Source organism: Streptomyces sp. NPDC043861 (assembly GCF_056435905.1).
Genome location: NZ_JBWKDP010000001.1, coordinates 786,070 through 997,341 on the forward strand (window position 1 = coordinate 786,070; position 211,272 = coordinate 997,341).

General features: G+C 71.0%; 178 protein-coding genes, 2 tRNA genes, 5 pseudogenes and 1 riboswitch. Of the genes and pseudogenes, 108 read left to right on the forward strand and 77 right to left on the reverse strand.

Going from position 1 to position 211,272, the window contains the following annotated elements:
* Positions 1 to 428: 428 nt before the first annotated feature.
* Both AC068D_RS03255 and AC068D_RS03260 read right to left on the reverse strand, forming a co-directional pair.
* Positions 429 to 2,807 (reverse strand): Tex family protein, encoded by a 2,379-nt coding sequence (locus AC068D_RS03255; RefSeq protein WP_478821189.1) that lies wholly within the window; start codon positions 2,805 to 2,807, stop codon positions 429 to 431.
* Between the two features lie 121 nt (positions 2,808 to 2,928).
* Positions 2,929 to 3,792, reverse strand: coding sequence for an SCO6745 family protein (locus AC068D_RS03260; RefSeq protein WP_478821190.1), 864 nt, complete (start codon positions 3,790 to 3,792; stop codon positions 2,929 to 2,931).
* A 120-nt stretch (positions 3,793 to 3,912) separates the two neighbouring features.
* On the opposite strand from AC068D_RS03260, the gene AC068D_RS03265 reads away from it, so the two are divergent.
* Together AC068D_RS03265 and AC068D_RS03270 are read left to right on the forward strand one after the other, a co-directional pair.
* Positions 3,913 to 4,893, forward strand: coding sequence for a GlxA family transcriptional regulator (locus tag AC068D_RS03265; RefSeq protein WP_478821191.1), 981 nt, complete (start codon positions 3,913 to 3,915; stop codon positions 4,891 to 4,893).
* 121 nt (positions 4,894 to 5,014) lie between these two features.
* The gene (locus AC068D_RS03270; RefSeq protein WP_478821192.1) at positions 5,015 to 5,659 is read left to right on the forward strand and encodes a DJ-1/PfpI family protein; all 645 of its coding nucleotides are present in this window, start codon (positions 5,015 to 5,017) and stop codon (positions 5,657 to 5,659) included.
* A 24-nt stretch (positions 5,660 to 5,683) separates the two neighbouring features.
* On the opposite strand, the gene AC068D_RS03275 is transcribed toward AC068D_RS03270, so the two are convergent.
* Positions 5,684 to 6,457, reverse strand: coding sequence for an enoyl-CoA hydratase/isomerase family protein (locus AC068D_RS03275; RefSeq protein WP_478821193.1), 774 nt, complete (start codon positions 6,455 to 6,457; stop codon positions 5,684 to 5,686).
* Positions 6,458 to 6,547: 90 nt separating this feature from the next.
* Here AC068D_RS03275 and AC068D_RS03280 point away from each other — a divergent pair, with 90 nt between their 5' ends.
* Positions 6,548 to 7,276: an HdeD family acid-resistance protein gene (locus tag AC068D_RS03280; protein ID WP_478821194.1), complete on the forward strand. Its 729-nt coding sequence runs from the start codon at positions 6,548 to 6,550 to the stop codon at positions 7,274 to 7,276.
* 53 nt (positions 7,277 to 7,329) lie between these two features.
* Positions 7,330 to 7,803, forward strand: coding sequence for an ATP-binding protein (locus tag AC068D_RS03285; RefSeq protein WP_478821195.1), 474 nt, complete (start codon positions 7,330 to 7,332; stop codon positions 7,801 to 7,803).
* Between the two features lie 4 nt (positions 7,804 to 7,807).
* Here the strand turns inward: AC068D_RS03285 and idi are convergent, their stop codons facing one another.
* From idi to galE, 4 genes are all read right to left on the reverse strand, one after another.
* On the reverse strand, positions 7,808 to 8,401 hold the full coding sequence (gene idi / locus AC068D_RS03290; protein WP_478821196.1) for an isopentenyl-diphosphate Delta-isomerase: 594 nt from the start codon (positions 8,399 to 8,401) through the stop codon (positions 7,808 to 7,810).
* A 133-nt stretch (positions 8,402 to 8,534) separates the two neighbouring features.
* Positions 8,535 to 9,809, reverse strand: coding sequence for a GNAT family N-acetyltransferase (locus AC068D_RS03295; protein WP_478821197.1), 1,275 nt, complete (start codon positions 9,807 to 9,809; stop codon positions 8,535 to 8,537).
* Between the two features lie 214 nt (positions 9,810 to 10,023).
* Positions 10,024 to 10,965 carry a cation diffusion facilitator family transporter gene (locus AC068D_RS03300; protein ID WP_478821198.1) on the reverse strand — a complete coding sequence of 314 codons (942 nt, stop codon included), beginning with the start codon at positions 10,963 to 10,965 and terminating at the stop codon, positions 10,024 to 10,026.
* A gap of 142 nt (positions 10,966 to 11,107) precedes the next feature.
* Positions 11,108 to 12,091: a UDP-glucose 4-epimerase GalE gene (galE, locus tag AC068D_RS03305; RefSeq protein ID WP_478821199.1), complete on the reverse strand. Its 984-nt coding sequence runs from the start codon at positions 12,089 to 12,091 to the stop codon at positions 11,108 to 11,110.
* A 278-nt stretch (positions 12,092 to 12,369) separates the two neighbouring features.
* Here galE and AC068D_RS03310 point away from each other — a divergent pair, with 278 nt between their 5' ends.
* From AC068D_RS03310 to AC068D_RS03395, 18 genes are all read left to right on the forward strand, one after another.
* Entirely contained in the window at positions 12,370 to 14,349 is a 1,980-nt protein-coding gene (locus AC068D_RS03310) for a DUF5941 domain-containing protein (RefSeq protein WP_478821398.1), read from the forward strand.
* Positions 14,346 to 15,083, forward strand: coding sequence for a phosphocholine cytidylyltransferase family protein (locus AC068D_RS03315; RefSeq protein ID WP_478821200.1), 738 nt, complete (start codon positions 14,346 to 14,348; stop codon positions 15,081 to 15,083). The genes AC068D_RS03310 and AC068D_RS03315 overlap by 4 nt, the downstream gene beginning before the upstream one ends.
* The gene (locus tag AC068D_RS03320) at positions 15,071 to 16,135 is read left to right on the forward strand and encodes an iron-containing alcohol dehydrogenase family protein (RefSeq protein WP_478821201.1); all 1,065 of its coding nucleotides are present in this window, start codon (positions 15,071 to 15,073) and stop codon (positions 16,133 to 16,135) included. Before AC068D_RS03315 ends, AC068D_RS03320 begins: the two co-directional genes overlap by 13 nt.
* Positions 16,113 to 16,892, forward strand: a complete 780-nt coding sequence (locus AC068D_RS03325) for a CDP-alcohol phosphatidyltransferase family protein (protein ID WP_478821202.1) — start codon at positions 16,113 to 16,115, stop codon at positions 16,890 to 16,892. Before AC068D_RS03320 ends, AC068D_RS03325 begins: the two co-directional genes overlap by 23 nt.
* Positions 16,893 to 16,897: 5 nt before the next feature.
* A complete protein-coding gene (locus AC068D_RS03330) occupies positions 16,898 to 17,770 on the forward strand; it encodes a glycosyltransferase family 2 protein (RefSeq protein ID WP_478821203.1) in 873 nt (290 codons plus the stop codon).
* Between the two features lie 94 nt (positions 17,771 to 17,864).
* A complete protein-coding gene (locus AC068D_RS03335) occupies positions 17,865 to 18,794 on the forward strand; it encodes an ABC transporter permease (RefSeq protein WP_478821204.1) in 930 nt (309 codons plus the stop codon).
* A gap of 1 nt (position 18,795) precedes the next feature.
* Positions 18,796 to 19,581, forward strand: a complete 786-nt coding sequence (locus AC068D_RS03340) for an ABC transporter ATP-binding protein (RefSeq protein ID WP_478821399.1) — start codon at positions 18,796 to 18,798, stop codon at positions 19,579 to 19,581.
* A 446-nt stretch (positions 19,582 to 20,027) separates the two neighbouring features.
* Positions 20,028 to 20,951 carry a squalene synthase HpnC gene (hpnC, locus tag AC068D_RS03345; protein WP_478821205.1) on the forward strand — a complete coding sequence of 308 codons (924 nt, stop codon included), beginning with the start codon at positions 20,028 to 20,030 and terminating at the stop codon, positions 20,949 to 20,951.
* Positions 20,952 to 20,959: 8 nt separating this feature from the next.
* The gene (gene hpnD / locus AC068D_RS03350; protein WP_478821206.1) at positions 20,960 to 21,898 is read left to right on the forward strand and encodes a presqualene diphosphate synthase HpnD; all 939 of its coding nucleotides are present in this window, start codon (positions 20,960 to 20,962) and stop codon (positions 21,896 to 21,898) included.
* Between the two features lie 133 nt (positions 21,899 to 22,031).
* The gene (hpnE, locus tag AC068D_RS03355) at positions 22,032 to 23,423 is read left to right on the forward strand and encodes a hydroxysqualene dehydroxylase HpnE (RefSeq protein WP_478821207.1); all 1,392 of its coding nucleotides are present in this window, start codon (positions 22,032 to 22,034) and stop codon (positions 23,421 to 23,423) included.
* A complete protein-coding gene (locus AC068D_RS03360) occupies positions 23,420 to 24,520 on the forward strand; it encodes a polyprenyl synthetase family protein (RefSeq protein WP_478821208.1) in 1,101 nt (366 codons plus the stop codon). Before hpnE ends, AC068D_RS03360 begins: the two co-directional genes overlap by 4 nt.
* 146 nt (positions 24,521 to 24,666) lie before the next feature.
* Positions 24,667 to 26,667: a squalene--hopene cyclase gene (gene shc, locus AC068D_RS03365; protein ID WP_478821209.1), complete on the forward strand. Its 2,001-nt coding sequence runs from the start codon at positions 24,667 to 24,669 to the stop codon at positions 26,665 to 26,667.
* Positions 26,668 to 27,327, forward strand: a complete 660-nt coding sequence (locus AC068D_RS03370; RefSeq protein ID WP_478821210.1) for a 5'-methylthioadenosine/S-adenosylhomocysteine nucleosidase family protein — start codon at positions 26,668 to 26,670, stop codon at positions 27,325 to 27,327.
* A 5-nt stretch (positions 27,328 to 27,332) separates the two neighbouring features.
* Complete coding sequence (gene hpnH / locus AC068D_RS03375; RefSeq protein ID WP_478821211.1) at positions 27,333 to 28,346, forward strand: adenosyl-hopene transferase HpnH; 1,014 nt, start codon at positions 27,333 to 27,335, stop codon at positions 28,344 to 28,346.
* Between the two features lie 82 nt (positions 28,347 to 28,428).
* The gene (gene dxs, locus AC068D_RS03380; RefSeq protein WP_478821212.1) at positions 28,429 to 30,330 is read left to right on the forward strand and encodes a 1-deoxy-D-xylulose-5-phosphate synthase; all 1,902 of its coding nucleotides are present in this window, start codon (positions 28,429 to 28,431) and stop codon (positions 30,328 to 30,330) included.
* Complete coding sequence (locus tag AC068D_RS03385; protein ID WP_478821213.1) at positions 30,327 to 31,712, forward strand: aspartate aminotransferase family protein; 1,386 nt, start codon at positions 30,327 to 30,329, stop codon at positions 31,710 to 31,712. The genes dxs and AC068D_RS03385 overlap by 4 nt, the downstream gene beginning before the upstream one ends.
* 61 nt (positions 31,713 to 31,773) lie before the next feature.
* A complete protein-coding gene (locus tag AC068D_RS03390; protein ID WP_478821214.1) occupies positions 31,774 to 32,391 on the forward strand; it encodes a helix-turn-helix domain-containing protein in 618 nt (205 codons plus the stop codon).
* Between the two features lie 11 nt (positions 32,392 to 32,402).
* Positions 32,403 to 32,549: a DUF6126 family protein gene (locus AC068D_RS03395; protein WP_478821215.1), complete on the forward strand. Its 147-nt coding sequence runs from the start codon at positions 32,403 to 32,405 to the stop codon at positions 32,547 to 32,549.
* A 27-nt stretch (positions 32,550 to 32,576) separates the two neighbouring features.
* Here AC068D_RS03395 and AC068D_RS03400 read toward each other — a convergent pair whose 3' ends face one another.
* Positions 32,577 to 33,389 carry a tyrosine-protein phosphatase gene (locus AC068D_RS03400; protein WP_478821216.1) on the reverse strand — a complete coding sequence of 271 codons (813 nt, stop codon included), beginning with the start codon at positions 33,387 to 33,389 and terminating at the stop codon, positions 32,577 to 32,579.
* A 713-nt stretch (positions 33,390 to 34,102) separates the two neighbouring features.
* A riboswitch (cyclic di-AMP (ydaO/yuaA leader) is annotated at positions 34,103 to 34,266 on the forward strand.
* A 2-nt stretch (positions 34,267 to 34,268) separates the two neighbouring features.
* On the opposite strand from AC068D_RS03400, the gene AC068D_RS03405 reads away from it, so the two are divergent.
* The gene (locus AC068D_RS03405; RefSeq protein WP_478821217.1) at positions 34,269 to 35,258 is read left to right on the forward strand and encodes a M23 family metallopeptidase; all 990 of its coding nucleotides are present in this window, start codon (positions 34,269 to 34,271) and stop codon (positions 35,256 to 35,258) included.
* Positions 35,259 to 35,433: 175 nt separating this feature from the next.
* Positions 35,434 to 36,225 carry an SGNH/GDSL hydrolase family protein gene (locus AC068D_RS03410; RefSeq protein WP_478821218.1) on the forward strand — a complete coding sequence of 264 codons (792 nt, stop codon included), beginning with the start codon at positions 35,434 to 35,436 and terminating at the stop codon, positions 36,223 to 36,225.
* Between the two features lie 14 nt (positions 36,226 to 36,239).
* Here AC068D_RS03410 and AC068D_RS03415 read toward each other — a convergent pair whose 3' ends face one another.
* From AC068D_RS03415 to AC068D_RS03440, 6 genes are all read right to left on the reverse strand, one after another.
* Entirely contained in the window at positions 36,240 to 37,094 is an 855-nt protein-coding gene (locus AC068D_RS03415) for an STM4011 family radical SAM protein (RefSeq protein ID WP_478821219.1), read from the reverse strand.
* A 13-nt stretch (positions 37,095 to 37,107) separates the two neighbouring features.
* Positions 37,108 to 38,457 (reverse strand): STM4012 family radical SAM protein, encoded by a 1,350-nt coding sequence (locus AC068D_RS03420; RefSeq protein ID WP_478821220.1) that lies wholly within the window; start codon positions 38,455 to 38,457, stop codon positions 37,108 to 37,110.
* The gene (locus tag AC068D_RS03425; RefSeq protein WP_478821400.1) at positions 38,454 to 39,281 is read right to left on the reverse strand and encodes an STM4013/SEN3800 family hydrolase; all 828 of its coding nucleotides are present in this window, start codon (positions 39,279 to 39,281) and stop codon (positions 38,454 to 38,456) included. Before AC068D_RS03425 ends, AC068D_RS03420 begins: the two co-directional genes overlap by 4 nt.
* Positions 39,282 to 39,286: 5 nt before the next feature.
* Positions 39,287 to 40,444, reverse strand: a complete 1,158-nt coding sequence (locus tag AC068D_RS03430) for an STM4014 family protein (protein WP_478821221.1) — start codon at positions 40,442 to 40,444, stop codon at positions 39,287 to 39,289.
* Positions 40,441 to 41,388, reverse strand: coding sequence for an STM4015 family protein (locus AC068D_RS03435; protein ID WP_478821222.1), 948 nt, complete (start codon positions 41,386 to 41,388; stop codon positions 40,441 to 40,443). Before AC068D_RS03435 ends, AC068D_RS03430 begins: the two co-directional genes overlap by 4 nt.
* A 195-nt stretch (positions 41,389 to 41,583) precedes the next feature.
* Positions 41,584 to 42,570 (reverse strand): NAD-dependent epimerase/dehydratase family protein, encoded by a 987-nt coding sequence (locus AC068D_RS03440; protein ID WP_478821223.1) that lies wholly within the window; start codon positions 42,568 to 42,570, stop codon positions 41,584 to 41,586.
* A gap of 255 nt (positions 42,571 to 42,825) precedes the next feature.
* On the opposite strand from AC068D_RS03440, the gene AC068D_RS03445 reads away from it, so the two are divergent.
* Both AC068D_RS03445 and AC068D_RS03450 read left to right on the forward strand, forming a co-directional pair.
* On the forward strand, positions 42,826 to 43,155 hold the full coding sequence (locus AC068D_RS03445) for a hypothetical protein (protein WP_478821224.1): 330 nt from the start codon (positions 42,826 to 42,828) through the stop codon (positions 43,153 to 43,155).
* A gap of 56 nt (positions 43,156 to 43,211) precedes the next feature.
* Positions 43,212 to 44,249, forward strand: a complete 1,038-nt coding sequence (locus AC068D_RS03450) for a DUF6745 domain-containing protein (protein ID WP_478821225.1) — start codon at positions 43,212 to 43,214, stop codon at positions 44,247 to 44,249.
* On the opposite strand, the gene AC068D_RS03455 is transcribed toward AC068D_RS03450, so the two are convergent.
* The 5 genes from AC068D_RS03455 to AC068D_RS03475 all read right to left on the reverse strand — a co-directional run bounded on the left by AC068D_RS03455 (position 44,240) and on the right by AC068D_RS03475 (position 49,197).
* The gene (locus tag AC068D_RS03455; protein WP_478821226.1) at positions 44,240 to 45,157 is read right to left on the reverse strand and encodes a carbohydrate kinase family protein; all 918 of its coding nucleotides are present in this window, start codon (positions 45,155 to 45,157) and stop codon (positions 44,240 to 44,242) included. The two genes, AC068D_RS03450 and AC068D_RS03455, sit on opposite strands and share 10 nt — an antisense overlap.
* A gap of 29 nt (positions 45,158 to 45,186) precedes the next feature.
* Entirely contained in the window at positions 45,187 to 45,807 is a 621-nt protein-coding gene (locus tag AC068D_RS03460) for a TetR/AcrR family transcriptional regulator (RefSeq protein WP_478821227.1), read from the reverse strand.
* 4 nt (positions 45,808 to 45,811) lie between these two features.
* A complete protein-coding gene (locus AC068D_RS03465; protein ID WP_478821228.1) occupies positions 45,812 to 46,999 on the reverse strand; it encodes an amidase in 1,188 nt (395 codons plus the stop codon).
* Positions 47,000 to 47,267: 268 nt separating this feature from the next.
* Positions 47,268 to 48,491 (reverse strand): Glu/Leu/Phe/Val dehydrogenase dimerization domain-containing protein, encoded by a 1,224-nt coding sequence (locus tag AC068D_RS03470; protein ID WP_478821229.1) that lies wholly within the window; start codon positions 48,489 to 48,491, stop codon positions 47,268 to 47,270.
* A gap of 118 nt (positions 48,492 to 48,609) precedes the next feature.
* Positions 48,610 to 49,197, reverse strand: coding sequence for a carboxymuconolactone decarboxylase family protein (locus AC068D_RS03475; protein WP_478821230.1), 588 nt, complete (start codon positions 49,195 to 49,197; stop codon positions 48,610 to 48,612).
* 242 nt (positions 49,198 to 49,439) lie between these two features.
* Here AC068D_RS03475 and AC068D_RS03480 point away from each other — a divergent pair, with 242 nt between their 5' ends.
* The 7 genes from AC068D_RS03480 to AC068D_RS03510 all read left to right on the forward strand — a co-directional run bounded on the left by AC068D_RS03480 (position 49,440) and on the right by AC068D_RS03510 (position 55,973).
* Positions 49,440 to 50,738, forward strand: coding sequence for an MBL fold metallo-hydrolase (locus AC068D_RS03480; protein ID WP_478821231.1), 1,299 nt, complete (start codon positions 49,440 to 49,442; stop codon positions 50,736 to 50,738).
* 273 nt (positions 50,739 to 51,011) lie between these two features.
* Positions 51,012 to 51,557 (forward strand): MOSC domain-containing protein, encoded by a 546-nt coding sequence (locus AC068D_RS03485; RefSeq protein WP_478821232.1) that lies wholly within the window; start codon positions 51,012 to 51,014, stop codon positions 51,555 to 51,557.
* Between the two features lie 513 nt (positions 51,558 to 52,070).
* Positions 52,071 to 53,957 carry a sensor histidine kinase gene (locus tag AC068D_RS03490; RefSeq protein ID WP_478821233.1) on the forward strand — a complete coding sequence of 629 codons (1,887 nt, stop codon included), beginning with the start codon at positions 52,071 to 52,073 and terminating at the stop codon, positions 53,955 to 53,957.
* Between the two features lie 7 nt (positions 53,958 to 53,964).
* Positions 53,965 to 54,399: a roadblock/LC7 domain-containing protein gene (locus tag AC068D_RS03495; protein ID WP_478821234.1), complete on the forward strand. Its 435-nt coding sequence runs from the start codon at positions 53,965 to 53,967 to the stop codon at positions 54,397 to 54,399.
* A gap of 2 nt (positions 54,400 to 54,401) precedes the next feature.
* Positions 54,402 to 54,776: a DUF742 domain-containing protein gene (locus AC068D_RS03500; RefSeq protein ID WP_478821235.1), complete on the forward strand. Its 375-nt coding sequence runs from the start codon at positions 54,402 to 54,404 to the stop codon at positions 54,774 to 54,776.
* The gene (locus AC068D_RS03505) at positions 54,754 to 55,407 is read left to right on the forward strand and encodes a GTP-binding protein (RefSeq protein ID WP_478821236.1); all 654 of its coding nucleotides are present in this window, start codon (positions 54,754 to 54,756) and stop codon (positions 55,405 to 55,407) included. Before AC068D_RS03500 ends, AC068D_RS03505 begins: the two co-directional genes overlap by 23 nt.
* Positions 55,404 to 55,973 carry a GAF domain-containing protein gene (locus tag AC068D_RS03510; protein WP_478821237.1) on the forward strand — a complete coding sequence of 190 codons (570 nt, stop codon included), beginning with the start codon at positions 55,404 to 55,406 and terminating at the stop codon, positions 55,971 to 55,973. Before AC068D_RS03505 ends, AC068D_RS03510 begins: the two co-directional genes overlap by 4 nt.
* Positions 55,974 to 56,074: 101 nt before the next feature.
* On the opposite strand, the gene AC068D_RS03515 is transcribed toward AC068D_RS03510, so the two are convergent.
* Positions 56,075 to 57,271 carry an acyl-CoA dehydrogenase family protein gene (locus tag AC068D_RS03515; RefSeq protein WP_478821238.1) on the reverse strand — a complete coding sequence of 399 codons (1,197 nt, stop codon included), beginning with the start codon at positions 57,269 to 57,271 and terminating at the stop codon, positions 56,075 to 56,077.
* 527 nt (positions 57,272 to 57,798) lie between these two features.
* On the opposite strand from AC068D_RS03515, the gene AC068D_RS03520 reads away from it, so the two are divergent.
* The 5 genes from AC068D_RS03520 to AC068D_RS03540 all read left to right on the forward strand — a co-directional run bounded on the left by AC068D_RS03520 (position 57,799) and on the right by AC068D_RS03540 (position 61,287).
* Positions 57,799 to 58,167: an MmcQ/YjbR family DNA-binding protein gene (locus AC068D_RS03520; protein WP_478821239.1), complete on the forward strand. Its 369-nt coding sequence runs from the start codon at positions 57,799 to 57,801 to the stop codon at positions 58,165 to 58,167.
* A 173-nt stretch (positions 58,168 to 58,340) separates the two neighbouring features.
* On the forward strand, positions 58,341 to 58,532 hold the full coding sequence (tgmA, locus tag AC068D_RS03525; RefSeq protein ID WP_478821240.1) for a putative ATP-grasp-modified RiPP: 192 nt from the start codon (positions 58,341 to 58,343) through the stop codon (positions 58,530 to 58,532).
* A 19-nt stretch (positions 58,533 to 58,551) separates the two neighbouring features.
* A complete protein-coding gene (gene tgmB / locus AC068D_RS03530; protein WP_478821241.1) occupies positions 58,552 to 59,535 on the forward strand; it encodes an ATP-grasp ribosomal peptide maturase in 984 nt (327 codons plus the stop codon).
* A 22-nt stretch (positions 59,536 to 59,557) separates the two neighbouring features.
* Positions 59,558 to 59,800 carry a chaplin gene (locus tag AC068D_RS03535; RefSeq protein ID WP_478821242.1) on the forward strand — a complete coding sequence of 81 codons (243 nt, stop codon included), beginning with the start codon at positions 59,558 to 59,560 and terminating at the stop codon, positions 59,798 to 59,800.
* Between the two features lie 1,413 nt (positions 59,801 to 61,213).
* Positions 61,214 to 61,287, forward strand: a tRNA-Pro gene (locus AC068D_RS03540).
* A gap of 255 nt (positions 61,288 to 61,542) precedes the next feature.
* Here AC068D_RS03540 and AC068D_RS03545 read toward each other — a convergent pair.
* From AC068D_RS03545 to AC068D_RS03575, 7 genes are all read right to left on the reverse strand, one after another.
* Entirely contained in the window at positions 61,543 to 62,613 is a 1,071-nt protein-coding gene (locus AC068D_RS03545; protein WP_478821243.1) for a class I SAM-dependent methyltransferase, read from the reverse strand.
* Positions 62,610 to 63,818 carry a glycosyltransferase gene (locus AC068D_RS03550; RefSeq protein WP_478821244.1) on the reverse strand — a complete coding sequence of 403 codons (1,209 nt, stop codon included), beginning with the start codon at positions 63,816 to 63,818 and terminating at the stop codon, positions 62,610 to 62,612. The genes AC068D_RS03545 and AC068D_RS03550 overlap by 4 nt, the downstream gene beginning before the upstream one ends.
* On the reverse strand, positions 63,815 to 64,651 hold the full coding sequence (locus AC068D_RS03555) for an alpha/beta fold hydrolase (RefSeq protein WP_478821245.1): 837 nt from the start codon (positions 64,649 to 64,651) through the stop codon (positions 63,815 to 63,817). Before AC068D_RS03555 ends, AC068D_RS03550 begins: the two co-directional genes overlap by 4 nt.
* A gap of 3 nt (positions 64,652 to 64,654) precedes the next feature.
* A complete protein-coding gene (locus AC068D_RS03560) occupies positions 64,655 to 64,978 on the reverse strand; it encodes an acyl carrier protein (RefSeq protein ID WP_478821246.1) in 324 nt (107 codons plus the stop codon).
* Positions 64,975 to 69,966 (reverse strand): beta-ketoacyl synthase N-terminal-like domain-containing protein, encoded by a 4,992-nt coding sequence (locus tag AC068D_RS03565; RefSeq protein ID WP_478821247.1) that lies wholly within the window; start codon positions 69,964 to 69,966, stop codon positions 64,975 to 64,977. The genes AC068D_RS03560 and AC068D_RS03565 overlap by 4 nt, the downstream gene beginning before the upstream one ends.
* A gap of 1 nt (position 69,967) precedes the next feature.
* Entirely contained in the window at positions 69,968 to 77,188 is a 7,221-nt protein-coding gene (locus AC068D_RS03570; RefSeq protein ID WP_478821248.1) for an SDR family NAD(P)-dependent oxidoreductase, read from the reverse strand.
* A 715-nt stretch (positions 77,189 to 77,903) separates the two neighbouring features.
* On the reverse strand, positions 77,904 to 78,380 hold the full coding sequence (locus tag AC068D_RS03575; protein ID WP_478821249.1) for a MarR family winged helix-turn-helix transcriptional regulator: 477 nt from the start codon (positions 78,378 to 78,380) through the stop codon (positions 77,904 to 77,906).
* 97 nt (positions 78,381 to 78,477) lie between these two features.
* Here AC068D_RS03575 and AC068D_RS03580 point away from each other — a divergent pair, with 97 nt between their 5' ends.
* On the forward strand, positions 78,478 to 79,326 hold the full coding sequence (locus AC068D_RS03580) for an SDR family oxidoreductase (RefSeq protein ID WP_478821250.1): 849 nt from the start codon (positions 78,478 to 78,480) through the stop codon (positions 79,324 to 79,326).
* A gap of 29 nt (positions 79,327 to 79,355) precedes the next feature.
* On the opposite strand, the gene AC068D_RS03585 is transcribed toward AC068D_RS03580, so the two are convergent.
* Together AC068D_RS03585 and AC068D_RS03590 are read right to left on the reverse strand one after the other, a co-directional pair.
* The gene (locus AC068D_RS03585; protein ID WP_478821251.1) at positions 79,356 to 82,241 is read right to left on the reverse strand and encodes a helix-turn-helix transcriptional regulator; all 2,886 of its coding nucleotides are present in this window, start codon (positions 82,239 to 82,241) and stop codon (positions 79,356 to 79,358) included.
* 193 nt (positions 82,242 to 82,434) lie between these two features.
* Positions 82,435 to 84,234, reverse strand: a complete 1,800-nt coding sequence (locus AC068D_RS03590) for a S8 family serine peptidase (protein ID WP_478821252.1) — start codon at positions 84,232 to 84,234, stop codon at positions 82,435 to 82,437.
* 906 nt (positions 84,235 to 85,140) lie between these two features.
* On the opposite strand from AC068D_RS03590, the gene AC068D_RS03595 reads away from it, so the two are divergent.
* A complete protein-coding gene (locus tag AC068D_RS03595; RefSeq protein WP_478821253.1) occupies positions 85,141 to 85,596 on the forward strand; it encodes a DoxX family protein in 456 nt (151 codons plus the stop codon).
* Positions 85,597 to 85,601: 5 nt separating this feature from the next.
* Here the strand turns inward: AC068D_RS03595 and AC068D_RS03600 are convergent, their stop codons facing one another.
* A complete protein-coding gene (locus AC068D_RS03600; protein WP_478821254.1) occupies positions 85,602 to 86,573 on the reverse strand; it encodes a winged helix-turn-helix domain-containing protein in 972 nt (323 codons plus the stop codon).
* 60 nt (positions 86,574 to 86,633) lie between these two features.
* Here AC068D_RS03600 and AC068D_RS03605 point away from each other — a divergent pair, with 60 nt between their 5' ends.
* Positions 86,634 to 87,863, forward strand: coding sequence for an MFS transporter (locus tag AC068D_RS03605; RefSeq protein ID WP_478821255.1), 1,230 nt, complete (start codon positions 86,634 to 86,636; stop codon positions 87,861 to 87,863).
* 188 nt (positions 87,864 to 88,051) lie between these two features.
* Here AC068D_RS03605 and AC068D_RS03610 read toward each other — a convergent pair whose 3' ends face one another.
* On the reverse strand, positions 88,052 to 89,329 hold the full coding sequence (locus AC068D_RS03610) for an RNA polymerase sigma factor (RefSeq protein ID WP_478821401.1): 1,278 nt from the start codon (positions 89,327 to 89,329) through the stop codon (positions 88,052 to 88,054).
* Between the two features lie 3 nt (positions 89,330 to 89,332).
* On the reverse strand, positions 89,333 to 89,728 hold the full coding sequence (locus tag AC068D_RS03615; protein ID WP_478821402.1) for a YciI family protein: 396 nt from the start codon (positions 89,726 to 89,728) through the stop codon (positions 89,333 to 89,335).
* Between the two features lie 289 nt (positions 89,729 to 90,017).
* Between AC068D_RS03615 and AC068D_RS03620 the strand changes: the two genes are divergently transcribed.
* From AC068D_RS03620 to AC068D_RS03635, 4 genes and pseudogenes are all read left to right on the forward strand, one after another.
* On the forward strand, positions 90,018 to 90,461 hold the full coding sequence (locus AC068D_RS03620) for a hypothetical protein (protein ID WP_478821256.1): 444 nt from the start codon (positions 90,018 to 90,020) through the stop codon (positions 90,459 to 90,461).
* An 831-nt stretch (positions 90,462 to 91,292) separates the two neighbouring features.
* Positions 91,293 to 92,012 (forward strand): (Fe-S)-binding protein, encoded by a 720-nt coding sequence (locus AC068D_RS03625; RefSeq protein WP_478821257.1) that lies wholly within the window; start codon positions 91,293 to 91,295, stop codon positions 92,010 to 92,012.
* A pseudogene (locus AC068D_RS03630) lies at positions 92,009 to 93,433 on the forward strand (LutB/LldF family L-lactate oxidation iron-sulfur protein); the annotation flags it as partial. The gene AC068D_RS03625 and the pseudogene AC068D_RS03630, both read left to right, overlap by 4 nt.
* Positions 93,434 to 94,321: 888 nt before the next feature.
* A pseudogene (locus tag AC068D_RS03635) lies at positions 94,322 to 94,654 on the forward strand (LutC/YkgG family protein); the annotation flags it as partial.
* Here AC068D_RS03635 and AC068D_RS03640 read toward each other — a convergent pair.
* Positions 94,644 to 95,132 (reverse strand): DUF309 domain-containing protein, encoded by a 489-nt coding sequence (locus AC068D_RS03640; protein WP_478821258.1) that lies wholly within the window; start codon positions 95,130 to 95,132, stop codon positions 94,644 to 94,646. The pseudogene AC068D_RS03635 and the gene AC068D_RS03640 sit on opposite strands and share 11 nt — an antisense overlap.
* A 107-nt stretch (positions 95,133 to 95,239) precedes the next feature.
* Here AC068D_RS03640 and AC068D_RS03645 point away from each other — a divergent pair, with 107 nt between their 5' ends.
* Both AC068D_RS03645 and AC068D_RS03650 read left to right on the forward strand, forming a co-directional pair.
* Positions 95,240 to 97,894: an ATP-binding protein gene (locus tag AC068D_RS03645; RefSeq protein WP_478821259.1), complete on the forward strand. Its 2,655-nt coding sequence runs from the start codon at positions 95,240 to 95,242 to the stop codon at positions 97,892 to 97,894.
* Positions 97,895 to 97,947: 53 nt separating this feature from the next.
* Positions 97,948 to 98,021, forward strand: a tRNA-Pro gene (locus AC068D_RS03650).
* 295 nt (positions 98,022 to 98,316) lie between these two features.
* Here the strand turns inward: AC068D_RS03650 and AC068D_RS03655 are convergent.
* On the reverse strand, positions 98,317 to 98,703 hold the full coding sequence (locus tag AC068D_RS03655) for a VOC family protein (RefSeq protein ID WP_478821260.1): 387 nt from the start codon (positions 98,701 to 98,703) through the stop codon (positions 98,317 to 98,319).
* A gap of 919 nt (positions 98,704 to 99,622) precedes the next feature.
* On the opposite strand from AC068D_RS03655, the gene AC068D_RS03660 reads away from it, so the two are divergent.
* The 4 genes from AC068D_RS03660 (at position 99,623) to AC068D_RS03675 (ending at position 102,978) form a co-directional block, all read left to right on the forward strand.
* Positions 99,623 to 99,973 carry a hypothetical protein gene (locus AC068D_RS03660; protein WP_478821261.1) on the forward strand — a complete coding sequence of 117 codons (351 nt, stop codon included), beginning with the start codon at positions 99,623 to 99,625 and terminating at the stop codon, positions 99,971 to 99,973.
* 140 nt (positions 99,974 to 100,113) lie between these two features.
* Positions 100,114 to 100,764: a TetR/AcrR family transcriptional regulator gene (locus AC068D_RS03665; protein ID WP_478821262.1), complete on the forward strand. Its 651-nt coding sequence runs from the start codon at positions 100,114 to 100,116 to the stop codon at positions 100,762 to 100,764.
* A complete protein-coding gene (locus AC068D_RS03670) occupies positions 100,754 to 102,400 on the forward strand; it encodes an acyl-CoA dehydrogenase family protein (protein ID WP_478821263.1) in 1,647 nt (548 codons plus the stop codon). The genes AC068D_RS03665 and AC068D_RS03670 overlap by 11 nt, the downstream gene beginning before the upstream one ends.
* A 287-nt stretch (positions 102,401 to 102,687) precedes the next feature.
* Positions 102,688 to 102,978, forward strand: coding sequence for a DUF1876 domain-containing protein (locus AC068D_RS03675; RefSeq protein ID WP_478821264.1), 291 nt, complete (start codon positions 102,688 to 102,690; stop codon positions 102,976 to 102,978).
* A gap of 410 nt (positions 102,979 to 103,388) precedes the next feature.
* Here the strand turns inward: AC068D_RS03675 and AC068D_RS03680 are convergent, their stop codons facing one another.
* Both AC068D_RS03680 and AC068D_RS03685 read right to left on the reverse strand, forming a co-directional pair.
* Positions 103,389 to 103,850 carry a Crp/Fnr family transcriptional regulator gene (locus AC068D_RS03680; RefSeq protein WP_478821265.1) on the reverse strand — a complete coding sequence of 154 codons (462 nt, stop codon included), beginning with the start codon at positions 103,848 to 103,850 and terminating at the stop codon, positions 103,389 to 103,391.
* A gap of 306 nt (positions 103,851 to 104,156) precedes the next feature.
* The gene (locus tag AC068D_RS03685; RefSeq protein WP_478821266.1) at positions 104,157 to 105,047 is read right to left on the reverse strand and encodes a LysR family transcriptional regulator; all 891 of its coding nucleotides are present in this window, start codon (positions 105,045 to 105,047) and stop codon (positions 104,157 to 104,159) included.
* Positions 105,048 to 105,162: 115 nt separating this feature from the next.
* Here AC068D_RS03685 and AC068D_RS03690 point away from each other — a divergent pair, with 115 nt between their 5' ends.
* Positions 105,163 to 106,152: a DMT family transporter gene (locus AC068D_RS03690; protein WP_478821267.1), complete on the forward strand. Its 990-nt coding sequence runs from the start codon at positions 105,163 to 105,165 to the stop codon at positions 106,150 to 106,152.
* Here AC068D_RS03690 and AC068D_RS03695 read toward each other — a convergent pair.
* Positions 106,130 to 106,570 (reverse strand): rho GDP-dissociation inhibitor, encoded by a 441-nt coding sequence (locus AC068D_RS03695; protein WP_478821268.1) that lies wholly within the window; start codon positions 106,568 to 106,570, stop codon positions 106,130 to 106,132. The two genes, AC068D_RS03690 and AC068D_RS03695, sit on opposite strands and share 23 nt — an antisense overlap.
* 142 nt (positions 106,571 to 106,712) lie before the next feature.
* On the opposite strand from AC068D_RS03695, the gene AC068D_RS03700 reads away from it, so the two are divergent.
* The 3 genes from AC068D_RS03700 (at position 106,713) to AC068D_RS03710 (ending at position 110,761) form a co-directional block, all read left to right on the forward strand.
* Positions 106,713 to 107,111 carry an STAS domain-containing protein gene (locus AC068D_RS03700; protein WP_478821269.1) on the forward strand — a complete coding sequence of 133 codons (399 nt, stop codon included), beginning with the start codon at positions 106,713 to 106,715 and terminating at the stop codon, positions 107,109 to 107,111.
* Positions 107,112 to 107,113: 2 nt separating this feature from the next.
* A complete protein-coding gene (locus tag AC068D_RS03705; RefSeq protein WP_478821270.1) occupies positions 107,114 to 107,659 on the forward strand; it encodes an ATP-binding protein in 546 nt (181 codons plus the stop codon).
* Positions 107,660 to 107,743: 84 nt separating this feature from the next.
* Positions 107,744 to 110,761 carry a HAMP domain-containing protein gene (locus AC068D_RS03710; RefSeq protein WP_478821271.1) on the forward strand — a complete coding sequence of 1,006 codons (3,018 nt, stop codon included), beginning with the start codon at positions 107,744 to 107,746 and terminating at the stop codon, positions 110,759 to 110,761.
* Positions 110,762 to 110,813: 52 nt separating this feature from the next.
* Here the strand turns inward: AC068D_RS03710 and AC068D_RS03715 are convergent, their stop codons facing one another.
* The 3 genes from AC068D_RS03715 to AC068D_RS03725 form a co-directional block, all read right to left on the reverse strand.
* Complete coding sequence (locus AC068D_RS03715) at positions 110,814 to 113,087, reverse strand: SpoIIE family protein phosphatase (RefSeq protein ID WP_478821272.1); 2,274 nt, start codon at positions 113,085 to 113,087, stop codon at positions 110,814 to 110,816.
* Positions 113,088 to 113,131: 44 nt separating this feature from the next.
* Positions 113,132 to 113,377 (reverse strand): DUF6381 family protein, encoded by a 246-nt coding sequence (locus AC068D_RS03720; protein ID WP_478821273.1) that lies wholly within the window; start codon positions 113,375 to 113,377, stop codon positions 113,132 to 113,134.
* Positions 113,378 to 113,466: 89 nt separating this feature from the next.
* Positions 113,467 to 113,676 carry a DUF6381 family protein gene (locus tag AC068D_RS03725; RefSeq protein WP_478821274.1) on the reverse strand — a complete coding sequence of 70 codons (210 nt, stop codon included), beginning with the start codon at positions 113,674 to 113,676 and terminating at the stop codon, positions 113,467 to 113,469.
* 84 nt (positions 113,677 to 113,760) lie between these two features.
* Here AC068D_RS03725 and AC068D_RS03730 point away from each other — a divergent pair, with 84 nt between their 5' ends.
* The gene (locus AC068D_RS03730; RefSeq protein ID WP_478821275.1) at positions 113,761 to 114,186 is read left to right on the forward strand and encodes a CBS domain-containing protein; all 426 of its coding nucleotides are present in this window, start codon (positions 113,761 to 113,763) and stop codon (positions 114,184 to 114,186) included.
* A 270-nt stretch (positions 114,187 to 114,456) separates the two neighbouring features.
* Here AC068D_RS03730 and AC068D_RS03735 read toward each other — a convergent pair whose 3' ends face one another.
* Positions 114,457 to 114,801, reverse strand: a complete 345-nt coding sequence (locus AC068D_RS03735) for a PRC-barrel domain containing protein (RefSeq protein ID WP_478821276.1) — start codon at positions 114,799 to 114,801, stop codon at positions 114,457 to 114,459.
* A gap of 368 nt (positions 114,802 to 115,169) precedes the next feature.
* Between AC068D_RS03735 and AC068D_RS03740 the strand changes: the two genes are divergently transcribed.
* Together AC068D_RS03740 and AC068D_RS03745 are read left to right on the forward strand one after the other, a co-directional pair.
* Positions 115,170 to 115,667 (forward strand): MarR family winged helix-turn-helix transcriptional regulator, encoded by a 498-nt coding sequence (locus AC068D_RS03740; protein WP_478821277.1) that lies wholly within the window; start codon positions 115,170 to 115,172, stop codon positions 115,665 to 115,667.
* The gene (locus tag AC068D_RS03745; protein ID WP_478821278.1) at positions 115,664 to 116,110 is read left to right on the forward strand and encodes a MarR family winged helix-turn-helix transcriptional regulator; all 447 of its coding nucleotides are present in this window, start codon (positions 115,664 to 115,666) and stop codon (positions 116,108 to 116,110) included. The genes AC068D_RS03740 and AC068D_RS03745 overlap by 4 nt, the downstream gene beginning before the upstream one ends.
* A 219-nt stretch (positions 116,111 to 116,329) precedes the next feature.
* Here the strand turns inward: AC068D_RS03745 and AC068D_RS03750 are convergent, their stop codons facing one another.
* Positions 116,330 to 117,217: an NAD(P)-dependent oxidoreductase gene (locus tag AC068D_RS03750; protein WP_478821279.1), complete on the reverse strand. Its 888-nt coding sequence runs from the start codon at positions 117,215 to 117,217 to the stop codon at positions 116,330 to 116,332.
* A 49-nt stretch (positions 117,218 to 117,266) separates the two neighbouring features.
* On the opposite strand from AC068D_RS03750, the gene AC068D_RS03755 reads away from it, so the two are divergent.
* Positions 117,267 to 117,674 carry a MerR family transcriptional regulator gene (locus AC068D_RS03755; RefSeq protein ID WP_478821280.1) on the forward strand — a complete coding sequence of 136 codons (408 nt, stop codon included), beginning with the start codon at positions 117,267 to 117,269 and terminating at the stop codon, positions 117,672 to 117,674.
* 216 nt (positions 117,675 to 117,890) lie between these two features.
* On the opposite strand, the pseudogene AC068D_RS03760 reads toward AC068D_RS03755, so the two are convergent.
* The 3 genes and pseudogenes from AC068D_RS03760 to AC068D_RS03770 form a co-directional block, all read right to left on the reverse strand.
* Positions 117,891 to 118,748: pseudogene (locus AC068D_RS03760) on the reverse strand (SigB/SigF/SigG family RNA polymerase sigma factor); the annotation flags it as partial.
* Between the two features lie 179 nt (positions 118,749 to 118,927).
* On the reverse strand, positions 118,928 to 119,122 hold the full coding sequence (locus tag AC068D_RS03765; RefSeq protein ID WP_478821403.1) for a hypothetical protein: 195 nt from the start codon (positions 119,120 to 119,122) through the stop codon (positions 118,928 to 118,930).
* Positions 119,123 to 119,298: 176 nt separating this feature from the next.
* A complete protein-coding gene (locus AC068D_RS03770) occupies positions 119,299 to 119,721 on the reverse strand; it encodes a DUF350 domain-containing protein (RefSeq protein WP_478821281.1) in 423 nt (140 codons plus the stop codon).
* A 738-nt stretch (positions 119,722 to 120,459) separates the two neighbouring features.
* Here AC068D_RS03770 and panD point away from each other — a divergent pair.
* Positions 120,460 to 120,894, forward strand: a complete 435-nt coding sequence (gene panD, locus AC068D_RS03775) for an aspartate 1-decarboxylase (RefSeq protein WP_478821282.1) — start codon at positions 120,460 to 120,462, stop codon at positions 120,892 to 120,894.
* A 42-nt stretch (positions 120,895 to 120,936) separates the two neighbouring features.
* Complete coding sequence (locus AC068D_RS03780; protein ID WP_478821283.1) at positions 120,937 to 121,278, forward strand: GNAT family N-acetyltransferase; 342 nt, start codon at positions 120,937 to 120,939, stop codon at positions 121,276 to 121,278.
* A gap of 463 nt (positions 121,279 to 121,741) precedes the next feature.
* Here AC068D_RS03780 and gndA read toward each other — a convergent pair whose 3' ends face one another.
* Positions 121,742 to 123,184: an NADP-dependent phosphogluconate dehydrogenase gene (gene gndA / locus AC068D_RS03785; protein WP_478821284.1), complete on the reverse strand. Its 1,443-nt coding sequence runs from the start codon at positions 123,182 to 123,184 to the stop codon at positions 121,742 to 121,744.
* 260 nt (positions 123,185 to 123,444) lie between these two features.
* Here gndA and AC068D_RS03790 point away from each other — a divergent pair, with 260 nt between their 5' ends.
* Positions 123,445 to 124,677, forward strand: a complete 1,233-nt coding sequence (locus AC068D_RS03790; protein WP_478821285.1) for a transglycosylase family protein — start codon at positions 123,445 to 123,447, stop codon at positions 124,675 to 124,677.
* On the opposite strand, the gene AC068D_RS03795 is transcribed toward AC068D_RS03790, so the two are convergent.
* Positions 124,558 to 125,529 (reverse strand): DMT family transporter, encoded by a 972-nt coding sequence (locus tag AC068D_RS03795; RefSeq protein WP_478821286.1) that lies wholly within the window; start codon positions 125,527 to 125,529, stop codon positions 124,558 to 124,560. The genes AC068D_RS03790 and AC068D_RS03795 overlap by 120 nt on opposite strands.
* Before the next feature lie 180 nt (positions 125,530 to 125,709).
* Here AC068D_RS03795 and AC068D_RS03800 point away from each other — a divergent pair, with 180 nt between their 5' ends.
* From AC068D_RS03800 to AC068D_RS03820, 5 genes and pseudogenes are all read left to right on the forward strand, one after another.
* Complete coding sequence (locus tag AC068D_RS03800) at positions 125,710 to 126,390, forward strand: (2Fe-2S)-binding protein (protein ID WP_478821287.1); 681 nt, start codon at positions 125,710 to 125,712, stop codon at positions 126,388 to 126,390.
* A 60-nt stretch (positions 126,391 to 126,450) separates the two neighbouring features.
* Positions 126,451 to 127,637 (forward strand): annotated as a pseudogene (gene glgA, locus AC068D_RS03805) (glycogen synthase).
* Between the two features lie 30 nt (positions 127,638 to 127,667).
* Positions 127,668 to 128,885 carry a glucose-1-phosphate adenylyltransferase gene (gene glgC, locus AC068D_RS03810; protein ID WP_478821288.1) on the forward strand — a complete coding sequence of 406 codons (1,218 nt, stop codon included), beginning with the start codon at positions 127,668 to 127,670 and terminating at the stop codon, positions 128,883 to 128,885.
* Positions 128,886 to 129,234: 349 nt separating this feature from the next.
* Complete coding sequence (locus AC068D_RS03815) at positions 129,235 to 130,734, forward strand: SDR family NAD(P)-dependent oxidoreductase (protein ID WP_478821289.1); 1,500 nt, start codon at positions 129,235 to 129,237, stop codon at positions 130,732 to 130,734.
* A 295-nt stretch (positions 130,735 to 131,029) separates the two neighbouring features.
* Complete coding sequence (locus AC068D_RS03820; RefSeq protein WP_478821290.1) at positions 131,030 to 131,212, forward strand: hypothetical protein; 183 nt, start codon at positions 131,030 to 131,032, stop codon at positions 131,210 to 131,212.
* Between the two features lie 78 nt (positions 131,213 to 131,290).
* Here the strand turns inward: AC068D_RS03820 and AC068D_RS03825 are convergent, their stop codons facing one another.
* On the reverse strand, positions 131,291 to 132,733 hold the full coding sequence (locus AC068D_RS03825) for a lipase maturation factor family protein (protein ID WP_478821291.1): 1,443 nt from the start codon (positions 132,731 to 132,733) through the stop codon (positions 131,291 to 131,293).
* Between the two features lie 363 nt (positions 132,734 to 133,096).
* Between AC068D_RS03825 and AC068D_RS03830 the strand changes: the two genes are divergently transcribed.
* From AC068D_RS03830 to AC068D_RS03845, 4 genes are all read left to right on the forward strand, one after another.
* A complete protein-coding gene (locus AC068D_RS03830; RefSeq protein ID WP_478821292.1) occupies positions 133,097 to 134,494 on the forward strand; it encodes a DUF6777 domain-containing protein in 1,398 nt (465 codons plus the stop codon).
* Between the two features lie 64 nt (positions 134,495 to 134,558).
* Positions 134,559 to 136,643, forward strand: coding sequence for a SpoIIE family protein phosphatase (locus tag AC068D_RS03835; RefSeq protein ID WP_478821293.1), 2,085 nt, complete (start codon positions 134,559 to 134,561; stop codon positions 136,641 to 136,643).
* Between the two features lie 110 nt (positions 136,644 to 136,753).
* Complete coding sequence (locus tag AC068D_RS03840) at positions 136,754 to 138,118, forward strand: wax ester/triacylglycerol synthase family O-acyltransferase (protein ID WP_478821294.1); 1,365 nt, start codon at positions 136,754 to 136,756, stop codon at positions 138,116 to 138,118.
* 102 nt (positions 138,119 to 138,220) lie between these two features.
* Complete coding sequence (locus tag AC068D_RS03845; RefSeq protein ID WP_478821295.1) at positions 138,221 to 139,084, forward strand: Fpg/Nei family DNA glycosylase; 864 nt, start codon at positions 138,221 to 138,223, stop codon at positions 139,082 to 139,084.
* Between the two features lie 15 nt (positions 139,085 to 139,099).
* Here AC068D_RS03845 and AC068D_RS03850 read toward each other — a convergent pair whose 3' ends face one another.
* A complete protein-coding gene (locus tag AC068D_RS03850; protein WP_478821296.1) occupies positions 139,100 to 139,783 on the reverse strand; it encodes an anti-sigma factor family protein in 684 nt (227 codons plus the stop codon).
* Positions 139,784 to 139,948: 165 nt separating this feature from the next.
* Here AC068D_RS03850 and AC068D_RS03855 point away from each other — a divergent pair, with 165 nt between their 5' ends.
* The 6 genes from AC068D_RS03855 (at position 139,949) to AC068D_RS03880 (ending at position 145,867) form a co-directional block, all read left to right on the forward strand.
* The gene (locus AC068D_RS03855) at positions 139,949 to 140,761 is read left to right on the forward strand and encodes a LytR/AlgR family response regulator transcription factor (RefSeq protein WP_478821297.1); all 813 of its coding nucleotides are present in this window, start codon (positions 139,949 to 139,951) and stop codon (positions 140,759 to 140,761) included.
* Positions 140,762 to 140,929: 168 nt separating this feature from the next.
* A complete protein-coding gene (locus AC068D_RS03860) occupies positions 140,930 to 141,202 on the forward strand; it encodes a hypothetical protein (RefSeq protein ID WP_478821298.1) in 273 nt (90 codons plus the stop codon).
* Positions 141,203 to 141,966: 764 nt separating this feature from the next.
* Entirely contained in the window at positions 141,967 to 142,347 is a 381-nt protein-coding gene (locus tag AC068D_RS03865) for a DUF485 domain-containing protein (protein WP_478821299.1), read from the forward strand.
* 22 nt (positions 142,348 to 142,369) lie between these two features.
* Positions 142,370 to 144,103, forward strand: a complete 1,734-nt coding sequence (locus AC068D_RS03870; protein WP_478821300.1) for a sodium/solute symporter — start codon at positions 142,370 to 142,372, stop codon at positions 144,101 to 144,103.
* Positions 144,100 to 145,311 (forward strand): histidine kinase, encoded by a 1,212-nt coding sequence (locus tag AC068D_RS03875; protein WP_478821301.1) that lies wholly within the window; start codon positions 144,100 to 144,102, stop codon positions 145,309 to 145,311. The genes AC068D_RS03870 and AC068D_RS03875 overlap by 4 nt, the downstream gene beginning before the upstream one ends.
* An 88-nt stretch (positions 145,312 to 145,399) precedes the next feature.
* Positions 145,400 to 145,867, forward strand: a complete 468-nt coding sequence (locus AC068D_RS03880) for an HIT family protein (protein ID WP_478821302.1) — start codon at positions 145,400 to 145,402, stop codon at positions 145,865 to 145,867.
* Between the two features lie 58 nt (positions 145,868 to 145,925).
* Here the strand turns inward: AC068D_RS03880 and AC068D_RS03885 are convergent, their stop codons facing one another.
* Both AC068D_RS03885 and AC068D_RS03890 read right to left on the reverse strand, forming a co-directional pair.
* Positions 145,926 to 146,441 carry a hypothetical protein gene (locus AC068D_RS03885; RefSeq protein WP_478821303.1) on the reverse strand — a complete coding sequence of 172 codons (516 nt, stop codon included), beginning with the start codon at positions 146,439 to 146,441 and terminating at the stop codon, positions 145,926 to 145,928.
* 207 nt (positions 146,442 to 146,648) lie between these two features.
* Positions 146,649 to 147,194 carry a sigma-70 family RNA polymerase sigma factor gene (locus AC068D_RS03890; protein ID WP_478821304.1) on the reverse strand — a complete coding sequence of 182 codons (546 nt, stop codon included), beginning with the start codon at positions 147,192 to 147,194 and terminating at the stop codon, positions 146,649 to 146,651.
* 281 nt (positions 147,195 to 147,475) lie between these two features.
* Between AC068D_RS03890 and AC068D_RS03895 the strand changes: the two genes are divergently transcribed.
* Positions 147,476 to 148,681 carry a CapA family protein gene (locus AC068D_RS03895; protein ID WP_478821305.1) on the forward strand — a complete coding sequence of 402 codons (1,206 nt, stop codon included), beginning with the start codon at positions 147,476 to 147,478 and terminating at the stop codon, positions 148,679 to 148,681.
* A 195-nt stretch (positions 148,682 to 148,876) separates the two neighbouring features.
* Here AC068D_RS03895 and AC068D_RS03900 read toward each other — a convergent pair whose 3' ends face one another.
* A complete protein-coding gene (locus tag AC068D_RS03900; protein ID WP_478821306.1) occupies positions 148,877 to 150,313 on the reverse strand; it encodes an amino acid permease in 1,437 nt (478 codons plus the stop codon).
* A gap of 110 nt (positions 150,314 to 150,423) precedes the next feature.
* Entirely contained in the window at positions 150,424 to 150,879 is a 456-nt protein-coding gene (locus AC068D_RS03905) for a universal stress protein (protein WP_478821307.1), read from the reverse strand.
* A 65-nt stretch (positions 150,880 to 150,944) separates the two neighbouring features.
* Here AC068D_RS03905 and lysX point away from each other — a divergent pair, with 65 nt between their 5' ends.
* Positions 150,945 to 154,253, forward strand: a complete 3,309-nt coding sequence (lysX, locus tag AC068D_RS03910; RefSeq protein WP_478821308.1) for a bifunctional lysylphosphatidylglycerol synthetase/lysine--tRNA ligase LysX — start codon at positions 150,945 to 150,947, stop codon at positions 154,251 to 154,253.
* A 111-nt stretch (positions 154,254 to 154,364) separates the two neighbouring features.
* On the forward strand, positions 154,365 to 155,198 hold the full coding sequence (locus tag AC068D_RS03915) for a polysaccharide deacetylase family protein (RefSeq protein WP_478821309.1): 834 nt from the start codon (positions 154,365 to 154,367) through the stop codon (positions 155,196 to 155,198).
* Between the two features lie 79 nt (positions 155,199 to 155,277).
* Here AC068D_RS03915 and AC068D_RS03920 read toward each other — a convergent pair whose 3' ends face one another.
* Positions 155,278 to 155,937 carry a class F sortase gene (locus tag AC068D_RS03920; RefSeq protein WP_478821310.1) on the reverse strand — a complete coding sequence of 220 codons (660 nt, stop codon included), beginning with the start codon at positions 155,935 to 155,937 and terminating at the stop codon, positions 155,278 to 155,280.
* 998 nt (positions 155,938 to 156,935) lie between these two features.
* Between AC068D_RS03920 and AC068D_RS03925 the strand changes: the two are divergent.
* A pseudogene (locus AC068D_RS03925) lies at positions 156,936 to 157,429 on the forward strand (hypothetical protein).
* Positions 157,430 to 157,518: 89 nt separating this feature from the next.
* Here AC068D_RS03925 and AC068D_RS03930 read toward each other — a convergent pair.
* Entirely contained in the window at positions 157,519 to 158,073 is a 555-nt protein-coding gene (locus AC068D_RS03930; protein WP_478821311.1) for a hypothetical protein, read from the reverse strand.
* Between the two features lie 194 nt (positions 158,074 to 158,267).
* Complete coding sequence (locus AC068D_RS03935) at positions 158,268 to 159,032, reverse strand: bestrophin-like domain (RefSeq protein WP_478821312.1); 765 nt, start codon at positions 159,030 to 159,032, stop codon at positions 158,268 to 158,270.
* Positions 159,033 to 159,768: 736 nt separating this feature from the next.
* Here AC068D_RS03935 and AC068D_RS03940 point away from each other — a divergent pair.
* From AC068D_RS03940 to AC068D_RS03950, 3 genes are all read left to right on the forward strand, one after another.
* The gene (locus AC068D_RS03940) at positions 159,769 to 160,734 is read left to right on the forward strand and encodes an SCO0930 family lipoprotein (protein ID WP_478821313.1); all 966 of its coding nucleotides are present in this window, start codon (positions 159,769 to 159,771) and stop codon (positions 160,732 to 160,734) included.
* A 208-nt stretch (positions 160,735 to 160,942) separates the two neighbouring features.
* Positions 160,943 to 161,755 (forward strand): SAM-dependent methyltransferase, encoded by an 813-nt coding sequence (locus AC068D_RS03945; RefSeq protein WP_478821314.1) that lies wholly within the window; start codon positions 160,943 to 160,945, stop codon positions 161,753 to 161,755.
* Positions 161,752 to 163,923, forward strand: a complete 2,172-nt coding sequence (locus AC068D_RS03950; RefSeq protein WP_478821315.1) for a putative bifunctional diguanylate cyclase/phosphodiesterase — start codon at positions 161,752 to 161,754, stop codon at positions 163,921 to 163,923. The genes AC068D_RS03945 and AC068D_RS03950 overlap by 4 nt, the downstream gene beginning before the upstream one ends.
* Positions 163,924 to 164,050: 127 nt before the next feature.
* Here the strand turns inward: AC068D_RS03950 and AC068D_RS03955 are convergent, their stop codons facing one another.
* Positions 164,051 to 164,965: a LysR family transcriptional regulator gene (locus AC068D_RS03955; RefSeq protein WP_478821316.1), complete on the reverse strand. Its 915-nt coding sequence runs from the start codon at positions 164,963 to 164,965 to the stop codon at positions 164,051 to 164,053.
* A gap of 96 nt (positions 164,966 to 165,061) precedes the next feature.
* Between AC068D_RS03955 and AC068D_RS03960 the strand changes: the two genes are divergently transcribed.
* From AC068D_RS03960 to AC068D_RS03970, 3 genes are read left to right on the forward strand one after another with little or no spacing between them, the layout of a single operon-like run.
* Positions 165,062 to 165,766, forward strand: coding sequence for a succinate dehydrogenase (locus AC068D_RS03960; protein ID WP_478821317.1), 705 nt, complete (start codon positions 165,062 to 165,064; stop codon positions 165,764 to 165,766).
* Position 165,767: 1 nt separating this feature from the next.
* Complete coding sequence (locus AC068D_RS03965; RefSeq protein WP_478821318.1) at positions 165,768 to 167,714, forward strand: fumarate reductase/succinate dehydrogenase flavoprotein subunit; 1,947 nt, start codon at positions 165,768 to 165,770, stop codon at positions 167,712 to 167,714.
* Positions 167,711 to 168,457, forward strand: coding sequence for a succinate dehydrogenase/fumarate reductase iron-sulfur subunit (locus tag AC068D_RS03970; RefSeq protein WP_478821319.1), 747 nt, complete (start codon positions 167,711 to 167,713; stop codon positions 168,455 to 168,457). The genes AC068D_RS03965 and AC068D_RS03970 overlap by 4 nt, the downstream gene beginning before the upstream one ends.
* Positions 168,458 to 168,658: 201 nt before the next feature.
* On the opposite strand, the gene AC068D_RS03975 is transcribed toward AC068D_RS03970, so the two are convergent.
* The gene (locus AC068D_RS03975) at positions 168,659 to 169,384 is read right to left on the reverse strand and encodes a DUF4386 domain-containing protein (RefSeq protein ID WP_478821320.1); all 726 of its coding nucleotides are present in this window, start codon (positions 169,382 to 169,384) and stop codon (positions 168,659 to 168,661) included.
* A gap of 116 nt (positions 169,385 to 169,500) precedes the next feature.
* Between AC068D_RS03975 and AC068D_RS03980 the strand changes: the two genes are divergently transcribed.
* Positions 169,501 to 170,220, forward strand: coding sequence for a TetR/AcrR family transcriptional regulator C-terminal domain-containing protein (locus AC068D_RS03980; RefSeq protein ID WP_478821321.1), 720 nt, complete (start codon positions 169,501 to 169,503; stop codon positions 170,218 to 170,220).
* A gap of 161 nt (positions 170,221 to 170,381) precedes the next feature.
* On the opposite strand, the gene AC068D_RS03985 is transcribed toward AC068D_RS03980, so the two are convergent.
* From AC068D_RS03985 to AC068D_RS04025, 9 genes are all read right to left on the reverse strand, one after another.
* Positions 170,382 to 170,903 (reverse strand): hypothetical protein, encoded by a 522-nt coding sequence (locus tag AC068D_RS03985; protein WP_478821322.1) that lies wholly within the window; start codon positions 170,901 to 170,903, stop codon positions 170,382 to 170,384.
* 182 nt (positions 170,904 to 171,085) lie between these two features.
* Positions 171,086 to 171,691, reverse strand: coding sequence for a TetR/AcrR family transcriptional regulator (locus tag AC068D_RS03990; RefSeq protein WP_478821323.1), 606 nt, complete (start codon positions 171,689 to 171,691; stop codon positions 171,086 to 171,088).
* Positions 171,692 to 171,821: 130 nt separating this feature from the next.
* Positions 171,822 to 172,697 carry a 3-hydroxybutyryl-CoA dehydrogenase gene (locus AC068D_RS03995; RefSeq protein ID WP_478821324.1) on the reverse strand — a complete coding sequence of 292 codons (876 nt, stop codon included), beginning with the start codon at positions 172,695 to 172,697 and terminating at the stop codon, positions 171,822 to 171,824.
* A gap of 88 nt (positions 172,698 to 172,785) precedes the next feature.
* Positions 172,786 to 173,955, reverse strand: a complete 1,170-nt coding sequence (locus AC068D_RS04000; RefSeq protein WP_478821325.1) for an acyl-CoA dehydrogenase family protein — start codon at positions 173,953 to 173,955, stop codon at positions 172,786 to 172,788.
* A gap of 48 nt (positions 173,956 to 174,003) precedes the next feature.
* Positions 174,004 to 175,176: an acyl-CoA dehydrogenase family protein gene (locus tag AC068D_RS04005; RefSeq protein ID WP_478821326.1), complete on the reverse strand. Its 1,173-nt coding sequence runs from the start codon at positions 175,174 to 175,176 to the stop codon at positions 174,004 to 174,006.
* 94 nt (positions 175,177 to 175,270) lie between these two features.
* Complete coding sequence (locus AC068D_RS04010; RefSeq protein WP_478821327.1) at positions 175,271 to 177,331, reverse strand: acetate--CoA ligase family protein; 2,061 nt, start codon at positions 177,329 to 177,331, stop codon at positions 175,271 to 175,273.
* A gap of 1 nt (position 177,332) precedes the next feature.
* Complete coding sequence (locus AC068D_RS04015) at positions 177,333 to 177,524, reverse strand: ferredoxin (RefSeq protein ID WP_478821328.1); 192 nt, start codon at positions 177,522 to 177,524, stop codon at positions 177,333 to 177,335.
* Positions 177,521 to 178,822 (reverse strand): NADH-ubiquinone oxidoreductase-F iron-sulfur binding region domain-containing protein, encoded by a 1,302-nt coding sequence (locus AC068D_RS04020; RefSeq protein ID WP_478821329.1) that lies wholly within the window; start codon positions 178,820 to 178,822, stop codon positions 177,521 to 177,523. Before AC068D_RS04020 ends, AC068D_RS04015 begins: the two co-directional genes overlap by 4 nt.
* The gene (locus tag AC068D_RS04025) at positions 178,819 to 179,520 is read right to left on the reverse strand and encodes a hypothetical protein (RefSeq protein ID WP_478821330.1); all 702 of its coding nucleotides are present in this window, start codon (positions 179,518 to 179,520) and stop codon (positions 178,819 to 178,821) included. Before AC068D_RS04025 ends, AC068D_RS04020 begins: the two co-directional genes overlap by 4 nt.
* A gap of 384 nt (positions 179,521 to 179,904) precedes the next feature.
* Here AC068D_RS04025 and AC068D_RS04030 point away from each other — a divergent pair, with 384 nt between their 5' ends.
* From AC068D_RS04030 to melC2, 9 genes are all read left to right on the forward strand, one after another.
* The gene (locus AC068D_RS04030) at positions 179,905 to 181,182 is read left to right on the forward strand and encodes an aromatic ring-hydroxylating oxygenase subunit alpha (RefSeq protein ID WP_478821331.1); all 1,278 of its coding nucleotides are present in this window, start codon (positions 179,905 to 179,907) and stop codon (positions 181,180 to 181,182) included.
* 316 nt (positions 181,183 to 181,498) lie between these two features.
* Positions 181,499 to 182,641, forward strand: coding sequence for a polyamine ABC transporter substrate-binding protein (locus tag AC068D_RS04035; protein WP_478821332.1), 1,143 nt, complete (start codon positions 181,499 to 181,501; stop codon positions 182,639 to 182,641).
* Between the two features lies 1 nt (position 182,642).
* A complete protein-coding gene (locus AC068D_RS04040) occupies positions 182,643 to 183,551 on the forward strand; it encodes an ABC transporter permease (protein WP_478821333.1) in 909 nt (302 codons plus the stop codon).
* Positions 183,548 to 184,492, forward strand: coding sequence for an ABC transporter permease (locus AC068D_RS04045; protein ID WP_478821334.1), 945 nt, complete (start codon positions 183,548 to 183,550; stop codon positions 184,490 to 184,492). The genes AC068D_RS04040 and AC068D_RS04045 overlap by 4 nt, the downstream gene beginning before the upstream one ends.
* Positions 184,493 to 184,496: 4 nt before the next feature.
* Positions 184,497 to 185,627: an ABC transporter ATP-binding protein gene (locus tag AC068D_RS04050; protein ID WP_478821335.1), complete on the forward strand. Its 1,131-nt coding sequence runs from the start codon at positions 184,497 to 184,499 to the stop codon at positions 185,625 to 185,627.
* A gap of 34 nt (positions 185,628 to 185,661) precedes the next feature.
* Positions 185,662 to 186,984, forward strand: a complete 1,323-nt coding sequence (locus AC068D_RS04055) for a flavin monoamine oxidase family protein (protein WP_478821336.1) — start codon at positions 185,662 to 185,664, stop codon at positions 186,982 to 186,984.
* The gene (locus tag AC068D_RS04060; protein WP_478821337.1) at positions 186,977 to 188,380 is read left to right on the forward strand and encodes an aminobutyraldehyde dehydrogenase; all 1,404 of its coding nucleotides are present in this window, start codon (positions 186,977 to 186,979) and stop codon (positions 188,378 to 188,380) included. Before AC068D_RS04055 ends, AC068D_RS04060 begins: the two co-directional genes overlap by 8 nt.
* Before the next feature lie 314 nt (positions 188,381 to 188,694).
* A complete protein-coding gene (gene melC1, locus AC068D_RS04065) occupies positions 188,695 to 189,087 on the forward strand; it encodes an apotyrosinase chaperone MelC1 (RefSeq protein ID WP_478821338.1) in 393 nt (130 codons plus the stop codon).
* 17 nt (positions 189,088 to 189,104) lie between these two features.
* Positions 189,105 to 189,932, forward strand: a complete 828-nt coding sequence (melC2, locus tag AC068D_RS04070; protein WP_478821339.1) for a tyrosinase MelC2 — start codon at positions 189,105 to 189,107, stop codon at positions 189,930 to 189,932.
* A gap of 97 nt (positions 189,933 to 190,029) precedes the next feature.
* Here melC2 and AC068D_RS04075 read toward each other — a convergent pair whose 3' ends face one another.
* Both AC068D_RS04075 and AC068D_RS04080 read right to left on the reverse strand, forming a co-directional pair.
* Positions 190,030 to 192,387, reverse strand: a complete 2,358-nt coding sequence (locus AC068D_RS04075) for an ATP-binding cassette domain-containing protein (protein ID WP_478821340.1) — start codon at positions 192,385 to 192,387, stop codon at positions 190,030 to 190,032.
* 9 nt (positions 192,388 to 192,396) lie between these two features.
* Complete coding sequence (locus tag AC068D_RS04080) at positions 192,397 to 193,419, reverse strand: MsnO8 family LLM class oxidoreductase (RefSeq protein WP_478821341.1); 1,023 nt, start codon at positions 193,417 to 193,419, stop codon at positions 192,397 to 192,399.
* 163 nt (positions 193,420 to 193,582) lie between these two features.
* Between AC068D_RS04080 and AC068D_RS04085 the strand changes: the two genes are divergently transcribed.
* Complete coding sequence (locus tag AC068D_RS04085) at positions 193,583 to 194,077, forward strand: phosphatase domain-containing protein (protein WP_478821342.1); 495 nt, start codon at positions 193,583 to 193,585, stop codon at positions 194,075 to 194,077.
* An 83-nt stretch (positions 194,078 to 194,160) separates the two neighbouring features.
* Here AC068D_RS04085 and AC068D_RS04090 read toward each other — a convergent pair whose 3' ends face one another.
* Complete coding sequence (locus tag AC068D_RS04090; RefSeq protein ID WP_478821343.1) at positions 194,161 to 194,370, reverse strand: dodecin; 210 nt, start codon at positions 194,368 to 194,370, stop codon at positions 194,161 to 194,163.
* 500 nt (positions 194,371 to 194,870) lie between these two features.
* On the opposite strand from AC068D_RS04090, the gene AC068D_RS04095 reads away from it, so the two are divergent.
* Positions 194,871 to 195,647, forward strand: a complete 777-nt coding sequence (locus AC068D_RS04095) for a GNAT family N-acetyltransferase (protein WP_478821344.1) — start codon at positions 194,871 to 194,873, stop codon at positions 195,645 to 195,647.
* Positions 195,644 to 196,561: a lysophospholipid acyltransferase family protein gene (locus tag AC068D_RS04100; protein WP_478821345.1), complete on the forward strand. Its 918-nt coding sequence runs from the start codon at positions 195,644 to 195,646 to the stop codon at positions 196,559 to 196,561. The genes AC068D_RS04095 and AC068D_RS04100 overlap by 4 nt, the downstream gene beginning before the upstream one ends.
* Here AC068D_RS04100 and egtD read toward each other — a convergent pair.
* From egtD to egtA, 4 genes are read right to left on the reverse strand one after another with little or no spacing between them, the layout of a single operon-like run.
* Positions 196,456 to 197,418: an L-histidine N(alpha)-methyltransferase gene (gene egtD / locus AC068D_RS04105; protein ID WP_478821346.1), complete on the reverse strand. Its 963-nt coding sequence runs from the start codon at positions 197,416 to 197,418 to the stop codon at positions 196,456 to 196,458. The two genes, AC068D_RS04100 and egtD, sit on opposite strands and share 106 nt — an antisense overlap.
* Positions 197,415 to 198,170 carry an ergothioneine biosynthesis protein EgtC gene (egtC, locus tag AC068D_RS04110; RefSeq protein WP_478821347.1) on the reverse strand — a complete coding sequence of 252 codons (756 nt, stop codon included), beginning with the start codon at positions 198,168 to 198,170 and terminating at the stop codon, positions 197,415 to 197,417. Before egtC ends, egtD begins: the two co-directional genes overlap by 4 nt.
* The gene (egtB, locus tag AC068D_RS04115) at positions 198,170 to 199,483 is read right to left on the reverse strand and encodes an ergothioneine biosynthesis protein EgtB (protein ID WP_478821348.1); all 1,314 of its coding nucleotides are present in this window, start codon (positions 199,481 to 199,483) and stop codon (positions 198,170 to 198,172) included. The genes egtC and egtB overlap by 1 nt, the downstream gene beginning before the upstream one ends.
* On the reverse strand, positions 199,480 to 200,748 hold the full coding sequence (egtA, locus tag AC068D_RS04120; RefSeq protein WP_478821349.1) for an ergothioneine biosynthesis glutamate--cysteine ligase EgtA: 1,269 nt from the start codon (positions 200,746 to 200,748) through the stop codon (positions 199,480 to 199,482). The genes egtB and egtA overlap by 4 nt, the downstream gene beginning before the upstream one ends.
* Positions 200,749 to 200,883: 135 nt before the next feature.
* Between egtA and AC068D_RS04125 the strand changes: the two genes are divergently transcribed.
* From AC068D_RS04125 to AC068D_RS04150, 6 genes are all read left to right on the forward strand, one after another.
* Complete coding sequence (locus tag AC068D_RS04125) at positions 200,884 to 201,723, forward strand: TIGR02452 family protein (RefSeq protein WP_478821350.1); 840 nt, start codon at positions 200,884 to 200,886, stop codon at positions 201,721 to 201,723.
* Positions 201,724 to 201,794: 71 nt separating this feature from the next.
* Entirely contained in the window at positions 201,795 to 202,406 is a 612-nt protein-coding gene (locus AC068D_RS04130; protein WP_478821351.1) for an ArsR/SmtB family transcription factor, read from the forward strand.
* Positions 202,403 to 203,791 carry an MFS transporter gene (locus tag AC068D_RS04135; RefSeq protein ID WP_478821352.1) on the forward strand — a complete coding sequence of 463 codons (1,389 nt, stop codon included), beginning with the start codon at positions 202,403 to 202,405 and terminating at the stop codon, positions 203,789 to 203,791. The genes AC068D_RS04130 and AC068D_RS04135 overlap by 4 nt, the downstream gene beginning before the upstream one ends.
* A gap of 132 nt (positions 203,792 to 203,923) precedes the next feature.
* Entirely contained in the window at positions 203,924 to 204,946 is a 1,023-nt protein-coding gene (locus AC068D_RS04140) for a LacI family DNA-binding transcriptional regulator (protein ID WP_478821353.1), read from the forward strand.
* A 143-nt stretch (positions 204,947 to 205,089) separates the two neighbouring features.
* Positions 205,090 to 205,359, forward strand: coding sequence for a hypothetical protein (locus tag AC068D_RS04145; protein ID WP_478821354.1), 270 nt, complete (start codon positions 205,090 to 205,092; stop codon positions 205,357 to 205,359).
* A 184-nt stretch (positions 205,360 to 205,543) separates the two neighbouring features.
* Entirely contained in the window at positions 205,544 to 206,980 is a 1,437-nt protein-coding gene (locus AC068D_RS04150) for an aldehyde dehydrogenase family protein (protein ID WP_478821355.1), read from the forward strand.
* Between the two features lie 75 nt (positions 206,981 to 207,055).
* On the opposite strand, the gene trxA is transcribed toward AC068D_RS04150, so the two are convergent.
* On the reverse strand, positions 207,056 to 207,424 hold the full coding sequence (gene trxA / locus AC068D_RS04155) for a thioredoxin (protein WP_478821356.1): 369 nt from the start codon (positions 207,422 to 207,424) through the stop codon (positions 207,056 to 207,058).
* Between the two features lie 117 nt (positions 207,425 to 207,541).
* Between trxA and AC068D_RS04160 the strand changes: the two genes are divergently transcribed.
* Positions 207,542 to 208,972 (forward strand): dihydrolipoyl dehydrogenase family protein, encoded by a 1,431-nt coding sequence (locus AC068D_RS04160; RefSeq protein ID WP_478821357.1) that lies wholly within the window; start codon positions 207,542 to 207,544, stop codon positions 208,970 to 208,972.
* Here the strand turns inward: AC068D_RS04160 and AC068D_RS04165 are convergent.
* Positions 208,969 to 209,358 carry a hypothetical protein gene (locus AC068D_RS04165; RefSeq protein ID WP_478821358.1) on the reverse strand — a complete coding sequence of 130 codons (390 nt, stop codon included), beginning with the start codon at positions 209,356 to 209,358 and terminating at the stop codon, positions 208,969 to 208,971. The two genes, AC068D_RS04160 and AC068D_RS04165, sit on opposite strands and share 4 nt — an antisense overlap.
* Positions 209,359 to 209,376: 18 nt before the next feature.
* Here AC068D_RS04165 and AC068D_RS04170 point away from each other — a divergent pair, with 18 nt between their 5' ends.
* Positions 209,377 to 210,735 (forward strand): hypothetical protein, encoded by a 1,359-nt coding sequence (locus tag AC068D_RS04170; protein WP_478821359.1) that lies wholly within the window; start codon positions 209,377 to 209,379, stop codon positions 210,733 to 210,735.
* 36 nt (positions 210,736 to 210,771) lie between these two features.
* Here the strand turns inward: AC068D_RS04170 and AC068D_RS04175 are convergent.
* Positions 210,772 to 211,272 (reverse strand): electron transfer flavoprotein subunit alpha/FixB family protein (locus AC068D_RS04175; RefSeq protein WP_478821360.1); only part of this gene is annotated, 501 nt, incomplete at its 5' end.

Below are 211,272 nucleotides of genomic sequence, written 5' to 3' on the forward strand. Positions count from 1 at the left end.
GGGAGACCCCATGCGTTCGACACCGCGGGCCGATCCTCAAAGACCGCCCGGACGGGACCCAGGGGGCCGCACGTGCCGCGTGCGGCCCGTTCGACGATGGGCGGCAGCCACCCCGGGCGGTGCACCTGCGACACCGGTGATCTGCGGCGTGCTGCCGGAAGGTCCCTGGCATCTGCGCCGGCCGGGGCGCCGGAGGTGTGTGATTCCGGCGTCGGGATCACCCTGTGGTGCTGCGGATGACGACGTGGGCGTGATCTCGTGGTGCCGGTGACGACGACCGGGCGGGCGGCGACCCGCGTGCCCGGCCGTCGGCGCGCGGCTTGCGCCGACGGAGCCGACGGCCCTTCTCGGACCCCGGGAGGCCCGCGTCGTCCGCCGTCCGTGTGCCGGTGCGGGGCGGCACAGCTGCCGCCCCGCACCGGGGTGGGTCAGCCCCGCCTGCCGCCGCCCTGATTCGGGTCGAGGAGGCCCGCCTTGCGGAGGGCGTCGGCCATGGCGCTGTTCGCCGGCGCGGGGGCCGGGCGACCGCCGCCACGGCCCGCACCACCCTGGCGCTGCTGGGGCGGGCGGCCGCCCTGGCCGCGCTCGCGCCGCTGGCCGCCGCCCGCCGGACGGGTCGCCGGACGGTCCGCCGCCTCGTCGTCGAGACGCAGGGTCAGTGAGATCCGCTTGCGCGGGATGTCGACGTCGAGGACCTTCACCTTCACCACATCGCCCGGCTTCACCACGTCCCGCGGGTCCTTGACGAACGTGCGGGACATCGCGGAGACATGCACGAGGCCGTCCTGGTGGACGCCGACGTCGACGAACGCACCGAACGCCGCGACGTTCGTGACGACCCCCTCCAGCACCATCCCGGACGCCAGGTCGGAGATCTTCTCGACGCCTTCCTTGAAGGTCGCCGTCTTGAACGCGGGCCGTGGGTCGCGCCCCGGCTTCTCGAGCTCACGCAGGATGTCGGTCACGGTGGGAAGACCGAAGGTCTCGTCGACGAAGTCGTCCGGGCGCAGCGAACGCAGCACCGACGTGTTGCCGATCAGCCCGGCCACCTCGCTGCCCGCGGTCTTCACCATCCGCCGCACCACGGGGTACGCCTCGGGGTGCACGCTCGAGGCGTCCAACGGGTCGTCGCCGCCGCGGATCCGCAGGAAGCCCGCACACTGCTCGTAGGCCTTCGGACCCAGCCGGGCCACGCCCTTGAGGTCCTTGCGCGACCGGAACGGACCGTTCGCGTCGCGGTGCGCAACGATGTTCTCGGCGAGCCCCGCCCCGATGCCCGACACCCGCGAAAGCAGCGGTGCGGACGCCGTGTTGACGTCGACGCCGACGCCGTTCACACAGTCCTCGACCACCGCGTCCAGCGAGCGCGACAGCTTCACCTCGGACAGGTCGTGCTGGTACTGGCCGACGCCGATCGACTTGGGGTCGATCTTCACCAGCTCCGCGAGCGGGTCCTGGAGCCGCCGCGCGATCGAAACGGCGCCGCGCAGCGAGACGTCGAGCTCGGGCAGTTCCTGCGAGGCGAACGCGGACGCGGAGTACACGGAGGCGCCGGCCTCCGACACCATCACCTTGGTGAGCTTCAGTTCGGGGTGCTTGGCGATGAGGTCGGCTGCGAGCTTGTCCGTCTCCCGGGACGCCGTGCCGTTGCCGATCGCGACCAGGTCGACCGCGTGCTGCTTGGCGAGCCGCGCCAGCGTCGCCAGGGACTCGTCCCACTTGTTGGCGGGCACATGCGGATAGATGGTGTCCGTGGCGACGACCTTGCCGGTCGCGTCGACCACGGCGACCTTCACACCCGTACGGAATCCCGGGTCCAGGCCCAGCGTCGCCCGTGTGCCCGCCGGGGCGGCGAGCAGCAGGTCCCGCAGGTTCGCCGCGAAGACCCGTACCGCCTCGTCCTCCGCCGCCGTCCGCAGCCGCAGCCGCAGGTCGATTCCGAGATGGACGAGGATCCGCGTCCGCCATGCCCACCGCACCGTGTCCGCCAGCCACTTGTCGGCCGGCCGGCCCCGGTCGGCGACGCCGAAGCGACGGGCGACCATGCCCTCGTACGTGGAGGGGCCCGGCTCGTCCGAGGGCTCCTCGGGCTCCATCTCCAGCGAGAGGACGTCCTCCTTCTCACCGCGGAGCATGGCGAGCACCCGGTGCGAGGGTAGTTCGGTGAACGGCTCGGAGAAGTCGAAGTAGTCGGCGAACTTCGCACCCGCCTCCTCCTTGCCCTCCCGCACCTTCGCCGAGAACCGGCCACGCGTCCACATCCGCTCGCGCAGTTCGCCGATGAGGTCGGCGTCCTCCGAGAACCGCTCGGCCAGGATCGCCCGGGCGCCCTCCAGCGCGGCGCCCGGATCCGGAACGCCCTTGTCCGCGTCCACGAACGCCGACGCGGCCGCCAGCGGTTCGACCGACGGGTCACCGAGCAGCCCCTCGGCCAGCGGCTCCAGACCTGCCTCGCGGGCGATCTGCGCTTTCGTGCGCCGCTTCGGCTTGAACGGCAGATAGATGTCCTCCAGGCGCGCCTTGGTGTCGGCCGCCCGGATCTGCGCCTCCAGCTCGTCGGTGAGCTTGCCCTGCTCGCGCACGGACTCGAGGACCGAGGTCCGCCGCTCCTCCAGCTCCCGCAGATACCGCAGCCGCTCCTCGAGTGTGCGCAGCTGCGCGTCGTCGAGCATCTCGGTCGCTTCCTTGCGGTAGCGCGCGATGAACGGCACGGTCGATCCGCCGTCGAGCAGCTCGACGGCCGCCTTCACCTGCCGCTCGCGTACGCCGAGCTCCTCGGCGATCCTGCCTTCGATGGACGTCGTCACGGTTCCCCGACTCGCCTTCTGATGCTGGCTGTGCCTGGAGGCCCCGCACTCACGTCCGCGCGGCCTCTTCGCCTGCATTCTGCCGGGTGGCGGGGTGCCCTGTCGCGTGCCCCCTCCGGGGTCAGCGCGTGCCGTTGAGGTCGGCCGGGAACGCACCGGCCGCGACCGCGGTCGTCAGGAAGTCGCGTGCCAGCTCGGTGAGGCGTTCGACATTCGCCGAGCCGAGGTGCTCATAGGGGGCTGCGTCGAGGCGGTCGGTGTGTTCCTCCAATTCCGCCCGCAGCGCGGCACCCGCCTCCGTCAGCCCGCCCTCCGCGTCGAGCAGCCCGCGCTCGCGCAGCCGGTCCGACGCGGCCTCCCAGTCGGTGCGTCGCCAGCCACGGCTCGCGAGGATCCAGCGGATGGACATGCCCTTGCCGGTGGCGCTGTGGCTCACCAGCGCCTCCACCGGGTCGAGCCCGGCCGAGAGCAGCGCGGTCAGGTGTCCGTCGCCGCGGTGCTCGCGGAGCAGTGTCGCGGCGTGCCAGTAGGCGAGATGGGGCTGGTCGGGCACGGGCAGGTCGGCGTGCGCCGCATACAGCGGACGGGCATGCCGGGTGCAGGCCTCGGCGGCGCGCAGGGCCAGCCGGGCGGCCTCGGCCATCTCCTCGGAGGCCACCAGCTCATCGCCGAGCAGCCGTCGGAGCGTGGTGTCGACGGCCCTGATCCGGGCATCGAGCACGGCCGCCGGTGCGGCGGTCTCCCAGACCGCCGGGAGGTGCCGGGCTATCAGCTCGTGGTTGAAGTTGTAGAACGTCGCTGCCACGGTGCCCGGTCCGACGGCGCCCATGGCGGCGGCCCGGCCCGCGAAGTACGCGGCGCTCGTGTCCTCGATGCCGAGTCCGGCGAGCTCCTTCGCATGGTCCGGCGAGAAGTACACGGTGGAGTGCATCGGGTTGAGGGCGTTGTGACAGCGGCGTCCCGCGTGCGAGGGCAGAGAGGTCATGGATGACACGTTACCGACTGGTCGGTATGACGGGAAGGGTGGGTGCATCTTCGAACCGGTGGCAGAAAAGGTGGGGGAATCGTCATTGCGGCCATCGGTGCAGGCCCCGACGATGGACGTATGCCAGAGCGAATCGTGCTCATCACATTGTTCGACGGTGTACAGAGTCTCGACGTCACCGGCCCGCTGGAGGTGTTCGCGGGCGCCAACAAGCATCCGGGTGCGCCGTTCACGTACCGCATCCGTACCGCCTCCCTGGACGGCGGGCCCGTGCGCACGTCCAGCGGGCTCGCCCTGCTCCCGGACGGGGCACTCGGCGACGAGGCGCTGCCGCACACACTCGTCGTCCCGGGCGGAGAGGGCACCCGCCACCCCGATCCCGCGCTGATCGACTGGCTGCGCTCACAGGCCCCGCGCGCCGAACGCCTCGTATCCGTCTGCACCGGCGCACTGCTGCTGGCCGAGGCGGGGCTCCTCGACGGACACCGCGCGACCACGCACTGGTCCGTCTGCGACCACCTTGCGCGCACCTACCCCACGGTCGACGTCCGACCCGAGCCGATCTTCGTGCGGGACGGGAGGATCGCCACCTCCGCGGGGGTCACCGCAGGTATCGACCTCGCCCTTGCCCTGGTCGAGGAGGACCTCGGACGCGAGACGGCGCTGAACATCGCCCGCCACCTCGTGGTGTTTCTGCGCCGCCCTGGCAATCAGTCGCAGTTCAGTGCCCAGCTGGCCGCCCAGACCGCGCAGCGCGACCCGGTGCGCGAGGTGCAGCGGTTGATCAGCGAGCACCCGGACGGTGATCTGTCGGTGGAGTCGCTGGCGGCCCGCGCCCGGCTCTCACCGCGTCAGTTCGCCCGTGTCTTCCGCGCGGAGACCGGCGTCACGCCCGGCAAGTACGTCGACCGGGTCCGTCTGGAGCATGCGCGAAGGCTCCTCGAGGACACCGGCGACGGTATCGAGGAGATCTCGCGCGCCTGCGGATACGGCACCCCGGAGGCGATGCGCCGCGCGTTCGTCAAGTCGCTCGGCGCCGCACCGGCCGAGTACCGCCGCCGTTTCCACGCACCCGTCCACGAGGCCGTCCCGCGCCAGTGAAGCGGACCGGCACCTGAGAACAACCGCCAGTGAGAACAACCGGCTGCGAGAAAGCCGCAGCCGGAAAGCCGCAGTCGGAAACCGGCGCCTGGACCGGCGCCCCGAACCGGGAGGGAATCCCATGCAGATCGCGATCCTGCTCTACGACCGTTTCACCAGCCTCGACGCGGTCGGCCCGTTCGAACTGCTCAGCCGGCTCCCGGGAGCCGAGACCGTTTTCGTGGCCGAGCAGGCGGGGCCGGTGCGCAACGACCAGGACAACCTCTCCCTGGTCGCCGAGCGTGGCCTCGCCGATGTGACCGCGCCGGACGTGATCGTCGTACCTGGTGGCCCCGGTTCGCGGCAGGCGATGACGAACCGGACGATCCTCGACTGGCTCCGTGCGGCCGACGCCACCAGCAGCTGGACGACGTCCGTCTGCACCGGTTCGCTCGTGCTCGCCGGGGCGGGGCTGCTCAAGGGCCGCCGGGCGACGAGCCATTGGCTGGCCCTGGACGATCTCCCCGCACTGGGTGCGGAGCCGACGGGCGAGCGTGTCGTGTTCGACGGCAAGTACGTCACCGCGGCCGGCGTCTCGTCCGGTATCGACATGGCTCTGCATCTGCTGGGCAGGCTCGCAGGCGACCAGGTCGCCCAGACCGTGCAACTGCTCACCGAGTACGACCCGCAGCCGCCGTACGACGCGGGTTCCCCGGACAAGGCACCGGCCGAGATCGTGGCGTTCTGGCGTGGGGAGGCCGACCGGGTCCTGGTCGCGGAACAGTGATCGTCCCCCGGGCCGCGGCGGCCGTCACACGGTCCAGGTGAAGCGTGGCGGCCTGCGCTCCAGGAAGGCGGCGACCCCCTCCGCGGAGTCGCCGCTGCCGCGCGCCTGCCCGGTCCAGTAGGCGTCACGGTCGGTCCGCCCCGCGGCGAACTCCTTCGCGGCTGCCTGCGTCAGCTGGGACCGGCCGGTGAGCACGCGCGTGAACTCGGCCACGCGCTTGCCGAGTTCCCCCTCCGGCAGTACCTCGTCCACCAGACCGGTGCGCAGCGCCCGTGAGGAGTCGATCAACTCGCCCGAGAACAGCAGGTACTTCGCCGTCGCCGGTCCGACGAGAGACACCAGCCGCCTCGTCGAGGACGCCGGGTAGACGATCCCGAGCTTCGCGGGGGTGATGCCGAAGGATGCGCCCTCCTCCGCGAACCGCAGGTCACAGGCCGCGGCCAACTGGCAGCCGCCGCCGACGCAGTAGCCGCGCACGGCCGCCAGGGTCGGTTTGGGAAAGTCCGCGAGTGCCTCCTCCGCCCGCACCGCCAGACTCTGCGGGTCCTCCTCGGCGCCCGGCGCATGCGCGCGCAGGGACGAGATGTCCGCACCGGCGCAGAAGGTGCTGCCCGCACCGGTCAGGACCAGGGCCCGTACCTGTGGGTCGTGCGCAAGCCCCTCGAGCACCAGCGGCAGCGCACGCCACATGGCGGCGGTCATCGCGTTGTGCTTGCCGGGATTGTCGATGACGACGGTGGCGACTCCGGCCACCACCTCGGCCGAGACCCGACCCTGCTCCGACTCCGTACGGTCCATGTGCCGGATGCTATCGGCGCTCCGTACGCCGGATGCCGGCGGCCCGCCCCGAACCTGTGATCAGGCAGGGGGTGCGACGAGGAGGCACGGATGGCCGGTCCCACCCGGGAGACCAGGAAGCTCCGCCGGAGTCTCGGCCGGCTGGCGGCGCTCGGTGTGGTTCTCGTCGTCGGCGGAGTGGCCGGTCTGATCTACGTCGGTGTGGCGACGCTGACCTCGATGCTGCTCTTCGGCTGGCTGCTGCTGATCGGTGGCCTGGTCGGTCTGCTGCACGCGATCGAGTCGCGCGGCAGCAACTTCTTCTGGCTCGCGGTGGTGGTCGCCGCGCTCAACATCGCGGCCGGTGTGGTCGTCATCCGGCATCCGGAGGGCAGCGCCGAGGCGCTGACGATGTTCGCCGCCCTGCTGTTCCTGACCGGAGGGCTGTTCCGGCTCGTCGGGAGCGTGGTGGTGCGGGGGCCGCAGTTCGGCTGGACACTGCTCCAGGGCGCGTTCGGCCTGCTGCTGGGTGTGCTGGTACTCCTCGACTGGCCCGAGAGCAGCCGTTATGTGCTGGGCGCCTTCTTCTCGCTGGCGCTGCTCTTCGACGGCCTCGGGCTGATCGCCGTCGGCGTGGGAGGCCGTCGGATCGTGGGCATGGTGGCGGAACCGGCGGGGGCGGGCGGGGGGAACACAGGCTCGTCAGGGAAGCCGACAGAAGAAGATCAGGACTGGTCGCGCACACGACGCAGCCACATGAATCCCGATCGGATTCCGTCGATAGTCGCTGACTTGTGTTCAGCGCGCCGGTATGGACCAGCCCGTTCCCACACTCATTAGTCACGTAGTCAACGGGTTTCCTGACCACAATTCACGAGGGTGGGTGCGGGACTATGGAGAGCCCCGGGAGCGTCCCGGCGCGGCTGGCGTACGAGGGCGTCTGGCGGTTCACCGCACCCGCGCTCGAAGCCTCCGTGCCCCAGGCCAGACACGCGGTCCGCGATCTGATCCGGCGCCAGGGTGCACCGCTCCACGACGAGCTGCTGCACGGGCTGCTGTTGATCGTCTCCGAGCTCGTGACCAATGCCGTACGGCATGCGGCCCTGCTCTCGCCCGAGCTGGCCGTCGAGGTCGCGATCGGCCCCGAGTGGATCCGGGTGGCTGTCGAGGACAACCACCCGTACCGGCCCAAGGCGCTGGAGACCGACTATGCACAGACCGGTGGCCGCGGGCTGCTGCTGGTCAAGGAGATCACCCGGGAGGCCGGCGGGTCCTGCGACGTCGAGCACACCGCGACCGGTGGAAAGATCATCTGGGCCGCGCTGCCGCTCGCCTTTGCCGGTGCCCGTGGCCAGGTGCCGCTGTAGGCGGCTACCAGCCCCTGCCGGGCCCGGTGAGTTCCTTGATCGCCGGGCGCGCCGCCTCGAGCACGGTCATGAACCACGCGGAGAAGGTGTCCCGGGCGTGCCGTTCGGTGAGCTCGGCCGCCGTCACGAACGCCGTTTCGCCGATCTCCTCCTCGTCCGGTCGCAGCGGGGCCTGCACGAGGCCCACGAAGAGGTGGTTGAACTCCTGCTCCACCAGGCCCGATGCCGGGTCCGGGTGGTTGTACCGAACCGTGCCGGCCTCCGCCATCAGCGACGGTGAGACGCCGAGCTCCTCATGGGTCCGACGGGCGGCGGCGGCGAACGGGGCCTCCCCCGGGTAGGGGTGCCCGCAGCAGGTGTTCGACCAGACGCCGGGCGAGTGGTACTTCGCGAGTGCGCGGCGCTGGATCAGCAGCCGTCCGTGTTCGTCGAAGAGGAACACGGAGAACGCCCGGTGCAGCTGACCGGGGGCCTGATGGGCGGAGAGCTTCTCCGCGGTGCCGATGGTGCGGCCGCTCTCGTCGACCAGTTCGAGCAAGATCGGCTGCATGGTGCCGTTCGGCGAGCTGTTCGCCGCGGTTGCGGGTGTGGTCGGCATGGCCATCCTTTGCTTCGGTCCTCGGCCCTGGGGCCAACCCAGTCTGCCGTACAAAAGCGGCTTGTCCGCACTTCACCGCCCTTGGGCATGTCCGCGCCCGCCACGTCCACGCGTGGCGGGCGCGGACGACGGGTCAGACTCCGAAGGCTCCCGGGTAGGTGATCGTGCCCTGCGGCAAACCCGTGGAACCGTCCAGGACGAGCGCCATCATCGCCTCGTCGGGCACATCGAAACCTGCCGTGATCCCCAGCCGGGAAGCCGGTTCGAAACCGAAGCGCGGGTAGTACTCCGGATGGCCCAGAACCAGGACCAGCCGTTCGCCGCGCGCCCGGGCCGCGTCGAGTACGGCCCGGATCACCGCCGTGCCCGCGCCCTGCCGCTGATGGACGGGGGCGGTGGCGCAGGGGGCCAGTGCCAGGGCAGGCGTCCCCCCGACCCGGCACCGCGTGAGCAGTGCGTACGCCGCCACCGAACCGTCCGGAGCCTCCGCGACGTACGAGAGGCCGGGCAGCCAGGCCGACTCGTCGGCACGGAGCGCGTCGACGAGGTCGGCCTCGTCCTGCGTCGGGAACGCCGCCGTGTTGACCGCACGCACGGCCGGGATGTCGGCCGCCGTCTCCGGACGGGTCGGCCAGCGGGAATCGGCGGGTCGCAGCACGTAGCCGGTGCAGCCGTAATCCGAGCCGTGCTCGCGGCGCATGGCGATCTCGGCCAGGGTGCCGGCCAGGGCCTCGCTCATTCCGGGGGCGGCGGGGTCGGCGGCGGCGGCCCGTTCGCCGAGCGGACCGTAGTACTCGGCCCAGTCGCTGTCGGGCTGTCGGTGGACACCGAGAACGGTGTAGCCCTCCGCGGTGGCGGTCGCGGTGTTCTGGGCGGTCGTGCGCAGCGCACAGTGCTCGTCCCAGAAGGCGCGGGCCTCGGCGCTGGGCTCGTCCGAAGTCCACTCGCATGCGGTGACGACGAGCGTGCCGCCGGGTGCGAGCAGCCGCCGCCAGCGGTGGAGAGCGGTGCCGAAGCCGATCGCGTACGCCGAGCTCTCCGCCCACACCAGGTCGAAGGACCCGTCAGGGAAGGGCGGTTCGGCCATGTCGGCATGGACGGTGTGGATGCGCTCGCCGAGACCGCGGTCGTTCGCGGCCTGCCGCAGCTCCTCGAGGAACGGCTCGTGCAGATCCACGGCCGTGACCTCGGCCCCGGCCTCGTCGGCCAGCAGCAGCGCGGCGCGGCCGGGGCCGCAGCCCAGATCGAGCACGCGCGGCCGGGGCGGCAGCGGCCCCGCCGTCCCGAGCAGCCGGCGGGTGGTGTCGTCGGAACCCGGCCCCTGCCGGGGCAGGCCGTGGTGCAGGGTGAAGAACGCTTCGTGCACGGATTCGGTTGCGCCGCTGTTGCGGCGGGCGTTGTCGGACAACGTGGGAAACCCTTTGAGTGAGCGGGCCCCGGCCGACGCACGGACTCAGGTCGGCGTACGGATTCAGCAGAGCCGGGAACCCGGAGGACGATGACGGACCGGGCGCTGTGCGCAGCTGGTCCCCTCATGCCGCAGGGCGCAGGGGGACTCCGTCGCGGCGGTCATCAACCTCAGCTCCTCTCAAGATCACGGGTGCGCGCCAATGTAGCAGCCGTCAGTGACAGAGCCCGGCCTCGTGCGCGGCATGACCACTGGGCTCCAGCTGGAATGTGCAGTGCTCGACATCGAAGTGGGAACCGAGACAGCCCTGCAGTTCGTGGAGCATCTTCTCGTGGCCGATCCCGTTGAGCACGTCCTGCGCCACCACGACGTGGGCGGAGAGCACCGGCATGCCGGAGGTGATGGTCCAGGCGTGCAGGTCGTGGACGTCCTCCACCCCCGGCAGCGCCCTGATGTGTTCGCGCACCTCGTCCATGTCGACGCCCTTGGGCGCAGCCTCCAGCAGGACGTTCAGCGTTTCCCGCAGCAGCTTGAGCGTGCGCGGCACGATCATCAGGCCGATCACCAGCGAGGCGATCGGGTCCGCCGCCTGCCAGCCGGTGGTCAGGATGATCACCGCCGAGATCAGCACCGTCATGGAGCCGAGGGCGTCCGCGAGGACCTCCAGATAGGCCCCGCGCACATTCAGGCTCTCCTTCTGGCCCCGCATCAGCAGGGACAGGGAGACCATGTTGGCGATCAGGCCGACGAGAGCGAAGGCGATGGCCACGCCGCCCTTGGTCTCGGCCGGGGTGATGAAACGCTCCACCGCCTCGTACAGGAGGAAGGCGCCGACTCCGAGCAGCAGCACACAGTTCGCGAGCGCCGCGAGGATCTCGGCGCGGGCGAAGCCGAAGGTGCGGCGGGCATCGGCGGGGCGGTTGGCGAAATGGATCGCGAGCAGCGCCATGCCGAGGCCGAGGCCGTCCGTGGCCATGTGCGCGGCGTCGGCGATCAGGGCCAGTGAGTCCGCGAGGATCCCGCCCACGATCTCCAGAGCCATCACGCCCAGCGTGATCCCCAGGGCGATCCGCAGGCGCCCCTTGTAGGCGGCGGCCGCGGTGCCCGTCGGCGGCAACCCGCCGTGCGCGTGTCCGTGGTCGTGCCCAGCCCCCATGGCGATGCCTCCCGGATCATTCCGATGATCTGTCCGAATGGCCAGTGAACTACGGGTGGGGGGTATCGGGCAACACGAAGCTGAACACCGTTGTCATGTGCTCTGACCTGCAATGATGTTGCAGGTCAGAGTGGGGTGGCGATCAGTGCGCAGCTGCCTCGGGGTGGCGGAGCAGCCAGCCCTCCCAGGCCGACTCGACCATCTCGCGCACCCCGAGCGAGGACGTCCATCCCAGTTCCTTGGCGATCCGCTCGACCGAGGCGACAGCCCTCGCCGCATCACCGGGACGGCGCGCCTCGACCACGGCGGGGGTGCCGTGCCCCGTCACCTCGGCGACGAGGCGTGCGAGGGCACGGACGGACACGCCCTCGCCGCGGCCGATGTTCACGGTGAGGTCCCCGGCGCCGTGCTGGGCGGCCAGACGGCGGGCCACACTGAGATGGGCGTCGGCGAGATCGGCGACATGGATGTAGTCGCGGACGCACGTGCCGTCCGGGGTCGGGTAGTCGTCGCCGAAGATCCGCAGGGCCTGGCCCCTGGTGATCCGGTCGAAGAACATCGGGATGATGTTGAACACGCCGGTGTCGGCGAGTTCGGGCCGCGCCGCGCCGGCCACGTTGAAGTAGCGCAGACAGGCCGTCGCGATGCCATGGGCCTGCCCCGCCGCCCGTACCAGCCACTCACCGGCGAGCTTGGTCTCGCCGTAGGGGTTGATCGGCACCGCGGGGGTGTCCTCCGTGATGAGTTCCACATCGGGGACCCCGTACACGGCGGCCGAGGACGAGAAGAGGAAACGCTTCACGCCGGCGTCGACCACGGCCTCCATCAGGACTGTGAGGCCATGCACGTTCTCGCGGTAGTAGCGAAGCGGCTGCTCGACGGACTCGCCGACCTGCTTCTTCGCGGCGAGATGCACCACACCCGTGACGGAGTGGTCGGCCAGTGCACGGTCCAGCAGCCCCCGGTCGAGCACCGAACCGTGCACCAGGGGCACGCCCGCGGGCAGTCGTCCCGCGACGCCCGTGGAGATGTCGTCGAGGACGACGACCCGCTCCCCGGCCTCGGTCATGGAATGCGCCACATGGGCCCCGATGTACCCCGCGCCACCTGTGATCAGCCAAGTCATAGCCGCCACCCTAGGCGGTCGCGGGACGCGGTTTGTGGGGCACGGTACCGATCGACGATGATGATCTAGGCCGGGCCGTGGCGGGCCGGCCCGTGGCTGCGGCGGTGCCCCGGACGGAGCAGGAGGCCGGCGGGCGCAGCGGGAGTGTCCCCACCGGGAAACCTCGGTGAACTCGGGCTTCCGTACATCCGATAGCCTCAGCCGACGTGCCGCCGCCCGGGTCCCGGGCCGAGCCGCCGTGCACACACCCATCCGTCAGTGCCAAGGAGTGAGTCCGTCTGTCGACCGCCATCCTCACCGGTCCGCCGGTACCCGGATCGCCGCTCGAGGGCGATCTCCGGTCGCTGGGCTTCGACGTCCGCGTCGCCTCCGGTGCCGACGAGACCGCGGCGCTGCTCGCCTCGGTCCCCCCGGCCGAACGCGTCGCCGTGGTGGACCCCCGCTTCGTCGGTCATGTCCACGCCCTCCGCCTGGGCCTCACCGACCCCCGCTTCCCGGCAGCCGCCGTCCCCGGCGCGTTGACGGCGCAGCCGCAGGCGCGGCCGGCTCTGCTGAACGCGCTGCGCGCGGCCGGCGGCTCCGGTTCCACGGGACCGGTCTCCCCGGCCCGCGGTGCTGCCGCCCCCGGGACGGCGGACGACGGGAGCGGCCCTGCGGCCGGGACGGACGAAACCCCGCGGGTCGACGAGGCCCCCGGCGGAGATGTCACCGAGGGCACCGTGACCACCGGCGCCGTCGCGGCCGACGGGGCGGGGACCGTGGCGCGCAGCGCCGTACTCGCCGATCGGGTGGCCGAAGGCCTCGGCGCCGAGGGCGTCACACCGCACCGGCCCGAGCTGGGTTCGCTCGTGGCGACCGTGCCGGAGGACCCCCAGGCCCGCAACGAGGCCCGGCAGGCCGTGTCCGCCGTCGACGACGAGGCCATACGTCTGCGTTCCGCCGTGAAGGCCCGCGACGGGTTCTTCACCACCTTCTGCATCAGCCCGTACTCGCGCTACCTCGCCCGCTGGTGCGCGCGCCGCGGACTGACTCCCAACCAGGTGACCACCGCGTCGCTGATCACCGCGCTGATCGCGGCCGGTGCCGCCGCGACCGGCACCCGCGGGGGCTACGTCGCCGCAGGCGTCCTGCTCCTGTTCTCTTTCGTCCTGGACTGCACCGACGGGCAGCTCGCCCGTTACTCCTTGCAGTACTCGACGATGGGCGCCTGGCTCGACGCCACCTTCGACCGGGCCAAGGAGTACGCGTACTACGCCGGCCTCGCCCTCGGTGCCGCCCGGGGCGGGGACGACGTATGGGCGCTGGCTCTCGGCGCGATGGTGCTGCAGACCTGCCGGCATGTGGTGGACTTCTCGTTCAACGAGGCGAACCACGACGCGACCGCAAACACGAGCCCCACCGCCGCGCTGTCGGACAGGCTCGACAGCGTCGGCTGGACCGTCTGGCTGCGTCGCATGATCGTCCTGCCGATCGGCGAGCGCTGGGCCATGATCGCCGTGCTCACGGCCGTCACCACGCCCCGCATCGTCTTCTACGCCCTGCTCGTCGGGTGCGCGTTCGCCGCGACGTACACCACCGCGGGCCGCGTGCTGCGCTCGCTGACCCGCAAGGCGAAGCGCACCGACCGTGCGGCCGAGGCACTCGCCGATCTCGCCGACTCGGGAGCCCTCGCCGAGGGCTTCGCGGCGATCTTCTCCGGAGCCGCCCGCCGGCTGCCCGGCATCCTGCCCCTCGCGGTGGCCGTTGCCGGCGGCGCCGCCGTGGTGTGCGCTGCGGGTCTTGCGGAGTACGGCAGCTGGTGGCCGGTCGCTGCGGCCGCGCTGTACGTCGTGACCTCGGGCTTCGCCGTCGCCCGCCCCCTCAAGGGCGCCCTCGACTGGCTGGTGCCCCCGCTCTTCCGGGCCACGGAGTACGGCGTGGTCCTGATTCTCGCCGCCCGCTCGGAGGTGAACGGGGCCCTTCCGGCGGCTTTCGGCCTGGTGGCCGCGGTCGCCTACCATCACTACGACACGGTGTACCGCATCCGCGGCGGCACCGGCGCACCGCCTGCCTGGCTGGTGCGGACGATCGGCGGGCATGAAGGCCGCACGCTGACGGTCGCGGTCCTCGCCGCCGTCCTGGCGTCGCAAGGCACCGGCTTCACCGTCGCGCTCACCGTGCTCGCGGTGGCCGTGGCCCTGGTGGTGGTCGTGGAGTCCGTCCGCTTCTGGGTCTCCGCCGGAGCACCCGCCGTACACGACGAAGGAGAACCCGCATGATCGGCCTCGTACTGGCAGCCGGTGCCGGACGGCGACTGCGTCCGTACACCGACACGCTCCCGAAGGCCCTCGTGCCCGTGGACGGGAATCTGTCGGTCCTCGACCTCACGCTGAAGAACTTCAGCGAGATAGGACTCACCGAGGTCGCCGTCGTCGTCGGCTACCGCAAGGAGGCCGTGTACGCGCGCAAGGACGAGTTCGAGGCCACCTACGGTGTGAAGCTCACCCTGATCGACAACGACAGGGCCGAGGAGTGGAACAACGCCTACTCCCTGTGGTGCGCCCGTGACGTCCTGAAGCAGGGTGTGATCCTCGCCAACGGCGACACGGTGCACCCGGTCTCCGTCGAGCGCACCCTCCTCGACGCCCGCGGCAACGGCCAGAAGATCATCCTTGCCCTCGACACGGTGAAGCAGCTCGCCGACGAGGAGATGAAGGTGATCACCGCCGACGGCGAGGGCGTGCAGAGGATCACCAAGCTGATGGACCCGGCCTCGGCCACCGGCGAGTACATCGGTGTCACCCTGATCGAGCCCGAGGCCGCCGAGGACCTGGCCGACGCGCTGAGGACGACCTTCGAGCGCGACCCCGACCTCTACTACGAGGACGGCTACCAGGAGCTCGTGAACCGGGGCTTCCGGATCGACGTGGCACCGATCGGCGACGTCAAGTGGGTCGAGATCGACAACCACGACGATCTCGCCAAGGGCCGGGAGATCGCGTGCCAGTACTGACCCGGCTCATCCCTTCGCCGGTCGTCGTCGACATCAGCCGCGGGGCGATGGACGATCTGGCCGGCCTGCTGGCCGACCAGCGCATCTCCGCGTCCGGCAAGCTCGCGTTCGCGATCAGCAGCGGCTCGGGCCAGGCACTGCGCGAGCGGCTGGCCCCGGTGCTGCCGGGCGCCGACTGGTACGAGGTCGCCGACGGCACCATCGACTCGGCGGTCAAGCTCGCCGACGACGTCAGGGGCAAGCGCCGCTACGACGCGGTCGTGGGCCTGGGCGGTGGGAAGATCATCGACGTGGCGAAGTACGCCGCGGCGCGGGTCGGACTGCCGATGGTCGCCGTTGCCACCAACCTGGCGCACGACGGCCTGTGCTCGCCGATCTCGATCCTGGACAACGACAACGGGCGCGGCTCCTACGGTGTCCCCTCGCCGATCGCGATGGTCATCGACCTGGACGTGGTGCGCCAAGCGCCTGTCCGGTTCGTCTGCTCCGGTATCGGCGATGCGATCTCCAACATCTCCGCGATCGCCGACTGGGAGCTTTCCCACAAGATCACCGGCGAGTCCGTCGACGGTCTTGCCGCCGCCATGGCCAGGACCGCGGGGGAGTCCGTCCTCCGCCATCCCGGTGGCGTCGGCGACGACGAGTTCCTGACCGTGCTCGCCGAGGCGCTGGTGCTCTCCGGCATCGCCATGTCGATCAGCGGCGACTCCCGGCCGTCCTCCGGGGCCTGCCACGAGATCAGCCACGCCTTCGACCTGCTTTACCCGAAACGGGCCGCCAGCCATGGCGAGCAGGTCGGACTGGGCGCCGCCTTCGCGATGCACCTGCGCGGCGCCCGCGAGGAGTCCGGGCTTTTCGCGGAGGTGCTCCGCAGACACGGTCTGCCGGTGCTCCCCGAGGACATCGGCTTCTCCGCGGACGAATTCGTCCGGGCCGTGGACTACGCACCGCAGACCCGCCCCGGACGCTTCACCATCCTCGAGCACCTCGACCTGTCCACCGATCAGATCAGGGACGCGTACGCCGACTATGCCAAGACCATCCGTAGCTGAGCTCCGTCCCGTCGTTCACCCGGCGGGAGTCAAGGACCGGCGCAGTGGCGAGCACTGGGGCGGCCGCCTGTACATGCGCGAGATCTCCCTGCGCATCACCCGTGTCCTGGTCACGACCAGGGTCACGCCCAACCAGCTGACCTATCTGATGACCCTGGCCGGTGTCCTGGCCCTGCCGGCCCTGCTGGTGCCGGGCATCTGGGGCGCCGTCCTCGGCGTGGTGATGGTCCAGCTCTACCTGCTGCTGGACTGCGTGGACGGCGAGGTCGCCCGCTGGAAGAAGCAGTTCTCACTGTCCGGGGTGTACCTGGACCGGGTCGGCGCCTACCTGTGCGACGCGGCGGTCCTGGTCGGCTTCGGCCTGCGCGCCGCGGATCCGTGGGGCAACGGGCCGGTCGACTGGCTGTGGGCCTTCCTCGGCACCCTCGCCGCGCTCGGCGCGATCCTGATCAAGGCCGAGACCGACCTGGTCGGCGTCGCCCGGCACCAGGGAGGGCTGCCGCCGGTCAAGGACGCGGCGGCCGAGCCGCGGTCGTCCGGTATGGCACTCGCCCGCCGGGCCGCCGCCGCGCTGAAGTTCCACCGGCTGGTGCTCGGCATCGAGGCGTCCCTGCTCATCCTGCTGCTGGCCGTTCTCGACGCGGTCAGGGGCGACCTGTTCTTCTCCCGCCTGGGCGTCGCGGTGCTGGCCGGTATCGCGCTGCTCCAGACGGTGCTGCACCTGGTGTCCATCCTCGTCTCCAGCAGGCTGAGGTGAGCGCGATGAAACTGGGCGCCGTCATCATCACCATGGGCAACCGCCCGGACGATCTGCGTGCTCTTCTCGACTCGGTCGCCAAGCAGGAGGGCGACCCGATCGAGGTGGTCGTCGTCGGCAACGGTGCCCCGGTCACCGGCGTGCCCGACGGTGTCCGCACCGTCGACCTGCCGGAGAACCTGGGCATCCCCGGAGGCCGCAACGCCGGTATCGCGGCCTTCGGCCCCTCCGGTACGGACGTCGACGTCCTGCTCTTCCTGGACGACGACGGTCTGCTGCCCAACAACGACACCGCCGAGCTGGTCCGCCGGGCCTTCGACGAGGACCCGAGCCTCGGGATCGTGAGTTTCCGGATCGCGGATCCGGAGACCGGTGCCACCCAGCGCCGGCACGTTCCGCGACTGCGTGCCTCCGACCCGATGCGCTCCTCTCGTGTGACGACCTTCCTGGGCGGCGCCAACGCCGTACGGACGAAGGTCATCGCCGAGGTCGGCGGACTGCCGGACGAGTTCTTCTACGCCCATGAGGAGACCGATCTCGCCTGGCGGGCGCTGGACGCCGGCTGGATGATCGACTACCGCTCCGACATGGTGCTGTTCCACCCGACGACGCCACCGTCGCGGCACGCGGTGTACCACCGCATGGTGGCGCGCAACCGGGTGTGGCTGGCCCGTCGCAATCTGCCTGCTCCGCTGGTGCCGGTGTACCTGGGAGTATGGATAGCGCTGACGCTTCTGAGGCGGCCGTCCGTGCCGGCGCTCAAGGCATGGTTCGGCGGCTTCAAGGAGGGCTGGACGACTCCGTGCGGGCCGCGCCGTCCCATGAAGTGGCGTACCGTGTGGCGCCTGACTCGGCTGGGCCGACCACCTGTCGTCTGACGGGCCGAGATCTGAGAGCATCGGGCGTACTCAGGGACCCGGCCGCCACCTGGCACCCATCTGCCGCGCATCTTGAACACGAAAGTTTCAACTTGTGAGTGACACAACCCATGACGGTGCGATCGCGACAAGCGTTCCACCGTCTCCCGACGACGGTCTGACGCCGGCGGAGCTCGCCGCCAAGTACGGCCTCTCGGTGAGCGGTGCCCGACCGGGACTCTTCGAGTACGTCAGGCAGCTCTGGGGCCGTCGGCACTTCATCCTGGCCTTCTCCCAGGCGAAGCTCACGGCCCAGTACAGCCAGGCCAAGCTCGGCCAGCTGTGGCAGGTGGCCACACCCCTGCTGAACGCTCTCGTGTACTACCTGATCTTCGGCCTCATCCTCGGCGCCGGACGGGGGATGTCGAAGGACGTCTACATCCCGTTCCTGGTGACCGGCGTGTTCGTCTTCACGTTCACGCAGACGTCGGTGATGGCAGGCGTCCGCTCGATCTCCGGCAACCTGGGCCTGGTCCGGGCGCTGCACTTCCCGCGTGCCTCGCTGCCCGTCTCGTTCGCGCTGCAACAGCTGCAGCAGCTGATGTTCTCCATGATCGTGCTCGTGCTGATCGTGATCGCGTTCGGCAGCTACCCGTCGCTGAGCTGGCTCCTGGTGGTGCCCGCGCTGGTGCTGCAGTTCGTGTTCAACGTGGGCCTGGCATTGATCATGGCCCGGATGGGCAGCAAGACCCCCGACCTCGCCCAGCTGATGCCGTTCATCATGCGTACCTGGCTGTACGGCTCGGGTGTCATGTTCTCCATCAAGGTGATGCTCGAGGGCAAGCCGGCCTGGATCGCCGACGTCCTGATGTACAACCCCGCTGCGATCTACATGGACCTGATCCGCTTCGCCCTGATCGACGGGTACGACTCCTCGAACCTGCCCTCGCACGTCTGGCTGGCGGGCCTGCTCTGGGCGGTGCTCGTGGGCATCGCCGGGTTTGTGTACTTCTGGAAGGCGGAGGAGCGGTACGGCCGTGGCTGACCTGGAGAAAGAACCGAAGGATGCCCGCATCCCCACCGTCATCGCGGACGACGTCCACATCGTCTACCGCGTCAACGGAGGCGGCGGCGGCCGCGGCACGGCGACCGCAGCCCTGAGCCGGATCCTGCGGCGCGACCGAGGTGAGTCGCGCGGAATCCGCAAGGTGCACGCCGTGCGCGGCGTCTCCTTCACCGCGTACCGAGGCGAGGCCATCGGCCTCATCGGCACCAACGGCTCCGGCAAGTCGACCCTGCTGCGGGCCATCGCGGGCCTGCTGCCCACCGAGAGCGGGCGGGTCTACACCGACGGCCAGCCGTCCCTGCTCGGCGTCAATGCCGCGCTGATGGGAGACCTGACCGGAGAACGGAACGTCATACTCGGCGGCCTGGCCATGGGCATGTCGCGCGAGGAGATCCGGGAGCGCTACCAGGGCATCGTCGACTTCTCCGGGATCAACGAGAAGGGCGACTTCATCACCCTGCCGATGCGCACCTACTCCTCGGGCATGGGTGCCCGGCTCCGGTTCGCGATCGCGGCGGCCAAGGACCACGATGTCCTGATGATCGACGAGGCCCTGGCCACCGGTGACCGCAAGTTCCAGATCCGCTCCGAGGCGCGCATCCGCGAGCTGCGCAAGGAGGCCGGCACGGTCTTCCTGGTCAGCCACAGCAACTCGTCGATCAGGGACACCTGCGACCGTGTCCTGTGGCTGGAGAAGGGCGAGCTGCTGATGGACGGCCCGACCGACGAGGTCATCAAGGCGTACGAGAAGGAGACCGGCAAGTAGTCGCCGGTCCGCCGCACGGAAGGGCCCTCGCCGGACTGCTCCGGCGGGGGCCCGTTCGGTCCGTGCGGGGAACCGGCCCGCCGTGGCGCGCGCGCCGGACCCCTGGCCGAGACCGCACTCCGGTCCCGCTGTGTCATTCGTTTGTCAAGTCCTGTGACTCCTGGGGAGGTTGGTCGTGGACCGCATTGTTCTTGTAATGCGCGCAACGCCCCGGCACGGTCCCGGGCGTTGTACAACGTAAGCTGTACCGGTGCTGATTCATGGCAAGTGGGGCGATACCCCCTAGGTTTTCCTCCCGCCGGGGTGGGCCCCCACTCGGAAAGCCCGGCGGCGTGTCCGAAATAGGATGTATTGGGTCGGCAGTGTAGAACGGGAGATGTGACGGCAATGACGGAAACTCTCCAGCTCCGCGCGCGGAGTGCCGTCCCCGCGCCGGGCAGACCGCAGTGACGGGAACCCGGCAGGTGCGCCCCGACGCCTCCATGCGCACCACGCTCGGCAAAGCCGCGGACGAGAACTTTCCCGTGGCCCCCTTCTTCCTGCCGCGTGCCGCGCGCGACGACCTGATGGCCGTGTACGGCTACGCCCGCCTCGTCGACGACATCGGCGACGGCGACCTCGCGCCCGGTGGCGCCGACGCCCGCCACCTCGGGCTCGAGCCGGCACAGGCCGACGACCGGCTCGTGATGCTGGACGCCTTCGAGGCCGATCTGCGGCGTGTCTTCTCCCACGGCGACGGCGACACGCCGAGTCACCCGCTGCTGCGCGCCCTGGTACCCGTCGTGCGCCGCTGCTCACTCACCCCCGAGCCGTTCCTCGGCCTGATCGAGGCCAATCGGCAGGACCAGCACGTCAGCCGCTACGAGACCTACGACGACCTCGTCGCGTACTGCGAACTCTCCGCCAACCCCGTCGGCCGCCTCGTCCTCGGCATCACCGGAACCGCCAGCCCCGAGCGGGTCCGCCTCTCCGACGCGATCTGCACCGCACTCCAGATCGTCGAGCACCTCCAGGACGTCCCGGAGGACCTCGCCCGTGGCCGGATCTATCTCCCGGCCGAGGACATGAAGCGGTTCCAGGTCACCGAGGCCGACCTGGCCGCGCCGACAGGGGGCGCGTCGGTGCGCGCGCTGGTCGCGTTCGAGGCCGAACGCGCCCGCCTGCTGCTGGATGAAGGAACGCCACTCGTGGGTAGCGTCCACGGCAGGCTCAGACTGCTGCTCGCAGGATTCGTGGCAGGGGGGCACGCCGCGCTCGACGCCATCGCGGCCGCCGGCCACGACGTGCTCCCCGGGCCGCCCAGACCCACCAAGCCGAGACTGATGCGCGAAGTGGGAGCTGTCTTGCGCAGAGCCCGTAGAGAGGGGTGAGCCGGAGCATGGAGGGACAGACACAGATGTCCGCGCCGGTGCAGGCCGCGTACAGCTACTGCGAGACCGTCACCGGCCAGCAGGCACGCAACTTCGCCTACGGAATCAGGCTGCTGCCCACGGACAAGCGACAGGCCATGTCGGCGCTGTACGCCTTCTCGCGCCGCGTCGACGACATCGGCGACGGCGCACTCGCCGAGGCCGCAAAACGGGATCGGCTGGAGGCGACACGCGAGCTCCTCGGCAGGATCCGTGAGGACAACGTCGACGAGGACGACACCGACCCGGTCGCCGTGGCACTCGCCGACGCGGCGCGCCGCTTCCCGATCCCGCTCGGCGGGCTCGACGAACTCATCGACGGTGTCCTCATGGACGTCGCCGGCGAGACCTATGAGACCTGGGACGACCTCAAGGTCTACTGCCGGTGCGTCGCGGGCGCCATCGGCCGTCTTTCGCTCGGCGTGTTCGGCACGCTGCACGGCGCGCCCGGCGCCGACCGCGCCCCCGAGTACGCGGACACCCTGGGCCTCGCCCTCCAGCTCACCAACATCCTCCGGGACGTCCGCGAGGACGCCGCCAACGGCAGGACCTATCTGCCCGCCGACGACCTCGCCAAGTTCGGCTGTTCCACGGGCTTCCACCGCGCCGGCCCGCCGGCGGAGGCCGACTTCACGGGTCTGGTTCACTACGAAGTGCGGCGCGCCCGAGGGCTGTTCGCGGAGGGCTACCGGCTGCTGCCCATGCTCGACCGGCGCAGTGGTGCCTGTGTGGCCGCCATGGCCGGGATCTACCGGCGCCTCCTCGACCGTATCGAGCGCGACCCCGGGGCCGTTCTCCGCGGCCGGGTCTCGCTCCCCGGCCGCGAGAAGGCGTACGTCGCCGTCCGTGGCCTGTCAGGGCTCGACACCCGCCATGTCACGCGGCAGACCGTCAGGAGGCGTGCCTGATGCGTCATTCCTCCTTCGTGCGCAGCGCCGGCAACCGGTGCGCAACCCTCCGCGACGTCGCTGCGTCCCTGACTACTGCGATGCGCACGAGCGCGCGGTCGTGCGCACTGCGCGCCGACGTCCGGGAGGGCTCATGACGGCACAGGACGGCCTGACGTCGCCCCCGCACGCGGTAGTGGTCGGAGGCGGGCTGGCCGGTGTCACCACCGCCCTCCGGCTCGCCGATTCGGGCGTCCGCGTCACCCTTTTCGAGAACCGTCCGCGGCTCGGCGGCCTTGCCTTCTCCTTCCGGCGCGGCGAACTGAGCGTCGACAACGGCCAGCATGTGTACCTGCGGTGCTGCACCTCCTACCGCTGGTTCCTCGACCGGGTCGACGGCGCCCGTCTGGCCCCGCTCCAGGACCGGCTCGACGTGCCGGTCCTCGACGTCGCCGACCCCCGGCGGCCACGGCTCGGACGGCTGCGACGCACCGCCCTGCCCGTACCGCTGCACCTCGCCGGCAGCCTGGCCACCTATGCGCATCTTTCCCTCCCCGAGCGCGCGGCCGTCGGACGGGCCGCGCTGGCGCTCAAGCGGCTCGACCCCGACGACCCGGCCCTCGACGGCATCGACTTCGCCACCTGGCTGGGCCGCCACGGCCAGTCGCAGCGCGCCGTCGAAGCCCTCTGGGACCTCGTCGGTGTGGCCACCCTCAACGCCACCGCGGCCAACGCCTCCATGGGCCTAGCCGCGATGGTCTTCAAGACCGGACTGCTCTCCGAGCCCGGCGCGGCGGACATCGGCTGGTCCCGGGTCCCGCTCGGCGACCTCCATGACACGCTGGCCCGCAAGGCCCTCGACTCTGCCGGAGTCCGCACCGAACTGCGCACCCGGGTGAGTGCCGTCACCCGCACCGCCGAAGGCCGCTGGAACGTCACAGCAGGTGCCGAACGGCTGGACGCGGATGCCGTCGTCCTCGCCGTACCGCAGCGCGAGACCCACGCCCTGCTGCCCGAGGACGCGCTCGAGAACCCGGACCGGCTGCTGGACATCGGGACCGCGCCGATCCTCAACCTTCATGTGATCTACGACCGGAAGGTGCTGCGCAAGCCGTTCTTCGTCGCGCTCGGCACCCCCGTACAGTGGGTCTTCGACCGCACGGAGGCCTCCGGGCTGGCCGCAGGCCAGTACCTGGCCGTGTCCCAGTCGGCCGCCGAGGACGAGATCGACGCACCCGTCGCCGAGCTGCGCGAGCGCTACCTCCCCGAACTGGAGCGCCTGCTGCCGGCCGCATACGGTGCGGAGGTACGGGATTTCTTCGTGACCCGGGAGCGTACCGCCACGTTCGCTCCCAGCCCCGGCGTCGGCAGGCTCCGGCCCGCCGCGCGGACCCGTGCACCCGGCCTGTACCTGGCCGGATCGTGGACCGCCACAGGCTGGCCCGCGACCATGGAGGGCGCAGTGCGCAGCGGATTCAGCGCCGCCGGCGCCGCGCTCACCGACCTCGGCCGCCCCCATGCACATCCGCTCGAGGAGGCGGCATGAGACCGAGCACTGGAACCAGAGGAGAGAAAGTGCCGACTGCGCCCTCGGCGAATCCGGCTGTCGACACCGCGGACGTCACCGCGCTGCTCGAGCGCGGACGGACCATGTCCATCCCGGTGCTGCGCGCAGCAGTGGAGCGGCTCGCGCCGCCCATGGACACCGTCGCCGCCTACCACTTCGGCTGGATCGACGCCCACGGCCGGCCCGCGGAGGGCGACGGCGGCAAGGCCGTACGCCCGGCGCTGGCGCTGCTGTCCGCGGAGGCGGCCGGAGCCGCGCCCGAGATCGGTGTCCCCGGAGCCGTCGCGGTCGAGCTGGTGCACAACTTCTCGCTGCTCCACGACGATCTGATGGACGGCGACGAGCAGCGGCGCCACCGCGACACCGTGTGGAAGGTCCACGGCCCGGCCCAGGCCATCCTCGTCGGCGACGCGCTCTTCGCGCTGGCCAACGAGATCCTGCTGGAGCTCGGCACGGTCGATGCCGGGCGGGCGACGCGACGGCTCACCACCGCGACCCGCAAGCTCATCGACGGCCAGGCCCAGGACATCTCCTTCGAGCACCGCGAGAGCGTCGCCGTCGAGGAGTGCCTGGAGATGGAGGGCAACAAGACGGGTGCGCTGCTCGCCTGTGCGGTGTCCATCGGTGCGGTGCTCGGCGGCGCCGACGACCGCACCGCGGACACCCTGGAGGCCTACGGCTACCACCTGGGGCTCGCCTTCCAGGCCGTGGACGATCTGCTCGGCATCTGGGGCGACCCCGAGTCGACCGGCAAGCAGACCTGGAGCGACCTGCGCCAGCGCAAGAAGTCCCTCCCGGTCGTCGCCGCGCTCGCCGCGGGCGGCCCGGCCTCCGAGCGGCTCGCCGGACTCCTCGCCGCCGATGCCAAGAGCAATGACTTCGACAGCTTCTCCGAGGAGGAGTTCGCCGCCAGGGCCGCCCTGATCGAGGAGGCGGGCGGCCGCGAGTGGACCGCTCAGGAGGCCCGCAGGCAGCATGCGATCGCCGTCGGGGCGCTGGACCGCGTCGACATGCCCGACAGGGTCCGGGCGCAGCTCGTGGCGCTCGCCGACTTCGTCGTCGTGCGCAAGAGATGAACGCTGCCGCCCCCATGGGTGATCACGCGGGAGTGATGATCCCGATCAACCGCATATGAGCTCGCAGTCGCCGGCCGGCGCCATTTCCGGCGCCGGCCGACGGCAGACCCGTAGCAGCAGAGATCCGACTGCACGAAGGGGAAGCCATGACAGCGACGACCGACGGAAGCTCAGGGGCCCCGGGACCCCGCGCAGCCGCGGCCAGCGAACCGACCGACGCACCTCCTGCCGCTCCCTCGACGGGTGCTGACATCTATGCGGCCGCCGACCGGGCGGCGTTGAGGTCCGTCGAGCACCTGCTCGCCCTCCAGGACAACGAGGGCTGGTGGAAGGGTGACCTCGAGACCAATGTCACGATGGACGCCGAAGACCTGCTGCTCCGTCAGTTCCTCGGTGTCCAGGACGAGAAGACCACCCACGCCGCCGCTCTCTTCATCCGTGGCGAGCAGCGTGAGGACGGTACCTGGGCGACGTTCCACGGCGGCCCCGGCGAGCTGTCCACCACCGTCGAGGCCTATGTCGCCCTGAGACTGGCGGGCGACCGGCCGGACGACCCGCACATGGCCCTCGCCGCCGCGTGGATCCGCAACCAGGGCGGCATCGCCGCGTGCCGCGTCTTCACCCGCATCTGGCTCGCGCTCTTCGGCTGGTGGCGGTGGGACGACCTGCCCGAGCTGCCGCCCGAACTGATCTACCTGCCCTCCTGGTTCCCGCTCAACATCTATGACTTCGGTTGCTGGGCACGCCAGACCGTCGTGCCCCTCACCATCGTCTCCGCGAAGAGGCCCGTCCGTCCCGCGCCCTTCGCGCTCGATGAGCTGCACACCGACCGGCATCACCCGAATCCGTCGAAGCCCCTGGCCCCCGCCATGAGTTGGGACGGTCTGTTCCAGCGTCTCGACCGGGCGCTGCACGGGTACCACAAGGTCGCGCTGCGTCCGTTGCGCCGTGCGGCGATGAACTCGGCGGCACGCTGGATCGTCGAACGACAGGAGAACGACGGCTGCTGGGGCGGGATCCAGCCGCCCGCCGTCTACTCCCTCATCGCCCTGCACCTGCTCGGCTACGACCTCCGGCACCCGGTGATGAGGGCCGGCCTGGAGTCGCTGGACCGCTTCACCGTATGGCGCGACGACGGTGCCAGGATGATCGAAGCATGCCAGTCACCGGTCTGGGACACCTGTCTCGCCACCATCGCACTCGCGGACGCCGGGCTGCCGACCGACCATCCGGCGTTGGTGAAGGCCGCCGACTGGATGCTGGCCGAAGAGATCGTCAAGCCCGGCGACTGGACCGTGCGCAAACCCCGACTCGCTCCCGGCGGCTGGGCGTTCGAGTTCCACAACGACAACTACCCCGACGTCGACGACACCGCCGAGGTCGTTCTCGCGCTGCGCCGGGTGAAGCACCCCGACCCTGCGCGCATCGACGGCGCGATCGCGAGGGCCGGGAACTGGACCCTGGGGATGCAGTCGAAGAACGGGGCCTGGGCGGCCTTCGACGCCGACAACACCAGCCGCTTCCCCAACCGGCTGCCGTTCTGTGACTTCGGTGAGGTCATCGACCCCCCGTCCGCCGACGTCACCGCGCACGCCGTGGAGATGCTTGCCCACGAGGGCAGGGCACATCATCCCCGTACCCGCGCGGGCGTCGAGTGGCTGCTTGCCGAACAGGAGTCGAGCGGGGCCTGGTTCGGGCGCTGGGGCGTCAACTACATCTATGGTACGGGCTCGGTGGTGCCAGCTCTGACCGCCGCGGGACTGCCCCCCGGGCATCCCGCGATCCGGCGCGCCGTCGGCTGGCTCGAATCCGTCCAGAACGAGGACGGCGGCTGGGGCGAGGATCTGCGCTCGTACCGTGACGCGGACGCGATCGGCCGGGGAGTCTCCACCGCGTCCCAGACCGCATGGGCACTGCTGGCCCTGCTCGCGGCCGGTGAGCGGGAGGGCAAGGCGGTCGAACGGGGCATCGCCTTCCTCATCGGAACCCAGCGCGAGGACGGCTCCTGGGACGAGCCGTACTTCACGGGTACCGGCTTCCCCTGGGACTTCTCCATCAACTACCACCTCTACCGGCAGGTCTTCCCGCTCACGGCGCTCGGCCGCTATGTGCGCGACGAGCCGCTCGGCCGCCGGAACGGGGGGTGAATGGACGCGTCCACGGAGCCGTCCGGCTCGCCGCCGCCGCTGCTGATCGCCTGCGCGCTCGGTATCGAGCGCATGGCCCTTCGCGGCGCAGGGCACGGCCGCGGCGGTGCGCAGGGACCCGTGACCGTACTCCGAACGGGCATGGGGCCCAAGAACGCACAAGGGGCCGTGGCGCGTGTGCTCCGTGACGAGCGGTGGCGCGGTGCCGCGGTCGTCGCATCGGGCTTCTGCGCCGGCCTGGCGCCCGGGATGCACCCCGGGGATCTGGTGGTGGCGGACGAGACCCGCGGCCCCTGGGGCGCCACGCCCTGCACGGGCACCGCGTTGCTCGTGCAGGAGCTCGCCCGTGCCGTGCCCGGACATACCGTGCACACCGGTCCGCTGACCGCCTCCGACCATGTCGTGCGCGGTCAGGAGCGGGCCGAGCTGGCTGCCACCGGAGCGATCGCGGTGGACATGGAGTCGGCCGCCACGCTCCACAGTGCTCTGAGCACGGGAATGCGCCCGGTTGCCGCCGTCCGGGTGGTCGTGGACGCTCCTGAGCACGAACTGGTCCGTATCGGCACGATGCGCGGTGGAATATCTGCTTTCCGTGTCCTGCGTGCCGTCCTTCCGGCTTTCTATGAATGGCACCGTTCTTTTCTGCTCCCCAGGAGGTGAGCTAGATGGCCATGCCGCTCCGTCAGACCATCAGGGTCGGGACCTACCTCATTGAACAGAAGCTCCGCAGGCGTGAGAAGTTTCCGCTGATCGTGGAGCTGGAGCCGCTGTTCGCGTGCAATCTGAAGTGCGAGGGCTGCGGGAAGATCCAGCACCCGGCCGGAATCCTCAAGCAGCGTATGCCGGTCGCGCAGGCGGTCGGCGCTGTTCTCGAGTCCGGGGCCCCGATGGTCTCCATTGCGGGCGGCGAGCCGCTGATGCACCCTCAGATCGACGAGATCGTGCGCCAATTGGTCGGCAGGAAGAAGTACGTCTTCCTCTGCACGAACGCCATGCTGTTGCGGAAGAAGATGGACAGCTTCACACCGTCGCCGTTCTTCGCCTTCGCCGTCCACATCGACGGGCTGCGCGAGCGTCATGACGAGTCGGTGGCGAAGGAGGGCGTGTTCGACGAGGCGGTGGAAGCGATCAAGGAGGCTCAGCGGCGGGGTTTCCGGGTCACCACCAATTCCACCTTCTTCAACACCGACACCCCCGGGACCGTCATCGAGGTGCTGAACTACCTCAACGACGACCTCAAGGTCGACGAGATGATGATCTCGCCCGCGTACGCCTACGAGAAGGCGCCCGACCAGGAGCACTTCCTCGGTGTCGAGCAGACCCGCGAGCTGTTCAGAAAGGCGTTCGCGGACGGCAACCGTCGGCGCTGGAGGCTGAATCACTCGCCGCTCTTCCTGGACTTCCTGGAAGGCAAGGTCGACTTCCCGTGCACGGCGTGGGCGATCCCGAACTACTCGCTCTTCGGCTGGCAGCGGCCCTGCTATCTGATGAGTGACGGGTACGTGCCCACGTACAGGGAGCTCGTGGAGGAGACCGACTGGAGCAAGTACGGCCGGGGCAAGGACCCGCGCTGCGCCAACTGCATGGCGCACTGCGGTTACGAGCCGACCGCGGTGCTGGCCACCATGGGCTCCCTCAAGGAGTCACTGCGCGCTGCCCGGGACACGGTTTCCGGCTGACCGCCGAGGAGGAGAGGCCGGCGGGCGGCCGAGCGCCGCCCGCTGTCGCCGTAGGTGGGACCGATCAGAGAGGGGGCCGAGCGTGTCACTTCTGGAGAACATCCGGGGACCACGCGATCTGAAGGCGCTGACAAGGGCGGAACTCGATCAACTGGCTGCGGAGATCAGGGAGTTCCTGATCCATGCAGTCGCAAGGACGGGCGGCCATCTGGGGCCCAACCTCGGTGTGGTGGAGCTCTCCGTCGCGCTCCATCGTGTCTTCGACTCGCCCGTCGACCGGATCCTCTGGGACACCGGACACCAGAGCTATGTGCACAAGCTCCTCACCGGCAGGCAGGACTTCTCCAAGCTGCGTGGCAAGGGCGGCCTCTCGGGCTACCCCTCGCGCGAGGAGTCTGAGCACGACGTCATCGAGAACTCCCATGCCTCCACCGCGCTCGGCTGGGCCGACGGACTCGCCAAGGCGCGCCAGGTCCTCGGGCGGAGCGGGCATGTCGTCGCCGTCGTCGGGGACGGTGCGCTCACCGGCGGGATGGCCTGGGAGGCCCTCAACAACATCGCCGCCGCCAGGGACCGACCGCTGATCATCGTCGTCAACGACAACGAGCGCTCGTACGCGCCGACGATAGGCGGACTCGCCGGCCACCTCGCCACGCTCCGCACGACGGACGGGTACGAGCGCCTTCTCGCCTGGGGCAAGGGCGTCCTGCAGCACACACCCGTGGTCGGACGACCGCTGTACGAATCACTGCACGGCGCGAAGAAGGGGTTCAAGGACGCATTCATCCCCCAGGGGATGTTCGAGGACCTGGGGCTGAAATACGTCGGCCCCGTCGACGGTCACGACGTCGCCGCGGTGGAGTCGGCTCTGCGCCGCGCGAAACGCTTCCACGGCCCGGTGCTGGTCCACTGCCTGACGGAGAAGGGCCGTGGCTACCAGCCCGCACTGGAGAACGAGGCCGACCGCTTCCACACCGTCGGGGCGATGGACCCGCTGACCTGTGAGCCGCTGGCGCCGTCCGGCGGCCCGTCCTGGACCTCGGTGTTCGGCGACGCGATCGCCGAGATCGGCGCCGAGCGGCCGGACGTGGTGGCGATCACGGCAGCCATGCTCGATCCGGTCGGCCTGACGAAGTTCGCCGAGCGCTTCCCGGACCGGATCTGGGACGTGGGTATTGCCGAACAGCACGCGGCCGCTTCGGCCGCCGGACTTGCCACCGGAGGGCTCCATCCCGTCGTCGCCGTCTACGCCACCTTCCTCAACCGCGCCTTCGACCAGCTCCTGATGGATGTCGCCCTTCATCGGTGCGGCGTCACCTTCGTCCTGGACCGGGCAGGTGTCACCGGAGTCGACGGGCCCTCGCACAACGGCATGTGGGACATGTCCGTCCTCCAGGTCGTCCCGGGGCTCAGGATCGCCGCACCGCGTGACGCCGACCAGCTCCGGGCCCAGCTGCGCGAGGCCGTCGACGTGACCGACGCGCCCACCGTGCTGCGGTTCCCGAAGGAGTCGGTGGGCGAGCCGCTTCCTGCCCTGGACCGGGTCGGGGGTATGGACGTACTGCGCCGGGCCGAGGACGCCGGGGTGCTGCTGGTCTCGGTCGGGGCTCTCGCGTCCGTGTGTCTGCAGGCCGCCGATCTGCTGGAGGCGCGCGGTGTCCGCTGCACCGTCGTCGATCCGCGCTGGGTCAAGCCCGTGGACGAGCAGCTCGCCCCGCTCGCCGGACGGCACCGCCTCGTCGCCGTGGTCGAGGACAACAGCCGCACGGGTGGTGTCGGCGCGGCCGTGGGACAGGCGCTGCGGGACGCCGGGGTGGATGTACCGCTGCGGACGTTCGGCATCCCCGAGCAGTTCCTGGCCCATGCAAAGCGCGGAGAGGTGCTGGCCGACATCGGGCTGACGCCCGTGGAGATCGCGGGCCGGATCGGCGCCGCCCTGGCGCGCCGCGAGCAGACCGAGGGAATCGAGGAGAGCGTGCGATGAGCAAGGAGTTCGACCTCGGGCGGCTGCTCGCGGAGCGCGGCGGTGAACGCTACGAGCTGCACGCCAGGCATCTCAATCACCAGCTGCCGCGCATGCTCCGCACCATCGGCTTCGACAAGGTGTACGAGCGGGGCGAGGGCGCGTACTTCTGGGACGCGGACGGGAACGACTACCTCGACATGCTCGCCGGCTTCGGGGTCATGGGCCTCGGCCGGCACCACCCCGTCGTCCGAAAGGCCCTGCACGACGTCCTGGACGCGTCACTGGCCGACCTCACCCGCTTCGACTGCGCTCCGCTGCCCGGACTGCTCGCCGAGAAGCTGCTGGCCCACAGTCCCCACCTGGACCGGGTGTTCTTCGGCAACAGCGGTACGGAGGCGATCGAGACGGCGCTGAAGTTCGCCCGCTGCGCGACCGGGAGGCCGCGGATCGTCTTCTGCACGCATGCCTTCCACGGGCTGACCACGGGTTCTCTCTCGGTCAACGGCGAGGCGGGCTTCCGTGACGGGTTCGGCCCGCTGCTCCCGGACACCGCGATCGAGCTCGGGGACCTCGCCGCGCTCGAGCGCGAGCTGAAGCGGGGCGATGTGGCGGGCTTCGTCGTGGAGCCGATCCAGGGCAAGGGGGTGCACGAGACACCGCCCGGTTTCCTGTACGCGGCCCAGGAACTGCTGCACCGGCACAAGGCACTGCTCATCGTCGACGAAGTGCAGACCGGCTTCGGCAGGACCGGTGACTTCTACGCCTATCAGCACGAGGAACACGTCGAGCCCGACCTGGTGTGCGTGGCGAAGACACTCTCGGGCGGCTATGTGCCGGTCGGCGCGACCCTCGGCAAGGACTGGATCTTCAAGAAGGTCTACTCGTCGATGGACCGGGTGCTGGTGCACTCCGCCAGTTTCGGGTCGAACGCCCAGGCCATGGCAGCGGGCCTGGCCGTGCTCTCCGTGATCGAGGACGACGGGATCGTCGCGAATGCACGGGTCACCGGGGAGCTGCTGCGGACACGGCTCGCCGCACTCGTGGACCGCTACGAGCTGCTGAAGGAGGTCCGTGGACGGGGACTGATGATCGGCATCGAGTTCGGCAGGCCGTCGTCCCTGAGACTGCGCAGCCACTGGACCATGCTGCAGGCCGCCCGCAAGGGTCTCTTCGCGCAGATGGTGGTCGTGCCGCTGCTGCAGAAGCACCGCATCCTCACCCAGGTCTCCGGGGACCGGCTGGAAGTGATCAAACTGATTCCGCCCCTGGTCATCGGAGAGGGCGAGGTCGACCGGTTCGTCCAGGCCTTCACCGCCGTGATGGACGATGCGCACGCCGGCAGCGGGCTGATGTGGGACTTCGGAAAAACGCTCGTACGGCAGGCAGTGGGCGACCACTGAGTCTCTTTGCCTCTCGGGCAAAAAATTTGCCCGAGAGGAAAGATCCTGGCCCAATGGGGGCATGAGTCCTTCTGCCGGACAGTCTGCCGGGCGAACCGATGCACCGACGGCGGACGAGCTGCCCGATGTCGCACCCCGGCTCCGCGAGCTGCGCCGCCGCCGGGGTCTCACCCTTGAGGCCGCCGCCCAGCGCGCCGGTCTCTCGCCCGCCCATCTGTCCCGGCTGGAGACCGGCAACAGGCAGCCTTCGCTGCCCATGCTGCTCGCCCTGGCCCGGGCCTACGGTACGACGGTCGCCGAACTGCTCGGTGAGCTGCCGCCGGAGCGTGACGCGGTCGTCCGGGGCGGGCGGATGGGGCCCGCCGCGGCCGACGGCTGGGCCTACCGAAAGGCGGGCGGGAGGGGCCGCGCCATGCAGGCCCTGCGGGTGCATGTGCCGTACGCCACCCAGGGAGACCTGGTACGGGTGCATCCGGGCGAGGAGTGGCTGCACGTGCTGGAAGGCAGGCTGCGGCTCGGCCTCGGCGACAGCGTGCACGAGCTCGAACCGGGGGACAGCGCCCACTTCGACTCGCTCACGCCGCACCGGATCACCTCGGCCACCCGGCAGGGGGTCGAGCTGTTGTTCGTCCACACCCTGTTGCAGAGCCCCGACCCGCACGCGCATCCGCACAGCTGAGGAGATCCGTCATGCCGGAGAAGCCGTCATCCAGCCGGGACGCGCACCAGGAGCAGAAGTTCCCGATCGGGCTGATCGTGCGACTGTTCGCGTACCTGGTCGCGGGCCATCTGTTCGCGGCCTTCCTCTACCTGCTGTTCACCGTCGGCGGCAAGTGACCATGCTGCGCGACGGCCGGAAGGGGTTCAGACGGAGCCGTCCAGCAGCCGTTCGCGCAGCTGCTCACGTGTCCCGGGCGAGATCTTGAGCCCGTCGGAGAGATAGCGCTCGGTGGTGCCCCAGGTCTCCTCGATGGTCTCGAACGCCGCCGTCAGATACTCGGCGCGGGCGTCGAAGAGCGGGCTGAGCAGCTCCATGACCTCCGGCGACATCCCGGCCGGGGAAGTGTCGCTGCGGCGCACCTTGTAGCGTCGGTGCGGGTCGTTCGACTTCAGATAGTCGGCCTCGACGGCATCGCGCTCGACCCCCACCGCGAGCAGCGAGACCGCGATCGACAGTCCCGCGCGGTCCTTGCCCGCCGCGCAGTGCATCAGCGCCGGAACACTGTCCTCCGCCAGTGCATGCAGCACCCGGCTGTGCTCGGCCGTCCGCGTCTTGATCATCATGCGGTAGGAAGCCGTCATCCGGCCGGCCGCCTTGCCGTCGGCGAGGATCGACCTCAGCTGGTCGATGTTGCCGTCGCGCACCATCCTCCAGAACTCGGCGCCGTCGGCCGGATCGCTGAGCGGAATGTTCAGGTTCCGCACCCCGGGCAGCTCGACGTCCGGGCCCTCCAGCTTGTGGTCGGCGGCATTGCGGAAGTCGAAGATCGTGTGGAGCCCGAGAGAGGCGAGGAAGGCGGCATCGCTCGCGGTCGCGTGCGCGAGGTGACCGCTGCGGAAGAGCCGTCCGTACCGCACCTGCCGCCCGTCCACGGTCGGAAGCCCGCCCACGTCCCGGAAGTTGCGCACGCCGGAGAGCTCGGGTTCGGTCGACGGGACCTGTGGCAGCTGCGTCACGGGGGCTCCTCCGTGTCTGCGGTCGGCACTGCTCGCCGACGATGGCGCGCTCCGACCATACGACATTGATTCCTCAGGCAATCATCTCGGCTATGCCTGTATGAGCGCTCCCTCGAGTACGGAATCTGCTCGATAATGTTCCACTTTGTGTGGATGTGATGGGCTGGTCCGGTCAGGTGATCGTGGAGGCCGAACGCGGTCGCGTGCTCGACGCGCCGCGGACGTCCGGCCGCCGGCTCCCCCTCCTGTCGTGCGGGCGGGGGAGCCTCGCCGGGTGCCGGGCTTTCGGGGCTGGCGCTCCACGGGTGGGGTGCCGTCCGTCGTGATCCAGTCGCGCCGTGGCGCCCGGGCTCGAGGGCGTGCGGGGGGAGGGGGGATCTGGCGAAGTTGTCCATTGAGTGGAGCAACGGCGCAATCTGACACTAATGAGGCATCTGTCCGTATTGGGTGATTTCGCATAACGCGCCCCGGTTGCAAGGGAGATGGGCGCCGTACCGTGAGCGGGATCATATTCGTGACGGTCTGTCGTCGTGCGCCGGAATCAAGTCCCCTTGTCCATAAGGAAATCGAAGATCCGTAATCCACGGAGTGTCACCGGAAAATCCGTGTTGGTATCGCGCGGGTGAATGTCGGGCGATTGAGGTGGCTTGTACCCCCGCCAAGGCTCGCTTACGGTCGCCGCAATCCGGTCGGATCGCCCAATCCTGCCGCCGTCCGGAATATCGCACCCATCCACGTGTGGCAGGAGCGGGGGACCCAGGTAAGTCCGCCGGCCGGGAGTTCCGGACGGCTAGGGGTGAAGTCGCGATGCATACGCGGCCGGGCATCTCCAGCCCGAACCCGACAGCTCACCTCGCAGGCGCCGGAGAGGAATTCGCCATGCCCGCAAAGGGTAAGCACCGCCGTCCGAGGACCAACCCGTTCACGCGCGGATTCGCTGCCGCCGGCACCGGTGGCGCCGTCATCGCACTCCCGCTCATCGGCGCCACCGGTGCGCACGCCGCGGAGAAGTCGGCTCCCGCCGTGAGCCCCGAGCATGTCGCCTCCGTCACCTCCGTCGCCCAGAAGGCTGCCCCTCAGGCGCCCAAGGCGGGGAAGGTCCCCACGACCTACACGGTCGTGGCGGGTGACTATCTGTCGAAGATCGCCGTGGCGCAGGACGTCAACGGCGGCTGGAAGAAGCTGTACGCCGACAACCGTGAGGCCGTCGGTGAGAACCCGTCGCTGATCCACCCGGGTCTCAAGCTCACGATCGGGGCCAAGGCCGCCCCGGCCGAGAAGAAGGCTCCCGTCGAGCGCAAGGCGCCGGCCGAGAAGAAGGCTCCCGTCGAGCACAAGGCGGCGGCTCCGGCGAAGCAGGAGCGCCAGGCCGCCCCGGCCGAGCGCGCCGCACGCAGCGCCGAGCGCCCCGCTGCCGCTCCCGCTGCGGCTCCTGCCGCCGCCCCCGCCGCACAGGCCAAGGTCACGGGCTACACCGCTCCGGTCACCGGTGGCATCAGCACCTCCTACCGGACGCCCGGTGCCATGTGGTCCAGCGGCTACCACACGGGTCTCGACTTCATCGCCTCCATCGGCACCTCGGTCAAGTCCGTCGGCCCCGGCACCGTCGTCTCGGCCGGCTGGGCCGGCGCCTACGGCAACCAGGTCGTCATCCAGCACAGCGACGGCACCTACTCGCAGTACGCGCACCTCTCCTCCCTTTCGGTCTCGGCCGGCCAGAGCGTGCGTGGCGGTGAGCAGATCGGTCTGTCCGGTTCCACCGGCAACTCCACCGGCCCGCACCTGCACTTCGAGATCCGCACGACGCCGAGCTACGGCTCGGACATCGACCCGCTCGCCTACCTGCGAGGGCACGGCGTGTCGATCTGAATCTGACGTAACGTCAGTGAAGTCCGCCGCCCCTTTCCTGACGGAGGGGCGGCGGACTTCTGTGTGCCGCCCTATTCCCACTTTGCGAGAAACTGACCTGGTGGTCTATGTCACGCCACGTCAACCCCTCCCTACGGTGGCGTAGGTCACTTGATGCCGTGAATGATGTCGTGACGTGGCAGACGATTCGAGATCAACGATGAATGGCGTATTCGGGTCGTACGCGGCGGTCGGTGACAGTTTCACCGAGGGCGTCGGAGACCCCGGACCCGAGGGGCAGTTCGTAGGCTGGGCGGACCGCCTCGCGGTGCTCCTCGATGACCGCGTACCGGAGCACACATTCCGCTATGCCAATCTCGCCGTGCGCGGCAGGCTCCTCGACCAGATCGTGGAGGAACAGGTCCCCCGTGCGAAGGAACTGGCCCCCGACCTGGTGACGTTCTGCGCCGGCGGAAACGACATCATCCGGCCCGGCACCGACCCCGACGACGTCGCCGAGCGCTTCGAACGCGCCGTCGCCGACCTCACCGGCGTCGTCGGTACCGTTCTGGTGACCACCGGCTTCGACACCCGGGGCGTCCCCGTGCTCCGTCATCTGCGCGGCAAGATCGCCACCTACACCGCGCATGTGCGTGCCATCGCGGACCGGCACGGTTGCCCGGTCCTCGACCTGTGGTCGCTCAAGTCCGTCCAGGACAGGCGCGCCTGGGACGGCGACCGGCTCCACCTCTCGCCCGAAGGCCACACCCGGGTGGCGCTCCGCGCCGCTCAGGTGCTCGGCATGGAGGTACCCGCCGACCCCGACCAGCCGTGGCCCCCGCTGCCGCCGCGTGGCACGCTCGAGGTCCGGCGCGACGACATCCACTGGGCGCGCGAATACCTCGCACCGTGGATCGGCCGTCGGCTGCGCGGCGAATCGTCAGGCGATCATGTGGAGCCGAAGCGCCCGGATCTGCTTCCGCTCTGAGCTCTCCGCCCGCCCTACGGGTGGTGCGAAGGAGCGGGGATCCGCTCCAGGACCCCGCCCGCGAACACGTCGTACAGCGGCAGCGACTCCAGATGGACGTAGCCGATGTGGCAGTCGCACACGGTGAGGGGGCAGGGACGTGGCCGCAGCGCCGCCCGGTACGAGCCGTCGTAGAGATTGCCCAGCTCGGTCCGGACGAAGTGGCAGCGCCGGACCGTTCCGTCGCCGTCCACCGAGATCACCGACTCGCCGGTCCTGCACGGCAGCCCGGCCGAGCGGTGCGGACGGCGGCTGTACGGGAAGAGGGGATCGAGGGCCGTCCAGCGGGCGGCCTCCTCGTCCGTGTAGGCGTGCCCCTCCGCCGCGTTGACCCAGAGATAGATGTGCCGGGGGAGATCGGCCCGTAGCCGGCGGGCCTGCTCCAGATGCTCCTCGAAGCCGACCACACCCACGCTGAACCGGACTCCCCGGTCGACGAGCTCGCGGCACTTGCCCAGGAAGCGGTCGTACGGTGTCTGGCCCGGATGGTACGTGCACCACAGCGCCAGCGTGTCCGTGTCGGCATCGGCGAGCCAGTCGGTGCGGCAACTGAGATTCGTCTGGATGGCGACCCGGCGGACATGCGGCAACCGGGACAGCTCGGCCAGGGTGCGCCGGTACCAGGAGCGCACCAGTCCCTCGCCCCACGGGGTGAACAGCAACGACAGCCGGTCGTCCTGCCGGTCCTCCGCCCAGCCCGCGAAACGGTCGAGCGCCGCCCGGTCCGCCCTCAGCTGCTCGCGGCTGTCGCGGCGCTTGGCGAACGGGCAGTACGGGCAGTCGTAGTCGCAGGAGGCGAGCGGGCCCCGGTACAGAACGGTCAGATCCATCTGCGGGTGATCCTCACTTCAGCTCGTACCGGGCCATCGCGGCTCGTACCGCGGGGGAGAAGAGCTCGGGACCCAGTGCGTCCGAGTACGCGAGGCCTTCCGCCGTCAGCCGGAGCAGACCGCCCGTCTGCTCCGGCCCCTGTGCCCCCTCCAACCAGCCGCGCTCGGCGAACGCCGCGAGCTCGGTGGGGAAGTCGTCGGCCGGCAGGGTGCCGAACCGCGTGCCGTACTCCGCGAGGCTCATTCCCCGCGTCTGCAGCAGCGACTGGAGCAGATGGCGGCGGCGTGCCTCGTCCTGGTCGACGCGCCGACCCACCTCCGCACGGGTGAAGTCCTCCGCCTGCGTGTAGTCGTCGATGATCGTGCGTATCCGGCGCATGTCGACGGCGTAGTCGAACGAGTAGTGCAGCCCCGACGTGTACGAGCGGGCGCCGCAGCCGAGGCCGATCATCCCGTCGGTCTGGCAGGCGTAGTCGTCCCCCTGGCTGTCCGTGCTCTGCCGCGGGGCATCGGTGCGGCGGAACATCCGCATCGACAACTGCTCGTAGCCATGGGCGAGGAGATGGTCCCGGCCCTGGCGGTACAGCGCCAGCCGTCCCCGGTCCCAGGCAGCGTCACTGTCGGCGCCGGTACGGCCGAGGCCCGTCAGCGGCCGCACGTACAAGGGGTAGAGATAGAGCTCCTCCGGCCGCCAGGCGAGTGCGGCGTCGAGCGAGTGGCGCCAGGTCGCCTCGGTCTGGCCGTCGATGCCGTAGATCAGGTCGATGTTGAGGACGGGTATCCCGGCGTCGCGTATCCGGCCGAGTGCCGCCTCGACGTCGGAGCGGCGCTGGGGACGGACCGCCGCCTTCGCCTCGTCGTCGACGAAGCTCTGCACACCGATGCTCAGCCGGGTCGCGCCGCGTTCGGCGAGCACGTCCAGCCGGTCGGCGGTGGCCGTCGCCGGGGAGGTCTCCACGGAGAGCGGCACGGCGCGAAGATCGGCACCCATCCGCTTCTCCGCGATGTCGCACAGCCGCTCCAGCTCCCCGGCGGTGAGGAACGTGGGTGTGCCGCCGCCGAAGGCCGCCGTGGCGAACCGCACCGGTTCCGCGTCCCCGAGTGCGTCCCGCACCGCCACCGCCTGCCGCTCCAGTGCGTCGAGATAGCGCGTGGTCAGCTCGTCCGGCGCTCCGATGCGGGTGAAGAGATTGCAGAAACCGCAGCGGACCTCGCAGAACGGTATGTGCAGATAGAGCGAGAGCGCGTCCTTGCGCTCGCCGGCCCACAGCTCACGAAGCGCGGGGCGCTCGGCGAGCGGGCGGTACGCGGTCTTGTGCGGATAGGCGTACACATAGCTCTGGTAGGGGCGGATCGTGTTCATCGGGCGTCCTCCGCCGTGCCACCGGGGCCCGGGAGGAAGAACTGCGTGTACGGAACCGTCCAGACCACCTCGTGGCCGAGCCGGTGGCCGGTGTAGCCGCCGTCGCCGTACGCCGTGCCGTGGTCGGAACAGACGATCGTGAAGCACCGGCGTCTGCTGCTCGCCGCGGCGAAGAGCCGGCCGATGTGCCGGTCCACGTACTCCAGCGCGGCAGCATGGGTTTCACGCGAGTCGCCCGCTTCGCGTGTGGCGCCGGGCAGATGGAACCAGTTGGGCTGGTGGAGGGCAGCCACATTGACGAACAGGAACAGCCGCCGGTCGTGGGGGAGCGAGGAGACGACCTCTTCGGCGCGGTCCACCTGCGCCTCGAAAGAGATGGGGGACGCCACGCCGAACTCCGGCTCCCAGTGGCTCTCCTGGAACAGGCCGGGCAGCACCGAACCGAGCGGTGCCTGCCGGTTGAAGAAGCCGACCCCGCCGATGCACACCGTGCGGTATCCGGCCTTCGCCAGCCCGCCGACCAGATCCGGGGCGTCATAGACGAACGTGCCGTCCGCGGTGGTCTCACTGCCGGCGAATCGTGCGGCGAACAGCCGGGGATGAGGGCCGGGCTCCACGGGTGTCGGCAGGAAGCCCGCGAAGATCGCCTGGTGGGAGGCGTAGGTGAAACTGCCGGGTGCGTGCCGCTTCTCCCAGAGTCCGTCGGGCAGATGGCGGGCCAGATTCGGTATCCGGCCCGACGCAGCCAGCTCCGCCGCGACATCGAAGCGGAGTGTGTCGAGTGTGACGAGCAGCAGATCGTCCGTGCCGACGACCGCCGGCATGTCGATCATGTCCCCGGTACCGGGAGGGGTCGTGCGCATGGTGCTTCCTCGTGGTGCGTACGGATGACGGCGGCGACCTGCGCCGCATAGGTGTCCAGGCCCTCGGCGCCGCTGCCCGGCAGGCCGGTGAGCCCCGGCAGCAGGTCGCCGAACGCGTTGACCTCGCCGACGGCGAAGCGCCGCCAGGCGGTGGAGGGGAGGAGATCGACGCCGACACACTGGGTCGAGGGGAACCGGGCAGCCGCCTGCTCGCACAGGCCGAGCACATCGTCGCTCCAACTGCGGCCCGCGCCTCGTACGGACGCGATCGTCGCGGCCAGGTCGCCCCGTTCGCCGCCGAGATGCAGATTGGTGAGCGGAGACCGGCTGGTCCGTACGACGGCGTGGCTGGCCCTGCCCGCCACGACCACCACGCGCAGGTCGACGGCCCTGCCGTGCCTGACTGCCTTGGGGAGCCAGCGCTCGATGTGCAGTCCGTCCGGCGCGAGCGTGTCCACGATCGCCGCGACCTCGGGCTCCGAGGTGTAGCGGCGCAGTCTGAGCGAGTTGAACAGCCGTCCGTCCGGCGACCTCTCCACCGAGGTGACCGCGCGGACCCGGCCGCCTCCGGCGGTCTCCACGGCGAGGACGCCGGAGGCCGACGAGCCATGTGCGAGCTTCACGAACGCGCGGCGGAATCCGGGCTCGGCGAGCACGGTGCGGACGTCGTCCCAGCCCCGGACGACCGCAGCTTCGGCCCCCGACGTCGGCGACGGCGGCACCGCCACGCCCGCGGCCGCCAGCCGCTCGTGGCAGAGCCGCTTGTCGAAGAGCACCGCGAGGTCCTCCGGCCGGCCGAGGAGCGTGCCGCCCGCCTGCCTCACGGCATGGGCCACGTCCCGTACGGACTCGGTGAACCGTGTGTACCAGCGACCGCTGCCCTCCACCCGGGACGGGTCCCTGACACCTCGCAGCAGGAAGTCGACCTCCGCGTTCTCCCCGGGCGAGTCGATCCGCACCCACTCTCCGGGCAGGAAGCGGGCACGGCCCTGCAGCACGTCCAGCCAGGGCACGATGCGCGGTTCGGGCAGCCCCGCCGCACGTACGGCGCGGCGGAAGAAGCCGACGCGCCGGTTCTCGGGGTTGCCGACGACGGCGAAACGCGGTGGTGGTGCCGGGGTCACTCCGCCACCGCGGTGAAACGGCCGTCCTCGTTGTCCCACGGTTCCTGGACATCGTCGACGTCGACCGTCACGCCGGCCGGCTCCAGGTTCCGGCGTATGCGCTCGCGCAGCCGCTCGCTGATGAAGTGGTGGTGCAGATCGAGCTTCTTGAGATGGGTGAGCGGCTGCCCTTCGAGGAGCGCCGCCGCACCCTCGTCACCGAGTGTGCCCATCGAGAGGTCGAGTGTCTCCAGCCGTGCGACGACCGGTGCACCGGCGAGGGCGGAGGCGATCTCGTCCTGGATCTCGCTGTTGCGCAGTGCCAGATGCCTCAGCCGGGGCAGCCGGGTGCCGGCGAGGAACGGCTCCAGATCCGAGAGCTCGGCATCGCCGCCGTACTCGGAGACGCCCAGCCAGATGTCGAGGTGCTCCAGCGCGGGCAGTTCACTCGCGGCGATGCCCCGCACGACCTCGGCGGGCAGGCCGCCGGCCTCGACGCGGAGCGTGCGCAGCCCCCCGTGCTCCACCGCACGGAGACCGAGCCCCGAACCGCCCCGGACCCCGAATTCCACCAGGTCCGGGAAGGCCTCGAGAAGCGGTGTGACATCCCCCTGGTTGATCCAGGAGATCTCGCACTCCTCGAAGGTGATGTCACCGACGAAAAGGGCGCGCAGCCCGGTCAACCGGTTCCGTGCGGCCTGCAGCGCGGAGAGGACCTCGTCGGGACCGGAGTCGTACACATCGCTCCACGCGCCGACGATCAGCGCCCGCACCCCGGAGGTTTCCACGGTGGCGAGGAAGCGGGCGAACGCCTCCTCCCACTGCTCCTCGCTCTCGTACGCCTCGACCGCGATCCGCCATGCGACGGATGCCGGGTCGGGCAGACGGTCGACCTTTGCATCGGCGCCGGGGAAGTCGAACGCAGGAAGGCCGTACAGCTCCTGCAGATGGCCCGAGATGGTCATGACGAATGCTCCAGACACCGGAGACGGCGTTGATCGGCTGATGTGCGAGCAGTTCTACCAAGCGGCACTGACAGGGCGTGCCTCGGGGCCACGTACCGCCCCGGGCAATACACGGAGCATTCGTGGACGGTGTCGAGCCGCCGTGTCCGTGCGCTGCCGGACGCGGGCCCGGGTGCAGGGCGAGGCGCAACGCCGTCAGCCGAGAGCGTCGAGCAACTCGCGCTCGCGCCGGGCGCAGAGGCCGGCACGTCTGGCCCGGTCCAGACCCTGCTCGCGTTCCCAGAGCAGCGTGTCGGTCAGCAGCTCCGCAGGGGGCCGATGACGGAGTCCCGCGGCGCGCGCCGCGGAACCGTTCCGGGCCGACCACCCCTGCCAGCCGGGCTCGACCAGCCACATCGGCAGCGAATCGGCCCCCATGTACTCCGACACGCCGTTCGCGAGCAGCCACGCCGAGTCGGCCGTGACCACCGGGCCGACGTGCCCGCCGATCGCGCGGGACAGCTCGATCCACTCCGCGAACGGAACGACCGGCCCGACAGCGTCGTACGTGCCGACGCTCCCCGTCTCCGCGGCATCGAGCAGCCATGCGGCGAGGTCCCGTACGTCGACTGCCTGCGTCGGGATGTCCGGTGCGTCGGGAACGAGCATCGGTCCTTGCGGATCGCGTGCGGAACGGGCCACCCAGTAGCCGGAACGTCCGCTGGGATCGCCCGGGCCGCCGATGAGACCGGCGCGTGCGACGAGAAGGCGGTCGCCCACGACGGTCGCCGACGCCCGCTCGCAGGCGACCTTCGCCGCGCCGTACACATCGCGGCCGACCTCGCTTCGGTCGGTCGGCGCAAGGAGAGCCGCGGACTCGTCGGCGTCCGGCGTGGCGTGGGAGGCGTAGGCGCTGACGGAGGAGACGTAGGTCCAGTGCCCGGCCCTGCTGCCCAGTGCATCGAGCGCTCCGCGGACGAAGCCCGGCTGCCATGACACCTCGACGACCGCATCCCAGGCGCGGTCGAGCAGTGGTCCGTACGCCGAAGGATCGCGACGGTCGCCGGCCACCAGGGTCGCCCCGTCCGCGACTTCCCCGCTTTCGCCGCGCGCGAGGCACGTCACCCGATGGCCGCGCTCGATCGCCTGCTTCGACAGCTCCCGGCCCAACCACGCCGTGCCGCCCAGAACCAAGATCTCCATCCCGGCACCCAAGCACGGCGAACACCGGGTCCCGGGACAGTTCGCTGACAGCGCACCCCGGTGCCGCCGGCCGGTCGCCGCCGTCTGCGCGCAGGGCAGGTGCGGCGGATGACGGGCCGGTTGCCGTGGCAGGGTGCCGGCCCGCCTCCCGGGCCACGGCCACCGGATCGCGGCCACGAGCGTCGATGTCAGACCCTGCCCCTAACTTCGGTGTCGGGTCCGGCGCATGCGGTGCCGGCTGTGGAGGGGAGAGCCATGTACCGGCAGGGAGATGTGCTGATCGTGCCCGTCGCGGAGGACGCCGTCCCTGCGCACGCGATGCGGGCGCAGGGGGAGCCCAGGGACGTCCGGGGCCGGCTGGTGCTGGCACTCGGCGAGGTCACCGGCCATGCGCACGCGCTGGCCGCGCCGGGGCGGCTCGTTCGCGAATCCGCGGCCTCCGGCGGGCCGATGCTGCTCCAGCTCCCCGAGGGCGGCCGGCTGGTGCACGAGGAGCACGCGCCGATAGCCCTGCCCAAGGGCTGGTACCGCGTCGTGCGCCAGCGGGAGTACATACCGGGTGCGGTTCGGATCGTCGCGGACTGACGACGCCGGAGGGCCGCGGACACATCGGAACGGAATTCAGGGGACGGGGAAGCAGCATGCAGTACGTGGACAAGTGGAGGGCAGTGGCGGCGGCAACGGGCCCTGCGGAGCGGGCGGCCGCCGAGGAGGGGGTCCGGCTCGCCTACCGCGCGGTGGGTCTCGAGGCCCCCGAGCGGTTCGTCTGGGCGGACTCGCCCCGTGCCGCCGTGGCCGCCGTGCGTGCACTGGAGGAGGCGGGGAGCCCGGTGCGGGACGAGGTGCGGACCATCCCCTGGGCCGACGAGCGTCGCCGGGTTCACGACGAACTCGGCCCGGCGGGCTGGACCGAGCACTGGGGGAGGACCGGTGCCCTGCTCTGGGACAACACCCGCGCCCTCGCCGAGCGGATACGAACCGGTGTCGCCGAAGTGCTCGCCGAGGAGGCGGCGGCGCTCGCCGACGGCGATCCGGATGAGGCGGCAGCCGAGCGCACCGCCGTGCGGCTGGTGCTGATGGACGCGGTGCTGGGCCAGCACGACGCCGCCTGGCTGGCCGCCTTCGACGGGCGCAGCGAGCGACTGGCGGGCCTCGCCACCGTGGCGGAACACGCGGGCTGGTGGTGGCCGTTCGAGAAGGCCGTGGTGATCTGCGAGCGTCCGGTCGAACTGCACCGGGACGAGGCGGGCCGGCTCGATCGCGGCGACGGCCCTGCGCTGGCGTTCGCCGACGGATTTGCGCTGCACGCCTGGCGGGGGATGCCCGTGCCCGCGGAGTTCCTGGAGGGACTCTCGTCGCTGACCCCGGAGCGCATACGCGCCGAGGAGAATGCCGAACTGCGGCGCGTCATGCTCGAGTTCTACGGCTACGACCGCTATCTCGCCGAGTCGGGCGCCCGCCCCGTGCATCGCGACGAGACCGGCGTGCTGTGGCGTATCGCGCTTGCGGACGACGAGGACGTCGTGATGGTCGAGGTCGTCAACTCCACGCCGGAGCCGGACGGTACGCACAGGACGTACTGGCTGCGTGTGCCGCCCGCCACGCGCACCGCGAAGGAGGGGGTCGCCTGGACGTTCGGGCTCGACGCCTCGGCGTACGAACCGCTGCGTCAGACCTGAGCCGCCGCCAGTTCCTCCGGTCCGATCAGCGCCGAACTGCCCCTGCCCGTACAGGCATGAGCCCCCGCCACCGCGCCCAGCCGGGCGCAGTCCTCGACCGTGCGGCCCGCCAGCCGTCCGTAGAGGAACCCGCACACATACGCGTCCCCCGCGCCGTTGGAGTCCACCACCGGCGTGGGTGGCACCGCCGCAGCAACCGGACGCGGTGTGCGGCCGCCGTCGCGGGTCATCAGATACGAGCCGCCGGCACCGGCCGTGGCGATCATGGTCTCGGCCCGCCCTTCGCGCAGGATCTCCCGCATCACCGACGCGATCCGCTCCCCGGCACCCGCCGCGCTGAGGAACACCAGGTCGGACCGGAGTGCGAACTCCCTGTGGTGGTCGTCCAACCCGTCCCAGTCATGGAGGTCCGTCGAGACGGGGACACCGAGCTCGGCGATGTCGTCGTAGAGGAAGCGGGCGAAGTTCATGATCGACAGATGGACGTGCCGGGCACGCCTCAGGTGAGGGAGGTAGAACTCGCGCGGCATGCGCAGATCGCCGGGGTCCCTGGCGTCGTAGAAGGACGTCCTGCGGCCGCTCGGGTCGACCAGGTTCACCGCCCGTCGTGTGCCCGAAGGCGATATCAGATGCTCGAATTCCACGCCACCGTCGGCGAGCCTCTCACGGATCTGCAGGCCGGCGTGGTCGTCGCCGATGAAGTCCAGGAAGGTGACGCCGAGCCCAAGGGCTTGGCAGCCGAGGGCCACATTGCCGCCCGTGTGCCCGGGCCACTCCATGATCGGGGGGACTCCCACCGAGTCGGCCGACGGGACCGGGAGGGAGTCGACGCGGACGACCGTGTCCACTCCGCTGCCACCAATCACCAGTACGTCGAGGTCCGTCCGGTCCGTACGTTGCGCCGACACCACTTCGTCTCCCGTGAGTCTTCGGTACGTCAGGCGCTCTGCCGGGTCAGCGCCCCGCTGTCGAGCCCGAGTTCCCGGGCGAGTGCCTCGTCCGTCCATGCCAGCATCGCAGCCCGGGTGAGCGACCCCGCATACGACGTCATCTGCACCGCCAGGCCGTCCAGCAGGGCCGTCAGCCGCCAGGCCGTGGACGCCGGGTCGTCGCACCGGAACTCCCCGGCGGCGGCGCCCTCCGCGATGACCGCCGTCAGCTCCGCCTTCCACTGCTGGTCCAGGGCGCGGGCCACCTGGCGCAGCGCGGGTTCGCGCAGTGAGGCCGCCCAGCCCTCGATCCACAGGCGCCAGCCCTTGGCCTGCCCCGTCGGCGCGTACCAGCGGACCGCAGCACGCAGCCGGCGCACCGCGGTCGTCCGCCGGCCGAGGAGTTTGCGCAGATGCGCCAGGTCCCCCTCCGCGGCGTAGGCGAAAGCGGCGGCGACCAGCTTCTCCTTGGTCGAGAAGTGGTAGAGCACCAGGGCGTTGCTCACCCCCAGGGCGGAGGCCACATCGGCGATCCGCACGGCGGTCGCCCCCCGGGCCTCGATCTGCTCCACTGCAGCCCGCAGGATCTCCTCCTGCCGCTGCGCCACGCTCAAACGGACTCTCGCCACCGGGTCACCCTACACACGCATGTGCGAGTTCCAGCAGCCGTCGGTCCCTTCCGTGGCCTCCGACCACAGCCAGGCCGACGGGCAGTCCGTCCACCGACAGCCGGGGCAGTACCAGGCACGGAAGCCCGGCCGCGCTCGCCAGGCAGGTGAGGCGGAAGGTCGCGTCCCGGAGAGCGGCCTTGCGCCCGGGAGGTTCGTCGACGAGCGGTGCCGGGCCGCAGGCGGCGGGCAGCAGCAGAACCGTGTCCTCCGGGAGGGTCGCGCGCAGGGCACGTCCTGCGCGCTGGACCACGCGCTCCGCGATGACCCGGCTCTCCGCGGTGACCTGCGATGCGCGGGCGAAGCGGGCGCCCACCCCCGGCCCGAGAGCGCCGGGGTGCGCCCTGATCCAGTCACCGTCGCACTCCCACGCCTCGGCGCCCTGGGCCCGGGCAAAGGCCGCGGCGACCGCGACCGGGTCGACATGCGGAAGGGCCACCTGCTCGAGTCGCATCCCGGCCTGCCGGGCCAGTTCCGCGGCCGCCGCCGGGAACACCTCGCGCACTCCCGCGTCGGCGAGTGCGACGAGGGAGCCCGCCACCAGCGCCCTGCGGAACGGCGGTCCGGCGCCGGTGCCATCGGCGGAAGGAAGCAGCACGTCGCCGATCCGCGCCAACGTCCCCCCGTCCCGCGCGAGCCAGGCGACGGTGTCGAAGGAAGGGGCGAGCGGCAGCATGCCGCGGGTGGGGACCGCTCCGTGGGTGGGCCGCAGACCGTACAGCCCGCAGTACGAGGAGGGCACCCGCACGGAGCCGGCCGTGTCGCTGCCGAGACCGGCGTCGGCCTCGCCGAGCGCCACGGCGGCGGCCGGACCACTGGTGGAACCACCCGGGACGTGACCGGGCGCCGCCGGGTTGGGTGGGGTCCCGTAGTGCGCGTTCGTCCCGTTGAGGCTGTACGCGAACTCGTCGGTCTGAGCGATCCCCGTCAGCTCGGCTCCCGCACCGAGCAGGGCGCCCACGGCCCATGAGTGGGCCTTCTGCGGTTCTGTCCCGGCGAGCCAGACGGGGTTGCCCGCGCCGAGCCGGTGCCCCGCGACGGCGTGCACGTCCTTGACGGCCAGCCGCAGCCCGGTCAGGGGCCCGCTGCCGGATCCGGCGACCAGCGGTTCACCACGCTCCCGCCACACGGCCGTGTCTGCCGAAGAACCCATCGGCGCCTCCCTGACTCCCGGTGACGGCCCTCATCGAAGCACCCCTGGGGCCTTGCGTCCGCCTGCCCCGCCGGGCATGGCCGGCCGGCGGTCTTGCGGCTCGGCGGCCGGAGATCTCACGGGCTCACTGTGCCCATGGGACTCAGGGGAGGACGGGGCGCACGGTGGTTCTCGGGGCCGGCAGAGCTCATGGCGGCCATGGGGGCTGACGGAGAGGACGGAGTGCACGGGGCTCACAAGGCCGGTGTGGACCCGCCGCCGCAGGCGCTCACGCGTACCAGCCGAAGCGTTCCGCGATCACCGGCAGCCGATCGGCGACGATGGCGTGTGCTGCCGCGCGTGGAGTCGTACCGTCCGCCTCCGCGCGATCGAGCATCTGCCCGATCAGCGCCCGCATCGACCGGCGCGTGTGGGCGAACGCCTCGTCCGCGTCGGCGCCGATGTCGCCGAAGAGGGTCCACCACCACCACGCGTTCGTGCAGGAGTTCACGACGACGTCCGGCAGGACGGTGACTCCACGAGCCGCGAGCAGTTCCTCCGCCTCCGGCAGGACCGGCATATTGGCGGCCTCGACGATCCATCGTGCCGTGACGGACGCCTGGTTGGTGGTGTCGACGGCGTACGAGACCGCCGCCGGAACCAGCACCTCCGCGCCGACGGACAGCCATGCGTCGCCGGACAGCTCCAGGTCGCCGTGCCGCAGCGCCGCACGGTCCACCGTTCCGAATGCATCACGCGCGGCGAGCAGCGTCTCCACGTCGAGGCCGTCCGGATTGGCGATCGTCCCCTTGATGTCGGCCACGGCGACGATCCTCAGGCCCGCACGGGACAGAAAGCGGGCAGAGGCCCCGCCCATGGTGCCGAGCCCCTGGACGGACACCCTGGTGCCGGCGCGTGGTGTGCCCGTCCGGTCGAGGGCGGCGAGCACCGACTCCGCGACGCCGCAGCCGCCGACCAGCTCGTCGAGGCCGATGCCGTCGACCTCGACGGCGAATGCGTCGGCCAACCGCCGGCGTGCCGCCGCCTGGTCCTCGAGCAGCGGGTACACGGCCTGCACCGACGACACGAGACCGGCCTCGGCCGCCGCTCTGTCGACGAGGTCCTGGGTGAGTCCGAGATCCTCGCCGGTGGTCCAGACACTCTCGATGTACGGGCGCATCGCGCGCAGATAGCGGACCAGGATTCCGTACGCGTCCGGATGCCGCGGATCGCAGTCGATGCCGCCCTTCGCGCCGCCGAGCGGGATGTACCGGACCGTGGGGTCGTCCGCGTCGAAGTGCAGGGCCTCTTTCATGGTCATGCCCCGGGCAAGCCCGGCGACCTCGTCCAGCGTGCACCCCTCACGCATCCGCAGCCCCCCGCTGGCCACCCCGCGCACGAGGCGGTCGACGACGAGATGGCCACGGCGGCCGGTCATGTGGTCCGTCCAGGTCAGCGAGATCAGGGGGCGGGCCGTCGCAGGGTCGGTCATGGGGGTGTCCAACGCGGACATGGCGCCTCCAGGCACGGCACGAACTGAACCGTCGGTCAGTATCTGGATGCGGCGGCACGCATGTCAACGCGGTTTCCGCCGCACGCGCCGCGGCAGGAGGCGCCGGTCCTGATCGGCATCAGCTCACCGATGCCGATCCCCCCGGTGCCCCGGCAGGCCGCTGCGGCACCTCGCAGTGGTCCTTGAAGCCCTGGCTGGTCAACCCGAGCGCGGAATTGATCCGAGAGCGCAGATTCTCCACCGCCACCATCGCTGTCAGCTCGACGAACGCGGCCTCGCCGAGCGCCCCGAGCAGCCGCTCGGCCAGCTCGTCGCCGACCTCCGGGGGGTTCGCGGTCATGGCCTCGGCGTACTCCATGACATCGCGCTCGAGCGGTGTGTACGCGTCGCTGTCACGCCATGCCGGCACCTCGTGCAGTTTGCGGGCGTCCATGCCCTCCCGCGTACTGGCCCAGTAGCCGAAGTCCATGCACCAGCTGCAGCCGATCGAGGCGGCCGTCGCCATCACGGCCAGTGCCTTGAGCTCCGGGTCCAGCGCATTCCACTTGGCGACGGCCTGCTCGAAGCGGAGGTCCGCGCGCAGGACGGGGGTGTTGTGGCCCAGCGCCTTCACGGGGTCGAGAACCTCCTGGTACGCGCGCTTCGAGTACCACTCCGTCACGCGGTAGAAGAGTGTGCGGGGCGGGTCGAGTGAGATGCGGGCCATGACGGGCTCCTTCGATGAGCGGAAGGTCCTTGCCCACGTACGACGGATCCGGCGGCGCCGGTGTGACATTCGCCGCCGCGGTCTTCCTCCGCCGGGCTCCGGCTCCTTCTCCGCGTGCCTGGTCAGCCCCGTTCCACCGGCCCTTCCCCGGGGTGTCGCGGGAACCACCCGGGCCGCGCCTCCGTTCCCGCACTGTCGTGCCCCACGCCCATAATGAGAAGACCCGAACATCAGGAGGTTCCGTGACCGGCGACGCATCCCCGCATTCGCTGCGCTCCAGGCTGCGGTCGCTGCGGCCCGCCGCGTTCGGGGCCGACCCCGCCGGGGAGCGCCTGGAGCGGATTCGCCGCTCGCCCAACTTCGCCGACGGGGTCTTCCAGAACCCGCTCGGGGCCAGGACCAGGCCGTCCGGTTCCACGCTCGAGTTCGCGAAGATCTACTTCCAGAAGGAGGCGCGCAGGCTCCGGTCGCCCGCCGCCCCCGTGCCGCTGCACCCCACGACCCTCGCCGATCTGGCCAAGCCGCCCGCTTCCGGGCTGCGGCTCACCTGGATGGGCCACTCGAGCGTCCTCGCGGAGATCGACGGCCGCCGGGTGCTCTTCGATCCGGTGTGGGGGGCACGCTGCTCGCCCTTCGCCTTCGTCGGGCCCAAGAGGCTGCACCCGGTTCCGCTGCCGCTGGCCTCTCTCGGCCCGGTCGATGTCGTCGTGATCTCGCACGACCACTACGACCACCTCGATCTGCCCACGGTGCGGGAGCTGGCATCCACGGACACCCTCTTCGTGGTCCCGCTCGGCGTCGGTGCCCATCTGGAACGCTGGGGCGTCGCCGAGGGGCGCCTGCGCGAGCTGGACTGGAACGAGGCGACCGAGGTGGCGGGGCTGAGGCTGACCGCCACCCCGGCCCGTCACTTCTGCGGTCGGGGTCTGCGCAATCAGCAGCACACGCTCTGGGCCTCGTGGGTGGTCGAAGGGCCCTCCGGCCACCGCGTCTACCACAGCGGGGACACGGGCTACTTTCCCGGTTTCGAGGAGATCGGAGCCGAGCACGGGCCCTTCGACGCGACCATGATCCAGATCGGTGCCTACAGCGAGTACTGGCCGGACATCCACATGACCCCGGCCGAAGGCATCCGCGCCCATGTCGATCTGCAGGGCGACCGGCCGTCCGGCGTGATGCTGCCCATCCACTGGGCCACCTTCAATCTGGCGCCCCACCCGTGGGTGGAGCCCGGAGAGGGCACGATCACGGCGGCGGCCGAAGCCGGCGCACGTGTCGCCCTGCCATTGCCGGGAGAGCCCTTCGAGCCCACGGCCGAGGACGTTCCGGCCACGCCGTGGTGGCGGGCTGTCGCGCCCGTCGCCGTTGCCGCCTCGGCATCGGCCCCCGCGTCCGTCGCCGTGTCCGACCGGGTCGGCAGGGCGGTACGGTCCGACGCGGAGACCGGCGCACCAAGCACTCACGGGGGCGCGGAGCAGGACGGCACCGTGAGGGGAGCCGCTGCCGGAAACGACGCTCCCGAGGCGGCTCCGACCGCCTGATCGGCGTGACCGGTCGGTGGAGTCCGCCGGGGACCTGGGCGCGCCGCTGACCCGGGGCCGACCCATTGGGTGAAGGTCGCCCTCGACCTTCCGGACGGTGTCAGGACCTGCGCGGACGGTCGCGGGATCCGATCCCCGCTTCGTCGTCCGGTGGCGCGAACATCTGCGGAGAGAGCGGTCCGCTGCTCGCCCGGTACCTCTCCTGTCCCACCGGCGACGGCGCCGGTTAGGCTCGCCGGGTACGAGGACGCGGAGGCGGGGAGAGCGAGCACCATGAGCGCGCGGGTCACGGCTGTCAGCAGCAAGGGTACGTACTCCTTCAGCAAGCAGAACCGTACGAGCATCACGCTGCTCACCGGTCTCGGTGTCAAGGGCGACGTCCACGCGGGCCGGACCGTCAGGCATCGCTTCCGTATGAAGCACGAGCCGGACGCCCCCAACCTGCGCCAGGTGCACCTCATGCACGAGGAACTCTTCGACGAGCTCGCGACAAAGGGCTTCAGCGTCGCCGCGGGCGAGCTCGGCGAGAACATCTCCACGCGCGGCATCGACCTGCTGGGCCTGCCCACCGGCGCACTGCTGCACATCGGGGCCACGGCGATCGTGGAGGTCACGGGGCTGCGCAACCCGTGCTCGCAGATCGACTCGTTTCACAAGGGGCTGTTGAAGGAGGTCTTCGAACTCGATGCGGAGACCGGTGAATTCACCTTCAAGTCCGGGATCATGAGTGTGGTACGACGAGGCGGCGACGTCCGCCCCGGTGATGCGATCGGCATCGAGCTCCCCGCCGGCCCGCATCGTCCGCTGGAACGCGTCTGAGGCGGAGACCTGCCCGGATCCGAGCCGGCTCCCGGAACGGACCAGCAGGGCCCGTCGGCGCGGGTGGCCCTCACGAGGGCCGTCCCGTGGCCGGACGCAGGCACTGTCCGCTTCGCCGCGGTCGACGCGCGGCCGACGGGAATCCGGCCGTGCCCGGGCGTGACGTCACCCACCGGTCGGGCGCCCGCGACCTCCCCGGACAAGGCCGGCCGGACGGCTGCGACCTCCCGTGGAGGGCCGATGTCCGACGGCGAACACCGCGCCCCTTGGTCAACGTTGCGTTATCGCGCGGCCGTGCGAGCCGTCATACCAGAGCGGGACGCTCTGCGGGCAAGTTTGTCAACTGCCCACCGGACATGAACGGTTGACGACTACCGTGTGTGGCCGGTGATCAACGGTGGGCGCACGCGGCCTTGGCGTGCCCAGCCGCTGAGCCGGAGCTCAACACCCGTAGTACGCCGATGAGTACACCGATCGGCACTCCGATTCCTGGGCCACGTACCAAGGACGCTGATGTCTCAACTTCGCGCACCCGCCGCGCGGCCGGACCGCCGCGAGGGCGGACGGCACGGCCGGTCAGGCTCCCGATCCTCCGCCGCGGCAAGGCAGCAGCCCCCGCCGCCGGAATCCCGTATACGTCCGCAGCTGCTGCGCACCGCGATCATTCCCTCCGTCGTCGCCTCGCTCAGTGGTGCCGCCGCGGTGCTCTTCACGATCCGTTCCACCGACACCTCCCCCTCGCCCGCCCTCTGGCTCGCGCTCGCCGGTTCCACGGTCCTCGCCGCCGCGGCCGTGGGGGCGGCGGCACTGGGCGCCGACCGCGCCGCGAAGTCCGTGCTGGACCGTTGCCACGCCCTGCGCCGCACGACCGCACGCGGCCAGGCCGATCTGCGGGGCGTGGTGGAGGGGCTGCGACGCGGTGAGCGCCCGCAGGCCCGCCGCGACGCCCCGCTCCCCGCAGTCTCCGGGGACGAGTTCGACCTGCTCGCCCATGAGCTGACGCGGTCGTACGACGCCGCGGTGGCAGCCGTCGTTCAGGCGTCCCGGCTGTCCAGCAGCGTCGGCAACGAGCAGAAGGTGGAAGTCTTCGTCAATCTGGCCCGTCGGCTGCAGTCGCTCGTGCACCGGGAGATCCAACTGCTGGACGAGCTGGAGAACGAGGTCGAGGACCCGGAGCTGCTGAAGGGCCTCTTCCACGTCGACCACCTCGCCACCCGCATCCGCCGGCATGCCGAGAACCTGGCGGTGCTCGGCGGAGCCATCTCCCGGCGGCAGTGGTCGAACCCGGTCACCATGACCGAGGTCCTGCGCTCGTCGATCGCCGAGGTCGAGCAGTACCCCCGGGTCAAGCTCGTGCCGCCGATCGACGGCACTCTGCGCGGGCACGCCGTGGCCGACGTCATCCACCTGCTCGCCGAACTGGTGGAGAACGCCACCCTCTTCTCCGCCCCGCACACACAGGTGCTGCTGCGCGCCTCACGTGTCACGGCGGGTCTCGCCATCGAGGTCGAGGACCGGGGACTGGGCATGCCGGTCACCGAACAGAACAGAATGAACGCCCTGCTCTCCGACCCCGACCAGGTCAACGTGGCCCATCTGGTGCAGGACGGTCGCATCGGCCTGTTCGTGGTGTCGGCACTCGCCCGCAGGCACGGCATCGCCGTCCGCCTCCAGTCCAACATCTACGGAGGCGTCCAGGCCGTTCTCGTACTGCCCCAAGGGCTTCTCGGGGCGGAGATCGACGGACACCCGGGCGCCGAGGAGCAGGCCGGACTCGCTGCCGGACACGTCGCAGGGGCGCCGGGGCGCGCCGACGCACCTACGGTGCGACACGTCCAGGCGCCGGCCGTGCCGCCGTCGCCCGCCTACGTCACCGCACCCGCACCCGCGGCCGAGCCGCAGCAGGCAGTGGCGCCTCCGCGGGTGCCGGTGCCCTACCCCTCGGGCGAGGTGACACACACCGGCCCGCAGCGGTCGCTCACCTACGTCACGACCGGACCCGGCATCCCGCATCAGCCCCCGGTGCCGGACAGGACCGGTCACGGTCCGCTTCCGGTGAGGGGCGAGCACGCCGATCGTCCCGGCCCGGCCCCCGTCCCCGGCGAGGGAAACGGTGTCCCGAGGGCAGGCAACGAAGTCCCCCGGCCGGGGAGCGGCTCCGGGACGCAGGCCGGGGTCCGCGGCACGATGGGCCGCCCGACGCTCCCCAAGCGCCGCGCCCAGGAGCACCTGGTGCCCCAGCTGCGCAACGAACCGGTTCAACGACGGGCCGAGGAGCCCACCCTGCACGACCCGGGCCTGATGGCGGCCTTCCAAAGAGGCATCGGGCTCGCCGAGTCCCAGGAGCCGGCCGTCATCCCCCACGAACCGCACCAACAGGACGACACTCACAAGGAGTAGATGCACCATGACGAGCGATGCGCCGACCGGCCATTCCTCGGATCTCGACTGGCTGCTCACCGGCCTGGTCCAGCGGGTGCCGTACACCCGCAACGCGGTTCTGCTCTCGTCCGACGGACTGGTGAAGTCCGTGCACGGCCTCGACACCGACAGCGCCGACCACATGGCCGCGCTGGCCTCGGGGCTGTACTCCCTGGGTCGCAGCGCCGGCTCCCGGTTCGGCGACGGAGGTGAGGTCCGTCAGGTGGTCGTCGAGCTCGACTCCACGCTGCTCTTCGTCTCCACGGCCGGCTCCGGTACCTGTCTCGCCGTCCTCGCCGGCCGCGAGGCGGACGCGGCGGTCCTCGGGTACGAGATGGCCATGCTGGTCAAGAGCGTACGGCCGTACCTGATCACCCCGGCGAGACAGCCGGCCGGAGCGCCGAGCCCCACGGGGCACTGACCGTGCCGGCCCCGCAGGACGGGCCTTGGCTCGACGACGCGGCCGGCCGCCTCATCCGCCCCTATACGGTGAGCGGCGGTCGTACCCGTCCGACGGCCGCACTGGATCTCCTCTCACTGGTGATGGCGACCGGCGCCGTCCCACCGCAGTCCTATCTGGGACCCGAGCACGCCCTGGCGCTCGGTCTGTGCGACGGGCCCACCTCGGTGGCCGAGATCGCGGCCCACTTACGGCTCCCCGCGGTCGTGACGAAGGTGCTCTTGTCCGATCTCGTGGACTGCGGGGCGGTCACCGCACGGGCGCCCCGCTTCCAGGAGACCCCCACCGATCGTTCCCTGCTGGAGGCAGTGCTCGATGGTCTACGACGACGGCTCTGAACCCCGCGACACCCTCGCACCCCGCAATGAACCCGGCCTTGCCGCCGACCCGTTCCCCACTGCCCTGAAGATCCTCGTCGCGGGCGGCTTCGGGGTGGGCAAGACGACTTTCGTGGGCGCGGTCAGCGAGATCGAGCCGCTGAACACCGAAGAGCTGCTGACGGCGGTCAGCGCGGCGACCGACAGCCTCGAGGGGGTCGAGTCCAAGACCACCACCACCGTCGCCATGGACTTCGGCCGCATCACCCTCGACGAGCGCAATGTGCTGTACCTGTTCGGCACGCCGGGGCAGGAGCGCTTCTGGTTCATGTGGGACGAGCTCTCCGAAGGCGCGCTCGGCGCCGTCGTCCTGGCCGACACCCGACGACTGGAGAACTCCTTCTCCGCCGTGGACTTCTTCGAGCGGCGGGGCATCGGGTTCGTCGTCGCCGTGAACGAGTTCGACGGCGCCTACCGCTACGAGCCGGAGGAGGTGCGGGCTGCGATCGATCTCAAACCGGAGGTGCCGGTCGTGCTGTGCGACGCCCGTATCGCGAGCTCCGGGATACGGACCCTGGTCACCCTGGTCCAGCATCTGCTGGCCACCACCCCGGCACCGGCAGCGGCGCCGAGCTACGGAGCACACTCATGACGTACGACCCGACCGGTCACCTGCTGCTCACCCCCGTCGACCGCGAGGCGCCCACACGGGTGCGGCGGCTGCGCCAGCTGGGTCTGGGCGAGCGGCCCGACCCGGCCTTCGACGAGTTCGCCCACAGGCTCGCCGAGGTCACCCGGGCGCCCTACTCGATGGTCAACTTCATCGACGAGAAGCAGCAGTTCTTCGCCGGCCTGCACACTCCTTCGGGTACGCACTCGGGCAGCGGCCTCGACGCCGCCGCGTCGGGCGGGGACGTGAGCCGCTTCATGGCCCGCGATCACGGCTACTGCCCGCATGTCGTGGTGCGGCGCAAGGCGCTCGTCCTGGAGGACGTCTGCGACTATCCGCGGTTCGCCGGGAATCCCGTGGTCGACGAGATCGGCATCCGCTCGTATCTCGGCGCACCGCTGATCGACCGCACCGGCATCGCGCTGGGCACCATCTGTGTCGTCGACACGGAGCCGCGGCCCTGGGGCCGGGCAGGTCTGGAGACCATCAAGTCGCTCGCGGCGGAGCTGGTCGAGCAGATCCACCACCGCGAGGACGGGGGCCTGTGACGAAGGGATTCACGGCCGGGTGACGCCCCGGGGCAGTCGGACCTCCAGGGGCGTCACCCGCGTCTGCTGTCGGACCGGCGCTCGGCACCGGCGTAGGTCCGTCAGAGTGCGGGTTCCAGCCTCGTCACCTCGGAGAGCCGGTCCGACCACTGGTCCTTGGCGGTACCCAGCGCCACCTCGGCGAGCCTCAGCAACTGGACGTCCGAGGTGCCGGCCGGCGCGAAGATGTGGTGCGCGTCCCGCAGATACCGCTCCACGGGGCGGTCCGTGGACAGGCCCGCCGCCGCATGGATCTCCATGGCGTTCCGGGCCGAGTCGAGCGTGGACTCGACGTTGACCAGCTTCGCGTTCATCAGCTCGGCATCGCAGGCCAGTCCCTGATCCAGCAGGTGCACCGCGTGATACGCCGCGAGGCGGGCAGTCATCAGTCGAGACTGGAGCTGCCCCAGCTTCAGCTTCACGGACGGGAGTTCGTGCAGTGGCCGGCCGTATCGGTGGCGTTCGGCGCAGAACCCGGTGGTCTCCTCGAGGATCGCCCGGTGAAGACCGAGCGAGACGGCGGTGAGATTGGCCCTTCCGTAGAGGACACTCGACGAGTACGCGACCGCGAGGCCGTCGCCCTCCTCGCCCAGCCGGTTCTCGACCGGCACCCGGCAGTTGTCGAAGTGCAGTTCGCCGAAGCCGAACCCGTGCAGGCCCATCGTGGGTTTCTGATCCCCTGTCCGGAATCCGGGCCGGTCGGATTCGACGAGGAACGCGGTGAGGCCGCCGGAACCCTCGCCGGTGCGGACCACGACCCCATGAAGATCGCCGACATGGCTGTTTCCGACGTACACCTTCCGGCCATTGATGACGTAGTCGTCGCCGTCGCGCACGGCTGTGGCGCTCATGCCCAGTACATGTCCGCCCGACTCGGCTTCGGTGACCGCGATCGTGGGGAGGCACTCGCCGGCGGCGATGGCCGGTAACCAGGTCTTCTTCTGCTCCTCGCTCCCGAAGTGGACGATCTTGGCGGCGCCCAGCTGGGAGGCCTGGACCATGGCCCCCATGGCGCCGCTGACGCGGGACAGCTCCTCGATGATGATGGTCTTGCCGAGATGACCGACCCCCATTCCGCCGTAGGACTTGCTGATCGTTGCGCCCAGCCAGCCCTGCCTGGCTATGTGCCGGGACAGCTCGTGGTGGACCGTGCGGGCCGCCTCCATGGCGGGGACCCGCGGACGTACCTCGCTCTCCGCGAAGTGCCTTACCTGGTCACGGAGTTGATGGTGCACTCGGCTGCTGAAGTACCCGTCCATCGCGAGCCTCCTCTGCGAAACGCCTGCTCGTGTATGCGTTCGGACAGGTGGTGCATCGGTGTGGTCCCGTCCCGTAGGGGCCGGCCGTCTCTCTGCTCTCGATCGGTTGCGGGCGGTTAAGGATTGTTTGTCAACTTTGGCTAAATTTTGCCCCGTTGACGTTTGATTGAAGGTGATTTCTGCGTGGTAGTGGCCGTCCCGTCCTGTCCGTAGGGCATTCCCCTCGCACATCTTGCTGCCACATGCCATTGGCGAAGATTTCGTGGGCATATGGCACTGAGGGTCAGCCATCGCGGCCGGGGCGCACGGAGGCGCTGATGAGGGGTGTCTGGCGCCCGTTGTGCCTCCCCGAGGCCGCTTGGGATCAGGCCTTCCGGGTACCGGCGCACGGTTGCGTCCCCGAGCGCCCGCCTGTGCGCGGGCGCCATGGCCCAGTGGGGCGGCAAAGTGCCGACGCGCCCGACGGTCCGACGCCCGGCCGGTGTCACGCCGGGGCGATTGTCGGTGCTGCGTCGTACGGTCGTCGCATGGCCAACGCCGACGACGTACGCAGAATCGCGCTTTCGCTGCCCGGGGCTTTCGAAAAGCTCGCCTGGGGCATGCCCACGTTCCGGGCCGGTCAGGGCGGGAAGATCTTCGCCTCGCTCGACGACGACGATCAGGTGATGGGTGTGAAGTGTCCCAAGGAGGACCGTGAGGAGTTGATCGCCTCCGAGCCGGACAAGTTCTTCATCCGCGTGGGACACGACGACAACTACGCCTGGCTCCGGGTACGGCTCGGCGCACTGGACGACGAGGACGAGTTGCACGCCATCCTGCTCGACTCCTGGAGACAGGCGGCTCCGCGCAAACTGCTCGACGCCTACCCGGAGTTGGGAGACACGCGCACGCAGTGAGATCTGCAGGAGTCGGTGATTGAGGAAGACGATTGCCACGGGTCGAAAGGTTTAGTGGATCCGTTGTGACGACATTCACCACCATCCCGGCCTGCGGTAACTCATTGTAATGAGTTGCCTACGACTTCGGCACGTACAGTTACGTGTGTGCAGACAGTCGACGAAGGAGACTCATGCGACCGTTCGTACTGAACTACGTACTTCCGGCCGAGAGTCCAGCGGTCACGGTGACGTATACCTACGACCCGACCCTGCAGCTCAACGTGCTGCCGGACGGGCGACCCGCCGTCGGCGATCGTGCGGTGCTCCTTGCCACCGGCACGACGACGTCCACGGCCGGGTCGAAGACCCACTTCGACGACTGAACAGACCGGCGCAAGAAAAATGACTGTGCTCATCCTGACCTGCAGACAGGACGTCACGGCGGACATGGTGGTCGCCAAGCTGCATGCGCGAGGGGTGCCCCTCGTGCGCCTGGATCCCGCTGACGTACCCGGTGAGGCATCGCTCTCGGCCGAGTACGTCAGCGGTGACTTCTACGGCCATCTTTCCACCGAAGGACGGCTGTTGAGCATGAGCGCCTTGCGCTCCATATGGGTCCGCAGGCCCGGCCGGCCCGCTGCGCATGCCCCGGGGGCCTCTGAATGGCTGACAGCGGAGACCGAGCAGGCGCTGTACGGGATGCTCTACTCCGCCACGGCCCGATGGATGAACCATCCCTCGGTCGCGGCCCAAGCGCGTTGCAAGCCATGGCAGTTGAGCCTGGCCCATCGCAGCGGGTTCGCCGTGCCGCCGACGGTCATCACCACCTTCCCCCGGGTGGCCAGGCAGTTCGCCGCCCAATACCGGGACATCGTGGTGAAGTCCGCGTCCGGTCCGCCGGTCGGTGACCCCCCGGTGGCCCTGCCCACCACCCGCATAGACCAGGACGCGGACTTCACCGGGGTCGCGGCTGGGCCCACGCTGCTGCAGCAGTACATTCCGAAACGTGCCGACATCCGGCTCACCGCGGTCGGCGGCCGGTTGTTCGCCGCCCGCAAAGTGGCCGCTGCCGACCAGGTGGACGGACGCTACGGCGCCACCGGCCACGGCTGGGAGCCGGTGGAGGTTCCCCATCGCATCGCCCGCGCCGTGCGCGAGTACACCGGGGAGGCGGCTCTGGCCTACGCCGCCTTCGACTTCGCCGAGGACGAGGACGGCGTGTGGTGGTTTCTGGAGTGCAATCAGGGCGGGCAGTTCGGCTTCATCGAACTGGAGACCGGGCAGCCCATCGCCGATGCGGTCGCGGCCTGGCTGGCCGGTGCTCCGAACGGAGCAGGTCGCGTTGCGGCGACTCCGGCGGGAGGGGACGGTCAAGGAGTTCTGTGACCACCTCTTCCGAGGAGAAACCATGCGTATGCGCACCCTGGTGGCAACGGCCGGGCTCACGGCTGCCGCTCTGATCGGCGGCGCGGGGGCGGCCGTGGCCGACGACGGCCCCTCCGTCATCGGCATCGCGACGGGCTCGCCCGGTGTGCTGTCGGGCAATGTGTTCCAGCTGCCCGTAGCTGTGCCGATCAACGCCTGTGGCAACACGGTCACCGTGATCGGACTGTTCAACCCGGCGGCCGGCATCGCCTGTGTCAACGGCTAGGACGACGTGACGAGTGCCGGTCCCGGGGCGGCGACGGTCCCGGGACCGGCTGCTGCCCGGGCTCCCCGATGTGCTGCTGCAGCGGCTCGGCCGGGCGATCCGGCGGGCGCCGGTCTCGGTGCTCACCGCCCGTCCCGCAGCAGCCTCGTCACCGCCGTCGCTCCGGGAACAGGCTCAAGGAACCGGCCGGACCGACCCCACACGCCCGCCGGGTCCGGGCCCTGGGAGGCCGGATGCCCATCGGTCTGCCCATGGCGCCGCAACTCCCGCCGGATGACACACGGTCCGGGCACTCGGGACACGGCTAATGCGTCGTCCGCTGCGGCCGTGGATGCGCCGGGAAGGTACGGCCCGACGACCACCCTGTCCGCCGGCCGGCCCCGGCCGCACGACGGAGTGCCGCCGCATCGAAGAGCCGTACGGCCGGGGGTGCGGGAGGGCCGCATCCATGGTCCCGGTCGCTGCGATTGCCACCTCGCGCAGGGGCCGCGGGCGATCACGACCCTCGTTCCCGCAAGGGCCGGCCCGCCGCCGATCGCCGGCTGCTCACGGGATGCCGATGCCGACGTCGATCACCCGGCCGGGGTGCGCCTCGGTCCGCTGAGAGCCGCGGCCGATCTCACCAGGACGTGCGCAGGCCTCGGGCCGTCGTCCAGCAGCCTCGCCGTGGCCGGGATCTCAGGGGTGACCATCGCACCCATGGGCGGTTCCCCTCCGGGCTCATCAGGTGCTCCTGGGCTCGACCCGGGCCGCGACGGCCCGTGGGCAGCCAGGATGCGGCGCTGTGAAGGCGCATCAAGGGCGTCGTGCGCGCGGCCGTCCACGGTCCCGGCCCGATCACCCGACCGCCTCGAAGCGCCCCGCGATGCCGCGGGCCGGTCGTGTGCGGCGAGCGACATGGTCGATCACCGGGGTGGGCAGCTGGTCCCGGCCGGCGGGCCCGGCGCAGGCCGTCACCCTCGACTGCTGACTCGGTCGAAGCCGGGCGTCACCGATGAGCACCCGCATCCGAGGTCCGCGAGCCCCGGCGCACCAGGCCGGGGACGGTCCCGGCAGCCCTTGGGCAGCCCGCGTGCGAGCGATCCGCTCCCTACCTCGACCCCCGTGACAAGGAGCCGCCGGGGTGCTTGCCCGGCGAGGGTGTCACCCTCAGTGCCCGTCGTGGAGGACCCGGAGCGCATCGGGGCCGGAGGCCGGGCGGGGCCGCGCTTCCCGGCACCCGTCACGATGCCGGTGGACCGCTCCGGTCCCGGTGGCCCCGTATCGCGGCGAATCCCGTCCTCGTCATCGTCCCCGCCGCACGACGTCAACCGCACTTGAGGTCGCCCGGCAATCGGTTCGTGACCACCCGGGGAAGTGCGGTATGGTTCTCGTGCGCGTTCGGCCGGGGGAAACCCCAGGTCAGGCGGGCAACGGGACGTGGCGCAGCTTGGTAGCGCACTTGACTGGGGGTCAAGGGGTCGCAGGTTCAAATCCTGTCGTCCCGACTTGTGAAAACGCAGGTCGGAGGCCGTGTCGGAGTGATCCGCACGGCCTCCTTCCCATTTCCGGAGACCAGGGCGGGGACCTGGGAACGACCGTGCCCGCACAGACGCCTCACGCGGCCGAGGGATTCCCGACCGGGCACCCTGTCCGTCGGGCGGTCCGTCGTCACTGAAACGGACGTCCCCGGCCGGGCGGCCGCGGTCGCCCGCCCGCCCCGCATGGGGACACGGCCCGAGGGCGGTTCCCCGACCCTGCACTCACTCGCGGCGTGCCACCAGACGGTATGCGTTGCACAAGCCGAACCGGTGCGCGAACGGTGCGATACCCCGGTCCATAAGTGTCGCCATCAGCAGCGCGGGAACCCCCGCGAGCAGCACCGCGGTCCGCAGAGCACGCCGGACCGCGCCGGGCCGGTCCGGCAGCCAGGGAAAGTCGTCCCGGGGTGCCGCCTCGTCCAGCGCCAGCCATGTCGCCGCCAGCAGATCCACGGGTTCGTGTGCCTGGGCGTGCTGCTCCGCCACCACCGTGAACCCCAGTCCGGACAGTGCCCGGCGCAGGTTCGCCACGGGGACGAGATGCAGATGCTGCGGCTGGAGCCAGGGCAGCCACAAGCGGCCGAGCAGCCGGGCGTAGTGACTGTCCGGGTCCGGTACCTCGACCACCAGATGGCCGCCGGGCCGCAATGCCGCCCGTGCCGCCTCCAGCTCCCGGAGCGGATCCGTGCTGTGCTCCAGGTAGTGGAACATGCTCACCACGTCGTACTCCGAAGTGAGTCCCGGTGCCAGCTCGGTGAAGCTGCCGTGGTGCCCACGCTCGACCCGCCCGGCCCGCTCCGCCAGCACGGCACCGTCCGACTGGTCGATCCCGTCGAAGGCCACGTCCGGCAGGACCGAGCGCGCAACCTCGCAGAAGTGCCCGTGGCCGGTGCCGACGTCGAGCCATCTCTTGGCATCGCCCAGGTACGGCAACAGGGCGTCCGCGCGGCGTCGGTAGGACCTGGTGCGGCTGCCGAACAGGCCCCCGAGCTGCTGCTCGCCCAGCCCGTCGTAGAAGTCGCGGTAGTAGAAGGCGAGCCCCCTGGAGTTGAGACGGGGGTTCTGGAAGAGGTGCCGGCAGGCGTTGCAGCGGTCGACGCGGAAGGTACCGGGCTTGTGCTGCAGCAGATCCGGGGTCTGCAGCCGCCCGCTCAGCCGGGCGGAGCCACACCACGGGCAGGTGTGGCGCATCGGTTCGAAGAACACCTGCGGGCCTTCGGCCAGCTCGGCCTCGTACAGGGGGCGCAGAGCGGCCACCGCCTCACGACGAGTCTGCTGCGGACCGGGGTTCATACGTCGTCCTCCTCACGGGCGAGTTCCTCAAGATGGGCCGCGGCCGCCTTCGCGCCGCCCGCCGCGCGGAACGCCGCGCCGATCGCACGGGCAGCGGCCCGGTGCCCCGGGGCATGCAGAACCGTGTCCACGGCCGTGCCGATCCTGGGCGCGGTCGCCCGGCCGAAACGGACCCGGACGCCCGCGCCCGCGTCGGCGACCTGTGCGGCGACGACCGGCTGGTCGTCCCGGATCGGCGCCACGACCAGGGGGACGCCGTGCCACAGTGCCTCGCACACCGTGTTGTGCCCGGCGTGACAGACGACGGCGTCCGCGTGCTCGAGGAGCGCGAGCTGCGGCACGGCCGGGACGGCGAGAACGTCCTTGTCGACGTCGGTCGCCGGGAGGCCGCGCGCGCCCGGAGCGCCGAGGACGCTCCCGGGGTCGACGACCACGGTCTGCAGCCGGTCCGCCCGTGAGCGCAGCGCCGCGGCGCACTCGGTGAGAAAGCGCGCACCGACATCGATGTTCGCCGTCCCCAGCGTGACCAGGACCATCGCCCGCCCGGGATCGAGCCAGTCCCAGGGGAACCCTTCCGGGGACGGCCGGGCGGAGAGGGACGGACCGACCCAGCGAATCCGCTCGCCGCCCCGGGCCGGCCGCCCGGCCAGCTCCTGAGTGGTGAACGCGATCACCAGACGGGGCGAGAACCGCGGGTCGGCCGATCCGCCCGGGTCGCCGATCCGCTGCCGCAGACCGTTCAGCAGGCCGTCGTTCCAGGCGGCGACCTTCGGCATGGCCGCCAGCACATCGGCGAATTCGGCCGAGGTGGTGGCCGATGTCGCCCATCGGACGCCGAGCCGCTCCGCGACCAGCCCCCCGGCCAGTGCCTGCTGGTCGGCCACCACCACATCGGGGACGAAAACGTCCATCGCCGCGTTCACGCCTTCGGCCATGGCATCCGCGAGCGGCACCAGAAACCGCTCCCAGAGAAAACGCAGCGCCTCGGGCCCCCGGATCTCGGGCGGTCTCGTGGGTACCTCGTCCTCGGCCCAGGACACGGCGCACGGGAAGACGTCCGCCTCCGGCCCGGCGAGACGGTGAACGATCGCCGGCACACCCGCCCAGGCGACCCGATGGCCCCGGGAGACCAGTTCGGCAGCCACGCCCACGAGCGGATTGATGTGCCCGACGAGCGGAGGGACGACGAGCAGAAATCGGCTCATGGGGCGTGCACCTGCATGGACGCGGCCGGCAGCGGATCGTCGTGACGATGGCGCCGGATCCAGTCGAGTACGAGATCACGCACCTGGCCCGGTGCCTCCACCAGTACGGAGTGTTCATGGCCGGGCAGCAGCACGGTCCGGCACCGGGGGAGCAGGGCCCGCAGTCGCGGCGCCTGTTCGGCGAGGTCGGAGTCGCCGCCGTAGACCGCCAGTACGGGGCAGTGCAGCGAACGGATCGCCTCCTCGGTGAGGACCTCGCAGGAGGTGAGGTCACGGGCGATCGTGGTCTCCCGCACCAGCCGGCCCGCGGCCTTCGCCAGCCGGGCGGTGTGACCACCGCGGTGGGTGGCGATCCAGTCCAGGGCGTCCGTCTCGTTCGCCGTCATCTCGTGCCTGACCCGGTCCAGCAGCCCGGCGAGCTTGTGCGCCCAGAAAGGGGTCGCGGGCTCGGACTCGACGACCGAGATGCTCGCCACCCGGCCGGGTCTGCGGACGGCATAGCCGAAGGACACCGTGCCGCCGAAGGAGTTGCCGACCAGATGGACGGGCCCGGGGACCTCCAGGCGATCGAGCAGTGTGCCGAGATCACCGACGAAGGCGTCGAGGCTGTAACCGGTGGCCGGCCGCTCGCTGCGGCCGTGCCCCCGCTGGTCGTACATCACGACATCCAGTCCGGCCGCGGCGAATGCGGGGGCGACGGTGAAGTAGTAGCTGGCCAGACTGTCGGTCAGCAGACCGTGCAGCAGAACGGCGGTGCCCGCGACGGGCCGCCCGCCCCGGGGGCCGAGGCGCTGGACATGCAGCCGGACATCGCCGGCGTCGACGATCGCCATCGGTCAGGCCGGCCCTGCGGTCTTGAGGCAGTGCGCGACGTGTTCGACGAGCCGGCCGACTGTGAGCCCGATGATCTCCTCCAGCTCCATGGTGGCCACGAACTCCGCGAAATTGACCGTGCCTCCGTAGCATTCCTCGAGATGACCGGCCAGGGTCACCAGGTCGATGCTCTCGAACTCCAGGTCCCGGCTGAAGCCGGTGTCCATCCCGATCTCGGTCCCGTCGAGTCCGTAGTCCTCGAGGACCAGCCCGATCATGGCCGTGATGTCGGCGAGGATCGCATCCTCGTCCGCGTGTAACGAGCCCGCCGACTGACTGGTGGTCACTTCCCGTCCTCCTCGTCACTGTCCTGTCCCGGACCCGGGGTCCATGCCACGACATAGGCGCGTGACGGAAGCCCCGGGGGATTGGTGACCTGCTCGCAGCGGACGCGATGGGTACGCACCGGCAGGCCGGTGTGGGCGCGGACCTCGACCGTCAGCCGGTCCTCCTGCACCGCCACAACGGCGAAGTCCTTCGGCCGGCCGTCGAATCCGGTTCCTTCCGCCTTGGCGGCCGCTTCCTTGGCGGTCCAGAACCGTGTGAACCAGAGCGCCTCCGATTCGCCGCTGGCTGCGCGGCACGCGGCCAGCAGATCGCGTTCACCGGCACCGAACGCCGCAGCCGCGGTGGCTTCGGCCGGCTCGGCGATCTCCTCGATGTCGATGCCGGGGCCGGGGGCGGGTGAGGCGCCCGTGCCGAGTGCCTGGTCCGTCGGGCGGGCCCGCACGATCGCCACGGCCGCTTCGGCACGGTGGGCGAGTGAAACGGCCAGCGGCGGCAGGGTCCGGCCGTGCAGTCCCGTGACGTACGGACGGCCGCGCCCGTCGTTGCGTACCGCCAACTCCGCCGGGAACACCGGTCCTTCGCCCCGGTCCCACATCCACCGGCGCACCGCGTCCTTCGCGGCGATCCGGCCCAGCAGCCACTGTCTGCGGCCACGCGGCGGTTGCTGCTCGTACGCGGCGCGCTCGGCGCCGCCGAGCATATTGCGCATGATGAGGTCACGGGAGGCGAGGTCCGGCCAGCGCTCGTGGACCAGCGACCAGCCATCGGGCCGGGCGAGGGACAGTGTGTTGCGCTCGGGGAACCGCTCGACCGGCCGTGTCTGCGGGTCGTTGTCGAAACGGCGGTCCTGCCAGCCGCGGATCTCCGCCCACACCGTGCCGCCGCACGTCAGCACGGCATCGGCCTCGAGCAGGGTGCTGGTGAGGGAGGTGACACGGACCAGGCACTCCACCGGTGTGCCCGGCGCGGGTGGCGGGCCGAAGAACCGCAAGTCCCGTATGCCGACAGGGAACACCACGGTCCGCTCGGCGGCCGTCGCCATGATCCAGTACCCGAGGACCTGGCCGACGTTGTCCAACAGCGCGCCTGGCGCGGTCGGGGTCGTGAGGACCGCGCGGACATGGGACCCGCCGATGGCGGTGAGTTCGGTGACACCCTGATAGGCCGGTCCGTGGAACATCCAGCGCTCGTCGTACAACTGGGCAGCCCTGTGGTCGGGGGTCCGTTCCTCCCAGGGCCCCCGCAGGACCTGAGCGGACGGCGGCGCCGGGTACTGCCCGGCGAGCCCGACCTCGGCCCGGGCGTGCGGTCCGAAGGTGACGGCGAGGCGGCCCGGCGCGACGGGCGTGATGCCGGACGTCACATCCACCGGCTCGGCAGCGGTCAGCCACCGGTCGAAGCGTGCGTCGTGCACGGCGACCGCCCGCATGCCCGGGGAGTACCGCTCGGCCGACTCCATCAGGTGGTGGACGATCGTGGTCGCGGGGACGACCGGCCAGCGGTCGGCGACGTCGGGCCAGCCGGGCCTCTGCCGGAAGAAGCAGTGGTCGAGGAGGTACGGCATGGAGCCCGGTCCGACCCGGACCGTGTACGACGCCGGGCGGGGTACGGGACCCGCCGTGGACGGCGCAGCCGGATCGGCGGCCGGTGCGGACCGCCGGGGCCCGAGCACCGGGCGGCGGACCGCCGTGCCGGGGCGGCCGGGGCCGACGGGCCGCGAGGCCGCGGCGATGAGTTCGGCGGCGGTCGTGGCGGTGTCCTGCATCAGTGCGGTGAGTTCGGCGAGGGCGGGGAAACGTTGCGCCGCGGCCGCGTCCTCTGCCGCGTCCCCTGCCACAGGAGCGGCATCGGGCCATGCGGGCGCAGCTGCGGATGGCCGTGGGGTCGTGGCTCCGGGGGCGGCCGTCCTGCCCGCCCGGGCCGCGAGTGCCGGGCGCAGCTCGGCGAGAACGTCCGGGCCGAGCGAGATCAGCGCACCGCCCAGATCCAGCCGAACCGGCGCTGGGCGCAGGGGCGTCCTGGCCCCCGCGGTGTCCCGCAACGGCGGGGCGGCGCCGGTCGCTCGGGCCGGGCGGACCGGCAGGCCGGGCCCCGTGGTCCCGCTCCCCGATGTGACGGGCAGGCGGAGGACGTCCGGGGAGAGCGCCGCGCCCTCCGTCCAGAACGCCACCGCCACGCGTCGCAGCTGCGCCAGACCGGAGCGGTGCGGCGAATTGGCCGCAACCACCAGATGGTCCCGGCCGGCCAGGGTGTCGCCGATCAGCGAGCCGAGCTGACCCGTTCCGACCTGCACGAATGCCCTGAATCCCGCTCGGTGCAGAGCCTCCGTCAGCTGCCGGAAGCGGACGGGTTCCAGCAGATGGCGGATGAACAGCCCCCGAATCGCAGCCTCGTCGGCCGGATACGGCGACGCCGTCGTCCCCGACCAGACCGGCACCTTCGGCGGGTGCAGTGAGAACCGCTCGGCCGCAGCCCTGAACGGTCCGAGGCACGGCTCCAGCATCGGCGTGTGGAAACCGGACCGGAACGGCAGCACCCGGCAGAGCACGCCCTGCGCCCGGAACGAGCGGACGAACTCCTCGACGGCGTCCGGCGGCCCGCACACCATCGACTGGCTGGGAGCGTTGTCGTGGGACAGGGTCACCGGCGCACCGGCTGCCGCCAGCGCGGCCCGCACCCGGTCGGCGGAGGCACCGACGGCCGCGAAGGCGAGGTCCGGCACGGTCACCGTGTCCGGGTCCAGCGAGGCCATGAACTCGTCGACGGCCCGCTCCTCGTACAGTCCCGCCGCGGCCATCGCCGTCCACTCGCCCACGCTGTGCCCCGCCACCGCATCCGGTACGACGCCCATGCGCCGCAGTGCCGCATCCAGGAGCCGGCCCACGGCGACGACACCGAGCCCATGACGTCCGACGTCGCCGACCTCCGCCGTACCGTTCCCGCCGGACGTCGGCGGCGCGGCGAGCCCGAAGTGCCCGGCGACGTCGTCCACGCGGGGCGTGAACTCGCCTTCCAGGCCGGGGAAGACGAACGCGACACGGCCGGAGGATGCGCCCCCCAGCAGCGGGTCGGGTGTGAACCAGACGTCGTTGCGTCCCCTCCAGGCCCGCCCTCTGGCGACAGCCCGCCTCGCGAGCGCGAGCCGCTTGGGCGTCGGGTCCACGATGCCGAGACGGCTGCGTCCGCGGGCCGGTGCCGGATGCGGGTCCGGGGCGGTGGAGAGCAGGGCCGAATCGTCGGTGTCCAGCAGGTTCCCGAGGCCCTCCGGGGTGTCGGCGGCGAGCAGCAGCACCCGCTCCTGCTCGGCCACCGACGCGAGCGGGACCGCACCGGCCAAGAGCGCACCGGCCAAGAGGCCGGGACTCCTCGGGGTATCAGGAGAGCCCGGACCTTCCGCGCTCCCCGACGGGCCCGCCGCCCGGGTGCCCGTGGCTCCGGGCGGCACCGGGGGGTCCAGGGTGTGCGGGGTCCGCCCGGGTCGGGCCGCAGGTGCCACACCTGCGAACCATGGGGCGCCCGGGGCCTGTTCGAGGACCACATGGGCGTTGATCCCGCCGAAGCCGAAGGCGTTGACCGCGGCCCGGCGTGGACCCGCGCCCGCCTCCCAGGGCTCCGCCGTCGCAAGCGGGCGGAACCGGGTCTGTGCAAGCGCGGGGTGCGGCTCGTCGCAGTGCAGGGTCGGCAGCAGCATCCGGTGATGCACGGCGAGCGCGGCCTTGATCAGTCCTGCCACTCCGGCGGCGGGCATCGCATGACCGATCATCGACTTCACCGAGCCGATCACGGGCCGCCGACCGGCTTCGCCCCGGTGCGTCCCGTCCGCTCCGAACACCTCCCTGAGCGTGGTGAGTTCGGCGGCGTCCCCGGCAGGAGTCGCGGTGCCGTGGGCTTCGAGCAGACCGACCGAACCCGGCTGGGCCGGATCCATGCCCGCAGCGCGCCACGCCTGTTGCACGGCGCGGATCTGGCCACCCGGATCGGGGCTGACCAGGCCGGCCGCACGGCCGTCGCTGCTCACCGCCGTTCCCCGGACCACCGCGTAGACACGGTCGCCGTCCCGTTCCGCATCGGACAGCCGCTTGAGGACGACCACCCCGGTGCCCTCGCCGATGAGGATGCCGTCCGCGCTCCTGTGGAACGGACGGATGCGCTGGCTCGGTGACAGCGCGCGGAGCTGCGAGAAGACGCTCCACAGCGTGATGTCGTGGCAGTGGTGCACACCGCCGGCGAGCATCAGGTCGCAGCGTCCGGAGGCGAGTTCGGCGACCGCCTGGTCCACGGCGACGAGCGAGGACGCGCAGGCGGCGTCCACGGTGTAGGCCGGGCCGCGCAGATCGAGCCGGTTGGCCACTCTCGAGGCGGCCAGATTGGGCACCAGACCGATGGCGTTCTCGGGCCGGTCCGGTCCGAGCCGCTCGGTGAACGCTTCATGGACCCGTGCGAGTTGGGCCGGGTGCAGCTCGGGCAGCAGCTCTCCGAGGGTGCGGACGAGCTGACCCGCCGTGCGCACCCGCTGGTCCAGCCTGACCAGCCCGGGAGTCAGATAACCGCCCCGCCCCAGGACCACCCCGATCCGCTCCCGTCCGGGCAGCCGGTCGTCGCCGCCCGCGTCGGCCAGGGCGGACGCCGCCACCTGCAGGGCGATCAGCTGGTCCGGCTCGGTGCCGGACACCGCGCTGGGCATGATCCCGAACCGTGTCACATCGACGTCCGCCAGCGCGTCCACGAACCCCCCGCGCCGGCAGTAGACACGGTCCGCAGCGGACGGCCCCGCGAAGGCACCGGGGCTGTAGTAGGCGGTGTCCCAGCGGCCTTGGGGCACTTCGCCGATCGCGTCCACGCCGTTCACCAGGTTGCGCCAGTACGCGGCCAGGTCGGGTGCCCCGGGCAGCAGCACCGCCATCCCGGTGATCGCGACGGGCACGGTCCGGTACCCCGGGCCCTCGATGTCCCTCAGCCGGTCGTCGCTCGTCGCGCCCCGGTCCATCTCACCACTCCGATGCGGTGTGGACGACGGCCGCGGTGGTCTCGTCGCCCCAGGCCAGCTCCCGCAGCAGCGCGATCGGTCCCTCCTCCGGGTCGATCAGTGTGATGCCGCGCCTCGCGTACTCGCGGGCCAGCTCCGGGCCCACCATTCCGGTGTGCACCCCGGTGGGCGCCCAGGGCCCCCAGTGCACGGTCAGCGCCCGGCGCCCGGTGCGGGTGGCCCAGTGTTCGCCCAGGGTCTCCAGTGCGTCGTTGGCAGCGGCGTAGTCCGCCTGGCCCCGGTTGCCGAACACGGCCGAGACGCTGCCGAACAGGACTACGAACGAGGGGCCGTCGGGCAGTTCCTCGAGCGCCGCGAGCAGCGAAGAGGCGCCCGAGACCTTGGTGCCGTACACCCGCTGGAACGATTCGGCCGACTTCTCCTCGATCAGCCTGTCCTCGATGACACCCGCTGCGTGCACCACACCGTCCAGCCTGCCGTGCTCGGCATGGATCTCCTTGACCGTCTGGAGCACGACGGCCGGTTCCCGGCAGTCCACGCTCCGATAGCGGACCGTGCTGCCGGCGGCTTCGAGCGCGGCCACCGTGGCCGTGATCTCCCTCTGGGCGAGGACCAGTTCGGCCGCGCGGTCGATCTCGGCGGGGGAACCGTGCTCTCCGCGGGAAGCGAGGACCGCGCGCAGGGCGGCCCGGTCACCGGCCGCCGCGGTCGCCGGATCCTCGGGCCCGGCGGGGGCGGGTGTTCTGCCCAGCAGCTCGATGCGGCACCGGGAGGCGGTGGCCAGTGCGAGGGCGAACGTGGCCGTGATTCCGCGCGCGCCGCCCGTGAGCAGGACGACGGAGTCCCGGTCGAGACCGAGCGCTGCGGCTTCGGCCGCACCGTCGCCGGCAGGTCCTGCCCCGCTCGTGGCGAGCGGACCGAGCGGTACTTCGGCCGGTTCCAGCCCGAACCTGACGTCGGGGCCGCGCAGCACGACCGCCGAGCCGGCGGGGGCGGTCAGCTCCGAAACCAGTGCGTCGGCCACCGCGTCGGGAGTGCGGAGAAGGGGTTTCGTGCCCGGCTCGTCCCGTGCGCCGTCCAGGTCGATCACGGCGGCGCCGACGTCCGGGAATTCGCGGGCGACGGTGCGGAAGAGACCGCGCAGTCCGGCCGCTCGTACGGCCGCGCGGCCGTTCTCGGCGTACCGAACCGCGATCATTCTGCCCGGGCGGCACCGCAACGCGGCCTGGACGGCGGGGAAGGCGGCGGGCAGCACCGGCGGCCCCGACTCCGCCAGTGGGCCGAGCAGGAGGACACCGTCCAGCGGCCCGTCCTGCTCGCCGAGCAGATGTCCGGATCCGAACCGGACGGACGTGGCACCGTGTTCGCCGAGCCGGTCGGCGAGCGCGGTGGCCGTCCCGGCCAGTTCGCCGTCGCCGTCGCCCAGCAGCGCGAACCGTCGTCCGGCGAGTGCGGATGCTGCTTCCTGCCCCGGGACGTCGGCCAGGGGCACCGCGCGCTGCAGATACCTCTTCGGTGCCGCCACGGGAGCCTGTGGCGTGCCGGGCGTGCCGGGCGTGCCGGACGCGGCGAGGGGTGCCGGGGACGGTCGTTCGCCGGCGCCGGGCGTCGCGGAGCCTCTGTTCCCCGCGGCCCGTCCGGACAACGGTCCGGGGCCGGCGGGCGATGCCTTGGACGGCACTCCGCCGGCACCGGTGACAGCGGCGTTCTCCGCAGCAGCCGGTCCTGGCGGAGACCCGGGCGACTCCTGAGCCGTGCCGGAGGACATGAGGGCGGCGAGCCGGGCCGCGACCGCCGCAGCCGTCCTCGCCTTCGCCAACTCCTCCATCCCGGCGTCGTCCAGAGCCGCCGCACTTGCGGCCACGGCGCCTGTTCCGACCAGCCGTCGCGCCAGCTCACCGATGATCTCGGTGCGTTTGATCGAGTCGATGCTCAGATCCGCCTCGAGATCGAGACCGGGCTCGACCATGTCCGCCGGGTAGCCCGTGCGTTCGCTGACGATCTCGACGACCATGCGCAGCAGATCCTGCTCGGACGGCATCGCCGGTGACGCCGACACCTCGTCCCGGGGCCCCGGTGATGGCGCTTCCGTGGCCGGAGCGGCGGGTGCCACCGGCGACGGCTGCGCCCAGGGCTGCACCGCGGCGGGTACGGCAGGCCCCGCGGCCGTGGCTTCGCCCGGCGCCGCGACGGCCTGTCCGCCGAAGTACGTCAGCAGGACATCGCGCTGCGCCGCGACCATCTCCCGGCTGGTCCGCAGGAATTCGGCGATCAGGGCGTCCTGGCGGGCTGCTGCCCCGTCGGCCGCCCCCTCGGTGTGGTTCGTCGTCACAGTCGTCTCCACGACACGTCGGGCCGGTGCCAGCGCACCGGGAAGAAGACCGCCGGATGCGGTCCGGACCAGGTGGCCGTCGACCGTCCAGCCGGGCTGCCGCTCGATCGCGGCTCGGCTCGCGTCCACCGCGTCACGTCCGCGGAACATCCAGTCGGTACGGACCGGAAGCCCGGCCACCGCGAGCCTGGCGAGGGCGTCCAGCAGTCCGGGCAGACCGCTGCCGGGCCGGGGCTCGCAGGCGACGGTGCGGTGCGGGCGGTCGCCGAGGATGCCGGCGACCAGGCGGGTGAGGACCTGCCCGGGCCCGGCTTCGACGAAGACCCGGGCCCCCGCCGCGTACATCGCCTCGATCTGCTCCATGAAACGGACCGGTGCGCCGATCTGCGCCGCCAGCTCCGCGCGGATCGCGTCGGGTTCGTGTCCGTACGGTCGGGCTGTTCGGTTCGCCCACACCGGGAACTCGGGGGCCCGCACGGTGTGTTCTGCAAGGACCCGTGCGAAGGGCTCGGCCGCCCCGGCGACCAGGGGACTGTGGAAGGCGCAGGCCACGGGCAGCCGTTTCGCTCCGAGTCCCGCCTCGCGCAGCAGCCGTACCGCGGCGTCGACGGCCGAGGTGGGGCCGGAGACGACCGACTGGCGTGGCGCGTTGTGGTTGGCGACGACCAGTCCGCTGCCGGGTTCCCCGGGGCCGGCCGTGCTCAGCGCCCGTTCGACGTCCTGCGCGGAGGCCGACACCGCGGCCATGGCTCCGGGCTCGTCGCCGGCCGCCGCGAGGATCGCGGATGCGCGCTCCGCGCTCAGTTCCAGCAGGGTCTCCGGGTCGATGGCGCCGGCCGTGCACAGCGCGACCAGCTCTCCGTAGCTGTGGCCCGCCGCCAGGTCCGGGTGGACACCGGACCGGGCGAGCAGCGCATGCGCGGCGAGATCGACGATTCCGAGAGCCGGCTGGGCGGCCCGGGTGTCCGTGAGAGCGGTCCGCAGACGGTCGTTGCCGTTGTCGTCGAAGGCCGCGGGTGGATACAGCGCCGCCGCGGTGCCCTTGCCGAGGGTGAGCAGATGCTGCAGCTCGGGAAAGGCCGCGAAGACGTCGGCGAACATGCCCGGCCGCTGACTGCCCTGGCCCGGGAAGAGAAAGGCGACCCTGCCGTCCGACCCCGGGTCCGCGTCGGCGGTGTGGATGCCTGCCGTCGGATCGTGCTCACCGGCCAGGACCCGCCGCAGCTGCGTGCACAGCCCTGCCGGGTCGGTGGCGACGACGGCGACCCGTACGGGACCGTGCCCCGAGGCGCTGCGGCGGGAGGCTGCCGCGGCCAGATCGCGCAACCGCCATCGCCCCGGGCCGTCCGCATCGGCCGACGCGAGCTCCAGCAGCGCCTCGACGGCCCGGTGGGCCGCCGGGACGTCGGCGCCGCGGAAGGTGAACAGCTCGGCGGGCCAGGCGTCCCTGCCGTGGACCGGTGGCACGGCGCCGCCGTGTGCGCTCAGCACGACGTGGAAGTTGGTGCCCCCGAAGCCGAACGCGCTCAGTCCGGCGATCCTCTGCTCGGGTGCGGTTGCCCACGGCAGCGCCTCCCGGTGGAACGCGAACGGGCTGCGGCCGTCCTCCCATGCGGGGTTGGGCTGCTCCAGATGCAGGGTCGGCGGTCTGACAGCGGTGTGCAGTGCCATCGAGGTCTTGATGAGTCCGGCCAGTCCTGCCGCGCATTTCGTGTGCCCGATCTGCGATTTGACCGACCCGAGGACACAACTGCCCGGACTCGCCCCCGCCGCCTCGAACACCTCCGTGAGGACGTTCAGTTCGGTGCGGTCGCCGACCACGGTGCCGGTCCCGTGCGCCTCCAGCAGCCCCACCTCGGAGGGGGAGGCGCCCGCATTGCGGTACGCGCGCTCCAGGGCTGCGCGCTGCCCCTCCGGGCGGGGCGCGGTCAGTCCGAGGGACCGGCCGTCGCTCGAGCTGCCGACACCCTTGATCACCGCATATATCCGGTCGCCGTCGCGCTCGGCGTCCGCCAGCCGTTTGAGCACGACGCACGCCACGCCTTCGCCGAGTGCGATGCCGTCGGCGGAGCGGTCGAAAGCCCGCGAGCGGCCGGTCGGGGAGAGCGCGTGCACGGACGAGAACAGGACGAAGTCGTTGACGCCGTTGTGCAGATCGGCGCCCCCGCACAGCACCAGGTCACTGGTGCCGGCGACCAGTTCCTTGCACGCCACGTCCACCGCCGCGAGCGAGGATGCACAGGCCGCGTCCACGGTGAAGTTCGGCCCGCCGAGGTCGAGCCGGTTCGCGATCCGGCCGGAGATCACATTGGCGAGCATGCCGGGGAACGAGTCCTCGGTCAGCCCGGGCAGCTGCTCCTCGAGTCCTTGCGGCACCTTGCCGTAGTACGAAGGCAGAACGGCGCGCAGCGTGGCGGCGTTGGACAGGTCACTGCCGGGTTCGGCGCCGAAGACCACACCCGTGCGCATACGGTCGAAGTCCCGGCCCCCCACGCCGTACCCCGCGTCCTCCAGCGCCCGTCGGGCGGACTCCAGGGCCAGCAGTTGCACGGGCTCGATGCTGCCGAGCGAGGCCGGTGGTATCCCGTAGCGCAGCGGGTCGAAGGGCACGGGCGGCAGGAACCCGCCCCACCTGGAGGCGACCTGTCCACCCGCCTCGGTGCAGTGCACGGACGGATCCCAGCGCTCGGGAGGGACTTCGCCGACCGCGTCGACGTTGTCGAGCACATTGGCCCAGAATGCGGCGAGGTCCGGGGCCCCCGGGAACATGCAGGCCATCCCGACGACGGCCACGTCCAGCGGCGGGGGCGGCGCCGGGTCACCGGACGGCCGCGCGCCGGGACCGCCGATACCGAGGCGGGGCCGCAGTTGCTCCGCGGCCTCGGTCAGGAACCGGGCGGCACCTGTGACCACCGATGCGTGCAGCTGTGCCACGGTGGTGGTCGCAGAGCGCAGCACGGCGACCTCACCGGCCATGAACATACCCTCGGTCAGCTGGCGTTCCTCGTCGACGGGGGCCAGCACTCCGTCTCCGGTCCGCTCCGTTCCCTTGGCCGCGATCCGCAGTCTTCCGACATTGAGGCGCTCCAGTCGCTCCCAGATCTCCCGGTCGCCGAGCCCCTCGCTCCGCATCCCCGCTTCCAACGCCCGGAAGCCGTCACTGAAGGGACTCGGCACACAGCGGGTCGCATGGCCCGGCGCGGTCTCCAGCAGGGTGGTGGTCCCGGCCTGCAGGACCTGCCGCTGGAACAGCGGGCGTACGGCGCCGTGCTCCACTGCCTCCTCGGTGAACAGATAGGCCGTGCCCATCAGTACGCCGACGGCGCAGCCCCGTTCGCCGAGTGGCCCGGTGAGCGCGGCGGTCATAGCCGAGGAGCGCTCGTCGTGGATGCCGCCGGCGAGGAACACTTCGATCTGCTCGGCGGTGCTGCGTGCCGTGGCTTCGTCCGCACCCTGCCGTATCCCGTCGATGAAGTCCTCGAGCACGGCGAGCTGCGCCTCCCAGAGCGGGAAGCTGTTGCGGGGGCCGACATGGCCGCCGCACTCGGCGCCCTCGAAGACGAACCGCCGGGCGCCCGCGTCGAGGAACTGCCGCAACAGGCCGGGTGACGGCACATGCAGAAACGCCTTGATCCCGGCCTGTTCCAGTGCTTGCGCCTGCGAGGGCCGGCCGCCGGCGACGATGGCGTGGCTGGGGCGGCACGCCCGCACCGCCTCCAGCTGGGCGGCACGTGTCTCCTCCGGCGCGAAGCCCAGGATGCCGACACCCCACGGCCGGCCGTCCAGGATGTGCCGGGCCTTCTCCAGCATCGACCGTGACTGTTCACCGCCGGCGAGTGCCAGGGCGATGAAGGGCAGGGCCCCGTCGTCCGCGACGGCGGCGGCGAAGTCCGCATGATCACTGACCCGTGTCATCGGCCCCTGGGCGACCGGGAGCCGGGTGCCGAGTGCCAGAGCCATCGGCGAGCCGGGCCGCAGTGACTGCAGGGCGGTGTCCTTGCGGACGGCGTCCCGTACGGCAGTGGTGACGGCGCGGACGGCCCGGCCGGTGTCGCCGTACCGCTCGGCGAAACGCGCGGCCAGGAAGCCGTCCTGGCCCACGGGGAGACCGGTCTCCGGGCTCTTGTGGCCGCCGCCTTCGAGCAGGCCGTTGTGCGCGTTGTCGTTGCCGGCTGTGTCGTTGCCGCCGACGGGGTCCGGAGCCCGCCTGCCACGTCGGCGCAGCGTCCGCCGGCCGTCGGCCACGGTCGTCTCCGAGCCGTCCATCGTCCGCAGCAGTGCCGCCACATGCTCGGGCACACCGGACTCGTCAAGCAGCGCGAGCTGGGTGTCCAGAACCACTCCGGCGGCTCCGCCGACGACTGCGGCGGCTGCGGTTCCCGGTGCGATGCCTCCGCAGGCCCACACCGGGATTCCAGGTAACTCCTCGGCAGCGAGCAGCTGTTGGAGCAGGACGAAGGTGCTCAGTTCCCCGATGGGCCCTCCGCACTCGCTGCCGCGGGCGATCAGGCCCCCGGCCCCGGCGCTGGCGGCGCGGGCGGCCTCGGCCAGACCGGTGACCTCGACGAGCACGCGGCATCCCGCGGGTACGGCATCGATCCGCCAGGCCGATCCGGGGGCGAGGACGACGGTCCCGGGCCGATGGTCGCCCGTGGCCCGGCCGAGCTCGTGGGGGCCGAGCCGGCAGTGCGGTCCGATCCTCACCCCGTAGGGGCCCCGAGCCCAACGGCTCAGTGACGCAAGGGCGTCCCTGGCTCTGCGGTCCCCGGTTCCCAGGTCGAGCACCCCCAGGCCGCCGGCGCGGCACACCGCGGCGGCGAGACGGGCATCCGGCTCACCGAAGGGGGTTGTTCCGATGACCAGGTCCACGACGTGCTCTGCCGACGTCATAATTCTCCGAATAAGCATTGGCGTTGCCCGGAGGTTAAATTTCGGTCAATCAGAAGCGCAGGATGTGCGGAGTCTCGCAATACCACGAGAAAAAATTCGGGCCATCGGCCGAACGGCTTGAAGATAGCGTCGAGTTACTGATCGGTCAACCATCGGTCAAAGGCGCCGCGGTTCCGTTGTTCCGATGAGTCGATGCAGTGCAGGAATGCGGACACGGCGAAATCGGGCGGCGAGGATGAAGTCTCGCGGCCCGGGTCCGCCGTGGAATTCCGCAGGGAAATGTCGGGGGGTGGGTGTGGGGGTGGGTATGTGGGGGAGAGAAGGGGGGACCGGCGGCGCGGCCCGCCATCCTTTCGTGTCCGTGGTGGACTGTCAATATCGAATTCAAGATCTTCTGATGACTCGTCAGACGCCTTGCGGTGGTGGCGGTCCACCGGGTGCGGGTGGCGTCGTGGGGGCCGGGCGCTTTCCTTGGCCCCGGCCTGTGGGGAGTGGCGGAAAAGAGTCTGGCGTATCCGTGGAGGCAGATTTCCGGCCGCCTCGGTGCTGCCGGGATGTTGGATTCCGCTTCCGGCTGCCCATGCATTTCCGGACGTGTGCGTCGGGTTGTGCCGGCACGGTGGGAGGACGGTCGGGCGGGGCGGCGGGTGAAGGTGCACGGCGCCGCCCGCGCGAACCGCGAGGGGACGGGTCCCTCGGATCGGCCCCCCGGCGTTCAGGCCGGTTTCTCCGTCTGCTCCTTGTTGGCCTTCAGCTTCATCCACACCGCGCTGAGGGCTTCGAGGTCCTTCTGGTCGAGGATGTCGGTGAAGACGGGAGCCAGGGTGTCCCGTCGGGTGGCGTCGGCCTCGGCGAAGACATGGTGGCCCTCCGGGGTGAGGGCCACCTCGATGGAGCGTGCGTCCTTTGCGGACGGGGTGCGGGTGACGAGGCCGCGGGCCTGAAGGGCGTCGACGACGCGGGAGACCTGGCTGCGGCTGAGCATGGTGCTGTTCCCGAGTACGGAAGCCGGTACCGGATCCGGGCTGGAGGCCAGCCAGAGCATGACCTCGAACCATGAGACGGGGAGGTCGTGGGCCTTGGTGAGGGCGCGGTCGACGCGTTCGGTCAGGACCGTACCGGCCCAGACCAGCCCGTAGAAGGCGTGGTCGGCGACGGGCATCTCGGCCTGCGTGAGCTTCCTTTTCGGCATAGCCTGAGTCTACGGGTTGCGTGTGCGTACACACAATGACTATGGTGTGTGTACACGCACTGAATCGCTTCCGATTTTGCGAACGAAAGGGCCCACCATGTCTTCCCAGACCCCCAAGGTTGTTCTGATCACCGGCACCTCCTCCGGCATCGGCCTCGCCGCCGCCGTCGCCGCGGCTCAGGCCGGCTGGCGCACCGTGGCGACCCTGCGCGACCCCAGCCGCGCCGACGCACTGCGCAAGGCGGCCGCAGAAGCAGGGGTCGAGCTCGACATCCGCCGGCTCGACGTCACCGACGAGGCTTCCGTGGCCGCGGCGGTCGACGGTGTGATCGCCGACCACGGCCGCCTCGACGCCGTGATCAACAACGCGGGCGCCGGACACGTCGGCACGCTGGAGAACGAGACCGTCGACGACGTCCGCGAGGTCATGGAGGTCAACTTCTTCGGCGTACTCCATGTCTCCAAGGCCGCACTGCCTCATCTGCGTGCCTCCGGCGGCCGTCTGGTCACCGTCACCAGTGTCGGCGGCGTCATCGGCCAGCCCTTCAACGAGGCGTACTGCGCCGCGAAGTTCGCCGTCGAGGGCTACATGGAGAGCCTGGCTCCCGTCGCGGCCACACTCGGTGTGCGTGTGTCCGTGGTCGAGCCGGGCGCCGTGGCGACCGAGTTCGTCAACAACATCGGGCTCGACTTGGAGGCCGAGATCGCCGCAGCCGGCCCGTACGGCCCGGCGCTGAGCAACTACGCCAACCGCACCGTCGCCCAGTTCATGAACAGCGCGCAGACCCCGGCCGAGGCAGCCGTGTCCGTGCTGGAGGCGCTCACCGCCGACAGCCCGGCGTTCCGGCTCCAGACCTCCGACTGGGCCCGTGGCTTCACCGGCACCAAGCTCACCGACCTGGACGGCTCGGCCGTGCTCGGCCTCACCGGCAGCTGGGTCGTCTGACCGGCCACGGATGGCCGGCCGGCCGCCCGCTACAGGGGCGTCTGGCCGGCATCCGGCGCGCCCGGCGCGGTCCGCCCGCCGGGCCACGAGCCCAGCGCGGTCGCCAGCTGGGCCCGGGACCGGACGTCCAGCTTCTGGTAGATCCGGGTCAGCCGGGCCTCGACCGTCTTCACGCTCAGATACAGCCTGGCCGCCGCCTCCTGGTTGCTGGCCCCCTGGCCCACCATCTGCGCGAGCCGCAGCTCCGCCTCCGTGAGGGAGGAGAGCGCGCCGCGCGCCGGCGACGGCTCGGGGCCGCCGGCGGGAGTCTCCGTGGCAAGTCCCAGCCAGGGAACCGCGCCCGCCCGCTCGAAGACCGCGGCGGCCGTCTGCAGCGCGTGCTGCGCGGCCGACCGCCTGCGGCGGCGGCGTTCCACCCGGGCGAGAGCCACCAGGGCCCGTCCCCGTTCCAATGGCAGCCCCGCCGCCACGAACCGCTCGGCGACCGTGGTCAGCAGCGCGGCCGCCTCGTCCGGCTTCCCGCTTGCCGCCAGATACAGCGCGTACGCCCTGTCGCAGCCGAGCAGCACCGTCGTATGGCCCAGGCGCTGCGCGACCGGGCGGACATCGGTGAGCAGTGCCGCGGCCTCCTCGAGGGCATCGTTGGCCACCAGTGCCTCGGCCAGCTCCTCGTGCCAGCGCAGCATGGACGGATCGACGGTGGCCTGGGCGCGTTCCCCGGCCTGGACCCGACGCAGCGTCTCCAGGGCGTTCGCCACATCACCGGTGACGAGCTGGACCCGGCCGAGTGCGTACAGACTGCGGGAGAGGAAGACATGGTCGCCCTCCTCCTCGGATGCCTGGGCGCTGCGACGCGCATAGCTCATGGCGCGCGCGAAGCTCCCGCCCGCGGTCTCCGCGAGGGCCAGCGCGTACCAGGCGGGCCCGGGGGAGAGCCCCGCCTCCAGCGTCAGCGCCAGCGACCGCCCGGCGTGCGAGAGTGCCGGCGCGCACTGTCCCTGCCGGGCCTCGACCTCCGCGAGCGTACGGAACAGCTCGATCGCGTCCTCGACCGATCCGCGGCGCTCGACCAACGGCAGCAGGGCGTTCAGCTGGTCACGGGCATCGGAGAGCCGGTCGTCGAACAGGGCATGGCGGATCGTGAGTATCTGCGCGGCATTGCGGATGCCGAGCGGACGCTCGGCCATCTCGAGCGCCCGGGCCTCCTCCAGCACCCGCTCCGCGTCCGGCGAGCCGAGGACGCGTTCCATCCGGGCCTGCACGGTCAGCGCCGTGGCCGCCGTCATCCGGTCGCCCACCGACGCGGCGAGCGCCGCCGAGTCGATGGCGGCGGCCCGGGACCGCACCGGATCGCCGTCGGCCAGGACGTACTTCACCGCCAGCCGCAGCTGTACGGCCGCCCGCAGCGCCGTGTCCTCCTCCGAGTCCTCCATCGCGTGCACATAGATCTCGTCGAGGCCGGTCAGCCCCTGGCCGGCCGTGTCCAGCACGGCGAGCCGCGCCCGCACCCGGTCGGCGGGGGAGGCGTCACGGGCGAGGAGATCGGTGGCGGCGCGCATCGCCAGATCGGCACGGGCCGCTCTGGCCGCTTCCTCTGCGGCGTCCACGAGCCGGGCGATCCGCTGGGCACCGTGCCGGCCGGGCGTGGACTCGGCTGCGAGCAGGGCGAGTTCGGCGGCCAGAGCGTTGTTTCCGCGCTGCCGTGCGATGTCTGCCGCCGCCGCGACCTCGGCGGCCAGCTGCTCGTCGGGGATGTCCGTGGCCAGTGCCCGGTGGCGGACCACCTCGACGGGGTCGTCCACGACCCGCGCGAGCGCCGCGTGACCCTCGCTCCGCTCGGTCCAGCAGGCGTCGTGGACCAGCGTCGACGGCAGCAGGCCGGCCGTGAAGGCCAGCGTTCCGTCCTCGGTCAGCGAGATCAGCCCGGCCCGCTCGGCGGCCGCGAGATCGGCCTCGGCGGTGGGGCGTCCCGCACGCCGGATCAGTGAGGCGGTGGGGCGCAGAGCCAGCGCTGCCAGCAGGAGGGTGTCGCGCACGGCGGGGGAGACGAGACCGAGCAGCTGCCGCGCCAGATCACGGGCGCGGCCCGACAGGGACAGCGACTCGGTGTGGTGCACGGGGGTACGGGCGTCCGCGAGAGAGCGGCCGACGGCGAGCGCGAGCCGTGGGTTTCCGCCGCTGGTCTTGTGGATGCGTCCGGCCAGCCGGGACGGAAGGCGGTGGTGGATGAGGAGCTCGGCGATGTCGTCGGCATGCAACGGAGGCACGAACAGCACATCGGCCTCGGACGGGACCCACAGCGGCTCCGGATCCGCCACCCCGGTGTCGGGGCTGTGGGCCTCCGGGGTCTCGATGGTGATGACCCTCAGCGGGGACGGGGCCAGATGGAGGGCGAACCGCAGCAGGCCCGCGCTGTCCGCGTCCATGCGTTGCGCACCGTCGACGATGAGCAGGACCGGCCCGCGTTCGGCGAGGGTGCGCAGGATCCGGGCGAGGGCCATCCGCAGGGCGATGGGATCCCAGCCGTCGTCGGGTATGGGCGCCTCACGGCACAGCATGGCGACGGCATCGCGCTGCGGGCCCGGCAGCCCGTCGAGGATGTCCTGCGCGCGTGGTGTCCCGTCCTGCCCGGCGGGGTCCGGCTCCGCGGGCCCGTCGGCGAAGGCGCGCACGGTCGCCACCAGTGCGGCCGCCGTCGCGCCGGGGATGTCACGGTCGGTGGGAAGCGTGGCGAGCCACAGGACGGTCTCTCCACGGGACTCGGCGCGGGCCGCGATGGCCATCGCGACCTCGGTCTTTCCCACCCCGGCCGAACCCGTGAGCAGCGCGCGCCCGCGCGCGTTCAGGACCCGCTCGAGTCGTTCGATGACCTCCGCCCGGCCGACAGGCGCAGAGCGGTACACCGCGGACGTCACGTGCCCACCACCACCTTCCGGCGTGCGCGGGCCCCCTGCCCGTTCGAGCAGAGAATACGAACCAGATCGCCGCAGTCCAGGCCCTGTGTCCGACATGCGGACAGGTCTGGACCGCGACAGCAGCGGGACGCGCCCGCGGCATATGCCCGCGAACGCGCCCCTGACCTGCGGTGATGCTCAATCGGTCACTGTCTCAGAACGTGAGACCCCAGCTGTCGATGTAGCCGGTGTCACCCGAGGCCACATCACGGACCTGCAGCTTCCAGGTGCCGTTGGCGACCTCGCTGGAAGCGTCGACGGTGTACGTCGCCAGGACGTTGTCGGCGCTGTCCGAACCGGAGGAGGCCTTGAGGTTGCGCACGGTGCCGTCCGGGGCGATCAGGTCGACGACCAGGTCGCCGCGCCAGGTGTGCTTGATGTCCACGTCGACCTTGAGGGCGGCGGGGGCGTTGCCGGTGCGGCCGGTGACGGCGATCGAGGACGACACGGTGGAGTTGTCGCTGATCGTCACATTGGTCCCGTTGGTGAACGTCGCACCGCCGGGGGTGGTGCCGGTGACGGCGTTCACGGTCTTCGCCGCGTCGGCGATGCCGGTGCCGCAGCCGCCGGTGCAGGTGCCGGGCAGCGGACGGGCGTTGGCCTTGATCGCGGACTCGATGTCGGCCGGGTTCAGCGCGGGCTTGGCGGACTCCAGCAGCGCGGCGAGGCCGGCGATGTGCGGGGCGGCCATCGAAGTGCCCTGGTAGGGCTTGTAGTTCTCGGTCGACTGGGTGGTGGCCCCGGAGTTCAGCGTGGAGAGGATGCCGTTCTGGGGAGTGGTGACGGTACCGGGCGTGTCCGTCGCGCGGCGGGTCTCGCCACCGGGCGCGGCGACATCCACGATGCTGCCGTAGTTCGAGTAGAAGGAACGGTTGCCCTCACGGCTGGTGGAGGCAACGTTGATGATGTTGGCGCAGTTCGCGGGTGTGAAGCCGGAGGCGTTGGCGTTGCTGTTGCCCGCCGCGACCACGACGGTCGTACCGCGCGACACGGCGCCGTTGATGGCGTTCTGGTAGACGCTCGGGCAGGTGGAGCTGGCGCCGCCGAGGCTCAGGTTGATGACCTTCGCCGGGGTCGCGTTCGCCGGGACGCCCGGAACGCTGCCGCCGGACGCCCAGGTGATCGCGTCTGCGATGTCGGCGGACGAGCCGCCGCACTTGCCCAGGACGCGCACGGGCTGGATCTTCGCGTTGTACGCAATGCCCGCGACACCCTTGCTGTTCAGGGTCGTGGCCGCGATGGTGCCTGCGACGTGCGTACCGTGCCAGGAGGAGTCGCCCGCGGTGGAACCGAGGCCGCACTCGCCGTCGGTGGCGTTCCAGTCGCCCTCGTCCTTGGCGTTGTTGTCACGGCCGTTGCCGTCACGGGCGTCCGCGGAGTCGGAGATGAAGTCGTAACCGGAGACCACATTGCCGGCCAGGTCCGAGTGGGTGGCGTAGCCGGTGTCGATCACCGCGACGGTGACACCGCTGCCGGTCGACTTGTCCCAGGCGCCGGGTACGTTCATGCCGCCGGTGGCCTCGAAGAGGTCCCACTGCTTGGCGTACTCGGTGTCGTTCGGGTTGACGGCCATGGCGTAGGCGCGGATGTCGGGCTCCACGGACGCGACCGAGGGGTCGGCGCGGAAGGCGTCCATGACCTCGGTGAGGTCGTTCTTGGAGGCCTGGCCGCCCAGGTCGACGAGGGCGGCGCCGCCGGCCAGCCGGCGCTCGAACGCGAGCTTCTCGCCGGTCTCGGTGCCCTTGGCCGCAGCGTCGCTCTTCGCCGCGGTGTTGGAACTGGCCTCGGCAGCCTGTGACTTGTAGGTCACGATGACCTTGTCCACCGGTGCGGCAGGCAGCTTGGCCATCGACTGCGAAGCCGGAGCCGGCTTCGGCGAGGGGTCCGCCGGGGCGGCGGCGAACGCCACGGCGGAAGTGGCGGCGACACCCACGATCGTGGCGGTCGCTGCCACGACGGATATGAGTCTCCGTCCGGAACCGTTCAAGGTGTTCCCTTTCAAGACGCTTCGGAGCGCGGGCGGGCGGCGCGGAACCGCGGTTCGCTGTGGGGGTGCGATCCGTGGTTCCTCGGGCCGGGTCGCCCGCGCGCCGCCGCCGACGCGACGGCCCCTGGTCAAGAGCCGCCACCGGACGAAACACCGTGTTTACATGCACCTGACATACACGAGTCAGGGGCCGGGAATCGCCGGTGCGGCAGACAGTAGGGAACGACGAGATGAACCCGATACGGGGAAAACCCTTGTCGCCCTCGAGGGGGCTCCCGGGGGACGCTGCACGCCGGGGCGGACCGGCTCCCACGAGTGCGCGCCGAGCGGCCTCCCGCCCCGTCCGCCCTGTTCGGCGCGCCGCCTCCGGCTGCCGGGAGGAGCTGGGGGGAGTACACGCCGGGCCCGCCGGGACAGCCATCGCCGCCCCGGCGTCCTCGGCACAATCCGGGCGAAGCCACGGTCCGGCGGCGGGTGTTCGGACGGCCGGATTCCGCTCCGGCACCGCGGCTGAGCGACGGCGAGCCGGCGCGCGGTGGGTCGCCGGGCCGGCTCGCGGCGAGGCCGCGGTGCCGGACCGTGTTCGCCGCACACCTTATGGCCTGCCTGGGGCAGGCAGGCGCGGGGGCGGAGACGTGGCCCCGAACCGGCCTGGTGCACACGCGGTGGTCACGGGGCGTACGTGGGAGACACCCCGAAGGCGGCGCACCGCTGCCCGACGGGGCCATGAGCGGGTTCGGCGCCGGTGGCGTTCCCTGGGGCGAGGTGCTCGGGGTGGTGAGCCGATCCGCCGTGGCCGGCGGCCGCTCATGGCACGGTCCATGGCCGGTCCCGCACCATGCCATCCGGCCGCGGAGCCCGAGGAGTGGGAAAATGCACGGGGACGGCTTGCGGATCCGGGAGGTCACGATGGATGTCCTCGTGCTGGTCGGGCGCGTTCTCTTCGCGCTGGTGTTCCTGTTCTCCGCGGTGGGGCATCTCACGCAGAGCAAGGCGATGGCCGGCTACGCCGCTTCCAAGGGCATCCCCGCCCCTGTTGCGGCCACGGTCCTGAGCGGGCTGATGCTCCTGGCCGGGGGCCTCAGCGTCGCCCTGGGCATCTGGGCCGATCTGGGAGCCCTGCTGCTGGCCGCCTTCGTCTTCCCCACCGCCGTCCTCATGCACGGCTTCTGGAAGGAGAGCGACCCCGGGACCCGTCAGACGGAGCAGATCATGTTCCTGAAGGACGTGGCGCTGGGCGGCGCCGCCCTCGCGCTGCTCGCGTTCTTCTCGTACGTCGGTGACGCCCTGGGCCTGACGGTCACCGGCCCGCTCCTCGGCATCTCCTGACGCTCTCAAGGCTCCATTCGGGCCCGTACGAGAACCTCTCCGGCCGCCGTCCGGTAGTACAGCACCGACCGCCCGGCCCGCCGCCGCCGGATCAGACCGGCTTCGTACAGCACCTTGAGGTGACGCCCGACGGACCCGAGGCCCTGCCCGGTGAGGGCGACCAGCTGTGTCGTGCTCTTCGGCGTGTCGAGGAGCACCAGGACGCCCGCCCGAGCGTGCCCGATCAGCCGGCCGAGGGACTCCGGCACCGGCGTGCGTTCCGGCTCGGCGAGCTCCCCCGAGCAGGGGTAGACCACCGCGTAGCGGTGCGGCTCGTCCCAGGCGACCCAGCCGTGCCGCGGTGTGACCGGGACGAACAGCAGACGTCCCCCGGAGATCTCTCGCGGCGGATGGTCGTACGCGTTGATCTGCAGCCGCCCCTCACCCAGCCAGCGCATGCCGGGGCGCAGGGTGTCCAGCGCGGCAGCCCAGCCGCCCTGGCTCAACTGCCCCGTCCGCGCAACGACATCGGCCTCGACGATCCGCCGTCGACGTGCCCAATACGGCAGCACCGCCTCCGTCCACACCCACTCCATCAGATCCGCGGCGAGCAGGGCGAGATCGGGGCGGTGCAGCAGGCGGGGGAGCGGACCGCCCTGTGCCACCTCCAGATCCGTCCGGACGGTCGAGGCCGGCGTATCGCGTACCCGGGCCAGTTCCTCCGCGAGCGCCGGCCCGGCCTCACCCATGGGTGCCGGGGTGAGGAAGTCGGCGATCCAGCGGCGCCCGAGAGCCGCGCGTGCGAGCAGGGCGGTGACCGGATCGGCTGCCAACCGGTCCCGGTACGCGGGCAGATGGGCGTCGAGCCAGGTGCGTTCGCCCGTGTGCGTGGCCGTACCCCGCTCCAGTGCGATCAGACTTGCCGTGGCCTCCGCCAGGGGGGAGACGGCGAAGCGGCTGCCCGCGAGCGTGTCCGCGCTGATCTGCCACCACCCCATCGTTTCGCCTCCCCGCGAAACAGTAACGCCCCTTGGACAGAGGCCCCGAGACTGCTCGTCATGCGTACCTACCGAGATCTCTTCGGGACGCGGGAGTTCACTCCGTTGTTCCTCAACACCACTGCACAGATCGCAGGTTCGACGGTCAGCGGCCTGGCGATGGGCACGCTGATGTACTCGTCGACCGGCTCGCCCCTGCTCTCCGCCCTGGCGATGTTCGGTCCTTCGCTCGCCCAGCTGATCGGTGCGACGATGCTGCTGTCGGCTGCCGACCGGCTGCCGCCGCGAGCCGCGCTGGCCGGGATGGCATTGCTGTTCGCGCTCGGCACCGCGGTGACGGCCGTCCCCGGACTGCCGGTGTGGGCCGTCTTCGCGGTTCTCCTCGTACTCGGGACGGTCGCGGCCGTGGGCGGCGGGGTGCGCGGCGGACTGCTCAACGAGATCCTTACGGCGGACGGATATCTGCTGGGCCGTTCCGTCCTCAACATGTCCGTGGGCATGATGCAGATCCTCGGGTACGGAGTGGGCGGGATGCTGGTCGGCGTGCTTTCGCCGCGCGGCACGCTGCTCACCGGCGCGGCCCTCTACGCCGTCGCGGCGGTCGTCGCCCGGTTGGGCCTCGAGCGCCGGCCGGCACGTGCCGCCGGGCGGCCGTCCGTCGCCGAGACCTGGCGGAACAACGCGGAGCTGTGGTCGTCCGCACCCCGTCGCTATGTGTTTCTCGCGCTCTGGCTGCCCAACGGACTGATCGTCGGCTGCGAGGCCCTCTTCGTCGCGCACGACCCCGGACATGCGGGACTGCTGTTCGCCTCGGCCGCGTTGGGCATGCTGATCGGGGACACGGTGATCGGACGTCTCGTCCCCCGGCACCGGCGGGAGCGCCTCGGCGCCCCTCTGCGCCTGCTGCTCGCCGCACCGTACCTCCTCTTCGCGCTGGGCCCGTCGCTGCCGCTCGAGATGGCGATCGTCACGCTCGCCTCGGTCGGGTACGCGGCGAGCCTGCTGCTCCAGGAACGTCTGATGGCCCTGACCCCGCAGGAGCTGAGCGGTCACGCCCTCGGACTGCACACCTCCGGCATGCTCGCCATGCAGGGCGTCGCCGCGGCGATCGCGGGCGTCGTCGCCCAGTACACCTCGACCGCGACGGCCATGGCGGCACTGGGCGCAGTGTCGGTCGTGATCACGCTGGCCCTGGCGCCCGGACTGGTGTCGCGGCCGGCCCCGGCCGGACGGCAGCCGTCCGCCAGGCGGGTGCGTGCCGGACGGAACAACACCGGTGGGACGCATTAGCCCGGATCGTCCGGTCGTGGGTCGGGTGTGCCTCCGACCGATGCGCAGTGGGCGCGGATCGAGCCGCTCGCCCGGTGGTCGGGCCCGCCGGTGCGCGTCCGCTGCGTCCCGTACGCGCGAAGCCGCCGCGCCCTCCGCCCTGCGACCGGACGCGCCGGAGCGACAGGCCCGGCCCCGGGCCGACGACGCTACGGTGCGGACACGTCCCAGCCTTCCGGACGGGCGCCGAGCCGTGCCGCGCGTATCGTCAGATAGTGCCGTTCGGGCAGGCTCGTCGTACGACCGGCGGCAGCACGGTAGTTCTCCACAGCACCTTCCCTGTCACCCGCCATCTCCAGGAGGTGCGCCCGCACCACGTACAGCCGGTGATGGCCCGTCAGGCGGGGATCGGACTCCAGGGTGTCCAGCAGGTCCAGACCCGCCTCGGGGCCCTGGACCATCGCCAGCGCGACCGCGCGGTTGAGCGAGTGGACCGGATTCCCGGAGAGCTGTTCCAGCACCCCGTACAGCGCCAGGATCTGCGGCCAGTCGGTCTCCTCGACCGTCGTGGCCTCGTCGTGCAGCGCGGCCACCGCCGCCTGCACCTGGTACGGACCGAGCCGGCCCCGGGGCAGGGCATCGGTGACCAGCGCGACGCCCTCTCCAATGGCCTCGGCGTCCCAGCGGCTGCGGTCCTGCTCGGCGAGCGGGACGAGCTCGCCGCCCGGGCCGGTGCGCGCCGCGCTCCTGGCGTGGGTGAGCAGCATCAGCGCCAGCAGTCCGGTGACTTCGCTGTCCTCGGGGATCATCCGGTGCAGTGCCCTGGCCAGACGGATCGCCTCGACGGACAGCTCCAGTCGCTGCAGCTCCTCGCCCGAGCCGGTCGCGTAACCCTCGCTGAAGATGAGGTAGAGGACATGCAGCACGGAGCCGAGACGGGGCTGCCAGTCGTCGGCGTCCGGCATCCGGAAGGGGACCCCGGACGATCTGATGCGCTGCTTCGCCCTGCTGATCCGCTGCGCCATCGTGGCTTCGGGGACCATGAACGCACGGGCGATCTCACGTGTCGTGAGTCCACCCACCGATCGCAGGGTCAGGGCGATCGCCGCCGACGATGTCAGTGCCGGATGGCAGCACATCAACAGCAGCGTGAGCGTGTCGTCGTGATCGAGACCGTCGTCGCTGTCCGCCGAGGGAGCCGTCCGCAGGTCCGCGGGCTCGCGCCGCGCGGCGAGGTCCTCCCGGCGCCGTCTGGCCTGCTCACTTCGGACCTGCTCGGTCATCCGCCGGCTCGCAACCTGGATCAGCCAGCCCCGCGGGTTGTGCGGCAACCCCTCCTGCGGCCACTGAGCCGCCGCGGCCAGCAACGCCTCCTGCACGGCGTCCTCGGCGGCGTCGAAGTCGCCGAAACGCCGTGTGAGCACGCCGACGACCTGCGGCGCCAGCTCGCGCAGCAGGTCCTCGGCGGTCCGGTCGGCTCCGCTCAGCGCTCACACATCCTCGGTCGGTGCGGACATCACCTGGCGTACCTCGATCGGCATGTTCAGCGGAGCGCCGCCGGGCCCGGGTGCCGCCGAGAGGAACGCGGCCAGTTCCACCGCCCGTTCGGGTGTCTCGCAGTCGACGATCCAGAATCCGGCCAGGAACTCCTTCGTCTCCGCGAACGGCCCCTCGGTCACGACGGGCGCGCCGCCCTCGCCCCCGGCCCTGACGATCCTGGCCGCCTCCGGCATCGCGAGGCCCTCGCCGCCGACCAGCTCCCCGCCTTCGGCGAACTTCTTGTTGGCGTCCTGCATGAACGCGATATGTGCCTGGATCTCCTCGGGGGTCCAGGTGTCGATCCGCGGGAAGTCGACGGTCGCCTCGCTGAACTGCATCAGCAGCATGTACTTCACGGTCCGCTCCTCGGTCCTTGGGGCGCCCGGGTGGCGCTCTCTCACGGTCAGGTCGAAGCACGCCACGCGTTTTCGACATCTCCGCCGGAACTCCCGGCAAGATTTTTGACGGCCGCGGGATTCGGTCCGCAGCGATCGGATCCGGTCATGCGTGGAAGGGACCGGGCCCGTCAGCCGCCCACCGGGAGGTCGAGCGGCAGTCCGGTCCCGACCAGGGTCTTCATACCGGGGAGAGGCATCGGCCGACCCGGGCTTGACGATCTTGAGAAACTCGCCTTCGGTGTCCCGCCTGGGGTGTCCCGCCCTCGGTGTCGAGCGCGCCGCGCACCGCAGCGGGATGCGTGACCTCATGCATCTTCTCGAGCTCGAACGGGACGAGGGACTGTCTGCCGCCGTTCAGGTCCGACGGCCCGGTCCGCTTCCGGTCATGGACAGGACGCCGACGGGGCACGGGCTGCTGCACACGGCCTTCGCCGTCCGGCGAGTGCGTGAGCGGTGGGGAGCCTGCCGGCCGGTCGGCCTCGAAGGCCATCCCGGAGTGTCGGCGCGGGACCATGGCCGGATCGGCCAGGGCGGACCGGACCTCCTGCGGCGTGGCGCGGACGTGCACATCACGGTCACGGCTCGTCATCGAGACTCCAGTGGCGGCCCGGGTTCGTCGGCGCCCCAGCGTGCCACGGGCACCTCTTCCCCGCCCGCCCCCGCGCTGAGCGTTCCGGAGTGATCACGCGACCAGCGGGCGCGCCCGGCCCCTGCGGGACATGGCCGGGCGGCGGCCCCGCACCGCTGTCGTCCGCGGGCGCGGACTTCCCCGCCGCGCCGCTCCGGGCACCATGGCCGGACCTGCCGTCCCCCTCGACGGACCCCTCGCGAACCTGAAGAACTTCCTCCTCGCCGGCCGGCTGCCGACGGCCGCGCTCACCGGCCCACCCTCCTCAGCTGCTTCGCCACCCGGACCAGGACGAGCCGGTCTGCCGCAGGGCGGACCGTTCACCGGCGCGGTGGAGCAAGCCGTGTGCCACGACGGCGCGGTGCAGGGGTGCCGCCGCACCATGACCCGGCCCGTCACCGGCTGCCTGGGGCCTTTCGTTGGATCTGGCCGGGCTCGTGTGCCCCGGCGCGCACGCCCGCCGCGTTGTCGTCGGTCGCCCACGCTATACGTGGGCTCCTTCCTCCGCCCTGCGATCGCACGCACCGGACCCCGCTCACCGATCCAGCCTGATCCACACGAAAGACCCTGGCCGGCGCCACCGTCCTCGTCGCCCACGGCTCGGTTCAACCGTGACGATCAGCGCCGTGGACACGCCGTCGAATGCCACACCACCCGTACCGCCGCGACGGCACGTCGCCTTCACCACGGCATCCCGGCATCCCCGGCTGCCCCGGGCCGCCGCACGCGAAGCAGCTGCGGCTGACCCCGGAACCGTTCACCAAGCGGGCTCCCGAAGCTGCCTCCGGCGGACGAAGTGCAGGTCAGGATGTACCCGTGCTGATTCACCACGCATCGGAGGCGCTTCGCCTGGTGCGGTGATCCGCTGCGGCATATCCTCCGCCCATGCGCGTCGCCCTCTTCGTCACCTGCGTGAACGACGCGGTGTATCCGTCCACGGGCGTGGCCACCGTCCGCCTCCTGGAACGGCTGGGCGTCGACGTCGACTTCCCGGCCGGACAGACCTGCTGCGGACAGCCCCAGTTCAACACCGGATACCGGAGCGAGACGCAACCCCTGGTGCGGCGCACGGTACGTGTCTTCGAGGGGTACGAGTACGTCGTCACTCCCTCAGGCTCATGCGCAGCGATGCTCCGCCACCACTATCCGCGCCTCGGCGGTGCCCCGGCCGCCTCGCTCGCCTCCCGTACCTATGAACTCACCGAGTTCCTCGTCGACGTCCTCGGCGTCACCGACGTCGGGGCCCGCTTCCCGCACAGGGTCACCTACCACCCGTCCTGCCACGGGCTGAGGCTGCTCGGGCTGGGCGAGCGACCACGCCGGCTCCTGGAAGCGGTCGAGGGGCTCGAGCTCGTGGAACTTCCGGGCGCCGACGAGTGCTGTGGCTTCGGCGGCACCTTCGCCGTCAAGAACGCCGACGTCTCCGCGGCGATGGGCCGGGACAAGGTGCACAACGCCGTGTCGACCGGAGCCGCGGTCCTGTGCGGCGGCGACAACTCCTGCCTGATGCACCTCGGCGGCATCCTCCGCCGCGAGGACGCACCACTGCGCGCACTCCACATCGCCGAGATCCTGGCCGCCACGGAAGAGGAGGCGCGGGCATGAGCGGGACCTTCATCGGTATGCCGTCCTTCCCCGCAGCGGCGCGCGAGGCCGTGCACGACGAGACGCTGCGTGCGAATCTGCGGCACGCCACCCGCACCATCCGGGACAAGCGTGCCGGCGCGGTCGCCGAACTCGCCGACTGGGCCCAGTTGCGTGAGGCCGGAAGGCGGATCAAGGACCTGACGCTGCGTCATCTGGACGACCACCTGCTGCGATTGGAGGAGCGGATCACCGCGGCCGGCGGCACTGTGCACTGGGCCTCCGACGCGGGCGAGGCCAACCGCATCGTCGCAGACCTGGTGAAGGCCACCGGCGAGCGGGAGGTCGTCAAGGTCAAGTCGATGGCCACGCAGGAGATCGGCCTCAACGAGGCGCTGGCGGCCGAGGGCATCACGGCGTACGAAACCGACCTCGCCGAGCTCATCGTGCAACTCGGCGACGACCGGCCGTCCCACATCCTGGTCCCCGCGATCCACCGCAACCGCGGGGAGATCCGGGACATCTTCCGCGAGCGGATGGCCCACTGGGGCCGCCCCGCGCCGGAAGGCCTCACCGACGATCCCGTCGACCTCGCCGAGGCGGCCCGGCTCCACCTCCGGGAGAAGTTCCTGCGTGCCAGGGTCGCCGTCTCCGGCGCGAACTTCATGGTCGCGGAGACCGGCACGCTCGTCGTGTTCGAGTCGGAGGGCAATGGGCGGATGTGCCTGACGCTCCCCGAGACACTGATCTCCGTCGTCGGGATCGAGAAGGTCGTGCCCTCCTGGCGTGACCTGGAGGTCTTTCTGCAGACCCTGCCGCGCTCCTCGACGGCCGAGCGGATGAATCCGTACACGAGCATGTGGACCGGCGTTTCGGACGCCGCGAAGGCCGACGGCCCGCGCGCCTTCCACCTGGTCCTCCTCGACAACGGCCGCACCCGGATCCTCGCCGACGAGGTGGGGCGCCAGGCGCTGCGCTGCATCCGCTGCTCGGCCTGTCTCAATGTGTGCCCGGTGTACGAACGGGCCGGCGGCCATGCCTACGGCTCGGTCTACCCCGGCCCGATCGGGGCGATCCTGAGTCCCCAGCTGCGTGGCACGGGCAGCGACATCGATGCCTCACTGCCTTACGCCTCGTCGTTGTGCGGCGCCTGCTACGACGTCTGCCCCGTCGCCATCGACATCCCCGAGGTGCTGGTCCATCTGCGCGAGCGCGTCGCCCGGCAGGGCGGAAGGGGGCATCGCCTCGAGAAGGCCGCGATCAAGGCGGCGGGATGGCTGCTCGACCACCCCTCCGCCTTCGCCGCGAGCGAGCGCCTGGCCACCAGGACCCGCCGGGCCCATCCCGCGAGGCCTCCGGGCGCCCGCGCCTGGACGGACACGCGTGACCTGCCCGAACTTCCCGAGGAACCCTTCCGGGACTGGTGGAGGAGACATCGCGGCCCCGGAAAGGCGGAGGCACCCGGGCCGGCGGCGCCCGGTGCACCGGACGGTGGGCCCGGGCCTTGGGGGCGCGGTCCGGACACCGGTCCGGCGGGCCGCGAGACGGGCGACGGGGGCGGGGCGGCAACCGAGCCGGCCGGCTCCGGCCCGGAGGGCGCACCTCCGGGAGCCGGCCCCGCAGAGAGCGCCGAACCCGCCCGACAGGCACGGCGGGAGGACGGGGCGGACGACGGGCGGCCGGGCGCTGCTGCCCCGCCCACCGGTACCGGCGAAACGGATGCCGCCACCCGGGCGCCCTCCGACCGCGACGACCGGGCCCTCCGCGGCGCCGGCCGCGCCGGGGGCGGGGACAGCCGTGCGGCGGCACACGGCCCGGTCGGCGGGGGCGGCGACGGTGACGACGGCCCGGCCGAACCGGGCGCAGCACCGGGCGGCCGCTCACCGCATCCGGCGTCGGCAGGGAGCCCCGGGCCCGCACCACGGGCGGGATCCGCGCCCCCTCCGACGACGGACCGTGCGGGAACGGGACCGGCCGCAGCGGGCCCCGCCGGCAGGGGCCCCTCCTCCGCAGGCCCGGGTCCCCGCCCCGCCCGGGCCACCCGGGAACTGACCCTGGCCCGTATCCGGGACGCTTTCTCAGGGGCGCCCGAAGCCGCCGCGGTACACCGCGACTACCTCGACTCCCACAGCCCCGACGACCCGTCGGCGCTGCTCGACCTGCTGCACCACAACCTCGCCGACTACCGCGCGATCGTCCATCGCACCGAACCGCAGGCCCTGCCGGGTCTGCTGGCGCGGCTGCTGGCCGCACGCGGGGCGCGCAGCGTCCTCGTACCGCCGGGGCTGCCGTCGCACTGGCTGGAGGCGTCGGACGCCATCCGGGTCGCCGACCGCGCCGAGTCCGCACCGCGGGAACTCGACGCAGTCGACAGTGTCGTCACCGGCTGCGCGATCGCCATCGCCGAGACCGGGACGATCGTGCTGGACGGCGGCCCCGATCAGGGCCGCCGCCGGATCACGCTGATCCCCGACCACCACATCTGCGTGGTCCGGGTCCCTGGTCAGCTCGTCGCCTCCGTTCCGCAAGCACTGCCGCGGCTGGACCCCGCGCATGCCCTGACCTGGATCTCCGGCCCCTCGGCCACCAGTGACATCGAGCTCGACCGGGTCGAGGGCGTGCACGGGCCCCGGGCCCTGGAAGTGGTGCTCCTCAGCGGCTGACGCGCAGCCGCGGTGCCCGCTGCGCCGCCGGGATCGACGTCCCGTCCCGCCGCAGCTCACCGGCCAGCTCTGCCGCCCACCGCGTGAGGCCGCCCACGTCGATGCCGTACGGTGCCGACGCCGCGTACGCGGCGACCGATTCCGCGCCGCGGGTCAGCAGCGCCACGCCGCCCGTCGGGTTGCCGCGGGCGGCATGCGTCAGCCCCACCGCCAGCTGGGCGAGCCCCCGCCACAACTCCCGCTCGTCGTCGGGCCCGGATTTCCAGGCGTCCTCCAGTACTTCATGGGCATGGAACGGCATGCCAGCGTCCAGCAGCCGCTGGGCCTCCACGAGGGTCTCCTCCGGCGCACGCACCACCCCTTCCGGCTGCCGGGCGACTCCTTCCGCCCCGTGCGGAAGGGGGCGCCCGAGCCCGTCGCGGGGGCGTGTGCTGCGTGCTCTGCCCTCGCTGTCCCGGTCCCTCGGCGTCCTGTTCACCTCCCGATTGTCACCCGTGCGGCGGGGACTGTCAGAACGGTGTCCGCCATCCCCACCGCAGGGCTACTCTCAGCTGCCTGACACCTCGTGGGGAGGGGAGGGCGTCGATGCAGTCCCGGGCCGAACATCAGGGACATGCCACGCTGTTGGAGCGGGGGCCGGAGCTCGCCGCAGCTGCGCGTGCCGTCGAGGCGCTGTGCTCGGAGCGCGCCACCGGAGGGCTGCTGATCTACAGCGGGGAGGCCGGGCTCGGCAAGACCGCACTGCTCACCGAGGTGCGGGGCGTCGCGACCGCCCGCGGCTGCACGGTCCGCACGGCACGCGGCAGCGAGACGGCCACCGCGGTGCCCTTCCACGTCGTACGGCAGGCACTGCAGCCCGCGCTCGAAGGGATCGCCCCCGAGGAGGCGCGGGAGCTCCTCGGGGACTGGTACGACATCACCGCGCCCGCTCTCGGCCTGGCGCCGCCGACCGGCCCGCAGGCCGACCCGCAGGGAGTGCGAGACGGCCTGGACCGGGTCGTCTCCGCCCTCGCGGGCCGACTGCGCGACCGGCCCCTCGTGCTCCTCGTCGACGACGCCCACTGGTGCGACGGCGAATCGCTCGCCTGGCTCGAGTCCTTCACCGCGCGGCTCAGTACGCTCCCGCTGCTCGTCGTCCTCGCGCACCGCCCCGAGGAAGCGACCGAGGCCTCGGCCGCGCTCCTCGACGCCGCGGGTGCTGCTGCGCGCCTGCGCATCGTGCTGCACGAGCTGACCCCGGAGGCCGTGGCCGCCCTCGTCCGTGCCACGGTCGGCGACGGCGCCGACGATGCGTTCTGCCGCGAAGTCTGGGCCGTGACCAACGGCAACCCCTACGAAGCGGTCGAGCTCATCGCGAAGGTGCAGGACCACGCCCTCGAACCCGTCGACGCCTCCTCGCGCGCCCTGCGGGCCCTGGGGGCCACCGCCCGTGGCAGCGGACTCGTGTCACGCCTGGAGGGACTGGGCCCCGACACCACCAGGTTCGCCTGGGCCGCAGCCGTCCTCGGCACGGACATCTCACGGGAACTGGCCGCCTCGCTGGCCGGGTTGACGCCTGCCCGCGCCGCCGAGTGCGTGGAGCGGCTGCGTGACGCCCGCATCGTCACCGGACACGATCCGCTCGAATTCGTTCACCCGCTCATCGCCACCGCCGTGTACCGGGCCATCCCGACGGCCATGCGTACTGCCATGCACGGACGTGCAGCCTGGGCCGTCACCCGCGCAGGACTCGGCCCGGCCGCCGCCTCCCGCCACCTCCTCGAGGTTCATGCCGACGACGACCAGGAAGTCGTCCAGCAACTGCGGGAGGCCGCCCGCGAACACCTCGCCGTCGGTGCGCCCGAAGCCGCCCGTCGGTGTCTGGAACGGGCCCTGCTGGAACCACCGCGCTCCGGGATACGGGCCCATGTGCTCTACGAGCTGGGCTGCGCCACCCTGCTCACCTCACCGCCCACCACCATCCGCCATCTGCGCCGGGCCCTGGAGCTGCCCGGACTCGAGAGCGGACTCCGTGTCGATGCCACCTACCGTCTCGCCCAGGCCCTGGCGCACAACAACCAGCTGAGCGAAGCGGCACAGATGCTCGGCCACGAGGCTGCCCACACCCCGGCCGGCCCGGCCCGGATGCGGCTGCAGGCCGGTCAGTTCCTGTGGGAGGGCATGCAGGCGGTCGAGAACGACGGGCCGCTGCGCTCGCGGCGGCTCGCCGAACTCGCCGACGGCCTCATGGGCAGGGACAACGCCGAGCGTGCCCTGCTCACCATCCGGGCGTTCGACGCGATGGTCCGGGGCGAGGACGCGGAGCTCGTCGTCGATCTCTGCGACCGGGCCCTGATCGATGGGCACCCTGCCCCCGGGCTCGGCTGGACCGACACCGAATGGGGCTTCGAGCCTCCCGCCCTCGCCGGTATCAGCTATGTGTTCACCGACCGGCTCGACCGCGCCGAAGCCCTGTTCGCCGAGGGGGTGCGCGCCTATGAGATCTCGGGCTGGAGCGGAGCCCATCTCGCCTTCGCACACACCCTGCTGGGCCTTGTCCACCGGCGCCGCGGCGATCTCTCCCTGGCCGAGTCGTTCCTCCGTGAGGGGCTCCGCCTCGCCGACCGCATGGGCCGCGGCCTCCCGGTGCACTGGATCTCGGCATGTCTGCTGATCGACACTCTGCTCGCCCGCGGCGACACCGATGGCGCCATGGCAACCGCGGAACGCCATACGTTCCGTCCGCCGTACGCCAGTGCCATCGTGATGCCCGACGGTCCGTGCGTACGCGGCCGACTGCTGCTGGCGACCGGGAGAACGAAGGAGGCCGTGGCCGAACTCGAGGCCACGGGGCGAGCCTTGGAGAGCCGTGGCCGCCACAACGGGATCTGGGCGCCCTGGGCCTGTGACCTCGCCCGCGCCGTGGCGGCCGAATCCCCGGCCCGCGCCGCGCAGCTGACCCTCCGCGCCCGTGCCCACGCGGAGCGCTTCGGCACCGGAACGGCCATCGGCGAAGCCCTGCGCTGCGCCGCCTCACTCGCACCCGAACGGGAGGCGATACCGCTTCTCGCCCGAGCAGTGCGTCACCTGGAAGCATCCCCGTCCGCATACGAACACGCCCTGGCCCGCTGTGAATACGGCCTGGCCCTCCGCTCCCCCCAGGAGCTCGCCCATGCCGCCGCCCTCGCCACCACCTGCGGAGCCCCCACCCTGGCGGCGCGCGCCCGGCAGTCCCGCGCATCCATCCTGGCCGCGAAGTGAGGTATTGTTCTCCTGCGCGTACGGAAGGGGCCCAACCCCGACAATGCGCACATCGGGACGTGGCGCAGCTTGGTAGCGCACTTGACTGGGGGTCAAGGGGTCGCAGGTTCAAATCCTGTCGTCCCGACGGTGCAAGAGGGCTTCAGGCCCAGGTCAGGGCCTTGTTTCACTTCAGTGAGGCAAGGCCCTTGATCGTTTTCAGGGGCGCCGTCGCCCCATCACTTGCCAACAGCGCTGTTGATCAAGGTCGGCCGAGCGGTTCGGCCGGCCTTTCGAACCCGCCTTCCGTCATGTGTCAAGAAGTTGGCAGGGTTTGATCTTGCTTGGGCCGGGATTCTCCCTCTTTGGGGGGCTCCTCATGGTGTGCGCCCGAGCATGGGCAGGCGACCGGAAGCAGTTCTGGCGCGGTGTGCGGCCTCCGATCAGGGGTGGCGGTCCGCAAGGACGCAGAACTCGTTCCCCTCCGGGTCGACAAGGACGACCCAGCTCTCGTCGCCTTGGCCGACGTCGGCGTGTCGGGCACCCAGGTCGAGCAGGCGACGGACCTCTTCGTCCTGCTCCCTGTCGGTTGGGTTGACGTCGAGGTGGAGCCTGTTCTTGACGGTCTTGCCCTCGGGTACGTGCGCGAATGTCAACGTCGGTGGCACTGGGCCGAGGTGGTTCTTGCCTTCGGGCACCGCAGGGGAGCCAATGGTGACGATTCCGTCGTCCTCGTGTTGCACCTCGTAGTCAAGCACCGCGCACCAGAACCGGGCGAGACCGTGGGGATCGGCACAGTCGATCGCAAGCTCGGTGAACTTACTGGCCATGTCAGGACCTCCCGGTCGCGTAGCGGGTCAGCCGAAGCCACACGCTCATCGCCGTGTCCGACGGCGAGGCAAGTCGTGGGTGGTGTGCGTCCGTCGAGGGCCTGGCGGGTCGCAGAGCATTGTAGGTGTGGCGGAACGGGCTGACGTCTACGGCGAGGGCGTCGGCGAAGGTCAGGCGCTGCGAATCTCGCGACCGACTCGTCATCACGTCGCGTCGGCCTCGCTCCGATTCGTGATGGCCTCCGCCTCAGTCGATCGCGTAGGCGGTTTCGCTTCAACGGTGGCGGGACTTTCCCCCGGGGTGTGCGGCCATTGGGCCCAGTCACCGTCCGTCAGGCTCGACTACGACCCCACGCTTCCGGAGCGCCCGACCGTGATCACCGGCTGAAGAAGGCGGTTCTGATCCCCGTCTCGTTCTGACGCTCCGGTGTGTGCGTGGGCTCCCGACTTCGGGTCGGGAGCCCACGCGGATGGTCCCGGCCCGCCGGAGAACCTCATGGCGGGTGCAGCGGGGTACGGCCTACTGGCGCATGATCGTGACGATGAGTCGGCCCGTCCAGCGATTCGGGGTGCCCCGAACCCCGTAGGCGGTCCGCCGAGGGCCGTGCTCATCGGGCACGGACTTGTTGCCCACTCGCGATCACGCCGCGTTCGAGCGGCTGTGAAGCCGCCAGTACCCCACCAGTCACGGGTGGTGCCCGGCGCCGACAGCCGACTGTTCCGGCGCTTCACACGGCGTGGCATGCCCCGGAATTCGTTTGGTTCCAAAACCACGTCCTGTTTCTGACTGGGACACAGTCGCGTTGGCCGTACCGGCAATTGGCATCTCTTCCCTTTCATTGACATCGGGCCAATGAAAGGGGAGGGTGGAAATGTCCGGAAAGTTCAATTTTCGATGAATGCTCGGAGGTGCATGAAAATGCGCCGCAGGATCGTTGCCGCAGTCTCGGCGGGAGCCGCAGGGCTCGCCCTCGGCGTGATGCCTGCCAGTGGGGCCTTCGCCAATGATGCAAGGGACGACTACAGCTGCTCCGACTTCAGGGACTGGGACGGCAGTCGCCACTGCGACGACGGCTACTACTACTACGACGACGCCCGCTATTACTACGACGGCGGCTTCTTCGACAACAACCGCTTCTTCGACAGCAACCGCTTCTTCGACAGCAACGGCTTCTTCGACAACAACGGCCGTGGTGACAACGGCTTCGACCGCGGCCGCGACTTCGTGGACAACGGTCGCGGAGACAATTTCGACAATATCCGCCGTTGAGTCGTATTCCGGTTGAACGGTGCGATACGGGCCGGGTGTCGACCCGGCCCGCGCTCGTTGGTGCGGTGATGGGACGTCAGCGCATGAGTCCCGGTGGTGATGCTCTGGTGTGAAGCATTGAACGGTGCTTCACTTCTTCCATGGCCTACCGAAAGACCCCGGCAGTCGAGGATCGACTGACCGCAGCCCGTGAGCGGCTCGTGGACGAAGCGATCGCCGTCGTCGCCGAAGTGGGCTGGTCGCAGGCATCCGTGACCGCAGTCGCCGCGGCCGCCGGGATGTCGGTGGGCTCGGTGTACCAGCACTTTCCGTCGAAGGCGGCACTCGCCGTGGAGGTGTTCCGGCGCGCCGCCGGGCGTGAGGCCGATGTCCTCGGCTCGGTGCTGCGGAACAGCGACGGGGATCCGCTCGAGCGGCTCACCCATGCCGTGACCGTCTTCGCCCGACGGGCACTGGAGCGCCGGGGTGTGGCGTACGCGCTGCTCGCCGCGCCGTCCGAACCCGCCGTCGAGGCCGAGCGGCTGGAATTCCGCCGGCGCTATCGGAGCATGTTCGCCGCGGTGGTCCGGGAGGGCATCGCGGCCGGTCTGCTGCCCGAGCAGGACCCGGATGTCACCGCCGCGGCACTCACCGGGGCGGTCGGTGAGGTGCTCGTGGACCCGCTGTCCGGGCCGGCCGGAGGAGCGGACGGGGACCGGCTGGTCGCCGAGCTCGCCGCCATGTCCCTGCGCTGTGCGGGCGCTCTGCCCGCCATCGCGCCCCGTGAGTTGGAGGACTCCGATGCGCAGTAATCCCGTACGCACCCACGAGGTGACCAACCAGGTCCCGGTGCTCGCTGGACATGACGTGGCCGACGACCCCGTGCTCCTGGAAGGCGTACGGAACCAGGGCGCGGGATGGTACGAGGAGGACCTGCACCGCCTCGGACGGCTCGCCGGCTCGGAGGAAGCGCTGCGCTGGGGCGACGAGGCCAATCGCTACGAGCCCGTGCTGCGCACCCACGACCGGTACGGCAACCGCATCGACGAGGTCGACTTCCACCCCTCGTACCACGCACTCATGGACGTGGCCATCCGCGAGGGGCTGGGCGGCACGGCCTGGGCGGAGGACAAGCCCGGCGCCCATGTGGCGCGCGCGGCGGGACTGATGGTGTGGGGTTTCGCCGACCAGAGCCATCTGTGCCCCGTCTCCATGACGTACGCCGTCGTCCCGGCGCTCAGGCACGCCCCCGAACAGGCGGCCGTGTTCGAGCCACTGCTCACCGGCCGGGTGTACGACCCGGGGCTGCGCGCACCCGAGGGCAAGCGCGGTCTGCTGGCCGGCATGGGAATGACCGAGAAGCAGGGCGGTTCGGACGTACGCGCCAACACCACGGCCGCGACCCCGCAGCCGGACGGGAGCTGGCGGCTGCGCGGCCACAAGTGGTTCACCAGTGCACCGATGAACGACCTCTTCCTCGTGCTGGCCCAGGCACCCGGCGGTCTGTCCTGCTTCCTCGTACCCCGGGTGCTCCCGGACGGAAGCCGCAACACCTTCCGGATCCAGCGGCTCAAGGACAAGCTGGGCAACCGTGGGAACGCCAGCAGCGAGCCGGAGTTCGATGACACCGTGGCCTGGCTCGTCGGCCCCGAGGGGCGCGGCGTCAGGACGATCATCGAGATGGTCACCATGACCCGTCTCGACTGCATCCTCAGCTCCGCCTCCGGGATGCGCAGCGCACTCACGCTCGCCGCCCATCATGTGCGTCACCGCTCGGCATTCGGGGCCAGGCTCATCGACCAGCCGCTGATGCGCAACGTCATCGCCGATCTGGGCATCGAGTCCGAGGCCGCCACCACGGTCGCCCTGCGTGTCGCCGGCGCGGTCGACCGTGCACAGCAGGGCGACCGCCAGGAGCAGAGCTTCCTCCGTCTGGCCACGGCCGTCGCCAAGTACTGGGTCTGCAAACGCCAGCCGGTGATGGTCGCGGAGGCGCTGGAGTGCCTCGGCGGCAATGGCTTCGTCGAGGACTCGGGCATGCCCCGGCTCTACCGGGACGCCCCGCTCAACGGCATCTGGGAGGGATCCGGCAATGTCAGCGCCCTCGACGTCCTGCGCGCGCTGACCCGCGAGCCGGACTCCCTGGAGGCGTTCGGCGCCGAGATCGCGGCCGCCGCCGGCGCGGACACCCGGCTCGACGAAGCCTGGCGGCAGCTCCGCGACGAGATGAGGAACGCCGAGGACGCCCAGCTGCGTGCCCGGTGGCTCGTGGAGCGTATGGCGCTGGTCCTCCAGGGCTCGCTCCTCGTCCGGTACGCCCCTGCTGCCGTCGCCGACGCCTTCTGTGCCTCCCGGCTGGGCGGCGGCCACGGGCTGGCCTTCGGGACACTGCCGACGGGCGTGGACCGGGCGGGGATCATCGCCCGTCTTCCCGTCGCCGGGGGCTGAGCGGGGCTCGGGACGCGGACGGCGCCGCGGGGGGGGGGGGGGGGGGGGGGGGGGGGGCGGGGGGGGGGGGGGGGGGGGGGGGGGTGGGGGGGGGGGGGGGGGGGGGGGGGGGGGGGGGGGGGGGGGGGAGGGGGGGGGCCTGTCCTTTTTTTTTTGGTGGGGGGGGGGGGGGGGGGGGGGGGGGGGGGGGGGGGGGGGGGGGGGGGGATGGGGGGGGGGGCCCCCCCCCCCGCGGCGGCCGCCCTTCTCGTGCACCGCCCCGAGGGGAGCGGCTGAGGAGGTACGCCATGACGCGGACGCTGGAGTGGCAGATCGGCGTGGTCCTGGTCGAGGAGGACGGCACGACGAGGGCCCGCGCCGTTCTGGACACCGGCACCACGACGTACACCGGCCAGGGGGTCGCCCGGTGCAACCCCCAGGACGTGGACGTCCCGGAGATCGGGGACGAACTCGCCGCGAGCCGTGCCATGAAGGACCTCGCCACCCAGCTGATGCGGGTGGCGAACCGCGATCTGGAGAGCGTGGGTGCCGGACCGGGGTCCGGAGCCCCCTACGGGTGGCCCGAAGCCGCCACCTAGCGCTGTGACCGGATGGGTTCACCGGCTCGCGACGCCCTGCACGGCACTCCCCCTGGCTCCGCCGGGGTGCCCCCACCGGCCGGAGGCCGGGGGAGATCGCCCTCGTCCGGGCGTACTCGGGCGACTCCGACAACGCAGTGTGGGGGTACTCCCCCTGGCTCCGCCGGGGGTGCCCCCACCCGGCGGCAGCCGGGTGGAGTGCCGTAGCTGTCGGCGCGGGCCCGAGAGGATCGCCCGGACAGGACCTGAGGGCTGCCTGCGATCCTGGCGGATCAGCGCGGCGTCGGATGCGTGGGGGTCTACCCAGGCACCGGACACCACGGGCTTCCCGCCGAACCGTTCCGGTCAGCACTGGCAGGCCGCTCGGTGCCGGGCCGGTCCGTTGGCCGGCCAGGCCAGGAGCCCCGTCGTCAGAGCGTGAAACCGCTGCCGTACGGAGCGTAGAGATCCAGCAGGCGGATGCGCGCCGCATGGAGCCGGTGCGCGAGCACTCTGCCGACCCACTGTCCGATCGCGGAGCCGAACGTCGGGTCGGCATCCATCATCATGCGCACGGTCAGGCCGTCGAACTGCTGGGCCCGCACCGGGGTCATGGCTTCCGCGCCCAGCTGCCACACAAACGGGGGGAACAGCCATGACCAGCCCACGAGTTCACCGAAGCCCAGGTTCTCGATGACCGCCGGCCGGCGGCCGGGGACCGCCATGTGCAGGGTGATCGTGCCGGACTTGATGATCCAGAAGCGGTCGGCGAGGCGGCCCTCCTCGAAGACGCGGGTGCCCTCGGGGAACTTCACGTCCTCGGCGATCTCCAGCAGCCGGGCGCGGTGCTCGGCCGACAGGGCGGCTGTCATACGGATGGAAGAGCTGCTCATCGCTGGGCCTCCGTTTCGAGCGCCGGCTCACCTCAAGAGTCGCACGACCGGGCGCATTCTGCGGCGCCCGGAAGGGAGCCGACTCGCGGACCGTCCCGAAGCCACCGGGGTGTCCGCCTCCCCGGGTCGGACGGTGCCGAGGATCTCCGCTCCGCCGTGTCCCGCACCCGTTCAACTCCGCCCGCCCGGGGACCTCTGCGCCGCCCGGGCGTGCTCCCACCGTCGGCCGGAGCGAGGAAACCGCCGACGCCGACGGTGATGACGACGGCGACCGCAGGTACGTACCGCGGGCCTCCCGCCGGGTCCCTAGGACGCGGCCGCGTCCTTGAGTGCTTCGAGCAGGGCACGGAGCGCGGGTTGCGCCGGGGCCCCCTCCCGCACCGCGGCATGCACGGCACGTACGGGCTCGGGCCGGCGTACCTTGCGCACGACGACGCCGGGGTGTCGACTGCGCAGCCCGGTCAGCGGGATCAGGCTGATGCCGAGACCGGCTGCGACGAAACCCTGCGTCGTGGCGTAGTCCTCGCTGTCGACCACGAAATCGGGGCTGAAGCCGGCTGCGGCGCATGCGTCGAGCACGGCGTCGAGACACGGCCCCGGCCGCTCGCCACCGATCCATCGCTCGTCGGCGAGGGCGGCCAGATCCACGGTCCGCTTCGATGCGAGCGGGTGGCCGTTGGGCAGCACGAGGCGATAGGGGTCGTCCAGCAGATGCTCCAGACGGACACCGTCGGCGGACTCCCCGTGCGGGCGGACGACGAGGGCCACATCGGCCCGGCCCTGCCGTACCTCCGGCAGCGGATCCTCGGGGCCGATCAGCTTCAGGTCGACCTGCACTCCCGGATGGTCGCGGCGCAGCCGTGCGAGCGCCGGGACCACCAGTGTCGTGCCGGACGTGGCGAAATAGCGGACCGACAGCCGTCCGGTACGGCCCTCCCGCAGATCGGCCAGTTGCGTCTCGGCCTCGGTCATCCGGTGGCTGATGGCGGCGGCGTGCTCGGTGAGCAGCAGCCCGGCCGCCGTGGGCCGCACGCCCCGGCCGGCGCGTTCGAGCAGTGCCATGCCGGCCTCCTTCTCCAGAGCCGCCACCTGCTGGCTGACGGCGGAGGGGGTGTACCCGAGACGGGCGGCAGCCGCCGTCACCGAGCCGCTGTTCACCACCGCGCGCAGGATCTGCATGCGCCTCATATCTAGCATGTAGTACAGGTTAATGATTCATGCAGAACTTTTCACTTGTCCTGTCCGATCGAGCGAGTGATCGTTGGCCTACGAGCACGGCGACAGCGAGCAGGGCGAGCAGAGGAGCGACGGTATGGCGAGCGACCGCACGGCGGGCGGCGGGCTGGGCACAGCGGTGCGGATGGGCGTCCTCGCCCTGCTCTGGGGCTCCGGCTTTCTCTGGATCAAGCTCGCCCTGAACCACGGCCTGACGCCCTTGCAGATCACCGTCGTCCGCTGTGTGCTCGGTGCGGGGGTCCTGCTGGCGCTCGCGCGGTCCGGCGGGCAGAGGCTGCCGCGCGGCCGGGTGATCTGGGGCAGGCTCGTCGTGGCCGCGTTCTTCTGCAACGCCCTGCCCTTCTTCCTCTTCAGCATCGGCGAACAGAGCGTCGATTCCGGTGTCGCGGGGGTGCTCAACGCGACAACACCCCTGTGGTCGCTGCTGATCGGCATCGGCCTCGGCACGGAGCGCGGAAGTGCACTTCGCCCGGCCCGGCTGGGCGGACTTCTGCTCGGCTTCGCCGGCACCGTGCTGATCTTCGCCCCCTGGCAGCAGACCGGACTGTTCGGCCCGGGCGCCCTCGCGCTCCTGGCCGCCGCGGTCTGCTACGCCGTGGCCTTCGCCTATATGGCCCGGCACCTGACCGGCACCGGAACCCCGCCCCTCGCCCTGTCCGCCGCGCAACTGATGACCGCGAGCGCCCTCAGCGTGCTCGCCCTGCCCGTAGGGGGCGGACTCGGGCAGATACGTCCCGACCTGACGGCGCTGGTCGCCGTCACCGTCCTCGGGATCCTCGGCACCGGCGTGACCTTCCACCTCAACTACCGGCTCATCGCCGATGAAGGTGCCACGAGTGCCGCCACCGTCGGCTATCTCCTGCCGGTCGTCTCGGTCTCGCTCGGGGCCCTCGTCCTCGACGAGCGCATCGGTGCGCGAGTCGTCGTGGGAATGGTGGTCGTCCTCGTGGGCGTCGCCGTGACCCGGGGGCACGGACCGCGGCGTGGCAGGGGCCGGCGAGCGCCGGTCCACGGCGGCGGTGACGCACGGCGGGCCGACGGGGTCACTGTGTCCAGTCCTTCGTGATCTCGAGGTCGTAGCTCTCCCGGCCGAGCTCCCGCCCGTCCGCGTCCACGAAGACGCCGGTGCACCGGTAGGTGTCCCGGGCCAGATGCCCGGTCGGCAGATGCACTGGCGGGAGCACGACCTCGTACGGCCCTCCGAACCGGTAGTCGCCCAGATGGGTCTCCGTGTGCACCACGGTCACGCCCTGCCGTGTGTGTTCGTCGATGAACTTGAGTCCCGCGACATCGCTCTTCGACGGCACGCGGAACTCCAGACGCAACCGGAACTCCGCTCCCTCCTTGAGACTCACCGACGTGAGCGGTTCCCGGTCTCCGTCCCGTCCCTCACCGCCGCCGGGCGGCAGCGGCACGGCGATGTCCGGTCGTCCCTCCACCTGGATCGTCACAGCGAGCAGCTCGAAATCGCGGGATGCATTCATCGGGTACGCCAGCTTTCGCCGCTCATGGGAAGGAAGGGCCGGTAATTCAGCCTAGTCACCGGTTCGTGCCGGAAGCGGTGAGCCGGAGGGGGTGTCATAGTCGGGTGTGTCACCGGGGGCCGGACGGACCAGGAGAACCGGGATGGGGTCAGCAGGGGACGGATGGCCGGGAAGCACCGGCGAAGGAGACCGGTTCGGCGTCGAGGTGCGGCCGGGCCCCGAGCCGGACGTCGTGGTGATCGCCGTCACGGGCGAGCTGGACCACGACACGGCGGAGCCGTTTCGCGCTGCCCTGGACGAGGGCATCGCGAGCGGTGCACGACGGGTCCTGGTCGACTGCTCCGACCTGCTCTTCTGTGACTCCACGGGGCTGAACGTGCTGCTGCGCGCCCGTCTCGCGGCCCAGGAGGCCGACGCCCGGGTCGAGCTGGCGGCGCTGCGGCCCCAGGTCTCCCGGATGTTCGCCATCACGGGTGCCGGGGCGGTGTTCCCCAGGTACGCGAGCCTCGGCGAGGCTCTCGCGGAGCCACGGCAGGAGTAGTGGTGAACGCGGCCTTTCCCGCACAGGGACAGACTCGCCGGCTGGTGCTCTCCGCGTCCCGGGGAGCGGTGGGGCGCTGCCGTGACTTCAGCCGCACGGCGCTCGCCGACTGGGGGTGGCTGCCGGACAGCGGTGCGGAGGACGATCCGTACGCCCGGGCCGCATTCCCGGCCGAGGACACGGACGACCTCGAGCAGCTCGCCGGTCTCGACGAGGACGCCTACGACGACCGGGCCGACGAGCGGCTGGTCGTCTCAGAGGACGTCCTCATGGTGGTCTCCGAGCTGGTCACCAACGCCTGTCTGCACGCCGACGGGCCGCAGGAACTGGTGCTGCACTGCACGTCGGACCGGCTCCGTATCGAAGTCAGCGACGCGAGCCCGGTCCCGCCCAGCCCACGCCCGCATGCCGATCCGGCGAAACCGGGCGGTCATGGACTCGTCGTGCTGGGACGGCTCGCCCGGGCCTGGGGGTCGGAGCCGCGAGGCACCGGCAAGACCGTCTGGGCCGAGATCGCGGCGCCGCGAGGCCACCCGGAGGACGCCTGACGCCATCCGGGGTGTCGCCCGGGGGAGCGCGTGCGAGAGTCGAGAGTGAACAGAAGACGCCGAACGAGTGACACGAGGTCGGCGATGGACTCATCCGGTCAGTCACGGGACCACCCACAGGTTCACCCCCCGTCCCAGCCCCAGGGCCGTGCCGCGGGGGACACCCGGCCGTCGGCCGCACTGAGCGAAGAAGGTCTCAGAAAACTGCTGGCGGGACTCACCGCCGTGCGCGACGGGGATTTCTCCGACCGGCTCCCGGACGACGCCGGCGGCATCATGGGCGAGATCGCCGGGGTCTACAACGGCATGGTCGACCAGCTCTCCCTCGTCGCCTCCGAGGTCACCCGGGTCGCCCGCGAGGTCGGAGGCGAGGGGAGGCTCGGTGGCCACGCGCGGGTGAAGGGCGTCGGCGGCGTCTGGCAGGAGCTCACCACCGGCGTGAACACCATGGCCGACAACCTCACCTCGCAGGTGCGCTCCATCGCCCAGGTCGCGTCCGCCGTGGCCCGCGGCGACCTCACGCAGAAGATCCGCGTCGATGCACGTGGTGAGATCCTCGAGCTCAAGGAAACCATCAACACGATGGTCGAACGGCTCTCCTCCTTCGCCGAGGAGGTCACCCGGGTCGCCCGCGAGGTCGGCACCGAGGGCGACCTGGGCGGACAGGCGACCGTGCGGGGTGTGTCGGGCACCTGGAAGGACCTGACCGACAACGTCAACTCCATGGCGAACAATCTGACCAACCAGGTCCGCAACATCGCCCAGGTCACCACTGCCGTCGCCCAGGGCGACCTCACCCGCAAGATCGACGTCGACGCACGCGGTGAGATCCTCGAGCTCAAGACGACCATCAACACGATGGTCGACCAGCTGTCGTCGTTCGCCGCCGAGGTCACCCGCGTCGCCAGGGAGGTCGGAAGCGAGGGCCGCCTCGGCGGCCAGGCAGAGGTCGAAGGCGTATCAGGCACCTGGAAACGGCTCACCGAGAACGTCAATGAGCTCGCCGGCAACCTCACCCGTCAGGTCCGGGCCATCGCCGAGGTGACCAGTGCCGTCGCCGAGGGGGATCTGACCCGGTCCATCGCCGTCGAGGCCCCGGGCGAGGTGGGCGACCTGAAGGACAACATCAACTCGATGGTCGAATCGCTGCGCGCCACCACCCGCGCGAACGAGGAACAGGACTGGCTCAAGACCAATCTCGCCCGGATCTCCGGACTCATGCAGTCCAGCAACGACCTTTCACAGGTGGCCGCGGTGATCATGAACGAGGTGCCACCCCTCGTCTCGGCCCAGTACGGCGCCTTCTTCCTGGCCGAGGACGCGGCCGAAGGCGAGGGGCTCGAGCTCGTCATGACCGCCTCGTACGGTGTCCCGGCCGCACCTCCGGCACGTGGGCCCGTTCGCTTCCGTCTCGGCGAGTCACTGGTGGGCCAGGCCGCGCTCAGCCGCCGCACCATAGCCGTCGACGATCTGCCTCCCGGCTTCGTCACCATCTCCTCGGGGCTCGGATCCAGCACACCCGAGGCCCTGATCGTGCTGCCCGTCGTGGTGGAGGACCAGGTGCTCGGCGCGGTGGAACTCGCCGCGCTGCGCCCCTTCACCCGTACCCACCGTGATTTCCTCGACCAGTTCATCGAGACGGTCGGTGTCAATGTCAGCTCGCTGAACGCCCACGCCCGCACCGACGAACTGCTCGACCAGTCCCAGCGGCTGACCGCTGAACTCCGGGCCCGTTCACAGGAGTTGCAGGCCCGGCAGGAGGAGCTCCAGCGCTCCAACGCCGAACTTGCGGAGAAGGCGGCCCTGCTCGCCGACCGCAACCAGGACATCGAGCGCAAGAACCTGGAGATCGAACAGGCCAGGCAGGAACTGGAGGAGCGGGCCAAACAGCTCTCCCGCACCTCCATGTACAAGTCCGAGTTCCTCGCCAACATGAGCCATGAGCTGCGCACCCCGCTGAACAGCCTGCTCATCCTGGCCCAGCTGCTCGCCCAGAACCCCGAAGGAAATCTGACGGAGAAGCAGGTCGACTACGCCGAGGTCATCCACTCCGCCGGCTCGGACCTGCTCCAGCTGATCAACGACATCCTCGACCTGTCCAAGGTCGAGGCGGGCAAGATGGACGTCCACCGTGAGCCGTTCCCGCTCGACCGGCTTCTGGAGTACGTCGAAATGACCTTCCGGCCGCTGGCGAGCGAGCAGAACCTGGAGTTCAGGGTCGTCACTGCGGACGATGTGCCCGCCGACATCACGACCGACGAGACGCGACTCCGTCAGGTGCTGCGCAATCTGCTCTCCAACGCGGTGAAGTTCACCGAGCAGGGCAGTGTCGAGCTCAGGGTGGAAAACGCCACCGACGACGAACTCCCCACCCCGCTGCGCGGTCTGCCGGTGGTCGCCTTCCGGATTCGGGACACCGGTGTCGGCATCGCGCCGGAGTACCTGGAGTCCATCTTCGGAGCGTTCCAGCAGGGCGCTGTCACCACCGGCCGCCGCTACGGTGGCACCGGCCTCGGGCTGTCCATCAGCCGCGAACTCGCCCAGCTCCTCAGCGGTGTGATCGTCGCCGAGAGCCGGCCGGGCGAGGGCAGCGTCTTCACCTTCTACGTACCCGTCGGCGGTCAGCTCCCCGATCAGCCGCCGCCCGGACTCACCACGCGCGGATCCGCCGGCGGACGGACCCGCGAGGAGCAGCGGTCCACCCGCGAGGGGACCCTCGCCGGGCGAACCGTGCTGATCATCGACGACGACGTCCGGAACGTGTACGCGCTCACCGAGATCCTGGAGGCCGAGGGGGTGAGCGTGCTCACGGCCGACGACGGGCGCTCCGGAATCGATCTGCTCGTCGCGCACCCGGACGTGGACCTGATCGTGATGGACGTGATGATGTCCGGGATGGACGGCTACAGCGCCACCGCGGCCATCAGGAAGCTGCCGCGCTTCGCCACCGTGCCCGTCATCGTCGTCACCGCCAAGGCCATGCCGGGCGACCGGGCCAAGAGCCTCGCGGCCGGGGCCAACGACTACATCACCAAACCGGTCGACGCGTACGACTTGGTCGCGCGGGTGCGCAAATGGCTCACCGCGGCGGGCGGGCGCTGAGCCCGGCACGGCACGGGCCGTGTGTCTGTGATCCCTGCGGAACGCCCGTGACTCAGTCGACCTGGACGACCACCAGGCTGGTGTCGTCGTCGGTGTCGCCCGTTGCTGTTCCCAGCAGCCGGTCCGTCCGTTCGTCCAGACCGCCCGCACCGAGGCGTTCCGCCGCCTGCCGCAGTCCGGCCAGGCTCTCGTCGAGTCCGGTGTGGCGGCGCTCCACCAGGCCGTCGGTGTAGAGCATCAGAGCGTCACCGGGCGCCAGCTGTGTCATCGTCTCCGTGTACTCGGCGGACGGCATCGCGCCCAGCAGGATGTTCCGCGGAGGATCGAGGAATCCCGCCCTGCCGTCGCGGAGCAGCAGCGGCGGAAGATGTCCCGCACTGGCCCAGCAGAGCGTCCGGTCCGACGGGTCGTACAGGGCGCACACGGCGGTGGCGGTCGGATGCCCGTGCGTATGCATGGTGACCTCGTTGAGCCAGGCCATCAGCCGTGCGGGCGAATGACCGGTGTAGGCGAGCCCGCGCAGCGCGTTCCGCAGCGCGACCATGCCGGTCACCGAGTCGATACCGTGCCCCGCGATGTCGCCGACGGCCACCAGCACCCGCCCGGTCGGCAGCGGCAGCACGTCGTACCAGTCGCCGCCCACCCGGTACTCCTCCGCTGCGGGCCGGTAGCGTGCCGTGACCTGCAGTCCCGGCAGCCGCTGCAGTACCGGCACTTCGGGGACGATCGCCTGCTGCAGCTGGAGCACCAGCTGATGGCGCAGCGCCGCCTGGGCCTGCGCGGCGGTCAGCCGGTCGAAGGTGGCGGTGAGTGCGACCTCGGTGTGGTGCTGCGCCGAGACGTCCTGGTACACCCCGGTGATCCCGGTGAGCACACCACCTGTCTGCAACGGCTCGGCGGCGATCCGGACATGGCGCAGCCCGCCGTCCTCCCTGAGCACACGGACGACCGTGTGCGCGCCCTGATGGCGCTGGGTCAGTTCGGTCAGCAGGTCGGCCAGATTCGCGGCCTCGTCCGGGTGCAGCTGCGGCGCGAGACGGCGCAGCGGCACCGGGGGAGTACCCGGCTCGAGGCCGAAGATGCGGTACGCCTGCTCGCTCCACCGGGATGTCCCGGCGATGAGGTCGTCCTCGAACTCGGCCAGGTTCTCCAGCCTGCCCAGCACCCGGCTCACCGACATGCCCGGGTCGGTGGCGTCGTGCCAGAACACGACGGTCCTGCCGGTCCCGACGGGCAGCACCCGGACGTCATGGAGCGGGTCGGGGCCACTGGTCCGGTGGGCGACGGGCAGCCGGGCCGCACGCTGCGGCGCGGCCGACTCGTGGGCCACCCGGGCCAGCCGTACGAGATCGCGTTCGATCGCCGGGAACACCTGGGCCAGCGGCCGGCCCGCCGTCCCGTGCACACGGCCCGCCGAATCCAGTGCGGGCCGGTTGAGATGTTCGATGTGCAGGGCCCCGGACGCGGGTTCGGTGCGCAGGACCATCGCCGGATGTGTGAGCAGATCGAGGAGGGGGGCGAGCACGGCAGGCTCTGCCGGGCCCTCCGCGGCCGCGTCGAGGATCCGCGCCGCCGGGACCGCCAGGCCGATGAGCGCCCGCTGCACCGACTCGTCCAGCTCGCGGGGGCCGGGCCAGTCGGCGACGGCCAGTCCCGTGACGATGGCTCGCCGACGCAACGGAAGCACGGCACGGGCGGCGTCCGGCGTGGATCCTGGCAGGCGTTCGCCCCGGCGTGGACCGTCCGGGAACCACTCCGGAGCGGCCTCCGTCAGTGCCCGGTGCAGAGGGCTGCCGGCAGCGGGTGGCACCCACTGCCAGTGCGCGGCCTCGAGCGGGCTCACCCCGGCCCGCCCTGCCAGCTCCAGACAGTCCGTTTCCGTGCGCCTGAACAGCCAGAGCCCACGCACCCCGAGCGGGCGCAGCCCGCCGTCCAGCACGGTCTCGGCGACCTCGTCGGCGCTCCCGCCGGTCATGGCGGCCGCTTCGGCCGCGGCCTCCGTGTATCGGGCCCGGCGCGTCTGCGCCCTGCCGTTGTCCATGTCCTCGTCGTGGCCGGCAGAGAAACCGGTCGTCCCGGACGCACCGTTGAGGACGTCAGCGGCGAGATCCTCCGGGGTGACACCTGCGGACTCGGCCAGCTGGGAGAGATGGTCCAGGGCGTCGGCGGGTGTGAGGGAGAGCTGTGCGACCAGGGCCCCCGTCGCGAGATCGAGCAGATGACGGTGTGCGAGATCGCGGCGCAGGGCTGCCAGTTCGGCGGTCAGCTCGGTGACCGCGGTGGCAAGCTGGTCGGGCTCCGGTTCGTTCCGCCCTCGATCGGGCATGGTCATAGGGTCTCCAGCGTGACGAACCGGATTTTACTCGCAGGTCAGACGCCACGCTTCCGTTCCGGCCGCCGCTCAGCGCCGTTTCGTGAGCCGCGGCTGCGCTGGTCGTGCGCCGTGGGGCTCTGGGGCCGGGTGCCGTCGCCGCAGCGGTCACGCAGTTCTTCCGCCTTGCGGCGCAGCCGTGCCCGGTGCTCCGGATCGTTGCAGCGGTCGGCTCCACGGGACAGCTCCTCGGCCATCATCCGAAGCTCCTCCGGCGTTCTGACCGGTTCACCTGATGTGGTCATGGCTCCTCCTTCCAGGGCCATGAGCCAGGCAAACACGACCGGATCACACGCGCATCCCCGTTCGTCACCCGCCGTGACGAACAGCTCTCCTACCTGGGATATTCCTCCTGAAAGTCGCCCTGGGCGCCATCGGGGCCGGCCTGGAGCTCATGCTCGCCGCGCTCCCGCAACTCCTGCGCGCGAAGGCGGAGCCGTTCGCGCTCGCCGGGGTCGGAGGTGCGCTCCGCCCTGCGTGCCAGCCCGTCGGCCTTTTCCTGCAGGGCCTCCGCACGGATCCGTGGATCTCGTTGGCTGTTCATGAGGGGGGACTTCCCGGTCTTTTCCGGGATAACCAGTGGTATCGCGGGCAGGCGCGCGATAGGGCAGCGAAGGGAGTGAAGGGGATGTCACAGCTCGTCAAGGACGTGATGACGGCAGGCGTGCTGACACTGTCTCCCGAGGCGTCGCTCGTGGAGGCCGCCCGGCTCATGCGGGACAGGGACATCGGGAATGTGATGGTCGCCGAGGGGGAGCGGCTGCTCGGCGTACTGACGGACCGCGACATCGCCGTCCGGTCGGTCGCCATGGGTCACAACCCGCTCGTCATGCCCGTCCGCTCGGTGTGCACTCCGGACGTCCTCACGGTGCGTCCGGACGCCGAGGCGTCGGAAGCGGTGGACCTGATGCGGGCCCACTTGGTGCGGCGGCTCGCCGTGGTCGAGGACGGCAGGCCGATGGGCGTGATCACGTTGGGTGATCTCGCGAGGGCTTGTGATCCGCGGTCCGCGCTTGCCGGGATCAGCTCCGGTCCGCCGAACAGCGGCGCCTGAGGCCGAACAGCGGCGCCTGAGTTGCCGAACAGTGGCGCCTGAGGCCGAACAGTGGCGCCTGAGGCCGAACAGTGGCGCCTGAGTTCCAGACAAGGCGGCGCGGCTGGGGCCCCGCAGGCATGCACATGCCCGCGCTGGCCCACTACCGGGCCAAGGTGGCCTGACGGCGGGCCTCGAAGACGGAGGCCACCGCCGGGAGGGCGCGCCGCATGACGTGTGCCCCGCATGCCTGCCGGGTCCTCGTGCGTGTCATCACCTGGCCCACGTACGTCACATATGGCCCTTCGAGTAGTAGTACCGCTCGATGCCCGTCATGTCGTGGTCGCCCCGCCCGCTCTCGAAGTCCGGGGACTCCTTGATGTCGCCCTTCGTGGCGTTCAGGTACAGGGTCCTGCTCTCGTGGTCGATCCGCTTCACGAGCCCGGCCGGCACCAGCACCCGGTGACCGAAGATCCACGGCCCGGTCTCCACCACGAGATACGACCGGACGACGTCCTCTGAGTGCTTGTCGACCTTTCCGATGGAACCGTCGGTCGCCTCGACCTTGTACCCGATGAGCTGCGCCCCCGGTGCGTATCCCGCAGACTCGGAAAATCCCCAGATATCTGCACCCATGGCGTTGTCCTTTCCTCTGCATGTGCCCGTACCCGCCGTCGGCCGGCTCAACCGGCGACCGCCGGCGGGTCGGGTGTGCGCCGAGGCCTGGAAAGGGGCGGGCCCGCAGCGGCGAATCCAGGACCGCCGGGCGGACGCCGGCCGAGGTCGTCTCGTCGGGCCGCCGCGGCGAACTGCGTTCCCGCAAGGGCGCAGGGGCCGACTTGCACCAGCTCCATGAGGAGGCCGAGTCCGGCACCATCGACGGCCGCTCGAAAGAGGAACAAGACGGAGCTGCGCCCCCGAGTTGGGTTACGACGGAGTGCTCGGAGTTTCACGGCCCGCTTCGGATGCCCGCCGAGAAAATAGTAGCCATGTACATAGTAGTCATGTACTGTATAGGTGTGAGTTCAGCAGCTGAGAGCGCCACGGCGGGGTTTCTGGTCTGGCGCCTGTCGATGAAGTGGCGGGTGGCCGTCGACCGGGCGGTCGCGCCGCTGGGTCTGACCCATGCCCAGTACGCGTTGATGGCCTCGCTGTACGGCATGCGGCGCTCCGGGCTGCGGCCCAGTCAGCGCCGGCTCGCCGACCACACAGGGCTCGAACCTTTGTACGTTTCCAAGCTCGCCCGCGCCCTGGAGGCCGCCGGACTCGTCGCCCGCACCCGGGACCCGAGCGACCCGCGCGCCATGCAGCTGTCGCTCACCGAGCAAGGGTGCGACGTCACACGTCGCGCGATCAACGTGGTCCAGGGCCTGCTGGACCAGTTGCTGGAGCCGCTCGGGGGACAGGACAGCCCGCGTACACGGCAGTTCACCCGCGAGCTGGCGACCCTGCTCGATGCACCTCTTCATCCGCACACCGAGAACGACAAGGAGCAGTCATGACCACCACCGCACCCACGGCCAATGGCCGGGTCATCGCTTTGGCGCACTATGCCGGGCGTGCCCTCCTGGAGGGCGTGCTGGCCCGCCACGGCGCCACGTTCCAGCAGAGTGTGACGCTCCGGGCCCTCGTGGTCGCGGGCGAGTCCATCGGCCGCGACGAACTCGTCGGCGACGTCAGCGGCTCGCTGAAGACCGACGAGTCGGTCGTGCGCGGTGTGGTCGACGAGCTGACGGCGGCGAAGCTGCTGGAGGAGGACCCGGCGGAGGCGTCCCGGATACGGCTCACGGACGCCGGACGGGAGCTCTACGAGAGCACCGGCGCAGAGACCGCCGAGATCTCCGCCCGGCTGTACGCCGGTATTCCGGCCGAGGACCTTGCGGTCGCCGGCCGCGTGTTGGGGCTGGTCACGCAGCGCGCGAACGCTGAGCTGGCCCGCGCCTGAGGTTCTGTCCCGCTCCTCACGGTCGGAGCCGGTTGCCCGCTGTCCCGGCGTGATGACCGGCGACGGCGGGGCCCTCTCTCCGTTGCGACGGGGCCTTCGACGGTGGCAGGAGCAAGGATCTCGGCAATCCTCACTCCTGCTGGTCCGAGGCACTTCCACGTTCGTGAGCTGGACGGCCGGCCACGCGAAAGCCGGGACCGGAGCCCGGTGCCGGGCGGGTCAGTCGTTGCGTCGCGGTTTGCCGAACTCTTCGATCAGCACGGGATACTGCTCCCCACCGTGCCCGGCGGCGATCGAGCGCTCGGCCATTTCCTTGATCAACTTCGGTAGTTCGGCGTTGACGCCCACCGCCTCGCTCTCCTCTATCAAGTGCGCCATCGACCGCACCTCGGTCTCCAGGGCCGACACCTCGGCCGGGAAGGAGCCGCTGTCGATCTGCTCGGCGTACCCAGGCAGCCATTCGGCCACACCGGCAGCAATCTGCTGCGCAAACGGCGCATACGTGGCCGCGTCGACACCGGCCGTCCTGAGCAGGGCAGTGCCCTGGAGCCAGGCGTTCAGGACGCTCCACATCATGGCCAGTCCGGCCACGTCGTACAGGGACGCCAGCCCATGGTCCGCGCCAAGGTAGGTGACGGTGCCGAGCGCGTCGAGTGTCGACTTGTGCGCCTCGAAGTGCGACTGCGGCCCGCTGTGCAGAATCACCGCCTCGGCGGACCCGATCGCCGACGGGATGGCCATGATGGCGCCGTCCAGGTAATGGGCTCCGCGCTGCTCGGCCCACCGGGCGGCGTCCCGGGCCTGGGCTGAGTCGCCCGAGGTCACGTTGATCAACATTGTGCCGTCCAGCGCGATGTCGCGCGCGCCGAGCAGCTCGTGCACGGCCTGGTAGTCGGTGACGCACATGATCGTCAGGGAACCTGCCTTGAGCGCGTCGCCAAGCGTTGGCGCCAGCCGTGCGCCCTCGGCCACCAGTTGGGCGGCCTTGGAGGTCGTCCGGTTCCACACGGTTGTGGGATGTCCGGCCTTCAGGAACGCGCCGGCGAGTGCCTGGCCCATCCGTCCAAGTCCGATGACTGTCACGGGTGTATCGGTTCTGTTGTTCATGGCAGCATCGTCAACGTTGATACCGGTGTGAAGGTCAAGCGAGGTTTCGATGCGGATCGGGGAACTGGGTCGTCGGACGGGCGTCAACGCCCATCAGTTGCGCTATTACGAGGCCCAGGGCCTGCTGGAGGCAGACCGCGGCGCGAATGGATACCGCGAGTACGACGAGAACGCCGTGCTGCGGGTGAAGCAGATCCGGCACCTGCTGGGCGCCGGTTTGTCCTCCGAGGACATCGCGTACCTGCTGCCCTGTGCGGTCGGAGAGGCCCCGGAGCTGCCCGGCTGTGCCGAGTTGTTGGCCGCGATGCGGTCACGGCTGCGGCGACTGGACGATCAGATGGAGAGGCTCGCTCAGTCCCGCGACGCTCTTGCCGACTACATCGATGCAGCCGAACGCATGGGCAGCGCGAACTACCCGCCCTTCGACGACGCCGACTTGGAGCCCGTCCCCGCCTGAGCAGCCGGCGTGTCCCGGACTGCGGAACCGTCGGTCCCGCCCAGCACGGGCGGGCGCCGGGCACCATCACGGCGAAGGAGCACCACGCGGCGTCCGCGCACCACAAGGCCGCCCCGCCCTGGTGCGGCACCAGGGTCCGCGAGTCCGCGGCAGGGGAACGAGGTCGCTGCGTAATAAGGGGCTCGCGGCTAACGGCCGCGACTCCTCCTGAACGCCGTCGTCGGCCAACAGCCCCTCCCGCAGCGTCGACAGGACGCGCGTCAGTAGTCGGGACACATGCATCTGGGAGATCCCGAGCCGCTCGCCGATTTCCGACTGGGTCAGCTCCTCGCCGAAGCGCAGCGACAGGATCGTCCGTTCCCGCTCGGGCAGACCGGCGATCAGCGGCTTCAGGCACTCCAGGCACTCGACGATGTCGAGCGCCGGCTCCTCGGCGCCCAGTCGTCGGGCCAGAGGGCTCACTGCGTCGTCGTCCTCGAGGGGCTCCATGGACCGGGCGACGTATCCGTTGGCGGCACGCTGGCCCTCCACCACTTCGGCCTCGGTCACGCCGAGTCGGTCGGCGAGTTCGGCCGTGGTGGGGGCGTGTCCCAGTTCCTGTTCCAGGCCGTCGTACGCCTTGGCGAGGTCCAGGCGCAGTTCCTGGAGCCGCCGGGGTACGCGGACTGCCCAACTGGTGTCGCGGAAGAAGCGCTTGATCTCGCCGACGATGGTGGGCAGCGCGAAAGAGGTGAACTCGACCTCGCGTTCGACATCGAAGCGGTTGATCGCCTTGATCAGGCCGACCGTGCCGACCTGCACGATGTCCTCCATGGGCTCGCTGCGGTCGCGGAAGCGGCCTGCCGCGAACTTCACCAGGCTCAGGTTCAGTTCCACCAGAGAGTTACGGACGTACGAGTACTCCGCCGTTCCCTCTTCCAGTGTGTGCAGTCGCCGGAAGAGGGCCACCGACAGGGCCCTCGCGTCCATCGTGCTGATGGTCCGGGGATCCGGAATCTCCGGGAGGCCGTCCGGTGCTGCCGACCGCCCCGGCCGGGCGGCACGGACGTCAGCGTCTCGGGTGAAGCGGGACATGAGGCTCCTTCGAGGAGGTGGGGCCTGCGTCACCGACTGCGGCGGGACGGTCGGTCGACCTCCACTCTCCTGATGCCCATTTGTTCTGATTTGATGCCTTTTACCCCCGTCGTCATGCCCCCTGCGGGTGCGTAGCGTGAGGGGTGTAGAACCGTGTGTGCTCGCCCCAGCCCTTTCTGTCAGGGCAGGTAGCGCTCCAGTGCCGCGGCGCCTTTCTCCTCGATCTCTTTGCGGGCGCGTTCGACGTTCGCGGGCGTGCATTCACGGCCGGACGCCATCACCAGATCCTCGGGGTCGAAGGGGCGTTCCGATCCGGTCCAGATCCGCATCGGCGCCCTTGTGCGCTCCGGCTCTTCGCTCTTGTCCTGCGTCATGTTCTGCCTCCGGGCGAATCCCGTGTCATGTGGCTGAGTACCAGCATCACGCCGGATCGCCCTGAGCGCAGCCCGGATGCGCGTACGAATTCGGTGCGTGTGCAGACGATGACGGGCCGGGGTGTCGCACCGGCCGCGACACCCCGGCCCGTCATCGCCGCGGGAGGTCCCTCGGCTCAGGCGATCGACGCCGAGACGATCGCCGCCACCGCGAGATTGCACGACGCCGTCACCCAGACCGCCGGGTGCGGCTCCGCCTCGACCAGGGTTGCGCCCAGCTTGCCCGGCGTGACCAGGTCGACGATCAGGAACGCAACCGCCATCAGCACGAGTCCGAGGACGCCGAACGCCGCCGTCGACACAAGGCCCTTGCCGAAGTCGTCGTACGTGGTCCAGATCGAGGTGAAGACAATTCCTCCGATACCGAGCAGGGCCGAGCTCAGCAGCACCGCCGCATTGCGGTTGCGCTCCTCCCAGATCTGCCGGCCGAGCTTGCCGGGCGTCAGCAGGTCCACCAGGACGATGCCGAGGATCAGCAGAACCACACCGAGGGCACCGTAGGCGGTGGCCCGGCCAAGTCCATTGACTATGTCGGTCATTGGGAAGCCAGTCTCCGTGTCTGAAATTGATCGTGGTCAAGGCGCGGCAAAATCTATCGCACGGGCACCGTCTGCCCCACGGGCCTCGGCATTCCTGCCTCGGGAGCCCCGGCAGTGCGGGGCCCCGGCCTGTCGGTCGGCTTACGGTGCCGGGAAAGCCGGGTTCGTGTGCAGGGCGCGGCGGAAGACCGTTCGTCGCGGCCGCGGCGAACGGAGACGACCGGCGTGTACGGGGCACCCTGCACACCGGCGTGTGCGCCGTACCGACCCCAGGGCCTGAGCGGTCGATGCGGTTCCCGGTACAGGGGGAGTGACGAGCACCTGGTGTGTGGAGACTCTTCGAGGGCGAGGGCGAGGGCGAGGGCGAGGGCGAGGGCGAGGGCGAGGGCGAATCAAGGCGGTCAGAGCCGCGTCCCGGAAGACATGTGTTTCCGCGCGGCCGGCCCCCTGATCGAGGAGACCCGTCGCGTGCCTGGATGTGATCACGGACGTACAGACGTGACGGGGCTCTCGATGCGGCGCAGTGCGCCGTTCCGTACCCTGGTTCCGCCTGTCGGCCGTGACGGTGGAGTGCAAGGTCCGGGAGCGTCTCGGCATGCGCTCCGCGCGGTGTCGGGAAACTCGGCAACCGGACAGCACGAACACCGGAAAAGCAGCCGGGAAGCTGGCCGTTGTAGAGTGAAAAGACCGCCCTTGACCTGCAAAGGCAGGCAGGGAGCCGCACTCCGGGAGCGCTCAATGCTGCGTACTCTGTTCAAGTCCAAGATCCACCGGGCCACCGTCACCCATGCCGACCTCCACTACGTCGGCTCCGTGACGGTCGACGCCGACCTGATGGAGGCAGCCGATCTGCTCCCGGGCGAGCTCGTCCACATCGTCGACATCGACAACGGCGCCCGGCTCGAGACCTATGTCATCGAGGGTGAGCGGGGCTCCGGCGTCATCGGCATCAACGGTGCCGCGGCCCACCTCGTGCACCCCGGCGACCTGGTGATCCTCATCAGTTACGCCCAGGTCGACGATGCCGAGGCCCGGACCCTGGTGCCCCGGGTCGTCCATGTCGACGCCGAGAACCGCATCGTCGAGCTCGGCACCGACCCCTCCAGGCCGGTGCCCGGCACAGACACGGAGAGCAGCCCGCACTCCGTTCCTGCGGCCGCCGCGCGGATCTGACCAACCACTGCCGGACCGGAATCGTGCGCTCGGGGGTTTGCCATGGCTGAGCGCGAGCTCCGTGACGACAGGGAGGGCGGACGACTCGAGGCGTACGAGGACGGCGAGTTCGCCGGGCACATCGCCTACTTCACGATGGATGGCGAGCCCCCTGCGCTCGTCGCGGTGCACACCGTCGTGGAGACCGGGCACGAGGGCAAGGGCATGGCAGGCTCGCTGGTACGCGAGTTCTACGCGATGGCCGCCCGAGAGGGTGTCCCGGTCGTACCGCTGTGCCCGTACGCCGCGAAGTGGGCCGAGCGCCACCCCGGCGAGGCGCCGGTGCCCCCGGCCGGGGTGGTGGACGCCGCCGTGCGTCAGCTCAAGGACCACCCCGGTCTGTGACACCCCGGTCCGCGGCTGCCGCTGCCGGTACCGACGGGTGCAGCCGACGAGTGGAGCCGACGAGTGGAGCCGACGAGCGTGGGCACGCGCAAAGGGAGAACCTGGAGCCGTACGGCCCACTGACCCCGGGAGACCCAGCGATGACTCACCCGAACCCCGACCCCGTACCGCCCGCGCCCACTCCGCCGCCGGGACCGGGACCAGGTCCTGGGCCCGACCCCGTACCGCCCGCGCCCACTCCGCCGCCCGGACCGGGGCCGGGCCCCGCGCCGGGCCCCGTGCCCCCGCCCCAGCCACCTCCCGGTCCCGCGCCGGACCCGATCCCCAGGCCACCGGGACCCGACCCGGTGCCCGAACCGGAACCACAGCCGGGGCCCATGCAATGACCGGTGCCTGACCGGCGGAGCGACGGGTGCACCGACCCGCCCGGGTCGGTGCACCCGTCGCTCCGCGGGCCCGTGGCTCAGTCGGTGGTGACCTCCGACCGGTCACCGCCCCACAGCGTGTGGAACGACCCGTCGCGGTCGGTGCGCCGGTAGGTGTGCGCACCGAAGAAGTCCCGCTGTCCCTGGGTGAGCGCCGCGGGCAGCCGTCGCGCGCGCAGCGCGTCGTAGTACGCCAGCGCGGCCGAGAACCCCGGCGTCGGAACGCCCTGCCGCGCCGCGGCAGCCACCACCGCACGCCAGTCGTCCTGCGCCGCGCCGATCTCCTCGGCGAACTGCTTGTCGGACAGAAGGCTCGGCAGCTCGGGACGGGCGTCGTAGGCGGCGCGGATCCGGTCCAGGAACGCGGCCCTGATGATGCACCCCGCCCGCCAGATCGCCGCCACCGCGCCCGGGTCGATGCCCCAGTCGTAGGCGTCGCTGCCGGCCTGGATCTGGTGGAAACCCTGTGTGTACGACACGATCTTCGACGCGTACAGCGCCTGCTCGACCTGGGCGGCGAAGTGCTCCGCGTCCTCCCCGGAGAGAGGCTGCGCCACCGGTCCCGGGAGGTCGCGCGAGGCCTCGCGCAGATCGGCATGGCCCGAGAGCGAGCGGGCGAAGACCGCCTCGGCGATGCCCGAGACGGGCACCCCCAGATCCAGCGCGATCTGGACCGTCCAGCGGCCGGTCCCCTTCTGCTCGGCCCGGTCCGCGACGATGTCGACGAACGGCTTTCCTGTCCCTGCGTCCGTGTGCGCCAGCACCTCGGCCGTGATCTCGATCAGATACGAGTCGAGGCGGCCGGTGTTCCAGCCCCGGAACGTCTCGGCGATCTTCGCGGGGGAGTATCCGGCCACAGCTCGCAACAGGTGGTACGCCTCGGCGATCAGCTGCATGTCCGCGTACTCGATGCCGTTGTGCACCATCTTCACGAAGTGGCCCGCGCCGTCGGGGCCGATGTGGGCCGTGCAGGGCGTGCCGTCGGCCGCCTTGGCGGCGATCTTCTCCAGCAGCGGGCCGAGCGAGGTGTACGACTCCGCCGAGCCGCCCGGCATGATGCTCGGCCCGTGCAGGGCCCCCTCCTCGCCGCCCGAAATGCCCACGCCCACGAAGTGGATGCCGCGCTCCCGCAGCTCGCGTTCGCGGCGCCGGGTGTCGGCGAAGTGCGCGTTGCCGCCGTCGATGATGACGTCACCGGGCTCGAGCAGAGGAGCGAACTCCTCGATCACGGCATCCGTCGGATCGCCCGCCTTGACCATGATGACCAGGCGCCGGGGCCTCTCCAGAGCGGCGACGAATTCCTCGGCGCTCTCGGCCGGGACGAAGGAGCCCTCGTCGCCGAATGCCTCGACCAGCTCGCGTGTCCTGGCCGCTGTCCGGTTGTGCACGGCGACCGTGAAGCCGTTGCGTGCGAAGTTCCGGGCGAGATTGCGGCCCATCACCGCAAGCCCGGTGACGCCGATCTGGGCGGTACCGCTCATACATGTGCTCCTGGAGTGCGTCGAGTCCGTCGGAAGTGCCCCTCCCGTGGCCAGTATGAATACGGGGCACGGGAGCCGGGTGTTCATGGGAGCACGAGTCGCCCGCGCGGCGCAGAGCCGCCACGCCGCGCCGACGGCCGTGCAACGCACACGATCCGGCGCCCCGCTCGTACCCCGCTCGTACCCCGTTCGCGCCCCTTGTCAGGGCCAGTTGGGAACGTTTAGCTTGGGCGGCTGTTGATGGCTTCCAGGGGGGATTCATGGCCGTTCGCGGAAAGCACCGCCGCTACCAGCCGAGCCGTATCAACCGGGCATCGCTCACGGTCACCGCGGGCAGCGCCGGAATGGCGCTGCCGCTGATCGGCGCGGCCCCCGCTGATGCCGCACCCGTGGACGTCTGGGACAAGGTCGCGACCTGCGAGTCCACGAACAACTGGCACATCAACACCGGGAACGGCTACTACGGCGGGCTGCAGTTCAGCCAGTCGACCTGGGAGGAGTACGGCGGCAGGGCCTACGCCCCGCGCGCCGACCTGGCCACCAAGGGCCAGCAGATCGCCATCGCCGAGAAAGTGCTCGAGGGGCAGGGGCCGGGAGCGTGGCCGGCCTGCTCCTTACGCGCCGGACTCACCCGCGGCGCCGACGCGCCCGCCGTCAGCACGGAGCGGCAGCGTGCGGCGAAGGCCGCGCCCGCCCGGACCGCGCGGTCGAAGGCCACCCCCACCACCGTCCCCACCCAGCGCGAGATGTACACGGTGGCGCGCGGCGACTCGCTGTCCGGGATCGCGGGGACCCAGCGGGTCAAGGGCGGCTGGCAGGCCCTCTACGAGGCCAACCGTGCCGTCGTCGGTGATGATCCGGACCTCATCATCCCGGGCCAGCGACTGCGCATCCAGGTCACGGCCAACCGTCCCGCGAGCCCCGCGCAGCCGAAGAGCCGGGACAAGGGTGAGCCGGCGAAGTCCCGTCCCGCCGCGTCGCAGCAGGCCGCAGCGAAGCCCGCCCCGCAGAAGCGGCAGGAACAGCAGAAGCAGCACAAGCAGCAGTCGAGGCAGCGCAGCGACAGGGCCGAGCGCACGACCACCCACACCGGGTTCAGCGCGCCCGTCACCGCGAGCCCCGGCACTCCGTACCGCAAGGCCGGTGCAGCCTGGTCGAGCGGCTACCACACGGGTGTGGACTTCCCGGTGCCCACCGGCACCTCGGTGAAGGCCGTCGCCCCCGGCCGGGTCGTCTCGGCCGGCTGGGCGGGTGCCTACGGATACGAGATCGTCATCCGCCACGCCGACGGCAGGTACAGCCAGTACGCGCATCTCTCGGCGCTCAACGTACGTGCAGGACAGCAGGTCAACGGCGGGCAGCGGATCGCCCGTTCAGGATCCACCGGCAACAGCTCGGGTCCGCACCTCCATTTCGAGGTGCGAACGGGGCCGGGGTACGGCTCCGACGTCGATCCGCTCGCCTACCTCAGGGCACGCGGCGTCACGGTCTGAGAGGGCGTCGGCCGGTGTTCCCGCCCGCCGCCGCGCGGTGAGCAGGACCAGCCCCGTGGCGGCCACGGCCGCGCACACCAGGGCGAGGACGGTGCCGGTCATGCCGTACCGGAACCGCTCGCCGAAGAGCGTGATCCCCACCGCTGCCGCGACGACCGGATTCACCACGGTCACCGTCGCCAGCGGGGCGGCCAGGCCCGCGCCGCGGTACGACGCCTGCGACAGCAGCAGCCCCGTCGTGGCCAGGCCGGCTATCACCAGCAGGCTCGGCAGCAACTCGGCCGTCAGGCCGGCCGACGACTTCCCGAGGTCCTCCGCCACGATCTTCGTGAACACCGAGGCCACTCCGAACGCCACGCCCGCGCCGCCCGCGAGCACCACGCCGCGCAACACCGGCCGGCGCATCCGGAGGGCGGCGACGAACAGGGCGGCGGCGGTTCCGAACGCCGCCGCGGCCAACACCAGGCGCCCCTCGGTGCCCGGCGCACGGGAATCCGCCGACCCGGTCAGGGCCAGCAGCCCGGCGAGCCCCACGGTGGCCAGGAGCGCTCCCCGCCGGGCCCGCGCCCCTGCGCCACTGCTCCCGGACAGTGCGGCCATGGGCAGGGCGAAGACGATGGTCAGCGCGCCGAGCGGCTGGACCACGCTCAGCGGCCCGTACGCCAGCGCCATGACATGCAGCAGCCCGCCCGCCCCGGTCAGTCCCGCCGCGACCCACCAGCGGGTGCTGCGCACCAGGGCGTACGGCCCGCCGGGCACCCCGGCGGCCACCCGCTCCTGCACGATCGCCGCGGCCGCATAGGCGACCGCGGAGACCAGGGAAAGCAGCACGGAGAGTGCGAGGGAGCTCATGATCTACACGATCTCCCCCGGGGACCGGCCCCGTCGTCGTCCTTGAGCAGGCAATGCCTCCTACTACCGACGGAGTACGGGAGTACGTGCGTACGGCTCCGGAGGTGGTCCCCAGGGCGGACCGGCCGGGCCGGCCTGTGCTTCGATGGGGGCGGGAGTACGAGCGGATCGGGGCGGCGGGTGGATCTGGAGCGGCTGGATTCCGTAGGGGGATTCTTCGCGGTGCGGACCGGTGACCCCGGGGTCGGACACCGTCCGCTCGCCCGCCTGTACGCGGGGGAGCTCGCACCGCTCACCGCCCGGGTGGACCTGGTCGCGGCCCGCCTGGGCACGCCCGAGCGGAGGGCCGCCGCGTCGATCGCGCATCTGGGGCTCGTCGCGCGGCTCTGGTCCACGGCGCTGGGGCCCGCCGCACTCTACGGCGAGTTCCCCGATCCGACGGCCGAAGCCCTCCACTGGGCGCCGGACCTCACCGCACCCGACGATCTGCGCTGGGGGAGGGCACAGCCTCTGCCGGGGACCGTCGATGCCCTTCGCGAGGCCGTCCACTTCGGTCATCTCGTGCCGCTCGCCCAGGCGTTCCGCCACGAAGTGCGGATCTCGCCCCGGCTGCTGTGGGGCAACGCAGGCTCCGCACTCGCCGGAGCGCTGCGCGAACTGAACCGCTGGGCACGGGCGAACGGCCGCCCCGAGGTCGCCGGGCGTGCCGCTGACCTCACCGCCGGGCTGCTGGAACATCCCGATCTCATGGGCACCGTCCGCGGCCCTGCGCTGCGCAGGACCACCTGCTGTCTCTACTACCGCATTCCCGGTGGCGGGCTGTGCGGCGACTGCGTCTTCGACCGGGCCCCCGGACGATAGGGGCGCGTCCCGCGCCGCGACGGTCTTCCGCCGCGCGCACATCTGAGTGACCATCAAGGGATGAGGGTGGCACTGCTCACACGCGAGTACCCGCCGGATGTCTACGGCGGCGCCGGAGTCCATGTGGAGTTCCTCGCCCGGGAGTTGCGCACGTTGACCGACGTCGACGTGCATGCCTGGGGCACATCTGCGGGTGCCGGCGCGGCTTTCGCCGAGCCGGGCGGAGCCGTGCGGCACACGGCCCTCGCCGGGCTCGACGGCGCCAACGAGGCCCTGCGCGCCTTCTCCGTCGATCTGTCGATGGCCGCGGCGGTCCAGGGCCGGGACGTCGTGCACTCCCACACCTGGTACACCAACCTCGCCGGCCATGTCGCCAAGCTGCTGTACGGCGTGCCGCACATCGTGACTCGCACTCGCTGGAGCCGTTGCGGCCGTGGAAGGCCGAGCGGCTCGGCGGCGGCTACGCCCTGTCCGGCTGGGCGGAGCGGACCGCGATCGAGGCCGCGGACGCGGTCATCGCCGTTTCGCACGGCATGCGTGCCGACATCCTCGACTGCTATCCCGCCGTGGACCCGGCCAGGGTCCGGGTCGTCCACAACGGCATCGACACCCGGCTCTACCGGCCCGATACCGGCACCGACACACTGCGGCGCATCGGCATCGACCCCCTCCGGCCGTACGTCCTCTTCATCGGCCGAATCACCCGGCAGAAGGGCGTCCCCCATCTGCTGCGCGCAGCCAGGGCCCTCGACCCCGGCGCCCAGCTGGTGCTGTGTGCCGGAGCGCCCGACACGCCGGAAACCGGCGCCGAGTTCAGGGTGCTCGTCGAGGAGCTGGAACGGGTGCGCGACGGCGTGCACTGGATTCCCGAAATGCTGCCACGCCCCGAGGTGGTGCAACTCCTGAGCCACGCGGCCGTGTTCGTCTGCCCTTCGGTGTACGAGCCGCTGGGCATCGTGAACCTCGAGGCGATGGCCTGCGGCACGGCGGTCGTGGCGTCGGCCGTCGGCGGCATTCCCGAGGTCGTCGATGACGGACTGACCGGGTTGCTCGTGCCGTACGACGCCCGGCATCCGGGCAACTTCGAGGCGGGGCTGACCGAAGCCCTGAACCGGGTGCTCGACGACCCGGCCGGCGCACGTCGTATGGGCGCTGCGGGCCGGGAGCGCGCGGTCACCGAGTTCGGCTGGGACCGGGTGGCCCGGCGTACGTACGACGTGTACGAGGAGATGCTCAAGCCGAGCTGACGGCCTGGGCCGACGGTGTGAGGGGGCACGATGCGCGGTGGACCTTCGGTGCTCGGGATCGTCCTGGCAGGCGGGGAGGGCAAACGGCTGATGCCGCTCACCGCCGACCGTGCGAAACCGGCGGTCACCTTCGGCGGAACGTACCGGCTCGTCGACTTCGTGCTGTCCAACCTGGTCAACGGGGACATCCTGCGGATCTGTGTGCTGACGCAGTACAAGTCCCACTCCCTCGACCGTCACATCACCACCACGTGGCGGATGTCCGGCCTCCTGGGCAACTATGTGACACCTGTGCCCGCACAGCAGCGGCTCGGCCCACGCTGGTATCTGGGCAGCGCCGACGCCATCCTCCAGTCCCTCAACCTGGTCCATGACGAACAGCCGGACTACGTCGCGGTGTTCGGTGCCGACCATGTCTACCGGATGGATCCGCGGCACATGCTGAAGCAGCACATCGAGAGCGGTGCGGGCGTCACCGTCGCCGGGATCAGGGTGCCGCGCGTCGACGCCTCGTCGTTCGGGGTCATCGGTCCCGCCCGGGACGGCTCCAGGGTGGAGCGCTTCCTGGAGAAACCCACTGACCCTCCGGGACTCCCGGGCGACCCGGGTCATGTCTTCGCGTCCATGGGCAACTACGTCTTCACCACCAAGGTGCTGGTCGACGCACTCCACCGGGACGCCGAGGACGCGCACTCGGTGCATGACATGGGGGGCTCGATCCTGCCGATGCTCACGGAGCGCGGTATGGCGCAGCTCTATGACTTCCATGGAAACCATGTGCCGGGGGAGAGCCCTGCCGAGCACGGCTACTGGCGGGATGTGGGCACTCTCGACTCGTACTACGAATCCCATATGGATCTGATCGCGGACCAGCCCGTCTTCAGCCTCGAGAACCGGCACTGGCCCTTCTACACCCACCCCGGGCAGCTGCCGCCCGCGAGATTCTGCGCGGGCGGGATCGCGAGCGACGCGGTCGTCGGCCCCGGCTGTGTGATCCGGGGCCAGGTCACCCGGTCCGTTCTCTCGCCCGGAGTGACCGTCGGACCGGGCGCGGTCGTCCAGGGTTCGGTCCTGCACGACAACGTCAGGGTCGGACGGGGTGCGGTGGTGCGCGGGGCCGTCCTGGACAAGAACGTCGACGTCCCGCCCGGGGCCACGATCGGCGTCAATCCGGAGCGGGACGAGGAGCTCTACACGGTGTCGAAGGGTGGGGTCATCGCCCTGGGCAAGGGGCAGCCGGTGCTGTGACATCACGGCGCCGGCCGGCCCGGTCGCTGTCCGCACGCGGGGGCCGGCCTGCGTTGCCTCCGGTTCGATCCGGCCCGCCCCCGAGCCGGTGGGGGCGGGCCGGCCCGTATCAGGCCCCGCCATCCATCCGTCGGATGCGACTCTCCGTGGTGGTGTTCTCCGCGGAGGGTCACGTTCGGCTCGCTCCGGGCTGTGGCCCGGGAGGAGCCGAAGTGCTCCGGCGTTGCCCTGCCGGGTGCCCGGCAGCATCGGGGTTGGCGTCCGTGCTCCCGGCTGACGTAAAGTTCCGCTTTTGGAATCCACAACGGGACACCATCCACGGGACACAGGGAACGGAACGGCAGCGGCGATGACGGTGACACAGGACGGCCCCGGCCAGGAGTGCGGGCCGGACCAGGAATTCGGGCCCGGTATCGACCCGCAGCGCCTGTCCGTCTGCCTGAGCGTTCTCGAGGAGCTCGACCGGCTGGAGGTCGACCACCCCGACGCGATCACCGTCCGCCGGGCCACCGCCGGGATCTACCGGACCGTGAAGCAGCGACGCCGCCAGGAGCGCCGGGCCGCCAAGACCGCCCACGACAAGGCGGTCACCGAGGCCACCGCCACCGGCTCCGCAGAGCGCATCGACGACGAGACGCAGGGAGTGCTCCCCTCCTCCTCCGTGGTGGGAGAGATCGCGGGCATACTCCGGCGCCCCCGGTCCTGCTACATCTGCAAGGCCCGGTATGTCGAGGTCGATGCCTTCTACCACCAGCTCTGCCAGAAGTGCGCCGCCGAGAACCGGGCCCGCCGTGACGCCCGCACCGACCTCACCGGCCGGCGTGCACTGCTCACCGGCGGCCGCGCCAAGATCGGGATGTACATCGCGCTGCGGCTGCTGCGCGACGGCGCCCACACCACCATCACGACGCGTTTCCCGAACGACGCGATCCGTCGTTTCAAGGCGATGCCGGACAGTGACGAGTGGATCCACCGTCTCAAGATCGTCGGCATTGATCTGCGTGACCCGGCGCAGGTCGTGGCGCTCGCCGACTCGGTCGCCGCAGCGGGGCCGCTCGACATCCTGATCAACAATGCCGCGCAGACGGTGCGCCGCTCCCCGCAGGCCTACCGCGAGCTCGTTGCCGCAGAGGACGCTCCGCTGCCCGCGGGCGAGCTCCCCTCCGCCCAGGTGATCGGCACCTTCGGCAGTGGCGGTGTCGACCGGGTCGCCGCGCTGCCCGCCGCCCGCTCCGAGATGTCCGACGAGGCGCTCACCGCCCAGGACGTCACCGATCTGGCTCTGGTCTCCGGTTCGGCCTCGCTCGCCAGGATCGAGGCGGGGACCGCCATCGATGCCGGAGGCCTGGTCCCCGACCTGCACGACACCAACAGCTGGATCCAGACGGTGTCCGAGGTCGACCCGGTCGAACTGCTCGAAGTGCAGCTGTGCAACTCGACGGCGCCGTTCATCCTCATCAGCAGGCTCCGTCCGGCGATGGCCGCCTCCTCCGCGAAGCGGAAGTACGTCGTGAACGTGTCCGCCATGGAGGGTGTCTTCAGCCGTGGCTACAAGGGCGCGGGTCACCCGCACACCAATATGGCCAAGGCGGCGCTGAACATGCTCACCCGCACCAGCGCCCAGGAAATGTTCCAGGCGGACGGCATCCTGATGACCGCCGTCGACACCGGCTGGATCACCGACGAGCGCCCGCACCCCGACAAGATCCGTCTCGCCGCCGAGGGCTTCCATGCCCCGCTCGATCTGGTCGACGGCGCCGCCCGTGTCTACGACCCGATCGTGCGCGGCGAGGACGGCGAGGACTTGTACGGCTGCTTCCTCAAGGACTACGCACAGGCCAACTGGTAACCCGTTCGGCCGTAACCCCCGGGCGAGCAGGGCCGCCCGGGGGTTTGCTTTTACCCGATGGGCCGTCATCTCTGTGCGTTTTCCTGTACAGAAACACCCAATGTGACGTTCCCCATCGAGCGCAGGGGCGCTCATTTGGTTACGCTGGAGCGCACGGACGGCAAACAAGGGCCCACGAAACCCCTCGGCCGCCCTGGGACAGGCCCGCTACCACGGCCGCGATCCCGCCAGAGAACGGCGCCACCGCGACCGAAAGCCCCTAGTCCCCCTGTTACGCGACGCAGAGGAGTGCGCGGTGACAACTGAAGTGACCAAGCAGGAGAAGCGGCCTGCCCAACGAGGCGAACGGCTGGCCGGCAGAATCCGGCGCGCCGACGAGCTCGGCAGCCTCGAGGTCTGGGCCAGATCCGCACCGATCCGGCTCGCCGGATACGAGGACGACCTCGAGGAGCCGCACATCCTGCCCGGCGTCGACTGAGCCGGTTGCCGGAGTTCATACCCCCTGTCCCGTCGGGACAGGGGGTATGTCGTTGCTTTTCTCCTGTTTGCCCTGCTTTCACACCCGTTCGGTCGTCACGACGGTCGTGCTCAGCCGGGTCGGCGGCAGGAAGTCGCGCAAGTAGCGCCGCTGCCAGCAGGCGCCGGTGGCACGCAGTTGACGCCAGCTCGTGAACTCGTAGTGGTAGAGCCGGGCGCGGATGTACAGCGGCGGTGCGTCGGGGAACGGATTGCGGCGCAGCAGCTTCAGCGTGTCGCGGTCGTTGTCGAGCAGCCGCTCGACGAAGCCGCCGAACCAGGGCCGGGCATATGCGGGGGACAGCGCCGCGAACCACATGAGCCAGTCGAGCCGCAGATGGTACGGGGCGAACTGGCGGGGCCATCGCCGGATGTCTCCCGGTTTGCCGTGGAACTCGTACTCCCGCCACACCGTGCCGGAGCGCAGCACCGCCTCGTCCGTGCCCTCCACGACGACCTCGAACCTGACCCGCCCGACCGTGCCGAACGCCCCGTAGGTGTTGACCAGGTGCAGAGGGTCGAACGAGCGGTTCATCGCCTGTCGCCGCGAGAGCAGATTGCGCACCGGGCGGTGGCTGAGGACCAGGACGAGCACGGTCACGGCGATGACGAGGACCTCGTACCAGAGCGGCGGGGCCGGAAGCGGATGCGGCCCGGCGAAACCGGTGAACAGGGAGGTGTCGACGGCGGACAGCGCCAGCGCGATCGTCAGCCAGTTCAGCCAGGAGAAGTTTCCCGACAGGACCAGCCACAGCTGGGTCACGACCATCAGGACTGCCGCCGCGCTCGCGATCGGCTGGGGAGTGAAGAGCAGGACCGGAACCAGAAGTTGGGTGACGTGGTTGGCGCCCGCCTCGGCGCGGTGGAGCGGCCCCGGAAGATGGTGGAAGAACCAGCTCAGCGGGCCCGGCATCGGCTGGGTCTCATGGTGGAAGTAGAGGCAGGTCAGCCTGCGCCAGCACTCGTCGCCACGGATCTTGATCAGGCCCGCGCCGAACTCCACCCGGAACAGCAGCCAGCGCAGCAGCCACAGCACCAGCACCGGCGGGCCGGCACGCTCGTTGCCGAGAAAGATGGCGAGGAATCCGGTCTCGAGCAGCAGTGATTCCCAGCCGAAGGCATACCACGTCTGACCCACGTTGACGATCGAGAGGTACAGCGCCCACAGGACGGCCCACCACAGCATCGCCGTCCACAGTGGCAGCTGATCGGCCGCGCCGCCCACCAGAGCGGCCGACAGTACCGCCCCGGCCCAGGCGCAGCATGCGAAGAACCGGTCCGAGTAGTGCAGTTGGAAGATGCTCGGAGCCCGCCGCAGTGGCACCAGGCGTGTGTACTCGGGAACCGGAAGCATGCCGCGCTCCCCGATCAGCGCACGGAACTGGAGAGCGGCGGACAGGAAGCCGACGAGGTACACCACGGCCAGCGCCCGCTGGAAGACCAGCCTGCTCAGCCAGTAGTCGGGTGCCGTGAACCACTCCATCGCGGACCTCCGGTACCTCCAGTATCGGCCCCGTCGCCACCGGCTGCGGGGCCGGCCTGCGGGCGGACGCGGCCATGAGGTGCGGGCGGGGTGCGGATGTGCCGGGCGGTGCCGGCCCGCGGACGCAGGGAGCGGCGCGTCGCGCCACGAACGGACGCTCCCGGCGTGCGCAGTGGGCGAGTCAGCCGTTCGGCGCTGTCCCGCTCCGCATCCCGCCAGGTCAGAACGGTCCCGGACGCCCGTCCCCGCAGCCGCCGCAGCGGGCCCGGACCGGCCGGTCCGGTCGCGGGCCGGACCGGAATGCGGCAAGACAAGAGTGATCACCTACGGATGCAAGTCACCACAGGCAGGAGAACGCGGGTCATGTTCGTGTGCTCACCGATGCATCGCCGGTACGCCAGGCTCGCCGCACTGCCGGCAGTCCTGTCGGCCGCACTTCTGGTTACGGGCTGCAGCAAGCTGACGGATTCCGGCCAGGCCGGTACGGAGGCGAGGCAGCAGATCCATCTGCAGCCGGCCGCTGACCCGGGCTCCGATCCGTTCACTCCTTCGACGGCCACCATCGCGGGTGCGTCCGGATCATTGCCCTCTCCGCGCGCCTCGCTGTCGGCCCGCGCCTCCGAGCCGGGCGTCCGCTCGATCCGTACGGTGCTGGGCTCCACCCCCGGGCTCTACGGCGGCACACGCTCCATCGCGAGCTGTGACGTCGAGCAGCAGATCCGCTTCTTCATGTCCGACGGGAACAAGGGCCGTGCCTTTGCCAGTGGTGCGGGCGTGAGCCAGAGCGATCTCCCGGAGTTCCTGCGCGGGCTCACTCCGGTGATCCTGCGGGCCGACGCCCGGGTCACCGGCCACAGCTACCGCGACGGCGCCGCCCAGCGCTTCCAGGCCGTCCTCCAGGGCGGTACCGCGGTCCTGGTCGACGAGCACGGCTCGCCCAGGGTCCGCTGCACGTCGGGCAGCCCGCTGGCCTCGCCGGTGATCGATGCCGGGGTGCCCGAGGAGCAGGGCAGGACGTGGCCCGGCTACGACCGCGACCGCGTCGTCGTGATCACCCGCTCGCCGGATGTGATCAACAGCCTCATCATCGCCGACATCGCAGGACGTTCCTGGCTGGCCAGGACGAGCGGCTCCGACGGCGAGGCCGACCGCAAGCCGGATGCAGTGCCGGCCTACGACCCCGGAACGCCCGTCACGGAGATGCCGTTCAACCAGCCGGTCGGCCCGGACACCTCGAGTCCCAAGCCGATCCTCCCGGACGCGGGCGGGAGCGCGAGCCCTCAGCCGAACCGCCAGGGCGTGCCTGCGGTTCCCGACCCCGCACGGTCCGGGACGGGGACCGGAGCCGGAGCGGGCTCCGGCACGGCGCCGGTCCCCGACGGGCCCGGGGCAGGTTCCGGTTCGGGCAGGGCGGAGAACAACCCCCAGCCCGCACCGGTGCCCGACTTCCCCGACGGCACCGGCCCGGGTGTCGCCGACCCGAACGGCACCGGCCCGGGTGTCGCCGACCCGAACGGTGGCGACCCGCAGACACAGGGCGGCACGGTGTACGGGCCGGACGCGAGTGACGCCGACATCCTCTTCGGCCCCGAGGCGGGCACTGGGAACTCCGGCGCCCATGCTCCGGACGCCTCCCGCCCGAAGGGCTTCGGCGGCTTCGGCGGCCGCCCCGGCGCGGGCGATTCCTCCCCGGCACCATCCGGTGGCGCCGCGAACACTTCCCGCCCGCCGGCACAGGGGGGCAACTCGCTCCAGGGCTGACGTGCCGGGCGCAGGGACTGTCCGCTCGCTCGAAATATCGGACAAATGATGGCAGAGTGTCACCATGGCTGATCGGGCAGCGGGTGCCGTGTCGCTTCCCGACGACTGGCCGGCGCACTCGGATCTGAGCCTGTCCCTCAACCACATGGGCAGTTTCGACTGGGATCTCGACAGCGGGCTGCTGCATCTGGACCAGTCGGCGCTCGATGTGTTCGACGTGACGGCGGAGGAGTACGACGGGCGCCCCCAGACGCTTGCCATCCGTGTCCCGCACAGCGAGGCCACGCGGCTGGACGGCCTGGTGTCCCAGGCGCTGAAGAGCGGCAGCAACAGCTACGGCGCGTACTTCCGGATCCGGTGCCGGGACGGCAGTCTGCGCTGGACCCACACCCAGGGGGCGGTCAGGCGTGATGCCGCCGGCCGCCCCCACCGCATCATCGGCATCGTCCGTGACGCCACCCAGGAACTCGCCGATTCCTCCGCCCGCGTGGAAATCGATGCGGAACGCCGCCGTCAGACCAGCGTCGTCGAGAGCACCACGGCAGCGCTGGCCCATGCCAGGACCGTCAGAGACGTCATCGAGGTGCTGAAGGACTCGCACGGCCTCGAGCGACTCGGTGCCACCAGCATGGTGGTGGGGCTGCTGGAGTCGGGCAGGATCCATCTCGTCGCCGAGGGGCCCGAAGGGTCCTTCGTGCCCGGAACCCGTTACACGCGGGTGGACGAGCAGTACCCGATGAGCGAGGTCATCCGCACCCTTGCGCCCCGTTTCATCGAGTCGAAGGAGGACTTCGCCCGCTCCTACCCGAGGCTGTGGCCCCACATCAGCGGGCTCGGGATCACCTCCGCCGCCTATATGCCGCTCATTGCCCAGGCCCGGCCCATCGGCGCGCTCGGCCTGCTCTACAGCGACAAGACCGGATTCACGACGGAAGAGCGCAATCTGCTGGTGGCGCTCGGCAGCAGTATCGCCCAGAGCCTGCAGCGAGCCGTGCTCTTCGAGCAGGAGCACGATCTCGCCGAGGGGCTGCAGCAGGCCATGCTGCCGCGCCGGATCCCCGCCGTCCCGGGCGCGCAGATCGCGGTCCGCTACCGCTCCGCCCGCCTCGGCCGGGACATCGGCGGCGACTGGTACGACGTCATCCCGCTGCCCGGCGGCCGTGTCGGCGCGGTCATCGGTGACGTCCAGGGACATGACACGCATGCCGCAGCGGTCATGGGCCAGCTGCGCATCGTGCTGCGTGCGTACGCCGCTGAAGGGCACACCCCGGCGACCGTGATGGCCCGCGCCTCCGTGTTCCTCCATGAGCTCGACACCGACCGCTTCGCGACCTGCACCTATGCGGAGGCGGATCTGACCACCGGGGTGGTCCAGATGGTCCGGGCCGGGCATGTCGGCCCGCTGCTGCTGACTCCGGACGGCGACTGCCGTCGAGTCCCGGTCAGCGGCGGTCTGCCGCTCGGGCTTTCGGCCGAGTTCGGCCGGCTCGAGTACCCCGTTGCCACCGTCGAACTGGACCCCGGCCAGACGCTGCTCCTCTACACGGACGGGCTCGTCGAACAGCCGGGAGCCGACCTCGACGACGGGATGCGGCAGCTCACCGACCTGATCCGCGGCGGCCCACGGAACCTCCAGCTGCTCGCCGACCATCTCTGTGAGGAGGTCGACGAACGGGCGGGCGAGGACGACGTGGCGCTCCTGATGCTGCGCCGCCACGGCGCCGCCGCCTCGCAGGCGGGCGGCCGGCTGCAGCAGCATGTCGCCCAGAACGACCCCGAGGCACTGAGCTCCGCCCGGCACATGATCCGTGCGGCGGTGCGCGCCTGGGGTGCGGGCGACCGCTCCGACGAGATCGAGCTCGCCGCGGACGAGCTCATCACCAATGCGCTGATGCACACCGATGGCGGAGCGGTCGTGACCGCGCGGGTGCTGTCGGGACCGGAGCGGCGGCTTCGGGTGGAGGTGGACGATCTGTCCAGCGCCCTGCCCCGGCGGCGAGAGGCGGGTGAATCCGGTGTGTCCGGCCGGGGGCTGATGCTGGTGGACCAGCTGGCCGACGTCTGGGGTGTGGAGTCGCGCGGCAGCGGCAAATCTGTGTGGTGCGAGTTCGTCGTCATGGATCGTGTTGCCGAGCGACCGATCGCCTGACCGACACGTACTGGTAACCGTATGTAATGTAACTGCACTTGACCGTAACCGATCGCAAGCGATTGACTGAATACTCCTGTGTTCCGGCCTTCAAGGACATGAGGACCCCCTTGAGCACTGAGCTTCTGGCACCCCTGGATCTGGCTTTCTGGCATCTCGAGACCGCCGAGCACCCCATGCACCTCGGAGCGCTCGCCCATTTCTCGCGGCCCGGCGACGGTGCGTGCGACAGCGAGGAGATCCTCGAGCTCCTCGCCACCCGCGCTGCAGCGATCCCGCGGCTGCGGATGCGGGTGCGCGACGTCCTCCTGCCCGTCGGCGGCGCCGCCTGGTCCGTCGACAAGGACTTCGACGTGCGCCGCCATCTGCGCCAGGTCCGCCTCCCGGCCGGGGAGTTCGCCGCCGCCTCGGCCCGGCTCGCGGGAGAGCTGATGGAGCGCCCGCTCGAACGGGGCCTTCCGCCCTGGGAGATGTACCTCCTCACCGGCGGGCCCGGGGACCCGTTCGGCGTGCTCGTCAAACTGCACCACGCCCTCGCCGACGGGATGCGCGCCGTAGCCATCGGCGCGGGCATCTTCGACGAGATCGCCGACGCCCGTACCGCCCGCTCCGGGCGCCGCAACGGCCGTTCCGTGCCGCCCCGGTCCTGGCTGCCCGGTCCCTGGCAGGTCGCCGGGATGGCCCGCGGCCGGATCGAGGAGCTGAGCCGGGCCGTGGGGGTCGGCGCCTCGCTCGTCGGCGCCTCCCTCGCCCGGGCCGGACGGCTCGACCCGCGCGGCGCCGCCGCGCTCAGTGCCACCTCGAGCGGGACGCGCAGGCTCGCCACCTCCGTCCTGTGCCTGGACGATGTGCACGAGGTACGCAGGGTCGCCGGTGGCACCGCCAACGACGTCCTGCTCGCGACCGTGGCCGGTGCCCTGCGCCGGTGGATGACCGAGCGCGGCGACGTACTGCCGCTCACCGATCCCAGTGCCCTCGTCCCCGTGTCCAGGCGCCGCCCCGGCAGCGCGCCGGGCTCCGGCAACAAGCTCTCGGCGTATGTGCTCGGCCTCCCGGTCTGCCAGCCGGACCCCTGGGCACGGCTGTACGCGATCCGCGACGGCATGGACCGCAACAAGGCGGCGGGTCCGCTGCGCGGCGCGGGCGCGGTCGCCGTGCTCGCCGACCAACTGCCGCCGCTCGCCCACCGCTTCGGCGCGCCGATCGCCGGGAACGCCGCCCGGATGCTCTTCGACGTGCTGGTGACGAGTGTGCCGCTGCCGCGCTCCGCGCTCTCGCTCGGCGGCTGCCCGCTGCGCGAGCTGTACCCCATGGCTCCGCTCGCCCGGGGCCAGTCCCTCGCCGTCGCGATGTCGACGTACGGCGGCCGGGTGCACATCGGTCTCGTCGCCGACGGCAAGGCTCTTCCGGACGTGGACCGGCTCGCGCGCAGCATGGAGGAGGAGCTCGCCGAGCTGGTGGCACTCGTCCGCTAGTCCGCCTCTCCGAGTGCGTGGGTGCGTGGTGTGTCTCTCCGTCGGTCCGTCGGTCCGTCGGTCCGGTCTGCGGGCCGGGACCCGTTGCGGCAGTCTGGACGCATGCCCGAACTGCCCGAGGTCGAAGCGCTCAGAGAGTTCCTCGACGACAACCTGGTCGGCAAGGAGATCGCCAAGGTGCTGCCCGTGGCGATCAGCGTGCTCAAGACGTACGACCCGCCGCTCAGCGCCGTCGAAGGCACCGAGGCCGTCGCCGTGCACCGGCACGGCAAGTTCCTCGACATCGTCACGTCGGCCGGGCTGCATCTGGTCTTCCACCTCGCCCGTGCGGGCTGGCTGCAGTGGAAGGACGTGCTCCCCTCGGGCGTGCCCCGGCCGGGCAAGGGTCCGCTTGCCCTGCGCACCGCACTCACCGGCGGCGACGGCTTCGACCTGACCGAGGCGGGTACGACGAAGCGGCTCGCCGTCCATCTCGTGCACGACCCGGCCGAGGTTCCCGGCATCGCCCGGCTCGGCCCCGACCCGCTGGCCGGCGACTTCGGCCGGGACGAGTTCGCCGCACTGCTCGCCGGTGAACGCCGCCAGATCAAGGGCGCCCTGCGCGACCAGAGCCTCATCGCTGGCATCGGCAACGCCTACAGCGACGAGATCCTGCATGCCGCGAAGCTGTCGCCGTACAAGCTCACCTCGAAACTGACCGAGGAAGAGATCACCGGACTCCACGAGGCGATGCGCACCACGCTCGCGGACGCCGTGGACCGCTCGCGGGGACTCGCAGCCGGGAAGCTCAAGTCCGAGAAGAAGAGCGGACTCCGGGTGCACGGCCGCACCGGGGAGCCCTGCCCGGTGTGCGGCGACACCATCCGTGAGGTGTCCTTCCACGACTCGTCGCTGCAGTACTGCCCCACCTGTCAGACAGGCGGCAGGCCCCTCGCCGACCGCAGGCTGTCGAGGCTGCTCAAATAGGGCGCCCCGGGTCCTTCAGTGGCCCAGGGACACCAGCCGCTCGCCGGTCGTGCTGCGGACCTCGAAGCGGCCGATCTCGTCGGGTGCCAGCGCCGTGGCCACCTCGAGGTCCAGCGGCTGCCCTGTCGCGGACGAGCCCGGGATGCCGTAGCCGCCGACCGGCACCGACCAGGTGGTGACCGCATGCTCCTTGCCGTCCTTGGCGACCGCGACCAACTCGCAGAGCCGCGGCCCCGGCAGCTTCGCGATGCGCAGCGCGATCGCGGTGCCCCACGCCTTCTTGTGGAGGTCGACTGCGCCGTACACCCCCGTCGCCGCATCCGTCGCTGACATGTGCATCCCGGCGGCGCCGCTCCCCGCCCGGCCGGTCAGGCCGACCACGAGTGCGGGGAGCGCGACGATCAGCGCCGCCGCGGCCGTGACGAGCCGCAGCCGTCGCCGTGAGCTGTGCCGGCGTCGCAGCGCGACCTCCCTGAGCAGCCGGTCGAGCAGGTCCTGCGACGGCCCGGCCCCGGGCAGAGCACGTCCCTCGGGCCCGGCGAGGTCGCCCAGCGCTGATGCGACCGGGCCGAGATCGGCCAGTTGCACCGCGCACAGGACGCATTCCGACAGATGCTCCTCAAAGCGGAACGCGTCGGAGGGATCGAGGACGCCCAGCGCATAGGCAGCCACATCCCTGTGCCGGTCCCGCAGATTCATGGACCAATCCTTCGGCTCGTCGGCTACGAACGGTCCATACGGGTCGTACGCACCGTGGTGTCGTCCAGGAATACGCACGAGGGCGCCGCGCTGCTCATCCGTGCGTCGGAAAAGCCTGCACGGCTCCCGTGGTCCCGCCTCCCGCCCGCGCCTAAACTCCGCAGCATGCTGCGCGCACTCGCTGTCGACGACGAGAAACCGGCCCTTGAGGAACTGCTCTACCTGCTGCGTTCCGACCCCCGGGTGCACAGTGCCGACGGCGCCACCGATGCCACCGAGGCGCTGCGCCGCATCAGCCGGGCGCTCGACGCCGGGCCGGACGGCGACGACGCCATCGACGTCGTCTTCCTCGACATCCACATGGCCGGGCTGACCGGGCTCGATGTCGCCAAGCTGCTCGCCGGCTTTGCCCGCCCTCCCCTGATCGTGTTCGTGACCGCCCACGAGGGCTTCGCCGTGCAGGCCTTCGACCTCAAGGCCGTCGACTACGTCCTCAAGCCGGTGCGCAGGGAGCGGCTGGCCGAGGCGGTGCGCCGGGTCAGCGAACTGACCGACGCGGCGCGTGAGTCCCGGCAGCCCGCGCCGGCGGTCGTGCCCCCGCAGACGGCACCTGCCGTGACGGGGGCGACCGCGCCCGGTGGGCTGTCCGACCAGATCCCGGTGGAGCTCGGCGGCGTCACCCGGTTCGTCGCCATCGACGACATCGCCTATGTCGAGGCCCAGGGCGACTACGCCCGTCTGCACACGGCCGAGGGCAGCCATCTTGTCCGGATTCCCCTGTCCGCGCTCGAGGAACGCTGGGCGTCCCGAGGCTTCGTACGCATACACCGAAGCCATCTCGTCGCTGTCGGGCGCATCGACGAACTGCGTCTGGACGCCGGGGCGACCACTGTCCGGGTGGGCGCGGCGGAGCTCGCGGTGAGCCGTCGCCATGCACGCCAGCTACGGGATCTGCTGATGCGCCACGCGCGTCGCTGACCCGTGGCCCGGGCGGCCGGGGACCGTTCGACGCGTGCGAGGAGCCGCTCGTCGCCCGTGTGCGCCCGCACGGCGACGCCGTCGCCCCGTCGGGCGAGCGGCCCCGTGAATCGTCCCCCGCGCGCCCGCTCCCCGCCTACCCTTGATCAGGAAGGGCAAAGGGGTGACATGTCCGATATCGAAGCGCTTCTCCAGGAGCTCACCGGGTTGCGTTCGGTCCGTCCCGGCGGCAGCTGCGACGTCGAAGCAGTCATCGCCAGGGCCAGGAGCGCCGCCGGTCGCTGGGCCGACGTACTGGACGAGATCCGGGGATCCGCACAGGGGCTCGTCGGTCCTCGCGCGGAAGCCGCCCTCGAGGTCGCGTTCCGTCGCGCGGAGGAGTCCTACGTCGAGTTGGAGATCGCTCTTGCGGACTGCGCCGGCCGGCGGCGCGGCGCCTGAGGGCTGTCCCGTGATCCCCGGCGTGCGCACGGCGACGGCCGCGGCGCTCCGCCGGCCACCGCTGGGAGGTACGCCCGCGCTGCGTTGTCGCTTCGCCCGAGTACGTCCGGTTCGGGGGTGATCTGCCCCGGCCTCCGGCCGGGTGGGGATGTTCCCGGCGGAGCCGGGGGAGTGTCCCCGCCGCCTTGTGATGCTTCCCCCGGTCCTGGCACCTGCGGAGACCCCGTGCAGGCGCCTGTGGAGACTTCATCATCCGAGCCATGTGCTGATCCGTCAGCGGTCACGGCAGGCGCCACCCTGCCGTGACCGGAGCGGACTGCCGGGATTGCCCGCCGCGTCTCGACGGTGGTCGGCGGGTGGACGTCCGGGACCGACCGGGACCGGACCGGGGCAGCGCCTACCCTCCGTCCTGGCTCCTGCGTAGACTCCCTAGCGCTGTGACGGAGAGGTTCACCCGGCGCATGACGACGGCTACGACGCTCCATCGGCCACCGCTGGGAGGTCCCCCGCGCTGCGTTGTCGCATCGCCCGAGTACGTCCGGTTCGAGGGTGATCTGCCCCGGCCTCCGGCCGGGTGGGGATGTTCCCGGCGGAGCCCGGGGGAGTGTCCCACCGCCTTGTGATGCTTCCCCTCGGTCCTGGTGCATGGGGGACCCCAGGCACAGGACGCCACGAGCTTCCGGGCGGACCTTCCCGGCCACAGCACTGGAGCCCTCGGACACGCGTCCGAAAGAGTCGCCGAGAGAAGCCGGGAACGGACGACGATGTCTGCAGAGCAGCCTCCCCACCGCGAGGTGGTCACGGGCGTGCCCCGTGCCGCCCGCCGCCCGCCGGGCCATGCCCCGGCCCGCTCCGAGATCAGCGAGCAGACCGCGCTGGGCGACGTGTACGTACGCTCCCTCATGCGCAGCCAGCTGCGTGTGGCGCTCTATGCCATCGGCACGCTCGTGCTCCTCGTCGGCACACTGCCGCTGCTGTTCGCGTTCCCCGCCGCCGTGCTCGGCTCGTTCTCATCGCCCGGGCCGTTCGTCTGGGTGATGCTCGGCGTGGTCGTCTACCCGGTGATGTGGATCGTCGCGCGCTGGTACGTGCGCCGCGCGGAGCGCAACGAGCGCGACTTCACCGGGCTCGTCGAAGGCCGCTGAGCGAGCGAGTGGGGACCAGCCGGTGAACCAGGCCTACGCGGTGGCGGCCGTCACCTTCGTCGTGCTCGCGACGGTCCTCATCGGCGCGCTCGGCCTGCGAATATCCCGTACCACCTCGGACTTCTACGTCGCCTCGCGCACCGTCGGACCGGGCCTCAACGCAGCCGCCATCAGCGGCGAGTACCTCTCCGCGGCCTCCTTCCTCGGCATCGCGGGGCTGGTGCTCCTCCAGGGTCCGGACATGCTCTGGTATCCGGTCGGCTACACCGCCGGCTATCTCGTGCTGCTGGTGCTCGTCGCAGCCCCGCTGCGGCGCTCGGGGGCGTACACGCTCTCGGACTTCGCCGAGGCCAGGCTTGAATCGGGAGTCGTGCGCCGGCTCGCCAGTCTGCTGGTCGTCGGCATCGGCTGGCTCTATCTGCTGCCGCAGCTCCAGGGCGCCGGGCTCACCCTGGAGATCCTCACCGGCGCACCGGACTGGGTCGGTGGACTCGTCGTCGCGCTCGTGGTCACGGGCGCCGTCGCCGCGGGCGGTATGCGTTCCATCACCTTCGTACAGGCCTTCCAGTACTGGCTCAAGCTCACCGCCCTGCTGGTACCCGCGCTCTTCCTCGCGGCCGCCTGGTTCGGCGACGACGCCCCGCGAGCGCGGTTCGACGCCCCCACCGTCTTCCGTGAGCACACCGCCGTACGGGTCGACGACACCGTACGCGTCGAACTGGAGCAACCGCTCACCGTGAGCGTCTCCGGGAGCATCGACGGCATCCGGCACGACGGCGAGCGGATCACCATCGGCGAAGGCACCCACCGCATCGACGCCGGAACCGATCTCACCTTCCCACGCGGCGCCCAGGTCCCCGAGCGGGCCTCCACCGGTGCCGATCCGTTCAGCTGGTCCCAGCCGCTCGCGGGCGGACGCGACGGCTACCAGCTGTACGCGACCTACGGACTGATCCTCGCGACCTTCCTCGGCACCATGGGCCTCCCCCATGTCGCCGTGCGCTTCTACACCAGCCCCAACGGGCGCGCCGCGCGCCGTACCACGCTCGTCGTGCTCGGACTCATCGGTGCGTTCTACCTTCTGCCGCCCGTCTACGGCGCGCTCGGGCGGATCTATGCGCCCGAACTCTCGCTCACCGGCGAGGCCGACGCAGCGGTGCTCGTCCTCCCGGAACGGATGATCGGCGGCATTCCGGGGGATCTGCTCGGCGCCCTCCTGGCGGGCGGCGCCTTCGCCGCTTTCCTCTCCACCGCCTCCGGCCTGACCATGTCCGTCGCCGGGGTCCTCACCCAGGACGTGCTGCCCTCTCGGGGGGTGAGCCACTTCCGGCTCGCGACCGTCGCCGCCATGGCAGTGCCGCTCGCCGTGAGCGTCGTCGCCACCAATGTGCCGGTCGCGGACGCGGTCGGTCTCGCCTTCGCCGTCTCGGCATCCTCCTTCTGCCCGTTGCTCGTCCTCGGCATCTGGTGGCGTCGGCTGACCCCGCCGGGGGCCGCGGCCGGACTCGTCACCGGTGGCGGGGCAGCGCTGACCGCCGTCATGGCGACCCGTGCCGGGCTCGCCCCCCAGGGCTGGGCACACACGTTGATGGCCTGGCCCGCGGTCTGGTCGGTGCCGCTCGGCTTCCTCACGATGGTGCTGGTGTCGCTGGCGACACCCCGGCACATACCGCCCGGGGCGTCCGCCATCCTTGCCCGCCTCCATCTGCCCGAGGACCTCGCCGGGCGGCCACAGCCCGAAGGAGCGCAGCGATGACCGGGATGGCGCTGGCCGCCCTGAGCGCAGCAGGGGCCGTGCTGCTCGCAGCGGGATTCGGCCTGGGCCGGCTCACCGCGCGGCGGGATTCCGACCCCGATCTCGACCTCGGCACCCCGGTCGAGCGGGCCACCTTCCACACCCTGCACACCGCCTCGCTCGCCGCCCCGCCGCTGCGCGCCGGACTCACCGAGGACACCGCCCGCAAGGCCGCGCGGCGGCTGCGTTCCCTTCTCGGCACCGAGGCCCTCTGCCTCACCGACCGCGAATCGGTCCTCGCCTGGGACGGCCCCGGCGACAACCACCACCAAGAGCAGGTGATGGAGCGCGTCGCCGAGGTGCTCGAGTCGGGGCGCAGCCGAAGCGTCCGCACCGGGTGCGGCGAGCTGGAGTGCCCGTTGCGGTGGGCCGTCATCGCCCCGCTCACGGGCGAGGAAGGAGTGCTCGGCGCGCTCGTCGCCTACGGTTCGAAGGAGTCGGCGGTGCTGGTCCGGGCCGCCACCGAGGTCGCCCGCTGGGTGTCCGTGCAGCTGGAGCTCTCCGAGCTCGACCGCTCCCGCACCCGGCTCATCGAGGCCGAGATCCGTGCGCTGCGCGCCCAGATATCCCCGCACTTCATCTTCAACTCGCTCGCCGCCATCGCGTCATTCGTCCGCACGGATCCCGAGCGGGCTCGTGAACTCCTTCTGGAGTTCGCCGATTTCACCCGCTACTCGTTCCGCAGGCACGGCGAGTTCACGCACCTCGCCGACGAGCTCCGCTGTATCGAGCAGTATCTGGCCCTGGCCGGCGCCCGGTTCGGTGAACGGCTCGAGGTGACCCTGCAGATCGCTCCCGAAGTGCTCCCGGTCGCCCTGCCGTTCCTGTGTCTGCAGCCGCTCGTGGAGAACGCGGTCAAGCACGGTCTGGAGGACTCCGGAGACGAGTGCCGGATCTCCATCTCCGCGCAGGACGCGGGCGCCGAGGCGGTGGTCGTCATCGAGGACGACGGCGTCGGCATGGACCCGGCGGAGCTGCGCCGTATCCTCGCGGGCGAGGTCACCCGGTCGTCCGGCATCGGACTGTGCAACGTCGACGAGCGGCTGCGGCAGGCGTACGGCGACGACTACGGCCTGGTCATCGAGACGGGTGTCGGCGCCGGCATGAAGATCACGGCACGGATCCCCAAGTACCGGGCGGGCGTGCACAAGAACGCCCCCGGGCGCTGAAGGACCGGCCGCGGCGCACCCTGCCGTGTCGTCACCGCGATCCGGTACCGTTGCGGAATTCCGCTGCAGCACAGGTACGGGGGTGGCGATGCCGCATCGGAAGGGGACCGGGAGCGGGTGCCTGGCCTGCCAACTCGTCGCAGGAAAGGTGCCGTTGCCGGGCGGGACTATTCACCGGACCGCGCACTGGGTCGTCGAGCACTGCATCGGCCCGCTGGGGTTGGGGACCGTTGTGGTCAAGCCGATCAGGCATGTGGTGCACGTCGCGGAACTCACCGCCGACGAGTCCGCCGAAATCGGGCCCTTGCTGAGGCTCGTCAGCGAGGCCGTCACTTCGGTGATGGAACCGGAGCAGGTGTACGTCTGTCTCTGGTCGCACGCCGATGCCGTTCCCGGGCACATCCACTTCGTCGTGCAGCCCGCCCTTGCCGAGCACATGGCAGAGCACGACGCCCATGGGCCCGGTCTCCAGATGGCCATGTTCGCAGCGGGCCGCCTCCCGGACGAGGCGGAGGTGGAGCGGGTGTGCAGCCGCTTGAGGGCCGCTGTGCGCTGAACGGGACCGGATGCCGGCCGGGGCCCGGGACCACTCGGTACGGAGGCCGGTACCTCACTCAGTACAGATGGATCGCGAGGTGCCCCAGCGGCAGCCCGAGCCGCCAGGCCGGGGTCCACACCTGTGCCGACTCATCGACCGCCGGCTCCGTCGGCGGGGCAGGGCGGCCGGGTCCGCTCTCGTCGCCGAGGTCGGCGGCGAGCACTTCGGTGCGCTCCAGCCATCGCCAGGCCTCCCGCGCCATCGTCAGACCGGGCTCCCGACCGTCACCGTCGAATGCTTCCCGGACGGCGAGCCGTTCCCGCACCCACTGCGGCCAGGGGTGTCCGTAGGCTGTCCGTGACAACCACTCGTCGAGTTGGGACACGGTACGGACCACGGGCGGCTCGTCCGCACCGCCACTGAGATAGATGGTCAGTGCCAGGGTCGCCCGGCCGGCTCTGAACTCGAGCGAACCGGTTTCCACCAGGCCCCCGGTGCGCAGCATCTCGTCCGCCATGTACTCGGCACACAGCCAGGCCATGGGCACCGCCGGACTGCCTCCGCTGGTGCCGTTCGTACTCTCGGGCAGCACTCTCTCCACCTTCTCCCGGACGTGTTCGGCGCGACTGTCGACGACGAGCCTCCACCGGGAGACACGCGTCAGGGTTCCTCTTTACTCAACTCGAGCGGCCGATTTCGAATCCCGGGTACGCGACTTCGTGGCCCCAGGGAGAGCAGCCTCCCGAAGGGGCACCCGGGGCGGAAGTGGTCCCGACGGTGCGCGATTCGAGGGCGTCCTTCAAGCGGCGGAGGACAGCGACGCCGTGCGGCTGTAGCCGGGCAGACAGCGGGCCAGTCGCCGCAGCGCGTAGTGCGAGCGCGACTTGACGGTGCCCGCGGGGATACCGAGTTCCCGGGCTGCCTCGGCCACGCTGCGGCCCTGGAAGTAGATCTGCACCAGCACCGCCCGGTGCTCCGGGCTCAGCGACCGCACCGCGGCGCGGACGTCCAGGGCGGCTACCGCGCGATCGGTCACATCCGCGGGATCCGGGGTGGCGGCGAGGATACCGTCGCCGATCTCGGCGGGCCGGGCCAGGCGGGAACGGCGGGCGTCGATGGCAAGGCGACGGCCGACCGTGAAGAGCCAGGGACGCATCGACTCGTACGGCGCATCGAACGCCTCGGGATGCTGCCAGGCCCTGAGCAGGGTCTCCTGGAGGAGGTCCTCGGCCCGCTGCTCGTCCCCGTAGGTGAGGCCGAGGAGAAAGCCCATCAGGGCGGGACCGTGTTCGCGCTTCAGCTCCGCCAGGGCCCGCTCGTCGGTCCGCGCCGTTGCCGTCGCCATCGTCGGCATCCTTTCCCGAGGTGGTCTCCGGAGAACTCGCTGCTACGAGGCGTATCCGAACCCATCGGAACCCGGAGCGGCAGGTGCCGCACCGGGATCTGCGCCGAGCGGTCGCTCTGGGCGGTGAATGGTGCGCCGAACGGGCGGCCGGAAAGGACTGCACCCACATGGAGCCGACAAGTCATATGGACTGCTTGGTGCTTGAATGATCGTTGTGTCCGGCGGCGACGTCCGGACGGACCTCTGCCCGGCTACGTCCCGAGCCCTGAGAGGAGCCGGCGATGACCACAGGCAGACGCCGGAGTGCGCTGGCTGCGGCCACCGCGCTCCTCGGGACCCTGACGGGCTGCGGTGCGGGCCCCGAGCATCCGACGGGCACCGTTCCCGCCACGCAGGGGAGCGGAGCGTCCAGGACCCGCCCGCCGCCACCGGGGCACCACCGCCCGGCTCCGCGCGGCTTCACGCTCGTGGCGAGCGGGGACGTGCTCCCGCACGCCTCGGTCATCCGTCAGGCGAAGGCGGACGCCGACGGAGACGGCTACGACTTCACACCCATGTTCTCCGGCATCAGACCCGTCGTGTCGCAGGCGGATCTCGCCATCTGCCATATGGAAACGGTGTACGGCGAGGACGTGGGCCCCTACACCGGCTACCCCGCCTTCAAGTCGCCGCCCCAGATCGCCGAGGCCCTGCGGGCCACCGGCTACGACTCGTGCTCCACCGCCTCGAACCACTCCCTGGACGACGGCGCCGCCGGTGTACGGCGCACGCTGGACGCCCTCGACCGTGCCGGCATCGGGCACGCGGGCACCGCCCGCACCGAGGCGGAGTCGCACCGGCCCGCCTGGCTGCGCGGTGGAACCGCCAGGGTCGCCCAGCTCGCCTACACGTACGGCACCAACGGCTATCCGCTCCCCTCCGGTCAGCCGTGGGCGGTCAGGACGATCGACGAACGGACGATCATCGAGGATGCCCGCGCCGCCCGTCGGGCCGGCGCCGACGTCGTCCTGGTCAGCATCCACTGGGGCACGGAATGGCAGACCGCCCCCGACGCCCGCCAGCTCCGGCTCGGCAGGACCCTGACCGCCTCGCGGACCGGGCGCCGTCCCGACATCGATCTCGTCCTCGGCACGCATGCGCATGTGCCGCAGGCGTACGAGAAGGTCAATGGGACCTGGGTCGTGTACGGCATGGGGGACCAGATCGCCGGCCCGATGACCAACAGCGAGGGCGTTCACGACCCACGCGGCAATCAGAGCACCCTCGGCCGCTTCACCTTCGCCCCGCCCACCCGGCCCGGCGGGCGATGGGAGGTGGTCGGGGCGGAGTTCATCCCGCAGTGGATGGACACGGAAGCCGGCCGCGTACTCGACCTCAATGCCGAGATCGCCCGCGGAGCGGCCCGGCACACTGCGGTACGCGACCGCATCCGCAGCGTGGTCCTCAGCCGTGGGGCGGTCGACGACGGTCTCGTCATGGGCCGTTGACCCGCACCGGATCCGTGCCGTCACTCGGTCGCAGGCTCAGGTCGCTCGGCAGACCGTGGGTGTCACGGGGGTGGACAACGCGCCCGGCCCCGCGCGGCACTCGGCTTTGCGCCCGGCCGCGCGGTGCCGGGCCGTGCTCGCCTGCCGCTCGTGCTCCGGCGGGGTTCTGCCCCCCGAGCGGGCGCGCGGCGCGATTCACCTCGGCAGGGGTCCGGTGCCCTCCCGTTCCGCCTTCGCCAGTCCCGAATTCCGGTACGAGTACCCGAAGTAGATGACCAGGCCCAACAGGAGCCACACGGCGAAGCGCACCCAGGTGTGCCACGACAGGAACGTGATCAGCCAGATGGAGAACACCACTCCGATGGCCGGCACGAAGGGCATACCGGGGCAGCGGAACGAGCGCGGCAGATCCGGCTGCCGGTAGCGCAGCACGATCACCGCGATGCACACCACGACGAACGCGAGCAGAATGCCGATGTTCGTCAGCTCCGCCGCCTCGCCGATCGGCAGGAACCCGGCGATCAGGGCCGACGCGCCGCCGACGATCCATGTCACCCGCACCGGCACGTGCCGTGTCGGGTGTGTCTTCGCGAACCAGTGCGGCAGCAGCCCGTCGCGGCTCATCGAGAACCACACCCGGGTCACGCCCAGCATGAACGTGAACATCACGGTGAGGATGCCGACGATCGCGCCCACGGCGATGACGTTCGCGAGACCGGGCAGCCCGACCGACTCGAAGGCCGAGGAGAAGCCGCTCTCCGGGTCGATCTCCGTGTAGTTCTGCATACCCGTCAGCACGAGGCAGGCCAGCACGTAGAGCACCATCGAGATCGCCAGTGAGTAGATGATCGCCTTGGGCATGTGGCGCTGGGCGTCCCGGGACTCCTCGGCCGCCGTCGACATGGCGTCGTATCCGAACACCGCGAAGAAGACGGTCGCCGCACCCGTGAATGCCCCGCTGATGCCGTACGGGAAGAAGGGGTTGTAGTTGGAGGTGTCGATGTGGAAGAAGCCGACGGCGATCACCACCAGGACGACCAGGACCTTCAGCACCACCACGACGGTCTCGAACCGTGCCGCGTTCTTGATGCCGAGCGTCAGCAGATAGGCGGTGAACAGACACAGGATCATCGCGAAGAGGTCGACCTGGTGCCCCTCGCCCGTGCCCGGCGCACCCAGCATCCACGTGGGCAGATCCACTCCCATCGCGCCCAGGAGGAAGCCGAAGTAGCCCGAGATTCCGATGGCGACCACCGCCACGATCGCCGTGTACTCCAGCAGCAGGTCCCAGCCGATGAACCAGCCCGCCAGCTCGCCGAGCACCGCGTATCCGTAGGTGTACGCCGACCCCGCCTTCGGGATCAGGCCCGCGAACTCGGCGTACGAGAAGGCTGCGGCCGCGCTCGCCACGCCCGCGATCAGGAACGAGATGAGCACGGCGGGACCCGCAGTCTGGTTGGCGACCGCCCCGGCCAGCGCGAAGATCCCGGCGCCGATGATGCCGCCGACGCCGATCGCCGTGAGCTGCCCCAGGCCCAGGGTTCTGGTGAGCTGCTCGCTGGGGGCAGCTTCTTCGATGTGCTCGATGGGCTTGCGGCGCAGTACGCCCTTTCCCGTCTCTAGCCCTGCCATGAGTCACCCTTCGCAGACTGCTGCCGGCCGATGGCGGCTCATGATGGCCCAGGGCACTCAGCAGCGGAGGGACGACATGCGGTGTCGTCGGGATGAGGGATCCGGGCGGGCTACGCGACCACCGTCACGGGCCGGCGCCCGGCCTTCACCAGCCGCACCGCCACCGAGCCGACGATCCGGTGTCCCGCCGACTCCGACGCGCCCACCACCATCGCATCCGCCTTCAGCTCGTCCGCGGCCGTCACCAGCCCGCTGTACGGATCACCACGGAAGGTGTGGAACTCCCAGCGTACGTCCCAAATGTTCCACGCTCTCCCCACTGCTGCCCGGATCTCCGCCACCAGCCCCTGCGCGATCTCCCCGGTGGGGTCGGCGACCGGGGCTCCGAGGGTCGCGCCGGCCGGCATCACCGGCTGCACGTACACCACCGCGAGCAGGGCGTTCTGCCGCCGGGCCGGACCGCCCGCGTACGCCGCGGCGCGCAGCGACGAGTCGGAACCGTCCAGGCCCACGACGATCACTTTCGGACCGTCCGTGCCACGCTCGAACCCCTGGGGGCTGTTCATTCACGCCACCGGGGCCATCGCCGCCCGACAGGCGGCCGGGCGGAGGTCTCCCTAGAGTGCGGAACATGAGCGTCAGCGTGGCGGAGCGTGCGACCACGGCCCGAAACGGCTTCCTGGCCAAGGTGCCGGGCGGCTTCGCGACGTTCTTCGCCCTGCTCGGGGTGTACTGCGCCCTGATCGCCCTGATCGCGCCCCTGCGCAGGCTGCTGAGCCCCGTCTCGGACTTTCTCGACCAGGTGGCCGTGCCCGTCAGCGCCAACCTCGCCTACGCCGTCTTCCTCATGCTGCTGGCCGCCGCGATCGGCGCCCGGAAGAAGGTCGCCTGGTGGCTGGTCGTCACCTATCTCTCACTTCTCGTCATCACCGACGTCCTGACGCTCGTCCTCCAGCAGGAGTGGGCGTGGATCCCGAACCTGGTGCTGTGCCTGGCCGCACTCGCGCTGCTGGTGGTCGCCCGGCGGGAGTTCTACGCTCTCACCCGGCGCGGCGCACTGTGGCACGCGCTGCTCGTCCTGGTCCTCGGGCTGGCCGCCGGCATCCTCGTCGGCTGGGGCCTCGTCGAGCTCTTCCCGAATGACCTCGTCCCCGAGCAGCGGTTGCTGTGGTCCGCCAACCGGGTGCTCGGCGGTCTCGCCTCCAGCGCCCAGTTCGACGGTTCCCCGCCCCGCGCCCTCTTCTTCCTCCTCGGCCTCTTCGGCGCCCTCGCGCTGCTCAACTCCGCCCGTACGCTCTTCCGCTCCCAGCGGATGGAAGCCGCCCTGCACGGCGACGAGGAGCCCCGCATCCGCGCCCTGCTCGGCGCCTACGGCTCCCAGGACTCCCTCGGCTACTTCGCGACCCGCCGCGACAAGGCCGTCGTGTTCTCCCCCAACGGCAAGGCCGCGGTCACCTACCGGGTCGAGGCCGGCGTCGCCCTGGCCAGCGGCGACCCCGTCGGGGACAAGGAGGCATGGACCCCCGCGATCGAGGCCTGGCTGGACGTCGCCCGCCGCTACGCCTGGGCGCCCGCCGTCATGGGTGCCTCCGAGGACGGCGCCCGGTCCTACGCCCGCTCCGGTCTCGGTGCCATCCAGCTCGGCGACGAGGCGATCCTGCACGTCGACCGTTTCGACCTCGACGGCCGCGACATGCGCGTCACCCGGCAGGCCGTCGGCCGGGTCCGCAGGCTCGGCGCGACCGCCCGCATCCGACGTCACTCCGCGCTCAGCGACGAGGAGATGAAGCAGGTCATCGGCAGTGCCGACGCCTGGCGGGACACCGAGACCGAGCGCGGCTTCTCCATGGCCCTGGACCGGCTCGGCGACCCCGAGGACGGCGACTGTCTGCTGGTCGAGGCATTCGACGCCGACGACCACCTCATCGCGCTGCTCTCCTTCGTGCCCTGGGGGCGCGACGGGATCTCCCTCGACGTCATGCGACGCGACCGCGCAACCGCCCCCAACGGCATCATGGAGTTCATGGTCGCCGAGCTGTGCGCGGAAGCCCCGCAGCTCGGTGTGCGGCGCATCTCCCTCAACTTCGCCGTCTTCCGCTCGGCCTTCGAGGAAGGCGCGAGAATCGGCGCGGGCCCGGTGCTCCGGCTCTGGCGCAGGCTGCTGCTGTTCTTCTCCAGGTGGTGGCAGCTGGAAGCCCTCTACCGGTCCAACGTCAAGTACCAGCCCGCCTGGTATCCGCGGTTCCTCTGCTACGGGGACGCCGGCTCCCTCGCCCGCGTCGGCCTTGCCTCGGCGATCGCCGAGGGCTTCGTCGCCGTACCGACCATGCGCAGGCTGTGGGGCAACGGACGGCAGCGCGGTGTCACCAGGCCGGTGGCCGGGACCGAGGGCCTCCCGGCGATCGAAGCGCTGGAACTGGCGGGACCGGACACCGTGCGCCCGATGGGGGAGCGCAGACTCCCCGAGCAGGAGCGGATCCGCCACAGCAAGCTGGACCGGCTGCGCGAGCAGGGCATCGACCCCTATCCGGTCGGCATCGCCGCGCGTACCGGCACCCTTGCCGCGATCCGCGCCGCCCACCCCTCCCTCACGGCCGGGACACACACCGGTGAGCAGGCGACCGTCGCCGGGAGGATCATGGCCGTGCGTGACTTCGGCGGCGTCGTCTTCGTGGTGCTGCGGGACTGGTCCGGCGATCTGCAGATCGCCTTCACCCGTGGGGGATCGGGCCGCTCGGTCCTCGACGCGTTCACCTCTGATGCCGACCTGGGCGACCACATCACCGCCACCGGCGAGATCGGCACCAGCGACCGGGGCGAACTCACGGTCTTCGCCACCGCCTGGCAGCTCACCGCCAAATGCCTGCGCCCGCTGCCCGACAAGCGCCGTGGACTCGCCGACCCCGAAGCCCGGGTCCGCCGACGCTATCTCGACCTTGTCACCCGGGCGGACGCCCGCGGTGTCGTACGAGCCCGCTCCATCGCCGTGCAGGCCCTGCGGCAAGGGCTGCTCGACCGCGGCTATCTGGAGGTCGAGACCCCGATGCTCCAGCAGATCCACGGCGGCGCCAATGCCCGTCCCTTCACCACTCACATCAATGCCTACGACCTCGACCTCTATCTGCGCATCGCCCCCGAGCTCTATCTGAAACGGCTGTGCGTCGGAGGGATGGAGAAGGTCTTCGAGCTGGGCCGGACCTTCCGCAACGAAGGCATCTCGTACAAGCACAACCCCGAGTTCACCATGCTCGAGGCCTACCAGGCGTTTGCCGACTACGACGTGATGCTCGACCTCGCCCGCGAACTCATCCAGGGCGCGGCCACCGCGGCCTTCGGATCACCCGTCGCGCACAAGACCGGCCCCGACGGGGGGCTCGTCGTCCACGACATCTCCGGGCCGTGGCCGGTCAAGACGGTCTACGGCGCGGTGTCCGAGGCACTCGGCGAACATGTCGACGCCGACACCGACGAGGACACCCTGCGGCGGTTCTGCGATCTGGCCGGAGTTCCGCACACGCCCGAGGACACACGCGGTGACGTCGTCCTGGAGATGTACGAGCGGCTGGTGGAGGAGAAGACCCTGCTGCCCACCTTCTACAAGGACTTCCCGACCGATGTCTCCCCGCTGACCCGTCAGCACCGCCGGGACGCGCGCCTCGCCGAGCGCTGGGACCTCGTCGCCTTCGGTACCGAACTGGGTACCGCCTACTCGGAGTTGACCGATCCGGTCGAGCAGCGTCGTCGGCTCACCGCACAGTCGCTGCTCGCCGCGGGCGGCGACCCAGAGGCCATGGAGCTCGACGAGGACTTCCTCGACGCGCTGGAGTACGCGATGCCGCCGACCGGCGGACTCGGCATCGGCGTCGACCGGCTCGTGATGTTCCTGACGGGGCTCACCATCCGCGACACGCTGCCGTTCCCCCTCGTACGTCGCCAGTGACCCTGCGCCGGACCGAACCCGTGTACCAATAGCGCGCCCGTCCGGGTGTTTTCGTACTCCGAACCGGTGTTGCTGTACCCCGCCGAACGGCGTCCATGGCAGCCATTGCTCATGAAGAAGGATCAGATGCCCTCGGGGCGACGGTCGGTGCTGCGCATCGCCGCCTGCGTCGGGGCCACCGCCGTCGCATCCCTGCTGAGTCCCGAGTGGACCCGCACGCCGGAACGGCCCACGGCCGCCCGGCCCGCAGGCGGAGCGCAGGCGGCTGCACGGCACGGCGCGTCCGGCTACCGGCTGCAGCCCATGACGGCATTCGGGCCGCACCGGATGACCAGGGCTGCAACTCCGGTGCGGCGGCGGCCCTTTCTGAGCCTTCCGGCCGTCGGGCGCGCCATGGTGCTGACCTTCGACGACGGACCCGACCCCCGCTACACCCCGCGCATCCTGAAGACCCTGCGCAAGCACGACGTACGGGCCATGTTCTTCGTCTGCGGTGAAATGGCCGTCGCCAACCGGGATCTGCTGCGGGAGATGGCCGACGACGGACATGTGGTGGGGAACCACACCTGGTCGCACCCACTGATCCCGAAGCTGCGGCCATCCCGCATCCATGACGAACTGGGCAGCACGAGCGAGCTCATCGAGAAGACCCTCGGCGCTCCGCCGCTGTGGTACCGGGCGCCGTACGGAGCATGGAACAGATACTCGTTCGAGATCGGCGCCGAGCTCGGCATGGAGCCGCTCGCCTGGACCATCGACACCCTCGACTGGCGCGGGCCGGGGACGAACGCGATCGTCGGCAGTGTCGTCGAAGGGGCCGAGCCGGGCGCGGTCGTCCTCTCGCACGACGCGGGCGGCGACCGCTCGCAGAGCGTGGCCGCTCTGCGCCGCTACCTGCCCCTGCTGCTGGAGACCGGGTACCGGATCACGGTGCCCGTGCGCTGAGAGGAAACGACACGGCACGTGGCCGGTGTGATGCGCCGGCGGCCACGTGCCGTTGGTCGTTCCTGCTGGTAGGGCTTGGTCACTGCGTGGAGATCATGCGGGCGAAGACGACCACATTGCCGTCGTAGCCGCCGGCCCGTGAGTAGCCGCCACCGCAGGTGATGACGCGAAGTTCCGGGCTTCCGGTGTCGCCGTACACACGCGGGCCGGGGAACTCATGCTTGGAGAACACCTCCACGCCGTACACCTCGAACACGGCGATCTGCCCGTCGTAGCGGGTCACCTCGATGTGCGAGCCCTTCTGCAGCGATCCCAGGCCGTAGAACACCGCAGGTCCGCCGGCGTTGTCGACATGGCCGACGATCACGGCGGTGCCCTGCTGACCGGGCGCGATGCCGTTCTGGTACCAGCCGGCCAGATTGGGGTCCTGCGGCGGCGGGGCCTGGATCCAGCCGTTGGGGTCCAGGCCGACGTCGATGATCGGAGCGTCGACCCGGATCGCGGGGACCGCGATCCGGGACGCGGCGGCGTACGGAAGCGGCTCCACGGTTCCGTTGAGGGAGACCGAGTTCTGGTCGAGGCGGCGGCTGTCCAGTTGGGCGGCGACGGCGGGCTGAGGCGGCCCCATCCCGATGTCGACGCCGTTCCGTACCAGCGCCAGGCCGGTGAGCATGACAAGAGCCAGCACGCCCCAGGGTGAGCGTCTTCTGGGCTCCGAGCCGGTGTGGTACTGGCCCATGGTTCTCCCATCTCATCGTCTGCAGGCACGCTAAGCACGTCAGGCCCCGTCGGCGACCCGAGAGGGGCGAACGGGTGGTTCGGCCACTTGGGATAACCCATACGAGTACATAGTCCGACTGGACTTCTCGTGGGTCCGTGACCTGCGGCTCCGTCAGATCGGAGCACTCCGCACCGGCGTGTCGGCTCACTGGGGTGGACGAGTCCCGAAATGCGGCGAATGTGCAACTCGGTGAGTGTTCGTCATGGAGGCGTTTTCGTCGAGTCTCCCGGAGCACCGTTCCGGGGCGCCATCCACTGGAGGTTCAACCATGCGTGCTTCACGCGCTCTCGCGGTGAGCATCACCGCATGCGCGGCGACCATGGGGCTCACGGTGCCCGTGGTTGCCGCCACCAGCACCGGGGGTGGCACCGGCCCGAGGAACATCTCCCTCTCCCCGTCCGCGGTCCACCAGGGCGGCACCATGAACATCCATGTCGATGGCTGCGACCGCGGTGGTGTCGTCACTTCCAACGCCTTCCCCACGGCCAACCTCAACTCGTTCGGCGACCGCGGTGGCTATGGCCCGAACCGTGGTCAGGGAGGCAGTCCCAACCGGACCGGCAAGCAGGATCCGGCCGGAACTGCGACCGGCAACGAGGATCCGGCCGGAACTGCGACCGCCCAAGACGACCCGGCCGGAACTGCGAACAGCAGTACTCCTGACCTGAGCGGGATCGCAGAGCAGAACCCGGACCTGAACCTGTTCCAGGAGCCGAGCCCGACCCCGACTGTCACGGCGACCACCACGGCGACCGCGAGCCCGAGCGCGAACGGCAACGGGAACGGGAACGGCAACGGCAATGCGACGGTGAACGGCAACGGCCGAGGGGACAACAACGGCCGAGGGGGCAACAACGGCCGAGGAGACAACAACGGCCGGGGGGACAACGACGGCCGAGGGCAGAACAACGGCAACGGGAACGGTGTCGGCGGCAACGGTGTCGGTGGCAACGGCCGTGACAAGGACGGCCGTGAAGGCAACGGCAACGGCAACGGGGTCGCCGGCGAAGGGGCCGGCAACGGCAACGGCAACGGCAACGGGAACGGCAACTTCAACTTCAACTTCAACGGTGACGGATTCAACAACAACGACCGTGGCCGGAACAACAACGACCGACGCGGCAACAACAACGACCGTGGCCGGGGCAACAACTTCAACAACGACCGGTTCGGCAACTTCGGCAGTGGTGTCGCCGAGGCCACGGCCCGGATCTACGACAACGCCACGCCCGGCCAGTACAACCTCGCCGTCCGGTGCAATGACAGCAACCGGATTGCCACCCGGACCTTCACCGTACTGTCCGCCCGGGGCGCACAGGGCGGCCTCGGTGGCTCAATGGGACCCTCGAGCACCGAGATGGCCGTGGGTGGCGGGCTCGTCGCCGTGGCGGCAATCGGCGGTGCCGTCTTCCTCGTCCGTCGCCGCCGCATGAGCAGCGGAAAGGCCTGACCGGCCGAACCTCCCGGTCGGCCCGAACCGCCCGTCGCCCCGAGTCCTGATCCAGGACTCGGGGCGACGGGCTTACGGGGGGCAGACGCTCAGTGCAGGCGGCTTCCCAGGTGCCTGCGCACCGCGTAGAAGACGCCGCCTGCAGCGGCGAGTACGAGCACGATGCCGGTCGCGATCTTCCCGGTGTTCATCTCGCCGACACTGCCGCCGACGCCACCCCTGACTCCCTGGGGAGAGGCGGTGGACGTGGAGCGCGTCGTCGGCACCGCGGCGCCGCCGGCGCCCGAGATGTTCAGGTCCGTCGTACCGGACTGGCCGTTGCAGGTGAACGTCACCGAGTACACCGCACCCCTTCTGGCATCCCGGTCGACCGTGGCCGTGCCGGTGAGGCCGGGCGGGATGCTGACCGTGTCGAACACACCGGATGAGGCCGTGGCCGACGTGGGGCAGCCCGAGACGGTCAGGGTGACCTGCCCGCCGGGGGCGGCGGTCGACGGGGTGACGGCGAACGAGAACGGCTGCTTGCGCGGGGGGCCGGCGGCACCGCCCGTGCTGTCGGTACTGACGGCCGTCGCGAGGGGAGTGGTCAGGGCGAGGGCTGCCGCTCCCAGCAGAGCGGCGGACGCGACAGGTATCGCGCGCATGGTCATTCCTCCGGGTCCCCGAGGAGCAGCTGCGGAACGGGTTTCCACAAAGGCAGGGAATGCACCTCGATGCCCGAAACGCTAGAAGCGCACTATCACAGCCGCGATCGCTGACAGGCGAATGGGGCACATGTGTCACCCGAGCGGCGGACAGTCGAGCCTCTCCCGGTGTACGCCGCCCGGGTGTCATGTAGTCAGCCGCCGATATGCGGGAAGAGGGCGATGAACGGATCGGCCGTGGCTGAAATACCCCTGCCGAACGGTGCGTCGAAATCCCAGATGAGAAAGAGGAGAAAGGCGATCAGGGCGCTGAACAGCCCGGCAAGCAGCAGCTCGCGGAAAGTTCGGCGAATCTGGAGCGTAAAGATCAGGCCAACGGTTACCAGTGCGCCGGTGATCAGTCCGAACCACACCACGCCGGGCATCGTCGCCTCGATGCTCTGCCCCCTGGCGCCCCTGGCGTCGTCCACTGCGGAGACCTGGTCGACCAGGGGCTGATAGGCCTGCGCCTCGTGGTCGTTCCTCGGGACGTAGTCGGACACGTCCCGTCGAATGCGTTCGAGAAGCCGGGTGCCCTCGTCCGTGAGGGAGCCCCGCTCGACCATATGGCGCCACTCCGTGTCCACGACATGGGTGACATAGGCGTTGACATCGTCGCGGATGCGGCTACGGGCCTGCGCCGGGTAGACCTCGGCGCGTGCGGACACCTCGTGCAGTGCCTGCGCCTCGAGTCGTACCGAGTCCTGTGCGGCGCTGCGGGCCTCCCAGACCCCGGCGATCGCCAGGCCCAGGACGATCGCGTACACCACGCCGATCATCATGGTCATGTACTCGATGACATCGGGCGTCTCCGACGGGTCGTCGTCCTCGCCGACGCGGCGGTTGTTGATGACGGTGATGGTCAGCACGACCGCGCACGCGGCGGCCATCGCGATCGTGAGTACGGCCCATTCCGACACGGGTACCTCCGGGTGCTAGCGGGAGCGGGGACGCAGAAAGGCAGCGGCGAGTACCGCGGGCGCGGTGACGAGGAGCGTGAGGGAGACCAGGGAAGGTCCGCTTCTCGGCTCCTTGCGAGGGGGCCTGCGGTAATCGGGAAGTGCGACCGGGGCCGGCGAGGGGGGCTTGGGGCGGACCGTCGGCGAGGGCGACGGCGTGGGAGCGGGCGGAGGAGGGGGCGGGGGCGGCGGCGCGGGCGCGACCCGCGGTGGGGGAGGCGGCGGCGGAGGGGGTGGCTCGGGGGGCTCCGGTCGTGGTGGCGGCGGGGGCGGTGGTGGGGGAGGAGGCGGAGGAGGTGGAGGAGGCGGCTCCGGGGCGGGCGACGGGCCCGCCCAGCAGCGGCCGCCGCCCGAGACCGCGATGGCGGAGGACGAATCGTCCCGACCGATCGAGGCGTAGGAGCAGTTGTCGGCGGCGGCGGGCACCGGGGCCGCCAGTAGCCAGGCGAGTGCGGCGGCCGACATCAGCCGCCCGACGAGCGATCCGTACACGCCGATGAGCATGATCCGCGGATGCACCGCACACGCCCCAACTCATGGCGATTCGCCTGATGGAGGGGTTGTCGGGCGCTCGGGTTTGCGGTGCCGGAAGTTTTTTCCGGACCCCGTTGAACGCAACGCACCCCTCCGGCCGTACCTAGGGCCATGAACGGCGCACACGAGCGCCACATGAGGATCAGGTCTCACAGGAGTTGACATGAATACCTGGCGGAACGCCTCGCTCGCGGTGACTGCAGCGGCCGTACTCGCGCTGACGACGGCGTGCGGTCAGGAGACGGGCACGACAGCACCTGCCGGTCAGGCAGTTGGTGCGGCCAAGCCGGCGGGGCAGCCGGCCGCGGGCGGCTATGGCGCCGACTACGGGGCGGCGGCCGGTGACGCTGCGTCCGCCCCCAAGACGGCCGGACAGCTTGCCGTTCTGGAGAGCAAGAAGCTCGGCAAGGTCCTCACGGACAGCGAGGGATGGACCCTCTACCGCTTCGACAAGGACACCGTGAGCCCGCCGAAGTCGAATTGCGAAGGCGACTGCGCGAAGGCATGGCCCGTCGTGGCCGCCGGGGATGTCACCGCAGCACCCGGCACTGACGCGTCGCTGATCGGTGAGGTCACCCGTGCCGACGGCAGTAAGCAGCTCACCATCGGCGGCTGGCCGATGTACCGGTACGCCAAGGACACCAAGCCCGGCGACCTCAACGGCCAGGGCGTGGGCGGCACATGGTACGCCTCGGCGCCTGACGGCAAGAAGGCCGCCCCCGGCGGTGGCGCCGGCGCTGAGGAGGCCGGCGGCGAGGCGGCGGACCTCGCGGGCCTCTCCGTCCGCAAGGACCCCAAGCTCGGGGACATCGTGGTCGACAAGAACGGCATGACCGTCTACCGCTTCATGAAGGACTCGGCCTGGCCGATGAAGACCGCCTGCACGGGCGCCTGCCTCGAGAAGTGGCCGGTCGTGAAGCCGGTCGACAAGAACGACACCGAGGGCATCCTCAAGAAGGGCTTCGTCACCTTCGACCGCCCCGACGGCATCAAGCAGCAGACCATCGACTGCTGGCCGATCTACACCTACTCCGGCGACTCCAAGCCCGGTGACACCAACGGGCAGGGCGTGGGCGGCACATGGTACGCCGTCTCACCCCAGGGCAAGCCGGTCGGGGCGCCCAAGTAGTCCCCACGCGGCGCTTCGACCCCTGCCGGCCCGCCTTCACACCCCTCTGTGAAGGCGGGCCGGGCGCACGTGCCCGAGGCATGTGTGACCAAGAACGGATCGTTAATTTCCGTTTCTGCTCGCTCTCTTGGCGGTCGATCAGTAGCCTCGGCTCGAACAACGGCCATATGCATGGCCGTCCGTCCGTGGCGACTTGTTGGAGATATCAATGGAGCGTCCCGCCTGGGCCCCGCCGGGCATCGACATATCGGTGCCGAGCGTGTCCCGCATTTACGACTACTACCTGGGCGGCTCGCACAATTTCGAGGTCGACCGGGAAGCGGCCCGCAAGGCCATGGAGTTCGTGCCCGGGCTTCCCAAGATCATGCAGTCCAACCGGGCCGTGATGCGCCGCGCGGTGCGCCATGCGGTGAGCGAGGGCGTCACCCAGTTCCTGGACATCGGTTCCGGCATTCCGACGTTCGGCAATGTGCACGAGGTGGCCCAGGAGGCCAGTCCCGGCGCGCGCGTCGTCTACGTCGACAACGATCCGGTCGCGGTCGCACACAGCCGGGCGGTGCTGGAGGGCAACGACGACGCCGGCATCGCCGCGGCCGACCTGCGCAAGCCGAGCGAGATCCTGGACAGCCCCGAGGTGGCCCACCTGCTCGACCTCGAGCGCCCCCTCGCCCTGCTGCTCGTCTCCGTCCTCCACTTCATCGAGGACGCCGACGAACCCCAACGCGCCGTGGCCGAGCTCCGCGACGCACTGGCTCCCGGCAGTCTCATCCTCGTCACGCACGCCGCGTACGACGGCATCCCGGTCCCCAGGGAGCAGGTGGGGGGCGCGGTGGGCGTCTACAAGGACATCCGCAACCCGCTGATCATGCGCACCCGCGACGAGATCGCGGAGTTCTTCGACGGGTTCGAGCTGGTCGAGCCGGGACTGGTGTCCATGGGCGACTGGCGGCCCGACACCCCGGCCGAGCAGGAGGACCCATACGCGTTCTCCGGCTACGCAGGGGTGGGGCGCAAGGCGTGAAGGTGCCGTCGCAGGCAACGGGTTCCGCGGTGGACCCGGACGGCCTCGAGGACAGACTCCGGCGGTTCGCGACCATCTGGAGCCGGGCGATCTTCCCGGTGACGGCCACGTCGCTGACCCGGGCGGAGTTCGAGCAGCATCTGCTGCCGCTGGCACGTCGGTTGAGCGACGCGCTGCACACGCGTCCCTTCGACACCGCCGCCGCCCAGCAGGTCGGGGCGGCTCTCGTCGATGCCCACTGCACCGACCCGGACGCGCTCAGCCGCACCCTTGGCGTGGTGGACGCGTATCTCGTTCTCTACTGCGGGAACGACCAGGAGTCGGCCGAGGACAGCCGTGCCCGCTGTGCCCGGCTGCAGCATGCGCTCGCAGCCGGCTTCGCCCATGCGCTGCGCGAGCGCACCCTGACCGAGCAGGAGGCCATTGCCCGCTCGGCGCTCGCGGCGCGCAGCGACGCCATGGCCGCGCTGCACGCGACCGAGACCCGCTTCCGGGCCGTGTTCGAGGGCGCGGCGATCGGCATCGGCATCGCCGACCTCGAAGGCAATGTGCTGGAGGTCAACGACACCCTGACCCGGATGTTCGGCGGACTGGAGCACCATGTCCGCGGCCGCAGGGTCCCCGAGTGGTCCCACCCGGAGGACCGGCCGCACGTCTGGGAACTGTACGGCGAGCTCGTACGCGGCGAACGCGAGCACTTCCGGGTCGAGAAGCCGTTCGCCCGCAACGACGGCACGGTCCTGTGGACCAACCTCACGGTGTCGTTGCTCCGGGACGCGGAGGGCCGGCCGCAGTACCAGCTGGCGCTGATGGAGGACACCACCGAACGCCGGCTGCTCAACCTCCGGTTGCGGTACGAGGCCACGCACGACGCGCTCACGGGTCTGCCCAACCGCACGCTCTTCTTCGAACGTCTGGAGAAGGCGCTGGCTGCACGGGAAGGAGTCCGCTTCGGGCTCTGCTATCTCGATCTCGACGGCTTCAAGGCCATCAACGACAGCCTCGGCCACTCGGCCGGCGACCGGTTGCTCGTCGAGGTCGCCGACCGGCTGCAGAGCTGTGCCACCGCGCCCGGCGAGATGGTGGCGCGGCTCGGTGGCGACGAGTTCGTGGCGCTGACCACCGGCGCGGACACCGCACAGGGCGTGCGTGAACTCGCCGGCCGGATCCTCGCGACACTGGCCGCACCGATCATGCTCGACGGGCGTGAGATCAGCGTCCGGGGCAGCATCGGGATCGTCGAGGGGGCGTCCGGGGAGCGGACCTCGGCAGAGGTGCTGCGCAGCGCCGACATCACCATGTACCGGGCCAAGGCGGCGGGTGGCAACCGCTTCGAGTTCGCGGACCCGGAGGCGGACGCCCGTGCGATCACCAGGCACGGTCTGACAACCGCGCTGCCCGCGGCGCTCGAGCGCGGCGAGTTCTTCATCGAGTACCAGCCGCTGGTGCACCTCTGCGACGGCAGTGTGCACGGGGCGGAGGCGCTGGTGCGCTGGTGCCATCCGCAGCACGGAGTACTCGGCCCCGACCGCTTCATCCCGCTGGCCGAGCACACCGGGCTGATCGTGCCGCTGGGCAGGTGGGTGCTGCAGGAGGCCGTGCGCCAGGCCCGGTTCTGGCACGAGCAGGTTCCTCTCGGCAGCGGTGCGAGACCGCTGCGGATCAACGTCAATCTGTCGCCGACCCAGCTGCACCACCCGGGCCTCGTCGCCGACACGGTGGACGTCCTGGAGCGCTCAGGTCTGGAGCCGGGGGCACTGTGCCTCGAGGTCACCGAGTCCGCACTGATCGGCGCGGACGAGGACCTGCTCAAGCCGCTGCGTCAACTGGCCGAGATGGGCGTCGACATCGCGCTCGACGACTTCGGCACCGGCTACTCGAACCTGGCCAATCTGCGGCGCCTACCGGTGAGTGTCCTCAAGCTGGACCGCTCCTTCACCCAGGGCATGCAGCAGCACCCGGCGGACCCCGTCGACATCAAGATCGTCGAGGGCATCGTCTCGCTGGCCCACAGCCTCGAACTGGCCGTCACGGTCGAGGGCGTCGAGACGGGCGCGCAGGCGGAGCAGCTGCGCGAACTGGGCTGCGACACCGCTCAGGGCTGGTACTACGCCCGGCCCGGTCCGCCCGACCGCCTCCACGCACTGTCCCTGGCGGACGCGGTATAGGACCTGAGCAGTGGGCAGTCGTTCCGAGGGGCGGTGGGGGCGCCCCCGGACGGAGCCCAACGCGAGCGGGCGCACCGGCCCGCGGACACCCGACGGCTCGCGCACGGAATCCACGCGTCCGCGTCCGTCACCGCCCGTCCCGGGAATCGAGCAGCATGCGCTGAAGCTCACGGGCCGCCCGTGAAGGGGCGACATCGCTGCGATGCGCAAGCGCGATCGTCCGCCGCAGCCCCGGCCCGGCCAGCGGGGTCACGCGCAGGTCCCGCCCCGCCCTGGCCGCGACCATGCGCGGTACCACCGCGAGCCCGAGCCCGGCCCGGACAAAGCCCAGCACGGCGTCCATCTCGCCCCCCTCCACCGTGAACGACGGGTCGAAGCCCTCCGCGCGGCATGCCGCGACCGTCAGCTCCCGCAGGTCGTACCCGTGCCGGAACATCACCAGCGGCTCCCCCCGGAGGTCGGCGATCCGCACCGCTGCGTGCGGAGAGGGTCCCGCCGCGTGAGGACCTCCCAGGCGGTGCTCCGGGTGAGACACCACGACCAGGTCCTCCCGCAGCAGCTCCACCGTCGTCAGCGCAGGCGAAGGCGTCGGCAGCGGCAGCACCACGAGGGCAAGATCCAATGCGCCGCGCGCAAGGTCCCGCACCAGGTCGTGCGAGCCGCTCTCCTCGATCAGCAACTCGATCCCCGGGTGCAGATCGTGGAACGCCCTCAGCACGTCCGGCAGCAGGCCCGTGCACACGCTCGGTGTCGCCCCGAGCCTGATGCGTCCACGCCGCAGCTGTGCGAGCTCCTGCACCTCGTGCCGGGCCGTGTCCGCGTCCGCGAGGATCCGGCGGGCGAGCGGCAGCAGCGCCTCGCCCGCGTCCGTGAGCGCGATGTTGCCGCGTGCGCGGCTGAAGAGCTCCGCCCCCAGCTCCTTCTCCAGAACCCGGATCTGCTGCGACAGGGACGGCTGTGACACATGCGTCCGCTCTGCCGCCCGGGTGAAATGCCGGGTCTCGGCCACGGCCACGAAGTACTGGAGCTGCTGGAACTGCATGACCACCAGGATACGGCCTCCATAGCAAATGCCTATGGATATGAGCCGGACCATGTCTTGGACCTCTCGTACCTTCCCCGCCTAGCGTCTTTGTCCATGGCTCTGGCAACGCGAACGGACCGACAACCGTCCCTCACGCGCACGTTCTGGGGATCGACCATCGGCAAGAAGACGATCATGGCCGTGACCGGTCTGGTCATGCTCGGCTATCTCGTCGTCCATATGCTGGGCAACCTCAAGATCTTCTTCGGCTCCGACGAGTTCAACGGCTACGCCCACTGGCTGCGCACCCTCGGAGAACCCTTCCTCCACCACGAGTGGGCCCTGTGGATCGTCCGCGTGGTGCTGCTCGCCGCCGTGGTGCTGCACGGCGTCTCGGCCTACCAGCTCAGCCGGCGTGACATCAGGGCCCGCCCCGGCAAGTACGTCCACAAACGGGCCCGGGCGAGCTATGCCACCCGCACCATGCGCTGGGGCGGGATCATCCTCGGCCTGTTCATCGTCTGGCATCTGCTGGACCTGACCACGCTGACCGTCAACGAGAACGCACAGCACGGGCGTCCCTACCAGAACGTCGTCGCGACCTTCTCCACCTGGTACGGCAACACCGTCTACGTCACCGCGATGCTCGCCCTCGGGCTGCACATCCGGCACGGCTTCTGGAGCGCCGCCCAGACCCTCGGTGTGGGCAGTGCCCGTCGCGACCGCGTTCTGAAGGTCACCGCCGACCTCCTTGCGCTGGTGCTGACGGTGGGCTTCCTCTCGGTACCCGTTGCCGTCATGACCGGAGTGGTGAACTGATATGAGCTACCTGAACTACCGGACCGGCGAGCCGATCGCCGACACCAAGGCGCCCGCGGGACCCGTCGCCGAACGCTGGGACCGCCGCCGGTTCGAGGCGAAGCTGGTGAACCCGGCCAACCGCCGCAAGCACAGCGTGATCGTGGTCGGCACCGGCCTCGCGGGCGGCTCCGCAGGTGCGACGCTCGCCGAACAGGGCTACCACGTCGTCCAGTTCTGCTTCCAGGACTCCCCACGCCGCGCACACTCGATCGCCGCCCAGGGCGGGATCAACGCGGCCAAGAACTACCGCAACGACGGCGACTCCATCCACCGCCTCTTCTACGACACGGTCAAGGGCGGCGACTTCCGCGCCCGGGAGTCCAACGTCCACCGCCTCGCCCAGATCTCCGTCGAGATCATCGACCAGTGCGTCGCCCAGGGCGTGCCCTTCGCCCGTGAGTACGGCGGACTCCTCGACACCCGCTCGTTCGGCGGCGTCCAGGTCTCCCGCACCTTCTACGCCCGGGGCCAGACGGGCCAGCAACTGCTTCTCGGCGCCTACCAGGCACTCTCCCGGCAGATCGCCGCGGGCAACGTCGACATGCACGCCCGTACCGAGATGCTCGACCTGATCGTCGTCGACGGACGGGCCCGGGGCATTGTTGCCCGCGATCTCGTCACCGGAAGGATCGACGCCCACTTCGCGGATGCGGTGGTACTCGCCTCGGGCGGCTACGGCAACGTGTTCCATCTGTCGACCAACGCCATGAACTCCAACGCCACCGCCATATGGCGCGCCCACCGGCGCGGCGCCTACTTCGCCAACCCGTGCTTCACCCAGATCCACCCCACCTGCATCCCGCGCACCGGCGACCAGCAGTCCAAGCTGACGCTGATGAGCGAGTCGCTGCGCAACGACGGCCGGATCTGGGTGCCGAAGGCCAAGGGCGACACCCGCCCGGCCAACGAGATCCCCGAGGAGGAGCGCGACTACTACCTGGAGCGGATCTATCCGTCCTTCGGCAACCTCGTCCCCCGTGACATCGCGTCCCGTGCGGCCAAGAACGTCTGTGACGAAGGCCGTGGGGTCGGACCCGGCGGTCAGGGTGTCTATCTCGACTTCGCCGACGCGATCGAGCGGATGGGCCGGGCGAAGGTCGAGGAGAAGTACGGCAACCTCTTCGACATGTACCAGCGGATCACCGCGGAGGATCCGTACGAGGTGCCGATGCGGATCTATCCCGCCGTGCACTACACGATGGGCGGGCTCTGGGTCGACTACGACCTCCAGACCACCGTCCCCGGCCTCTTCGCCATCGGTGAGGCCAACTTCTCCGACCACGGCGCCAATCGGCTCGGTGCATCCGCCCTGATGCAGGGCCTCGCCGACGGCTACTTCGTCCTGCCGTCCACCATCAACGACTACCTCGCCCGCAACCCGCGCACGGACACCGTCGATGTCTCCCACCCGGAGGTGGCCGAGGTGCTCGCCGCGACCGAGGACCGGCTGAATCTGATCCTGTCCGTCGACGGCGACCGCACTCCCGACTCGTTCCACCGCGAACTGGGCGAGCTGATGTGGGAGTTCTGCGGGATGGCCCGCACCGACCAGGGCCTGCGCAAGGCGCTGATGCGGATCCCGCAGATCCGTGAGGAGTTCTGGCGCCGGATCAGGGTTCCCGGCACCAACGAGGAGTTCAACCAGTCGCTGGAGAAGGCCAACCGGATCGTCGACTATCTGGAGCTCGCCGAGCTGATGTGCCTTGACGCCCTGGCCCGGTCGGAATCCTGCGGCGGCCACTTCCGCGTGGAGTCACAGACGCCGGACGGCGAAGCGGCAAGGAAGGACGAGGACTTCTCGTACGCCGCGGCCTGGGAGTTCACCGGCACCGGGGAAGCCCCCGTCCTGCACAGGGAAGCCCTCGTCTTCGAGTACGTCCACCCCACCCAGCGGAGCTACGCATGAAGCTCAACCTGCGCGTCTGGCGCCAGAGGAATGCCGGCGCACCCGGAGCCATGGCCACCTACGAGGTGGACGGCATCTCACCGGACATGTCGTTCCTGGAGATGCTCGACACCCTCAACGAGGAGCTCATTCTGAGCGGAGAGGACCCCGTCGCCTTCGACCACGACTGCCGCGAGGGGATTTGCGGCGCCTGCTCACTGGTCATCAACGGGGACGCCCACGGCCCCGAGCGCACCACCGCGTGCCAGCTCCACATGCGGTCGTTCCACGACGGCGACACGATCGACATCGAGCCGTGGCGCGCCTCCGCCTTCCCGGTGGTGAAGGACCTGGTGGTCGACCGTTCCGCATTCGACCGGATCATCGGGGCGGGCGGCTACATCACCGCACCGACCGGTGCGGCCCCGGAGGCGCATGCCACCCCCGTCCCCAAGGCCGACGCCGAGTCCGCCTTCGAGCACGCGGAGTGCATCGGCTGCGGTGCCTGCGTCGCCGCCTGCCCCAACGGCTCGGCGATGCTCTTCACCTCGGCCAAGGTCAACCACCTCAATGTGCTGCCCCAGGGCTCGCCGGAGCGCGAGACCCGAGTGCTCGACATGGTCGCGGCCATGGACGAGGAGGGCTTCGGCGGCTGCACGCTGGCCGGTGAGTGCGCCACGGCCTGCCCGAAGGGCATCCCGCTGCCCTCGATCGCCGCGATGAACAAGGAGTGGCTGCGGGCGACCCGGAAGGTGAGGCGCTGAGGGCTGTCCCGCAACGGGGTCTGCCCGGCGGACAGGGCCCCGCACCCGGCACGTGCGGTCGCCGGCGAAGAGGGGCCGCCCTCGTGCCGTACGTTCTCTGGGGAGTCCGTCGTACTCGGCGAGCCCTGCCGGGCGGCGAGCGGGCGCCCCGGGCGTCGCGAGCCGGTGAACCGTTCCCGGTCACCGGCCGCTTCCTTCGGTTCATGCCCGGCTCCCGGCACCTCCCGCCATCGCCGCGGAGGTGACGGGGGACGGGTCGAACCCCTTGGCGATGAGCCGTACGGCAAGCGTCACTTCCCAGGCGAACACGGGGACGGCCGCGATCGACCCCGCCACGGAGACCTGCTCATAGAGCCCGAACATCACGGCGGTCGCCGAGGCGCAGATCATCGGGCCCCCGACGAGCCCCAGCACTGCGATGAACCGCGGCACGAGGCGCGATCTGTACATCAGCCAGGCCAGCACCAGAGTGTTCGCCCCGAGGGCGAAGTTGGGGCCGAAGAGGAACGTCCAGTCATGGATCGCGACCAGGGTTCTGCCCACCGCGACGGCGGACGCCGCGTCGGCGCCCGCCGCACCCGCCCCTTCCGCGAGTTGCCTCCTCAGCGTCACGACCGACAGCACGCTGATGATGCCGACGACGATCACAGCGGCCTCGAGGAGGCGTCCGCAGACATGGCCCAGGGCGGCCCCTTCGTTCTGTCTCCTGATGACCGGATAAAGGGTCACCCCGGTGCCGATCACGGCCGTCACGAGAACGATCTCGAAGAACGCCCCCAGGAACACACGTGTGTCGGAGCCGGAGCCGACCACGTACTCGGCGCCCTCCAGCGCCGGGCCGTACAGCGCGAGCCCGCCGATGGCGGCGATCTCGGTGACGAGGAACAACACGCCTGCGACGACTGCGGTTCTTCTCATTGGGCTCATGCGGGTCCTCCCCCTGAAAGGTGTACGTCGTACACCTGGCGGTCACCCTAGGTGTACGCCGTACACTCGTCAAGGCGGGAATTCGGTCCGGGCTGATGGCAAGGGAGCTGATCGACATGGCGGAGCAGTCGGAGCCGGTGCGCAGGGCCCCGCTGAGCAGGGACCGCGTGCTGAGTGCCGCTGTCGCGCTCGCCGATGACATCGGGATCGAGGCGCTCAGCATGCGCAAGCTCGCCCAGGAGTTGGGCGTGGTGCCGATGGCGCTCTACAAGCACGTCGCCAACAAGGAACGGCTCCTGGACGGGATGGTGGACGCCGTCGTCGCCGAGATCGATCCCCCGGGCCCCGGGTCCGACTGGAAGAGCGCGGTCCGCCGGCGGATCCTCTCGGCGCGGCGAGCCCTCCTCGGCCACCCCTGGGCCTCGCACGTGATCCAGTCGCGGACCCATCCGACACCGGCCGTGCTCGCGTACATGGACTCGGTGATCGGAATGTTCCGGGCCGGCGGCTTCTCCGTCGATCTCACCCACCATGTGATGCACGCCCTGGGCAGCCGCATGCTGGGGTTCACCCAGGAGCTGTTCGACGACGCCCCGGGGCTCGATCCGGCCGGTCAGGAGGCCGCGCTCCGTGAAATGGCGGCCAAGTACCCGCACATCACGGATCTGGCCAGTGCGGCGGCCCACGACGAGGACTCCGTCGTGGGCGGCTGTGACGACCAGTTCGAGTTCGAGTTCGCGCTGGATCTCCTGCTGGACGGATTCGAACGCCTCCGTCAGCAGGGGTGGGAGTCCGCGCGCCGCTCACCCGCAGGGACATCACCGGAGAGCCCTTAGGCCGTGCCCGTGGGCTGCGTGACCCGGTGGGAGATGAACCTTTCCGGTTGAGGTGGGGCGTGGTGATCCTGCCGCCGGCGAGCGGGGTCAGCGGAACCGCGCCTGCCGAAGAACAGGGGGCGAGGCGGGCATTGCGGTGTCACCGACGTGTGTTCACGGGCTCAGTCGTCGGCCGCGACGAGGAGTGTGATCTGCCCGGCCGAGCGGTCGATGAGCACGAACTCGTGGAAGTACTCGTGAACACCACCCCAGTCGTGGAACGCCTCGTCCCCGAGCCCGCTCAGGTAGTGGATCCGGTCTGCCGCGGCCAAGCGGTCGAACACCGCCCGCTGCAGATCCGCCCCCAGCTCGGCGGTCACGTCCCCGAGGCGGTCCACCCACTCCCGCAGGATGTGTGCGCCCTTCTCCCGGTCGACGGCTTCGTACGCGTTCGGGGTGACCAGCCTCAGCCAGTACGGGCCGTGCCTGGACCCCTCCGGCAGCACTCCACCACCTGCGTAGTCGTCCCGGAACTGCTCGTGCGCGATGAGTTCGGCAAGCAGCTCCACGTCGCCGAGGGACTCCTCCGGGAGCCGAAGCTGCTTGATGTCGACCCACCGAAACCCGTGCGCCTTCGGATCCTGGAACCTGTAGTGCCGGAAATTGATGAAGGCGCTGCTGTCGTGAGTGAGCCTGTTCCCCATGGCGCCACAGCTTAGAAGCCGTACGAAGCAGGTCGTGTGCATCCATCGGACGCCCCCCTGGCGCGGCACCGGAGCCAGGCCGCCCCGCAGACCCATGGACGGGCGCGACGGTGCTCCTGCCCGGGCGGAGCGGGGTGCCCACGGGATGTGCGTCCGCCCGGCCCCGTTCGGTGCGACGGCCGTCAGATCTCCGGGAACCGGGCCGGGACGCCGAGCGCGGGCGCCACCGCCCCCCAGATCGCCGCCTGGGCCGAGTCCAGTGTCACCCTGGGGTCGCCCAGCATCAGCCGGATGCCGAACCCGTCGCACATGGCCAAGAGCAGTGTGCTCGTCGCATCCACGTCGAAGTCCGCGAACTCGCCCGAGTCGACGCCCCGCCGCAGTGCCTGGCCGACCCAGGTGTGCAGTTGGTCGTAGAGGTCGACGGCGAAACGCTGTGTCGTCTCGTCGCGCAGAGCCCGCACCCACAATTCCTGCCAGAGCCGCCAGTCCTGGCGCAGCTCCGGGTCGGTGGGCAGCAGGCTGTGCAGGATGCGCGCCAGGATGACCGAGGCGGGCACCGAATCGGCGTCCCGCTCGAGTTCCGTCCCCGTCTGGGCGAAGGAGTGCGCCATGGCCTCCGTGAAGAGCTTCTCGCGGGTCTCGAAGTGGTAGTGCAGCAGCGCGGTGGAGACCCCGGCGTGCTCGGCCACCATGCGCATCCGGATCTTCTCGAAGCCGACCTCGGCGATCACTTCGCACGCGGCGGCGAGAATCCGCTCACGTGTTTCGCGAGTGCGTTCGGCCATGGCCACGTCGGTGCTCCCTGGGTCGGTCCTGCGGTGCGGTGTCTGTGCGGGGCTGCGTGCGGTGGTCGGGGTGCGGTGCCGCCTCCCATCTTCGCGTATGGCCGCGGGTCGTGGGCGGGCCCCCTCGATGTCATCGGTAGGTGTGGAAGCCACGCCCCGACTTGCGGCCGAGCAGACCCGCCTCGACCATCCGGGACAGCAGCGGCGGCGGTGCGTACAGGGGCTCCCGGAACTCCTCGTACATCGACTCCGCGATGGCCCGGGTGGTGTCCAGACCGATCAGATCGGTCAGGGCCAGCGGACCGAGGGGGTGAGCACATCCCAGGGTCATCCCCCGGTCGATGTCCTCGACCGACGCCGTGCCGGCCTCCGCCATCCGTACGGCGGCCAGGAGGTACGGCACCAGCAGCGCGTTGACGATGAACCCGGACCGGTCCCGCGCCCGTACGACCTGTTTTCCCAGCACACCGGACGTGAACGCCTCAGCCCGCAGCACCGTCTCCTCCCCGGTCAGCAGCGACGGCACCAGCTCGACCAGCGGGAGCACCGGCACCGGATTGAAGAAGTGCAGGCCCACCACCTGCTGCGGGCGCACGGTGGCCGCGGCGAGCCGGATGACCGGGATGGAGGACGTGTTGGTCGCCAGTATCGCGTCCGGGTTCCTCACCACCGTGTCGAGCCGGGCGAACACCTCGACCTTGGCCGTCTCGTCCTCGGCGACGGCCTCCACGACGAGATCCCGGTCGGCCATCCAGTCCAGCCCGTCGACCACGACGAGCCGGGCCAGTGCCGCGTCCCGCTCGGCGGCGGACAGCTTGCCCTTGTCCACGGCGCGCCCCAGCGAGCCGGCGATCCTCGCCCGGCCCGCCTCGGCCGCAGCGGCACCCGACTCCGCCACCACGACGTCCAGCCCGGCCCGTGCACACACCTCGGCGATGCCGGACCCCATCAGTCCGCAGCCCACGACCCCGACCCGTTCGATGCGCGGCTCCTCGGCTCCGGCCATCGGTTCACCCTCCCATGTGGTTCCGTGGATTCGGTGTCCTGTCCGGTCCCTGCGGTGTGCCGGGACCGGACAGGACGTTCCGGCCGCCTCAGGCGGACGGAAGCTGCAGCACACCCGTGCCGCGCTTGACCAGTTCACCCGCGATGATCAGGCGCTGGATCTCGGAGGTGCCCTCCCAGATCCGGTCCACGCGCAGTTCGCGGTAGAGGCGTTCGACGGGGTAGGAGCGGTCGTAGCCGCGGCCGCCGAAGATCTGTACGCAGCGGTCGATGACCCGCCCGGCCGCCTCGCTCGCCGACAGCTTAGCGATGGCTGCCTTGGCATGCAGCGTCTTGCGGTCGGCCAGACCCGCGTCCACCTCCCAGGCGACCTGGTGGGTGTAGGCGCGGTTGACGGCGATGTCGACGGCGCAGTCGGCGAGCATGCCCTGGACGAGCTGGAAGTCCGCGATGCGGGAGCCGAACTGGCGGCGCTCGACCGCCCAGTCGCGGGCCAGTTCGAGGGCCCGCTCGGCAGCGCCGGTGGTCCGGGCCGCGATCATCAGCCGTTCCTCGGTGAACCAGGAGCGTGTGATGTCGTACCCGTTCCCGATCCCGCCGAGGACGGCGTCCTCGGGGACGTGTACATCGGTGAACGTGAACTCGGGGTGCTCGTAGACGAAGGTGTGCATGAAGCGCGGCACCCGCGTCATCCTCACACCCGGTGTGTCCTTGTCGACGAGAAACAGCGTGGGGGCCCGCTCTTCACCGGCCGCGGCCAGCACGATCATGAAGTCTGCGTGATCGCCCACCGTCACGAACCACTTCTCGCCGTTCAGCACCCACCCGTCGGCGGTCCTGGTCGCTGTGGTGCTCAGATTCTGCGGGTCGGATCCCGCCCCGGGTTCGGTGACGGCGTAGCAGTCCCGGCGCGCGCCCCGGATGACCGGGACCAGGTAGCGCTCGCGCTGCTCAGGGGTGCAGAACCGCAGCGCGTTCGCCGGGCGCCACACCATGTCCCACAGGGCGCCGGTGAGCCGGCCCAGTTCTTCCTGGACGGTCGCCTGCTCCAGGATGGTGAGCCCGGCGCCGCCCCATTCGGCAGGCATGTTGACGGCCTGCAGACCGCTGTCCAGCACGGCGTCGCGGATCTCCGCGTGGGCCTGCGGCGGCAGACCGTTGTTCTCCTCGCAGTCGAGCTCGTACTTCATGATGAACTCGGTGAGCCCGCGCGCGGAGCTCCTGAGCTCCTCCTGACGGGCGGTGAGACGGAAGTCCATATCGGTTCCTCGGGGTCGGTGACGTACGGGTCGGGGCGGCGTCGGCCGTCAGGAAAGCGGCAGCGCGAGCGCCTGGGTGCCGCGCTTGATGAGCTCGTTGGCGATGATCAGGCGCTGGATCTCGGAGGTGCCCTCCCAGATCCGGTCCACGCGCAGTTCGCGGTACATCCGCTCGACGGGGTAGGAGCGGTCGTAGCCGCGGCCGCCGAGGATCTGCACGCAGCGGTCGATGACCCGCCCGGCCGCCTCGCTCGCAGCGAGCTTCGCCGTGGACGCCTTGGCGTGCAGGGTCTTGCGGTCCGTGTGCGGCTGGTCGGCCTCCCAGGCGACCTGGTGGGTGTAGGCGCGGTTGACGGCGATGTCGACGGCGCAGTCGGCGAGCATGCCCTGGACGAGCTGGAAGTCCGCGATGCGGGAGCCGAACTGGCGGCGCTCGACCGCCCAGTCGCGGGCCAGTTCGAGGGCCCGCTCGGCAGCGCCCACCGTCCGGGCGGCGATCATCAGCCGCTCGTCGGTGAACCACTCCTTCGTCAGCTCGTAGCCGTTTCCCACACCGCCGAGCACGTCCTCGTCCGGGACGAACACATCGGTGAACACGAACTCGGGGTGTCCGTTCACGGCGGAGTGCATGAAGCGCGGCACCCGTGTCATCTCCACACCCGGCGCCTGCTTGTCCACGAAGAACAGCGTCGCGGCACGTTCGGGACCGGCGTCCGCCTGCACCAGCAGGAAGTCCGCGATGTCACCACAGGTCACGAACCACTTCTCGCCGTTGATCAGCCAGCCGCCGTCGGTCCTGGTGGCCGTGCTCGTGCCCGAACCCGGGTCCGAGCCCGCACCCGGTTCGGTGACGGCGAAGGCGTCGAACCGCTCACCACGGATGATGGGCAGCAGGTACTTCTCCCGCTGGGCCTCGGTGCCGTACGCCAGCACGTTGGCCGGCCGCCAGGGGATGTCCCACAGGCAGTTGGTGACCTTGCCGAACTCCTCCTCGACGATGACCTGGTCGAGCAGTGAAAGACCGGCCCCGCCCCATTCGGCGGGCATGTTGATCGCGTAGACGCCGGCATCGATCGCGGCACGGGTCAGCTCGCGGACGGTCTCGGCGGGAAGCGGACCGCCCGCCTCCTCGGACTGGTCCTCGTACCGCATCAGCAGCTGGGAGTACGCGGCCGCTCGCGCCTTGAGGTCGGCCTGTTCGGGGGTGTAGCGGAAGTCCATGGTGACGTCCTCCGTGAGGGTGGTGACGGGAGCGGGGAGGGGCTGGGAACAAGGGAAGGGACGGGCGGGGATCGAGGGGCGGGCGGCGCAGGGATCAGGCGAGTACGGCCCTGGCGTCCAGGGCGAGCACGCCGTCCGGGCGCACCAGCAGGGGATTGATCTCCAGCTCGGCGATCTCGGGGTGGGCCGCAGCGACCTCGGTGATGAGGGCGACGGCCTCCGCCGCCGCTGCCACATCGACGGCGGGCCGGCCGCGCACGCCCGCCAGCAGCCCGGCGGTGCGCAGACCGCGCAGCAGGTGCTCCGCGCGCCGGGCGGGTACGGGCGCCAGCGAGAACGCCACGTCGTGCAGGGTCTCGGTGAGCACACCGCCGAGACCGACCATGGCGACCGGACCGAACCGCGGGTCCCGGTTGACTCCCACGATCAGCTCGACGCCGTCGGTGAGATCGGCCATCGCCTCGACCGAGTAGGACGGTGCGCCGAGCCGGGCGTGCATCTCCCGGTACGCGGCCAGGAGGGCTTCCCGGTCCGCGAGCCGCAGCGCCACTCCGCCCGCATCGGACTTGTGCAGCAGATGCAGGGCCTTGAGCACGTACGGGCCGTCGAACTCGGCCGCGGCGGCGAGCAGTTCCTCCTCGCCGGTGATCTCCCGGGCCTCGGGGAACGGCACCCCCGCGGCGGCGAGAAGCGCCCGCACCCCGTGGTAGCCGGCATCGTGCAGGGGCGCCGACGGCCGGGGGAGCGGGGCGATTCCCGTGGGTGCCGCCGCGCCGTCCACGGTGATGGCGGCGAGTGCCCGGGCGGCGTCCTCCGTCGCGGAGAACACCGGGACACCGGCGCCCGCGAGGATGCGGCAGCTCGTCGACTGCGGATACATGGACTGCACGACCAGCGGCTTCGGGTTCTGTGCGCGGTGCCGGACGATGTCCTGCGCGGCCCGCACCTCGCCCTCGGACAGCGCCGTGCCCCCGCCGCCGAGCCCCCCGTCGTTCGCCGCGTATCCGCCGAAGTAGCCCGTCATCAGGACCGCGTCGACCTCGTCGGCGGCGAGCAGCCCACCGACTGCGGACGCATACGACCGGGGGTCCTGCTCACCCATGCCGGCCAGGTCGACCGGATTGCCCACGGCCGACTGCTCCCAGAGCACGGTGCGCAGCTGCGCCTGGGCCTTCTCGCCCAGCTCCGGGACCTCCAGCCCCGAGGACTCGGCGGCGTCCGCGGCGATCACACCGTGGCCGCCGCCGTCCGTGAAGACGGCGGTGCGCCGTCCGGCGCTGCGGGATCCCGCGTTCAGCGCCGCGAGCACGACGGTCATCTCCCGTGGTGTGGCCACGAGTTCGACTCCCGCATCCCGGCAGGCGGCGGCCACGACATCGGCCGATGTGGTGAGCGCGCCGGTGTGCGACTGGGCGCTCCGGGCCGAGGCGCTGCCGCGTCCGGCCGTGAGCAGCACGACCGGCTTGCCCGCCGCGGCAGCGGCCCGGGCGAAGGCACGGCCGTCGCCGAAGTCCTCGGCGTACACGGCGATCGCCGAGGTCGCCTCGTGCCGGGCGCAGTCCTCGACCAGGTCGGTCAGCGTGACGTCCGCCTGATTGCCGAGGGAGACGAACCGGGAGAATCCCAGACCGTGGGGCGCGCAGCGGAGCTGGAGCTCGAGTGCCAGGTTGCCGCTCTGGCTCAGCAGGGCGATGCTCCCCGGTGCGAAGGTGTCGGAGGCCAGATACAGCTCGGTCGTGTTGTCTGCGACACCCAGGCAGTTGGGACCGACGAGTACGGCGCCGGCCTCGCGGACCCGCTCCGCCACCGCGCGCTGCCGGGCGAGACCTGCCGCGCCGGTTTCGGCGAACCCGGCCGTGATGGCGACGATCGCGCGGGCCCCGCAGGCCAGGGCGTCGTCCACGGCGGTCTCGAATCCCGCGCCCGGCACGGAGATCACCACCAGCTCCACCGGTTCGCCGATGGAGGCGAGCGAGGTGGCGGCCGGGCGCCCGAGGACCGTACCGCCGCGGCGGTTGACCAGATGAACGGGCCTGCGGCCGGGGGAGCGCAGAGCCTGGGCGGCCACGGCGTGGCCGTACTTGGCCGGATCGTCGCTCGCGCCGACGACGGCGACGGACTTGGGGTCGAAGAGTGCCGTCAGGTCGCGGGCCATCTCACTTCTCCAGCCGGAGTGCGGAGTTGGGGCAGGAGTCGGCGCAGGCGCGGGCCGCGTTCTCGCCGCCGGGCGGCACGGGGACGGCGATGACCGACGCGTACCCCCATTCGTCGAGTTCGACGAGGTCGGGAGCGTGCTCCTGGCAGAGGCCGTAGCCCTGGCAGCGGGTGGAGTCCAGAAGGAGTTTCATGGTGATCCTTTCAGCGAGGGCTCGGCGGAGGGACGGACCTGACGTCCCGGGTGGTCCATGACCTGCGGAACGGGCACCACGAGCCGGTGTCCGCCACTGGGCGGGGAGGCCGCGCACGCCGGGCAGGCCGCTTCGAGATGCGTGCGGACGAGCCCGGGATAGGAGCGCAGGAGGGTTCCCGCGGCGCCGGCGGCGGCGTCCAGCAGGCCGCATGCACCGCGCCCGGGCAGCCCGGACGACCAGCGCTGAAGCCGCTCCGCGGCATCGGGGACCGCGGTCCCGTCGGTCAGCTGCCGGAGTGTGTCGCCGAGCGCCGCCGTGCCCGAGACACAGACACCGCACTGGCGGGCGCTCTCTGCCCTGAGGTGGTCGACTGCGTCGGCGGCGGTCGCGAGCGGACATGTGCCCGGCCCGAGGAACCGGATCGCCCCGCAGCCCAGTGCGGTACCCGCCTCGGCGAGCGCGGCGGGATCGAGCGGCAGGTCGAGCGCGCCGGCGTCGATCAGCCCGCCGAACAGTCCGCCCATGAGGGCACCCGAAGCGTCCGTGGTGCCCTGGACGGTGGCCAGCGTGCGCAGCGGGATCCCGTAGGGGACCTCGGCGAGCAGAGCGGTGCCTTCGGCCGAGGAGAGCGTGAGGAGGGTGCTCCGGGCGATCTCGTGGCGGCGTTCGGGGCGGGTCGCGATGAGTGCGATACGGGCGAGTGTCTCCACGTTCGAGACCAGGGTCGGCTCGTCGCCGACCCCCTTCTCGTAGGGCCGGGGAGGCTTGGCGGTCGGCAGGGCCGGCCCGCCGTTGATCCGCCGGACCACCGCGGTCTCCTCGCCGGCCACATAGGTGTGGCCGGTCTCGATCACCTCCGTCGGCACGTACGGCGGACATTGGGCGAGGGCCTGGCGGACGCGCTCGGCCGCATAGGGGTCGGAGAGATAGACGTAGCACCGGGCTGCGCCGGTGATCGCAGCGGCGTGGGCCAGCCCGTCGAGGACCAGATGGGGGCGGGCGCGCAGCAGCCAGCGGTCCTTGACCGAGCCGGGCTCGCCCTCCTCCCCGTTGGCGACGACCACCGGTGCCCCGCCGCCGTCGCGTACGGCCCGCAGCTTCACGGCGACCGGGAATGCGGCGCCGCCCCGTCCGCGGAGCCCTGCGTCGGCGATGTGGCCGAGCAGCCGCCCGGGCTCGCCCGGACCGCGGTAGCCACCGCCCGCGGCATACGCCTCGCCGGTCTCCACCGTGTCGGGCACCGACCCGAGCACGGTGCCGGTCCGGTACGGCATCAATGAACGGATGGGGGTCATGCCCGCCCTCCGTCCGGAGCGCTGCCGTCCTGCATCGTTCGGGGGGCGGGGTCCTGGCGGAGCGCCTCGGGCCGCTGAGCGGTGCGATCTGCTCGGGTGCCTGACCGGGCGCCGAAGGAGTGGTCGGACGCAGGATCCGTGTGCGTGGCGGCGGAGCCGGTTCCGCCGTCGGCCACGGGAGCCGTCCGGGCCGCAGCGGGCCTGCCGGTCACCCGCGCCCTGCGGTCCGCGGGAACTTTCCCGCCCTCGTCCGGCTCCCGGGCGGGGCGGCCGTGGTCAGGACCGGATACCGGGCGGACGGTCGGGGGCCCGGGATGGCGCAGTACCCGTACCGCCGTCTCCAGGGCCCGGCGGTCGTCATGGGTGCGGCCGTAGCCGGAGCCCGGCAGACCGATGAGCATGCGGTGGTGGTCGAGGACGACCTCCCCCGCCAGCAGTGCGGCCTTCCGGTCGCCTGGACGGTCGCCGGAGGCGACGGCGGTCACGAGTTCGGTGACCTCGGCGAGATAGCGCAGCCAGCTGCGCTCGCTGCCGTGCAGGATCAGCCGCTCGACCCGGCGCCGCTCGGCGGCCGCCACTTCGGGCGGCGCCTCGGCCGTGCCCGGCGCACGGGTGCGCAGGGCGGCGACGGTGAGGGGCAGCTCCCGCTCCGGTTCGGGGGTGAGCCCGAGCCAGACGAGACTCCGACGACCGCTCATGCGTGCCTCCGGGACAGGAGAGGGAGTCGTCAACGGTGCAACCGGACGGGGAAGCCGAGGCGCGAGGGGCGCGCTGTCCGTGACCGGCTGTCGGCCGGTGCACCGTGCGACGGGGGATTCGGCGGTAGGGGACCGGGCGGGACCGCCCGGGGAGGTGCCGGCATCCGGTTCGGCGCGAGGGACACCGAATCGCGGGGGGCGGCGACGGGAATTACGCTAACTAATCAATTAGTCAGTCCGCAAGTCTTGACACTGCGGAAACGTGCCAGCAATCTGACTGGCCAATTAGTCAGCGCGGTTTCCGGTGCACTGCCGGGCCCGCCGACAGCCCCAGGGCCGCCTCAACACCGATCGCCGCGCAAGGCGGCATTGAGGAGTCAGCCGATGCAGCCCGAAGCCCCTGCTCCCGCAGCCCCGCTCACCCCGCACAGCCCCCCGGACCCGCACAGCCCCCCGGCCCGGCAGAGCCCGCCGGGCGCGCGGAGCCGGTCGGGTCCCCCGGCCCCGCAGAGGGAGCCGGCCCGGCCGAGCCCGCCCGACCAGGCCGACACGCCGGGCCCGGCGCTCGCGGCCCGCTACTACACGGACCCGGACACCGCGGCGGCCGAGACCCGGGACATCTTCGCGAAGTCCTGGCAGCTCGTCTGCCACGAATCGGACCTGCCGGCTCCCGGAGCCAGGCTGGCCGCCACCGCCGCGGGCCGGGAAGTCCTCGTCGTCCGTACCGAGGACGGCGGCCTGGCCGCCCACCTCAATGTGTGCCGCCACCGCGGAACCCGTCTCGTCACGGCCCCGGAACCGGCCGGCAAGGCGATCCGCTGCCCCTACCACGGCTGGACGTACAAGCTCGACGGCCGCCTCGTCGGTGCGCCCGAGGCCCGGCAGATCCCCTGCCTCGACAAACCGAAGCTCGGCCTCTTCCCGGTCAGGGTCGAGTCGTTCCTCGGCTTCGTCTTCGTCAACCACGATCCCGACGCCGTGCCGCTCGCGCAGCAGTGCGCAGGACTCGCGGAAGCCGTCGGCCACTACGCGGGGACCGATCTGGTGCCTGTCGGGCGCAGCAGGATCCACGATCTGGCCGGCGCGGAAGTCCAGCACGCGAACTGGAAGGTCGCCGTCGACAACTACCTGGAGGGCTACCACGTCCCGGTCGCCCACCCCGGGCTGATGCGCCTGCTCGACTACCAGGGCTACACCTGTGAGATCGAGGAGTCCTACGCGCTCTTCGCCTCGCCGCTGCGCGACAAGCCGTCCTCGAACTGGGCGGAACGCCTCTACCAGCGGGTGGCCGCCCCCATGCCGGGGCTCAAGGAGCCCGACCGCCGGGTCTGGCGTTACGCAGTGATTTATCCCAACACGCTCATCGACTTCTACCCCGACCATGTGCTTGCCTGGACCGCCATACCCACGGCCGTGGACCGCGTGGCCGTACCCGGCGCGTTCTACACCCGCCGCGGGACCGGGCTGCGAACCCGTATCGCCCGGCGGCTGAACATCCACATCGGCTGGATCACGAACGACGAGGACGCCGAACTGGTGGCCAGGGTGCAGAAAGGACTCACCACCCCTGGGTTCGAGCCCGGTCCGCTCTCCCGGCGCGAGGCGGCGGTCGGCTGGTTCGCCGAGCGCGTCCGGGCCGACCTCGACGGCGCGGAGCACTGAGGCCGCGCGGCTCCCACGAGCGCCGAACGCGATCCGCCCGGCCTTTCACGAAGGCCGAGCCGGATCCGTCCGGCCCCACGGGCGCCGAGCGGTGTCCGTGCCGGCCCACGGCACGGAGGAGTGACCCACGCAGACCCGGCGGCGCGGAGCAATGAGCCGCATCCGCCCGCCACGCACCCTGTCGAGCCGCACCCGGCGGTGCACCCCACACACCGCGCAGGCTCCCCGGTCCGGGCACGGAGTCAGGCCCCCGTGCACCCACGACCGCCCCCGCAGCAGTGTTCGTCACCGTACGGACCCCACGGAGAGGACCCCGATGTCCCCCGAGGCACCCCTACTGTCCCGCCGATCCTTCCTGCGCACCGGCGCCGCCGCAGCCGCCGTTCTCGGTCTCGGCACGAGTGCGGCGGGGTGCGGCTTCCTCCCTGCCGACCAGGCCGCCTTCGGAGCCACCGAGGAACCCATCGACGTCAAGGTCGACGGCGACCTCGTCTACTTCAACTGGGCCGACTTCGTCGACCCGGCCGTCTTCGCCGGATTCCAGAAGGAGTACGGAGTCAAGGTCATCCAGTCGAACTTCGACTCCATGGAGGGCATGGTCGCCAAGCTCAACGCCGGCAACCGCTACGACATCATCTTCCCCACCGCCAAATGGGCCCAGCGGCTGGCCGCCGGTCACCGGCTGCGCCGGATCGACCACGACAGGCTCAGGAACGCCGGGTCGATCCTCGGCAACTACGACTACTTCTCCGACCCCTGGTACGACCCCGGCTCCCGGCACACCCTGCCGTTCACCATGTACAAGACCGGGATCGGCTGGCGGAAGGACCGGCTCGGCGACGGGCTGAGCGGCTCCTGGGACGACCTGTGGAACGCCCGCGCCAAGGGCAAGGTCTTCGTGCTCGACGACCGCGACGAAGTCCTCGGCCTCGCCGCGCTCAAGCTCGGGCTCGACGTCTCCACCACCGACGAGGGGGACCTCGCCCGCATCACCAGCACCCTGCGGTCCCTGCGACCCCATCTGCGCGGCTTCTCCAGCGACAGCTACAACAACCTGCTGAACGGCAATGCCGCCATGACGCAGGCCTGGAGCGGTGACATGGCGGCCATGCTGGGCCAGGCCAAGGACCCCTCCGTCCTCGGCTTCGAGGTCGCGAAGGAGGGCGCCCCCGTCAATTCCGACTGCTACGCCATCCCCTCGGACGCCCGGCACCCGGGCACCGCGATGCTCTTCATCGACTACATGCTCCGCCCGGAGAACGTGAAGAGAAACATCGAGTACATCGGCTATCCGATGCCGGTCGGCGGCAGCGAGGACACCTACGCGGCGCTCGTGGAGCCCTTCCCCGAGTGCCTGGTGAGCGCCGACGACCTCAAGGACGACCTCTACTTCCGCAACGGCACCTCGAAGGGCGAACGGGCCCGGGACACCGCCTGGACCCGTGTGAAGGCGGGATGACGTGACAGCACAGACCCCAGACCTCCGTAACCGCAAGCCCAGGACCCGGGGTGCCTCCGCCGCGGGTGACCGGCTGTGGACCTGGCTGATGATCCCCGGCACCCTCTGGATGGCCGCCTTCCTCCTCGCCTCGCTCCTCCTGGTCGCCACCCTGGCGCTCGGCACCACCGACGCGCTCGGCAATCCGCGCTTCGGCTTCAACCCCGACAACATCACGGCCCTGGCGGAGCCGGCCTACCGGGCCGTGCTCCTCCGCTCCCTCGGCTACGCCCTGCTGACCTGTGTGATCTGCCTGGTCGTGGCCTACCCCGTCGCCTACGCCATCGCCCTGTACGGCGGCCGGTTCAAGAACCTCCTGATCGCCGCCATCGTCGTCCCCTTCTTCGCCAACTACCTGGTGCGGATGTACGGCTGGTCGGTCGTTCTCTCCGACGACGGACCGCTGCTGAAGGCATTGCGTGCCGTCGGAATCGCCGACGACGGCACCAAGATCCTGCAGACGGGGGTGGGGGTCATCGCGGGACTCGTCTACGGCTTCGTCGTCTTCATGATCATTCCGCTGTACGCGGCGCTGGAGCGCATGGACGTCTCCCTCATCGAGGCAGGCCGCGATCTCTACGGAGGACCGTTGAAGACCTTCTTCCACGTCACCCTGCCCGCCACCCGGCAGGGCGCGGCAGCCGGCTGCGTCCTCGTCTTCCTGCCCGCCATGGGCGACTTCGTCAGTGCCCAGCTGATGGGAGGCCCCGACCAGATCATGATCGGCAACCTGATCCAGGACAAGTTCTTCCAGGGCCAGAACTGGCCCCTGGGCTCGGCCCTCACCATGCTGATGATGGCCGTCCTGTTCCTCGGCATGCTCGGCTACCTGCGGCGCACCCGCAAGGACGAGGCGGAGGCGGTCCGATGACGCTCCGCCCCGCCATCAAGCCGCAGCGCCGCTCCGACCCGCACGCGGTGCGCACCCCCGCCCCCCGCAGGGGCAGCGCGCGCCAGGCCACCGGCGAGCGCTCGCGCCCCGCCACCCGCAGACGCCGGCGCGGCACCGATCGCAGGCCACGCTTTGCGATCGCCGTGACCGCCGCATTCCTCGCGCTGCTCTATCTGCCGATCGGCGTCGTCGTCCTCTTCTCGTTCAACTCGCAGAAGTCCCTCACCGTCTTCAAGGACTTCAGCCTCCGCTGGTACTCGGCCTTCCTCCGCGACGACGTCCTCCTGGAATCGCTCGGGATGAGCCTGCGCGTCTCGCTGGTGGCCATGGCCGGCTCGCTGGTCCTCGGCGTCACTCTCGCCCTCGGCCTGGTCCGCTGCCGCAGCCGACTGGGCTCGCTGGCCGGGCTGATCATGCTCATCCCGCTGATCACCCCGGAGATCGTCACCGGAGTCGCGGCCATGCTGCTCTTCAAGGGCATGGGCGTCACCCTCTCCACGACCACGGTGATGCTTGCGGAGATCACCTTCTCGATCTCCTATGTGACGGTGATCCTGCGCTCCCGGATCGCCGCCCTCAACCCGGAGGTCGAGGAGGCGGCGATGGATCTCGGGGCCACCCGCTGGCAGGCGCTGCGCCTGGTCACCCTCCCCGCTCTGCTCCCCAGCATCCTGGCCTCCGCGGTGCTGATCTTCGCACTCGTCTTCGACGACTTCGTCCTCGCCTACTTCACCACCGGCGTCGACCCGCAGCCGCTGTCCGTACGGATCTACTCGGCGATCCGTTTCGGGGTCCAGCCCACCATCAACGCGGTCGGCACCCTGATGCTCGCCGGATCCATCGCCCTCATCGCCCTCGCGCTCTTCATCCCGCGTCTGTTCGGCCGTCGCGGCGGCCTCGATCTGCTCTCCGGGAAGTGACACCGTGACGCCCACCGCCTCCACGAGCTCCACGACCTCCACCACCGCCACCACCGCACCGGCGGGGGAGCCCGCACCCGCCGTCCGGCTCGACGGGATCAGCAAGAGCTACGGCGACTCCTACGCCGTGCACGAGCTCTCCCTGGACATCGCTCCCGGTGAGTTCTTCTCGCTCCTCGGCCCCTCCGGCTGCGGCAAGACCACGACGCTGCGGATGATCGGAGGCTTCACCGACCCCAGCGACGGCACCATCCTGCTCGGCGGCGAGGACGTCACCGCCCTCCCGCCGGACAAGCGCAATGTCAACACCGTCTTCCAGAGCTACGCCCTGTTCGACCATCTCTCGGTCGCCGACAACGTGGCCTTCGGCCTCAAACGCAAGGGCGTCGGCCGCGCCGAGATGCGTGAACGGGTCGGCACCATGCTGGAGCGGGTCCAGCTCGGCGGCCTCGGGGACCGCAAGCCCCGCACGCTCTCCGGCGGCCAGCGGCAGCGGGTCGCGCTCGCGCGCGCCCTGGTCAACCGTCCCCAGGTGCTGCTCCTCGACGAACCGCTCGCGGCCCTCGATCTCAAGCTCCGCCGCCGGATGCAGGTCGAGCTCAAGCAGATCCAGCGAGAGGTCGGCATCACCTTCGTCTTCGTCACCCATGACCAGGACGAGGCGCTGACCATGTCCGACCGAGTGGCGGTGATGAACGAGGGGCACGTGGAACAGTGCGGTACCCCGGAGGACGTGTACGAGCGCCCCGCGAGCAGCTTCGTCGCCTCCTTCATGGGCACCTCCAACCTGGTCCCCGGCACCTACCGCGCCGGAGAGGTGGTCTTGGACGAGGGCCCCGCCCTCCCCGTCGGGCCGCGCACCCACGTCAGCGACGGAAGCCGGGTCAGCCTCTCCATCCGGCCCGAGAAGATCTGGCTCTCCGACTTCCTGCCGGACATGGCCCGGGTGCGCGGAGTGGTGCGGGAGACCGTCTACTCCGGCCCGACCACCACGTACCTCATCGAACTCGCGCCCGGCGTCACCGTTTCCGTGCTGGAGCAGAACACCGACCGCTCCCGGATGGAGGACCGCTGGAGCGGCGGCGAGAGCGTCGAGATCGGCTGGAAACCCGAGCACTGCCTGGTCCTGGACTGACCGCCCGCCGCCCGACACTCGAAGGAACACCCCCATGAACCACGATGTCATCGTGCTCGGCGCCGGCCTCGCCGGTCTTGCCGCCGCACGGGACCTGGCCGCAGGCGGAGCCGATGTCCTTGTCGTCGAGGCCCGCGGCCGGGCCGGCGGCAGGGTCGAACAGAAACAGCTCCCGGACGGCAGGCTCGTCCAGCTCGGCGGCGAGGTGGTGGGGCGTGCCCACACCGCCTATCTCGCACTCGCAGCGGAGCTCGGCCTCACTCTGATCCCGAGCTATGTCGCCGAGCCCGGTGTCATTGCGCGCGCCACGCCGGAGGGAGTTTCCGCAGGCGACCCGCCGCACTGGTTCGGCCCCGGCGACGACGCCGTGCACCAACGGATCACCGCCGCCTTCACGGCGCTGGCCCGCTCGGTCGACCCCGACGACCCCTGGAGCCATCCGGAGGCCGCCGGGCTCGACGGGCTGTCGGTGGGGGACTGGCTGCGCTCGGAGGGCGCGGGCCCGGCCGTGGTGCGGCTCTGGGAGATCGGCCAACTCGCCCTGGCCAGCGGCTCCTACGAACGGACCTCCCTGTTGTCCGCCCTGCGCAAGCATGCCGCGGTCCCCGGCGGCGACCACAGCGACCACTACGACTACGAGGACTGGGAAGGACTGCGTGTCGCGGAGGGTTCGGCCACCGTGGCGCTGCGCATGGCCGACGGGCTCGGCGAGCGCGTCCGCCTCGGTGCACCCGTCGAAGCGGTGGACGTGCGGCCCGGCCGCTGCGCGGTGCGCCTCGCCGGCGGCGAGACTCTCACGGCTGCTTCGGTGGTGAGCGCTCTGCCCGTCGGCCCGCTGCGCTCCGTCTCCGTCACCGGAGTGTCCGACGAACGCATCGCCTCGCTGCACCGTCAGCGCCAGGCGGTCGCGGCCAAGTTCGCGGCCGTGTACGACAAGCCGTTCTGGCGCGACAGCGGTCTGAACGGGCTGTCCGAGTGCGAAGGGGTCCTCGGCAGTACCTGGCCGCAGAACGAGGGGATCCTGTCCGCCCTCGTGCCGCCCGAGCGCTACGGCGTCCTGCTCGGCATCCCCGAGGAGCGGCGCGACACCGAACTGCTCGGCGACATCGCCCGGTTGTACGGCGAGGAAGCGCACCGGCCGCTGAGCACGTACACCCGGATGTGGGGCACCGACCCCTGGACCCAGGGGTATGTCACCCACTGGACCCCGGGTGATGTCATGGCGGTCGGCCCCCGGCACGGCACCCATGAACCGCCGTTCTACGTCTGCGGCTCCGACCAGTGGGTGGCCGGATACATGGAGGGTGCGGTGCGTACCGGCCGTGCCGCCGCCGAGGAGGCGCTGCGCCGTGGCTGAACCGTCCGTCCTCAACCACATCAACGGCGCAGATCTGCCCGCCGTCTCGGGCGAATCCATGGCTCTCACCGACCCCGCCACCGGTGAGCGGCACGGCACTGCGCCCCGTTCCGGCCCGGCCGATACGGATGCCGCCTGCGCCGCAGCGGAAACGGCCCTGGAACGGTGGTCCGCCACCACCCCCGGCGATCGCCAGCGCGCGCTGCTGCGCATCGCCGACGCTCTCGAGGCGCACGCGGACGCATTCGTGTCGGCGGAGGTGGGGGACACCGGAAAGCCCGGAGAACTGTTCCGGGGGGACGAACTCCCCGCGATCACCGACACATTGCGCTTCTTCGCCGGGGCTGCGCGCAGCCTCCCGGGCGCAGCCGCGGCCGAGTACACCGAGGGCCGCACCTCGATGCTCCGCCGCGAACCGGTCGGTGTCTGTGCGCAGATCACTCCCTGGAACTACCCCCTGATGATGGCTGTGTGGAAGATCGCACCGGCCCTGGCCGCAGGCAATACGGCCGTGCTCAAACCAGCGGACACCACCCCTTCCTCCACCGCGCTGCTGGCCCGTATCGCCTCCGAGCAGCTGCCTCCCGGTGTGCTCAATGTGGTCTGCGGAGACCGGGACACCGGTCGGGGACTCATCTCCCATCCGGCCGTCCGGCTGATCGCGGTCACGGGCAGCGTCCGCGCCGGACGGGAGATCGCGGCCGCGGCTGCCGCTGATCTCAAGCGTGTCCATCTGGAACTCGGCGGCAACGCCCCGGTGATCGTCCACGAGGACGTGGATGTCGAAGCCACCGCAGCCGAACTCGCCGCGGTCGCCTACTACAACGCCGGCCAGGACTGCACCGCGGCTGCCCGCTATCTGGTGGACAGGCGGGTGTACGACGCGTTCGTCACCGCATTCGCCGCACACGCCGCCAAGCTGCGGGCCGCCGTCGACTTCGGTCCGCTCAACAACCCCGGTCAGCTCGCATCGGTCGAGGGGCTGCTGAACCGGCTGCCGGACCGTGCAGAGATCGTCACCGGCGGGTCCCGCTCCGGGCGGCCCGGCTACTACCACGAGCCGACCGTCGTCGCCGGGGTCCGGCAGAACGACGAGATCGTGCAGGAGGAGATCTTCGGGCCGGTCGTCACCGTGCAGCGGTTCGCCGACGAGGACGAGGCCGTCCGCCTGGCCAACGGCGTGCGGTTCGGTCTCGCGGCCAGTGTCTGGACCAGGGATCACGACAGGGCGATGCGCGCGACCCGTGCCCTGCACACCGGCATTGTGTGGGTGAACACGCACGGCACCACGGTCTCCGAAATGCCGCACGGCGGAGTGAAGCATTCCGGCTACGGCAGTGATCTCTCGCTGGCCGGCCTTCTGGACTACACACAGGTGAAGCACGTCATGGTCTGAGCTGCATGTCACCTACGCGCGTTCCGGACACTTTTCCGGTGTGAGGCCCGGCACAACCGTACGGTCAGGCCCGCAAATTCTTCACACAGCCGACACAATGTGTGGAGAATTTGCGTCCAAAGCCCCATCGGGCCGTGCATACAACAAGATCAACTTTGTTCAAGTCTGCACTTCGTATGGCGACATGTCCGTATGGCAACCCACCGGCCCCCGGCAACTTCTGGTTGTCGGGGGCCGGCCTGTAGGCATGGCCACGGCGCTACCGGCCGACCACCGGGCGCCGTCCCACCACTGTCCTACCCAGGGGGTTACGCATGTCCCGACCCACCCGCCGCCAAGCCCTGGGCGTCGCCGCCGGCGTCGCCGCGGGCCTCGCGGTCACCGGCGCCGCGCAGGCACTGCCCGTCCGCCACGCCGAGGCCGCTTCACGGCCCGCCGAGCCGGGCTCGTTCGACGAGGTCTACAAGGGCCGCCGGATACAGGGGGCGCCGTCCCACGGCGGGAGCCACGGCGGAGGCCACCACGCCCACGGCGCTGGCTACACCGTCCGGATCGACGGCGAGGAACTGCACGTCATGCAGAACGCCGACGGCACCTGGATCAGTGTCGTCAACCACTACGAACCGAGGTCCACACCCCGAGCCCTGGCCCGCGCCGCCGTCGTGGAACTCCGGGGCGCCGACCTCGTCCCGCTCGCGACCAGCTGATCCGGAGCACACCCGCAATGACCGTACGCAAGAACCAGGCCCAGCTCACCGCCGACGAGAAGAGGCGTTTCGTCAACGCCCTCCTCGCCCTCAAGCGCGACGGCCGGTACGACACCTTCGTCACCACCCACAACGCGTTCATCATGAGCGACACCGACAACGGTGACCGCGTCGGCCACCGCTCGCCGTCCTTCCTTCCCTGGCACCGCAGATTCCTGATCGAGTTCGAGCAGGCGCTGCAGTCCGTGGACCCGTCCGTCGCGCTCCCGTACTGGGACTGGACCGTCGACCGCACCACCGCGTCCTCGATCTGGGCCGCCGACTTCATGGGCGGCACCGGCCGCGCCCGGGACGGGCAGGTGATGGACGGCCCGTTCGCAGCCGCCAGAGGTGCCTGGCAGGTCACCGTGCGCGTCGACGGGCGTACCTTCCTGCGGCGCGACCTGGGCGCGGGCGGCCGACAGTTGCCGACCAGGGCCGAGCTGGACTCCGTGCTCGCCATGTCCACCTATGACGCCCCGCCGTGGAACAGCGCATCGGACGGCTTCCGCAATCACCTGGAGGGCTGGCGCGGCGTCAATCTGCACAACCGCGTGCACGTCTGGGTCGGCGGTCAGATGGCCACCGGGGCGTCCCCGAACGACCCGGTGTTCTGGATGCACCATGCCTTCATAGACAAGCTCTGGTCGCAGTGGCAGGCACGCCACCCCGGCTCCACGTACCTCCCGGCGGCCGGTACGGCGAACGTCGTCGACCTCCGGGACACGATGCGCCCGTGGAACAACGTGACCCCTGCGGACATGCTCGACCACAGGCCGCACTACACCTACGACACGGCGGCCTGACGCCGCTGCGGGGGCGCACGGTCCTCCGGGGAGGCGGTTCGTGCCGCAGCGAAACCGGGGCCCGGCGCGTCCCCGCCCATGCCTGCCGGTGGTCCCGTCACCGGTCCGAACCCGGTCCGCGGCCCAGGGATCTGGCCAGATACGGCGCGGTGCGGCTGCCCGCCGCCCGCGCCACCTGCGCGGGGGGTCCCTCTGCCACGATCGTGCCGCCCTCCTCTCCACCGCCCGGGCCCATGTCGATCACCCAGTCCGCGCGCGCCACGACATCCATGTCGTGCTCGACGACCACGACCGAGTGCCCGGCGTCGACGAGGCCCAGCAACTGCCGCATCAGCACCTCCACATCGGCCGGGTGCAGTCCGGTCGTCGGCTCGTCCAGCACGTACAGGGTGTGTCCCCTGCGCATTCGCTGGAGCTCGGCGGCGAGTTTGATGCGCTGTGCCTCACCGCCGGACAGCTCCGTCGCGGGCTGGCCGAGCCGCAGATACCCGAGGCCGACATCGAGCAGCGCCCGAAGGCTCCGTACGGCCGCCGGTGTTTCGGCAAAGACCTCGGCGGCGGCCTCCACCGTGAGGTCGAGCACCTCGGCGATGTTCCGCCCCTCATGGCGGACCTGCAGGGTCTCCGGGTTGTAGCGGGCACCACGGCAGTCCGGGCAGGGTGCGTACGTGCTGGGCAGAAAGAGCAGTTCGACGGAGACGAATCCCTCACCCTGGCAGGTCTCGCACCGGCCCCCCGCCACATTGAAGGAGAATCGCCCCGCCCTGTAGCCGCGCGCCCTGGCCTCGTCGGTGGCGGTAAACAGCCTGCGCACGACGTCGAACAGACCGGTGTACGTAGCCAGATTGGACCGGGGAGTGCGTCCGATGGGTCGCTGATCCACTGTCACCAGGCGTTCCACACACGGTAGTTCCGCGGTGATCGACCCGACGAGGGTCGACTTGCCCGAGCCCGACACACCGGTCACCGCCGTCATGACGCCGAGCGGCAGCCGGGTCGTCACCCCGCGCAGATTGTGCCGGGTGACCGGACCCAGCTCGAGCCGACCCGACGCCTTCCGTGGCTCCCGTGCAGGGACGCTCTCCGAGCCGAAGAGATGGCGCCGGGTGGCCGACTCCGTCACCTCGGCGAGCTGCTGCGGCGGCCCGCTGTGCAGCACCCGACCGCCGTGCTCGCCCGCAAGCGGCCCCACGTCGACCAGCCAGTCCGCGTGCCGCATCACATCCAGGTGGTGTTCCACGGCGAAGACCGTGTTGCCGCCCGACTTCAGCCGGTCGAGGACGACCAGCAGGGCCTCCGTGTCGGCCGGGTGAAGGCCCGCTGACGGTTCGTCAAGGACATACACGACACCGAACAGGCCGGAACGCAGCTGCGTCGCCAGCCGCAGCCGCTGCAGTTCACCACTGGACAGCGTCGGCGTGGCACGGTCCAGGCTCAGATATCCGAGGCCCAGCTCGGTCACCGTGCCGATCCGGCCCAGCAGGTCCGCCGTGAGCACCCGGGCCGCCTCGTCGTTCCGGTCGGTGTGCAGAACATCCGCGAGCGCGGCCAGCGGCAGCGCCGCCAGCTCGGCGATCGTCCGCCCCGCGAAGGTGACCGCAAGGGCCTCCGGGCGCAGCCTGCTGCCCCCGCAGACCGGGCACGGCGCACTGGTCAGAAACTGCTCGGCCTTCGTGCGCAACGTCTGGCTCTTCGAGTCCGCGAACGTGTGGAGCACATAGCGCCGGGCGCTCATGTACGTGCCCTGGTAGGGACGCTGGATGCGGCCCGCCTCACGCACCGGATGGACGGTCACCACCGGCTGCTCGTCGGTGAACAGGATCCAGTCGCGGTCCCGCTGATCCAGCTCGCCCCAGGGCCGGTCCACGTCGTGACCCAGTGCGTCCAGCACGTCCCGCAGATTCTTGCCCTGCCAGGCACCCGGCCAGGCGGCGATCGCGCCCTCCCGGATCGACAGCGACGGATCGGGGACCAGCAGTTCCTCACTGGTGCGATGGATGCGCCCGAGACCATGGCACTCGGGGCATGCCCCGGCCGCCGTGTTCGGCGAGAAGGCGTCCGAGTCCAGCCGGGCGGCCCCCTCCGGATAGTCGCCGGCGCGGGAGAACAGCATCCGCAGGGAGTTCGACAGCGTCGTCACCGTGCCGACGGAAGAGCGTGAGGTGGGGGAGGAGCGGCGCTGCTCCAGGGAGATGGCGGGCGGCAGTCCCGTGATCTCCCCGACCTTCGGCGCGCCCACCTGGTGGATCAGCCGACGGGCGTAGGGCGCGACGGACTCGAAGTAGCGACGCTGGGCCTCGGCGTAGATCGTGCCGAAGGCGAGCGAGGACTTGCCCGACCCGGACACTCCGGTGAACACCGTGAGCGTGTCGCGCGGGATGTCGACGTCGACGTTCTTGAGATTGTGCTCGCGGGCGTCGCGGACGCGGACGTACGGGTCGTGGAGGCCGTGCATATCCGGATTCTAGGCAGCGGCTCCGGCGTCCGCGCTGGTCAGCCCCGCGAGGTGGGCCAGGCGCCGGAAGGAGTCACGCAAGCCGTCGCGGTCGTACGAGCTCGTCGTCACCAGCACCTCGTCGGCGCCGCTCTCCTTGATCACGGCCTCCAGGGCGCCCGCTACCTGCTCCTCGGTGCCGTGGATCTGGCCCCGCAGTCCCGATTCGTAGAACTCGCGCTCCTTCGCGGTCATCGTCAGCCCCTCGATCCGGGAGGCGGGCGCGAGCGGCGGAAAGGTGCCGTGCGTCCGTGAATACGCCATCGACCACGCCTCCGGTACCAGCAGTCGCCGGGCCTCCTCCTCGCTGCCGGCGACGGCGACCGTGCCCGACACGACGACATGGGGCTCCGCGGCCCACGGCGAGGGGCGGAACTGCGCCCGATAGCGCTCGACGGCCCGCAGCAGCCGTTCTCGTCCCCTGAGATCCCCCACCACCAGCGGCAGTCCTGCCGCCGCTGCGACACCCGCCCCCTCTCCCACGGCCAGGACGAACGGCGGCACCCGCAGCCCCTGCGAGGGGCGGGCGCGCACAAGCGGATGCGTTCCTTCGAAGTAGCCGAGGAGCTCGCTCAGCTGTCCGGCGAAGTCGTCCGCGTCGTCCCTGTCGCGGCCCAGCGCCCTTCGGACCCCGTCCGTGAAGCCGACCGAGCGTCCCAGCCCCATGTCGATCCGACCGGGGAACAGGGCTTCCAGCACCCCGAACTGCTCGGCGACGACCAGCGGCTGGTGATTGGGCAGCATCACCCCGCCCGTGCCCACCCGGATCACCGAGGTCGCCGCCGCCACGGCGGCTGCCAGTACGGTCGGCGCGGAGCCGGCCACGCCGGGCACACCATGATGTTCGGAGACCCAGAAACGGTGGTAGCCCAGCGCCTCCACCTCCTGCGCGAGGCGCACGGAGTCGCGCAGCGCCTGAGCGCCCTCCTGGCCCTCCCGGGTGCGGGAGCGGTCCAGTACGGAGAACCGGGTCGAAGCGAGCAAGGAGTCCACACCGGGTTCAACGCCCCCGCCCCCGCAGGATTCCCGTGATCCTCCCACGGGCCGCGGCTTCCTGCCTGCTCCTGCTCCTGCTCATGCCGGCCCGCCTCCCTCCGGGCCGTGGCTCTCACCGGCCCCGGCCCTGGCCCCGGCGCCAGCCCTTAGTCTGGGCGCCGTGACCCAGAAGAAGCACAGCAGGCCGCTGGCCGTATTCGACCTGGACGGGACCATCGCCGAGACCGGTCACCGCCAGCACTTCCTGGAGCGCAGGCCGAGGGACTGGGACGGGTTCTTCGCCGCCGCCCCCGAGGACACTCCTCTCGAGGACGGCGTACGCATGGTCGTCGACGCGGCGGCGGACTGCGAGGTCATGTACCTCACCGGCCGCCCCGAGCGCTGCCGCGCCGCCACGGTGGAATGGCTCGAGCAGCACGGTCTGCCGATGGGCCGCATCTTCATGCGCCGCAACGACGACCGCCGCCCCGCCCGGACCACCAAGCTCGAGATCCTGCGCCGCCTCGGCCGTACCCGCGAGATCCGGATGCTCGTCGACGACGACGAACTCGTGTGCGACGCCGCCGCACGAGCGGGCTTCAGGGTCGTACGTGCCCGGTGGGCCAGTACGTCAGCGGCCATGAAGGACGCACAGGAGCGCGAGGGCCGTACCTGACGCAGCGGCCGCGACCGCCCCCGTCAGCGGCCGCGACCGGGCTCGTCATGGGCCGAACGGGTGACGGCCGGCCCGTGTGCCCCTCAGTCCTCCAGACGGAATCCGACCTTCATGCCGACCTGGTAGTGCTCGACCTCGCCGTCCAGGATGTTTCCGCGGATCTGTGTCACCTCGAACCAGTCGAGGCCCCTGAGGGTCTGCTTGGCGCGGGAGATGCCGTTGCGGATGGCCTGGTCGACCCCTTCGTGAGAGGTGCCGACGATCTCGGTGACCCGGTATGTGTGGTGGGACATGAGGCCGTGCTCCTTTTCGCCGTACCGGCCGTTCCCCTCCACGGTGCCCCAACCGGGGACCGTCCGCGCGGCGTCGGGGATCGGATCGCACCCTCGATTGGTACATACCAAAGTCCGGTCGGTCGTCGCCGCGGAGGGTGCGGGCGGCGCACAGGGACGGGCCACGCCGAACCCGCGGACCGGGCCGCCGTCGGGGCCGACAATCCGATCAAGCCGTACATGACAGCGGTGCTCCGGGGTGAAGACCCCGAGGAGGCGGCGAGGAACGCCTCCGGCCGCGTCTCGGCCCGCGCGCGGGCCGAACGGCGGGCCTCGGCGCCGCACTGCGCCTCCCGGCTCCCTGGGCACCCACGGGCCGACCGGAGTCGCCCGGCATTCAGTTGGCGCACATCCGCGCTCCGCACCCCCGTCATGTCGAATCCAGCCGGTCGCGGAATTAGTTAGGGGCCGGGCCGCCGCAGGCGCGATCCGGTGCTTCCGTCCGGCAGAGGAGAGCCGTCATGCCCGCTTCGCCCGCCGTCATCCCCGCCCCGCTCGTGTCCGCCGAGCCGCGCTATGTGGTCGGTCTCGCCCGCGACCAGGACGACGTCCGTGCCGCCCAGCGGCTGCGCCACCAAGTGTTCGCCGGGGAGATGGGCGCCCGGCTCGAAGGACCGGAGCCCGGGCTCGACATCGATGCGTTCGACGCGTACTGCGACCACATCCTCGTGCGTCACGAGGAGACCGGCGAGGTCGTCGGCACCTACCGGGTGCTCCCGCCCGAACGGGCAAGGGTCGCCGGGCGGCTCTATTCCGAGACCGAGTTCGACCTCGTCCGGCTCGAACCCATCCGCCACGACCTGGTCGAGGTCGGCCGCTCCTGCGTCCACCCCGCACACCGCAACGGCGCCGTCATCGCGCTCATCTGGGCCGGCCTGGCCCGCTACATGACCCGCACCGGCCACACCTGGCTGTCCGGCTGCTGCTCGATACCGCTCTCCGACGGCGGCGGTCTCGCGGCCGCCACCTGGGACACCGTCAAGGCCAGGCACCTGTCCCCCGAGGAGTACTGGGTCACCCCGCACAAGCTCTGGAGCGCGGACGGAATCGCCCGCCCCCAGGGCCGCACCGAAATTCCCCCGCTGCTGCGCGGATACCTCCGGCTCGGAGCCTGGGTGTGCGGCGCGCCCGCACACGATCCCGACTTCGGCGTCGCCGACCTGTACGTCCTGCTGTCCCTGCGCCGCACCAACCCCCGCTATCTGCGCCACTTCCTCTCCCTGGCACCGGTGAAATGAGCGACTGGCTCCCCACCGCGCCGTGCACACCGGCCGGCTGCGCGACACCACGGTGGCCCACGGCCGGCCTCCCCACGGCCGTCGTGCGCCTGCTTGCGGGCACGGCCGCGGTCCTCGCCGGTGTTCTGCTCTCCCCCCTGGCGATCCCGCTCGGCCCCGTGCGCCGGGCCCGCCTCGTCCGCCTGTGGTGCCGGGCGGTGGTCCGCGCCTTCGGCGTCCGGGTCCGGATCGTGGGCGCGGGGGAGCCCGCACCGACGGCCGGCGGGGCGGTGCCGGGCACACTTGTCGTCCCCAACCACATCTCATGGCTGGACATACCCCTGGTCGCCGCGGTGCTCCCCGGGCGGATGCTGGCCAAGCAGGAGATCCGGCAGTGGCCGGTGCTCGGCCCCCTCGCAGGGTTCGGCGGGACACTGTTCGTGGACCGGGACAGGCTCAGGGCACTGCCCGGGGTCGTCAGGAGCATGGCGGACTCGCTCAGGAGCGGGGCGCGGGTGATCGTGTTCCCCGAGGGATCCACCTGGTGCGGGCGTGGGAAGGGACGCTTCCGCCATGCCGCGTTCCAGGCGGCGATCGACGCGGGTGCCGTCGTCCAGCCGGTACGGATCACCTACGGCCCGGTGGGTGCCGCTGCGTTCGTGGGCGACGATCCGCTCGCCGTCTCACTGTGGCGGGTCGTGACGGCCGGTGGGCTCACCGCGGAGATCAGGGTCCTTGCACCGATCCCCGCGGGCCGCCACACCGGCCGCCGTGCCCTCGCACGTGCTGCCGAGGCCGCGGTGGCAGGCGACACGGAGGCGAGACCGGCTCACACCGCGGTCGACAGGGACAGCGCGAACCTGCCCGCCGTGTCCGTCCACCACTCCGACAGCTTCAGTCCGGCTTCCGCCAGTTCGGTGCGCACCCGCTCCTGACGGAACTTCGCCGACACCTCGGTGCGGATCTCCTCACCGGCCCCGAAGGGAACCACCAGATCCAGCTCCCGGATCTTCACCGTGAGTGCGTCCCGCGCCCGCAGCCGCATCTCGATCCACTCCTCCTGCGCGTTCCACAGCGCCACATGGTCGAAGTCGTCCGGACGGAAGTCGGCGGCGAGTTCCCGGTTCATCACGGTCAGCACATTCTTGTTGAACTCGGCGGTGACACCGGCCGCGTCGTCGTACGCGGCCACCAGCACACCCTCCTCCTTCACCAGGTCCGTGCCGAGCAGCAGTGCGTCCCCGGGCGACAGCATCGCCCGGACCGAGCACAGGAACTCGGCCCTCTCACCGGGCAGCAGATTGCCGATCGTGCCGCCCAGGAAGGCCACCAGTCGGGGTCCCGGTGTCTCCGGAAGCTCCAGCGCCCGGGTGAAGTCGGCGATCAGCGCATGGACATGGAGCTCGGGATGCTCGACGAGCAGCGCATCGGCCGCGCCCGTCAGCGCGCTCCCGCTGACGTCCACGGGGACATAGCTGTGCAGTCCCGTCAGCGCGTCCAGGAGATGGCGGGTCTTCTCGGACGAACCGGAGCCCAGCTCCACCAGGGTGCGGGCACCGGTCACCGAGGCGATCTCTCCCGATCGGGCGAGGAGGATCTCCCGCTCGGCACGGGTCGGGTAGTACTCGGGCAGCCGGGTGATCTCCTCGAAGAGCTCACTGCCACGGGCGTCGTAGAACCACTTGGGCGGCAGTTCCTTGGGGGTGCGGGTCAGTCCGCGCCGTACGTCTTCGCGCAGTGCGGCGGCCATGGCGTCGTCGGGCAGGGTGCGGGTCAGCTGGAACGGGCTCACGCAAGTGGCTCCTTGAGCGGGGTCAGCAGTACGTCGGTGCGGGTGGCCGCGAGCAGCGTGCGGTCGGGCACTTCGCACCAGTGGGGATCGTCGTTGTAGGGCTCCGACGCCACGACGGTCCGGCGTCCGGGCTCGGCGAGATACCAGAGCGAGTCGCCCCAGGCGGTCGCCGCGACCGTCGTGCCGTCCGTCAGCAGCAGATTGAGCCGGGATCCGGGAGCCGCCTCCGCGACCTCGAACACCGTTTCGGCGAGCGCCTGGCCCAGCTCGTCGCCGTTCCGGAGCCGGTGCAGCACGAGGGCCCACACCAGAGCGGAGTCGCAACGTGCCTCCAGCGACAGCAGTTCGCCCACGGGCAGCGCAGCCGCGAGCGGAGCGACCGATCCGGGCCAGCCCCTGACGGCACCGTTGTGACTGAACAGCCAGGGCCCGGCGGTGAAGGGAGCCGCGGCCGCCTCGTCGTCCGCGCCCGCCTCGGTCGCGTCCCTGACCGCCGCGAGCAGCGCCCCGCTGCGGACCACGCGGGCCAGGTCGGCGAAGGACTGGTCGCCCCAGACCGGGCCGGACCGGCGGTAGCGGGCAGGTACCGGGTCGTCATCGGCGTACCAGCCGACTCCGAAGCCGTCCGCGTTCACGGTCCCGTACCGCTGCCGGCGCGGCGCCCAGGACTGTCTGAACAGCGCGTGCGGCGGTCGTACCAGCAGCTCGCCGAGCGCGGTGCCGGGACCCAGGAACGCGATGTGGCGGCACATCACGCGTCCCTTGCGGTGCGGAAGCCGGAGAAGATCTGCCGGCGCACCGGCAGGTCCCAGTTGCGGAACGTACCGCGGCACGCCACCGGGTCCACGGCGAACGAGCCGCCGCGCAGCACCTTGTGGTCACCGCCGAAGAACACCTCGGAGTACTCGCGGTAGGGGAACGCGGAGAAGCCCGGGTAGGGGAGGAAGTCGCTCGACGTCCACTCCCAGACGTCGCCCATCAGCTGGCGCACTCCGAGCGGAGAGGCTCCGTCGGGGTACGCGCCCGCAGGAGCGGGCCGCAGATGGCGCTGGCCCAGATTGGCGCGGTCGGGAGTCGGGTCGTCGTCGCCCCAGGGATAGCGCCGCGAGCGCCCGGTGGCCGGATCGTGACGGGCGGCCTTCTCCCATTCGGCCTCCGACGGCAGTCGCCGCCCCGCCCAGCGGGCGTATGCGTCGGCCTCGTACCAGCTGATGTGCAGTACGGGTTCGTCCTCGGGCACCGGCTCGGTCGTCCCGAACCGGCGGCGCAGCCACTGTCCGCCCTCGCGCCGCCAGAACAGCGGCGCCGCGATGTCGTGCTTGCGGATCTGGTCCCAGCCCTCGTCCGCCCACCACCGCTCGTCCGTGTAGCCGCCGTCCGCGATGAAGGCCTGGAAGGCGCCGTTGGTCACCGGTGCGGTGTCGATGAAATAGGCGGGCAGTTCACGGTGGTGCGCGGGGCGCTCGTTGTCCAGGGCCCAGGGCTCGGTGGAGGTGCCCATCGTGAACGGGCCCGCGGGGACCATCACTTCGGCCGGCAGCCCGTTCATGTCCCCACGGGGCGGCTCGGGCGCGTCGAGAGCGGCCGGGCCCCGCCGTAGCTGATGGGTGATCAGCATGGTCTCGTCGTGCTGCTGCTCGTGCTGCGCGATCATGCCGAAGGCGAAGGCCGCGTCGACGAGCGGTCCGCCGCGCAACGGGTGGCCGTCGAGGACGTCGAGCACCCGGCCCCTGACGTCCGACGCGTAGGCGCGGGACTCGGCGGGCGAGAGCAGGGGCAGCGAGGGCCGTGTCGCACGAGGGTGCTCGAAGGCGTCGTACACCGAGTCGATCTCCGGGCGTATGGCCTCACGACCTGCGACGGCCCGCAGCAGCCACTGCTCCTCCTGGTTGCCGATGTGGGCGAGGTCCCACACCAGCGGCGACATCAACGGCGAGTGCTGTGCCGTCAGTTCGTGGTCGTCGACGCATGAGGTCAGCAGGGCGGTGCGTGCGCGGGCGGCGGTCAGCGCCTCGAGGGCGCGCTGCCTGAGCGCGTCGTCGGTCACCACCGGGGACACGTTCATGAGCGGATCTCCTTGCGGGGGATCGAGAAGTCGTCGGCCGGGCACCGGCCCGGCAGGACGTAGCGGTCGTGGAACGCGGCCACCGCATCCTGGACGGCCGGGGTCGCCCCGAGCCGGGGCAGCGCCTCCAGCGCGACGGCGAAGCAGCTCATGGCCGCGCCGTGCAGTTCGGGGTCGGCCGGCCCGCGCCGGGCTGCCCGGGCCCAGAGGGGGTTGCGCGGTGCGGGCAGTGGTCCGGCGGTCTCGGCGAGCGGCTTGACCGTGCGGTAAGCGGTCTCCGCCGCCTCCGGGTCGTCGAAGAGGGCCATGGTGACGGCGAGGGGCACCATCCAGCCGTCCTCGCCCGGCTGCGCGTCGATCATGCGGAGTTCAAGGTGCCCGCGCGGGCGCACCGGTGGAAAGAGCGTGGTCATGTGGTACTCGAGGTCCGCACGGGTGGGCGGCCGGGGTGCACCGGACCGCATCCACTCACGGAATGTGAGGCCCTCCGGCACGTGCCAGGGCCCTTCCGGGGCACGGATGCACATCACCGGGGTGTCCAGCACATGCGTCGCCCAGGCGTCGCGCGGCGACCCGTCGGGAGCGGGCGCGAGGGAGCGTCTCGGATCGAGGTCCGCCCACAGGGCCTGCCGGGTGGAGCGCCAGCCGGTGCTCCTGCCCGCCCCGGCCGGGGAGTTGGCGAACGCCGCCACCAGGACCGCGCCCAGCAGATGGGCCAGCTGCCAGCGTCTGCCGAGGCCCAGCGGCCCGGGCTCCTCGAACCCCGCGTCCAGACACACCTGGACCGAGGCCGATGAGCACATCATGGACCGCCCCGATGGACCCGATCGGTCGAGGCAGGCCTCCATGGCGTCGTAACGCGGTTCACGCAGCAGCCGGCGCGGAGGGTGCCAGGGGTCGTGGCCGTATCCGGTCAGAGCGAGGCCGGAGGCGCGCAGTGCGGTCCGTACCGTCGCGAGATCCGCCGCGGTGGAGTCGATGCACTCCATCAGCGATCCGGCGGGCGGCGAGCTGAGCTCCAGCTGACCGCCGGGCTCGAAGGTCAGTGCCGAGGCGAGGTGCAGGTCCCGTAGCCCGGCGAAGGCCCGGTCGAGCCGGGTGGGCGCGACGGGCAGTTCGGGGTGGTGCAGTTCGTGTACGAGCCATTCGAGTTCGACCCCGACCTTGCGGGGCGGGCCCGTCTTGAAGCAGATACATCGAAGCAACGCTTCGGCGTCGTCCTCGGTGAGCGGCGGGCCGCTCCACCCGACGTCGGGTGCTGCCATGGTCGGCTCCTCCTGTCGCAGGCGCTCCGTCCACCTAAAGCCACGGTCGATGCTTCGCACAAGAGTGCCCCTGTGGGGCGTAAGGGGGGCGTAATCGGTTTGCCGTCACCCGTCCTGATCACTGAGGATTCCGGCATGAGTGCTCGTTTGCGCGGGATGGCGCAACAGACCCAGGAGATCGTCGAAGCAGGTCGCTACCGGGCGCCGGGCGGCCGCTCGGTGACGATCGGCGGGGAACTGCTCGCAGCGGTCGAGGGGACACGGATGTTCGGGCCCGGGCCCGTACCGGTGGTCCCCGGCACGGACCGTTTCAGCCTATGCGAGGTCACTGGGGAGAGCAGCCTGGCGGCCGCACGGCGGATGACGGCCCGGGACCCGGAGCCGGTCGCGGTCCTGAACTTCGCCTCGGCCCGCAATCCCGGCGGGGGCTACCTCAACGGGGCCCAGGCGCAGGAGGAGGCGCTCTGCCGGGCGTCGGCGCTCTACACCACGCTGCTGCGCGCACCGGAGTTCTACGAGCACCACCGCGCCGATCGGAGTCCTTTCTACTCCGACCGGGTGATCCACTCGCCCGCCGTCCCGGTCTTCAGGGACGACCGGGGCCGGCTCCTCGACGTGCCCTACGCCGTGGGGTTCCTGACGTCCCCGGCGCCGAACGCGGGCGTGATCACCAGTCGGGCGCCGGGGGAGGCCGCCCGCATACCGGCCGCCCTCGCATCGCGTGCGGAGCGCGTCCTCGAGACGGCTGCCGTTGCCGGCTATCGGCGGCTGGTGCTCGGTGCGTGGGGTTGCGGGGTCTTCCGCAATGATCCGGCCCAGGTCGCGGCGGCGTTCCGGGCCCTGCTCAGGGACGGCGGAAGGTTCTCGGGGCACTTCGACGAGATCGTCTTCGCGGTGCTGGACCGCACCGAGCGGCAGAGCACCCTGGAGGCATTCCGGGCCGCGTTCCCGGCGGGAGACGCCCGCGCGGTGTGAGCCGGGAACTTTCCCTAATTTATTTTGCAAAATATCTTTTGGAAAGTCCTTGATCCCTCTACGCTGCCGCCATGGTCAGTGGAGAGCACAAGCGCGTTCTTGATCCGGAGCATGATGCCGCGGCCCTCAAGGCCCTGACCCACCCGCTGCGGATCCGGCTCCTGGGGATGCTGCGCATCGACGGCCCCGCGACGGCCAGCGAACTCGCCGCGCGCACGGGCCAGTCCTCCGCCTCCACCAGCTATCACCTCAGGGTGCTGGCCAAGTACGCGTTCATCGCCGAGGCGGAGCACCGGGACGGGCGCGAGCGCCGCTGGCGGGCGGTGCATGACGTCACCGCATGGAGCAATGAGGCGCTGGAGGCGTCGGACGGCAGCCGGGCGTTCATCGGCGTGAGCCGCCGGGCGCAGATCGCTCACCTCGAACGCACCCTGGCCCAGCACGAGGAGGACATGTCCACGGGGCGGCTCGGCCCCGACTGGACCGAGCCATCGGGCATCTCCGACCTGGTGCTGCGCCTGACTCCCCGGTCGCTGACCGAGTTGTGGGAGTCGTTCGAGCGGAAGGCCGAGGAGCTCGTGGAGCGTGACACGGACGACCGGAGTGCCGAGCAGGTGGTCCTGCTGTGGGCCAGTCTGCCGCTCGCCCAGCGCGATGCGGCGGGCGAGGAGGACGCACGATGAGCGGGCCGCTGGACCCCCGCACCGCCCGCCGCCGTTTCACCGCCGTCACCTTCCTCTTCTGGCTGCCGGTGGGCCTGTACATACCGTCACAGGTCCTGCTCATCACGGATCGCGGTATCGGCCTGGCGGCCATCGCGTCACTGTTCGCCGTGCATTCGCTCACCGTCGCCGCACTGGAGCTGCCCACCGGAGGGCTCTCCGACGTCATCGGCCGCCGCCCCGTGCTGGCCGCCGCAGGCGTCCTCAATCTGACCGCCCTGGTCCTCCTGGCCCTGGGGACCGGCCTGCCGGTGCTTGCACTGGCAATGTTCCTCATGGGCTTCGGCCGCGCCCTGTCCAGCGGGCCGGCCGAGGCATGGTACGTCGACACCGTGCAGGCCCACTCCGGCCCGGCAGCCGAGCTGCGCACCGGACTCGCCCGCGCAGGCACCGCATCCGCCGCGGCCCTCGCCATCGGCACGCTCATGGGCGGTGCACTGCCCTGGCTGCTGGCCCTCGGCCCCGACTGGGGTGCGCGGCTCACCGACGCGAGCTCCGGGCTCGTACTGCCGCTCTCCGTACCGGCGTTGCTGGGCGCGGCCCTCGGGATCGTCTTCGTCGGCTACGTCCTGGTTCGGCTGCCGGAACCGCCCCGGACCGCCCCCGCGGCCCTGCGTGAGGTGATGCGCGGGGTCCCGGCCACCGTGACGGGTGGGCTGCGCCTGGGCGCCGGGGATTCCGTCGTGCGCCGGCTGCTGCTCACCGCGGGCGCTGTGGGAGCCGCTCTCGGCACCGTCGAACTCCTCACGCCGGGCCGGGCCGCTGCGGTGACCGGCGCACCCGAGTCCGGCGCCGTGCTCCTGGCTGCCCTGGCCTGCTCGGGTTTCGCCTGTTCCGCCCTCGGCAGCCACGCCGCGCCACTCCTCGCGCGCCGGGCGGGCAGCGGGGAACGCGCGGTCCTGGCAGCCCTCGGCCTGAGCGCGGCGGGCCTGCTGCTGCTCGGTGTCACGCTGCTGTGGAACGGCCCGGCCGCCCTGGCCCCGGCCGCCATCGGATACGGCCTCGTCTACCTCGGACTCGGTGCCGCCGGCCCGAACGAGAACGACCTGCTGCACCGCCGCGTGGACGGCGCGCGCCGCGCCACCGCCCTGTCCGTGCAGTCACTCGCGCTCCAGCTCATGGGCGCCCTCGCAGGACTGGTCGTCGGCCGGCTGCCCGCCGGGCCGCTGCCCTGGCTGCTCGGCGGCACTGTCCTGCTGGCCGGCGCGCTGCTGTGGATCCGCCGTGCCCGGCCGGTTCCGCCCGCACCCGGACCGGTCTGCGCACCGTCGTCGTCGACGCCCACCACCCCCAGGCAGCCACAGGGGAGCACGGCGACCGCCACGATCACGCCGAAAACGAAATGACGGCTCCGGTGCCCGCGGGAGAAGGCGGCGCCGGGCAGGGGCCCATGGAAGATCACCGCGGATGCAAATCCGGCCATCCGCCGTACCGCGCTCAGGGTCGGTGCGGCTCGGTCTGGAAGGATGCCGAGGGCGATGAGCCAGACACCCAGACAGTCATTAGAACGCTCCATTCCGACCAGTGCCGATGTCGCGCGGCTCGCCGGAGTCTCCCGGGCGACCGTCTCGTACGTGCTCAACAACACCTCGGCAGTTCGCATCAGCGAGCCGACCCGCCGCCGTGTGCGCGACGCCGCCGAAGAGCTCGGGTACGTCCCGCACGCGGCGGCCCGCAGCCTGCGCGCCGGACACACCCGCATCGTGCTGCTGCCGACCGCATCCATTCCCATCGGCCCGCTCCACAGCCGCTTCGTCAATGAACTCCAGTCGGCTCTGCGGCGCCTCGACTACACCGTGGTGCAGTACGGCAGCCTCGGCCTGGACGGTGACACGGCGGCCCGCGCCTGGGCGGAGCTGCGGCCGGTCGCCGTCGTCTCGCTCGGCGAGATCGCCCTCACCCCGCACGGTGTCGGGGTGCTCAAGCGCTCCGGTGCGAAGGCGGTGATAACGCTCGGTCCCCAGCATGTCGAGGGGGCGCGATCCCTCGTGATGGACCAGCGGGAGGTGGGCGTTCGCGCGGCCGAGCATCTGCTGGAGCGCGGCTACCGGCGGATCGGGGTGATCATGCCCGAGGAGCCGGGGCTGGAGCTCCTGTCGGAGCCGCGGCTGGCGGGCGTGCGGGACGCCGCGGAAGCCGTCGGCGCGGAGGTCGTGCCGGTCCCGCTCGCCTACGACGAGGGGGCGGCGGACGCCCTCGCGGCGCGTTGGCGGGATCTCGGCCTGGACGCGGTGTACGCGTACAACGACGAGTTCGCCATGCTCCTGATGCGCGCACTCCAGGACGCCGGCATCGGCATCCCGGACGAGACGGCGGTGGTCGGCGCCGACGATCTGCTGCTCGGCCGGTTGCTCAGACCCCGGCTCAGCACGGTCCGGATCGACATGGTCACCGGGCAGCATCTGGCCGAGCTGGTCGACCGGGTCGTACGCGATCCGGGCCGTGCACCCGAGCGGCAGGATCTGATGGGTGCCCAGGTCGTGGGACGTGACTCCACCTGAGTCCGGTCCGTGTGCTTCCGGCCTGTACGCGTCCGGACGCGTGGGTCCGGCGGGGTGCGCCTGCGGTGTGCACGCGTCCGGCAGACCCCGGGCGAGGCGCCATCTGACATGCGAGGCGGGCGCCGCGTGGCTAGCGTCGTGGCATGAGTACAGTTCCGCGGCGCTTCGAGATCCTCCTGGTGCCCGCGCACGTGGTGGACCGCTCCGGTGCGAGGGTGGAGGACAGCGCGGTGCGTTCGGCGACCGTCGAGTACACCGGCGAGACGGGCGCGTCGGGCTATCCCCGCTATGCGGGCCACGGCATGGTGGCCGACATCGACCCGGCGACGCGCACGGTGGAGGCGCTCCTGGTGGACGGCTCGGAACTGGACTACGGGCTGACCGCGCTCGTCTCGGAGTACGACCAGAACTGACCGGCGCGGCTCCTCCGGCCCTTCCGGTCACAGCACCAGCCTGCCCCTCGTCAACGTCGAACTCCATGTGAATGACGCAAGTTGACGCACCGTCGGGACATCGCGGAATGTCTGCGCGACCACGGTGTCGCATGTGCGACCGGGCGGGACGACCGAGTGAAGCCGAGCCACTGGAGACGCCTCCATGCCCCTGCTCGACCCCAAGACATGGCAGTCCGTCGGACTTTCGGGAGGCGAGTCGGACGTCGTCGAGCCCGCCACCGGCGAAAGGCTCGGATCCGTACGCCTTGCCACGCCCGAGGACGTGTCCGTCGCCGCGCAGTCCGCCGCGGCAGCACAGTCCTCATGGGCGCGCACCCCGCATCCGGCACGGGCCGGTGTGCTCCGCCGGGCCGGGGACCTGTTCTCCGAGCACGCCGCCGAGCTGCGTGAATGGCTGGTCCGTGAGTCGGGTTCGATCCCGGGGAAGGCGGACTTCGAGCTGCATGTCGCCGCCCAGGAGTGCTACGAGGCCGCCGCGCTCGCGTCCCGCCCCGCCGGTCAGGTGCTGCGGAGCGAGCAGCCGCGTCTCTCCTACACGCGCCGTGTCCCGGCCGGGGTCGTCGGTGTGATCGCTCCGTTCAACGTCCCACTGGTCCTCGCCGTACGTTCCGTCGCCCCGGCCCTCGCGCTCGGCAATGCCGTTCTGCTGAAGCCCGACACACGCACCGCGGTCTGCGGCGGCCTCTCCCTCGCCGCAGTCCTCGCGGAGGCGGGACTTCCCGAGCGCCTGCTGCACGTTCTGCCGGGCGGCGCCGGCACGGGCCGCGCGCTGGTCGCGGAGCCCGGCGTCCCGGTGATCTCCTTCACCGGCTCGACGGCCGCAGGCCGCAGTGTGGGCGAATCGGCGGGCCGCCATCTCAAACGCGCCCACCTCGAACTGGGCGGCAACTCCGCCCTCGTGGTCCTGGAGGACGCCGACATCGAAGCCGCAGTCGCCCAGGCGTCCTGGGGCTCCTTCTTCCACCAGGGCCAGATCTGCATGACCAGCGGCCGGCACCTCGTCCACATCTCGTTGTACGACGAGTACGTCGATCGGCTCGCCGCGAAGGCGGACTCGCTCATGGTCGGTGATCCGCACCGTGAGCAGGTCCACCTCGGCCCTGTCATCGACCGCGCCCAGCTGAGCCGGATCCACCGCCTCGTGGAGACCAGCACGGCCCGCGGCGCCGTGCTCGCCGCCGGCGGCAAGCACAGCGATCTGTTCTACCGCCCGACCGTTCTCGTGGGCGTCGACGACCACACCCCCGCCTACGCGGAGGAGGTCTTCGGCCCGGTGGCGCCGGTCCGGCCGTTCCGCACGCTCGAGGAGGCCGCGGCGCTCGCGGCCGCCGGCCCGTACGGACTGTCACTGGGCATCGTCACCCGCGACACCGCGCTGGGGCTGGAACTCGCCGAGCGCATACCCACGGGCATCGCCCACATCAACGACCAGACGGTCGGCGACGAGGCGGTCGCCCCGTTCGGCGGTGTCGCCGCCTCGGGCACCGGCGCCCGTTTCGGCGGCGACGCCAATCTCGAGGCCTTCACCGAACTGCGCTGGACGACCCTGCGCCGCGAAGCCGCGGGCCACCCGTTCTGACCGTGGGGCGGGCCCGTTGCGGCGCGGGGCGGGCCCGGCCGCCGCATCCGTCGGAGTCCGGGCCCGCCGCCCGCGTCACTGTGTCTGCTGAGCGTCCTCGACGGACTTGCGCACCTCGTCCATGTCGAGCCCGCGGGCCTGGCCGATGACGTCCTCGAGCACCGGCTCGGGAAGAGCTCCGGGCTGTGCGAACACCGCGACGTTGTCACGGACGATCATCAGCGTCGGGATCGAGCGGATCTCGAAGGCCGCCGCCAGCTCCTGTTGCGCCTCGGTGTCGACCTTGGCGAAGACAAGATCGGGATGACGTTCTGAGGCCTTCTCGAAGACCGGGGCGAACTGGCGGCACGGCCCGCACCAGGAAGCCCAGAAGTCGATCAGGACGAAGTCATTGTCAGTTACCACCTGATCGAAGTTTTCCTTGGTGAGCTCAACGGTGCTCATTGCTTCCTACCTCTTCCTGGTGTCCGTCCGGACCCGCCCGCGTCAACCCATGAGGGGGGCGGCCGTATTCCGCCTGCCCATGTGGCCCCGGCGCACACGTGGCACGACACTGTCCGTATGACGGAAGCCGTGGAGTACGACGTGGTGGTGCTGGGGGCAGGGCCGACCGGGGAGAACGTGGCGGGCAGAACACGAGCCGCCGGGCTGAGTACCGCGGTGGTGGAGAGCGAACTCATCGGCGGCGAGTGCTCGTACTGGGCCTGCATGCCGAGCAAGGCACTGCTGCGGCCCGCCCTCACCCGCGCCGACGCGCGCAGGGTCCCCGGCGTACGCCAGGCCGTGCAGGGGCCGCTGGATTCCGCGGCGGTCCTCGCCCACCGTGACGAATTCGCCTCGCACTGGAAGGACGACGGCCAGGCCGCATGGCTGGACTCGATCGGCGCCCGTGTCTACCGCGGCCAGGGCAGACTGCAAGGCCCCCGGAAGGTCGTCGTCACCGGTCCGGAGGGCGAGCGCCATGTGCTGACCGCACGGCACGCCGTGGCGGTGTGCACCGGCAGCAGGGCCGTACTGCCCCGGCTGCCCGGGCTGGCCGGGGCCAGGGCATGGACCAGCCGGGAGGCGACCAGCGCACACGCGGTGCCGGGGCGCCTCGTCGTGATCGGCGGGGGAGTGGTGGGCACCGAGATGGCCACCGCCTGGCAGGCCCTCGGCGCGCAGGTCACCATGCTGGTGCGGAGCAAGGGCCTGCTGCCCAGAATGGAGCCGTTCGTCGGCGAGTACGTCGCCGAAGCGCTCACCGAGGCCGGCGCGGCCGTCCGTACGAACGTGTCCGTGGCCGCCGTTCGGCGCGACGACGGTGGAGGACCCGTCACGGTGGTCCTCGAGGACGGGGAGCTGATCGATGCCGACGAAGTCCTCTTCGCCACCGGCCGGGCACCGCGCACCGAGGACATCGGTCTGGAGACGGTGGGTCTGGAGCCGGGCTCCTGGCTGCCCGTCGACGACAGCTGCCGTGTCCGGGGCTCGGAGTGGCTGTACGGGGTCGGCGACGTCAACCGGCGTGCACTGCTGACCCACCAGGGCAAGTACCAGGCACGCATCGCGGGCGCCGCCATCGCGGCCCGCGCCCAGCACGTTCCGCTGCTGGAGACGGACCGCTGGGGCGCGCACTCCGCGACGGCCGACCACGACGCCGTCCCGCAGGTCGTCTTCACCGATCCCGAAGTGGCGGCCGTCGGGCTGTCCCTCGCCGAGGCCGAGGCGGCGGGCCACCGCGTGCGCGCGGTCGACCACGACCTGGCCGCCGTCGCCGGGGCCGGCCTCTACGTCGACAACTACCGAGGCCGTGCGCGCATGGTGGTCGACCTGGACCGGGAGATCCTGCTCGGGGTCACCTTCGCCGGACCGGGCGTGGGCGAACTGCTCCACTCGGCGACCATCGCGGTCGCGGGTGAGGTCCCGATCGAAAGGCTGTGGCACGCGGTCCCGGCCTACCCGACCATCAGCGAAATCTGGCTCCGGCTGCTGGAGGCGTACCGGGGTTAGGCCGCTCTCCAGGGGTCGGTGACCGGGCCCGGCGCTTCGCCGTCCTCCCGGTCCGGACGGGCCCCGGGATTTCGGCCGACGCCGGGCCGGGCCTCTCCTCTGCCGAGGAGGCCGACACCGGCCCCCTTCGAGTGCCACGCGCACGCCCGGGCGACGGCCTCGGCGAGATCGGTGGGCGGGGCGTCCTCGGGGCCGGCAGCGGTCCTCTCCTCTTCCGAGGTGTCCTGCTCGCCGCGCACTGCGCCCGGGGCGGTCTCACCGGCGAACCCGCGGCGCGGACCACCGGTGAAGGCCCCGGCGTCGGAAACGGCGGCAAGATGCACCCGTTCGGCCCGTTCCGCCTCGCGCCGGCCCGGAGTGCGGGGTCTGCTGACATCGACCCACACCTCTGGGGAGGACCTGCGATGGCGGACGACGGAGTACCGGGCCCCGACGAGGACGCGAAGCGTTCGCGTGTGCCCGGCACGGACGGCGGCGGCACGGAGATCGAACAGTTGCGCAGCCGCGTCGCCGCGCTGGAGACCGCCCGGGCACCACGGCCCCCCCGGCACCGGTGGAGGTCCTTCTTCTCCGCGCTGCTCATTGTCATCGGCTGTGTCCTCGTACCCCTCGCCCTCGTCGCGGCGTGGACGTCGTCCGAGGTGGGGAACACCGACAGATACGTCGACACGGTCGCGCCCCTGGCCTCCGACCCCGATGTGCAGGCGGCCGCCGCGAACCGGGTCACCGACGCCGTGATGCAGCACATCGACCTGCCGACGCTGCTGGAGGGCATCGCCCCTGCCGACCGGCCCCTTCTCGACAAGGCGCTCGGAACGCTCGGCAACTCCCTGGAGAACGCCGTCCGCAGCTTCGTGCACGACAAGGCGCAGGAGATCCTCGCGTCGGAGACCTTCGACAGGATCTGGGTCGAGGCCAACCGCAGAGCCCACGCGGCCGTGGACAAGGCCCTGACGGGCAGTGGCGACAGCGCTTTGAAGATCAACAACAACTCGGTGACCGTCGACCTCGCACCCGTCATCGACCAGGTCAAACAGCGGCTCGTCGACGACGGGATGACGGTGGCCGCGAAGATCCCCGAGATCCACACCAACTTCACGATCCTGCGCGACGACCACATCGGCAGGGTCAAGACATACTTCCGGCTGCTCCAGATCGCCGGCTTCTGGCTGCCCGTACTCGCGGTCGTGCTCGTCGCGGCCGGTGTCCTGCTCGCCGTCCACCGCAGACGCACACTCGTGGTTGCGGCACTTGCGTTCGCCTTCGCCGCCCTGGTGCTGGGCTTCGCACTGACCGTCTTCCGCGTGGTGTATCTGAACGCGCTGCCGGACAGCGTCTCGCAGCCCGCCGCCGAGTCCGTCTACGACGCGCTGACGCGCTATCTGCGGACATCGGTGCGGATGGCCGCCGTGCTCGGTGTGGTCGTCGCGCTGGCGGCGTGGCTCTCCGGCCCGGGGCGCGCACCCACGCTCGTACGGCGGCTGTGGAACTCCGGTATCGGCGCCGTCCGCTCGACGGCCGACCACGCGGGCATGCGCACCGGTCCGGTCGGCCCGTTCGTCCGCCGCTACTACACATGGATCGTCTGGGTGCTTGTTGCGGCGGCGGTCCTGACGTTCGTCCTGTGGAGCTACCCCACGGGCTGGGTCGTCATCGTGATCGTGCTCGTGCTGCTCTTCGCGATGGCGGTGGTGCAGTTCCTCGCGGCCGGCGAGGACGGGCACGGCACGGACATGCCGGAACGGGGTGGGGCCGCGCGGTGAGGTGTGTCGCGCGGCCCCGGGGTGTGTGGGTGTGGGTTAGCCCTTGCGGGTGTTGATTTCCTGGGTGAGCTGGGGGACGACCTCGAAGAGGTCGCCGACGATGCCGTAGTCGACGAGGTCGAAGATCGGGGCTTCGGCGTCCTTGTTGATGGCGACGATGGTCTTGGAGGTCTGCATGCCGGCGCGGTGCTGGATGGCGCCGGAGATGCCGGAGGCGATGTAGAGCTGGGGGGAGACGCTCTTGCCGGTCTGGCCGACCTGGTTGGAGTGCGGGTACCAGCCGGCGTCGACCGCGGCGCGGGAGGCGCCGACGGCTGCGCCGAGGGAGTCGGCGAGGGCCTCGATCACGGAGAAGTTCTCGGCGCCGTTGACGCCACGGCCGCCGGAGACGACGATCGCGGCCTCGGTCAGCTCGGGGCGGCCGGTGGACTCGCGCGGGGTTCGGGAGACGATCCTGGTGCCGGTGGCCTGGGCGCCGAAGGAGACCGTCAGGGACTCGACGGTGCCGGCGGCCGGGGCCGGCTCGACCGGCGCCGA

Coding starts and splice junctions, on each gene's coding strand:
- AC068D_RS03260 (WP_478821190.1), bottom strand. CDS start 3,792: ATGACCTCTCTGCCCTCGCACGCGGGACGCCGCTGTCACAACGCCCTC.
- AC068D_RS03265 (WP_478821191.1), top strand. CDS start 3,913: ATGCCAGAGCGAATCGTGCTCATCACATTGTTCGACGGTGTACAGAGT.
- AC068D_RS03270 (WP_478821192.1), top strand. CDS start 5,015: ATGCAGATCGCGATCCTGCTCTACGACCGTTTCACCAGCCTCGACGCG.
- AC068D_RS03275 (WP_478821193.1), bottom strand. CDS start 6,457: ATGGACCGTACGGAGTCGGAGCAGGGTCGGGTCTCGGCCGAGGTGGTG.
- AC068D_RS03280 (WP_478821194.1), top strand. CDS start 6,548: ATGGCCGGTCCCACCCGGGAGACCAGGAAGCTCCGCCGGAGTCTCGGC.
- AC068D_RS03285 (WP_478821195.1), top strand. CDS start 7,330: ATGGAGAGCCCCGGGAGCGTCCCGGCGCGGCTGGCGTACGAGGGCGTC.
- idi (WP_478821196.1), bottom strand. CDS start 8,401: ATGCCGACCACACCCGCAACCGCGGCGAACAGCTCGCCGAACGGCACC.
- AC068D_RS03300 (WP_478821198.1), bottom strand. CDS start 10,965: ATGGGGGCTGGGCACGACCACGGACACGCGCACGGCGGGTTGCCGCCG.
- galE (WP_478821199.1), bottom strand. CDS start 12,091: ATGACTTGGCTGATCACAGGTGGCGCGGGGTACATCGGGGCCCATGTG.
- AC068D_RS03315 (WP_478821200.1), top strand. CDS start 14,346: ATGATCGGCCTCGTACTGGCAGCCGGTGCCGGACGGCGACTGCGTCCG.
- AC068D_RS03325 (WP_478821202.1), top strand. CDS start 16,113: ATGCCAAGACCATCCGTAGCTGAGCTCCGTCCCGTCGTTCACCCGGCG.
- AC068D_RS03330 (WP_478821203.1), top strand. CDS start 16,898: ATGAAACTGGGCGCCGTCATCATCACCATGGGCAACCGCCCGGACGAT.
- hpnD (WP_478821206.1), top strand. CDS start 20,960: ATGGAGGGACAGACACAGATGTCCGCGCCGGTGCAGGCCGCGTACAGC.
- hpnE (WP_478821207.1), top strand. CDS start 22,032: ATGACGGCACAGGACGGCCTGACGTCGCCCCCGCACGCGGTAGTGGTC.
- AC068D_RS03360 (WP_478821208.1), top strand. CDS start 23,420: ATGAGACCGAGCACTGGAACCAGAGGAGAGAAAGTGCCGACTGCGCCC.
- shc (WP_478821209.1), top strand. CDS start 24,667: ATGACAGCGACGACCGACGGAAGCTCAGGGGCCCCGGGACCCCGCGCA.
- AC068D_RS03370 (WP_478821210.1), top strand. CDS start 26,668: ATGGACGCGTCCACGGAGCCGTCCGGCTCGCCGCCGCCGCTGCTGATC.
- hpnH (WP_478821211.1), top strand. CDS start 27,333: ATGGCCATGCCGCTCCGTCAGACCATCAGGGTCGGGACCTACCTCATT.
- AC068D_RS03385 (WP_478821213.1), top strand. CDS start 30,327: ATGAGCAAGGAGTTCGACCTCGGGCGGCTGCTCGCGGAGCGCGGCGGT.
- AC068D_RS03390 (WP_478821214.1), top strand. CDS start 31,774: ATGAGTCCTTCTGCCGGACAGTCTGCCGGGCGAACCGATGCACCGACG.
- AC068D_RS03395 (WP_478821215.1), top strand. CDS start 32,403: ATGCCGGAGAAGCCGTCATCCAGCCGGGACGCGCACCAGGAGCAGAAG.
- AC068D_RS03405 (WP_478821217.1), top strand. CDS start 34,269: ATGCCCGCAAAGGGTAAGCACCGCCGTCCGAGGACCAACCCGTTCACG.
- AC068D_RS03415 (WP_478821219.1), bottom strand. CDS start 37,094: ATGGATCTGACCGTTCTGTACCGGGGCCCGCTCGCCTCCTGCGACTAC.
- AC068D_RS03420 (WP_478821220.1), bottom strand. CDS start 38,457: ATGAACACGATCCGCCCCTACCAGAGCTATGTGTACGCCTATCCGCAC.
- AC068D_RS03425 (WP_478821400.1), bottom strand. CDS start 39,281: ATGCCGGCGGTCGTCGGCACGGACGATCTGCTGCTCGTCACACTCGAC.
- AC068D_RS03435 (WP_478821222.1), bottom strand. CDS start 41,388: ATGACCATCTCGGGCCATCTGCAGGAGCTGTACGGCCTTCCTGCGTTC.
- AC068D_RS03440 (WP_478821223.1), bottom strand. CDS start 42,570: ATGGAGATCTTGGTTCTGGGCGGCACGGCGTGGTTGGGCCGGGAGCTG.
- AC068D_RS03445 (WP_478821224.1), top strand. CDS start 42,826: ATGTACCGGCAGGGAGATGTGCTGATCGTGCCCGTCGCGGAGGACGCC.
- AC068D_RS03450 (WP_478821225.1), top strand. CDS start 43,212: ATGCAGTACGTGGACAAGTGGAGGGCAGTGGCGGCGGCAACGGGCCCT.
- AC068D_RS03465 (WP_478821228.1), bottom strand. CDS start 46,999: ATGGGTTCTTCGGCAGACACGGCCGTGTGGCGGGAGCGTGGTGAACCG.
- AC068D_RS03470 (WP_478821229.1), bottom strand. CDS start 48,491: ATGTCCGCGTTGGACACCCCCATGACCGACCCTGCGACGGCCCGCCCC.
- AC068D_RS03475 (WP_478821230.1), bottom strand. CDS start 49,197: ATGGCCCGCATCTCACTCGACCCGCCCCGCACACTCTTCTACCGCGTG.
- AC068D_RS03485 (WP_478821232.1), top strand. CDS start 51,012: ATGAGCGCGCGGGTCACGGCTGTCAGCAGCAAGGGTACGTACTCCTTC.
- AC068D_RS03490 (WP_478821233.1), top strand. CDS start 52,071: ATGTCTCAACTTCGCGCACCCGCCGCGCGGCCGGACCGCCGCGAGGGC.
- AC068D_RS03495 (WP_478821234.1), top strand. CDS start 53,965: ATGACGAGCGATGCGCCGACCGGCCATTCCTCGGATCTCGACTGGCTG.
- AC068D_RS03505 (WP_478821236.1), top strand. CDS start 54,754: ATGGTCTACGACGACGGCTCTGAACCCCGCGACACCCTCGCACCCCGC.
- AC068D_RS03510 (WP_478821237.1), top strand. CDS start 55,404: ATGACGTACGACCCGACCGGTCACCTGCTGCTCACCCCCGTCGACCGC.
- AC068D_RS03515 (WP_478821238.1), bottom strand. CDS start 57,271: ATGGACGGGTACTTCAGCAGCCGAGTGCACCATCAACTCCGTGACCAG.
- AC068D_RS03520 (WP_478821239.1), top strand. CDS start 57,799: ATGGCCAACGCCGACGACGTACGCAGAATCGCGCTTTCGCTGCCCGGG.
- tgmA (WP_478821240.1), top strand. CDS start 58,341: ATGCGACCGTTCGTACTGAACTACGTACTTCCGGCCGAGAGTCCAGCG.
- tgmB (WP_478821241.1), top strand. CDS start 58,552: ATGACTGTGCTCATCCTGACCTGCAGACAGGACGTCACGGCGGACATG.
- AC068D_RS03535 (WP_478821242.1), top strand. CDS start 59,558: ATGCGTATGCGCACCCTGGTGGCAACGGCCGGGCTCACGGCTGCCGCT.
- AC068D_RS03545 (WP_478821243.1), bottom strand. CDS start 62,613: ATGAACCCCGGTCCGCAGCAGACTCGTCGTGAGGCGGTGGCCGCTCTG.
- AC068D_RS03550 (WP_478821244.1), bottom strand. CDS start 63,818: ATGAGCCGATTTCTGCTCGTCGTCCCTCCGCTCGTCGGGCACATCAAT.
- AC068D_RS03555 (WP_478821245.1), bottom strand. CDS start 64,651: ATGGCGATCGTCGACGCCGGCGATGTCCGGCTGCATGTCCAGCGCCTC.
- AC068D_RS03565 (WP_478821247.1), bottom strand. CDS start 69,966: ATGGACCGGGGCGCGACGAGCGACGACCGGCTGAGGGACATCGAGGGC.
- AC068D_RS03570 (WP_478821248.1), bottom strand. CDS start 77,188: ATGACGTCGGCAGAGCACGTCGTGGACCTGGTCATCGGAACAACCCCC.
- AC068D_RS03575 (WP_478821249.1), bottom strand. CDS start 78,380: ATGCCGAAAAGGAAGCTCACGCAGGCCGAGATGCCCGTCGCCGACCAC.
- AC068D_RS03580 (WP_478821250.1), top strand. CDS start 78,478: ATGTCTTCCCAGACCCCCAAGGTTGTTCTGATCACCGGCACCTCCTCC.
- AC068D_RS03595 (WP_478821253.1), top strand. CDS start 85,141: ATGCACGGGGACGGCTTGCGGATCCGGGAGGTCACGATGGATGTCCTC.
- AC068D_RS03600 (WP_478821254.1), bottom strand. CDS start 86,573: ATGGGGTGGTGGCAGATCAGCGCGGACACGCTCGCGGGCAGCCGCTTC.
- AC068D_RS03605 (WP_478821255.1), top strand. CDS start 86,634: ATGCGTACCTACCGAGATCTCTTCGGGACGCGGGAGTTCACTCCGTTG.
- AC068D_RS03615 (WP_478821402.1), bottom strand. CDS start 89,728: ATGCTGCTGATGCAGTTCAGCGAGGCGACCGTCGACTTCCCGCGGATC.
- AC068D_RS03625 (WP_478821257.1), top strand. CDS start 91,293: ATGCGCGTCGCCCTCTTCGTCACCTGCGTGAACGACGCGGTGTATCCG.
- AC068D_RS03645 (WP_478821259.1), top strand. CDS start 95,240: ATGCAGTCCCGGGCCGAACATCAGGGACATGCCACGCTGTTGGAGCGG.
- AC068D_RS03655 (WP_478821260.1), bottom strand. CDS start 98,703: ATGGCCAGTAAGTTCACCGAGCTTGCGATCGACTGTGCCGATCCCCAC.
- AC068D_RS03660 (WP_478821261.1), top strand. CDS start 99,623: ATGCGCCGCAGGATCGTTGCCGCAGTCTCGGCGGGAGCCGCAGGGCTC.
- AC068D_RS03665 (WP_478821262.1), top strand. CDS start 100,114: ATGGCCTACCGAAAGACCCCGGCAGTCGAGGATCGACTGACCGCAGCC.
- AC068D_RS03670 (WP_478821263.1), top strand. CDS start 100,754: ATGCGCAGTAATCCCGTACGCACCCACGAGGTGACCAACCAGGTCCCG.
- AC068D_RS03675 (WP_478821264.1), top strand. CDS start 102,688: ATGACGCGGACGCTGGAGTGGCAGATCGGCGTGGTCCTGGTCGAGGAG.
- AC068D_RS03680 (WP_478821265.1), bottom strand. CDS start 103,850: ATGAGCAGCTCTTCCATCCGTATGACAGCCGCCCTGTCGGCCGAGCAC.
- AC068D_RS03685 (WP_478821266.1), bottom strand. CDS start 105,047: ATGCTAGATATGAGGCGCATGCAGATCCTGCGCGCGGTGGTGAACAGC.
- AC068D_RS03690 (WP_478821267.1), top strand. CDS start 105,163: ATGGCGAGCGACCGCACGGCGGGCGGCGGGCTGGGCACAGCGGTGCGG.
- AC068D_RS03695 (WP_478821268.1), bottom strand. CDS start 106,570: ATGAATGCATCCCGCGATTTCGAGCTGCTCGCTGTGACGATCCAGGTG.
- AC068D_RS03700 (WP_478821269.1), top strand. CDS start 106,713: ATGGGGTCAGCAGGGGACGGATGGCCGGGAAGCACCGGCGAAGGAGAC.
- AC068D_RS03710 (WP_478821271.1), top strand. CDS start 107,744: ATGGACTCATCCGGTCAGTCACGGGACCACCCACAGGTTCACCCCCCG.
- AC068D_RS03715 (WP_478821272.1), bottom strand. CDS start 113,087: ATGCCCGATCGAGGGCGGAACGAACCGGAGCCCGACCAGCTTGCCACC.
- AC068D_RS03720 (WP_478821273.1), bottom strand. CDS start 113,377: ATGACCACATCAGGTGAACCGGTCAGAACGCCGGAGGAGCTTCGGATG.
- AC068D_RS03725 (WP_478821274.1), bottom strand. CDS start 113,676: ATGAACAGCCAACGAGATCCACGGATCCGTGCGGAGGCCCTGCAGGAA.
- AC068D_RS03730 (WP_478821275.1), top strand. CDS start 113,761: ATGTCACAGCTCGTCAAGGACGTGATGACGGCAGGCGTGCTGACACTG.
- AC068D_RS03735 (WP_478821276.1), bottom strand. CDS start 114,801: ATGGGTGCAGATATCTGGGGATTTTCCGAGTCTGCGGGATACGCACCG.
- AC068D_RS03740 (WP_478821277.1), top strand. CDS start 115,170: ATGTACTGTATAGGTGTGAGTTCAGCAGCTGAGAGCGCCACGGCGGGG.
- AC068D_RS03745 (WP_478821278.1), top strand. CDS start 115,664: ATGACCACCACCGCACCCACGGCCAATGGCCGGGTCATCGCTTTGGCG.
- AC068D_RS03750 (WP_478821279.1), bottom strand. CDS start 117,217: ATGAACAACAGAACCGATACACCCGTGACAGTCATCGGACTTGGACGG.
- AC068D_RS03755 (WP_478821280.1), top strand. CDS start 117,267: ATGCGGATCGGGGAACTGGGTCGTCGGACGGGCGTCAACGCCCATCAG.
- AC068D_RS03765 (WP_478821403.1), bottom strand. CDS start 119,122: ATGACGCAGGACAAGAGCGAAGAGCCGGAGCGCACAAGGGCGCCGATG.
- AC068D_RS03770 (WP_478821281.1), bottom strand. CDS start 119,721: ATGACCGACATAGTCAATGGACTTGGCCGGGCCACCGCCTACGGTGCC.
- panD (WP_478821282.1), top strand. CDS start 120,460: ATGCTGCGTACTCTGTTCAAGTCCAAGATCCACCGGGCCACCGTCACC.
- AC068D_RS03780 (WP_478821283.1), top strand. CDS start 120,937: ATGGCTGAGCGCGAGCTCCGTGACGACAGGGAGGGCGGACGACTCGAG.
- gndA (WP_478821284.1), bottom strand. CDS start 123,184: ATGAGCGGTACCGCCCAGATCGGCGTCACCGGGCTTGCGGTGATGGGC.
- AC068D_RS03790 (WP_478821285.1), top strand. CDS start 123,445: ATGGCCGTTCGCGGAAAGCACCGCCGCTACCAGCCGAGCCGTATCAAC.
- AC068D_RS03795 (WP_478821286.1), bottom strand. CDS start 125,529: ATGAGCTCCCTCGCACTCTCCGTGCTGCTTTCCCTGGTCTCCGCGGTC.
- glgC (WP_478821288.1), top strand. CDS start 127,668: ATGCGCGGTGGACCTTCGGTGCTCGGGATCGTCCTGGCAGGCGGGGAG.
- AC068D_RS03815 (WP_478821289.1), top strand. CDS start 129,235: ATGACGGTGACACAGGACGGCCCCGGCCAGGAGTGCGGGCCGGACCAG.
- AC068D_RS03825 (WP_478821291.1), bottom strand. CDS start 132,733: ATGGAGTGGTTCACGGCACCCGACTACTGGCTGAGCAGGCTGGTCTTC.
- AC068D_RS03830 (WP_478821292.1), top strand. CDS start 133,097: ATGTTCGTGTGCTCACCGATGCATCGCCGGTACGCCAGGCTCGCCGCA.
- AC068D_RS03835 (WP_478821293.1), top strand. CDS start 134,559: ATGGCTGATCGGGCAGCGGGTGCCGTGTCGCTTCCCGACGACTGGCCG.
- AC068D_RS03845 (WP_478821295.1), top strand. CDS start 138,221: ATGCCCGAACTGCCCGAGGTCGAAGCGCTCAGAGAGTTCCTCGACGAC.
- AC068D_RS03850 (WP_478821296.1), bottom strand. CDS start 139,783: ATGAATCTGCGGGACCGGCACAGGGATGTGGCTGCCTATGCGCTGGGC.
- AC068D_RS03855 (WP_478821297.1), top strand. CDS start 139,949: ATGCTGCGCGCACTCGCTGTCGACGACGAGAAACCGGCCCTTGAGGAA.
- AC068D_RS03860 (WP_478821298.1), top strand. CDS start 140,930: ATGTCCGATATCGAAGCGCTTCTCCAGGAGCTCACCGGGTTGCGTTCG.
- AC068D_RS03865 (WP_478821299.1), top strand. CDS start 141,967: ATGTCTGCAGAGCAGCCTCCCCACCGCGAGGTGGTCACGGGCGTGCCC.
- AC068D_RS03875 (WP_478821301.1), top strand. CDS start 144,100: ATGACCGGGATGGCGCTGGCCGCCCTGAGCGCAGCAGGGGCCGTGCTG.
- AC068D_RS03880 (WP_478821302.1), top strand. CDS start 145,400: ATGCCGCATCGGAAGGGGACCGGGAGCGGGTGCCTGGCCTGCCAACTC.
- AC068D_RS03890 (WP_478821304.1), bottom strand. CDS start 147,194: ATGGCGACGGCAACGGCGCGGACCGACGAGCGGGCCCTGGCGGAGCTG.
- AC068D_RS03895 (WP_478821305.1), top strand. CDS start 147,476: ATGACCACAGGCAGACGCCGGAGTGCGCTGGCTGCGGCCACCGCGCTC.
- AC068D_RS03900 (WP_478821306.1), bottom strand. CDS start 150,313: ATGGCAGGGCTAGAGACGGGAAAGGGCGTACTGCGCCGCAAGCCCATC.
- AC068D_RS03905 (WP_478821307.1), bottom strand. CDS start 150,879: ATGAACAGCCCCCAGGGGTTCGAGCGTGGCACGGACGGTCCGAAAGTG.
- lysX (WP_478821308.1), top strand. CDS start 150,945: ATGAGCGTCAGCGTGGCGGAGCGTGCGACCACGGCCCGAAACGGCTTC.
- AC068D_RS03915 (WP_478821309.1), top strand. CDS start 154,365: ATGAAGAAGGATCAGATGCCCTCGGGGCGACGGTCGGTGCTGCGCATC.
- AC068D_RS03920 (WP_478821310.1), bottom strand. CDS start 155,937: ATGGGCCAGTACCACACCGGCTCGGAGCCCAGAAGACGCTCACCCTGG.
- AC068D_RS03930 (WP_478821311.1), bottom strand. CDS start 158,073: ATGCGCGCGATACCTGTCGCGTCCGCCGCTCTGCTGGGAGCGGCAGCC.
- AC068D_RS03940 (WP_478821313.1), top strand. CDS start 159,769: ATGAATACCTGGCGGAACGCCTCGCTCGCGGTGACTGCAGCGGCCGTA.
- AC068D_RS03945 (WP_478821314.1), top strand. CDS start 160,943: ATGGAGCGTCCCGCCTGGGCCCCGCCGGGCATCGACATATCGGTGCCG.
- AC068D_RS03955 (WP_478821316.1), bottom strand. CDS start 164,965: ATGCAGTTCCAGCAGCTCCAGTACTTCGTGGCCGTGGCCGAGACCCGG.
- AC068D_RS03960 (WP_478821317.1), top strand. CDS start 165,062: ATGGCTCTGGCAACGCGAACGGACCGACAACCGTCCCTCACGCGCACG.
- AC068D_RS03965 (WP_478821318.1), top strand. CDS start 165,768: ATGAGCTACCTGAACTACCGGACCGGCGAGCCGATCGCCGACACCAAG.
- AC068D_RS03970 (WP_478821319.1), top strand. CDS start 167,711: ATGAAGCTCAACCTGCGCGTCTGGCGCCAGAGGAATGCCGGCGCACCC.
- AC068D_RS03975 (WP_478821320.1), bottom strand. CDS start 169,384: ATGAGCCCAATGAGAAGAACCGCAGTCGTCGCAGGCGTGTTGTTCCTC.
- AC068D_RS03980 (WP_478821321.1), top strand. CDS start 169,501: ATGGCGGAGCAGTCGGAGCCGGTGCGCAGGGCCCCGCTGAGCAGGGAC.
- AC068D_RS03985 (WP_478821322.1), bottom strand. CDS start 170,903: ATGGGGAACAGGCTCACTCACGACAGCAGCGCCTTCATCAATTTCCGG.
- AC068D_RS03990 (WP_478821323.1), bottom strand. CDS start 171,691: ATGGCCGAACGCACTCGCGAAACACGTGAGCGGATTCTCGCCGCCGCG.
- AC068D_RS03995 (WP_478821324.1), bottom strand. CDS start 172,697: ATGGCCGGAGCCGAGGAGCCGCGCATCGAACGGGTCGGGGTCGTGGGC.
- AC068D_RS04000 (WP_478821325.1), bottom strand. CDS start 173,955: ATGGACTTCCGTCTCACCGCCCGTCAGGAGGAGCTCAGGAGCTCCGCG.
- AC068D_RS04005 (WP_478821326.1), bottom strand. CDS start 175,176: ATGGACTTCCGCTACACCCCCGAACAGGCCGACCTCAAGGCGCGAGCG.
- AC068D_RS04010 (WP_478821327.1), bottom strand. CDS start 177,331: ATGGCCCGCGACCTGACGGCACTCTTCGACCCCAAGTCCGTCGCCGTC.
- AC068D_RS04015 (WP_478821328.1), bottom strand. CDS start 177,524: ATGAAACTCCTTCTGGACTCCACCCGCTGCCAGGGCTACGGCCTCTGC.
- AC068D_RS04020 (WP_478821329.1), bottom strand. CDS start 178,822: ATGACCCCCATCCGTTCATTGATGCCGTACCGGACCGGCACCGTGCTC.
- AC068D_RS04025 (WP_478821330.1), bottom strand. CDS start 179,520: ATGAGCGGTCGTCGGAGTCTCGTCTGGCTCGGGCTCACCCCCGAACCG.
- AC068D_RS04030 (WP_478821331.1), top strand. CDS start 179,905: ATGCAGCCCGAAGCCCCTGCTCCCGCAGCCCCGCTCACCCCGCACAGC.
- AC068D_RS04035 (WP_478821332.1), top strand. CDS start 181,499: ATGTCCCCCGAGGCACCCCTACTGTCCCGCCGATCCTTCCTGCGCACC.
- AC068D_RS04045 (WP_478821334.1), top strand. CDS start 183,548: ATGACGCTCCGCCCCGCCATCAAGCCGCAGCGCCGCTCCGACCCGCAC.
- AC068D_RS04055 (WP_478821336.1), top strand. CDS start 185,662: ATGAACCACGATGTCATCGTGCTCGGCGCCGGCCTCGCCGGTCTTGCC.
- melC1 (WP_478821338.1), top strand. CDS start 188,695: ATGTCCCGACCCACCCGCCGCCAAGCCCTGGGCGTCGCCGCCGGCGTC.
- melC2 (WP_478821339.1), top strand. CDS start 189,105: ATGACCGTACGCAAGAACCAGGCCCAGCTCACCGCCGACGAGAAGAGG.
- AC068D_RS04075 (WP_478821340.1), bottom strand. CDS start 192,387: ATGCACGGCCTCCACGACCCGTACGTCCGCGTCCGCGACGCCCGCGAG.
- AC068D_RS04090 (WP_478821343.1), bottom strand. CDS start 194,370: ATGTCCCACCACACATACCGGGTCACCGAGATCGTCGGCACCTCTCAC.
- AC068D_RS04095 (WP_478821344.1), top strand. CDS start 194,871: ATGCCCGCTTCGCCCGCCGTCATCCCCGCCCCGCTCGTGTCCGCCGAG.
- AC068D_RS04100 (WP_478821345.1), top strand. CDS start 195,644: ATGAGCGACTGGCTCCCCACCGCGCCGTGCACACCGGCCGGCTGCGCG.
- egtC (WP_478821347.1), bottom strand. CDS start 198,170: ATGTGCCGCCACATCGCGTTCCTGGGTCCCGGCACCGCGCTCGGCGAG.
- egtB (WP_478821348.1), bottom strand. CDS start 199,483: ATGAACGTGTCCCCGGTGGTGACCGACGACGCGCTCAGGCAGCGCGCC.
- egtA (WP_478821349.1), bottom strand. CDS start 200,748: ATGGCAGCACCCGACGTCGGGTGGAGCGGCCCGCCGCTCACCGAGGAC.
- AC068D_RS04125 (WP_478821350.1), top strand. CDS start 200,884: ATGAGTGCTCGTTTGCGCGGGATGGCGCAACAGACCCAGGAGATCGTC.
- AC068D_RS04130 (WP_478821351.1), top strand. CDS start 201,795: ATGGTCAGTGGAGAGCACAAGCGCGTTCTTGATCCGGAGCATGATGCC.
- AC068D_RS04135 (WP_478821352.1), top strand. CDS start 202,403: ATGAGCGGGCCGCTGGACCCCCGCACCGCCCGCCGCCGTTTCACCGCC.
- AC068D_RS04140 (WP_478821353.1), top strand. CDS start 203,924: ATGAGCCAGACACCCAGACAGTCATTAGAACGCTCCATTCCGACCAGT.
- AC068D_RS04145 (WP_478821354.1), top strand. CDS start 205,090: ATGAGTACAGTTCCGCGGCGCTTCGAGATCCTCCTGGTGCCCGCGCAC.
- AC068D_RS04150 (WP_478821355.1), top strand. CDS start 205,544: ATGCCCCTGCTCGACCCCAAGACATGGCAGTCCGTCGGACTTTCGGGA.
- trxA (WP_478821356.1), bottom strand. CDS start 207,424: ATGAGCACCGTTGAGCTCACCAAGGAAAACTTCGATCAGGTGGTAACT.
- AC068D_RS04160 (WP_478821357.1), top strand. CDS start 207,542: ATGACGGAAGCCGTGGAGTACGACGTGGTGGTGCTGGGGGCAGGGCCG.
- AC068D_RS04170 (WP_478821359.1), top strand. CDS start 209,377: ATGGCGGACGACGGAGTACCGGGCCCCGACGAGGACGCGAAGCGTTCG.